Source organism: Variovorax flavidus (assembly GCF_030317145.1).
Classification (GTDB): domain Bacteria; phylum Pseudomonadota; class Gammaproteobacteria; order Burkholderiales; family Burkholderiaceae_C; genus Variovorax; species Variovorax flavidus.
The window spans coordinates 110586-338635 of the sequence record NZ_JASZYE010000004.1 but is presented as its reverse complement, the minus strand read 5'-3'; the positions used below and the strand labels follow the sequence as shown (position 1 = coordinate 338635).

The 228050-nt window shown below is 65.9% G+C and carries 215 protein-coding genes, 1 tRNA gene and 1 pseudogene (1 of these 217 only partly in view); 96 read left to right on the top strand and 121 right to left on the bottom strand.

Features of this window, described 5'->3' with window-relative positions; genetic code table 11:
* Positions 1 to 127: 127 nt before the first annotated feature.
* Both QTH90_RS21485 and QTH90_RS21480 read left to right on the top strand, forming a co-directional pair.
* Positions 128 to 661, top strand: coding sequence for a DsbA family protein (locus QTH90_RS21485; RefSeq protein WP_286666600.1), 534 nt, complete (start codon positions 128 to 130; stop codon positions 659 to 661).
* Positions 662 to 1035: 374 nt separating this feature from the next.
* A complete protein-coding gene (locus QTH90_RS21480; protein ID WP_286613238.1) occupies positions 1036 to 2166 on the top strand; it encodes a low temperature requirement protein A in 1131 nt (376 codons plus the stop codon).
* 564 nt (positions 2167 to 2730) lie between these two features.
* Here the strand turns inward: QTH90_RS21480 and QTH90_RS21475 are convergent.
* Entirely contained in the window at positions 2731 to 2958 is a 228-nt protein-coding gene (locus QTH90_RS21475) for a hypothetical protein (protein WP_286666599.1), read from the bottom strand.
* A gap of 542 nt (positions 2959 to 3500) precedes the next feature.
* On the opposite strand from QTH90_RS21475, the gene QTH90_RS21470 reads away from it, so the two are divergent.
* Positions 3501 to 3878 (top strand): response regulator, encoded by a 378-nt coding sequence (locus QTH90_RS21470; protein ID WP_286666598.1) that lies wholly within the window; start codon positions 3501 to 3503, stop codon positions 3876 to 3878.
* A gap of 307 nt (positions 3879 to 4185) precedes the next feature.
* Positions 4186 to 4464, top strand: a complete 279-nt coding sequence (locus QTH90_RS21465; RefSeq protein WP_286666597.1) for a hypothetical protein — start codon at positions 4186 to 4188, stop codon at positions 4462 to 4464.
* A gap of 1610 nt (positions 4465 to 6074) precedes the next feature.
* Here QTH90_RS21465 and QTH90_RS21460 read toward each other — a convergent pair.
* Positions 6075 to 6695, bottom strand: coding sequence for an ATP-dependent DNA ligase (locus QTH90_RS21460; RefSeq protein WP_286666596.1), 621 nt, complete (start codon positions 6693 to 6695; stop codon positions 6075 to 6077).
* Between the two features lie 150 nt (positions 6696 to 6845).
* Between QTH90_RS21460 and QTH90_RS21455 the strand changes: the two genes are divergently transcribed.
* The 4 genes and pseudogenes from QTH90_RS21455 to QTH90_RS21445 all read left to right on the top strand — a co-directional run bounded on the left by QTH90_RS21455 (position 6846) and on the right by QTH90_RS21445 (position 8370).
* Positions 6846 to 7022 carry a DUF3606 domain-containing protein gene (locus QTH90_RS21455; protein ID WP_286666595.1) on the top strand — a complete coding sequence of 59 codons (177 nt, stop codon included), beginning with the start codon at positions 6846 to 6848 and terminating at the stop codon, positions 7020 to 7022.
* 14 nt (positions 7023 to 7036) lie between these two features.
* The gene (locus QTH90_RS21450; protein WP_286666594.1) at positions 7037 to 7180 is read left to right on the top strand and encodes a hypothetical protein; all 144 of its coding nucleotides are present in this window, start codon (positions 7037 to 7039) and stop codon (positions 7178 to 7180) included.
* Positions 7181 to 7273: 93 nt separating this feature from the next.
* Positions 7274 to 7387 (top strand): annotated as a pseudogene (locus QTH90_RS31610) (IS30 family transposase); the annotation flags it as partial.
* A 677-nt stretch (positions 7388 to 8064) separates the two neighbouring features.
* Positions 8065 to 8370 (top strand): hypothetical protein, encoded by a 306-nt coding sequence (locus QTH90_RS21445; RefSeq protein WP_286666593.1) that lies wholly within the window; start codon positions 8065 to 8067, stop codon positions 8368 to 8370.
* A 695-nt stretch (positions 8371 to 9065) separates the two neighbouring features.
* Here QTH90_RS21445 and QTH90_RS21440 read toward each other — a convergent pair.
* Positions 9066 to 9467: an Hsp20/alpha crystallin family protein gene (locus QTH90_RS21440; RefSeq protein WP_286666592.1), complete on the bottom strand. Its 402-nt coding sequence runs from the start codon at positions 9465 to 9467 to the stop codon at positions 9066 to 9068.
* A gap of 11 nt (positions 9468 to 9478) precedes the next feature.
* Entirely contained in the window at positions 9479 to 9916 is a 438-nt protein-coding gene (locus QTH90_RS21435) for an Hsp20/alpha crystallin family protein (RefSeq protein WP_286666591.1), read from the bottom strand.
* A gap of 552 nt (positions 9917 to 10468) precedes the next feature.
* On the opposite strand from QTH90_RS21435, the gene QTH90_RS21430 reads away from it, so the two are divergent.
* Positions 10469 to 10987, top strand: a complete 519-nt coding sequence (locus QTH90_RS21430) for a glycine zipper domain-containing protein (RefSeq protein WP_286666590.1) — start codon at positions 10469 to 10471, stop codon at positions 10985 to 10987.
* Positions 10988 to 11517: 530 nt separating this feature from the next.
* A complete protein-coding gene (locus QTH90_RS21425) occupies positions 11518 to 11763 on the top strand; it encodes a hypothetical protein (RefSeq protein ID WP_286666589.1) in 246 nt (81 codons plus the stop codon).
* A 57-nt stretch (positions 11764 to 11820) separates the two neighbouring features.
* On the opposite strand, the gene QTH90_RS21420 is transcribed toward QTH90_RS21425, so the two are convergent.
* Positions 11821 to 11958: a DUF3606 domain-containing protein gene (locus tag QTH90_RS21420; protein ID WP_286666588.1), complete on the bottom strand. Its 138-nt coding sequence runs from the start codon at positions 11956 to 11958 to the stop codon at positions 11821 to 11823.
* 182 nt (positions 11959 to 12140) lie between these two features.
* On the opposite strand from QTH90_RS21420, the gene QTH90_RS21415 reads away from it, so the two are divergent.
* Positions 12141 to 12440 (top strand): hypothetical protein, encoded by a 300-nt coding sequence (locus QTH90_RS21415; protein WP_286666587.1) that lies wholly within the window; start codon positions 12141 to 12143, stop codon positions 12438 to 12440.
* Positions 12441 to 12544: 104 nt separating this feature from the next.
* Here the strand turns inward: QTH90_RS21415 and rpiB are convergent, their stop codons facing one another.
* From rpiB to QTH90_RS21375, 8 genes are all read right to left on the bottom strand, one after another.
* Positions 12545 to 12982, bottom strand: a complete 438-nt coding sequence (gene rpiB, locus QTH90_RS21410) for a ribose 5-phosphate isomerase B (RefSeq protein WP_286666586.1) — start codon at positions 12980 to 12982, stop codon at positions 12545 to 12547.
* A 419-nt stretch (positions 12983 to 13401) separates the two neighbouring features.
* Complete coding sequence (locus QTH90_RS21405) at positions 13402 to 14073, bottom strand: hypothetical protein (RefSeq protein WP_286666585.1); 672 nt, start codon at positions 14071 to 14073, stop codon at positions 13402 to 13404.
* 160 nt (positions 14074 to 14233) lie between these two features.
* Complete coding sequence (locus QTH90_RS21400; protein ID WP_286666584.1) at positions 14234 to 14737, bottom strand: hypothetical protein; 504 nt, start codon at positions 14735 to 14737, stop codon at positions 14234 to 14236.
* Between the two features lie 116 nt (positions 14738 to 14853).
* Positions 14854 to 15186 (bottom strand): hypothetical protein, encoded by a 333-nt coding sequence (locus tag QTH90_RS21395; protein ID WP_286666583.1) that lies wholly within the window; start codon positions 15184 to 15186, stop codon positions 14854 to 14856.
* A 104-nt stretch (positions 15187 to 15290) separates the two neighbouring features.
* Positions 15291 to 15671: a TonB family protein gene (locus tag QTH90_RS21390; protein WP_286666582.1), complete on the bottom strand. Its 381-nt coding sequence runs from the start codon at positions 15669 to 15671 to the stop codon at positions 15291 to 15293.
* A 68-nt stretch (positions 15672 to 15739) separates the two neighbouring features.
* On the bottom strand, positions 15740 to 16123 hold the full coding sequence (locus QTH90_RS21385) for a hypothetical protein (protein ID WP_286666581.1): 384 nt from the start codon (positions 16121 to 16123) through the stop codon (positions 15740 to 15742).
* Positions 16124 to 16962: 839 nt separating this feature from the next.
* Positions 16963 to 17382, bottom strand: coding sequence for a hypothetical protein (locus QTH90_RS21380; protein WP_286666580.1), 420 nt, complete (start codon positions 17380 to 17382; stop codon positions 16963 to 16965).
* Entirely contained in the window at positions 17379 to 18119 is a 741-nt protein-coding gene (locus QTH90_RS21375) for a hypothetical protein (protein WP_286666579.1), read from the bottom strand. Before QTH90_RS21375 ends, QTH90_RS21380 begins: the two co-directional genes overlap by 4 nt.
* A 347-nt stretch (positions 18120 to 18466) precedes the next feature.
* On the opposite strand from QTH90_RS21375, the gene QTH90_RS21370 reads away from it, so the two are divergent.
* From QTH90_RS21370 to QTH90_RS21360, 3 genes are all read left to right on the top strand, one after another.
* Entirely contained in the window at positions 18467 to 19792 is a 1326-nt protein-coding gene (locus QTH90_RS21370; RefSeq protein ID WP_286666578.1) for a C4-dicarboxylate transporter DctA, read from the top strand.
* Positions 19793 to 19801: 9 nt separating this feature from the next.
* A complete protein-coding gene (locus QTH90_RS21365) occupies positions 19802 to 20500 on the top strand; it encodes a GntR family transcriptional regulator (protein ID WP_286666577.1) in 699 nt (232 codons plus the stop codon).
* 84 nt (positions 20501 to 20584) lie between these two features.
* Positions 20585 to 21658, top strand: a complete 1074-nt coding sequence (locus tag QTH90_RS21360) for an AI-2E family transporter (RefSeq protein ID WP_286666576.1) — start codon at positions 20585 to 20587, stop codon at positions 21656 to 21658.
* On the opposite strand, the gene QTH90_RS21355 is transcribed toward QTH90_RS21360, so the two are convergent.
* Positions 21650 to 22561: a LysR family transcriptional regulator gene (locus tag QTH90_RS21355; RefSeq protein ID WP_286666575.1), complete on the bottom strand. Its 912-nt coding sequence runs from the start codon at positions 22559 to 22561 to the stop codon at positions 21650 to 21652. The two genes, QTH90_RS21360 and QTH90_RS21355, sit on opposite strands and share 9 nt — an antisense overlap.
* A gap of 109 nt (positions 22562 to 22670) precedes the next feature.
* Between QTH90_RS21355 and gcl the strand changes: the two genes are divergently transcribed.
* From gcl to QTH90_RS21340, 3 genes are all read left to right on the top strand, one after another.
* The gene (gene gcl / locus QTH90_RS21350) at positions 22671 to 24464 is read left to right on the top strand and encodes a glyoxylate carboligase (protein ID WP_286666574.1); all 1794 of its coding nucleotides are present in this window, start codon (positions 22671 to 22673) and stop codon (positions 24462 to 24464) included.
* Positions 24465 to 24551: 87 nt separating this feature from the next.
* Positions 24552 to 25331 (top strand): hydroxypyruvate isomerase, encoded by a 780-nt coding sequence (gene hyi, locus QTH90_RS21345; protein ID WP_286666573.1) that lies wholly within the window; start codon positions 24552 to 24554, stop codon positions 25329 to 25331.
* Positions 25332 to 25369: 38 nt separating this feature from the next.
* Positions 25370 to 26272 (top strand): 2-hydroxy-3-oxopropionate reductase, encoded by a 903-nt coding sequence (locus QTH90_RS21340; RefSeq protein ID WP_286666572.1) that lies wholly within the window; start codon positions 25370 to 25372, stop codon positions 26270 to 26272.
* A gap of 21 nt (positions 26273 to 26293) precedes the next feature.
* On the opposite strand, the gene QTH90_RS21335 is transcribed toward QTH90_RS21340, so the two are convergent.
* On the bottom strand, positions 26294 to 27157 hold the full coding sequence (locus tag QTH90_RS21335) for a uracil-DNA glycosylase family protein (protein ID WP_286666571.1): 864 nt from the start codon (positions 27155 to 27157) through the stop codon (positions 26294 to 26296).
* 276 nt (positions 27158 to 27433) lie between these two features.
* On the opposite strand from QTH90_RS21335, the gene QTH90_RS21330 reads away from it, so the two are divergent.
* From QTH90_RS21330 to QTH90_RS21305, 6 genes are all read left to right on the top strand, one after another.
* Complete coding sequence (locus QTH90_RS21330) at positions 27434 to 30535, top strand: hypothetical protein (protein ID WP_286666570.1); 3102 nt, start codon at positions 27434 to 27436, stop codon at positions 30533 to 30535.
* Between the two features lie 135 nt (positions 30536 to 30670).
* Positions 30671 to 32971: an NADP-dependent malic enzyme gene (locus QTH90_RS21325; protein ID WP_286666569.1), complete on the top strand. Its 2301-nt coding sequence runs from the start codon at positions 30671 to 30673 to the stop codon at positions 32969 to 32971.
* Between the two features lie 194 nt (positions 32972 to 33165).
* Entirely contained in the window at positions 33166 to 34194 is a 1029-nt protein-coding gene (locus QTH90_RS21320; RefSeq protein ID WP_286666568.1) for an ABC transporter substrate-binding protein, read from the top strand.
* On the top strand, positions 34194 to 35039 hold the full coding sequence (locus QTH90_RS21315; protein ID WP_286666567.1) for an ABC transporter ATP-binding protein: 846 nt from the start codon (positions 34194 to 34196) through the stop codon (positions 35037 to 35039). Before QTH90_RS21320 ends, QTH90_RS21315 begins: the two co-directional genes overlap by 1 nt.
* Positions 35040 to 35046: 7 nt before the next feature.
* Positions 35047 to 35817, top strand: a complete 771-nt coding sequence (locus QTH90_RS21310; protein ID WP_286666566.1) for an ABC transporter permease — start codon at positions 35047 to 35049, stop codon at positions 35815 to 35817.
* 83 nt (positions 35818 to 35900) lie between these two features.
* The gene (locus QTH90_RS21305) at positions 35901 to 36215 is read left to right on the top strand and encodes an EthD family reductase (protein WP_286666565.1); all 315 of its coding nucleotides are present in this window, start codon (positions 35901 to 35903) and stop codon (positions 36213 to 36215) included.
* 15 nt (positions 36216 to 36230) lie between these two features.
* On the opposite strand, the gene QTH90_RS21300 is transcribed toward QTH90_RS21305, so the two are convergent.
* The 4 genes from QTH90_RS21300 to QTH90_RS21285 all read right to left on the bottom strand — a co-directional run bounded on the left by QTH90_RS21300 (position 36231) and on the right by QTH90_RS21285 (position 39171).
* The gene (locus QTH90_RS21300) at positions 36231 to 36629 is read right to left on the bottom strand and encodes an OsmC family protein (protein WP_286666564.1); all 399 of its coding nucleotides are present in this window, start codon (positions 36627 to 36629) and stop codon (positions 36231 to 36233) included.
* A gap of 28 nt (positions 36630 to 36657) precedes the next feature.
* Positions 36658 to 37404, bottom strand: a complete 747-nt coding sequence (locus QTH90_RS21295; RefSeq protein WP_286666563.1) for an FAD-binding oxidoreductase — start codon at positions 37402 to 37404, stop codon at positions 36658 to 36660.
* Positions 37401 to 38009: a sulfite oxidase-like oxidoreductase gene (locus QTH90_RS21290; protein ID WP_286666562.1), complete on the bottom strand. Its 609-nt coding sequence runs from the start codon at positions 38007 to 38009 to the stop codon at positions 37401 to 37403. The genes QTH90_RS21295 and QTH90_RS21290 overlap by 4 nt, the downstream gene beginning before the upstream one ends.
* A gap of 85 nt (positions 38010 to 38094) precedes the next feature.
* Positions 38095 to 39171, bottom strand: a complete 1077-nt coding sequence (locus QTH90_RS21285) for an aromatic ring-hydroxylating dioxygenase subunit alpha (protein WP_286666561.1) — start codon at positions 39169 to 39171, stop codon at positions 38095 to 38097.
* A 344-nt stretch (positions 39172 to 39515) separates the two neighbouring features.
* On the opposite strand from QTH90_RS21285, the gene QTH90_RS21280 reads away from it, so the two are divergent.
* From QTH90_RS21280 to QTH90_RS21245, 8 genes are all read left to right on the top strand, one after another.
* Entirely contained in the window at positions 39516 to 40547 is a 1032-nt protein-coding gene (locus QTH90_RS21280; protein WP_286666560.1) for an ABC transporter substrate-binding protein, read from the top strand.
* Entirely contained in the window at positions 40544 to 41065 is a 522-nt protein-coding gene (locus QTH90_RS21275; protein ID WP_286666559.1) for a nucleoside deaminase, read from the top strand. The genes QTH90_RS21280 and QTH90_RS21275 overlap by 4 nt, the downstream gene beginning before the upstream one ends.
* A gap of 79 nt (positions 41066 to 41144) precedes the next feature.
* Positions 41145 to 41492 carry a winged helix-turn-helix domain-containing protein gene (locus QTH90_RS21270; RefSeq protein ID WP_286666558.1) on the top strand — a complete coding sequence of 116 codons (348 nt, stop codon included), beginning with the start codon at positions 41145 to 41147 and terminating at the stop codon, positions 41490 to 41492.
* 212 nt (positions 41493 to 41704) lie between these two features.
* Positions 41705 to 42388 (top strand): molybdate ABC transporter permease subunit, encoded by a 684-nt coding sequence (modB, locus tag QTH90_RS21265; RefSeq protein WP_286666557.1) that lies wholly within the window; start codon positions 41705 to 41707, stop codon positions 42386 to 42388.
* 25 nt (positions 42389 to 42413) lie between these two features.
* Positions 42414 to 43163 (top strand): molybdate ABC transporter substrate-binding protein, encoded by a 750-nt coding sequence (modA, locus tag QTH90_RS21260; protein WP_286666556.1) that lies wholly within the window; start codon positions 42414 to 42416, stop codon positions 43161 to 43163.
* Complete coding sequence (locus QTH90_RS21255; RefSeq protein WP_286666555.1) at positions 43160 to 43939, top strand: ABC transporter ATP-binding protein; 780 nt, start codon at positions 43160 to 43162, stop codon at positions 43937 to 43939. Before modA ends, QTH90_RS21255 begins: the two co-directional genes overlap by 4 nt.
* 147 nt (positions 43940 to 44086) lie before the next feature.
* Positions 44087 to 44917, top strand: coding sequence for an urease accessory protein UreD (locus QTH90_RS21250; RefSeq protein ID WP_286666554.1), 831 nt, complete (start codon positions 44087 to 44089; stop codon positions 44915 to 44917).
* Between the two features lie 19 nt (positions 44918 to 44936).
* Positions 44937 to 46379 (top strand): MFS transporter, encoded by a 1443-nt coding sequence (locus QTH90_RS21245; RefSeq protein WP_286666553.1) that lies wholly within the window; start codon positions 44937 to 44939, stop codon positions 46377 to 46379.
* 6 nt (positions 46380 to 46385) lie between these two features.
* Here the strand turns inward: QTH90_RS21245 and QTH90_RS21240 are convergent, their stop codons facing one another.
* Positions 46386 to 47330, bottom strand: coding sequence for a rhodanese-like domain-containing protein (locus QTH90_RS21240; protein WP_286666552.1), 945 nt, complete (start codon positions 47328 to 47330; stop codon positions 46386 to 46388).
* Positions 47331 to 47443: 113 nt separating this feature from the next.
* Positions 47444 to 48667, bottom strand: coding sequence for a YVTN family beta-propeller repeat protein (locus tag QTH90_RS21235; protein WP_286666551.1), 1224 nt, complete (start codon positions 48665 to 48667; stop codon positions 47444 to 47446).
* A gap of 141 nt (positions 48668 to 48808) precedes the next feature.
* On the opposite strand from QTH90_RS21235, the gene QTH90_RS21230 reads away from it, so the two are divergent.
* The gene (locus QTH90_RS21230; protein ID WP_286666550.1) at positions 48809 to 49384 is read left to right on the top strand and encodes a sigma-70 family RNA polymerase sigma factor; all 576 of its coding nucleotides are present in this window, start codon (positions 48809 to 48811) and stop codon (positions 49382 to 49384) included.
* Entirely contained in the window at positions 49371 to 50051 is a 681-nt protein-coding gene (locus QTH90_RS21225; RefSeq protein ID WP_286666549.1) for an anti-sigma factor family protein, read from the top strand. The genes QTH90_RS21230 and QTH90_RS21225 overlap by 14 nt, the downstream gene beginning before the upstream one ends.
* Before the next feature lie 201 nt (positions 50052 to 50252).
* Here the strand turns inward: QTH90_RS21225 and urtE are convergent, their stop codons facing one another.
* From urtE to ppk2, 8 genes are all read right to left on the bottom strand, one after another.
* Positions 50253 to 50945 carry an urea ABC transporter ATP-binding subunit UrtE gene (gene urtE / locus QTH90_RS21220; protein ID WP_286666548.1) on the bottom strand — a complete coding sequence of 231 codons (693 nt, stop codon included), beginning with the start codon at positions 50943 to 50945 and terminating at the stop codon, positions 50253 to 50255.
* Positions 50946 to 50952: 7 nt separating this feature from the next.
* A complete protein-coding gene (gene urtD, locus QTH90_RS21215) occupies positions 50953 to 51828 on the bottom strand; it encodes an urea ABC transporter ATP-binding protein UrtD (protein ID WP_286666547.1) in 876 nt (291 codons plus the stop codon).
* Positions 51825 to 53042: an urea ABC transporter permease subunit UrtC gene (gene urtC, locus QTH90_RS21210; protein WP_286666546.1), complete on the bottom strand. Its 1218-nt coding sequence runs from the start codon at positions 53040 to 53042 to the stop codon at positions 51825 to 51827. Before urtC ends, urtD begins: the two co-directional genes overlap by 4 nt.
* Positions 53039 to 54619, bottom strand: a complete 1581-nt coding sequence (urtB, locus tag QTH90_RS21205; protein ID WP_286666545.1) for an urea ABC transporter permease subunit UrtB — start codon at positions 54617 to 54619, stop codon at positions 53039 to 53041. The genes urtC and urtB overlap by 4 nt, the downstream gene beginning before the upstream one ends.
* A 117-nt stretch (positions 54620 to 54736) precedes the next feature.
* Positions 54737 to 56005: an urea ABC transporter substrate-binding protein gene (gene urtA / locus QTH90_RS21200; RefSeq protein ID WP_286569182.1), complete on the bottom strand. Its 1269-nt coding sequence runs from the start codon at positions 56003 to 56005 to the stop codon at positions 54737 to 54739.
* 322 nt (positions 56006 to 56327) lie between these two features.
* On the bottom strand, positions 56328 to 57176 hold the full coding sequence (locus QTH90_RS21195) for a lipase family protein (protein WP_286666544.1): 849 nt from the start codon (positions 57174 to 57176) through the stop codon (positions 56328 to 56330).
* A 24-nt stretch (positions 57177 to 57200) separates the two neighbouring features.
* Entirely contained in the window at positions 57201 to 58244 is a 1044-nt protein-coding gene (locus QTH90_RS21190; RefSeq protein WP_286666543.1) for an extracellular catalytic domain type 1 short-chain-length polyhydroxyalkanoate depolymerase, read from the bottom strand.
* Between the two features lie 90 nt (positions 58245 to 58334).
* The gene (gene ppk2, locus QTH90_RS21185) at positions 58335 to 59252 is read right to left on the bottom strand and encodes a polyphosphate kinase 2 (protein ID WP_286666542.1); all 918 of its coding nucleotides are present in this window, start codon (positions 59250 to 59252) and stop codon (positions 58335 to 58337) included.
* Between the two features lie 150 nt (positions 59253 to 59402).
* Here ppk2 and QTH90_RS21180 point away from each other — a divergent pair, with 150 nt between their 5' ends.
* The 7 genes from QTH90_RS21180 (at position 59403) to QTH90_RS21150 (ending at position 65708) form a co-directional block, all read left to right on the top strand.
* Entirely contained in the window at positions 59403 to 60422 is a 1020-nt protein-coding gene (locus tag QTH90_RS21180; RefSeq protein WP_286666541.1) for a transporter, read from the top strand.
* Positions 60423 to 60536: 114 nt separating this feature from the next.
* Positions 60537 to 61391, top strand: coding sequence for a 3',5'-nucleoside bisphosphate phosphatase (locus QTH90_RS21175; protein WP_286666540.1), 855 nt, complete (start codon positions 60537 to 60539; stop codon positions 61389 to 61391).
* 5 nt (positions 61392 to 61396) lie between these two features.
* Positions 61397 to 62329, top strand: coding sequence for a DMT family transporter (locus QTH90_RS21170; RefSeq protein WP_286666649.1), 933 nt, complete (start codon positions 61397 to 61399; stop codon positions 62327 to 62329).
* A 35-nt stretch (positions 62330 to 62364) separates the two neighbouring features.
* Entirely contained in the window at positions 62365 to 63000 is a 636-nt protein-coding gene (locus QTH90_RS21165) for an L-threonylcarbamoyladenylate synthase (RefSeq protein ID WP_286666539.1), read from the top strand.
* A 42-nt stretch (positions 63001 to 63042) separates the two neighbouring features.
* Positions 63043 to 63714 (top strand): site-2 protease family protein, encoded by a 672-nt coding sequence (locus QTH90_RS21160; RefSeq protein WP_286666538.1) that lies wholly within the window; start codon positions 63043 to 63045, stop codon positions 63712 to 63714.
* Positions 63715 to 63724: 10 nt separating this feature from the next.
* Complete coding sequence (locus tag QTH90_RS21155) at positions 63725 to 65059, top strand: tryptophan--tRNA ligase (RefSeq protein WP_286666537.1); 1335 nt, start codon at positions 63725 to 63727, stop codon at positions 65057 to 65059.
* Positions 65060 to 65111: 52 nt separating this feature from the next.
* On the top strand, positions 65112 to 65708 hold the full coding sequence (locus QTH90_RS21150) for a LuxR C-terminal-related transcriptional regulator (RefSeq protein WP_286666536.1): 597 nt from the start codon (positions 65112 to 65114) through the stop codon (positions 65706 to 65708).
* Positions 65709 to 65829: 121 nt separating this feature from the next.
* On the opposite strand, the gene shkS is transcribed toward QTH90_RS21150, so the two are convergent.
* The 4 genes from shkS to QTH90_RS21130 form a co-directional block, all read right to left on the bottom strand.
* The gene (gene shkS, locus QTH90_RS21145) at positions 65830 to 67266 is read right to left on the bottom strand and encodes a surface-behavior sensor histidine kinase ShkS (protein WP_286569195.1); all 1437 of its coding nucleotides are present in this window, start codon (positions 67264 to 67266) and stop codon (positions 65830 to 65832) included.
* Positions 67267 to 67501: 235 nt separating this feature from the next.
* Positions 67502 to 68041, bottom strand: coding sequence for a hypothetical protein (locus QTH90_RS21140; RefSeq protein WP_286666535.1), 540 nt, complete (start codon positions 68039 to 68041; stop codon positions 67502 to 67504).
* Positions 68042 to 68600: 559 nt separating this feature from the next.
* On the bottom strand, positions 68601 to 69422 hold the full coding sequence (locus tag QTH90_RS21135; protein ID WP_286666534.1) for a hypothetical protein: 822 nt from the start codon (positions 69420 to 69422) through the stop codon (positions 68601 to 68603).
* Positions 69419 to 70144 (bottom strand): hypothetical protein, encoded by a 726-nt coding sequence (locus QTH90_RS21130; RefSeq protein WP_286666533.1) that lies wholly within the window; start codon positions 70142 to 70144, stop codon positions 69419 to 69421. Before QTH90_RS21130 ends, QTH90_RS21135 begins: the two co-directional genes overlap by 4 nt.
* Before the next feature lie 260 nt (positions 70145 to 70404).
* On the opposite strand from QTH90_RS21130, the gene QTH90_RS21125 reads away from it, so the two are divergent.
* A complete protein-coding gene (locus tag QTH90_RS21125; RefSeq protein ID WP_286666532.1) occupies positions 70405 to 70743 on the top strand; it encodes a hypothetical protein in 339 nt (112 codons plus the stop codon).
* A gap of 15 nt (positions 70744 to 70758) precedes the next feature.
* Here QTH90_RS21125 and QTH90_RS21120 read toward each other — a convergent pair whose 3' ends face one another.
* Positions 70759 to 72144, bottom strand: coding sequence for a serine/threonine-protein kinase (locus tag QTH90_RS21120; protein ID WP_286666531.1), 1386 nt, complete (start codon positions 72142 to 72144; stop codon positions 70759 to 70761).
* A 144-nt stretch (positions 72145 to 72288) separates the two neighbouring features.
* Here QTH90_RS21120 and QTH90_RS21115 point away from each other — a divergent pair, with 144 nt between their 5' ends.
* Both QTH90_RS21115 and QTH90_RS21110 read left to right on the top strand, forming a co-directional pair.
* Entirely contained in the window at positions 72289 to 73470 is a 1182-nt protein-coding gene (locus QTH90_RS21115; RefSeq protein ID WP_286666530.1) for an EVE domain-containing protein, read from the top strand.
* Positions 73471 to 73482: 12 nt separating this feature from the next.
* The gene (locus QTH90_RS21110) at positions 73483 to 74112 is read left to right on the top strand and encodes a hypothetical protein (protein WP_286666529.1); all 630 of its coding nucleotides are present in this window, start codon (positions 73483 to 73485) and stop codon (positions 74110 to 74112) included.
* Here the strand turns inward: QTH90_RS21110 and QTH90_RS21105 are convergent.
* The 3 genes from QTH90_RS21105 to QTH90_RS21095 all read right to left on the bottom strand — a co-directional run bounded on the left by QTH90_RS21105 (position 74093) and on the right by QTH90_RS21095 (position 76980).
* Positions 74093 to 74533, bottom strand: a complete 441-nt coding sequence (locus tag QTH90_RS21105; RefSeq protein WP_286666528.1) for a hypothetical protein — start codon at positions 74531 to 74533, stop codon at positions 74093 to 74095. The genes QTH90_RS21110 and QTH90_RS21105 overlap by 20 nt on opposite strands.
* A gap of 50 nt (positions 74534 to 74583) precedes the next feature.
* Positions 74584 to 75042 carry a hypothetical protein gene (locus tag QTH90_RS21100; protein WP_286666527.1) on the bottom strand — a complete coding sequence of 153 codons (459 nt, stop codon included), beginning with the start codon at positions 75040 to 75042 and terminating at the stop codon, positions 74584 to 74586.
* Between the two features lie 687 nt (positions 75043 to 75729).
* Positions 75730 to 76980 carry a hypothetical protein gene (locus QTH90_RS21095; protein ID WP_286666525.1) on the bottom strand — a complete coding sequence of 417 codons (1251 nt, stop codon included), beginning with the start codon at positions 76978 to 76980 and terminating at the stop codon, positions 75730 to 75732.
* 1846 nt (positions 76981 to 78826) lie between these two features.
* Between QTH90_RS21095 and QTH90_RS21090 the strand changes: the two genes are divergently transcribed.
* From QTH90_RS21090 to QTH90_RS21035, 12 genes are all read left to right on the top strand, one after another.
* Positions 78827 to 79315: a hypothetical protein gene (locus QTH90_RS21090; RefSeq protein ID WP_286666524.1), complete on the top strand. Its 489-nt coding sequence runs from the start codon at positions 78827 to 78829 to the stop codon at positions 79313 to 79315.
* A 100-nt stretch (positions 79316 to 79415) separates the two neighbouring features.
* Entirely contained in the window at positions 79416 to 80840 is a 1425-nt protein-coding gene (locus QTH90_RS21085; RefSeq protein WP_286666523.1) for a hypothetical protein, read from the top strand.
* Positions 80841 to 80955: 115 nt separating this feature from the next.
* Positions 80956 to 81432, top strand: a complete 477-nt coding sequence (locus QTH90_RS21080) for a hypothetical protein (RefSeq protein WP_286666522.1) — start codon at positions 80956 to 80958, stop codon at positions 81430 to 81432.
* A 264-nt stretch (positions 81433 to 81696) separates the two neighbouring features.
* Positions 81697 to 82992 carry a toll/interleukin-1 receptor domain-containing protein gene (locus QTH90_RS21075; protein ID WP_286666521.1) on the top strand — a complete coding sequence of 432 codons (1296 nt, stop codon included), beginning with the start codon at positions 81697 to 81699 and terminating at the stop codon, positions 82990 to 82992.
* 11 nt (positions 82993 to 83003) lie between these two features.
* Positions 83004 to 83942, top strand: coding sequence for a hypothetical protein (locus QTH90_RS21070; RefSeq protein ID WP_286666520.1), 939 nt, complete (start codon positions 83004 to 83006; stop codon positions 83940 to 83942).
* Positions 83943 to 84085: 143 nt separating this feature from the next.
* Positions 84086 to 84745, top strand: coding sequence for a toll/interleukin-1 receptor domain-containing protein (locus tag QTH90_RS21065; protein ID WP_286666519.1), 660 nt, complete (start codon positions 84086 to 84088; stop codon positions 84743 to 84745).
* A gap of 328 nt (positions 84746 to 85073) precedes the next feature.
* A complete protein-coding gene (locus QTH90_RS21060) occupies positions 85074 to 85532 on the top strand; it encodes a hypothetical protein (RefSeq protein ID WP_286666518.1) in 459 nt (152 codons plus the stop codon).
* A 2-nt stretch (positions 85533 to 85534) separates the two neighbouring features.
* Entirely contained in the window at positions 85535 to 87076 is a 1542-nt protein-coding gene (locus QTH90_RS21055; protein ID WP_286666517.1) for an FAD-dependent oxidoreductase, read from the top strand.
* A 22-nt stretch (positions 87077 to 87098) separates the two neighbouring features.
* The gene (locus QTH90_RS21050) at positions 87099 to 88250 is read left to right on the top strand and encodes a toll/interleukin-1 receptor domain-containing protein (protein WP_286666516.1); all 1152 of its coding nucleotides are present in this window, start codon (positions 87099 to 87101) and stop codon (positions 88248 to 88250) included.
* The gene (locus QTH90_RS21045) at positions 88247 to 89236 is read left to right on the top strand and encodes a hypothetical protein (protein WP_286666515.1); all 990 of its coding nucleotides are present in this window, start codon (positions 88247 to 88249) and stop codon (positions 89234 to 89236) included. Before QTH90_RS21050 ends, QTH90_RS21045 begins: the two co-directional genes overlap by 4 nt.
* 197 nt (positions 89237 to 89433) lie before the next feature.
* On the top strand, positions 89434 to 89589 hold the full coding sequence (locus QTH90_RS21040) for a hypothetical protein (protein WP_286666514.1): 156 nt from the start codon (positions 89434 to 89436) through the stop codon (positions 89587 to 89589).
* Positions 89590 to 90396: 807 nt separating this feature from the next.
* Positions 90397 to 91179: a response regulator transcription factor gene (locus QTH90_RS21035; protein ID WP_286666513.1), complete on the top strand. Its 783-nt coding sequence runs from the start codon at positions 90397 to 90399 to the stop codon at positions 91177 to 91179.
* A 23-nt stretch (positions 91180 to 91202) separates the two neighbouring features.
* On the opposite strand, the gene QTH90_RS21030 is transcribed toward QTH90_RS21035, so the two are convergent.
* The 12 genes from QTH90_RS21030 to QTH90_RS20975 are packed head-to-tail and all read right to left on the bottom strand — an operon-like array spanning position 91203 to position 110512.
* On the bottom strand, positions 91203 to 94658 hold the full coding sequence (locus tag QTH90_RS21030; protein WP_286666512.1) for a phage tail protein: 3456 nt from the start codon (positions 94656 to 94658) through the stop codon (positions 91203 to 91205).
* A gap of 30 nt (positions 94659 to 94688) precedes the next feature.
* Complete coding sequence (locus tag QTH90_RS21025) at positions 94689 to 95366, bottom strand: hypothetical protein (protein WP_286666511.1); 678 nt, start codon at positions 95364 to 95366, stop codon at positions 94689 to 94691.
* A 38-nt stretch (positions 95367 to 95404) separates the two neighbouring features.
* On the bottom strand, positions 95405 to 96952 hold the full coding sequence (locus QTH90_RS21020) for a hypothetical protein (RefSeq protein WP_286666510.1): 1548 nt from the start codon (positions 96950 to 96952) through the stop codon (positions 95405 to 95407).
* A gap of 57 nt (positions 96953 to 97009) precedes the next feature.
* Positions 97010 to 99313, bottom strand: a complete 2304-nt coding sequence (locus QTH90_RS21015) for a phage tail protein (protein WP_286666509.1) — start codon at positions 99311 to 99313, stop codon at positions 97010 to 97012.
* Positions 99310 to 101304, bottom strand: coding sequence for a putative baseplate assembly protein (locus QTH90_RS21010; protein ID WP_286666508.1), 1995 nt, complete (start codon positions 101302 to 101304; stop codon positions 99310 to 99312). Before QTH90_RS21010 ends, QTH90_RS21015 begins: the two co-directional genes overlap by 4 nt.
* Positions 101301 to 106442 carry a baseplate J/gp47 family protein gene (locus QTH90_RS21005; protein ID WP_286666507.1) on the bottom strand — a complete coding sequence of 1714 codons (5142 nt, stop codon included), beginning with the start codon at positions 106440 to 106442 and terminating at the stop codon, positions 101301 to 101303. Before QTH90_RS21005 ends, QTH90_RS21010 begins: the two co-directional genes overlap by 4 nt.
* Before the next feature lie 32 nt (positions 106443 to 106474).
* Positions 106475 to 106906: a GPW/gp25 family protein gene (locus tag QTH90_RS21000; RefSeq protein ID WP_286666506.1), complete on the bottom strand. Its 432-nt coding sequence runs from the start codon at positions 106904 to 106906 to the stop codon at positions 106475 to 106477.
* A gap of 4 nt (positions 106907 to 106910) precedes the next feature.
* Positions 106911 to 107204, bottom strand: coding sequence for a PAAR domain-containing protein (locus QTH90_RS20995; RefSeq protein WP_286666505.1), 294 nt, complete (start codon positions 107202 to 107204; stop codon positions 106911 to 106913).
* 9 nt (positions 107205 to 107213) lie between these two features.
* The gene (locus tag QTH90_RS20990) at positions 107214 to 107852 is read right to left on the bottom strand and encodes a phage baseplate assembly protein V (RefSeq protein WP_286666504.1); all 639 of its coding nucleotides are present in this window, start codon (positions 107850 to 107852) and stop codon (positions 107214 to 107216) included.
* Positions 107849 to 108952 carry a phage late control D family protein gene (locus QTH90_RS20985; protein ID WP_286666503.1) on the bottom strand — a complete coding sequence of 368 codons (1104 nt, stop codon included), beginning with the start codon at positions 108950 to 108952 and terminating at the stop codon, positions 107849 to 107851. The genes QTH90_RS20990 and QTH90_RS20985 overlap by 4 nt, the downstream gene beginning before the upstream one ends.
* Entirely contained in the window at positions 108930 to 109595 is a 666-nt protein-coding gene (locus tag QTH90_RS20980; RefSeq protein ID WP_286666502.1) for a CIS tube protein, read from the bottom strand. The genes QTH90_RS20985 and QTH90_RS20980 overlap by 23 nt, the downstream gene beginning before the upstream one ends.
* Positions 109596 to 109609: 14 nt before the next feature.
* Positions 109610 to 110512, bottom strand: a complete 903-nt coding sequence (locus QTH90_RS20975; RefSeq protein WP_286666501.1) for a hypothetical protein — start codon at positions 110510 to 110512, stop codon at positions 109610 to 109612.
* On the opposite strand from QTH90_RS20975, the gene QTH90_RS20970 reads away from it, so the two are divergent.
* Positions 110501 to 110800 (top strand): hypothetical protein, encoded by a 300-nt coding sequence (locus QTH90_RS20970; RefSeq protein ID WP_286666500.1) that lies wholly within the window; start codon positions 110501 to 110503, stop codon positions 110798 to 110800. The genes QTH90_RS20975 and QTH90_RS20970 overlap by 12 nt on opposite strands.
* Here QTH90_RS20970 and QTH90_RS20965 read toward each other — a convergent pair.
* From QTH90_RS20965 to QTH90_RS20920, 10 genes are all read right to left on the bottom strand, one after another.
* Positions 110779 to 111204, bottom strand: coding sequence for a phage tail protein (locus QTH90_RS20965; RefSeq protein ID WP_286666499.1), 426 nt, complete (start codon positions 111202 to 111204; stop codon positions 110779 to 110781). The genes QTH90_RS20970 and QTH90_RS20965 overlap by 22 nt on opposite strands.
* Positions 111205 to 111213: 9 nt before the next feature.
* Positions 111214 to 111396, bottom strand: a complete 183-nt coding sequence (locus tag QTH90_RS20960; protein ID WP_286666498.1) for a DUF6760 family protein — start codon at positions 111394 to 111396, stop codon at positions 111214 to 111216.
* Positions 111393 to 111818: a hypothetical protein gene (locus QTH90_RS20955; RefSeq protein WP_286666497.1), complete on the bottom strand. Its 426-nt coding sequence runs from the start codon at positions 111816 to 111818 to the stop codon at positions 111393 to 111395. The genes QTH90_RS20960 and QTH90_RS20955 overlap by 4 nt, the downstream gene beginning before the upstream one ends.
* 23 nt (positions 111819 to 111841) lie before the next feature.
* Positions 111842 to 112276 carry a phage tail protein gene (locus QTH90_RS20950; RefSeq protein ID WP_286666496.1) on the bottom strand — a complete coding sequence of 145 codons (435 nt, stop codon included), beginning with the start codon at positions 112274 to 112276 and terminating at the stop codon, positions 111842 to 111844.
* Positions 112277 to 112333: 57 nt separating this feature from the next.
* Positions 112334 to 113887 carry a phage tail sheath family protein gene (locus tag QTH90_RS20945; RefSeq protein WP_286666495.1) on the bottom strand — a complete coding sequence of 518 codons (1554 nt, stop codon included), beginning with the start codon at positions 113885 to 113887 and terminating at the stop codon, positions 112334 to 112336.
* A gap of 39 nt (positions 113888 to 113926) precedes the next feature.
* On the bottom strand, positions 113927 to 114946 hold the full coding sequence (locus QTH90_RS20940; RefSeq protein ID WP_286666494.1) for a hypothetical protein: 1020 nt from the start codon (positions 114944 to 114946) through the stop codon (positions 113927 to 113929).
* The gene (locus tag QTH90_RS20935; RefSeq protein WP_286666493.1) at positions 114936 to 115664 is read right to left on the bottom strand and encodes a hypothetical protein; all 729 of its coding nucleotides are present in this window, start codon (positions 115662 to 115664) and stop codon (positions 114936 to 114938) included. Before QTH90_RS20935 ends, QTH90_RS20940 begins: the two co-directional genes overlap by 11 nt.
* Positions 115665 to 115666: 2 nt before the next feature.
* Positions 115667 to 116251, bottom strand: a complete 585-nt coding sequence (locus QTH90_RS20930) for a Pvc16 family protein (RefSeq protein ID WP_286666492.1) — start codon at positions 116249 to 116251, stop codon at positions 115667 to 115669.
* 10 nt (positions 116252 to 116261) lie between these two features.
* Complete coding sequence (locus QTH90_RS20925) at positions 116262 to 118901, bottom strand: AAA family ATPase (RefSeq protein WP_286666491.1); 2640 nt, start codon at positions 118899 to 118901, stop codon at positions 116262 to 116264.
* Between the two features lie 1031 nt (positions 118902 to 119932).
* A complete protein-coding gene (locus QTH90_RS20920; RefSeq protein WP_286666651.1) occupies positions 119933 to 120226 on the bottom strand; it encodes a hypothetical protein in 294 nt (97 codons plus the stop codon).
* A 52-nt stretch (positions 120227 to 120278) separates the two neighbouring features.
* On the opposite strand from QTH90_RS20920, the gene QTH90_RS20915 reads away from it, so the two are divergent.
* Both QTH90_RS20915 and QTH90_RS20910 read left to right on the top strand, forming a co-directional pair.
* Positions 120279 to 120752, top strand: a complete 474-nt coding sequence (locus tag QTH90_RS20915) for an AAA family ATPase (RefSeq protein ID WP_353506624.1) — start codon at positions 120279 to 120281, stop codon at positions 120750 to 120752.
* Positions 120752 to 121090 carry a hypothetical protein gene (locus QTH90_RS20910; RefSeq protein ID WP_286666490.1) on the top strand — a complete coding sequence of 113 codons (339 nt, stop codon included), beginning with the start codon at positions 120752 to 120754 and terminating at the stop codon, positions 121088 to 121090. The genes QTH90_RS20915 and QTH90_RS20910 overlap by 1 nt, the downstream gene beginning before the upstream one ends.
* A 27-nt stretch (positions 121091 to 121117) precedes the next feature.
* Here the strand turns inward: QTH90_RS20910 and QTH90_RS20905 are convergent, their stop codons facing one another.
* Positions 121118 to 121306 (bottom strand): hypothetical protein, encoded by a 189-nt coding sequence (locus QTH90_RS20905; protein ID WP_286666489.1) that lies wholly within the window; start codon positions 121304 to 121306, stop codon positions 121118 to 121120.
* Between the two features lie 233 nt (positions 121307 to 121539).
* On the opposite strand from QTH90_RS20905, the gene QTH90_RS20900 reads away from it, so the two are divergent.
* The 4 genes from QTH90_RS20900 (at position 121540) to QTH90_RS20885 (ending at position 125814) form a co-directional block, all read left to right on the top strand.
* Positions 121540 to 122571: an AAA family ATPase gene (locus QTH90_RS20900; protein WP_286666488.1), complete on the top strand. Its 1032-nt coding sequence runs from the start codon at positions 121540 to 121542 to the stop codon at positions 122569 to 122571.
* Between the two features lie 70 nt (positions 122572 to 122641).
* Complete coding sequence (locus QTH90_RS20895; RefSeq protein ID WP_286666487.1) at positions 122642 to 122929, top strand: hypothetical protein; 288 nt, start codon at positions 122642 to 122644, stop codon at positions 122927 to 122929.
* 1044 nt (positions 122930 to 123973) lie between these two features.
* Positions 123974 to 124936, top strand: coding sequence for a hypothetical protein (locus QTH90_RS20890; RefSeq protein ID WP_286666486.1), 963 nt, complete (start codon positions 123974 to 123976; stop codon positions 124934 to 124936).
* An 80-nt stretch (positions 124937 to 125016) separates the two neighbouring features.
* Positions 125017 to 125814, top strand: coding sequence for a DNA-binding protein (locus QTH90_RS20885; RefSeq protein ID WP_286666485.1), 798 nt, complete (start codon positions 125017 to 125019; stop codon positions 125812 to 125814).
* 916 nt (positions 125815 to 126730) lie between these two features.
* Here the strand turns inward: QTH90_RS20885 and QTH90_RS20880 are convergent.
* The 5 genes from QTH90_RS20880 to serS all read right to left on the bottom strand — a co-directional run bounded on the left by QTH90_RS20880 (position 126731) and on the right by serS (position 130997).
* Positions 126731 to 126934, bottom strand: a complete 204-nt coding sequence (locus QTH90_RS20880; protein WP_286666484.1) for a hypothetical protein — start codon at positions 126932 to 126934, stop codon at positions 126731 to 126733.
* Between the two features lie 111 nt (positions 126935 to 127045).
* On the bottom strand, positions 127046 to 127363 hold the full coding sequence (locus QTH90_RS20875) for a hypothetical protein (protein WP_286666483.1): 318 nt from the start codon (positions 127361 to 127363) through the stop codon (positions 127046 to 127048).
* Positions 127364 to 128083: 720 nt separating this feature from the next.
* Positions 128084 to 129373 (bottom strand): site-specific integrase, encoded by a 1290-nt coding sequence (locus QTH90_RS20870; RefSeq protein WP_286666482.1) that lies wholly within the window; start codon positions 129371 to 129373, stop codon positions 128084 to 128086.
* Positions 129374 to 129528: 155 nt separating this feature from the next.
* Positions 129529 to 129618 (bottom strand) — tRNA-Ser (locus tag QTH90_RS20865).
* Between the two features lie 47 nt (positions 129619 to 129665).
* A complete protein-coding gene (serS, locus tag QTH90_RS20860; RefSeq protein ID WP_286666481.1) occupies positions 129666 to 130997 on the bottom strand; it encodes a serine--tRNA ligase in 1332 nt (443 codons plus the stop codon).
* Positions 130998 to 131059: 62 nt separating this feature from the next.
* Here serS and QTH90_RS20855 point away from each other — a divergent pair, with 62 nt between their 5' ends.
* Positions 131060 to 131476: a VOC family protein gene (locus tag QTH90_RS20855; protein WP_286666480.1), complete on the top strand. Its 417-nt coding sequence runs from the start codon at positions 131060 to 131062 to the stop codon at positions 131474 to 131476.
* A 4-nt stretch (positions 131477 to 131480) separates the two neighbouring features.
* Here the strand turns inward: QTH90_RS20855 and QTH90_RS20850 are convergent, their stop codons facing one another.
* From QTH90_RS20850 to QTH90_RS20840, 3 genes are read right to left on the bottom strand one after another with little or no spacing between them, the layout of a single operon-like run.
* The gene (locus tag QTH90_RS20850) at positions 131481 to 132428 is read right to left on the bottom strand and encodes a threonine/serine dehydratase (protein ID WP_286666479.1); all 948 of its coding nucleotides are present in this window, start codon (positions 132426 to 132428) and stop codon (positions 131481 to 131483) included.
* Complete coding sequence (gene ispH, locus QTH90_RS20845; RefSeq protein WP_286666478.1) at positions 132425 to 133390, bottom strand: 4-hydroxy-3-methylbut-2-enyl diphosphate reductase; 966 nt, start codon at positions 133388 to 133390, stop codon at positions 132425 to 132427. Before ispH ends, QTH90_RS20850 begins: the two co-directional genes overlap by 4 nt.
* Complete coding sequence (locus QTH90_RS20840; protein WP_286666477.1) at positions 133387 to 133875, bottom strand: FKBP-type peptidyl-prolyl cis-trans isomerase; 489 nt, start codon at positions 133873 to 133875, stop codon at positions 133387 to 133389. Before QTH90_RS20840 ends, ispH begins: the two co-directional genes overlap by 4 nt.
* A 35-nt stretch (positions 133876 to 133910) precedes the next feature.
* Here QTH90_RS20840 and radC point away from each other — a divergent pair, with 35 nt between their 5' ends.
* The 6 genes from radC (at position 133911) to QTH90_RS20810 (ending at position 148476) form a co-directional block, all read left to right on the top strand.
* Positions 133911 to 134588 carry a RadC family protein gene (gene radC / locus QTH90_RS20835; protein WP_286666476.1) on the top strand — a complete coding sequence of 226 codons (678 nt, stop codon included), beginning with the start codon at positions 133911 to 133913 and terminating at the stop codon, positions 134586 to 134588.
* 165 nt (positions 134589 to 134753) lie between these two features.
* Positions 134754 to 136520 carry a ShlB/FhaC/HecB family hemolysin secretion/activation protein gene (locus QTH90_RS20830; protein WP_286666475.1) on the top strand — a complete coding sequence of 589 codons (1767 nt, stop codon included), beginning with the start codon at positions 134754 to 134756 and terminating at the stop codon, positions 136518 to 136520.
* Between the two features lie 19 nt (positions 136521 to 136539).
* Positions 136540 to 145212 (top strand): hemagglutinin repeat-containing protein, encoded by an 8673-nt coding sequence (locus QTH90_RS20825; RefSeq protein WP_286666474.1) that lies wholly within the window; start codon positions 136540 to 136542, stop codon positions 145210 to 145212.
* Between the two features lie 53 nt (positions 145213 to 145265).
* Positions 145266 to 145937, top strand: a complete 672-nt coding sequence (locus tag QTH90_RS20820; protein WP_286666473.1) for a response regulator transcription factor — start codon at positions 145266 to 145268, stop codon at positions 145935 to 145937.
* A complete protein-coding gene (locus tag QTH90_RS20815) occupies positions 145847 to 147796 on the top strand; it encodes a sensor histidine kinase (protein ID WP_286666472.1) in 1950 nt (649 codons plus the stop codon). Before QTH90_RS20820 ends, QTH90_RS20815 begins: the two co-directional genes overlap by 91 nt.
* A 23-nt stretch (positions 147797 to 147819) precedes the next feature.
* Positions 147820 to 148476 (top strand): Smr/MutS family protein, encoded by a 657-nt coding sequence (locus QTH90_RS20810; protein WP_286666471.1) that lies wholly within the window; start codon positions 147820 to 147822, stop codon positions 148474 to 148476.
* 15 nt (positions 148477 to 148491) lie between these two features.
* Here QTH90_RS20810 and QTH90_RS20805 read toward each other — a convergent pair whose 3' ends face one another.
* A complete protein-coding gene (locus QTH90_RS20805) occupies positions 148492 to 148911 on the bottom strand; it encodes a group II truncated hemoglobin (RefSeq protein WP_028249144.1) in 420 nt (139 codons plus the stop codon).
* 39 nt (positions 148912 to 148950) lie between these two features.
* Between QTH90_RS20805 and QTH90_RS20800 the strand changes: the two genes are divergently transcribed.
* Positions 148951 to 149976 (top strand): isopenicillin N synthase family dioxygenase, encoded by a 1026-nt coding sequence (locus tag QTH90_RS20800; RefSeq protein ID WP_286666470.1) that lies wholly within the window; start codon positions 148951 to 148953, stop codon positions 149974 to 149976.
* A gap of 535 nt (positions 149977 to 150511) precedes the next feature.
* On the opposite strand, the gene QTH90_RS20795 is transcribed toward QTH90_RS20800, so the two are convergent.
* From QTH90_RS20795 to QTH90_RS20735, 13 genes are all read right to left on the bottom strand, one after another.
* Positions 150512 to 151072: a GNAT family N-acetyltransferase gene (locus tag QTH90_RS20795; protein WP_286666469.1), complete on the bottom strand. Its 561-nt coding sequence runs from the start codon at positions 151070 to 151072 to the stop codon at positions 150512 to 150514.
* 12 nt (positions 151073 to 151084) lie between these two features.
* Positions 151085 to 153601, bottom strand: a complete 2517-nt coding sequence (locus QTH90_RS20790) for an ABC transporter permease (protein WP_286666468.1) — start codon at positions 153599 to 153601, stop codon at positions 151085 to 151087.
* 47 nt (positions 153602 to 153648) lie between these two features.
* Positions 153649 to 154512: a formate dehydrogenase accessory sulfurtransferase FdhD gene (locus QTH90_RS20785; protein WP_286666467.1), complete on the bottom strand. Its 864-nt coding sequence runs from the start codon at positions 154510 to 154512 to the stop codon at positions 153649 to 153651.
* Positions 154509 to 154913, bottom strand: coding sequence for a hypothetical protein (locus tag QTH90_RS20780; RefSeq protein WP_286666465.1), 405 nt, complete (start codon positions 154911 to 154913; stop codon positions 154509 to 154511). The genes QTH90_RS20785 and QTH90_RS20780 overlap by 4 nt, the downstream gene beginning before the upstream one ends.
* Positions 154910 to 156130: a formate dehydrogenase subunit gamma gene (locus QTH90_RS20775; RefSeq protein ID WP_286666464.1), complete on the bottom strand. Its 1221-nt coding sequence runs from the start codon at positions 156128 to 156130 to the stop codon at positions 154910 to 154912. Before QTH90_RS20775 ends, QTH90_RS20780 begins: the two co-directional genes overlap by 4 nt.
* Before the next feature lie 12 nt (positions 156131 to 156142).
* A complete protein-coding gene (locus tag QTH90_RS20770; RefSeq protein WP_286666463.1) occupies positions 156143 to 156391 on the bottom strand; it encodes a hypothetical protein in 249 nt (82 codons plus the stop codon).
* The gene (gene fdh3B, locus QTH90_RS20765; protein WP_286666462.1) at positions 156388 to 157008 is read right to left on the bottom strand and encodes a formate dehydrogenase FDH3 subunit beta; all 621 of its coding nucleotides are present in this window, start codon (positions 157006 to 157008) and stop codon (positions 156388 to 156390) included. The genes QTH90_RS20770 and fdh3B overlap by 4 nt, the downstream gene beginning before the upstream one ends.
* Positions 157009 to 157021: 13 nt before the next feature.
* Positions 157022 to 160000 (bottom strand): formate dehydrogenase subunit alpha, encoded by a 2979-nt coding sequence (locus QTH90_RS20760; protein ID WP_286666461.1) that lies wholly within the window; start codon positions 159998 to 160000, stop codon positions 157022 to 157024.
* Between the two features lie 17 nt (positions 160001 to 160017).
* Positions 160018 to 160242 carry a formate dehydrogenase gene (locus QTH90_RS20755; RefSeq protein WP_286666460.1) on the bottom strand — a complete coding sequence of 75 codons (225 nt, stop codon included), beginning with the start codon at positions 160240 to 160242 and terminating at the stop codon, positions 160018 to 160020.
* A gap of 105 nt (positions 160243 to 160347) precedes the next feature.
* A complete protein-coding gene (locus QTH90_RS20750) occupies positions 160348 to 160965 on the bottom strand; it encodes a TorD/DmsD family molecular chaperone (RefSeq protein ID WP_286666459.1) in 618 nt (205 codons plus the stop codon).
* Positions 160962 to 163040: a 4Fe-4S binding protein gene (locus tag QTH90_RS20745; protein WP_286666647.1), complete on the bottom strand. Its 2079-nt coding sequence runs from the start codon at positions 163038 to 163040 to the stop codon at positions 160962 to 160964. Before QTH90_RS20745 ends, QTH90_RS20750 begins: the two co-directional genes overlap by 4 nt.
* A complete protein-coding gene (locus tag QTH90_RS20740; RefSeq protein ID WP_286666458.1) occupies positions 163000 to 163614 on the bottom strand; it encodes a DUF3306 domain-containing protein in 615 nt (204 codons plus the stop codon). The genes QTH90_RS20745 and QTH90_RS20740 overlap by 41 nt, the downstream gene beginning before the upstream one ends.
* Entirely contained in the window at positions 163607 to 164194 is a 588-nt protein-coding gene (locus QTH90_RS20735; RefSeq protein WP_286666457.1) for a DUF3305 domain-containing protein, read from the bottom strand. The genes QTH90_RS20740 and QTH90_RS20735 overlap by 8 nt, the downstream gene beginning before the upstream one ends.
* A 191-nt stretch (positions 164195 to 164385) precedes the next feature.
* Between QTH90_RS20735 and QTH90_RS20730 the strand changes: the two genes are divergently transcribed.
* Positions 164386 to 164916, top strand: coding sequence for a hypothetical protein (locus QTH90_RS20730; RefSeq protein ID WP_286666456.1), 531 nt, complete (start codon positions 164386 to 164388; stop codon positions 164914 to 164916).
* A gap of 3 nt (positions 164917 to 164919) precedes the next feature.
* On the opposite strand, the gene QTH90_RS20725 is transcribed toward QTH90_RS20730, so the two are convergent.
* From QTH90_RS20725 to QTH90_RS20675, 11 genes are all read right to left on the bottom strand, one after another.
* Entirely contained in the window at positions 164920 to 165351 is a 432-nt protein-coding gene (locus tag QTH90_RS20725; protein WP_286666455.1) for an FHA domain-containing protein, read from the bottom strand.
* A 127-nt stretch (positions 165352 to 165478) separates the two neighbouring features.
* Complete coding sequence (locus QTH90_RS20720; protein WP_286666454.1) at positions 165479 to 166681, bottom strand: lactonase family protein; 1203 nt, start codon at positions 166679 to 166681, stop codon at positions 165479 to 165481.
* Between the two features lie 92 nt (positions 166682 to 166773).
* Positions 166774 to 167361 carry an HdeD family acid-resistance protein gene (locus QTH90_RS20715; protein WP_286666453.1) on the bottom strand — a complete coding sequence of 196 codons (588 nt, stop codon included), beginning with the start codon at positions 167359 to 167361 and terminating at the stop codon, positions 166774 to 166776.
* Between the two features lie 124 nt (positions 167362 to 167485).
* Complete coding sequence (locus tag QTH90_RS20710; protein ID WP_286666452.1) at positions 167486 to 168388, bottom strand: LysR family transcriptional regulator; 903 nt, start codon at positions 168386 to 168388, stop codon at positions 167486 to 167488.
* Entirely contained in the window at positions 168370 to 171294 is a 2925-nt protein-coding gene (fdhF, locus tag QTH90_RS20705) for a formate dehydrogenase subunit alpha (protein WP_286666451.1), read from the bottom strand. The genes QTH90_RS20710 and fdhF overlap by 19 nt, the downstream gene beginning before the upstream one ends.
* Entirely contained in the window at positions 171291 to 173057 is a 1767-nt protein-coding gene (locus QTH90_RS20700) for an NADH-ubiquinone oxidoreductase-F iron-sulfur binding region domain-containing protein (RefSeq protein WP_286666646.1), read from the bottom strand. The genes fdhF and QTH90_RS20700 overlap by 4 nt, the downstream gene beginning before the upstream one ends.
* A 121-nt stretch (positions 173058 to 173178) precedes the next feature.
* Complete coding sequence (locus QTH90_RS20695) at positions 173179 to 174876, bottom strand: OFA family MFS transporter (protein WP_286666450.1); 1698 nt, start codon at positions 174874 to 174876, stop codon at positions 173179 to 173181.
* A gap of 137 nt (positions 174877 to 175013) precedes the next feature.
* Positions 175014 to 176105: an iron-sulfur cluster carrier protein ApbC gene (gene apbC, locus QTH90_RS20690; protein ID WP_286666449.1), complete on the bottom strand. Its 1092-nt coding sequence runs from the start codon at positions 176103 to 176105 to the stop codon at positions 175014 to 175016.
* 97 nt (positions 176106 to 176202) lie between these two features.
* Positions 176203 to 177801 carry a rhodanese-related sulfurtransferase gene (locus QTH90_RS20685; RefSeq protein WP_286666448.1) on the bottom strand — a complete coding sequence of 533 codons (1599 nt, stop codon included), beginning with the start codon at positions 177799 to 177801 and terminating at the stop codon, positions 176203 to 176205.
* Positions 177798 to 178370: a cysteine dioxygenase family protein gene (locus tag QTH90_RS20680; protein WP_286666447.1), complete on the bottom strand. Its 573-nt coding sequence runs from the start codon at positions 178368 to 178370 to the stop codon at positions 177798 to 177800. The genes QTH90_RS20685 and QTH90_RS20680 overlap by 4 nt, the downstream gene beginning before the upstream one ends.
* Entirely contained in the window at positions 178367 to 179566 is a 1200-nt protein-coding gene (locus QTH90_RS20675) for an acyl-CoA dehydrogenase family protein (protein WP_286666446.1), read from the bottom strand. Before QTH90_RS20675 ends, QTH90_RS20680 begins: the two co-directional genes overlap by 4 nt.
* A gap of 190 nt (positions 179567 to 179756) precedes the next feature.
* On the opposite strand from QTH90_RS20675, the gene QTH90_RS20670 reads away from it, so the two are divergent.
* From QTH90_RS20670 to QTH90_RS20635, 8 genes are all read left to right on the top strand, one after another.
* Positions 179757 to 180860: an LLM class flavin-dependent oxidoreductase gene (locus QTH90_RS20670; RefSeq protein ID WP_286666445.1), complete on the top strand. Its 1104-nt coding sequence runs from the start codon at positions 179757 to 179759 to the stop codon at positions 180858 to 180860.
* A 34-nt stretch (positions 180861 to 180894) separates the two neighbouring features.
* Positions 180895 to 181728 (top strand): class II aldolase/adducin family protein, encoded by an 834-nt coding sequence (locus QTH90_RS20665; RefSeq protein ID WP_286666444.1) that lies wholly within the window; start codon positions 180895 to 180897, stop codon positions 181726 to 181728.
* A gap of 29 nt (positions 181729 to 181757) precedes the next feature.
* On the top strand, positions 181758 to 182759 hold the full coding sequence (locus tag QTH90_RS20660) for an ABC transporter substrate-binding protein (protein WP_286666443.1): 1002 nt from the start codon (positions 181758 to 181760) through the stop codon (positions 182757 to 182759).
* Complete coding sequence (locus QTH90_RS20655; RefSeq protein WP_286666442.1) at positions 182756 to 183832, top strand: ABC transporter permease; 1077 nt, start codon at positions 182756 to 182758, stop codon at positions 183830 to 183832. The genes QTH90_RS20660 and QTH90_RS20655 overlap by 4 nt, the downstream gene beginning before the upstream one ends.
* Entirely contained in the window at positions 183826 to 184635 is an 810-nt protein-coding gene (locus QTH90_RS20650; protein ID WP_286666441.1) for an ABC transporter ATP-binding protein, read from the top strand. Before QTH90_RS20655 ends, QTH90_RS20650 begins: the two co-directional genes overlap by 7 nt.
* A 19-nt stretch (positions 184636 to 184654) precedes the next feature.
* Positions 184655 to 185815, top strand: coding sequence for a c-type cytochrome (locus QTH90_RS20645; RefSeq protein WP_286666440.1), 1161 nt, complete (start codon positions 184655 to 184657; stop codon positions 185813 to 185815).
* Between the two features lie 36 nt (positions 185816 to 185851).
* Positions 185852 to 186808, top strand: a complete 957-nt coding sequence (locus QTH90_RS20640) for an ABC transporter substrate-binding protein (RefSeq protein ID WP_286666439.1) — start codon at positions 185852 to 185854, stop codon at positions 186806 to 186808.
* A gap of 126 nt (positions 186809 to 186934) precedes the next feature.
* Positions 186935 to 187876, top strand: a complete 942-nt coding sequence (locus QTH90_RS20635; RefSeq protein WP_286666438.1) for a CysB family HTH-type transcriptional regulator — start codon at positions 186935 to 186937, stop codon at positions 187874 to 187876.
* Between the two features lie 262 nt (positions 187877 to 188138).
* Here the strand turns inward: QTH90_RS20635 and QTH90_RS20630 are convergent, their stop codons facing one another.
* On the bottom strand, positions 188139 to 189410 hold the full coding sequence (locus QTH90_RS20630; RefSeq protein WP_286666437.1) for a tetratricopeptide repeat protein: 1272 nt from the start codon (positions 189408 to 189410) through the stop codon (positions 188139 to 188141).
* Between the two features lie 15 nt (positions 189411 to 189425).
* On the bottom strand, positions 189426 to 190862 hold the full coding sequence (locus tag QTH90_RS20625; protein ID WP_286666436.1) for an FAD-binding oxidoreductase: 1437 nt from the start codon (positions 190860 to 190862) through the stop codon (positions 189426 to 189428).
* Positions 190863 to 191066: 204 nt separating this feature from the next.
* Between QTH90_RS20625 and QTH90_RS20620 the strand changes: the two genes are divergently transcribed.
* Positions 191067 to 192092, top strand: a complete 1026-nt coding sequence (locus QTH90_RS20620; RefSeq protein WP_286666435.1) for an AraC family transcriptional regulator — start codon at positions 191067 to 191069, stop codon at positions 192090 to 192092.
* Here the strand turns inward: QTH90_RS20620 and QTH90_RS20615 are convergent.
* Complete coding sequence (locus QTH90_RS20615) at positions 192067 to 192534, bottom strand: GNAT family N-acetyltransferase (protein WP_286666434.1); 468 nt, start codon at positions 192532 to 192534, stop codon at positions 192067 to 192069. The genes QTH90_RS20620 and QTH90_RS20615 overlap by 26 nt on opposite strands.
* Before the next feature lie 124 nt (positions 192535 to 192658).
* On the opposite strand from QTH90_RS20615, the gene metG reads away from it, so the two are divergent.
* The 3 genes from metG to QTH90_RS20600 are packed head-to-tail and all read left to right on the top strand — an operon-like array spanning position 192659 to position 196725.
* Positions 192659 to 194740, top strand: a complete 2082-nt coding sequence (gene metG / locus QTH90_RS20610; protein ID WP_286666433.1) for a methionine--tRNA ligase — start codon at positions 192659 to 192661, stop codon at positions 194738 to 194740.
* Positions 194740 to 195012, top strand: a complete 273-nt coding sequence (locus QTH90_RS20605; RefSeq protein ID WP_286666432.1) for a hypothetical protein — start codon at positions 194740 to 194742, stop codon at positions 195010 to 195012. Before metG ends, QTH90_RS20605 begins: the two co-directional genes overlap by 1 nt.
* Positions 195013 to 195039: 27 nt before the next feature.
* The gene (locus QTH90_RS20600; protein WP_286666431.1) at positions 195040 to 196725 is read left to right on the top strand and encodes a SulP family inorganic anion transporter; all 1686 of its coding nucleotides are present in this window, start codon (positions 195040 to 195042) and stop codon (positions 196723 to 196725) included.
* Positions 196726 to 196729: 4 nt separating this feature from the next.
* On the opposite strand, the gene QTH90_RS20595 is transcribed toward QTH90_RS20600, so the two are convergent.
* The 4 genes from QTH90_RS20595 to QTH90_RS20580 are packed head-to-tail and all read right to left on the bottom strand — an operon-like array spanning position 196730 to position 200934.
* Positions 196730 to 197728, bottom strand: coding sequence for a Bug family tripartite tricarboxylate transporter substrate binding protein (locus tag QTH90_RS20595; protein ID WP_286666430.1), 999 nt, complete (start codon positions 197726 to 197728; stop codon positions 196730 to 196732).
* A 36-nt stretch (positions 197729 to 197764) separates the two neighbouring features.
* Positions 197765 to 198745, bottom strand: coding sequence for a tripartite tricarboxylate transporter substrate binding protein (locus QTH90_RS20590; RefSeq protein ID WP_286666429.1), 981 nt, complete (start codon positions 198743 to 198745; stop codon positions 197765 to 197767).
* 44 nt (positions 198746 to 198789) lie between these two features.
* A complete protein-coding gene (locus QTH90_RS20585; protein WP_286666428.1) occupies positions 198790 to 199725 on the bottom strand; it encodes a hydroxymethylglutaryl-CoA lyase in 936 nt (311 codons plus the stop codon).
* A gap of 12 nt (positions 199726 to 199737) precedes the next feature.
* Positions 199738 to 200934, bottom strand: coding sequence for a CaiB/BaiF CoA transferase family protein (locus tag QTH90_RS20580; protein WP_286666427.1), 1197 nt, complete (start codon positions 200932 to 200934; stop codon positions 199738 to 199740).
* A 174-nt stretch (positions 200935 to 201108) separates the two neighbouring features.
* On the opposite strand from QTH90_RS20580, the gene prpR reads away from it, so the two are divergent.
* Complete coding sequence (gene prpR, locus QTH90_RS20575) at positions 201109 to 203025, top strand: propionate catabolism operon regulatory protein PrpR (protein WP_286666426.1); 1917 nt, start codon at positions 201109 to 201111, stop codon at positions 203023 to 203025.
* Here prpR and QTH90_RS20570 read toward each other — a convergent pair.
* Together QTH90_RS20570 and QTH90_RS20565 are read right to left on the bottom strand one after the other, a co-directional pair.
* Positions 203022 to 203522 (bottom strand): outer membrane protein assembly factor BamE, encoded by a 501-nt coding sequence (locus QTH90_RS20570; RefSeq protein WP_286666425.1) that lies wholly within the window; start codon positions 203520 to 203522, stop codon positions 203022 to 203024. The genes prpR and QTH90_RS20570 overlap by 4 nt on opposite strands.
* Positions 203523 to 203594: 72 nt before the next feature.
* Entirely contained in the window at positions 203595 to 204272 is a 678-nt protein-coding gene (locus QTH90_RS20565; RefSeq protein WP_286666424.1) for a hypothetical protein, read from the bottom strand.
* A gap of 105 nt (positions 204273 to 204377) precedes the next feature.
* Here QTH90_RS20565 and QTH90_RS20560 point away from each other — a divergent pair, with 105 nt between their 5' ends.
* Complete coding sequence (locus tag QTH90_RS20560) at positions 204378 to 204584, top strand: DUF3460 family protein (RefSeq protein ID WP_286666423.1); 207 nt, start codon at positions 204378 to 204380, stop codon at positions 204582 to 204584.
* A gap of 57 nt (positions 204585 to 204641) precedes the next feature.
* Positions 204642 to 205502: a segregation and condensation protein A gene (locus QTH90_RS20555; protein ID WP_444814750.1), complete on the top strand. Its 861-nt coding sequence runs from the start codon at positions 204642 to 204644 to the stop codon at positions 205500 to 205502.
* Between the two features lie 21 nt (positions 205503 to 205523).
* On the opposite strand, the gene QTH90_RS20550 is transcribed toward QTH90_RS20555, so the two are convergent.
* The 4 genes from QTH90_RS20550 to QTH90_RS20535 all read right to left on the bottom strand — a co-directional run bounded on the left by QTH90_RS20550 (position 205524) and on the right by QTH90_RS20535 (position 207788).
* A complete protein-coding gene (locus QTH90_RS20550) occupies positions 205524 to 206525 on the bottom strand; it encodes an NAD(P)H-dependent glycerol-3-phosphate dehydrogenase (protein ID WP_286666422.1) in 1002 nt (333 codons plus the stop codon).
* A 19-nt stretch (positions 206526 to 206544) separates the two neighbouring features.
* On the bottom strand, positions 206545 to 207009 hold the full coding sequence (secB, locus tag QTH90_RS20545) for a protein-export chaperone SecB (RefSeq protein WP_286602051.1): 465 nt from the start codon (positions 207007 to 207009) through the stop codon (positions 206545 to 206547).
* A 90-nt stretch (positions 207010 to 207099) separates the two neighbouring features.
* Complete coding sequence (gene grxC, locus QTH90_RS20540) at positions 207100 to 207360, bottom strand: glutaredoxin 3 (RefSeq protein ID WP_286666421.1); 261 nt, start codon at positions 207358 to 207360, stop codon at positions 207100 to 207102.
* A gap of 20 nt (positions 207361 to 207380) precedes the next feature.
* Entirely contained in the window at positions 207381 to 207788 is a 408-nt protein-coding gene (locus QTH90_RS20535; protein WP_286666420.1) for a rhodanese-like domain-containing protein, read from the bottom strand.
* 72 nt (positions 207789 to 207860) lie between these two features.
* On the opposite strand from QTH90_RS20535, the gene gpmA reads away from it, so the two are divergent.
* The 3 genes from gpmA to QTH90_RS20520 all read left to right on the top strand — a co-directional run bounded on the left by gpmA (position 207861) and on the right by QTH90_RS20520 (position 211034).
* Positions 207861 to 208604 carry a 2,3-diphosphoglycerate-dependent phosphoglycerate mutase gene (gpmA, locus tag QTH90_RS20530; protein ID WP_286666419.1) on the top strand — a complete coding sequence of 248 codons (744 nt, stop codon included), beginning with the start codon at positions 207861 to 207863 and terminating at the stop codon, positions 208602 to 208604.
* A gap of 98 nt (positions 208605 to 208702) precedes the next feature.
* Positions 208703 to 210145, top strand: coding sequence for a S41 family peptidase (locus QTH90_RS20525; RefSeq protein WP_286666418.1), 1443 nt, complete (start codon positions 208703 to 208705; stop codon positions 210143 to 210145).
* A 130-nt stretch (positions 210146 to 210275) separates the two neighbouring features.
* Positions 210276 to 211034 carry a HesA/MoeB/ThiF family protein gene (locus tag QTH90_RS20520; RefSeq protein ID WP_286666417.1) on the top strand — a complete coding sequence of 253 codons (759 nt, stop codon included), beginning with the start codon at positions 210276 to 210278 and terminating at the stop codon, positions 211032 to 211034.
* On the opposite strand, the gene QTH90_RS20515 is transcribed toward QTH90_RS20520, so the two are convergent.
* Positions 211031 to 213067 carry an AsmA family protein gene (locus QTH90_RS20515; RefSeq protein WP_286666416.1) on the bottom strand — a complete coding sequence of 679 codons (2037 nt, stop codon included), beginning with the start codon at positions 213065 to 213067 and terminating at the stop codon, positions 211031 to 211033. The genes QTH90_RS20520 and QTH90_RS20515 overlap by 4 nt on opposite strands.
* Before the next feature lie 15 nt (positions 213068 to 213082).
* Positions 213083 to 213286, bottom strand: a complete 204-nt coding sequence (locus QTH90_RS20510; protein ID WP_286666415.1) for a hypothetical protein — start codon at positions 213284 to 213286, stop codon at positions 213083 to 213085.
* A gap of 262 nt (positions 213287 to 213548) precedes the next feature.
* Here QTH90_RS20510 and QTH90_RS20505 point away from each other — a divergent pair, with 262 nt between their 5' ends.
* Complete coding sequence (locus QTH90_RS20505) at positions 213549 to 213950, top strand: response regulator (RefSeq protein WP_286666414.1); 402 nt, start codon at positions 213549 to 213551, stop codon at positions 213948 to 213950.
* A gap of 51 nt (positions 213951 to 214001) precedes the next feature.
* Here QTH90_RS20505 and QTH90_RS20500 read toward each other — a convergent pair whose 3' ends face one another.
* Complete coding sequence (locus QTH90_RS20500; protein ID WP_028249172.1) at positions 214002 to 214634, bottom strand: response regulator; 633 nt, start codon at positions 214632 to 214634, stop codon at positions 214002 to 214004.
* Positions 214635 to 214740: 106 nt separating this feature from the next.
* On the opposite strand from QTH90_RS20500, the gene QTH90_RS20495 reads away from it, so the two are divergent.
* The 6 genes from QTH90_RS20495 (at position 214741) to QTH90_RS20470 (ending at position 218277) form a co-directional block, all read left to right on the top strand.
* Positions 214741 to 216081: a CHASE3 domain-containing protein gene (locus QTH90_RS20495; RefSeq protein ID WP_286666413.1), complete on the top strand. Its 1341-nt coding sequence runs from the start codon at positions 214741 to 214743 to the stop codon at positions 216079 to 216081.
* 178 nt (positions 216082 to 216259) lie between these two features.
* A complete protein-coding gene (locus QTH90_RS20490) occupies positions 216260 to 216424 on the top strand; it encodes a DUF1328 domain-containing protein (RefSeq protein ID WP_286666412.1) in 165 nt (54 codons plus the stop codon).
* Positions 216425 to 216484: 60 nt separating this feature from the next.
* Entirely contained in the window at positions 216485 to 216859 is a 375-nt protein-coding gene (locus tag QTH90_RS20485; RefSeq protein WP_286666411.1) for a hypothetical protein, read from the top strand.
* Between the two features lie 62 nt (positions 216860 to 216921).
* Positions 216922 to 217302: a hypothetical protein gene (locus QTH90_RS20480; protein WP_286666410.1), complete on the top strand. Its 381-nt coding sequence runs from the start codon at positions 216922 to 216924 to the stop codon at positions 217300 to 217302.
* On the top strand, positions 217292 to 217738 hold the full coding sequence (locus QTH90_RS20475; RefSeq protein ID WP_286666409.1) for a hypothetical protein: 447 nt from the start codon (positions 217292 to 217294) through the stop codon (positions 217736 to 217738). The genes QTH90_RS20480 and QTH90_RS20475 overlap by 11 nt, the downstream gene beginning before the upstream one ends.
* Positions 217735 to 218277, top strand: coding sequence for a ferritin-like domain-containing protein (locus QTH90_RS20470; protein ID WP_286666408.1), 543 nt, complete (start codon positions 217735 to 217737; stop codon positions 218275 to 218277). Before QTH90_RS20475 ends, QTH90_RS20470 begins: the two co-directional genes overlap by 4 nt.
* Positions 218278 to 218349: 72 nt before the next feature.
* Here the strand turns inward: QTH90_RS20470 and QTH90_RS20465 are convergent, their stop codons facing one another.
* The 12 genes from QTH90_RS20465 to ubiB all read right to left on the bottom strand — a co-directional run.
* Positions 218350 to 218805, bottom strand: coding sequence for a BON domain-containing protein (locus tag QTH90_RS20465; RefSeq protein ID WP_286666407.1), 456 nt, complete (start codon positions 218803 to 218805; stop codon positions 218350 to 218352).
* 61 nt (positions 218806 to 218866) lie between these two features.
* Entirely contained in the window at positions 218867 to 219064 is a 198-nt protein-coding gene (locus tag QTH90_RS20460) for a CsbD family protein (RefSeq protein WP_286666406.1), read from the bottom strand.
* Positions 219065 to 219184: 120 nt separating this feature from the next.
* Entirely contained in the window at positions 219185 to 219952 is a 768-nt protein-coding gene (locus QTH90_RS20455) for a DUF429 domain-containing protein (RefSeq protein WP_286666405.1), read from the bottom strand.
* 72 nt (positions 219953 to 220024) lie between these two features.
* Complete coding sequence (locus tag QTH90_RS20450; protein ID WP_286666404.1) at positions 220025 to 220447, bottom strand: BLUF domain-containing protein; 423 nt, start codon at positions 220445 to 220447, stop codon at positions 220025 to 220027.
* A gap of 6 nt (positions 220448 to 220453) precedes the next feature.
* Positions 220454 to 221185 carry a GTP cyclohydrolase I gene (gene folE, locus QTH90_RS20445; protein ID WP_286666402.1) on the bottom strand — a complete coding sequence of 244 codons (732 nt, stop codon included), beginning with the start codon at positions 221183 to 221185 and terminating at the stop codon, positions 220454 to 220456.
* Between the two features lie 70 nt (positions 221186 to 221255).
* Positions 221256 to 222014: an endonuclease/exonuclease/phosphatase family protein gene (locus tag QTH90_RS20440; RefSeq protein ID WP_286666401.1), complete on the bottom strand. Its 759-nt coding sequence runs from the start codon at positions 222012 to 222014 to the stop codon at positions 221256 to 221258.
* Positions 222011 to 222478, bottom strand: a complete 468-nt coding sequence (gene nudB / locus QTH90_RS20435; RefSeq protein WP_286666400.1) for a dihydroneopterin triphosphate diphosphatase — start codon at positions 222476 to 222478, stop codon at positions 222011 to 222013. Before nudB ends, QTH90_RS20440 begins: the two co-directional genes overlap by 4 nt.
* A 19-nt stretch (positions 222479 to 222497) precedes the next feature.
* Entirely contained in the window at positions 222498 to 224303 is a 1806-nt protein-coding gene (aspS, locus tag QTH90_RS20430; protein WP_286666399.1) for an aspartate--tRNA ligase, read from the bottom strand.
* Positions 224304 to 224334: 31 nt separating this feature from the next.
* Entirely contained in the window at positions 224335 to 224955 is a 621-nt protein-coding gene (locus QTH90_RS20425) for a DUF502 domain-containing protein (RefSeq protein WP_286666398.1), read from the bottom strand.
* A gap of 9 nt (positions 224956 to 224964) precedes the next feature.
* The gene (locus tag QTH90_RS20420) at positions 224965 to 225303 is read right to left on the bottom strand and encodes an FmdB family zinc ribbon protein (RefSeq protein WP_286666397.1); all 339 of its coding nucleotides are present in this window, start codon (positions 225301 to 225303) and stop codon (positions 224965 to 224967) included.
* Between the two features lie 85 nt (positions 225304 to 225388).
* On the bottom strand, positions 225389 to 226837 hold the full coding sequence (locus QTH90_RS20415) for a high affinity choline transporter 1 (protein WP_286666396.1): 1449 nt from the start codon (positions 226835 to 226837) through the stop codon (positions 225389 to 225391).
* A 15-nt stretch (positions 226838 to 226852) separates the two neighbouring features.
* Positions 226853 to 228050 carry the 3' portion of a ubiquinone biosynthesis regulatory protein kinase UbiB gene (ubiB, locus tag QTH90_RS20410; RefSeq protein ID WP_286569307.1) on the bottom strand. 368 nt of this gene lie beyond the right edge of the window, so only the last 1198 of its 1566 coding nucleotides appear in the window; its start codon lies off the right edge, out of view — the gene reads right to left on this strand; the stop codon is at positions 226853 to 226855.

Below are 228050 nucleotides of genomic sequence, written 5' to 3'. Positions count from 1 at the left end.
GAAGTGTCGACCCTGGCCGGCGGCGAAACCGGACGCCGCGTGTCCAGGCTTCAAATGTCAGCCGGCCGCCGCCATGGACAGCAGGAAACCGAAATAAACGTCGGCGGCGCGCGGCTAACTTCGGTCCATGAACAAATTCACTGCTTCCATCAACGAGCGCGACCATCTGCGCGGTTCACCGGACGCACCGGTGGTGCTGGTCGAATACGGCGATTTCGAGTGCCCGTACTGCGGTGCGGCCTACGGGGTCGTGAAGAAGCTGGAGCAGGACCTGCCGGACACGCTGGCCGTCGTGTTCCGCCAGTTCCCGCTGGTCAGCGTGCACCCGCACGCGCAGCTCGCGGCCGAGGCCGCGGAAGCGGCGGGGGCCCAGGGCCGGTTCTGGAAGATGCACGACCTGCTCTTCGAGCACCAGGATGCACTGGCGCCCGCCGACCTGCTGAGGTACGCCGCCGCCCTGCACCTGGACCTGAATCGGTTCGCCGGCGACCTCTCCGGCCACGTGTTCCTGCCCAAGGTCCAGGACGACATGAAGGGTGGGCTGCAAAGCGGCGTCAAGGGAACGCCGGCCTTCTTCATCAACGGCGTGCTCCACCGGGGCGGGTACGACGAGACTTCCCTGCTCGCCTCGATCATGCTGGTCGCGGCCGGAGACTCCTGAGCACCGCTCCCATGGCGCGCGAAAGGGATACCAGCGGCTGGATGCGGGGGCAGGCCTGCGACCTGATGGACCAGGCCGAGCGGCTGCACCGCCAGTTCTTCCGTCCCGAGGCGGTGCAGCAGGCCCAGGTGGTCTGGGAGCCGCCGTGGACCTGTTCGAAAACAAGCGCGAGATCGTCCTTGTTTGGTCGCCATGCCGGGCGTGAGCGCCGAACGCATCTAGGTGGTCGGCGAGCCCCGGCGCAAGCGTCGTGCGCGGAACACACCCGGTGCCGCTGGTGCCCGCCCTGTCGGTGCGGCGGCTGGAGATCCCGTACGGCACCTTCGAGCGGCGCGCCCTACGCGCAGGGCCGGGCTTCAGGCCTATGATGGCCTATGAAGGACCTGCGATATTTCGACCCTCACCGGCGCGCGACGTGGTTGGAGCTGTTCTTCGACCTGATCTTCGTCGTTTCCATTGGCGACGCCGGCGAGATTCTGAGCGAAGCGCATGAGGGCCACATCGGGGCGCATCAGATCCTGCGCTTCGTGCTCGTGTTCCTGCCACTGTGGTGGATCTGGGCGGGCCACACGATCTACGCCAATCGCTTCGACACCGACAGCCGCCAGCACAGGCTTTCCACCCTGCTGATCATGTTCCTGCTGATCGTGATCTCGGCGCAGATCTCGGCCGGCCTCCAGGAACACTACGCGCTGGCCGTAGCCTGTTACTGCGGGGCGCGGCTGATCATCGCCGTGATGTACTTCGTCTCCAGGCGCAAGCACCACGACCGTGGTGGCTTCGCGTCGACGGTGGGCACCGTGTTCGCCGTCGGCGCCGCGATCAGCCTTTCCTCGGTCATGTTGGAGCCACCGTGGAGCTACCTGGTCTTCTATGCCGGGATCGTGTTCGACATGGCGGCCCTTGTGCTGCTGAGCCGGAGGTTGCACGTCGTGCCGGCGCATGGGGCACACCTGGTCGAACGAGTCGGTTGCCTGACCATCATCATGCTGGGCGAATCGGTGATCAGCATCTCCGCGGCGCTGGCGGACATCACCTGGATCCGATCCAACGTCATCGCCGCAGTCAGCGGATTCGTCATGGTGTCGGCCATCTGGTGGATCTACTACGACAGCTTCCACTTGCTGGAACACCGCAAGTTGGCGACCGGGCACTCGATCCTCTATTCGCACTTCTTCCTGTTCATCGGCCTGGCGATCCTGGCCTCGCTGATCCGGCATGCGATCCTGGACGATCTCGACCCGGGTGACTTCCGTCAGCTGGCCGCGGTCGGTACGGTGCTGTTCTTCCTGGGCAAGCAATACGGCTACTACATGGAGGTGCCCGAACTGCGGCCTTACCTGCTGTCCAACACCGCGGCCGTGTTCGCCCTGACGGCACTCGTGCTGATGTTGCCGCTCGGGCTCGGCGCCATACTGGTGGGCCTCACGGCGACCATGATCTGCTACGTGCTGCTCAACCTGCGCTACCGCCATCTAGTGCGCGCCAGGCAGGCGGCGGCCTGAGCCGCTACGTGCGCGGCTTGAGGGAGGAGAAGCAGACTTGGGCTGGCCGTAGTTGTGCTGATTTTGTAAAGGTGCACAGCGTTGCTGCAGCGAGCCCTCAAGCATCCCTGTGTCCGGCCGAAGCGTCGCCGCAGGATCTCGACAGCGTCTGGGGGTTAATGCATTTCGCCCCTGCATCGCTCCCGATCCCGGCCGACGATCTCATCTAATGGGCCCGGCTGGACGCCTCTACGCCTCTCGCGCGTTCAACCGGAATACCTTCGGCGTGAACCCGGTGTAGCGATGAGAGTCGCCGGTGAAGTGGCCTTGGGTGTACGGCATGCTCCGAAGTGGCTGTTCGTTGCACATCGAAACGCCCTTCGGCGAGGCTGCCGACCAGGGTGTTCGCGAAGTGTCAGGCGCGGTTGCGCGTCCCGCTTAGGCCAAACGTGGGTTTTAGCCAGACGGTTTCTATGCGTGCCTTCGGGTTTTTCGTAACTGCCGGCGAACAGAGCAAGGATTCCCTCGCCCAAGAAGCAAGGACCCTAAGGAAATGCAGGATTCGCGCGCTCGGTTCGACCGAGATCAGGCCGTGCTTTTCTTAACCTCAGCTTCCAAGGTCCTGGTGACGTCGTGCAAGAGTTCCACGGACTTGTCCAACTCCGCCTGCAGTTGATCAGCCTGGGCGAGGGCCTGATCCACTTCATCGTTCCGAGCCTCTGCAGGGACTTGCGTATCGAGCACTGTATGTACGACTGCGAGATCGTCCGCTGCCTGCTGGACAGTCTCGGTTGCCTGTTTGCTCTTGCCCAAGGCATCCAGTACGGGTGGTGGTTCCTCGTGCATTGGTCGGCCAGACATTTCCACTCTCCTCTTTAAGGGGGGACCATGGTAGCCGCTTTGCCCGGATACGGTACCGTTTACGGAACTGCGCGCAGCTTCGAGCTGCAAAGCAACTCAACAGGGGTACGCAATCGCCCACTGATATTGCCCTGTGGTGCAACGCCCCACGGGCGCGGGCCCCAAGCATCACTTCGAGGGTGCCCGCTCTGCTTTGGGGCAAAGGCACTTGCCCCTTCGGGCAACTACGCCCAAGCCGAAACCCGTTTGGTGATCCAAGGGCTGAGGGCTCTGCTGCAGGGACGCATCCAGGAAGGGACCGTCGCCGCTCATCGCTCATCTTGCTAGCAGCTTCCCGTGTTTCGCTCAGCCGCCGCGCTGCCGGATGTCGGGCAGCCGTCTGACATCGGAACCGCCTAATAGAGGAGTAAATCCCACCTGCCCGGCTAAGACCCGGTGGCCGGTTATTTACGTATGTGAGCAGTATTGAACGGGACGCCAAAAGCGTATGCACGATGCCACTCACCACTATCCTTGTCGAGGACAGCAAGACGATCCGGGACAACCTCATCCCAGCGATGGGCGAGCTCGCCGACATCGTGGTCGTCGCCGTCGCCGAGACCGCAGCCGAGGCTCTGGCTGCCATGGAGGAATACAGCAGCTATTGGGATCTGGCGGTAGTCGATCTTTTCCTCAAAGAGGGTTCCGGGCTGACCGTTTTGCGTGCTTGCCAAAGTCGGTCTCCGCACCAGCGCGTGGTCGTTCTGACCAACTATCCCACGCCCCAGATGCGCCGTCGGTGTCTTGATTTGGGCGCGGATGCGGTCTTCGACAAATCTGGCGAGTTGGAGGCGTTCTTCGACTACTGCAATGCGACGCCACGAGCCGGATGACTTGCCGGCACGCGGGCGCTGGGCGCCGGGTCGGGCGCTCCGGACCTGCAGAGGTTGTCGTATGCCCGGCGCAAAGGTCGGCTTCCAGGCAAATTGGACCAAGTCTGCGAATGACGGGTTGCTCCGGTTTGACAAGCCCACGCAGATGTCTGCAACGGGGCCCTGTGCGGTCTTCCAACAATGGTCCCTGAAGGTCGGCTACTCCAGGAAGTCAATGCAGTCTCGCCCGGCATCCGCCGGAAGGGGACTGCCTCGTGCTGCCAGCGCTACCGGTCCAACGGTAAATGGCCTGCGGCATCATTGCGCCATGTGTTCGAACTACGAGGCCGTTTCCCGCGTCGATCGCCTGCTGAGTTTTTTCGGCGTGGCGAGGGATCGCGATGATCTGACCGCCACCGTGTTCCCCACCGGACAAGAGCTCTTCAGCTTCAGCATGCTGACCGTGAACGCGGCTGAAGACCTACGCGTGCATCACGCCTCCCCTTCTTGGCCCGCTGGAACAATTCCGGCCGCATCCTCAAGTGTTGAGCGGAGAGAGTTTCCAATACGCGGTTCGCCTGAGGAAGCCGATGGGATACCGGCGTAAGTTCTCTACGTCGCGATAGGCCACGATCGAACTGGTCGTAGGGCTGGCGCTTATTGCGTTTTGCGGATGTCAGCTCGTGACCTCAGAGATCGAGCTTCGCGGCGGACCCATTGCCGCACCGTCATACGATATGGCATATCCGCTTGGCATCGGAGTCGGCATCGGCTTGATCATCTCCGCCTGGTTCATGGCAACCAAGCCTAGCGGAGCTTGAAGATTCTAGCGGGGAGCCGTTCAGGATTGGTAAATGTGGCGCAGATACATTCGTGCGCTTTGTTCCTGAACAATGAGAGACCCCGTCACCTTTGGAGTGATGTTGAGCACGGCAATGTTGGTCGTCCTTGCGGTTTGGAAAGCCCAGCCTTTACGATGGCTTGCCGTCGGCATCACGGTCGCACTTCTTATGTGGACGGTCGGCAGCGAAGCAAGCGAGGCGAATAGCGCAAGCTCCGCTCAGACGCGGCCGGTGAACGGCAGTGGCGTAGCACGCGCCCAGGATACGTAGGAATTCTGCTCAGTGTGATGGCCGGCCAAGCCTTGAGACGCTTGCCTTCATACGGCGTGTAGTCCACGTTGTAATGAAGTTTGGCATTCGAGAGGGTTGGCTAAACCATAGCCGGTGCTGTTGCGGCGACAGGAAGAGTCAAGCCGTGTGAGTTCGCGTTCCTGCGTGCGGTCTCGCTGTTGGTGGACTACGTGTACTGACTTGCGGCACTCCGCATGCTTGCACTGACGGAGGCGCGGTCGATCTTTCGTGCAAGGAGCGTGCGGGAGCCCGGGCACGGCGATAGCGAAAGGTCAGGAACGCTTGGTGCCGACAAAGCGCCTCGAGGTGACGTTGGTATTCTCGAAGGCTGAGTGCGCGGACGATGCGCCTGGCCGAACGCGGATTCAGTGAAGCCCTTGCATGCGACTTGCATCCCAGAGCACCCAGATCAGCACGGCCCACCCCACTGCGACAAGGCAAGACAGCACGACGATCGTTCTGGAGAGCCATTTCATGACCGAAATGGTAGTGGCACCACCGCGCAACCAAGTCGTTCAATGCGTGAACAACGCAACAGATGCGCAAACGTCGCCCAGCGCAAGGTAGCTCTGCCCGACAGTCCCGATACTGTGCGCCCACCTCGATGAGCTTGAGCGTGGTGGCACCAACGGTGTCGTCACCGAGCGGACTGAGCCCAGGGCAGCTTGCCACCACCAGCGGGCTCGGGCCGTCGGCCGGTTACGCGATGGCGCGGTCGAAGGCATCCTTTGCGGCGTCTCCTTCTCGTGAGCAGCAAACCCAATAGGCCTTTGTTCAAGCGAACGGCGCGACACCCTTCAGAGGAAAATCGCCCTCCATCTTCAGAAAGAGCACGCCAGAGTTCCCTATGCACGATCCCGCTTTCGTCGGACTAACCGTAAGTGCAGCCACGCTCGGGGTTCTCGCTATCTGGAAGCAACGCGTCCCCCGGTGGGTCGCCCTCACGGTATTGGCGGCCAGTGCATCATGGGCTGCTTTTTCAGACTCAAGCCCGCTGAACCACGATCACCAGGTCGATGTGGAAGGTCGCCCTTCCACAATGGGATTCATGACCGGTTCAGCCGCACCAGGATGAGCCGGGCCCCTAACACTTGAACCGCTCGGGCGGCCCGGCGTCCTTTCGCTTCACCTTCACCCAGTCGGATGTCCTGTGGCCCGGCATGTATGGACTGTCGATGCGCTTCGCGACCAAGCCCTCTAGCTTCATGCCGAGCACGGCCTCGTTGAAGACGCGTTCGATGTCGGAGTCGAAGAAGCCGACCACCAGGACGTTGTCGGGGCACGGGTCGAGTAGCTCACCGAGGATCGCCTTGCGCTGCAAGAGCGTCTGGCCTGTCACATCGATGCCGTGATCAACCATCAGGTCGAAGATGGCGTAGCCGACCCGGTCGCCGCCGTCGACGAAGCGTCTGCGCTGGCCTCGCGCCTGGAGTCGGTCGAAATCTGAGTGCCCGAGGTCATCGAACACGCAGACCTCCCCGTCGGTGATGTAGGGACCACCGGGGACGCGGGCCAGACTCTTGCTTACCTCTGGGAACCACCGCGTCGCGTCGGCGCCCCCACGCGTGCGCAGCTTGCACTGACCGTCCCCGAACATGGCGGTGAGGCGCCACCCGTCAAGCTTGATCTCCCAGATCCAGCCAAGCGCTTCGAACGCCAGCGGGCGTTCGATGAACAGCATCGGCGGGTAGTCGCGGAGCTCCATAAATAAGCTCACGTTCACATAGGCTATGGGCTTTTACTGTCAGCAAAAGGAGCATAAAAGGTAATGGCTGATCGAAGGCGTTGGGTGGAACGTATCCAGTCCATAGCGCGGGCTGAGCCGCGCGTTGATCAACTTCAACTGGAGACCCTCATGTCTGACGATCCCAAGAAGACCGGCCAGGACCGCAAACGCATCTCCCTCAAGGAGCCGCACGAGGTGCGCAGCTGGACCGAATCGCTCGGCGTCACCGAGCAGCAGCTAAAGGCGGCCGTCGCGGCCGTGGGCGACTCAGCGGAGAAGGTGCGCGAGTACCTGCGGAAGAAATGACCGCGAAGGGGGCGATGGGCCCCGGCAACGCGAAGTACGACTCGGACACCGCGCGCCTGCTCGCCTCGATGCGCAAGGAGCCCCGCAAGCCGATGGCGCGGGCGGCCGCGAGGAAGACCGTAGCCAAGAAGGCAAAGAAAATTGCCGGGCCCCGCTAGGCCGCAGCCGCTCGATCACCGTGGCGACCGCGCGGACGATCCCTCAGCCGCCGCCGACCAAGGCTCAGGGCGGCTAGTCGGGCACCACCCATCGGCTTGGAGGTGTACTTCTCCGATCCCCAGAGCCCGTGGCAGAGAGGGACCAACGAACGCCAATGGCCTGCTGCGGCAATGCCTCCCGAAGAGAGAACAGACCTCAGCGCTCACAGATCGGCTATCTGTCCGGTCACGATGCTCTGGGAAGCGTCGACGCCTGCCGGAAGTTGCGGCCCGAAAGCGGACGGCCGCGAACGGCTGGTCATGGCCGCATTCAGTCGCGAGTGCAGACCTAAGGTCATGATGAAAGTAGCGGAAGTTCAATCAAAGCTGAAAGCGGAACTGCGTCTAGGTGGGCGGCGCTTGCCGCGACGATGGCTGGGTTGGAAGACCCAGTGCCTCGACTTGAAAGGGCTCGCAGGGGTCAATGCCGAGGTGTCACCCGAAGACGCTTGTCATGCGGCGTTACACCGGTACGCCTACGAGCCCCACCGCCTTTACGCCGACGAGCGGCTACGGCCGGTCATGTGCGAGTTGCTCCGCGCATATGCTCGATCTCCGGGCCCTTGTGAGCGGCTTTTTGTAATCTGCGAGTCCGGTGACGCATTCGTCAGCTCCAGCAGGCTGATGAAACCACTGAGAACTGTTGACGGCTGGATCGGCCCGCTACCTCTTCGGGCTCGGCTTGACGGCCAAGGCGCCGAGGTACGCGTTTCTCCTTGCGGCCCCGGCCGACGTCGATCCTCTCTTCTGTCAGACAAGGGCCGACAAGGGCTTGGGTGCGTACTGACTTGACCAGCGCAGTGCCGTCGATATTCTGCTTCGCGAACTTTTTAGAGGAGGTTGCTATGTCGGTTGAATTCCTGCGGCAGATCGCTGCCACTCCCCTGCCCCAGTCGTTCAATGCTGCGAGGGATGTCGACGCGATCAGGATACTGCGCCAGGCCGGTTTGGTGCTGGCCTTGGTGGATGAGCCACCGGAGCGCGGTGCCCGCGTATTGGCGATCACGGAAAAGGGAAACCGTGAACTGCTGCGCTATCACTACCCTGAGGCCAGTAAGAAGCGAGGCACTGCCCGGAACAGCTGGTTCCAGATCGCGGCGGAGCGCGCTCGCGAAGCAATCCGGTCAGCGGGGCGAAACGACGACCGCTGAGACAGCTTTTTCTGACCCGCACACTTTGAGAAAGGAGTTGATCATGTCATCGAGATTTGGCGCCTCCCTCTCGGACGGCGGCCTAGCGGCTCGTAGGCGTTCAGGATCCTGCAGGGCGGTCATGAGCGAGAACGAGATCCACGCGTACCTCATTGCCCGCGAGGCAGTTCGTCGGATCCAGCGAGTTTCGCGCCTACTCGTTCCGAGGAGCCGGTCTAGAGCACGCTAGGGCGCTGAGGAACCGGTCAGGCTGTCGCGAGCAAAAAAAAGCCCCCGGATTTCACCGAGGGCATATGCGCGGGGACTAGGAGGCGAAAACACGATGACGCCCCGCGCTGTGAGATTGTGGCACCGTACGTTCACTCGGCAAAACGCAGGAGCCGTCTGCGCGTGCTCAGAGATTGCGCCGTACGAATTTCGCTGCTGCCGGATCAACTGCGGTGGACGCCTTTCATCGGCCAGCAGCTTCATGCGCTCCCAAGTCCTGCTGGACCGCTATGTGTTTGGGCAAGAAGCTCTGCCCAGGAGCTCGCAGTACGGACCTTCGGGCGCATTTGGCCCAGATAAATCATGGCTTGGGTCTGGTCCCTGAGAAAGTGAACGCCGAGTTGCAGATCCTTGGCAGGACGGCGATCAACGAGCGTCTAATCCGACCGAGCAGGACCAGATCACCGGGTCCCGCCCGGCCAGGGCGCTCAACTCACCTGCACGTTGATCCGTCTCTGCTGAGCGTGCTCCGCTTTCGGAATCCGCAGCTTGAGCACGCCTTGGGCCAATTCCGCGCAGATCTTCTCGGTATCGAGCTCCTTGCTCAGCGTGAAGACGCGATGGAACCGGCCCAATCCGACCTCGGTGTGGCTTGTCTGCAGCCCATCCGGGATCGCCAAGTCGATCTCGCCCTCGATCGTCAGCGAGTCCGCTTCGACGTTCAGGTGCAGCTTGTCACGGGGTACGCCTGGGAGGTCGGCATACAGCGTGATGCCGGAGCTGTCCTCGATCACGTCCACGGGCGGCGTCAAGGAGGACTCGGCGTAGCGCCTGTCCTCCGTGCGCGCCGGCGTGCGAGCGGTGTCGTTTGTCTTCTGAATGTCGTTCATGTCGGTTCTCCTCATTGGATGGCGATGCGACGTGGCAGGGACGAGGCCTGGCGCTGCACCGTGATGTGCACGACTCCGTCGCGGGCCTTGGCCTCGACGGACTCGGGGTCCGCATCGTCGGGCAGAGTCAGTACACGCCGAAAGGCACCTTCGAAACGCTCGTTGATGTGCAAGGTCTCCTTCTCCTCGGAAGCCGGCGCGGCGCCCTTGCGCTCGCCGGCGATGGTCAGAATGCCGCGGTCGAGATGGACGTCCAGCGTCCCGGGGTCGACGCCCGGCGCCAAGGCATAGATCTCGACCGTCTTGGCGGTGCCGCCGACGTTAAGTGCCGGAAAGCCGCTACGGCCGAAGCCACGGATGGTGGGGGAGAGATCGAAGGCCTGCTGCATCTCGCGCTGCAGGCGATCCATCTCCGCGAACATGTCGCGCGGGAACAGGGATCGATACATGGCGAATACCTCCATTCAAGGGTTGAACGGAGCGCCGGAGGCGTCTCCAGCGCTTCCGGTATCGAAATTAGGAGCCGCCTGCGCGAGTTCAAGGGGATGGGGGAAAAAGTGATTGATGGAGATCGTTTCCTCAGGAAGGTCTCAGCGCTGCATTTCCAATGCTGCATCTGGCCTACGGACTGGTTCGCCATGAGGAGGATCGTGATGGACAGAACACCCGAGCAGCGCCAGGCCCAGTTGACGTGGGTGCTTGCTTGTGAGCGTCTCGGCTTCGTGATGGATCCGCCTGAAGGCGCGACGTTCGAGGAGGGTTGGCAGCGCCGCGGCCATCGCGCAGGTCCGCCATGCGCTCGAGAAATTGGAAGCGGGGTTTGCGCCCGGCAAGGATGGCTGACTCGATCGACTGCACGCCGAGTCGGGGCTTCGAAACGTAGGCTCCGACCGGCATCGACTGCCGCTTCTCTCTCGCAGGCTAACGCGCTCCAAACGGCCGAACGCAGCCGCCGAAATGGCGCATCTTTTCGTCTCCAATCACTTATCAGGAGACCTGCAATGTCTGATCTGAATGATCCTCGATTGCCGACTGACAAAGACGGGACCGGTACTGCGACCGGCGTAGGAGCCGTCGTCGGCGGAGTGGCTGGCGGGGTAGCGGGCGGCGCTGCCGCCGGCGCCGCCGTGGGCGGAATGACTGGTCCTGTCGGCGCAGCCGTCGGCGCGGCGGTCGGCGCCGTCGCCGGCGCACTGGCTGGCCGAGCAGTCAAAGCTGACCCGGTCGCCGAGGACGCCTATTGGCGCGACAACTACTCGACCCGGGACTATGTCCAAGCCGGCACCAGCTATGACGACTACTCGCCCGCCTACCGCTACGGTGTCGACGCGTATTCGCGCTACCCGGATCGGAAGTTCGACGATGTTGAAGCCGACCTCGGTCGCGACTGGGGTACGGCTCGCGGCCGGTCGTCGTTGGAATGGGATCGAGCGAAGCACGCCACACGCGACGCGTGGCAACGGCTCAGCGACAACGTCGAACGAGCCATCCCCGGCGATTCGGACCGCGACGGTCGATAGGGCCTCATGATCGACAAGTCGGCCACGGTGCCGTCTTGTCGATCCCATCTTCATTCGCCGCCTGGTGCGCCAACGGGGTCTGCGTCCTCGTCTTCGCCCCCCCGCGCGAATAATTCACCGGCGAATCTTTTGCGAGCGCCGTCAGCCGCTCCGTCCCTTGTCTGAGGGCATGCGTCCAGCTGTCGAAGCTGCCTTCGGATGCCTCAAGTTCCCAGTAGACCGAGATCGACGCATCCGCCGAGCTCTCGATCAGCACCCAATGAGGAAGCCCGGATCGGGTTTGTCTACGGTAATGGCGATCGAGCGGAGATGGTCAGTCATCAGTTGGGGCTTCCTCAAGGTGGGTTAGATGAGGAATCGTACGTGTGAGGCTGCGGAGTGCCTTGCCCGCCGAGGCCGATGAAGGCGCAGAAGCCGCAGAAGCCGAAGAAGCCGAAGAAGCCGATGGTCTCCTACGCACCCGTGGGCGAACTGCTACCTCGCCGTGTCCGTGGTATGACCAGTCTTCAGATTCGTCCAAGGAGATCGAAATGACTGAAGACAAGCGACCCACCGCGGTTCCCTCACCGGCGCATCAAGCAAGGCTTAGAGACCGTGGTGCGTCCTCGGGCCGCAACATCGAGCAGAGCCGCGCCATCGGGCAGGACCCGCCTGAGGAGGGCAGCCGAATGGGACGCGAGGCGAATAAAAAGGTTGGCTTGCCGGGCACGCCCGACATCGGCACAGATGCGGCGCAAACCGAGGAAGCCGCGGGCGACGACAGCGCTAGGCAATGAAGCGGCGCGTGCCTGGCCCGGGGTCCGGCTAAAGGCGTCGCGCGAAAGCGGGCGCCCTCACTTCTGAGGCCCGTGTGCTGCACCGTTGGCTTCAGACACGCCGACCGCCTCCGTCCAGTAGCGGACCTCGTGGTCCTCCCTGACATAGATCCTGGCGCGATCCTGTGCGCCGCGGTAATTCGTGTCGTCTGGCATGTGTGTCTCCGTTGTCAAGAAGTTGGGGGCTTGCTGGGTGTGCCGGGCGCACCCGGTCCCCTTTGTGATGTTGGGCCCGTCATTGGGGCCGATTGGTCCTGGTCCCTCACCGCCGGGTTCTATCTTCGACGTCTCTTTGGTAGGGTCGATCGGCGAGGCGGGCTGCTTCACGCTGGTACCTGATGTCCGAACGCCTCCATGCCGGCGAGTCCTTCTCGTCGAACTTGGTCAAGGAAATCTTTGCGGAGACTGCACGCGCGAGGACCACGGTGCCATCACCTCGTGACGCTTTCGACATTCAGAGAATCTACGAAGTACTGGCGCCCCACGTGCCGTCGCTGCTGAAGCTGCATGGGACCGACTGCTACAGCGAAATCTTCCGGCTCATCTTCGAGCATGGATGGAAGTTGAACGGCCGCTTCGGAGGCTGCCGTACTTCCGCTTCGGGCACGGAGCCGACGGACGAGGTGCACGCCTCATGACTGCTTAGCGACCGGTTCCGGACGAGGATTGTTCTACCCCTGAACTTCCGTTCTTGGCCGCATCCTGCCACACCCGCACCAAGGCCATTGGGCCCAAAGCAGACTTAGCTCAACTCTATTTTCGCGACGCGAGAAGCGTGCCGTCCGCCTTCGAACTCGCCGTTAAGGAAGGCATCCACTATGTCGATTGCCGTACCCGCGCCGATGACTCTTGCGCCGAGGCAAAGGACATTGGTATCGTTGTGCTGCCGTGACATGCGTGCGCTCAGAGGCTCGCTGCACACGACGGCGCGGACGGCTGCGTGCCGATTTGCAGCAATCGACATTCCCACGCCAGTTCCACACACAAGGACCGCACGCTCAATCTCGTTGGACTCAATGGCGCGGCCAACTGCATGTGCGAAATCGGGGTAGTCGCAAGAGGCGCTCGCGTCAGTTCCGAAATCTCGTACGGCGATGCCGCGACCTTGCAGTTCCGCGACGAGGGCGCGTTTCAACTCCAGGCCGGCATGGTCAGACGCGACGCCCAATTGCTTTGTCATGTTGTTTCTCATAAGGCAGACCAATGTCTGTTTCTGGTCGGATTCTGAACTACCCGCGTGTTGCCAAGTAGAAGCCCAGCCCTACGAGCAATCCATAGAAGGCTATGCCGACCAAGGTTAGCCCGGCGACCGTGACCACACGCCTTCCTTCGCGGACGAAGGACAGTGCTCCGGCAGCGGCATGGAGCTGTGCCTCATTGCCGGTCTGCGTTTCGCCGCGCCATCTTCCGAAAGAAAGCTGCCGTACCAAGCCTTTTCCAGTCAAGCCAAGAACTATCTCAAAGACGGCATCCATAAGGCTCCTTGCGACCGCCTAGTCCTGGCCGCATTCTGCCTTCGCATTTGAGTTCCTAGCGGGCGATACAGGAGCCTTGGAGCGCAGCTTGCAGATGAGGCGACGGCCAATGTTCCACTCGTTCCTATGACCGTGTCCCAGGTTCCCCGACGCGCCGCACAATGTGCAGGGCGACCCTGCCAACGACCAAGCCGAGCATCGTCAGTGGAAGCATGAAGAGAACGGACAGGAACGCCAGCATCATTGCACCCACTCCAGTCGGCCAATCGACCTGAATTCCCGACTTTGCGGCGACCCAGTGCACGACCCCGCCAGCGGCAGCCAACAAAACGCTCAACAACACCGCTTTCTGCGAGGCATAGGCGCCCGGCAATACACCGATGACGAAGCCGAAGCAAATAGGCATGAAGAATTGCGTGTGCGTCCTCATCGCCTCGCGTTCCGCTTCCGCCAACTTCAGCGGACCAAAAGTGCCACTCGCAGACCATAGGCCGCTACCGAGTACAAACATGCCAAGCGCCACGCAAAGGGCGAAAACTGTCCGCCGGTAGGTCAACTCCCAAAGGAAGATGCCCTGGCTCTGGCGCTGGACCTCGAACGGGGCCGTGTCCGTGGAATGGCGAGTCGTGCGCAGCTGAAGAAGAAGGCCCGACAGGTAAAGCGCGACACCAGCCACGGCGAACCACAAACCAAGACGTGCCCACGTGAACAGGAACGGCAAAGTGCTCCCGGCCCAGAAAGCCAGGAGCCCAGAAATCTGAAGAAGAGAGCCGGCTCTATGGCTAGGGGTTTTCATAGCCCGTCCACGTTAGCGGCCGTGTGCGCGCTCAGTATGAAGGCGGTGTGAAGTCTCGAACGACGAATCCATGTGCAGGGAGTCTTCGTAGCGGGCAATGGGAGGGACGCGTTGTACTTCCGCTTCTGGCCGATTCAAGCCCATCGGACTACTGCTCTGTTTAGGGAACCTTGACTCGCAAGCGCTTCTGCATCGTCTTGTTGTAGAGGTCGACGGCAGCGGTCTTTCCCGCACCGCTGGTGAGCGTGAAATTGAACACCTTGCGAGAGGTAACGTAGCCCAAGTACAGGTACGTCGTTTCAGAGGTCTGGGCCGTGAAGCTGAGCTCTAGGCCACCACCGCCGGAGTAGGGCTTGACGCTCCGACTAATGACGCTCACGGGTCCCACAGAGGCATGCTCAAGCGCCCTGTGTCGACCATCCAAATTGACCTCAGCAACGGCCGCCCACTTGTCCTCTGGAACCTCATAGAAATCGACACTCACCGTGATGCTGGCTTGCTCCTGTTCCGAATACCAGTTCAGTGTCCTTTCTTCTGCGGTCGGAACTTGCTTCCAATCTCCAGGAAGGCTGAGCATGAACTCGTTGTAGTCGTACGGGTAGAGCTTTTCCTCCGGCTGCGATGGAGCCGCCGAAGGAAGGCTGAAGGAATAGCTGAACTTCATTGTTGGTGCTGCTTCAAAGCGCGCTGGTGGCTGATTGTTGTCCGCTTTGCCGTCAGTGCGCACGCACGTCGAACGCCGCGGCCGAAGGTCCGCTCATGGCCGCATTCTGCTGTCGCCTACGCATGTCCCAACTCGTCGAGCCGACGAAACTCCTCGCCCTCGTCCTCGGACGCTTGGAAGATGTTCCGCAGGGTCTGCGGCGTGATGGGTCTGCCAGCCTCGGCGACAAGTGGTTGATGCCCGCCGTCCTCGATGGCCGATAGGAGTGCCCGCGCCTTCGCGAAAACGTCTTCGGCTCGGTTTCCGAAAAGCTCTTGGTCAAACAATGGCTCGCCCTCCGACAGACGACGACGCACCTCGAGCACACCTAGGTTCGTAATCCGGCGAACATCGCCCACGAGCGAGACGGAGGGGTCACACGGCGCTATCGAAATGGTCACGCGGCTCATCGTCGCTGGGAGGTGATGGTGAATGGCGGGTTTTGGCCGTCAGCGGCTGGCCGAAATTTGTCTGCTGCTCATGTCGTTCGTCGCTGCTGCCCGCGCGTTTGATGTCAACCCGCAGGCCTGGGTGAGAGGACAAAGTTAAAGACCTGCCGACAGTTCTTGCGCACCGCGTCACGTTTGTACAGGGTTTCCTCGATAGTTCGAACAGCTGCTGCGTCGAACACGTTCTGTGGCTGCGATTCATCAACGCGAACATTCCTTGCTCGCCCCGAGCCATCGAGGTCATAGAGCACCACAACCCACCCTTCCGTCTTGGCCGCCCGAGCCGCACTGGGATACATCGGGCCGGCGAATCTTTCAATCTCTGAAGTGCATCTCTGGTCAGCCGCGGAAGACTGCGGTTTCGAATGGTTGGCACAGCCTGCGAGCAGCGTTGCGAGCAGGAAAAGCCCAAGACAAGAAGCACGGAGGGGAAGGTGAAAGGTCATGAACAAATGTGCTGGTCGAGTGAATTGACCGGGTCGTCGGATGACCGGTTTTGGCCGCATTCCGCCCGTCATCGGGCGAGGCCAAATCGCTGCCAGAGGTCGGCGCGAATGCGGTCCAGCGGCTGGTTCAATTCGACGCGCTCATCGAAGTCTTCGCCCCATACGTTGTAGTCCGCAAATGAGCCAGCCCCTCGATTCATGGAAGCATAAATGGACCTGGCGTCTTCCATTCCTTCCGCGGACGCGAGAGCTGCACGCGCGGCCGTCACGCCTCTCAGCCAGTTCTGCTCGCCACGAGCGCGGAGCAGCGACTCAAGCTGCCGCAGGAGTTCCTCGATGGATGCTTCGTTCGATGGCACAACTAGCCCTTCGTCTGGAATGTCTGGTTCTGGCCGCATCCTGCCGTCTGTCATGAATTCACGCTCCATGCGCTCGCCTTCCACTTCTTCCAAGTCGACCACGCCGCGTACAACGGGACGCAGGCCCAGAAGGTAAGCGCGATGGCGAACTGAACAGGATGCTCCGCGTACGTGATGACTTTCGCGTTCCTGGCTAAGGCAAGGGTTGCGCCATGGGACAGACCTCGAGTCACCCAGTACGCTCCGAACATGACTGAACCGCCGGTGAGAATGAGAGCCATCAGTAGCTTTACGCGCAGCCAGGCCGACTCTCTCCCGAGCTTTCTTTCCAGCCATCCAGACCACATTGCCCCCACGAGGAAGCCCGCGCACGCAACAAGTGCGACGCACGTTCCCAGCGCGAGCCCAAGCAGTAGAAAAAATCCTAGCAAGCTGCCATGAAAGCTTGGCCCCGGAGGATTGATGGCGAGTACAACGCAAAGCGACGGAACAAGGCCAGCGAGCCATCTACAGCTGTACGCCGCCCAACGCAGACGAAATGCGCTAGTCAGCTCGCTCGAAGTTCGAATAGGTCCCATATGGCCTGATTGTCATGAACGTCAGGTTTGTGCGCACTCGCTCCAGGTCAAGCATCCTTAATCCGGCGCAAGGTCGTTGTGCACAAGCCGCGAACGTTTGCTGTCGGGCGAGATATGAGACACGGCCGACCAACCGGTTTTGGCCGCCTGCTGTCAACTGGACGAGTGTTTCGACCGCCCACGGGTTGAATCGCCCTCCCAGAGCATCCCCGCGCCGAACCCAAGGAGCACCATCACGACGCCATACCAGCCGTCGACCCAGCCGAGAACACTGCATAGGACGAAGGCCACGACTGAGGCACTTAGAACTGCGATTCCTACACGCCGCGAAGGTCTGCTCCTGGCCGACTGCGGCTAAGCAGATGGACACCCTTGCTCCGCCAAAGTCAACGTGAGTTCCACATCCGGGTGCCGAGCTCTCAGCTCTTGCTCAAACTGGATGATTTTTGGCGGGCGCGTAGCCCGGCAAGCCACAATCAGAACCCTCCTTGGCTTGATGCGCAGAACTTCATCCACCACCGTCGTGGCGATAGCAGACTTGACCTTGTTCACTTGATAGTCACTTGGTGTGATGCGGACCTCGACGGGCTTGGACGCGAAGCAGCCGGCAAGTGCTATCGACGCGAGCGCAGTAAACCAACGAACAAATCTCATAGCTCTCCAAAACTGGTTGATGCCCCGGCCATCGAACAGGTTGCTCGGTCCCGTCAGGCCGTCGAGTCGACTGACCGCTTCTGGCCGGATTCTGCCGAAGCGACGCGCGGGCCGCTTCAACGAGCTTCGTGCCGGAGGAAACGAAGGACCTGAGCGACACCACGGCGTTCCGCATCGGCTCTGAGCGATGCGAGACTCGAATATGCACCGTCGACAGACTCCTCGTTCGCGGGCGACTCGGCTTCCAGCTTCGCCGCGCGACCTTCAATCCAAGCTGAATAGGTGTGCCATGTCGCGTCGTCCGCGTGTTCGCGGAGATACGCCGCTCGACGCAGGTTCCACGACCACCCATCAACACCGTGCGGCACGAAGCCTTCGTCAAGAAAGACCGCAGAGGTCGCAAGCCGCAAACGCACTGGTTCCAGCACGCGGTCAAAGTCGTTCAAGAATTCCGCCGCCGAGGCGGCCACCGAACCGTCGTGTATCGCGAGCAGGTGAACGTTGCCCGCGTGCAGGTGTTCAGGGCCAATCAACTGGCTCAAGGTGAGACGAAAAGATAGATGTCCCGCCGTTCCTTCTTCGTGGCCGAAGGCCCGGTCGATTGTCGCCTCAATACTAGAGAAGACCACGTTTACGGTGCACGCAAGACCCAGCATTTCCGGCGAAGGCAAGCCCAGGCCGGTCGGGCCAAAGGGCTCGTGAACAATCAGCTTGTGTTGGACGTCCTCAGATGGCTGTCGAAGCATCGTAAGCCTGGATGAGGGACGCTCTTCCAGCGCCCAACCTCGACGTTCGAATTCATCGGCGAGGTGCCAGAACGCCCCTGTCACTGCTGCTTTCCTCAAAGTCGACTTCATTGGCTCATGTGTAGTGAAAACGAGCGAACTGAGACCGGCGCGCGACGGTCCGCTTCTGGCCGCATCCTGCCCGACGTCGAGTGGGTGTGCACGCGCTTCACGCCTCGCCATCGCAACCCGCGACTAGATCTCCGAGAGGCCTTCCCGCCGCCCTCCCTTGTTTGCGCATTTATTGCGTTGTTCGCGCATTTAATGACTTGTTCGCGCATTTATTTACCTAGAACACGATCTACGCCCTGTCACCACATACCGGGAATACCCGCACAGAAAAATCCCGATCCTTGCCTACATTGCTTGTATGCAAGAAAGCGAAAGACTTGCATGCAACCTTCCTCACGGAGATCTCCATGCCCCGTTTCGCCAAATCGCTCTTCGGTCAGGTGGTCATCGCGCTGGTTCTTGGCGTGGTGGCGGGCCTGTTCTTTCCTGATTTCGCCGTCAAGCTCAAGCCGCTGGGTGACGGCTTCATCAAGCTGATCAAGATGATCATCCCGGTGCTGGTGTTCTGCGTGGTGGTGCACGGCATCGCCGGCGCGGGGGACCTGAAGCGCGTGGGGCGCGTCGGCGTCAAGGCGCTGATCTACTTCGAGGTGCTGACGACCATCGCCCTGGCACTCGGGCTGGTGCTGGCCTTCGTGTTCAAGCCGGGTGTCGGCATGAACGTGGACCCGTCGAAGCTCGACCCCGCGGCCATGAGCGCGTACGCATCCAATGCCGACAAGCTCACCAGCGGCGGCACGGTCGAGTTCCTCATGAAGCTCATCCCGACCACGGTGGTCAATGCTTTCGCCACGGGCGACGTGCTGCAGGTGCTGCTGTTCGCGGTGCTTTTCGGTTGCGCGCTCTCGCTGCTCGGCGAGCGTGGCCGCCCGGTGGGGATGGTGGTCGATGCGCTCTCGCTGGTGCTGTTCAAGATCATGGGCATCATCATCAAGCTGGCACCGCTGGGCGTGCTGGGAGCCATTGCATTCACGGTGGGGCAATACGGCATCGGCTCGCTGAAGCAACTCGGCATGCTGGTAGCGCTGTTCTATGCCGCGGTGCTGCTCTTCGTCTTCGTGATCCTCGGGCTGGTCATGCGGCTCTCGGGCTTCAGCCTCATCAAGCTGCTGCGCTACCTGCGCGAAGAGCTCACCATCGTCTTCGCCACCACCTCGTCGGACAGCGTGCTGCCGCAGATCATGGCCAAGCTGCGCCACATGGGCATCCGTGACTCGACGGTGGGCCTGGTGATTCCGACCGGCTACTCGTTCAACCTCGACGCCTTCTCCATCTACATCACGCTCGCCGCGGTGTTCATCGCGCAGGCGACCAACACGCCGATCTCGATGGCCGACCTGCTGACCATCCTGGCGATTGCACTGGTCACGTCGAAAGGCGCGCACGGCGTGCCGGGCTCGGCCATCGTGGTGCTCGCCGCGACCCTGCATGCCATTCCCGCCATCCCCGCGATCGGACTGGTGCTGGTGTTGTCAGTCGACTGGTTCATGGGCATCGCCCGCGCACTGGGCAACCTCATCGGCAACTGCGTCGCCACGGTCGCCATTGCCGCCTGGGAGGGCGACATCGATCGCGAACGCGCCCATGCCGTGCTGAACGGCACGCATTCGCCCGAAGACGAACCGCTGGCCGAAGCCGAGCCCAGCCCCATCGCCATCCAGCCTGCGCATTGAGGTGCCCGAATGATCGAAGTCTCCCCCACCACGATCGCCGAGCGCGTCGTCGAAGCCATCCTGGCGCAGAAGCTCGCGCCCGGCGAACGGCTCGGCGAGCAGGCGCTGGCGGAGAACTTCGGCGTCAGCCGCACCATGGTGCGCGAGGCGCTGATGCAACTGCAGGCACGCGGTTTCGTGGAAGTGCAGTCGCGCCGGGGCTGGTATGTCGTCGAGCCCTCGGCCGAAGAGGCGCGCGATGCCTTCGCCGCGCGACGCATCGTCGAGTCCGGCATCCTGGCCGAAGCCGGCCGCCCGCTCTCCAAGGTGATCCGCAAGCTGCGCGAGCACATCGCCGACGAGAAACGCGCCATCGCCGGCGCTGATGCCGCCACCCGAGCCTTCCTCCTCGCGGACTTCCACGTGTGCCTTGCAGACCAGATGGGCCATCGCCTGCTTTGCGACGTGCTGCGCGACCTCACCGCCCGCACCACGCTCGCGGCCACCCTCTTCCAGTCCAAGCACGAAGCCTCGCAATCCTGCGCCGAGCACGCAGCCATCGTCGCTGCCCTCGAAGCAGGCGACACCCCACGCGCACGGCAACTCATGCTCGACCACATCGGCAACGTCGAACAAGCGCTGCAGGTCGAAGCCACCGCCGACCCCACGGCCGACGAACGCCTGCGCACGACGCTGGCCCCCGTGGCGCTGCCGCGCGCGATGCGCTGAACAACAGGCCAAGGTGGGCGACTACACGAAGTAGGTCAGTTCGGGCGCAGTCGAGGCCAGAGGGAGCGTTTAGGATCGCTTTCCATGAATTCCCCAGCCTTGCAGCGCGGCACCTTCCTTTTCCTGCTGGCCGTTGTCACGATCGCGTTCGGCTGGATCCTGCTTCCCTTCTCCGGTGCGGTCATGTGGAGCGTCGCGCTCGCGATCCTCTTCACACCGATCTATCGGCGGCTCGTCAAGAGGATGGGCGGGCGGCGCAACCTCGCCGCCTTCACGACGCTCCTGCTCGCGACGATCATCGTGGTCATCCCCCTGGTGGTCATCACCGTGTCCGTCGTCGACGAGGTGTCCGTCGTCCAGCAGATGATCCGCTCCGGCGACATCAGCTTCACCAGCTACTTCCAGCAGATCGTGAACGCCCTTCCCCATTGGGCGCTCGACCTGCTCAACCGCTTCGGGCTCGGCAATGTCGAAGGCTTCATCGGCCGTGTCTCGCAATCCGCGCTCAAGAGCAGCCAGCTGATCGCGACGCACGCCGTCTCCATCGGGCAGAACACCTTCGAGTTCCTGGTCAGCTTCGGCATCATGCTGTATCTGCTGTTCTTCCTGCTGCGCGACGGCGCCGAACTGTCGAAGACCATACGCAACTCGCTGCCTCTCGCGAAGCCGCACACGCATTACCTTCTCAACAAGTTCACGACCGTCATTCGCGCCACCATCAAGGGCAACATTGCCGTCGCGGCGGCGCAAGGCATCATCGGCGGCATCGCCTTCTCCTTTCTGGGCGTGCAGGGCGCGCTGCTCTGGGGCGTGCTGATGGGCTTCCTGTCGCTGCTGCCCGCGGTCGGCGCGGCGTTGATCTGGGCGCCGGTGGCGATCTACTTCCTGGCCGTCGGCGACATCGGCAAGTCGCTGACGCTGATCTTCATCGGCGTGTTCGTGATCGGGCTGGTGGACAACATCCTGCGGCCGCTGCTGGTCGGCAAGGACACGCAGATGCCGGACTACATCGTGCTGATGTCCACCATCGGCGGTATCGCGCTCTTCGGCATCAACGGCTTCGTGATCGGGCCGGTGATCGCCGCGCTGTTCATGGCGGCGTGGGACCTGTTCGCCTCCTCGGGCGAAGGCGAGCGCGACATGCCGCCCCTACCCTGAGCGGCTGCTCCACCAGTTCTCCCCGAAGCGCCCCTGCAGGAAGGCGACGAAGCCCGACACCTTGCCCGGCACCAGCTTGGGCGACGGAAACACGGCATGGATTTCCTGCGCGGCGAGCGCGTGGTCGGCCAGCACCTCCACCACCTGCCCTGAAGCCAGCGAGTCGCTCGCCACGTAGCGCGGCATCAGCGCAACGCCCAGCCCCGCGCGTGCGGCGGCCAGCACGGCCGATACGTTGTTCGACCGCAGCCGGCCCGACACCGGCACCGTGACGGGTTCGCCCTTGGGCGTCTGCAGGTGCCAGACATCGTCGCCGACCACGCTGCTGTAGATCAGCGCCACATGCGCGCTCAGGTCTTGCGCCTTCTTCGGCGTGCCGTGCTTCTTGAGATAGGCCGGCGCAGCCACCATCACCCAGGGGTTCATGCCGAGGAAGCGTGCCCCCAGCGACGAGTCGGCGAGCTTGCCCATGCGGATCGCGACGTCGATCCCCTGGGCCACGAGGTCGACGTAGCGATCCTCGAAGCTCAGGTCGACCTGAACCTGGGGATTCCGCGCCATGAATTCGAGCGCCAGCGGCACCACGACGCGGCGGCCGAAGGCGGTCGACGTGCCGATGCGCAGCAGCCCCTGTGCCTGGGACTGTCGCAGCTTCACGATGCTCTCGGCTTCTTCCGCATCGCGGACGATGGCCTTGCACTTCTCGTAGTAGAGCGCGCCGGACTCGGTCAGGCTCACGCCGCGCGTGTTGCGGTTGAGCAGCCGGACTTTCAGGCGCGCCTCGGTCGCCGCGACCTGCTTGGTCACGGTGGGTTGGGTGGTGTTGAACTCGCGCGCCGCCTTGGAGAAGCTGCCGGTCTCCACCACGCGCACGAACATCTCCATCGCTTGCAGTCGGTCCATCGCATCATCGTAGCCACTTATTCCGCCACGGAATAGGCTTTATGGCACCGCGCCGTCTTCTGCCGGATGCCTCGAATTCCTACAGTCGAGACACCCAAGGAGAATCAACATGGCAAAGATGACCGCGGCCCAGGCCGCCGTGCTCGTGATGGAAAAAGAAGGCGTGACACAAGCCTTCGGCGTGCCCGGCGCCGCCATCAACCCGCTCTATTCCGCCCTGCGCAAGCAAGGCAGCATCGCGCATATCCTCGCGCGCCACGTCGAGGGTGCCTCGCACATGGCCGAGGGCTACACGCGCGCCGTCGCTGGCAACATCGGCGTGTGCATCGGCACATCGGGCCCCGCCGGGACGGACATGATCACCGGCCTCTACTCGGCCTGGGCCGATTCGATCCCGATCCTCTGCATCACCGGGCAGGCGCCGCGCGCAAGGCTCCACAAGGAGGACTTCCAGGCGGTGGACATCGAGTCGATCTCCAAGCCGGTCACCAAGTGGTCCGTCACCGTGCGCGAGCCGGGCCAGGTGCCGCAGGTGTTCCAGCAGGCCTTCCACCTGATGCGTTCGGGCCGTCCGGGCCCGGTGCTGATCGACCTGCCCTTCGACGTGCAGATGGCGCAGATCGAGTTCGACATCGACACCTACACCCCGCTCACGCCCTACCGGCCGGCCGCCACGCGCGCGCAGATCGAGAAGGCCATCGCCATGCTCAATGCGGCAGAGCGCCCGCTGATCGTGGCCGGCGGCGGCATCATCAACGCCGATGCCAGCGACCTGCTGGTGCGCTTCGCGGAGGCCACCGGCGTTCCGGTGATTCCCACCCTGATGGCCTGGGGTTCCATTCCGGACAACCATCCGCTGATGGCCGGCATGTGCGGCCTGCAGACCAGCCACCGCTACGGCAACGCAACGATGCTCGCCAGCGACTTCGTGCTCGGCATCGGCAACCGCTGGGCCAACCGCCACACGGGCTCGGTCGATGTCTACACCAAGGGCCGCACCTTCGTGCACGTGGACATCGAGCCGACGCAGATCGGCCGCGTCTTCACGCCCGACCTCGGCATCGTGTCCGACGCGAAGGCCGCGCTCGAACTGTTCGTGCAGGTGGCGGAGGAAATGAAAGCCGGGGGCCGCCTGCCCGACCGCCGCGCTTGGGCCGGCGAATGCCGCGACCGCAAGAAGACCATGCTGCGCAAGACCAACTTCAACGACGTGCCGATGAAGCCGCAGCGTGTCTACCAGTGCATGAACAACAACTTCAGCAACGACACCTGCTACGTGAGCACCATCGGGCTCTCGCAGATCGCGGCAGCGCAGTTCCTGCACGTCTACAACCCGCGCCACTGGATCAACTGCGGGCAGGCCGGGCCGCTGGGCTGGACCATCCCCGCCGCGCTCGGCGTGCGCGCTGCGGACCCGACCCGCAAGATCGTCGCGCTCTCGGGCGACTACGACTTCCAGTTCATGATCGAGGAGCTGGCCGTGGGCGCGCAGTTCAAGCTGCCCTACGTCCACATCGTGGTCAACAACTCCTACCTCGGCCTCATCCGCCAGGCACAGCGCGGCTTCGAGATGGACTACTGCGTGCAGCTCGGCTTCGACAACATCAACGCCACGGAAGACAGCGGCGTCGAGCGCAGCTACGGCGTCGATCACCTCAAGGTGGTCGAGGGCCTGGGCTGCAAGGCGATCCGCGTTTACAAGCAGGAAGAGATGAAGCCGGCGATCCAGCGCGCCGAAGCGCTCATGGCCGAGTTCAGCGTGCCGGTGGTGATCGAGGTGATGCTCGAAAGAGTGACCAACATCTCGATGGGCACCGAGATCGATGCCATCAACGAGTTCGAACCGCTCGCAGAGCGGCCCGAAGACGCACCCACCGCCATTGCCGCCGCAATGCTGGACTGAACCGAGCACACCTTGCAGGGGGCAACACCTGCGGCCCGGCCGAGCCGGTTCCGCGGTGTTTCCCGCACAAACCGGAAAGACAACACCATGCCGAAATTTGCAGCCAATCTGACGATGCTGTTCAACGAGCTGCCGTTCATGCAGCGCTTCGAGGCCGCCGCCAAGGCGGGCTTCAAGGCCGTCGAGTACCTGTTCCCCTACGCGTACGACAAGAAGGAGCTGGCTGCCGCGCTTCGCGCCAACGGCCTGGAGCAGGTGCTGCACAACCTGCCCGCGGGCAACTGGGACGCTGGCGAGCGCGGCATCGCGTGTCACCCCGACCGCGTGGGCGAGTTCCGCGAAGGCGTCGGCCGCGCGATCGACTATGCGACCGCGCTCGGCTGCCCGCAAGTCAACTGCTTGCTCGGCAAGCTACCCGAAGGCCTGACGAACGGCGATGCGCGCAAGGTGGTCGTCGACAACCTGCGCTTCGCGGCAAAGGAACTGCAGGGCGCGGGCATCCGCCTGCTGATCGAGCCGATCAACAGCTTCGACATCCCCGGCTTCTATCTCACGCGCACCGACCAGGCGCTGTCCCTGATCGACGAGGTCGGCTCGTCCAACCTGCTGCTGCAGTACGACATCTATCACGCGCAGCGCATGGAAGGCGAGCTCGGCGCGACGCTGACGAAGAACATCACGCGCATCGGCCACATCCAGCTCGCCGACAACCCCGGCCGCGGTGAGCCGGGCACGGGCGAGATCAACTACCCGTGGATCTTCAGGCACATCGACTCGCTGGGCTATGCCGGCTGGATCGGGTGCGAATACAAGCCACGCGGCACGACGCTCGACGGCCTCCAGTGGCGCATCAGCCTGACCGCATGACAGACCCCAACGACGCGACGACAAGGAACTCCAGCGACATGTCATCCACCGCACAAAAAATCGGCTTCATCGGACTCGGCATCATGGGCGCCCCGATGGCGGGCCACCTGCTCGAAGCGGGCCACCAGCTCTTCGTCAACACGCACGGCAACGCGCCGGAGCCGTTTGCATCCAGGGCGATGGTCTGCGCGTCGGCCACCGAGGTCGCGCGCCAGGCCGACATCGTCTTCATCATGGTGCCGGACACGCCGGACGTGGAGAAGGTGCTGTTCGGCGAAGGCGGCGTCGCCGCCGGCTTGACCAAGGGCAAGACCGTGGTCGACTGCAGCTCGATCGACCCGATCGCGACCAAGGCTTTCGCGAAGAAGATCGCCGAGCTCGGCTGCGGCTACATCGACGCGCCGGTGTCCGGTGGCGAGGTGGGCGCCAAGGCGGCCAGCCTCACCATCATGTGCGGCGGCGACGAAGGCACCTTCGGCCGCGTGAGGCCCCTGCTCGAGAAGATGGGCAAGAACATCACGCTGGTCGGCGGTGCGGGCGACGGCCAGGTCTGCAAGGTCGCCAACCAGATCATCGTGGCGCTCAACATCGCGGCGGTCGGCGAGGCGCTGGTGTTCGCATCGAAAGCCGGCGCCGACCCTGCCAAGGTGCGACAGGCGCTGATGGGCGGCTTTGCGTCCTCGCGCATTCTCGAAGTGCATGGCGAGCGGATGATCAAGCGCACCTTCGCGCCGGGGTTTCGCATCGCGTTGCACCAGAAGGACCTCAACCTCGCCTTGCAGGGTGCACGAGCGCTCGGCGTGGCGCTGCCGCAGACCGCGAGTGCGGCGCAACTCATGAATGCCTGCTCGGCGCTGGGGCATGGCCAGCAGGACCACTCGGCGCTGGTGCGCGCGCTGGAGGCCATGGCGCAGCACACCGTGGCGCCGGACGCTGCCTGATTCTGTCGGGCACCTGGAGGGCTACCAGGCGATCGGCGCCGACCCGAAGGCCACGAGCTTTGCGTTGACCGCTTCGAACGGATTCGGCCCGCTCATGAAGCCCGGCGCCACCGGATGCGGCAGCGCAACGTCGCCGGCGCGCGCATCCCAGGTGCCCGCCTGGGTGGCGGCCAGCCTCACGCTCTCGCTTGCCAACAGCTTCTGCGCCATGGCACCGAGGCAGAGGAAGACGACCTGTCCGCTCTGGCGTGTCGCCACGGATCGCAGTATCTGGCCGACCACCGGTCGCCAGAAGGGGATGTGGCCGCGCGTCTGCTCCGGCGCACCACCCGACTTGTACCGTGTGATCGTGAGCCCGGCGTTGAGGAAGAGTACGCCCTGAGTCTGTTGCAGCCTGTCGAAGAGCGCACGCGGCGATTCGAGTGCGACGGCGGGCGTGGCAACGTGTCGCACGAAGGCGGTCCAGCTCATCTTCAGCACGGCCGGGTCGCCGGTGCGCGCCGCGACCATCATGCGCAACAGCGCGCGCAGGCTGTTCGCGACGGACGCCGCGGGCAGGCCCCAGACGTCGATGTCGCCCTGTTCGAAGGCGCGGCCGGTCGCGCGGCTCAGCGCCGGATAGGGATCCTGGCCGATCCACACGCAGCGCACATCCTCGGGCGCAATACCATCGAAGGCCCGGAACACGTGCGCATCGATCGGCGCACCGGTCAGAGGCTTGTCGCGACGCGACGGGTAGATGGGCTGCAGGTCGTCATAGGTGAGCGCGCCGCCGACGGCTGTCGGGTTGGGGCTGGCACCGGCGAGCGCAGTGCGCCAGGCTGGCGTGAGGTCGTTGCGCCAGTTGATGGTGAAGTCGTTCAATGCGTCGCGCAGCAAGGCCATGGTGATGCGGCGTTCGCGACCAGAGGTTGCAGCCGATCTGGATCGTGACGTTACGCGGGCCGTCGCGCATCAGACAAACGTGCTATGCCCGAAGCCCGGTCTCTTGCCGCGCTGGCTTCAGTCTCGAAGTTCTCGAGGGCGCTAGTCAAAAGGGGGGATGCGCCGGCGCCTTGCTTCTTCTACGCTCAATGACCACTACAGGTCGCGTCCCCAAGGCGATCCAGTTCCCGCATGCGATATGACGGGTCGAGCGCGAGGCGGCTCCGGAGGGGGAAGATGGACAAGGATTCGAAGTTCGGATTCAAGAGCCTGTCGGACAGTCGGGTGCTCGTCGTGGGGCTCGCCGTCGCAGGGGTGATCTTTGTCCAGAGCACGCCCCTCGAAAACACGCGGCTGCCAGTCAACGAGCCCCAGCATCTTTCGCCACAGGAGATCAACGCCAGGTCATGGCAGGATCCCTTCGCAGCCATCGAAAAGCATCGCTCCGCGGTCCGGAAGAACGGCGGCAGCGCAAACAAGCAGGAAGACGGTCAGGTGCCGACGGACAAGCTCGGCGAATTGATCGCCGCCGGGCCCACCGAAATAATCGTCGCGCTGGTTCCTGACAGGCCCTATTCCGAAGATGGAGAGACTCGCCGACGAATGCGCTACGCGGTGATCGCCGGGCTCAATGCGAAACACCTGGTCTCGGAGCGATCGGAGCGGCTGGGTTACTTCATTCCCAAGCTCGCGTCTTGCGGCGACAAGGCCGGCGCGACCCAGAGCGCGCCGGCGCCGATCCCCTTCGAGTGGTACCGGCCTCCGGTCGCGGGTGCCAGCGCCAAAGTCGACTTGAAGCCGCGGGTCCTGGTCATGTGGCTGAGCACCGAAGATTTCGGCGCCGAGCCTATCTGCCAGCTGACGGCATTGAAGGCGACCTTGCACAGCACAACCAAGACTTGGCGGGTGATCGGTCCTTTCGGATCGGACGGCTTGAAGGCTTTGATCGACGAGACGGAAAAGTCGAATCTCCCGCAGCAGAAGGCAACGTCACTGCGCTTCTATTCGCCCTTCGCGACCGCCACCGACAAACGCTTGCTGGAAGACGTCCGAGAACCTCCCGATCGCCCAAAGTCACTGAGTAGCTTCTTTGACTCCAAGAAGGCTGGCGTCTCGCTGGTGCGGACCATTGGCAATGATGATGCGCTTGCCGATGCATTGATCCAGGAACTCAAGCTCCGGGGCGTGGTGCCCCGGTCGCCGGCGAACTCGAAAGTGGCGCAGGAGCAAGACCCCTGCGCGCTCCATCGGAAGAACGGAAAGGCCCCGCTGAGCCGCATCGCGATCGTCGCCGAGAGGGACACGCTGTACGCACGCAGCATGTTGGGTGAGTTCGGCAACCGGAGCGCGGCCGATGGCTTCTGCATCGACAGCTTCGACTACCTGCGAGGCCTCGATGGCGAACTGCCGACCGACGGCACCTCTGCGCAGCGGCCCGAGGCCGCGCCACGGGCGGCGCAGGCCGCCAAGAACCCCAACGGCGTCGAGGAAGCGGTGTTCACCGAACTTGCTGCCGGCCAGCAGCAGTTCGATTACCTGCGACGGATCGCGGTCCGACTGCGCGAGCGCGACAGCGAATTGCGTCGGGAAAGCGCGGATGACCGGGGCGGTCTGCGTGCGATCGGCGTGCTCGGCACGGACGTTCATGACAAGCTGCTGGTGCTTCAGGCGCTGAAGCCGGAATTCCCCGACGTGGTCTTCTTCACGACCGACATCGATGCCCGCTTCCTGCACCCGCGCGAACAGGGCTGGACGCGCAACATGATCGTCGCCTCCAACTATGGACTGCGACTGAGCGACGAATTCCAGGGCGGCGCCCCGCCCTTCCGTGACAGCTACCAGACCTCGGTGTACCTCAGCACCATGCTCGCGGTCACCGAAGGGCAGAGTGCGCGCCAGAGGAACGCCGGGATTGCGCAGTCGCACGCCAACACGTGGTTCGGCAAGCCGCGCGTCTTCGAGATCGGGCGAACCGCGGCTTTCGATTTCTCCGATCCGGCGCCAGACGTCGACGCCAGGGGTTGCGAATACGACCTGACAAAGTGCACCAACGTGCACCCTCCGGGGTCCGCGCGCTTCCCGGCCCTGCGCTCACTCACGCTGTTCATGTTCTTTTCGTTGGTCGTCCTAAGCCTGTGGCTGACGCCGCTGATGATGTTGCGAAGCGCAAGACAGGCGATCCTGAGCCTCCCGAAGGACAGGCCGACGCATTTCCGCATCGCGGCGACCGGGGGCTTCGTACTTCTGCTCCAGGTCGCATTGCCGCTCTGGCTCACCTCGCGGTGGGTCCAATTCGCGGGATGGCTTACGACCGATGCCAGTCCGCTGGTGGCCTTCGAGGGGATTAGCCTTTGGCCCACCGAGACGATCCGCGCCTTCACGATCCTGCTGTGCGTCTACCTGTTGCTGCGCGGCCAGGCGAAGCTGGCGGAGAATCTCGACGACATCGGCCATGACCTTGATCTCGGGGGAAGCAGGCATCAAGTCGTCGCCGCGGAGCAGGACAATGCCGACCCTTCGCTCCCTGCAAAGCTCTTCTGGCGAGACTACGTTCGACAGAATTCGCTCCTCGCGCGATCCGTCCGTACCGGTGGCGCATTGGTGATGGTATTCCTCGCCGGATGGCTGTTGTTGGAGGCCTTCGGGGATAAAAGCCTTTTTCCGTCTCGCGGCGCTGTCTCCCGCTCCGTTCATGTCTGGCTGGAACTCGTCGTCCTGACGATGATGGGTTTCGTCGTACTGTTCGTTGTCGACACCGTGGTGGCCTGTACGAACTTCGTCGATCACCTGGACGACGCCATCCGGACCTGGCCGCAGGCCACACTGGACAAGTTCAGGGAGCTGGCCAATGTACCGGGCGAGTTGCTGCCCAGCTGGATCGAATTGCAGTTCATCGTCCGGCGGACCAAGGCGGTCGCAGGCCTCGTCTACTACCCGTTCCTCATCCCGTCGCTTCTGATGCTCTCGACCAGCGGCTTCTTCGGTGCCCAGCGCATTCCGATCGGGCCCGTGATCCTGGCCCTGATCGGCGTGGTGGTGGCGGTTTTCTGCGCATGGTCGCTCAACCGCGCGGCGGCGCAAGCGCGCACCCGCATTCTCTGCAAGATCGACGCCGCCTTGATGCGCGCGAAGGGCCCGCCTGCCGCGTCTTCGGAAAAGCCGACGGCGACCATCGACCAGCTCAACTTCTTTCGCGCCAAGGTCGCCGCGCTGGACGAAGGCGCTTTCGCCCCCTTCTGGGAACGGACCATGTTCACCGCCATGCTGATCCCCTTCGCTGCAATCGGCAGCACCTCGCTGGTGGCCGCATGGCTGTCGCGGCTGCTGGGCGGGCTCTGAACGCGAACTTCCTGAACCCGCGTTCCAGGGATGAACAAAGCACCCCCAATGCAGAGCGAATACCAATCGCTTCCCCCCTGCATCACCGAACTTTGGGGTAGCCTCTCTCCTGAGCCAAGAAGCAAGGAGACACTGATGGCAAACACACTATCCCCCGCCGAACAGGCACTGCGCGACGCAGCGCGTGAATACCACCGCTCGCCGGTCAAGGGCAAGATCTCGATCTCGCCCACCAAGCCTCTTCTCAACCAGCGCGACCTCTCCCTGGCCTACTCGCCGGGCGTCGCCTACCCCTGTCTCGACATCGAGGCCGACCCGTCTCTGGCGGCGGAATACACCTCGCGCGGCAACCTCGTCGGCGTGGTCACCAACGGCACCGCGGTGCTCGGCCTGGGCAACATCGGCCCGCTGGCGAGCAAGCCGGTGATGGAAGGCAAGGGCTGCCTGTTCAAGAAGTTCGCCGGTATCGACGTGTTCGACATCGAACTGGCCGAGACCGACCCCGACAAGCTCGTCGACATCATCGCGGCGCTCGAACCCACGCTGGGCGGCATCAACCTCGAGGACATCAAGGCGCCCGAGTGCTTCTACATCGAGAAGAAGCTGCGCGAGCGCATGAACATCCCCGTCTTCCACGACGACCAGCACGGCACCGCCATCATCTCGGCCGCTGCGCTCATCAACGGCCTCGAGCTCGTCGGCAAGAAGATCGAAGACGTGAAGATCGCCGTCTCCGGCGCGGGCGCGGCGGCCATCGCCTGCCTCGACGTGATGGTCGGCCTCGGCGCCAAGCACTCGAATATCTATGCGGTCGATTCAAAGGGCCTGATCTACATCGGCCGCGCGGGCGGCTTCGACGACTCGAAGACGCGCTATGCGCAGAAGGACACCGGCGCCCGCACGCTGGCCGACGTCATGAAAGACGCCGACGTCTTCCTCGGCTGCTCGGCACCCGGCGTGGTCACGCAGGACATGGTCAAGAGCATGGCGAGCCAGCCGATCATCCTGGCGCTCGCCAACCCCGAGCCCGAGATCCGCCCCGAACTCGCCAAGGCCGTGCGGCCCGACTGCATCATCGCGACCGGCCGCTCGGACTACCCGAACCAGGTCAACAACGTGCTGTGCTTCCCGTACATCTTCCGCGGCGCGCTCGACTGCGGCGCGAGCAAGATCACGGAAGAAATGAAGCTCGCCTGCGTGCGCGAGATCGCCGATCTCACCAAGGCCGATATCAGCGAGGAAGTCGCGACCGCCTACGCCGGGCAGGAGCTGTCCTTCGGACCCGACTACATCATCCCCAAGCCCTTCGATTCGCGGCTGATCCTGCGCATCGCGCCCGCCGTGGCCAAGGCCGCGCAGGCTTCGGGCGTGGCCACGCGTCCCATCGAGGACCTGGAAACCTACCGCCAGCACCTGACGCGATTCGTCTACCAGACGGGCATGTTCATGCGACCGGTGTTCACTGCCGCCAAGCTGGCGACCGCCAAGCGCGTGGCCTACGCCGAAGGCGAGGACGACCGGGTGCTGCGCGCTGCGCAATTGGCGGTCGACGAAGGTCTTGCCAGGCCGATCCTCGTGGGTCGTCCGGCCGTGATCGAGGCGCGCATCAAGAAAGCCGGCCTGCACATCCGCCTGGGCACCGACGTCGAGTGCGTCGATCCTGAAGACGATCCGCGCTTCCGGACCTACTGGGAGACGTACCACAAGCTCATGGGCCGTCGCGGCATCTCGCCCGAAGCCTCCAAGGCCATGGTTCGCCGCTCCAACACGACCATCGCCTCGTTGATGGTGCACCTGGGCGATGCCGATGCGATGCTGTGCGGCCTGGTCGGGCGCTTCGACAGCCATCTCAAGATCCTGGACAACGTGCTCGGCCTCAAGCCCGGCGCGCCGGGCTTCGCGACGCTCAATGCGCTCACGCTGGAGAAGTACACGCTCTTCATCGCCGACACCAACGTGCATGAAGACCCGAGCGCCGAGACGCTCGCGAACATCGCGATGATGGCCGCGGAGGAAGTGCGCCGTTTCGGCCTGCCGCCCAAGGTGGCTTTCCTGTCGCATTCCAATTTCGGCTCGTCCGAGCGCGGCTCGGCACGCAAGATGCGGCACGCGCGCGAGTTGTTCGCCAAGATGGCACCCGACATCGAATGCGACGGCGAGATGCACGGCGACGCCGCACTGTCCGAGGACGTGCGGCGCAAGGCCTTGCCTGAAAGCAGGCTCACGGGCGAAGCCAACCTGCTGATCTGCCCGAACCTCGATGCGGCCAACATCCTCTTCAACGTGCTGAAGATGACCGGTGGCAACGGCGTGACGGTCGGCCCGATCCTGATGGGCGCCCAAGGCTCGGCTCACATCCTGACGGCCTCGGCCACTGTGCGCCGCGTCGTCAACATGACGGCGCTGGCCGTGGCCAACGCCAGCTCGACCCGCTAAGCCCGCACCAAAAGAGACGCCCCGTCGCGGTGCACGCGCCGGGGCGTTGTCACGTTCGGCTGTCGCCTGCGACGGCCCTGCGCCATCCTTCCGCCATGCACCCCATTGGCTCATCGGAAGGGTTCGCACCAATCGCGTGCCGGCACCGTTTTTGCTTGAATCCCGTGCATCCACCTTTCACGGAATCCTCCTGCATGAACAAGCGCCAACTGATCCAGACTTTCCTCGCCGCATCGGCTTTGAGTTTTGGCCTGAGCACCGCCCACGCCCAGACCACGCCGATCAAGTTCCAGCTCGACTGGCGCTTCGAGGGGCCCGGCGCCTTCTTCACCCACCCCGCCGCCAAGGGTTACTTCAAGGCCAGTGGCCTCGACGTGACGGTCGACGCCGGCAACGGCTCCGGCGGCGCGGTCACGCGCGTGGCATCGGGCGCTTACGACATGGGCTTCGCCGACCTGGCGGCGCTGATGGAATTCCATGCCAACAACCCCGACAGTCCGAACAAGCCGGTCGCGGTCATGATGGTCTACAACAACACGCCGGCGTCGGTCATGGCGCTCAAGAAGAGCGGCATCACCAAGCCTGCCGACCTCACCGGCAAGAAGCTCGGTGCGCCGGTGTTCGATGCGGGCCGTCGCTCGTTCCCGATCTTCGCCAAGGCCAACAACGTCGGCGCGGTGAACTGGACCGCGATGGACCCGACCCTGCGCGAGACCATGCTGATGCGCGGCGACATCGACGCCATCACCGGCTTCACCTTCACCTCGTTGCTGAATCTCGAAGCACGCGGCGCCAAGACGGCCGACGTGGTCATCCTCCCCTACCCCGACTTCGGCGTGAAGCTCTACGGCAACGCCATCATCGCCTCGCCCAAGCTCATCAAGGAGAACCCGGCCGCGGTGAAGGCCTTCCTGCTGGCCTTCACGAAGGGCGCCAAGGAAGTGATCGCCAGCCCGGCGGTCGCCATCGAATCCATCAAGGCACGTGACGGCATCGTCAACAGCGAACTGGAGACGCGCCGCCTCAAGCTCGCGATCGACACCGTGGTCAACACGCCCGATGCGCGCGCCGAAGGCTTCGGCCAGGTCAACGCCGGCCGCCTGTCCCTGATGGCGTCGCAAGTGTCCGATGCCTTCGCGACCAAGACCCGCGTGAACCCCGACGCGGTGTGGAACGGCGCCATGCTGCCCACCAGCGCCGAGCTGAACATCCTCCGCAAGTGATGGGGGAAACGCAGACAGCGCCCTTCGTCGATTTCCAGGACGTCTGGCTCGCCTACAACGAGGAACTGCTTCGCGCCAACCACTTCGCGGTCGAGGCCATCGACCTGCAGGTGAAGCGCGGGGAATTCATTGCCATCGTCGGGCCTTCGGGTTGCGGCAAGTCGACCTTCATGAAGCTCACGACGGGTCTCAAGATGCCGTCGATGGGCAAGATCAGGATCGACGGCGAGCCCGTTACCGGGCCGCTGAAGATCTCGGGCATGGCCTTCCAGGCGCCATCGCTTCTGCCTTGGCGCACGACGGTCGACAACGTCCTGCTGCCGCTGGAGATCGTCGAGCCTTATCGCTCGACCTTCAAGGCCAAGCGCAAGGAATACGTCGAGCGGGCGCGCAGGCTGCTGCAGAAGGTCGGCCTTGGCGGCTACGAGGACAAGTTCCCGTGGCAGCTCTCCGGCGGCATGCAGCAGCGCGCGAGCATCTGCCGCGCGCTCATCCACGAGCCCAAGATGCTGCTGCTCGACGAGCCCTTTGGCGCGCTCGATGCGTTCACGCGCGAGGAGCTGTGGTGCATCCTGCGCGACCTCTGGACCGAGCAGCAGTTCAACGTGATCCTGGTCACGCACGACCTGCGCGAATCGGTGTTCCTGGCCGACACGGTCTACGTGATGAGCAAGAGCCCCGGCCGCTTCGTCGTGAAACGCGAGATCGAACTCCCGCGCCCGCGCGAGCTGGAACTGACTTACACCAAGGAGTTCACCGACATCGTGCTCGAACTGCGCAGTCACATCGGCGCCATCCGCAGCAACACGGGCGCCGCATCGGCGCCCGTCGCGATCCCGCAGTAAGCCCTTCATGAAAAACAACAAGCAAATCGAACGCTGGTCGCCATGGCTCCTGCTGACGGCGGTCATCGTGCTGTGGCAGATCATCTGCTCGGGCTTCGGTGTCTCGGAGTTCATCTTTCCGAGCCCGTGGCGCATCTGGACGCAGTTCTGGGAATTCAAGGAAATCATCGCGGGCCATGCCTGGCGCACCTTCTGGGTCACGATGGCGGGCTTCGGCATCGCGATCGTGGTGGGGGTGCTGCTGGGCTTCGTGATCGGCAGCTCGCGGCTCGCCTACGCGGCGGTGTACCCGCTGATGACGGCCTTCAACGCGCTGCCCAAGGCGGCCTTCGTGCCGATCCTGGTGGTGTGGTTCGGCATCGGCGTCGGCCCGGCAATCCTGACGGCCTTTCTCATCAGCTTCTTCCCGATCATGGTCAATATCGCGACCGGCCTCGCGACGCTGGAGCCCGAGTTGGAAGACGTGCTGCGCGTGCTCGGCGCCAAGCGCTGGGACGTGCTGATGAAGATCGGCCTGCCGCGTTCGATGCCTTACTTCTACGGCTCGCTCAAGGTTGCGATCACACTGGCCTTCGTCGGCACCACGGTGTCGGAGATGACGGCCGCCAACGAGGGCATCGGCTACCTGCTCATCTCGGCCGGCTCGGCCATGCAGATGGGCCTGGCCTTCGCGGGCTTGATGGCGGTGGGTGCGATGGCGATGCTGATGTACGAGCTCTTCAGCGCCATCGAGAAGCACACGACCGGCTGGGCGCACCGCGGCTCGCAGAACGAGTAACGGGCGACAGGGGCGCTCGGGGGGTGCCCTTGTTTCCAGCGACGGCATCTCCTATGCTCGCGAACCCGACAAGGAGACAAGCCATGATCAAGGTCAGTGTGATGTACCCCAACACCCCCGGCGCGCGCTTCGATCACGAGTACTACCGCGACAAGCACATGCCGCTGCTCAAGGCCAGGATGGGCGATGCCTGCAGGTCCTACACGATCGACAAGGGCATCGCGGGCGGCGCGCCGGGTCAACCGGCGACCTATATCGGCATGTGCCACGTCTTCTGCGACTCCGTCGAGTCCTTTCAGGCCGCCTTCGGGCCGCATGCCAAGGAAATCCTGGGCGACATTCCGAACTACACGGACCTCCAGCCGGTGCTGCAGATCAGCGAAGTGGTCGTGGGCTAGCCTGTCCCCGGGCGCTCACACGAGCACCGTTTCGATCTCCGTCTTCACCTCGGTCATCAGCCGGTGAAGCGGACACTTTCCGGCCACCCGGAGCAACTCGGCGCGCTGCTCGTCGCTCAGGTTGCCGGTCACGCGCAGCGAGGTCCTGAGGCGATAGGTGCCCTTGCGTTCCTCGCTGTCGTCGCGTTCGACCACGACCTCGATGTCCTCGACCGGAATGCCCTTGCGCTGCGCATAGACCAGCACGGTCAGCGCCTTGCAGGCCCCCAGCGACGAATCGTAGAGGTCGTGCGGCGACGGTCCCGCGTCCTTGCCGCCGGCCTCCGGCGACGCGTCGACCGGGATCTCGTGCGCACGCACCTTCACGGTGTGCCGGGTGCCGGTGATGCTGTCGCGTCGAACGGTGATGCTCATGGGAAATCTCCTTTGAAAAATGTTGCGGTCAGTCGGCGCCGCCGTAGCGCTCGGTGCGGATGATGCTTGCGGGCAATGATGCATCGAGCAGCCCGGCGCTCACTGCTTCGACGAAGCGGTTGGAGCCGCAGACGTACACGTGCCGCGCCGCCTGCTTCCAGTGGGTCAGGATCTCGCGGATGGAAGCGGCGTTCAGCCTCCGGTGCAGGTCGCCGATGCGGTGCTCGGGGCCGCGCGTGGTCGTCACGATGAATCGGAAGTCCGGATGCCGCGCCTCGAGGTCGATCAGCTCATCACGGAACGCCAGTTCTTCCCACGTGCGCACCGAGTAGGCGAGGAGGAGCGGCACCTTGACCCGCTCGCGCGCCCAGTCGCGCACGATGGCCATCAAGGGTGCGATGCCGGAGCCACCGGCCACCAGCAGCACAGGGCCGCCGTCCTGCGCGCGCCAGATGAAATGCCCGCCGAGCGGACCGCGCACGTCGAAGGTATCGCCGGCTCGCGCCACCTCGTGGAAATAGGGCGAAACCTCGCCATCGTCGAGCTTCTCGATGAGGAGTTCGACGCGCGCCTCGCCCGGTGCCGACGCGATGGAATAGCTGCGCTGCGCCTCGTAGCCATCGGGCGCAGTGAGTCGGACGTCGAGATGCTGGCCCGCGACATGCCGTGCGATCGGCGCTTTCAGGAAGACGCTGACGATGCGTGGCGTCGCCCGCACCACCTTCTCGATCTCCGCTTCATGCCAGCGCGACGGCGTGGCTTCGCCGGCAGTCATGGGTCGTCCGAATAGCGCTGCTGCCGCCACGGATCACCGTACATGTGATAGCCGCGCAGTTCCCAGAAGCCCGCCTCGTCCCGCGGCGTGAAGCGCAGGCCCTTGATCCATTTCGCGCTTTTCCAGAAATAGAGATGCGGCACCAGCAATCGCGCCGGTCCGCCGTGCTCCGCGTCCAGGGGCTTGCCGTCGAAGTGCGTCGCGACCATCGCGCGACCGCCCAGGAGATCGGCCACCGGCACGTTGGTGTCGTAGTCGTCGTGCGAGAGCGCCAGCAGGTAGGCCGTCGGCGGCGCGACGCCTGCAGCGGCCAGCAGGTCGTCGATGCTCACGCCTTCCCACGTGGTGTCGAACTTGGACCACTTGGTGACGCAATGGATGTCGCCCTCCCAGACGGTGCGAGGCAGTGCCCCGAACTCGGCCCAGCTCCAGCTCGCGAGGGGACGCGGCCCATCGCTCAGGGTGAAGCGCCAGGTGGAGAGATCGACGCGCGGCGTCGGCCCCTTGGCCAACACCGGAAAGTCGTCTGTCTCGAACTGGCCGGGCGGCAGGCGGCGCGCAAAGGCGGCAGTCGGTCGGCGTCCTGTGAATCCACGCGTTGCCATCGGGCACTCCTGATGATTGGCGCTCGATGGTAGCGCCGGCCGCCGTCAGCCGGCAGCGCCAGTAGGGCGGACTCGCGCTACCCCTTCAGGCTGCCTGCGCAAGTGGGACGACGCGCATGCCGCGATGCACCTCGGCCTCGCCGTGCTTCGCCAGCAGCTGCATCAGGTGCTTGCGGATCAGCATGCCGGGCCGGTCGGACTCCATCGAATACTCGACGCCGCGCCGGCGGGTGTCGACCAGCGCATCGGGGTCGGTCGATTCGAGGATGTCCTTGTCCTCGCGGGTGATCTCCTCGTCGAAGTCGATCAGCATCTGCGCCGCGCAATCGGCCTCGGTGTCGTTGCGGAACAGCCATTGGCACAGCTGCATGCGGCCGTCGTCGATGGGCGTGAAGCAGTTGATGATGATGTGGCGAATGCCCGAGGGATATTCGATGTCGAGCCGGCGCGAGAACGGCAGGAAATAGGCGTTGCGCATGTGGCGGGTGGTGATCGGGTCGGTCACGCCGCTGATCGCATGGAACTTGGCCGGGTTGACCGCCTCGATCACCGTCTCGGCGTAGAAGCCGCTGTCGTTCTCGACCAGCTCGTACTTGCTCGGCTTGGGGCTGGCCGCCACGCCGAAAGTGGCACGGTGCACGAAGCTGAAGTGCGAGTTGTCGAAGGAGTTCTCCAGCGCGCGCATCGGGCTGGTCTGCCATTCTTCGTAGAACTGGTGGATGGTGCGGTAGGCCGGATCGGCGAACTCGGGAATCGCGGGAATATCGGCGATGGGCTCCTCCAGTGCCACCCATGCATAGCCATAGCGTGCGGTGCAGTGATAGGCCGTGGTCTTGTACTCGGGCGAGATCTTGCGCTCGGGCTCGTACTGAGGAATCCGGATCACCTGTCCGCGGCGATCGTAGGTCCAGCCGTGGTAGCCGCACTGGATCGCACCTTGCCCGCAGGCCTTGCCTTCGCCATCGACGCACCAGCCCTTCGAAAGCCTGGCCGTGCGATGGCAGCAGCGGTCGCGCAGCGCGGCGGGCTGGCCCTCGGCATCGAGAAAGAGAACGATGTTCTCGCCCAGCAGCGTGAAGGGCCTGGGGCCCTGCTGCAGATCGGCCAGCGGCATGACGGCATGCCAGAACTTGCGGAAGACGGGTTGTTGCGTGACGAGCATGAAAAAGACTCCTTCGGGTGTGCGTGGGGACGACCATGAAAGAGCAATTTCCCGCCGGGATGTCCTGTCGAACGACGGACGCCGGCTGAACGCTTCTACTCTGCGCAAGCAGTGATGCAAGTTGCGCGCCCGGATTGTCCAGCCTCACAGGTGCGCATGGCAAGAAGCGCGGCAGCCGCATCCCGCGGCAAGGCACCTTGGCATGCGTCGTGCATGACGAGGTCAAGAGTAGAAGCGTTCAGCAGCGCACGCACCGCATCAGTGCGCCGCCCGGAAATTGCTCTTGAAGTGCCTGCCGCAGCGGCGGGCGTTCAAGTTCCACGATCTTCCGGAGATAGCTTTCCATGCAACGCCGTTCCTTTCTCGCCTCCGGCGCAGCCAGCGCCGCCGCCCTTGCCGCTCCCGGCGTCTTCGCACAGGGCGCAGCCAAGCTGACGCCGCTCAAGTTCACGCTCGATTTCCGTATCAACGGACAGACCGCGCCATTCTTCCTCGCGGAGAGCAAGGGCTACTACAAGGACGAGGGCCTGGACGTCACCATCGACACCGGCGCGGGTTCGGTCGCTTCGATCACCCGCATCGCGAGCGGCGTGTACCAGCTGGGCCTGGGCGACATCAGCTCGCTCGTCGAGTTCAACGCACAGAATCCGGGCACGCCGGTGGTGCAGGCGGTCTACCAGTACTACAACCGCGCACCGTTCGTCATCATCGGCCGCAAGGACCGCGGCGTGACCGGCGACTTCAAGAGCCTGCAGGGCAAGAAGGTCGCGGCCGCCGCGGTCGAATCGACGCGGCGCGCCTGGCCCATGGTGGCGCGCAAGCAGGGCATGAAGCCCGACGCCTTCCAGTGGCAGACCACCGATTTCAGCGCACGCGACAACGTGATGGTGCGCGGCGACGTCGATGCCGCCACCTACTTCCATGACTCGGCCGTCTCGCTCTTTGCGCGCATGAAGTCCGATGAACTCGCGGTTCTCAAGTATTCGGATGCGGGCGTGAACCTGTATGGCAACGCGATCCTCGCGAGCAGCAACCTGATCGCGCAGAACCCGAAGGCGGTGGCCGCCTTCCTGCGCGCCACCAACCGCGCCATCGTCGAGACCTTTGCGAACCCCGCCCCCAGCATCGCGGCGATGCGGCAGCGCGAACCCATCCTCGACCCCAAGGTGGAACTGGACCGCTGGAGCATCACCGCGCAGTACGTTGGCGCAGCCGACACGCGCGCGCACGGCCTGGGCGACATCCGGAAGCTCACGCTCGAGCAGCAAGTCGACGAGGTGGCCGAGGTCTTCGGCCTGAAGACCAGGCCCTCGGCGGATGCGATTTTCAACAGCTCGATGCTGCCCGCGCGCAGCGAACGTAGCATCAAGGCATGAGCTCCAATCCTCCAGACACCTTTCTCCCGGAAATCCAGCTCGACGAACGCGATGGCCGCTATCTCCGCAAGGCGATCGTGTGGTCGCATGCGGGGCGTCGGCGTGGCAATCGCCCTTTCGGCGCAGTGGTGGTGTCGGCCGCCGGCGAAGTGCTGGCGGAGGCCTACTGCAACACGGCGGAGACGGGTGACGTCACCGGCCATGCGGAGACCAATGCCGTGCGCATGCTCGCCGATCGCAAGCTGTCGCGCGGGGAACTGGCCGGCGCGACGATCTATTCGTCGGGCGAGCCCTGCGTGATGTGCGCGGGCGCGATCTTCTGGTCGAACATCGGCCGTGTGGTGTTCGGCATCGACGCCGAACGCCTGCGCCTCTTTCGCGGCGAGCGCGGCGACCAGCGCGATGCCGAGCTGTCGTGCCGAGACGTGTTCCGCGCGTCGCCGCATCCGATCGAATGCATCGGGCCTGCGCTGATCGACGAGGCCAGTGCCGCGCACGTGGGGGCGTGGAAGACCTGAGGCCTTGAGGCCGCTCGCACGCCGGTTGCCGGGCCGGATCGTTTAACCTGCTGCGTTGAACACCTGATACTCGCTCGGCATGAAATCCAAAGTGCAATTCCGCCTGCGCATCTACCGGGACGACAGCATCGCCATCGGCCCCGGGAAGATCGCGCTGCTCGAGGCCATCGCCGAAACCGGCTCGATCTCGGCCGCCGGCCGCCAGCTCGGCATGTCCTACCGGCGCGCCTGGATGCTGATCGACGAGATGAACAAGGCGCTGAACTCGCCTGCCGTGAGCACGGCCGCGGGCGGGTCGCATGGTGGCGGCACCGCGCTCACCGCGGTGGGCGAGCAGATCGTCAAGCACTATCGCGCGATCGAGAGCACCGCGAGAGTTGCCGCGGCGGCAGACATCACGGCTTTGACCCGGCTGCTGGCGCAATGACCATCACCTGCCGGCGCACCGGCTGGTTCGCATCCCGCCTCGATCAATTGCCCCAAGTCCGGTCGGACGATCGGATGGAGTGACGGCGCCCGCCCAGGCGGCGCATGACGGTTGACGCTGTATCCGCGAGGATACGGAGCCAGCCTGGCCTCGACACGATTGAACTTGCCGCGCCGAACCGCAGCCATGTGTAACAATCGCGTCATTCCCTCATGAACACAACGACATCGCTCCTCGCCTCGATGGACTGGTCGCCCCTGTTCCTGTCGATCAAGGTCGCCGCCTTCGCCACGGTGCTGGCGCTCGTGACCGGCGTGGCGCTGGGCTGGTTGTTCGCACGCAAGCAGTTTCCCGGCTCCTCGGTGCTGGAATCGCTGTTCATGCTTCCGCTGGTGCTGCCGCCGACCGTCATCGGCTACGCCATCCTGGTCGCGGCGGGCCGGCGCAGTCCGCTGGGCGGCTGGCTGCGCGAACACTTCGACTACACCATCATCTTCAGCTGGCACGGCGCCGTCGTGGCCTCGGCCGTGGTGGCGCTGCCCCTGGTGCTGAAGTCGGCGAGTGCCGCCTTCGAAGGGGTCGACCGTTCGCTCGAAGCCGCGGCCAGCACCTTGCGCCAGTCGCCCTTCTCGATCTTCCTGCGCGTAACCCTGCCGCTGGCGTGGCCCGGCATCCTGGCTGGCACGCTGCTCGCGTTCGCGCGCGCCATGGGGGAATTCGGCGCTTCGCTCATGGTGGCGGGCTCGATCCCCAAGCAGACCCAGACGCTGTCGATGGCGATCTACGACGCCGCCCAGGCCGGCAATGACGATCTGGCGCTGGTGCTGGTGATCGTGACTTCGCTGCTGTCCATCACCGTGCTGGTTCTGTCGAACCGCTTTTTCTCCCTTCGCTGATTCACCGATTTCAAGGAGCCGCACCATGCGCATGTCCCGTCTTGCCTCCATCGTCCTCGCGCTGGCCCTGCCCTTCAGCGCCGCCGCGCAACAGATCACCGTCTCGGCCGCCGCGAGCCTGACGGATGCGTTCAAGGAACTGGGGACGAAGTTCGAGACAGGCAAGCCCGGCGCGACGGTGCGCTTCAACTTCGCTGCCTCGGGCGTGCTGCTGCAGCAGATCAGCCAGGGCGCGCCGGTGGATGTCTTTGCCAGTGCCGACCAGGAAACCATGAACCGCGCCGCCGACCAGAAGCTGATCGATGCAGCCACGCGCAAGGACTTCGTGACCAACAGCCTGGTGCTGATCGAGCCCGCCAAGGACGGCCCAGGTGTGAAGACCTTGCAGGACCTGACGGGCCCGGCTGTCAAGAAGATTGCTGTCGGCAAGACGGCGACCGTGCCTGTGGGCCGCTACACCAAGGAAGTGCTGGACCATGCCAATCTCTGGGCCGCGCTGGAACCCAAGTTCGTCCAGGCCGACAGCGTGCGCCAGGTGCTCGACTACGTCGGCCGCGGCGAGGCCGAGGCCGGATTCGTGTACCGTACGGACGCAGCCATCATGGGAGACAAGGTGAAAGTGGTGCTCACGCCGTCGGGCCATACGCCAGTGACCTATCCGATCGCGGTCGTCGCGGACAGCAAGGAAAAGGCGCTGGCCCGGGACTTCATCGCCTTCCTGTCGACCGATGCGGCGCAGCAGACCCTGGCGCGTTTCGGCTTCGGCAAACCGTGATCGATGTCGACATTCAACTGACGGTCACCGACGGGGCACGGCGCTTCGACCTCGCGGCACGCTTCGCGACTGGCGCGCCCTTCGCCGCACTCTACGGCCCATCCGGCGCAGGCAAATCGCTGACTTTCCAGGCGATCGCCGGCCTTCTCCATCCCGACCGGGGGCAGGTGCGGCTCGATGGCCGCACCCTGTTCGACTCCGCCCAGCGCATCGACGTGCCGGCGCCCGAGCGCCGGATCGGCTACCTCTTCCAGAACTACGCGCTGTTTCCGCATCTGTCCGTGCGCGACAACATCGCGTTCGGGCTGAGGACCTGGCGTCATCGGCGCCTGTCCAGGGAAGACGGCGAGCGGGTCGACGCCTTGCTCGAAGGCTTCGACCTCACGGCCATGGCCCAGAGCAGACCCCGAACGCTCTCCGGCGGGCAGCAGCAGCGCGTCGCACTGGCCCGCGCACTCGCTTGCCGCCCCCAGGTGCTGCTGCTGGACGAGCCCTTCGCTGCGCTCAACCCGATGCTGCGCAGCACCGTTCGCGAGGATCTCGCGAAGATGCGCCGCGAGTGGGACATTCCGGTGCTGATGATCACGCACGACATCGACGACGTGCTCGAACTGGCCGATGTCGCGTTCGTCTACCAGGCCGGCCAGGTGGTGCGCGAGGTTAACCTGCGAGACGGCGTCAGCCGTGACCTCGCGGCGCAAAGGCTGGGCATCTCCTCCCTCCGGGAAGAGACGCCGTTGCGCGGAAAACTGCGTCGCCTGCTCAAAGGCGAATAGAAAGGCCCACGAGCCATTCGGAAATCGCCGCGGAACCGGCCACGCGAAGCGAGCAAGCCTTGCCAGGAAGGACGTTGCGAGCACTGATATTCATATCTGGCCCCCGTTGAAAGCCGGCAGTGCAGCCCGAGTGCCTACACTTCAGCCATGCCATGGCACGCGCGACTCGACCTCGACTATCAACTTGAACAACAACGCAGCGTTGCACGCTTTCGCCATGACGGGCCGCTGCGCATCCTGCAGAGCCTCTACCCGGAAGGCGACGCGGTGTGCCACAACGTGCTGGTGCATCCGCCGGGCGGCCTGGTCGGCGGCGACACGCTGGACATCCGCGTGCACGCAAAGGCCGGCAGCCACGGCCTGATCACCACCCCGGGTGCCAGCCGCTTCTATCGCTCCGACGGAGAGTTGGCACTGCAGCGCACCGAACTGACCGTGGAGGCCGGTGCACGCCTCGAATGGCTGCCGCTCGAAGCAATCTGCTACAGCGGCTGCCGCGCCGAAAACCGGCTGACCCTGCGCGTCGCCGAGGGCGCGGAGCTGATCGGCTGGGACGTGACCGCGCTCGGCCTGCCCCATGCCGGCAAGCCCTTCGAGCTCGGCACGCTGCAGCAGCACATCGAGGCGCCGGGCGTGTGGCTGGAACGCGGGCGCATCGACGCCGCCGATCAGCGGCTGCTGCAGAGCCCGATCGGCTTCGCGGGCCATCGCTGCATCGCGTCGATCTTCTTCGTCGCCGGGTCGCCGATCGACCGGGCGCGTCGCGATGCCGCGCTCGACATCGCACGTTCGCTGATCGACGCCGATGCCCTGCACGAGAGCGCGGGCGCGACCAGCCCGCACGCGGAAATCATCGTGTTGCGCGTGCTGGCGCCGGTGGTCGAGCCCGCCATGCAGCTGCTGCGCCGGGTGTGGATGGCGTGGCGCGCCGAGCTGTGGAAATTGCCCGGCCAGGCGCCACGGATCTGGTCGATGTAGCCACCGGGACAGGCCCGCCATGAGCCAGACGCACAGCGACATCCCGGCCCGCCTGGACCGTTTGCCGTGGTCGCGCTGGCACTGGCGCGTGGTGATCGCGCTCGGCGTGGCCTGGGTGCTCGACGGGCTGGAGGTGACGCTGGTCGGCTCGATCGGCGGCGTGCTCGAGCGGCCCGACACGCTTGGGCTGAACGCCGCGCAGATCGGCTGGTCCGGCTCGCTCTACATCGGCGGCGCGGTGATCGGCGCACTGGTCTTCGGCCGGCTCGCCGACCGTCTGGGCCGCAAGAAGCTCTTTCTCGTCACGCTGGCGGTGTATGCGCTGGCGACGCTGGCAACGGCCTTCTCGCCCAACTTCGCCTTCTTCGCGCTGTGCCGCTTTGCCACCGGGCTCGGTATCGGCGGCGAGTACGCGGCGATCAACTCCGCCATCGACGAGCTGATTCCGGCTCGGGTGCGCGGTCGCGTGAACCTCGCCATCAACGGCAGCTTCTGGATCGGCGCTGCGCTCGGAGCAGGCCTGAGCCTGTGGCTGCTGGACCCGCGCGTGCTGGGGCCGGTCCTGGGCTGGCGCGTGGGCTTTGCGCTCGGTGCGATGCTGGCAGTGGCGATCCTGCTCGTGCGTCGCGATGTGCCGGAAAGCCCGCGCTGGCTGATCGCGCATGGTCGGGCCGAGGAAGCCGAGCGCATCGTGCGGGGCATCGAAGCAGAAGTGGTTGCTCAGCACGGCGCACTGCCCAGTGTCATCGGTCATGTGACATTCGGCGGCCGCGCCAGCCCCGGCTGGCGGGAGGTGGCGCAGGTGCTCTTCCGGCGCTATCCCCAGCGCAGCATGGTCGCGCTGGCGTTGATGATCTCGCAGGCCTTCTTCTACAACGCGATCTTCTTCACCTACGCGCTGGTGCTGACACGTTTCCATGGCGTGCCCGAAGGCAAGGTGGCGCTCTACATCTTTCCGTTCGCGCTCGGCAATGTGCTCGGACCGTTGCTGCTCGGTCCCTTGTTCGACCGGGTGGGCCGGCGCCGGATGATTGCGCTGACCTATGTGCTGTCGGGGGTGGGCCTGGCATTGACCGGGTGGGCCTTCATGGAGGGCTGGCTCGACGCGCGCAGCCAGGCGCTGTGCTGGTCGGCGGTTTTCTTCCTTGCTTCAGCGGCGGCGAGTTCGGCCTATCTCACCGTGAGCGAAGTGTTCCCGCTCGAGATGCGCGCGATCGCAATCTCGATCTTCTATGCGGTGGGCACGGGCGCAGGCGGCTTCGTGGCGCCGGTCCTGTTCGGCGCGCTGATCGAGACCGGCAGCCGCGGCGCGGTGGCCGTGGGCTACGCGATCGGTGCGGCGCTGGTCATCGTCGCGGGCCTGCTCGCGCTGCGCTATGCAGTGAATGCCGAGCGCAAGCCGCTGGAAGAGGTGGCGCCTCCGCTGGGATCGGATACCGAAGAGCGCGTCGGCGGCGGCTGAGCGCCATCAGTGCTGCGTCGTCGGGTGCCCTGCCGCGACCCAGGCCTCCAGCCCGCCCAGCAGCGGGCGCGCGCGTTTCATGCCCCTCGCCGCGAGCGCGCGTGCAGCCAGCGCGGCCGACACTTCGTTCGGGCAGCTGCAGTACAGGATGATCTCGCGGTCCTCTCCATCGAAGGGCAACTGGGACCGCCGCTGCTGGATTTCCTTGAGCGACACCGGCAACGCGCCCGGAATGCGCCGCGGATCGACCTGCACGCCCGCGTCGCCCCGCACATCGATGACGATGGGCGGGGCCTCGCCGGTCATCAATGCCTGGAGTTCACCGACCGTGACGCGCGGCACGCCGGTCAGCCGCAGGAAGGCACGCCGCCGCAGGTAGCGCACGACCAGCATTGCAGCCAGCACCACCACCAGCGCGACAGTCGCGACGCTGCCTGCGTCCGCCAGCACATCCAGCACGGCCTGGATCTGATCGCGGAAGAGCCAGCCCAAACCCAGGAAAACGGCCACCCACAGCAACGCACCCGCCACCTCGAAGACGAGGAAGCGCAGCGACGACATGCCGAGCGCACCGGCCATGGGCGGCGCCACCACCGACACGCCCGGCACGAACTTGGCCGCCACGAGCGACATGCCGCCCCACCGGCCGATCAGCGTCTCGCTGCGGCGCACGCAGGAATCCGGCGAGATCGAGATCTTGCACAGCAGCCGCATGAACCGGTAGCCGTAGGCCCGCCCCGCATAGAACCAGACGCCGTCGCCGAGCACGTTCGCCAGCACGGCGACCGCGACCATGGCGGCCAGCAGCGACGGCTCCGCCACGGCCGCCAGCGCGCCTGCCACCACGAGCACCGGCGACGCCGGCACCGGCAGCCCGACGCGCGCCGCGAACGTGGCGAGGAAAACCACCGGGATGGCGTGGACGATCAAGAGCGCCATCAACTCTTGCACGCGATGCTCCCGGTCGGCAATGCGCAGCGAAAAGTCGGGGACTGGGCCATGAGCTCTCTCGGCAATGGAAACCCCCGAGCGTAGCGCCAGCGCCAACGCGCTGCAGCGGAGACTCAATGCGCGCCGACCGTCACCCGCGCCGTCATGTACGGATGCACCGAGCAGACGTAGTCGTACACACCGGGCTTCGCGAAGGTGCGGCTGAAGCCTTGGCCCGGCAGCATCAGGTCCATGCCCCGGGCGCCGTCCGCAAAGGCAATGCCGTGCGGCGCGCCGTCGTTGTTGGTCCAGGTCACGCTCTGCCCCGCGGCAATGGCGACCTGCACCGGTGCGAAGGCAAAGTTGTCGATGGAGACCTTTGCCTTCGGCTCGGTCCCTGCCCCTGCGCGATGCTGCGCCGCCACCTTGCGCGGCGCATTGCCGACGGGGATGGTGCCGACCGGACCACCCGCGAGGTCGACCACGCTGACGTCGTTCGATCCCTCGTTGGTCACCAGCACTTTCTTGTGGTCAGGCAGCACGTCGACCCAATGCGGCTGCTTGCCCACCGCGATGCTGCCGGACGCGGTGCGCGTCGCCGGATCGAAGAGCATGAGCTCGCCGGGCCCCTGCACCACCACCACGCCCGCCGGGGTGCCGGCGAAGTGATGGGCGACATGCGGCGAAACGCCGGTGGGAATCTGCGCCACCATGCGGTTCGACGCGGGGTCGAACACCTGCACCGCGCTGACGCCGGCCAGCGTCACGTAGAGCGCCTTGCCGTCAGGGCCGAACTCGAGGTCGCGAGGCGTCTTCTCGACCGGCACGCTGGCCGTCACTGCACGCGTGGGGAGGTCGATCACCACCAACGCGAAATTCCCCGGCGCCTGCGAGGAGACGTAGGCCTGCTTGCCGTCCGGCCGGATCGCGATCGTGTGCGGCTTGGGAACAGGCACCGTCGCGCTCACCGCACGGGTGGCCGTGTCGACGAAGGCCACGCGGTCGTCGCCGTTGACGGCCACCAGCAGCCAGCGGCCGTCGGGTGTGATGGCAAGGCCCTGCGGCCCCTTGCCGACCTCGACCGTGGCCGCGACCTGATCGCTGGCCGTGTCGATCACGCTGAGGCTCGATGCGCTCGACCCGCTCACGAAGACCTGGGTGTCGTCACGCGCGACGGCAATCCCGTCAGGCCCCGCGGCCACGGGCACCGTGGCGACCACGCGCGAGGCGCCGGTATCGATCACGCTGACCGTGTTGTCCTTGAAGTTTCCGATGTAGGCCTTGGGCCCCGCGGCCCAGGCAGGTGCGGCAATGAACAGCGCCGCGATCGCGGGCGCAAGAATCGAATGAAGCTTCATGAGCGCACTCCCGAGTGGATGGAGAAGGAACAGAATCGCCATCACGCATGACGGACCGGGATTGCCGGCTATTCCCGATCCAGCGAAACGAATCGCGGAATAAAGCGAACCGCCTGCCCGTCATGCAGGGGAAGGAATCCGTTGAACGACCGCACCCGTCGATTCGAGGCCGCCGCCTTGCCGCACCTGCCCGCCGCGTACAACCTCGCGCGCTGGCTGCTGCGCGACGACCGTCAGGCCGAGGACGCCGTGCAGGAAGCCTGCCTGCGCGCCTTTCGCTTTTTCGACGACCTGCGCGCCGAGGACGCTCGGCCCTGGCTGCTGGGCATCGTGCGCAACGCCTGCTACGACTGGATGCGCCAGCACCGCCATCTGGCGGACCAGGTGGAGTTCGACGAGTTGCGCGACAGCGGTATCGACGAGCCCGGCTTCGGGTCGGGCCCGCCGGGGGGCGGCGACCCGGCCGCGCTATGGGAACAGCGTGCGCGCGGCCTGCGCGTCGATGCGGCGATCGAGGCGCTGGCGCCGGCCTTTCGCGAGGTGATCGTGCTGCGGGAACTCGAGGATCTTCCGTACGAGGACATCGCGCGCATTGCCGGCATTCCCATCGGCACGGTGATGTCGCGCCTGTCGCGGGCCCGCGCCCAATTGCGTGCCGCGCTGCATGCGGAAGCGCCGCGCGCGCAGGCTGGAGGAAAGCGTGATGCAAGCACCTGACGACGACGAACTCGGGCTCCTGATCCGGCGCGAAGCGACCCGGCATGCGCCGCCCGCAGCGCTGGCCGAACGCATCCTCGCCGACCTGCGCAAGGCGGACGTGCAGGAACCAGTCCGCCGGCCGCGCCGTCCGGCCGCGTGGCGCTGGCTTCAGGCCGTCACACTGTTCGGCGCGGGCGCCGCCACAGCCTGGGGAATCGCGCTGAGCTTGCTGGTGGTGCCCGCGCAGGACCTCATGAGCGAGTCCATCACCGACAGCCACGTGCGTTCCTTGATGGGATCGCACCTTGCCGACGTGCTGTCGTCCGAGCGTCACACCGTCAAGCCCTGGTTTGCCGGCAAGCTCGATTTCTCTCCACCGGTGATCGATCTCGCGGCGGAGGGCCTGCCGCTGGTCGGTGCGCGACTCGACTACATCGGCGGCCGCCCGGTCGCCGCGCTGGTCTATCAATCAGGTCAGCACATCATCAACCTGTTCGTATGGCCGGCATCGGCGGACAAACCGGCAGCGCCCCGCCTGCTCACGAGACGCGGCTACAACCTCGTGCACTGGTCCGAGGGCGGCATGCAGGCCTGGGCAGTTTCGGACCTGAACGCGTCCGAACTGCAAGCCTTCGCCACCCTGACGCGTAAGCGAATGGCCGCCCCAGATCCCCCCCCCCGCTAAGTCCCCCCAATTACAGAAATACCGCAGAACCGGCTCCGCCGGGCTGCCGGTGTTGCCCCCGGCAGGGGGTAGGCGGCCACACGAAGTGGGCAAGCCTGGGGGCGAGTTCAGACGCACCGCAGAACCGGCTCCGCCGGGCTGCCGGTATTGCCCCCGGCAGGGGGTAGGCGGCCACACGAAGTGGGCAAGCCTGGGGGCGAGCTAAATAGCCACCAACTGACGCACGCCCTGCGCTTCCATGTCCTTGCCGAGCCCACGCGCGATGACCTCGCCGCGCTCCATCACGAGGTAGTCGTCGGCCAGCTCCTGCGCGAAGTCGTAGTACTGCTCGCACAGGACGATCGCCATGTCGCCACGGTCGGCGAGCATGCGGATCACGCGACCGATGTCCTTGATGATGCTGGGCTGGATGCCTTCGGTCGGCTCGTCCAGGATCAGCAGCTTGGGCTTCGGCGCCAGTGCACGGGCGATGGCCAGTTGCTGCTGCTGCCCGCCGGAGAGGTCGCCGCCGCGGCGGTTCAGCATCTGCTTGAGCACCGGGAACAGCTCATAGAGCTCCGGAGGGATCGGCGTGCCGCCGGACTTGTAGGCCAGGCCCATGCGCAGGTTCTCTTCGACCGTGAGGCGCGCAAAGATCTCTCGGCCCTGCGGCACGAAGCCCATGCCGGCGCGGGCTCGTTCATAGGGGGTTCTCTTCTGGATGGGCGCGCCATCGAATTCGATGCTGCCGCTCTTGATGGGCACCAGGCCCATCAGGGACTTGAGCAGGGTGGTCTTGCCCACGCCGTTGCGGCCGAGCAGGACGGTGACCTTGCCCAGGCGCGCCTCGAAGCTCACGTCGCGGAGGATGTGCGAGCCGCCGTAGTACTGATGGATGTTCTTTACGCTCAGCATGCAATCCTCAACGTCCGAGATAAACCTCGATGACCCGCTCATCCGCCTGGACCTCGTCCAGCGTCCCTTGAGCCAGTACAGCGCCGTCACACAGCACGGTGACGATCTCCGAGATGGTCCGGATGAAGCTCATGTCGTGCTCCACCACCATCAGAGAGTGCTTGCCTTTCAGCGAAAGAAACAGTTCGGCCGTCCGCGCGGTTTCCTCGTCGGTCATGCCCGCAACCGGCTCGTCGAGCAACAGCAGCTTCGGGTCCTGCATCAGCAGCATCCCGATTTCCAGCCACTGCTTCTGTCCATGGCTCAGGTTGCCTGCCAGGCGCAGCACGCTGCCTTCCAGATGAATGGTGTGCAGCACCTCCGCCAGCCGGTCGCATTGCGCCGAGTCCAGCCTGAAGAGCATCGACGACTTCACGCCCTTGTCCGTCTTGAGCGCGAGTTCGAGGTTCTCGAACACGGTGAGATGCTCGAACACCGTCGGCTTCTGGAACTTGCGTCCAATGCCGAGCTGGGCGATCTCGGCCTCCTTGTGGCGCAGCAGGTCGATGGTGCTGCCGAAGAAGACGGTGCCTTCGTCGGGACGCGTCTTGCCGGTGATGATGTCCATCATCGTGGTCTTGCCCGCGCCATTGGGTCCGATGATGCAGCGCAGCTCGCCCGGTGCGATGTCGAGCGAAAGCTTGTTGATCGCCTTGAAGCCGTCGAAGCTGACGCTCACGTCTTCGAGGTAGAGGATACGGCCGTGCGTCGTGTCGACTTCACCCGCCGTCATGTGCCGGCCGTAGCCCGCCGAGCGGCCGCCCGATTCGGTTTGCAGCGCGTGGTCGAAGGCGATGTGCTTGGCGACGCGTTCGGCGCCGGCGTCCATGAGGTCGGGGGTCATGCGCGTGCTCCCTTCGGTTCGACGGCAAGGGGGGGCGTGAGCGCAGCCGGCTCGACGCCCTGCTCCGCCGCCATGGCGCGCTGCACCTCGCGACGGCCTTCGCTCGGCGCGGCCTTCTCCCTCGTCGCCCATTTCTTGACCAGGCCGACGATGCCGTTGGGCAGGAACAGCGTCACGGCAATGAACAGTGCCCCGAGGAAGTACAGCCAATACTCGGGATAGGCCACGGTGAGCCAGCTCTTCGCCCCGTTGACGATGAAAGCGCCGATGATCGGCCCGATCAGCGTCGCACGGCCGCCGACGGCCGCCCAGATGGCGATCTCGATCGAGTTCGCTGCACTCATTTCGCCCGGATTGATGATGCCCACCTGCGGCACGTAGAGCGCACCGGCCACGCCGCACATGATGGCCGAGATGACCCAGATGGTGAGCTTGTAGCCCAGCGGGTTGTAGCCCGAGAACATCACGCGCGACTCGGCATCGCGAATCGCCTGCAGCACGCGACCGAACTTGCTGCCGATCAGCCACTTCGAGAACAGGAAGAAACCGAGCAGCGTGAGGCCGGTGAGCACGAAGAGCGTCATGCGCATCTCCTGCGTCGCCAGCGGAATGCCCAGGATGCGCTTGAAGTCCGTGAAGCCGTTGTTGCCGCCGAAGCCCGTCTCGTTGCGGAAGAAGAGCAGCATCGCCGCGAAGGTCATGGCCTGCGTGATGATCGAGAAATAGACGCCCTTGATGCGGGAGCGGAAGGCGAAGAAGCCGAACACGAAAGCGATCAGGCCCGGCACGGCGACGATCAGCACCAGCGTGGCGATGAAGCTGTCGCTGAAGGTCCAGTGCCAGGGCAGCGTCTTCCAGTCGAGGAACACCATGAAGTCCGGCAGGTCGCTCTTGTAGTTGCCGTCTCGGCCGATCTGGCGCATGAGGTACATGCCCATCATGTAGCCGCCGAGCGCGAAGAAGAGGCCATGGCCCAGCGACAGGATCCCCGTGTAGCCCCAGATCAGGTCCATGGCCAGCGCGCAGATGGCGTAGCACATGATCTTGCCGACCAGCGCCACGGCGTAGTCGCTCATGTGCAGCGCGCTGCCCGCGGGCACCACGATGTTGAGCACTGGCGCCAGCGCGCACACGACGATCAGCGCGACGAAGAAGGTGGTCCAGCCCTTGCCGCTGAGCAGCGGGCCTTTGGAAGGAAGTACGACCTTGCTCATGCTTCTGCGCTCCGGCCTTTCACGGCGAAGATCCCCTGCGGCCGCTTCTGAATGAAGATGATGATGAAGACGAGGACCGCGATCTTGGCGAGCACCGCGCCGGCCCAGCCTTCGATGAACTTGTTGAGGATGCCGAGGCCCATCGCCGCATACACCGTGCCCGCGAGTTGGCCGACGCCGCCCATCACGACCACCATGAACGAATCGACGATGTAGCTCTGGCCCAGGTCAGGCCCGACGTTGCCGATCTGCGAGAGCGCGCAACCCGCGAGCCCCGCGATGCCCGAACCCAGCGCGAAGGCGTAGGTGTCGATGCGCGCGGTGTTCACGCCCATGCACGACGCGATCGGCCGGTTCTGCGTGACGCCGCGAACGAAGAGACCGAGCCGCGTGCGGCCGATCAGCCACCCCATCGCGAGCAGCACCAGGCCCGCGAAGATGATGATGCAGATGCGGTTCCACGGCAGCGTCACGTTGCTCAGCATGGTGAAGCCGCCGCTCATCCAGGCGGGGTTCTCGACGCCGACGTTCTGCGCACCGAAGAGCGAGCGCACCAGTTGCTGCAGCATCAGGCTGATGCCCCAGGTAGCGAGCAGCGTTTCGAGCGGCCGGCCGTACAGGAAGCGGATCACGCCGCGTTCGAGGACGGCACCGACCAGGGCCGATGCGAGGAATGCGACGGGAATCGCCGCGACCAGATACCACCCGAAGGCCGACTCCGGGAAGTAGCGCTGGAAGATGCCCTGCATCACATAGGTCGCATAGGCGCCGATCATCATCAGCTCCCCGTGCGCCATGTTGATCACGCCCATCAGCCCGTAGGTGATGGCCAGCCCCAGGGCGGCAAGAAGCAGCACCGAGCCGAGGCTGATGCCGCTGAAGATCGCGTTGATGCGGTCGCCCCAGACGAGCGAGCCGTCGATGCTGCTGATCGACGCCACGATGGCCGCCTTGACGTCCGCCTCGGTCTCGTCGGCGAGCCGCTGATTGAGCAGCAGCTTGGTATCCGGACTGCGGCTCTCACCCAGTTCCTTGGCCGCAACGAGCCGCTTGCCCTTGTCCGCGCTGCTCAGCATGCTGGCGGCCCGCACCAGCTCGAGTTGTGCCTTGATCTTCGGGTTGGTCTCGGCGGCCAGCGCCTTCTCGACCATCGGCAGCCGCGATTCGTCGGGTTCCTTGAACAGTGCCTGCGCCGCTTCGGCGCGCACTGCGTCGTCCTTGCTCGTGAGCTTGAGCGCAGCCTGCGCGGCATCGAGCGCACCGCGCATCATGTTGTTGTTGACCACGTCCTCCGCATCGTCGGGCAGTTTCAGCTCCGCGCCGGAAACGGGGTCGTAGGCCTTGTCGTCCTTGATGACGAACACCTTGTCTTCAGTGAACTTGACCGCATCGTCCGACATCGCCTGGATGAAGGCAGCGGTCTTCTCGTCAGCCGTCGCAACGGCCTTGTTGAGCGCCGTGATGCGGGCTTCGGATTCGCCCGAAGCGATAGCCTTCGCCTCGTCGGCCGTCAGCGCATGGGCTGAGATATTCGCGAGCAGCAAGAATGCCGCAGCACAGGAGTAGATAAGACGCATAGGTGTGTGACGGTCGTTCTCAGCTTCCAGAAACACCGCGGGCCGGCTCTGCCGGCCCGCTGGTGTTGCCCCCTGAAAGGGGGTGTCCGAGCCACACGAAGTGGGCGAGGCTGGGGGTTAGAGCGATTTACCGGCAGGGTAGTCAGGCTTCTTGTCGTTGCCCTCGATGAACGGGCTCCACGGCTTGGCCTTGACCGGGCCCGGCGTCTTCCACACCACGTTGAACTGGCCGTCGGCCTTGATCTCGCCGATGAACACGCTCTTGTGCAGGTGGTGGTTCTTTTCGTCCATCTTCGAGACGATGCCCGAAGGGGCGGTGAAGGTCTGGCCGGCCATCGCCGCGATCACCTTGTCGGTGTCGGTGCTCTTGGCCTTCTCGACCGCCTGCTTCCACATGTGGATGCCGATCCAGGTGGCTTCCATCGGGTCGTTGGTCAGCGGCTTGTCCTTGTGGCCGGCGATGTTCTTGGCCTTCGCGTAGTCGCTCCATTGCTTGATGAACGCCGTGTTGGTCGGGTTCTTGATGCTCATGAAGTAGTTCCACGCAGCAAGGTGGCCGACCAGCGGCTTGGTGTCCACGCCGCGCAGTTCTTCCTCGCCCACCGAGAAGGCGACCACAGGCACGTCCTTGGCCTTCAGGCCGGCGTTGCCGAGTTCCTTGTAGAAGGGCACGTTGGAGTCGCCGTTGATGGTCGAGACCACCGCCGTCTTGCCGCCGGCCGAGAACTTCTTGATGTCGGCGACGATGGTCTGGTAGTCGCTGTGGCCGAAGGGGGTGTACTTCTCGTCGATGTCCTTGTCGGCCACGCCCTTGCTCTTCAGGTAGGCGCGCAGGATCTTGTTGGTGGTGCGCGGGTAGACGTAGTCGGTGCCCAGCAGCACCCAGCGCTTGGCGCCGCCGCCTTCCTTGCTCATCAGGTAGTCGACGGCCGGAATGGCTTGCTGGTTCGGCGCTGCGCCGGTGTAGAACACGTTCTTGCTGAGTTCTTCGCCTTCGTACTGCACGGGGTAGAACAGCAGGCCGTTCATTTCCTCGACGACCGGAAGCACCGACTTGCGCGACACCGAGGTCCAGCAGCCGAAGATCACGGAAACCTTGTCCTGGCCGAGCAGCTGCTTGGTCTTTTCAGCGAAGAGCGGCCAGTTGGAAGCCGGGTCGACCACCACGGGCTCGAGCTTCTTGCCGAGCACGCCACCCTTGGCGTTGATGTCGTCGATGGCCATGAGCACCGTGTCCTTCAACACGGTCTCCGAGATTGCCATCGTGCCGGAAAGCGAGTGCAGCACGCCGACCTTGATGGTGTCCTGAGCGAACGCAGGCGCGGCAGACAGGCTCGCCAGAGCGACAGCGGCGGTGAGCGCCTTGAGGGTGAAACGACGTTGCATGGTGACTTCCTTCTCCTGGAGTGGTGTGAACGATGGAGAGGAGTCTGCGGAATCGGTCCCGGGCCGTGAATACGCCCGGTGGCGTACATGCTGTTGCTCGCCCCCAGGTCGGGCTCACTGCGTGTAGCCCTCCCACCCCCTGCCGGGGGCGCAGCCGGAGGCCCGGCGAAGCCGGTTCCTCGGCTGCCACCGGAAGGGTGTGCGGGGCAGCGAGCGCCCGGCCGGTCGGTGAAACACCGGGGAACCGGCTTCGCCGGGCCACTGGTGTTGCCCCCGGTAGGGGGTGCCCGAGCCACACGCAGTGGGCGAGGCTGGGGGCGAGCTAAAAGAACCCTCGCGCGTAGTTGATCGGCGCGTGGTCCGCCAGTTCGCGCAGCAGCACCGCGCCGGGCTTCCACGCATGCTCGGCCGCATAGCGGGCACGGCCCTCGATGCGGTCGGCTTCGATCATGGGAGGGGCCGGATCGTCGACGCAGAGGCCCTCCAGGCAGGTGATATAGGTCACCGCGCCCGCGTGCGCGTAGAACGACAGGGCCGGCGGCAATTGCGTCACCACGTCGCAGCCGTCGACGAGGCGCACGATGTTCGTCTCCGCCAGGGCGGCGACGAAACTCGCGTCACCCACGCGCGGCGAGCCGAGCGTGACGAGCATGTCCGGTCGGAGCACCGTGGAGGTCAAGGTGGCGAGTGCCGCACCCAGGCTGTGGCCGGCGAGGATCAGGCGGCTGCGGCGGCTCCCCTCGCCTTCCAGCCATGCGCTCAGCTGCGGCATGACGGCACGCGCCGCCTTGGCAAAGCCCGCGTGCACGCGGCCGCCGCTTTCGCTCCACGCCGACTGCTGCGCTTGCAGATTGGTCGCGAGATGACGGATTTCGTCGGGCTGGGTGCCACGAAAGGCGATGAGCGCGCTGCGATCGCCTGCGTGCAATGCGCCGAACGCAAAGGTCGCGCCGTCCAGGAAGAGCCTCGGTGCGCCGAAGCCCGCATTGGCCAGCGCGTTCGTCAACCGGAGTTTCTCGGCCTCTGACCCCTCGGCGCGGTAGTAGGCCAGCCTGGACGCCTCGACGGCCCATTGCGTGGGCGTGTAGTTGCGGCCCTGCTCGAACAACGCCTCGTGCCGCTCGGGCGAATAAAGCGCCGTTCGGCTTGCGTCGTAGGAGATGGTGGGCATGGGCCGGGGCCTCGCGCGTCCACTCTACTGCGGTTCCCTGGCCAGCCGGAACTGCCGCGACGCGAATGCCCACACGAGCTTGGTCGCGTCCGGGCCAGCCGCGTCGGTGAAGAGCATGCTGGCCAGGCCACCACTCCACGCATGCCCGAGGCCGGCGATCTCGCACAGCGTGACCACCGTACGGCCCCGGCGCGTGTAGTCGGTGATGCGCATGGGATGCCGCTTGCCACGCTGCGCCAGCCGGGTCGTGCCGGCCCGTGCGCCGGTCGCCACGGCCCAGACCTCGGCGGTGCTGCCGGCATTGCTGGCCGAGACGACGGTATCGGCGTCGCCATGAAGGATCAGCAGCGGCGGCAGCGTCGTGAGCGCGGCCGCGGCGCCCATGGCCTTGCCGACCGCGGTCGCCGGCATGAGCGGCACGTGCTGCCCGCGCATGGCGCCGAGCGCGGTGGCGGGCGACTTGGCGGCGCCGGGTGCAACGCCGGAGTGCATCGCGAGCGCCTTGAAGCGCGTCGGATAGCGCGTGGCCAGAAGGGCCGCCATGCTCGCGCCGGCCGACAGACCGGCGATCGCGATGCGATCGCGGTCCACCGGATAGAGCATCTGCACCTGGTCGACGGCCGCCATCAGCGTCGCGGCTTCGGCGTCGGCCTTGCCCGAGCGGCGCTCGTACCAGTTCCAGCAGCCTTGCGCGTTGGCGAGGCGGTCCTGCTCGGGGTAGAGCACCAGGAAGCGTTCGCGTGCGGCGAGCCGGTTCATGCGGGTGCTCACGGCAAAGTCGCGCCCGGTCTGACCGCAGCCGTGCAGCATCACCATCAGGGGCAGCTTTTCGCCGGGTTGCAGGGCCAGGTCAGGCGGACGGTAGAGGTGAAAACGCCGCCCGCCTGCCGGGCCCAGCGCCACGCCCGGAAGCCAGTCCCCGCTGCCGGGCGGCGGCTTGAGCTGCTTCACTGCCGCGCGCTGAACCTGGTTGGCAATGCGCTTGCTGCTGCTCAGCGTGGCCTTCGTGAGCGCCTTGAGGTTGCGCTGATAGGCACGCGTGAGCGGGGAGAGGAGGCGGCGGGGCATCGAGGTGCGCGTGGGTCGGTCGACGCACGGTAGCAGCTTCGACCACGGCTTTCCACCCAGACGAACGGCCGGCCCGGCCGCGCGTTCGGCTCAGTACACCTCGGGAACGTACATGTCCGCCGGCACGGGGTGGCGGAGGTAGTCGTCGTTGCGCACGCGCGCGGGCAAGGTGATGGGCGCGTGCTCGACCTCCTGGTAGGGCAACTGCCCCAGCAGATGGGTGATGCAGTTCAGGCGTGCCTTCTTCTTGTCGACCGCCTGCACGACCCACCACGGAGCCTCGGGGATGTGGGTGCGGTCGAGCATGGTCTCTTTCGCCTTGGTGTACTCCTCCCACCGGCGGCGGGATTCCAGGTCCATCGGACTCAGCTTCCACTGCTTGAGCGGGTCGTGGATGCGGCCCAGAAAGCGCATGTGCTGCTCTTCGTCAGTGATGGAGAACCAGTACTTGATGAGCTTGATGCCCGAGCGCACCAGCATCCGCTCGAAGTCGGGTACGGTGCGAAAGAACTCCTCGTACTCGTCGTCGGTGCAGAAGCCCATCACGCGCTCGACGCCCGCGCGGTTGTACCAGCTGCGATCGAATAGCACCATCTCGCCCGCGGCCGGCAGATGGGCCACATAGCGTTGGAAGTACCACTGGGTGCGTTCGCGGTCGTTGGGCGCCGGCAGCGCGGCGACCCGCACCACGCGCGGGTTGAGCCGCTGCGTGATGCGCTTGATCACGCCGCCCTTGCCAGCCGCGTCGCGCCCCTCGAACAGGATCACGACCTTCTGCTTGCTGTGCTGCACCCAATCCTGCAGCTTGACCAGCTCGCCCTGGAGGCGAAACAGTTCCTTGAAATAGGCCTGTCGGCCGGCCTTGTCGGTGATCCTTCCGGATTCGAGCTCGTCGAGGCTCCGGTCCTCGAGTTCGAGTTCGATCTCTTCGTCATAGCTGTCGATCAGGTCGCGTGCGATGCGATCCATGAGATCGTCGTGATCTCCGAGGGTGCTGGGGAGCGTCATGGTCGTTCTCTGAGGGCGAGGGAAAACCGCATGCTCACCCCGCGGCGTGACGGTCATGTGACAGAAAGTGTGCCCACACGGCGTCGTCACACGGCTGACACACGCGCCGGCCACGATGGCGCGTTCATGACAAGGACCCCCTGAGTTTCAATGGCCGGCGCGTATGGAAGCGACGAAGCCGGACTGATCTGCGGCTACCTGTTCGATGCGGATTCGCCGGAGCCGGCGCGCTCCATCGATTCACCGCAGGCCGCCGAATGGCTCGCCCGGCACGGCGACGCGACCGCTGACGCGGGCGGCGCCTACATGTGGCTCCACTTCAACCTGAGCCACGCGCAGGCCGAGCGCTGGCTGTTGCGGCACGCCGGTCTCTCCGACCTGTTCTTCGAGACGCTCAAGGAAGGACTGCACTCGACCCGCATCGAGCGCGCCGACGACTCGCTGATCGCCGTCATCAACGACGTGCATTTCGAGTTCAGCTTCGAGCCCTCCGACATTTCGACCTTGTGGATCAGCGTCGGTCCGCGCCTGGTGGTGACGGCGCGCACGCAGCCGCTGCGCTCGGTCGATGCCCTGCGAACGGCCGTGAAGGCCGGTGACGCGCCGCGCTCCAGCACCGAACTGCTCGAACACCTGCTGCGCGTGCAGGCCGATGTGCTGGTGAACATCGTGCGCGGCGTGACGACGCGCATCGACAGGATCGAGGACGAACTGCTGGCCGGCCGTCTCGATCACAAGCGCGCCCGGCTCGGCGTGCTGCGCCGGGTGCTCGTGCGGCTGCAGCGCCTCCTGGCGCCGGAGCCGGCCGCCCTCTTCCGCCTGCTGCAGAACCCGCCAGCCTGGATGGCCGAGGCCGATGCGCAGGAACTGCGCGGGTCCACCGAAGAATTCTCCGTGGTGCTGCGCGACATGGGCGCGCTGCAGGAACGCATCAAGCTCCTGCAGGAAGAAATTGCCGACAACGTGAACGAGGACAACAACCGCAGCCTGTTCGTACTGACCGTGGTGACGGTGCTGGCGCTGCCGATCAACATCCTCGCCGGGCTGTTCGGCATGAACGTGGGCGGCATTCCGCTGGCCGAGCACAAGCACGGGTTCTGGATCGTCGTGGCCATCGTGCTGAGCTTCACGGCCGTCGCGGCGTGGGTGGCGTTTCGCAAGAAGCGCTGAGGGCAACGAGGGCTCCCGCAAGGCCGGAGCCGCACGGGCGCTATTCATTTGGTAGCACCTGCCGCAGACGCCATGCGCTCTGCAAGCATTTTCGAGAAAGAATAAGATTGTGGAGTGTCTTCCATCCTCAACGCCGACCTGCACTGCCACTCCGTGGTATCGGACGGCACGCTGACGCCCGAAGCGCTGGCGGCTCGCGCCGCGGCCAATGGCGTCGAGCTCTGGGCCCTGACCGATCACGATGAAATCGGCGGCCAGCACCGGGCAGCGGCCGCTGCCCGCGAGCAGGGCATGAAATACCTCACCGGCACCGAGATCTCGGTCACTTTTGCCGGCGAAACCGTGCATATCGTGGGCCTGGGCTTCGATCCCGACGACGCGGCCATCAGCGAAGGCCTCTACGACACCCGCGGCGGCCGCGGCAAGCGGGCGCAGGAGATGTCCGAAGGGCTGGCCAAGGTCGGCATTCCCGGCGCCTACGAGGGCGCGCTCAAATTCGTCGGCAACCCCGAACTCATCTCGCGCACCCATTTCGCCCGCTTCCTCGTGGAAACAGGCCACTGCCGCGACACCTCCGAGGTGTTCCGCAAGTTCCTCACCGAGGGCAAGCCCGGCTACGTGCCGCACCGCTGGGCCACGCTGAAGGACGCGGTGCAATGGATCACCGCCGCCGGCGGGCTCGCCGTGATCGCCCATCCCGGCCGCTACAGGTTCACTGCCAACGAGGAATACGCCCTCTTCGTCGAATTCAAGGCGCACGGCGGCAAGGCAATCGAGGTCGTGACCGGCAGCCACACGCCCGCCGAGTACGTCGAATACGCCGACAAGGCGCTGGAGTTCGGCTTTGCCGCCTCGCGCGGCAGCGATTTCCACAGCCCCGACGAAAGCCATTGCGACCTGGGCAAGCTGCCCTGGCTCCCGGGCAAGCTCACGCCGGTGTGGGAATTGCTGGAGCACCGCATCCAGTGAGCGCGTTGGAAAGCGGCGGCATCGCCGCGAGAAAGAGCACGCGCGACCTCGAATCGGAGCGCATCCTCGCCGGCATCGGCCTCGTGCTGCTCGCCGTCGCGTGCTTTGCCACGCTGGACACCGCCACCAAGCTCTCGACCGCCGCTGTGCCGATCCTGATGGGCGTGTGGGTGCGCTATGCCTTCCAGGCGGTCGCGACGACGCTCGTGCTGCTGCCGAAGCACGGCCCGCGGCTGCTGCGAACGGAACACCCCAAATACCAGCTCCTGCGTGGCGCCCTCTTGCTCGCGTCGAGCACGCTGGCCTTCCTGAGCCTGCGCTACATGCCGCTGGCGGAATTCACTTCGATCGTGCTGATCGCGCCGCTGGTCATCACGCTGCTGGCCGCCACCACGCTCAAGGAACAGGTGTCGCCGCTGCGCTGGGCGCTCGTGGCAGGCGGGTTCGCCGGCACGCTGGTGATCCTGCGGCCGGGCGGCGAGGCGTTCAGCTGGGCGATGCTGCTGCCGATCGGGCTGGTGCTCACCAACGCCTGGTTCCAGGTGTTGACCAGCAAGCTCGCGCGGACCGAGAACCCTCTCACGATGCACTTCTACACCGGCTGGGTGGGCGCGCTGCTCGCGTCGGTCGCACTGCCCTTCGTCTGGACCAGCCTGCCCTCATGGCACTGGTGGGCGCTGTTGTGCCTCATGGGGTTCATGGGGACGGTGGGCCACTTCATCCTGATCCTGGCCTACCAGCGTGCGCCGGCATCGACGCTCACGCCCTACCTGTATGCGCAGATCGCCTTCGCGATGCTGGGCGGGTGGCTCATGTTTTCGCAGATTCCGGACAAGATCTCGCTGACAGGCATGGCGCTGATTGCCATCTGCGGCGCGGCAGGCGCATGGCTCACGGTGCGCGAGCGTCGCGTGCCGATCGAGCCGGCGGAGTCCTGAAGCCCGATACTTGCATTCCCTGATCGAGTGACGCCATGGCCCAGTTCTTCGAAGTCCATCCCGAGAATCCGCAGCAGCGCCTGCTGAAGCAGGCCGTGGCCCTGCTCGCGCGCGGGGAGATCGTCGCCGTGCCGACCGATTCGAGCTACGCGCTGGCCTGCCATCTGGACGACAAGGACGCGGTCGACCAGCTGCGGCGCATCCGCCAGGTCGACGAGAAGCATCACCTGACCCTGCTGTGCCGCGACCTGAGCGAGCTTTCCAACTACGCACGGGTCGACAACAAGCAATACCGGCTCCTGAAGGCCGCCACACCCGGCCCCTACACCTTCCTGCTCGAAGCCACCAAGGAAGTGCCGCGACGCGTGAGCCATCCCCAGCGCAAGACCATCGGCCTGCGCGTGCCGGACCACAGGGTGCTCGGCGAACTCCTCATGCTGCACGGCGAGCCGCTGCTGGCGACCACGCTGATCCCTCCCGGCGAAACCGAGGCCCTGAACGACGCCGCCGAGATCCGCGAGCGTTTCGAAAAACAGATCGGCGCGGTGATCGACTCCGGCGCCTGCCCCTCCGAGCCGACCACCGTGGTCGACCTCACGCCCATGGGCACGGGCGGCGATCCCTTGCTGGTACGGCAGGGCCGCGGACCGCTCGCGGTGCTCGGCCTCTGAGAGTCCCGCAAGGGACAGGCAACCGTCTGAGACAATCCAGCGGTGGATTTCTCAAACCTCATCCAAACCGTCCTCATCTACGCACTGCCCGTGATCTTCGCGATCACGGTGCATGAAGCCGCGCACGGGTACGTGGCCCGCTACCTGGGCGACAACACGGCCTATATGCTCGGCCGCGTGACGCTCAACCCCGTCAAGCACATCGACCCGATCGGCACCATCCTGATGCCGCTGATGCTGTATTTCGCGACCTCGGGCGCCTTCCTGTTCGGCTATGCGAAGCCGGTCCCGGTCAATTTCGGCCACCTGCGCAATCCGAAGCGGGACATGATCTGGGTCGCGCTCGCCGGCCCTGCATCCAACTTCATCCAGGCGATCATCTGGGCGCTGTTCTTCTACGGGCTCGCCGGCGCAGGCATCAATGAACCCTTTTTCATCAAGATGGCGCAGGGCGGCGTGCTCGTGAACCTCGTGATGTGGGCCTTCAACCTGTTCCCCCTGCCCCCGCTCGATGGCGGACGCGTGCTGGCCGGCCTGCTGCCCCGCGGCAGCGCGCAGAACTTCCTGGCGCGCATCGAACCCTACGGCTTCTTCATCGTGATGGGCCTGGTCCTCGCGGGCATCGTCAGCAACTACTGGCTGCGGCCGCTGATGAGCTTTGGCTACGCCGCCGTCGACCTGCTGCTCTCGCCCCTTGCCGCCCTGATCCGCTGAGTCTTCTCCCATGGCCTCGTCTTCTACCGATCCCGTTCGCTTCCTCACCGGCATCACCACCAGCGGCACGCCGCACCTCGGCAACTATGTCGGGTCGGTGCGGCATTCCGTGCGCTTCAGCCGCAGGGCCGATGTGCAGAGCTTCTATTTCCTGGCGGACTATCACGCGCTCATCAAGGTCGACGAGCCCGCCCGCATCCAGCGCTCGACGCTCGAAATCGCGGCGACCTGGCTCGCCTGCGGCCTGGACCCCGAGCGCGTCACCTTCTACCGGCAATCGGACATCCCCGAGATCCCGGAACTGACGTGGTTCCTGACCTGCGTCACGGGCAAAGGGCTGCTGAATCGTGCCCACGCCTACAAGGCGTCGGTCGACAAGAACGTCGCCAAGGGCGAGGACCCCGACGCCGACGTCACCGCCGGCCTCTTCATGTATCCGGTGCTGATGGGCGCGGACATCCTGATGTTCAACGCGCACAAGGTGCCGGTGGGCCGCGACCAGGTCCAGCACATCGAGATGGCGCGCGACATGGCGCAGCATTTCAACCATCTCTACGGCGAGCATTTCACCCTGCCCGAGGCCGAGATCGACGATGCCGTGGCCACGCTGCCCGGCCTCGACGGCCGCAAGATGAGCAAGAGCTACGACAACACGATCCCGCTCTTCACGCCGCGCGCCCAGTTGCAGAAGCTGATCGCCGGCATCGTGACCGACTCGCGCGCGCCCGGCGAACCCAAGGACACCGAGGGCTCTGCCCTGTTCCAGATCTATCAGGCCTTCGCGGACAGCGAGGAAACCGAGACCTTGCGCAAGGCCTACGCCGATGGCATCGGCTGGGGCGACGCCAAGCAGATCCTGTTCGAGCGCATCGACCGCGAAGTCGCGCCCATGCGCAAGCACTACGAGTCCCTGCTGAACGATCCGGCGCAGATCGAGAAGGTCCTGCGCGCCGGTGCCGACAAGGCGCGCGAGATCTCGCGCCCGTTCATGGCCGACTTGCGCCACGCGGTGGGCCTTCGCAACCTGGCAACCCAGGACAAGTCTGCAAAGCAGAAGGCAGCGAAGGTCGCGCGCCCCAGCTTCAAGCAGTATCGCGAGAGCGACGGCCTTTTCTACTTCAAGCTGCTCGACGCGAGCGGCGCACAGCTGGTACAAAGCCGGGGGTTCGCGTCGCCGCAGGAAGCGGGTCGTGCAATCGGCACGTTGCGACAGCAGGGTGGCGCCGCACTGGCCCAGCTTGCCGCGCAGCTCGAGCCCATGGATAAAGAGGGAACGCGTGCGGCAACTGCCGCACTGGAGGCGCTGGCTGCCGACGCAGCCGGCGAGAAGAGCGAAGTGAAGTGACAGCAACGCGCGGCGATGGGCACGCCCGACCCGCGGACACAGTGAGAAAACCATGAGTATCTATGTCATCGACGACCACCCCCTGATGCGTGACGCCATCGTGATGGTGCTGCGGCGCCTCCGACCTGCCGAGAACATCGTCGAGCTCGAGCGGCTCGACAAGCTGGGCGCCGCGGTCAAGCAGCACGGTGCGCCGGGCCTTTTCTGCCTGGACCTGAAGCTGCCCGACACGACGGGCGTTTCCGGCGTGGTCGAGGTGAAGCGCGCCTATCCGGACGTGCCGATCGCGGTCTACTCCGCATCGCCTTCGGCCGACATGGAAGAAGCCTGCATCGAAGCCGGTGCCGATACCTACATCGAAAAGTCGGCCAGCTCAGCGGAACTCACCGCGGCGCTGCGCGGGCTGCTGATGGCCGACACCGACGCTGAAGAGCCGGTCGCCGCCGCGAACAGCAAGCTGTCGAAGCGCCAGACCCAGCTGATCGCGATGCTGGACCAGGGCATGAGCAACCGCGACATCGCGACGGAGCTCGACATCTCGGAGCACACGGTGAAGGTTCACCTGTGGCGCCTGTTCCGTCGGCTTGGTGTGAAAAGCCGCACGCAGGCGCTGCACCACGCGCGCACCAACGGATTGTTGTCTGGCTAACCCCCAGGCTTGCTCACTTCGTGTAGCCGCCCACCCCCTTTCAGGGGGCGCCGCCCTGCGGCCCGGCAAAGCCGGATCCGCGGCGGCTCATTAAGGGCGCGCGGTGTGCGCGGTCCGCTTTTCAGCCGACTGCGCCTGAGATTCGGGTTTGGGCTTGCGATTCGTCGGCGTCGTGCAATGCGACGCGGAAGACGCTGCCACGGCCCAGGCGTGATCGGACGCTGACGGGGTGTCCCAGTGCGTGCGACAGACGCGCCACGATCGCCAGGCCCAGGCCGAAGCCGTCCGATGTGCCGGCGTGATCGGCCACCTTGTAGAACTCCAGGAACACGTCGCGCAGATGCTCGCGCGCGATGCCGATGCCCGTGTCCCACACCTCCACGCGCAGGCCATCGCGGGTCTGTCTTGACGCCAGCAGGATGCCGCCTTCTGCCGTGTACTTGATGGCATTGGCGAGCAGGTTGCCGATCATGCGGCGCACGCGGATCGGATCGGTCAGCACGGTGCCGGGCGTGACGTGCATGCGGAAGGCCAGGCCCTTGGCTTCCGCGACGGGGCGGTATTGCAGCTCCAGGTCATGCAGCAATTGGGCGACATCGACACGCTCGATGTGCAGTCTCACCTGCCCCGAATCGATCCGCGCCAGGTCGAAAAGCGAATCGAAGAGCGCATTGACCGCGTGCGTGGCCCGCACGATCTTCGGTGCGATCTCTGCGACCAGCTCGGGCTCGTTGCGCAGCCAGTCGGCGTAGAGCGAGAGCGCCAGTACCGGCTGGCGCATATCGTGCGCGGCGCTGGCGAGGAAGCGGTTTTTCATCGCGACCGCCGACACCGCCGCCTGGCGCTGCTGCGTGAGCGAGTTGATCAGGATGTGGTTGTGGAAGAGCAGCTCGAAGCTGTTGCGCGCCGTCTCATGGATGCGCCGCCCCGCACGCAGCAGGAGCCACCAGTGCAGCCCCGGCAGCATCAGGAATCCGTAGTGGAAATGGGGACGCTCGAAGTTGAGCTCGATCATCCTGAGGATGATCGCCGCCAGCATCGTGAAGAACAGCGTGTTCACGTAGCGCTTGAGCAGCGGCGGATGCAAGGCGAGCCCGTTGAGCGGGAAGGTCGCCACGCCGGCGACGATCAACCAGCTCATGAACTGGTTCACGAGCGGCGTGCGCTCGAAGAAGATCAGGATCGACAGGCCCCAGGCGAACGCGCTCGTACTCCACAGCCAGCGATAGCGCTCGACGAAGTACTGCTGCGCGGCCGAGTCGCGGTCGGCGTAGTGCCGGGCGTAAAGCTGTTCGCCCCAGATCCGGCAGCCGGTGGCGGCGATGCCGATGCAGAACCACACGATCAGCTGCCATGGCGGCACGTGACCCCAGCTCAAGCCCACCATCGCCGGCATCAGCGCCGCCGCCAGCAGGTACGAACCACGAGACGCCCGCATCAGGCTGCGGATCAGCTCGCCACGCACCCACGGCTCTGCCTCATCGGCCGAAGCCGGCGCCGGTGTGAGACTTGCAAAGGACGAGTTGCCCAGTCCCGCGAACGACGAATTTCCAATCATGGCTTACCGCCCCCTGTCAGCCCGGCCACAAAAAAGGCCCCTCGCGAGGGGGCCCTGCATGTACGGCGCTATGGCTCGCAAAATGAAACGCTAGCCGGCATTTTTGTGCCGCTGCGGACCGCCACCCTTGGGGTAGCAGCACATCCGCATGATCTTAATTGCCAGCGCCGGGGCCCTCGTTCCGATCGTTGCGGAATGCGTAGCGTGCGCACAACGAAACCCGAAATCGCTCGGCCTATTTGCGGAAGAAATCACTCTGTGTCATAGCGCCTGCACCGCCCATGCGGACGACGCTGCGCTGGTCGGACCGAAGCAGCCGCATCTGCCCGAGTTCACGCACCAGTTCCTGGGTGAAGCTCGACCTGAACTGCATGACCGTCTCGCCCATCTTCAATGTACTGGTCCCCTCGACCTTGGCGCTCTTGCGGTCGGTCGCCACTTGGACCGAATCGAGATGAAAGTCGTACTCGATGGTGAGCATCCCGCCCATCTTGCTGCCGACGTTCTCGAAGAGCTTGAAGGTTTCCCGGGTGGCGTCGCAGGCCTGATCGCGATTCAGCGTCGCGTCCTGGGCCTGCCCCATCATGACGGTGTGGTCCTGGATCACTGCCTTGCTGCTGAGCTGCTTGCAGAGCAGTTCGGGGTCACGCGACAGGATGGCGTGCGCCTCCTTCTCGTAGTACTCGCGAACCATGGCTTCGTCGAGCTTGCGACCGCCGATGAAGAAGTACCAGGCTCCCACGCAGAGCGCGATGACAAGTGCAATTTTCTTCATGTCTCTCCGCCTTGCTTGCCGGCCGTCAATGGACCAGACACAAAAAAGCCCCGGCTGGCGGGGCTTCTGAGCCGATTTCGAGGCTATCCGGGATAGTCCTGAAATCGTGTACTGGAGGAGAGGGAGGGATTCGTTGGAAAGTCCTTGTCACACAAGGAAATTTTTGATTCCGCTACCGTCCATGTGCCACCAAAAAGTAACGCCATTCCGGCTACCTGCGATTGTAACGACGGCCGGTCCTCGGCATGCGACGGGAGCTGCTGCGGTGAGGCGGGTTTATTGGGGGAGCGACCGCCGCGTTTTCGCCCGGCTCACGCAAGTCGGCCATCATCGGTCTTTCGGCTCAGCAAAGCGAAAGACACGTCGAGACTGGTTGCGGAAGTCTGATCCAGGTGCCCACTATGTCGCGTCTGGCCCCGAGACCCGACCTTGCCAGGGATCTCGTTCAAGTCGTTCTATTCAAGAAATGGATCGACCCGGTAAGTACGGCGCGGGTTTCCGGCTAGGTGGTAGCTAGATTTGAGTAAGAACGGGGCTACTTGCCACCAGGGGCAGGAAATCAGAGGGCGCGGGGGTCCAGGTTGAACTTGGACTGGTGGACCTTGAACCCCCGCATGTAGAACCGGTCTGCAAGGGCTAAAGCGGTCGGCCGGTCGGTGTAGGGGTTGATCATCAACTCCTTGAGGCCGTTGCCCGCCAGCTTCAGCTCCAGGAACTTCGTCACCGGTTCGCCCGGAGGGCAAACAATGCAGATGCGGATTTCATTCTCGAAGTGGAAACCAACCCGCTTCATCAGCAGCGCCGGGACCGCCAGCCGACTGACCTTTTCTTGAGGCTCAGTCCGAAGCCTTAGAAGTTCCTGCCTGATCTTGGGGCCTTCCATGTACCGTGCTCGCCCGATGTAGATCTTCGGCATCGGCAATCCGTCTTCCCGCTTCGCGGTCTTCAAGAGCTTGACGAGCTCCCCGAAGTCGAACGCGAGCCGGACTTTTCCCAGGTTCAACCTCCAGAGGGCTTCCGACGCGTAGTGGTAGGTGACGCACTTCGCATAGATCGCCATCCCCTCGAATGGCGCGCCCCCCGCAAGCGGAGGATCGCCAGGGGTTACTTCGCCGAAGAGGTTGTCCGCGATGTAGGTCTCGTACTTGTCGGTCCACGCGGTCGGATGATCGAACCGCATCCGGTGGTGATCCACCAACGCGGCTGCTTCTAGGTCGGGGGTGACGTATCGATAGACCCGCCCCATGGAACCCTTGATTTCCGGATCGACGTAGATGCTGGTTCCGTCCAATGGCGGGCCCCATGCAATCTCCGGCTGCGGTTCGGGCACGTAGAGCACCTCATAGGGGCCAAAGGTGCCGGTGCGTGGTTCAAATCTCATGTTCTTGCTGCGACGTCCCAATTGAGCCGAAGACCGATCCGCATGACATGGCGCTGCATCGCATAGAACGCCTCCCGGACTTTTGGAAGCGCCCATTCTTCTACGTACGACGTAGAGACACCCTTTCCGTCTGTGTAGGTGAACGCATTGATCATCAGTCCCGGTGCGGCGTCGTCGCTCCCACTCACTTCGATCTTCACGATATGCCGGTGCTTTGTGTGATTGACGAGATCGCGGACGTACTTGAGGGCGAGGTCCTTCTCCATGTCGTCCACCATCTCCTTGAGCACCGCCCACGGGGTCAACTTCTTCTTGACTGCCATAAGGGAGATGTCCCGGGCCTTCAAAGGCGAGGTGCCGTCGAAGTTCAACCCGTAGTAGATAGCGTGTCCGAGGTGGTCCTCGATCGGATGCAAACACTGGAAGAAAGCGGTGAGCGCGGCCCTCGCATTGCTCTCGATCCAACGTGCCTCGGCGTCCCTCGTAAAGAAGTAGACGAACGCATCTGCCGGGTCCATCTTTTCGAGGTCGTCCGCAAGTAGCCTGACTGCTTCCTGGTAGTGATACTTCGCGAACTTAATTCGGTCGTCTACCGAGCGAGCGAATGTGTCAACAAGGTCGGCTGCATCTTTCCCGTCGAGGCGCTCAACGTCGACCTTGAGGCCCGCCCAACTCCAAATCGGGACAGGTCCGTAGTCGCGAGGGTCGTATTCTTTATTCATGCTATTGGGTCCGAGCCCATGATAGCGAGCGCAAGAATCAATCCACAGGCCTCGCGCTTGAACGCTGTATGTTTATCCAGTATTCTTCGGTCCATGACTCCGTCGCTTACCTTGCCCGAAAACGTGCGGATCGCCGCATGCGCCCACGAACTGGCGAAGCGGTGGCGCACGGTCGATCCGGAACAACTGGAGGATGTGGCCGAAGACCTCGCTCACGATGACCGGCTCCGGGCAATGCCGCCAGCAGAGGCGGCTGTCGAATGGCTCCGGCCGATCAGTGGCAGTGCATGCGCGTCCGGGTCGAACTGAGAAGAAATCAGGGCGCCTGGATAGCGAGGTTTCGAAAACAGGTTGACCTGATCGGCGAGTTGGAAACCGGGCGGCGCGAGTTCGATGGCCGCAGCGTCATGTTCCTCCACCTCCTGCAGATGGAAAGCCCGAACGGCTTGCCGGTTGAGTCGCCGGTCCTGTACGACCCAAAGGTCACCGATGTGGTCGACGATGAGATCCGGTTCCTCGGCTTCGAGCGGGCGCCGCCACCCTCTCGCGTGTGGACCCTCCAACAATGGGACGTGTTCTTGCTATCGAAGAGACGCTAGCCACCGAGCGTACGGTCAATCCAAAAACGGGTTGGAACCGGGTTGGTTTCTTCCAGTGCCTGAAACTGAATCCGCGTTGAGTTGTGCGACGAGCTGGCGAATGATCCCGGACTTGCAGGCAAGCGGATCCACGTTTCGCAAAAAAGAGGCGGACTCTTCCAACATCACATCCACTACTCTTTGCGATAGCTCTTGGTCCACAACCGAAGCGATCATGGCCTTACACGTATCCATCGCGGCGAACCGAGATTGTCGCTCTGCGGAAACGATCGCCGTCCTCAGCGCCTCCGCCTTTTCTTCCGCAGTTGAATGCGGGGAATAAAAGATCAAGGACATGTTCGAGGCAATCACCTCGGCGAAACTCCAACCGTGCTCGTCCTCGCTAGCCATGTTCATATAAGAACGGAGGAAGGCACCGAGCCATCCCTGTGGCAAAGGCGTACTCGCCAACGCTTGAAAGAAGTCGGTCGGCAGGTCCTTGCACACGCGCTGTTGATCATTGGGCTGGAGCGCTTCGAGTTCGCGTAGAAAGACTTCTACCTCGTTCACATCCGAGGATCTGGTCGACTTCCACCTGTCCACGATGGCTTGCTGTGCGCCTAAAACCCCGCCGGTACCAGAGGTCCTATTCAGCACGGTATCAAACGCGAGAGTCAGACTTTGTCTAAGCGCCGCGAGCGACGAATAGCGCCTAGTCCGATCAGGTGAACATGCTCGCTCAATGACAACCAAAAGAGGTGGAGGAATGTAGTCCGATGCATCGCCTGGCGACTCAGCGTCAGCCAGTATGTTGAGGATGCTGACCCCCAGCATGAATATGTCGCTCTGCGCGTCAGCGGATTTGAAGCCCCCGTTCCAAAACTCCGGCGGCATGAACCCCGGAGTTCCGCCGTATTGGGATGAGCGGGTCATCGCAGTCGCAGAGCCATGCTCTGTGCAAAGACCAAGGTCGGACACCACTATCGTTCCGTTGCCAACAAGAAAGTTCTGCGGTTTGATGTCTCTATGAAAGATGCCTTGGCTGTGAAGCTGCTCGATGCAGTCGATCATCCGGTTAAAGCAAAACTCGGCCTCCGCCAGGTTGCTCCGCAGCCTTGGAATGAGTTGGGTGAGATCGCCCCGCTCGAAGTAGGGCATGACAAAGTACGGCGGCACATGATCAAGGTTCGCATGCTTGATGGGAGCGACATGAGGATTGCCGCGCAGGGTCTGCATCACGCGAACTTCGCGCCGGAACCGATTTTTCACCTCCTCGGCGTGGTGCGAGCAATACTTCAGTACCAGGCGCTGCTCAGGAGCTTGAGCATCGCGCACAAACAGAATGGTCCCCATGCCTCCAGCCGAACTACAGAGGCCCTCCACCAGAAAGCGGCCGTCGACCAAAGTACCAGTCTCAAACATCTATTTCCCCTCTTGGTGCGGTTCGCAAGCCCCTTGGCAGCGCGAAGCCAATTAAGGATGCTAGCTTGAGTTTGTCGAAGCCACTTCCTCACGGTTAGGGGGCATCATTTTCGCTATGCTCACGGCCCAAAAGAGGAGCAGGACATGGCGGCATGGATCTTTCAGGGCAACCCCGAAAAGTTCGATCTTGATGGGTATCTCCGGGCGGATCTCGGGACCATCACGTGGGTAGTTCGGCAGCAAGCGAACAAGATCGCAGTGGGCGACACCGTCTACATATGGCGGTCTGCGGGCAAGGACAAGGAGGCTTCGGGCATCGTCGCCGAATGCCGGGTTGCATCTCCGGTGGCGCCAATGCCGTCCGAACCGGAGGCGGCTCCGTTCTGGAAGGAGCCGAGCCCGGACAACGAGAACCGGGTTTCCCTCATCGTCCTTAGGATTGCTAGCTCCCGGCAAGTACTGAAGCGCGAGTGGCTAAAGAGCGACCCTGTGCTGCGAGAACTGCGCATATTCAAGATGGCGCAAGGCACGAACTTTCCGCTTGATGATGACCACGCCGCTCGGATTGCGATCCTTTGGCAGCGCACTGGAGTCGATTGGACGTGGACCGAGGCGGTCGCGGCCCTGTGGGCGTTTGACGTCACCAAAGGTCGAGAGGTTTCAAAGCTTCCCGGCTCTCCAGTCTCAAAGGTATCTCTCGCCATTGGTAGAGCCATCACCGGGGTCTACAACAAACTGATGAACTTTCGTGCGCTCGATCCGACGGACGATCGGGACGGCTTTCCGTCGAATGCGGATATCGACCGTGAGGTGTGGCATCGGTTCTATGACGAGACAACCAGGCATATTGACGGACGGGCACTGAGGGACGAGCTCGCTCGACTGGGAATACACCTCTCTGAAGATGCACCGCCGCCTGTAGCCCAGCCACAACCCAACACCCGGCCTGCCGTCGGCTCGCTTGAAGCGCTGATGGAGAAGTACGAGACCGCTACCAAGCAAGGCGCATATTTGAAGCTGCCCAAGACCACAACCGTCGAGAGGCAAGAGTTCATCCGGAATACGCTGGTCGTCGCGATCGCTCAAGAGCGAGCGAAACGAAAATGCGAGATTCCCGGTTGTACGACACCATCTTTTTCCACCGATGGTGGCGAAGAATTTTGCGAGGTCCACCACATTGACCCGCTTGCGGAAGGTGGAGAGGACGTCATTGAGAACGCGATCTGTCTGTGCCCGCTCCACCACCGCGAAGCCCATCACGGGAACCGGCGGGATGCGCTGCGGGGGATCATGAAGAAGGTCCGAATCCCCGGAACCAGAAACTAGGAGAAGTTCCGCGTGTATGACGTTGTGAAGATGAAGCATGACTTGAACCATGCAACGCAAGTAGTCGGCAATCGCATCAAAGATGACTTCAAGGCTGCATTCCGGAGAATCTACGAAGGAGAAAGAGTTCCAGAGGCATCCTCCGTCAACATCGGGTCGCCTCTAAAGCGCCATGAAATCACCAGTGATTCAGACATTGACAAGATTGTCAGCAGCGAGGGCTTCTACATACTTCTGACCAACTATCCGGTCCAAGAGAACACTTGCCGCCTGCACACGCCCGATCTTCGAGCTGTCTACCGCGGCGAATGCACCAAGACTCGCCAACGGGTCATGAGTCATTTGTCAAATTCGCGCTATCACTCGACCTACCACGAGCGCGCAGATGCCTACAGACTGAAGAACCCCGGGAAGCAGTATCACGAGGACTACTGGCCTCATTGCCTCAAGCTTGAGCCAGGCGGAGCAAGCGGCATAAACGTGAACCAAGAGCCTTACTCAGGGTACCAATGGCTAGTTCTCGTTCATCCGATGCGAGGAAGCTCTCGACCTGTGCGGCAGCTTGCAGAGGAAGCATTTGACGAACTCTTCAACAAGCCGGCGGCGAGCCGAGAGAAGTTGGCTACCTCACGCCGTTCTTGAGCGCCGTCAGCGCGACACTGCTGGCTGACATGATGGAAGCGATCATCGCGCCGTAGATAACGACGACTGCGATGACCGCTTCGGCAACCACGGCAGGCTTCGCACGCAATGCCATCTTGAATAGGGCGCCGACAAGGAGCGGGTCCGAATGCCCGCGAAAACGGAGCCTTCGAATCCCCCGTTCTAGTCCCAACGGGAACGCGACAGCTTTCTCCAGAAAGCCAATCATGTTCGCGGCGATGGATAGCGCGGCGGTGATGAAGCAGATCCAGAACACCATCGTGGTCTTCCAGTTGTCGAGATCGACGCGGAAATCAAGTTGTGCCCACGTGACGAACGCGATCGACGCCAAGAGCACCATCGGTGTCAGGTTTCGGAGGAACTCAAGGAACGCGGGTCTGCCGGGGCCGAGAATGTGCATGGAGCCAGTCTAAGTGGCGGTGGCCACCTGGACCGTGCGCCGAGTGCCGGCTAAGTCGACCGATGTTGATCCGATGCAACAAGTTTGAGGAACTCGCCCCGGTTCAGCGAACCACGGACATCGAGCGCGACTGCCACACGGTTGACCGCTTCGCGGTGGCGTTCCACCAGTTCTCTCGAAAGCCACATAAGCCAGTCGAGCCGAGCCCTCGCATAGAACCCCGGCGTGTCTTCGGTGATCAACCCCCACGCTCGCGCATGGTCCGGGCCGTGGCCCCTATGCGGAATGCCTTCTCCGGCATCGCCGGCGAGGGCAATCAGGATCAGCCGCTCGCGCATCACGTGGACCAGCTCCTCCGGATCGTGGACCTCTACCGCCATCAGGTCTTTGGAATAGATGCAGCACGGATTCGCGCCGACTTCGATCCGGTTCACGGTGGCTCGAAAAATCCATGCGATCACTGCATGTGCGCTTTCGTGCAATGCAACGGAAGAGATTCGCGTCGTCATTGCGTCCGCCTTTGGTCGAAAGACTGGAGAATGTCTTTGACATGCCCGTGGGACCTCTGAATTGATGCATCGAGGTCGTCGCCCATCACCCGGAGCATTCGCATCCTTTCCCGGAAGTCTTCCAGCATCCCTTGTAGGAACTCGCTCTCCATTCTTCGCCGCTCGACCAGCATCGCTTTCACCGTGGCGAACGGGTCAGCGCGCAATCCGAAGCTACATCAAGCCGGCCATCGAGATTGCGAACGGATCGCCACCCGACGAAGAATATGCGCGGTGGTATGAAGGCTTCCCAGCATTTGCCCGGACGTAGAACGGACATCTCCTGACGACATGCGGGACGCTGGCGCAGCTGACGCCTGCTCCGATATTTCCGGATCTGGAGAATGTGATGGTCAAAGAAATCATGCGGGCTTGGGCCCGGCGCTGAACGCCACTAAATGTCCGTAGAGCGCCAGCTTGCAGTCTTCCGTGCTTGCCTCCCTGGAAGTCTGCTTACGCTGCAAAGCGGTAAGTCTCAGCCCTGGTCAAACATTGCACTGGGCACGGCTCCAACGTGCAGTGGTCGATGCTTCGGGAACGACGGGGAGGAAAATGCCATCCTTGCAAGAAGTAGAGCATCACGGAAGCGCATGCCACCTTAAGGCACGTTCGCTTTGTCGCTAAGCTCGTGCAAGCCTTCGGGACGTATCAGTTCGCGGCCGTGGAGCTTTGTTCTTTGGTGGTTGGCGTACTGGACCGGAGGGGCGACGGAGTGCTCGATGCGGGAGCCGTCGTAGTTAAGGGGCGGGCTGGAACTGTTCCCATGGCGACCGGCCCTGTTTTGGGAACGGGCGCTGGAGTCCCTGTCGTACCTTCTGACAGGCCTGCCAAAACTTTGCGGTATACGGTTTCGAACCGTTCGACTTGTCGTGTTCCTCCGGATATCAGCCGACGAGCGCTAGCCACATCGTCGTTCTGGAGGGCCTGCGAAAAGCGCGCGTCTCGGTCAGCGAACCAGGAGACCAAAATTCGGGAGGCAACTTCTGGACTTTTAGCGTCGTCAGGTGAATCGATAAGACGAGTGCCTAAGCCCAGGCGTTCGCTGGTCCGCGCATAGTTCGACCGGCCGGTCAGTCCCAATGAGCCACGTCCCCGAAACTTCACGCCGTCGCCAGCGTTCACGTTGCCAAGCTTGCCCTCATAGCGCTGGGCCATGGACTCCGGTTCCTCATAGATCTCAAAGAGCGGCGTCTCCACAACGATGGTGGCAACGATCGCGGCCACCATGCGTGCATCGGAAATACTGAATTCCTGCAAGGCGGCCCGAAGAAACGGTGCGTTGACTGCCACATTGGCCTGCGCTTGCGGCGGAAAATACCTCATCAGAAATTGAGCATCCACGCGCTCCGTAATAGAGCGAATAGCCGCTGCTGGGCTTGGCTGTGCCGAAGCGGCGCGAATGGCCGGATCAATTTGACTGCTTCGATCTATTGTGACCACCGCAGCTTGAACAGTCAGCTTAGCTACCGAGCGCGCAGCCTGAGCCCGCGCCAAGGCGCCCGACTTCTCGATTCTCTGCTTCTGCAAGCTGGCCGCCACCGGTGGATTGTCCATCGCCAGCAAGATCTGCACGTTCAGTGTCTGGATGTCTGCTTCCAGTGCACGGATCTGGCCGTCGGCTTCATCCGCCACCTGCGTTGCATCCACTCTGGCCTTGTAGGCATCGGCCAGGTCGGTATTGAACTTGACGTACTGTTCATAGCGGTGCTGTGCCCAGTTTTGCAGCGGGTGCCCTTTGAGTTGGCCTAAGGCGCTGTAGAGGATGGCACGGCCATCGTTTGGCGTGTCCTTCGCTAGGATGAGCTTAAGGTAGCTCTCGGCCAAAGCGCTGCGTTCTTTTATGTCGGCAAGGGCGATCTCGCGCTGGGTCCTCTCTCGCTCCGCATCCGCCTTGAACATGCCGTCGATCCACGTGGAGGCCGACTGGCCAACCGCGACTAAGGCTCCTGCGATTGCGGCCAGTCGGGTGACGCCACTGAGCAAATCCGAACTTGCGCGTTGTGGTTCTTGGCTAGGCGGTTCAGTTGGGACATGAGGGCTTGTCATAGAACGAATCCTTGGCGTGCGGTAGATCAGCTCGCACAATTCAACGAATGTGCCCCTCGGCATCCAGGTCTTGTATTGGCCCGCATTCCAGTTTGCGCACAACCAGAGACAGGGTTTGTCGTGTCAATCTTCTGGAAACCTGCGCAGTACGTCTCCGGAAGCGCCGCGTCGAGAGGCCCCGCGAAAGCCCCACCCGGGCCAACGAGGCCGGCGATCGCGAGTACCGTCAATTGCGTGGTACGGAGTTCCACGACTTTCATAGCAACCTCCAGGGTCTGGTCCGATGAGGCATAGCATCCCAGCGCTACCGCTTGGCTGCGTGCACTTTTATCCCCGCCGTCTCTCGAGTGCGTCCTCTTGATTGGGGATTTCTTGTTCAGTAGGGCGCGACTCGGGTCATTTCACGGAGATCACAGATCAAGGCGATCTTGGTTCCCGAGCGCCTGCCTCTTTGCCCTGCCCATAACCGTTCAGGGCACGGAGCAGGCGATCCGAACTGCTGGGTCGACTGTCCGGTCAGAGCTAGATTGCAGACGAAGTTCGCGGACTCGACCTCTACGTTTGCTCTCCAGACTGGCTGGTTGCGGTCAGTCGACGTGGCGAAGACTTTGGACTTGTTTTGACGCGGTTACTTCAGGGCAAACAAAGTACCTGGGCGCCCACGAGCCATTGGGGGCTTCGACTTGTATTACGTGCGGCTCACGTGTTGCGTGAGCGTGGTCGCAGGGATGATCTTGTCTGGGATAAATAGGCTCACGCGGGCTTTGCGTGAATACCCAATTCCTCGAGCACAAGCGTCGCCACCGACCCTACCGCTTGCCCCTTCTTGACGACATCGACAGCGTCGGCTGATGGCCGCGAGAACCTATTCGCGGCCGTGCCTGGTAGCTGACCTTCGGCGTGATCGCTCGGTTGGCCGAGGACCGCTAACGGCGAATTTGACGAACAGGCAGTCCCGGCCAGGAGCCGACTGCCAGCGGGCGTTCTCAATTCGGGAGAATGGTGACCCAATCGTCTAGGCTCAAACGAAAAGGAAGATCATGCTTGCACGCCTTTCTTCGACGTGTTTGTTGCTTGTGCTGCTAGTCACCAGTGCACATGCAGCGCCGCTCAATGCGCAAGACCCCGCTTCTGTTTGGCCTGGCGCAAGTTCTTCTGAGAGAGCCGCATGGGCTAGCAACGCCTCCGGCTCTTGCGGGTCGTCTCGGTGCAATGCCACCGCAATACGCAACTGTCTCGATGACGCCCTTCGTCCACCAGTACCAAAGGTGCCAACGAATCTAGGCGAGGCAACTGCAACGTGCGTCAAGCTCCTGAAGAATCGGGGCTAGGACGCCAAGCGGCCAAAACCGTAAGTTCGTCATGCACCCTCAATTTGCTGCGCTTGGCGTGCTGAAGGTGCGTTCTGACTTCAGCCGACCTTCACCAAACGCCTTTTCTGGAACATAGATTTGGAACGAACCGCTCTCCTACTTGCCTGCGCTGCTGGCCTCATTCTCGGAGCGGCGACCAGCAATCGAGTGGCCGCTGCCATCATCTGGGCGTGTGTGGCTTGGTTGCTCCTCGGTATGCTGCTCCTCGCGTCGGCCACGAGCTTCCTAAGACCGATCATCCTTCGGCTGTCACCGCAGGAGCGCAATGTCGTTGGCATGGTGCGTGCTGCGAGAGATAGCCTAGGCTGCTGTCGGAGCCGATTGTGATGCTTCCCGATGCGTTCGACGATCCAGCGTTTCGCGGCCTATTAGATGACATTGCGGTTGTCTTGGGCGTGGTCGACATCGACTTCGACGCGCATGCGAGCACCATCCATCGATACACGTTTGGTTTGCGGAAGTTTGTGCGCCGCATCTTCAAACAAGCCTATCGCATCATGCGTCGCGAGCATCAGCTTCTTGGTACACCTATGAAGCTGACCATGCGGCACATCGATGCGGCTTACGACGATGATAAGGCATACGGCAAGGATCGCATGGCCACCGGCAGCTTCCTGGCGCCGCGCCTGGCCATGCTCGCACTGCTACCAGCATCAACACTGCGACAGGCTCACGGGATCGCGCTCCCGGTGAGTCGCGGGCCCACGAGTTGGTGGGCAGGTACCCGAGACTCTGCCAGTCCGAGATGCGTCCCTCCGGGCGATAGCTGGGGGAAGCCGGCGAGTCCTTTGCCTGAAAGAGCGAACCTCCGATGATGGCGAGGTGTACATTCGTCCGACGTTCGTGACCCAGCGTCCGCTCCCCAGATTGCGTTGGTTTCAATTTGCTGCGCGCTAGCTCGAAGAGGTGTCTACAGTGACGATCGGATCCGATCTGACCAAGCAGTTTCGAATCGCGTCGGCAGCCGACTTCTTCGGGCTCGAGCGCCTCGCTCGACATCAGCAGTTTCGCGACGTCGCGCATTGGTTCGAGCGGGATCGACCACCGCTGTGTGTCCTGTTCATCTCCCACCGCTGGGAGGCGTGTGATCACCCCGACCCTCAAGCGAGGCAGCTGCGCGCCCTGCAGAAGCTCGTCCGCCTGATCGCGCGTTGGGTAGGTGTGGCATTCCTGCGGAAGGACGAGCGCGACATCTTCATGCCCGACTTGGCCATCGAGGGCTCCCTTCAGGCCCTCACCATCGCGTTGCGCATTCTCGATCTCGAACCGATGGAAGCTGCCCTCATGCCAGGGCAGCTGCGGCGCGCCGAGATTGACCGTATGGCGGGCGAACTCGGCCCACGGAGCGATGCCTTTGCGGCGTGGCTGGCCACACGCATCGGCGTCTGGATCGACTACTGTTCCGTGCCACAGGCGCCGCAGTCCGACAATGAGCGGGGCCAGTTGCAAACGACGCTGCGACAGCTCGACACGCTGATCGACAGCGCCACGCTCGTGGCGCTGCGTTTCGGCGGCGACCAATATGCCAGTCGCGCCTGGTGCGTCGCCGAAACCCTGGTGTCTGCCAGGGACGCCGGCGGCAGAGGCTTCGGGCGCAACGTGTTTGTCGATCTCGAAGCTCTTGCCGGCGATCGCCCTCTGTACATGCCCGAGCGCGCCGCTTCGCCGCTGGTCCCCGACGCGGAGGCTGCGCGCGTGATGCAGGAGACCTACGAACAGGCCACGCTCGGCTTTGCGCGGGACCGAGCCCGCCTGCTGGCCGGGGAGCATCCTTTCGTGCAGGTCAGTCCCCCGCGCCTGTGGAGTGCCTACCAAGACGTATTGAGCAGCAGCTTTCATCCCCGGGACGTCGATCCCAACCCCGTGCGTGCCGCGCTCGAGTTCATGCTCGGCTTCGAGGAAGCGCTGGTCAGGGATTGGCTTTTCGCTCCATCGCCGGTCGAGCTGGACATCGTGACGCTTGTGGAAGAGACCATGACCCCGGCCGGCCTGGGGTGCAAAGCGCCCGAGGACCTTGCCTACCTCGGCCTTCTGCTGGCCCGTCGCGGTAGGTTGGCCGAAATCAATCCCTTGGTCGAGGCCTGCTTCGTGCGCTACGTCGACCACGGTCTGGGTCGAGGCGTGCGAACCTTGCGCGTTCGGCTTCACCCCACCAGCCAGGCCGCACGCGACCTGCTCACGCGTGCGCGGCCCCGCAGTCCGGGTGTGTGGCGTTCACGCCTGACCACGGGGGCGCTCGGAGCGGAGCGTGATCTCGTCGCCCAGTTGCGCGCCGAACTCGAGCGGGCACCGCTGACGTTCGAGTTCCTGGATTCTCAGGCTGCGGGGCTGGATCGATGAGGCAGATCGTGACCATATCGCGCAAGCAGCCCCGCCCGCAAAGCGGGCCCGACGCACCGCATGGCGTCGATACTATATATACTGAATTTGCTTCAGTACACTGGAGGGCTGCGCGATGAAGCTGCGTGAACTACTCGACAAGTGGAGCCTGACCAAGCTGAAGATCAGCGCCGGCTTCCTCGACGCCGAGTTCCAGGCCAACGACCAGGACCGGGACGCCGCGTGGTCGATGTACGTCGAGCTGCTGACGCGCATTACGACCCAGGCGCTGCCGGCCGAACACGGTGACGAAGCGGCCGCGCTCGCATCGGTGCATAGCCTGTTCGCGATCACGCGCGAGATCCTGAAGGAACCCGGCCGGCGCCATGCCGACAAGTTCGCCAAGATCGCGATCGTCGTGCTGAACCAGAAGGTGCGGCCGTTCACCGCCTATTGGCACAAGCCCTCGCTCGCCGGCGCGTTCGACGATTCGAAGCAGCGCGAGCGCTTCCGAGCCGAATTGGCCGAGCTTCAGGTGGTGCTGACGCACTACGCCGGGCTGCTTTCGGACCTCGCCGACGTCGAGGACCTGACGAAGCTTGAGCAGGACTGATTTTCGGATGTTGGCGCTGCCTGCAGCACGGGGCATGGCGCCGGTTGTCATCGTTTGCGTACGCGGCCGATGGGGGCGCGGATCGACCCTAGGCCACGTTCGAGGCGCCGGCCGGAGGGCTTTAGGGCGCGGGCGCTGCAGTCCTACTCAGGACCTCTGGGCTGCCATTTGCTGAGTTCAATGGATGCGATTCCAGTTGATGGCGCCGGCGGGGTCCTCGGCGCATTGCGTGACGAACACTTGCGTTCCGGAGACCGACCCGGCATGCTCGCGATCGGCATTCTCGAGATCGAAGAAACCGTCATGCTCGCTCCCGTGCTCGAGGTTTATGTGGTCTGGCATCCGCAAGAAGTGCAGAACGCCGAAGCGATCGCGCTCGATCTGGCTGAGCACTTTCAGGGCGGCGCGTTCGGGAGTCTGCTGAGCGGCGCGGTCGAGGTCTACGTACGCAGCGCGCCTTGGGAAAACGGGGACGCCTCCCCACGCCCGATCGTCTGGCCCGGTTCGGCGCCGGCTGCCGGCAACGTCGCTCCGGCGCTCTTCACGGCCGTCGTGCCGATCGTCGGCCTGCAACTTGCTCGCGCGGTCGAGGATGCCGATGGCCCCTGGCATGCCTACCTCGGCGACATCGTCGATGCTAGGCGCCTGAACCCGGTACATGTCTGCATCTTCCCGCTGCGCCTCGCCGGCGTACAGCCAAGCGGGCGCCTGGGCAATCTTTTGTCGGGGCACCAGTATCTGGGCGAGCCTGACGCCCATTCGACATCGAAAGAGCCGATAGACGAACTGCGTCACCGCGACCTAGCGCAGGGGCTCGCGCAGTGGATCAGCCCGCAGCGTGGGGAGCGGCTGTGCGTCTTCATCAGCCATACCAAGCGACAAGGCTCGCCGGACGAGCCTGTGGGCAGCCTGCTGCAACAGGTGCGCGAAGTCTTCGACAACAGCCGGGTCAGCGCGTTCTTCGACGCGCACGACCTGCAACCCGGAGAGGACTGGAACCGGGCCTTGCGGCAGAAGGCAGGTGCCAGCGCGCTTCTCGCACTGCGCACCGATCTCTACGCGACGCGCGAATGGTGCCAGCGCGAGATGCTGACGGCGAAGGTCAATGGCATGCCGGTAGTCGTGCTCGAGGCCTTGACGCAGGGCGAGGTGCGCGGCTCGTTCCTGATGGACCATATGCCGCGGATCCCGGTGCATCGAGATACGCCCGATCATTGGTCGGTGGCATGCATCCGGCGTGCCGTAAACCTGCTGGCCGACGCCTGGCTGCACCGTGTGCTGTGGCTGCGACAGCGCGAGCTCGCCGCCGAGCATACCGATCTGAAGCGCTACTGGTGGGCGCCGCACGCACCCGAGCCGAGCACGTTCACCGCGTGGCTGCCCGAGGTGACAGCAATGCGCGCGTCGGCGAGCGGGCCAGATGGGGACCTGCACGTCCTGCATCCGGACCCGCCGCTCGGTGCCGACGAGCGAAACGTGCTGCAGCAGATCGCCTCCCTTGCGGGTCACAGTGCGCTGGACCTCACCACCCCGCGCCTGCTCTCGGCCCGCGGCGCCTGAGGAGCGCAAGGATGAACAGCGGATCGGCATTCACACCGGCCTTCTCGTCGAGCCTTCTGCCTGCGAACGCGCTCTCGGGCCAGCGGGTGGGCATCTCCGTTTCCGACAGCGCGGATCTCAGGCGCTTGGGTCTGCTGTCATCGCATTTCAACCTCGCCCTGCGTGAGTTGGCTCGCATCGTGCTCGTCGGTGGCGGCACACTGGCGTACGGCGGTCATCTCGTCCCGGGCGGCTACACCGAGTTCTTGATCGGGGAGTTGCATCGATACGCCCAAGCCGGGTTGTTCAACGCAGGCCACCGCGGGCCCGCGCTCTTGGTATGCCTGGCCTGGCAAGAGCACCGACACCGCAGCCTGGAAGAGCTGAACGCGACGAATAGCCAACTTGGCGTGTACGGAGAGATGCGCTGCCTCGACTTGGATGGCCGAGTCATCGTCGGTTGGAGCGCGAACCGCCTGACCGAAGGTGAGCCGTATCCCAGTGACAAGGCCGTGTTGGCGCAGGGATTGAGCGCGCTTCGCACCTACATGACCGGCCAGACATCGGCCCGCCTGCTCCTCGGCGGCAAGCGCCAGGGTTACACCGGACCGATGCCCGGTGTGCTGCAGGAGGCGCTGCTGGCGCTGCGGGCAGCGCAGCCGCTCTATCTCGCGTCAGGCTTGGGGGGAGTGACGCTGGACATCACTGGTGCGATCGATGGCCGCTGCGCTGGTCTTTGTCCGCGGCACGGCAGCGATCCTCCTCTGGATCAGTCGGCAATGGCAGGGCTGGACGAACTGCGTGCCCTGATCAGTTCCGACGGTTGGCGGCGGTTGAACAACGGGCTGGATGAGGCCGAGAACCTGCAGCTTTCGATGACCCACCGCCCGGCGGAAATCGCGGCTCTAGTGGCGCTGGGTCTTGGTCGGTGGGCCCAATCGCGCGCCGCGCAGCAGGGCCATGGCCGATAGCGAGGCGTTGTGCCAGCTTGTGGGTGGCCTAGCGGGACACCCGGACCGGCCTGAAGACAAGTCAAGACTCGCAGCGCCGACTACCGCAAGGCGGTATGTGGAGCTTGGCGATGACTTCTTGCAACCACAGTAGCGGGCGATCGATGCGAGACATCTTTCTCTCACACTCCTCACGCGACAAGAAGCAGGTACGTCTGATCAAGGAAGAACTGGTCGCGCAAGGCTTCAGCGTCTCCCTCGACATCGACGTCCTGCCAGCGATACGTCCGACCGATGTGACCGCCGACACCGCGGAGTCGCTCAGGCGCGCAATGCGCGATTGCTCGTCGCTACTGTACGTGATCACCGCCAACTCGCGACGGTCGAGCTGGATGCCGTGGGAACTCGGCTACTTCGACGGCTTTCGCGGACGCGTGTTCATCTATCCGATCGACGACGCCGCCGAACGCAACGCCCAGGGCATCGAGTACCTGCGTATCTACCCCAAGGTGCCGCTGGCGGGGCGGGCCGGCTATCTGGCGGAGTTCATCTCGAAGGAGCAGCGATCGACCGAACCGCTTGGTGGCGTCGAGTTGGTCTTCGTTGACGCAAAGCGTCCACCGATGTTCGATTATGCCGACCAGGTCGCCACGGCCGCTTACGGCAATCGCCTGCAGAAGGGCCTTGCCGCGGCGCCGACGGATTTCGTCGACATCATGTCCAGGTGGGCCGAGATCGGAACCGCCTGGTTGCGGTTGTGGAACCTGGCGCCGCCGCCGGAACGCCCGGGCGCACAGCAGGGCCCTTGGAAGCCGAAGCAGTAGATTACGGAACTCCCGCGCTCTCGTTCCCATGCGTGCCCTGTTCGGCTCGGGCACCGGCGAGGTTTGGCTCTCCATCGTGAAAAGCATTCACGGCGAGGACCGCATCAAGCGTCGCAGCGATTTCACTACGCGGCGAAATCCGCGCGCGCGGCAGCGTGCCGGGGCGCAAGAAGCTGACCACCAGGTTCCTTCGGGACGCGTTCGACGGTCTGAGTCGGAGCCTTGACGGTGCAGCGACTCGCCCGAGCCGTCGCAGCGGGTTCATCCCCAAAAATGGGGGTGCGGCTGTGTCGGATTGGGCAGAATCTGCGCTCTTCGGAGGTACGGTATGTCAGACGGCAGATCGGCGCAAGCGATGACGGCCCCGGGAGCGGAGGGGCGCCGGCTTCTGGCGGGGCTGATCCTCGATCTGCTGCGCGTGAGGGCGCAGGTCGAAGTGGGGAGTTGGACGACCTGTGACGTCTGCGCCGATGTAGGGGAAGTGATGTCGATCGACTGCCGTGACGTCAAGGAGGTTCTTGAGCAGTTGCGCGCGCTCGGGCTGATTCAAGATCTGTCGCCTGCCGAGCAGGCGGGTGGTGTGTCGACGAACACATGGGTGACGGCACCGGCCTACGCGGCGACGCTCGGACGCGGTGGTGACGACGGCGGTGGTGGACTCACGCCGAACGACGACGGCCCGGCCTCCAGCCCGCGGCGATTTCCTGAAGTCCTCGCCCATCCGGTGCTATTTGCTTTGTCGCCGGAAGATTTCGAGTCCACGCTCGTGCACATGCTGCCGGAGTGACCATGGCTGCCGTCATGCCCACCGTCAAACCAATCGTCGTCGACAGCCTGTCGCTGCTGTCGTTGAAGTGCGCGTCGCGAACCTTCGATCTCTCGAGTCGCCTCGCGCATGTCAGCATGCGCGACCAGATCGTGCGCGCCCAATTGCTCGCGCGCGACCTGAAGCGATTCGACTCTGACGCCGTTCGTGTGTTGGTGGTGGGCGCCGGCGTCGCCGGCGCCGCCTTCGCTATCGAGGCCGCCCAGGCGGGGCTGGAGGTCGCCGTTGTTGAGGCCGACGCGAATCCGCTGCACTTGCAGTCGGGCGTCACGACCCGATTCGTCGGACCGTTCCTCTACGAATGGCCGAGCGTGTTCCACGACGACCAGAACTATCCGCCCGATCCCGGCCGACATCTCGGCACGGCCCCACCCCTCACGCCGACGTGGGGCGACGACCAGCCGGTGAGCGCGGCGGCCATGGCCACGCAATTCCTCGACTGGCTGCGCCAGGCACGACATGCGCTGCGTGGCACCGCACCTGCGTTGTGGTTCGACGTCGACAAGGCCGAAGTGAAAACGTTCGTTCGCCGGTTCGTCCACGCTTCCACCTTGAACTTCTGGCGCTGGATGGCGGGGCTGCCGCAGCGGCCGATGCCGCCCCTCTCCTTGACGCGCGGAAGTGCGGATCCGGCCAACCCGCCGGGCGCCGCACCATTGGCAGGCTATACGCCCGATTACGTCGTGCTCGCGGCCGGCATGGGCCAGGAGAACACCTCGCTGCCACCCGCCGCGGGAAGCCCGTCGACGGTAAGCGGAAGACGCTTCTGGGAAGTCGACGACCTGAAGGACCCGGCGTTCGCCGACCTCAGGGTCGGCGTCTTCGGCGGGGGTGACGGCGCGTTGCAGGACGTGCTGCGCTTGCTGACTCAGTTCGAGCATCCGCTGCAACTGCTCGCAGTGCTCCGCAAGGACGCTGTGGTCAGGAAGCTACTCGCCCGGCACGAAGGCGCGCTGCTGACGATCGAGCAGCAGAGCCGCCTGATCGGCACGTGGACACTCGGCCAGGACGTTTTCGCCGAAGTGGACGCCGCCAGCCGCGACGTGGCGGCGGCCCTTGCCTCCAATCGTGCGCTTCGCGACAGCTTGGTGCGGCAGTTGCGGACGGGGAACGGCTGCGTTCAACATTTCGTCCGCGATGCGCACTTCGGCAAAGCCTATCTGCTGAACCGATTCGTGGTGCACCTGATCGACGAGGCAGGCAAGACGGCGATCGCCAACGGCGAGGCGGGCTGGAATCGCACTGTCGAATACCGGCTCTACTTCGGGTCGGAAGCCGCCGGCGCGCTGCAGCGCGGCCGTGGTGTATCAGGGCTGCCCTACCAGGTGGACATCCGCGAAGCGAACGGGAACGTCCAGACCTGCGGTTTCGACCGCGTCGTCGTGCGCCTTGGCTTAGATCAACAAGCCGTCGGCGCCAACCAGTTGATCCAGCTCAGCCCTCGCGATAGCGGCCAGCGCACTGCCATTGCGCAGGTGCCGTTGCCGTTCGTCACCTCGCGCTGAGAAGGATCGACAGGAGCCATTGATGGATGTGTTGCGGATCTACATCGTCTTCAATCCGGACCATGACGTGACGCCGCTGTGGTGCGAAGCGCTTTCGAAGGCCTTCGACGGTATCGGCATGCAGCGCGAAGGATTGCGATTCAGCGTGCCGGTGCATCGGCGATCAGCGACTTGGGATGGCCCCCAGGACGGGCTGCTCGATGCCAACCCACGCTGCATCGACTTCGGTCGCGCGGAGTGGAACGTCGTTGTCGTCCTGCAGGACGTCGACATGATGGACCATCGAGAGCGTTGGGGGCCGTACCTGGCGAACGTCATGTCTCGGTACGCGGGTAACGAGGCCGCGAGCACGGTCATCCCGATCGCCTTTGGCGATGCGGGCGCCGCGCACTTCCGCGAACTGCATGAGATGCCGAAACACGTGCTCAGCGGGGCGCCCAACGAGGAGGGCACCCGACAGCTTTTCGTCAGCCTGCTGAATGCCATACTCGTGATGCTGGACCCGGAAGGCAACCGGCACGCGGCCGGCGCCGGCCATGCGGTGTTCATCTCGCATGCCAAGCGCGACGGGCTGGATGCCGCCGAAAAAATCGCCCGGCAATTGCGCGATGTGATGGAAAGCCTCGGGCCGCAATGCTTCTTCGACAAGGCGAGCCTGATCCCGGGAGACGAATACCCGAAACGCTTCGAAGAGTCAATCGGCCGCGCCAGCTTGCTGGCGCTGGTGACGGATACCTATCACGCGCGGCCATGGTGCCGGTGGGAGATGCTGTGCGCGAAGGAACTTGGCCGGCCCGTGGTCGTCGCGGATTTGAGTCGTGGGCGCATCGAACGCAGCTTTCCTTACATCGGCAACGTACCGACGATCCGGCTTAACGACGCACCCGAGTCGCTGTCGAACGAATCGGTGGAAGTCTTGATCCAGGCCTTGCTCAGCGAATCGCTGCGCATCCAACTCTGGCGCCGCCTTGCCGGCCGCATTGCGCAGGAGGACGACAGCCTGCTGACCAGGCCGCCCGAGTTGAGCGATCTCGCGCTGATCGCAGCGAGCCTGCCAGGTCGAAGCCGAAGAGTGCTCTACCCGGACCCCCCGCTCAGCACAGAGGAGATCCAGTTGCTGAGCCGGGCCTTCCCGTTCATCGACCTTCGCACCCTGAGCCAGGCCATCGCATGAACCCCGCCCGCAATTCCGCGATCGGTAGCCGCCTCGCCGACCGTCTCGTCGCCATCTCCATTTCGGAGGCCGACGACACCGCACGGCTCGGGTTCCCACCGGACCAGTTGGATCGCGTGCTCGAAGCCGTGCTGACGCCCCTCGTCAGCGACGGCGCCCGAATCGCCTATGGTGGCCGAATCGAGATCCCGCAAGGAATGCGCCGCAACTACACGCTGGAGATCGTCAGCGTGCTCGGGGAAGCCTACCGGCGGCTCGATGTGGAACCGGGGCTCCGGCCCTTCGCGCACTTCATCGCGCAGCACCGCTTCGTTCAGAGGACGGAGCCGGCCAAGGTGCTCAATCATCTGCGGGCCCTGGCGCCGTATGGCGAGGCCTGGCTAATGGACAGTGAGCGTGTCGCCTTCATCGCTGCCTACATCGGCGACGACATGGGGCGGCCAAGATTCGTGCTGAAGCCGCATCCGGCTGCCGACATCGACGGCCCGGAACGCGAGACGTTTTCTAGCGCGTCCGAATTGTGCGCCACACACGCCTATCGCCTCCTGGGGACGAACGTTAGTCACCCCGCGCTCAGCTTCGAACGTATGCGGGATGCGATGACCAGGATGTGCGATGCGCGCATCGTCGTAGGCGGTCGCTTCAGCGGCTTCGCAGGGGAAATGTCCGGTCTCACGCAGGAGGCGCTGTTCAGCCTGCAGCAGCGCAAGCCGGTCGCCGTGCTCGGTGGCTTCGGAGGCAGCGCGCGCGACATCGCGATCGCGCTGGGACTTCTCGCTGTCGACGAGCGGGTACCGAGGAGCGAGCATGACGACGCCGATCGCTATGAGTCTGGCCTCGCGGAACTCGGACGAAACCGCGAAGCGTTCGAGCAAGTCGCTGGCGGCGACTTGCCGCTGTTGAAGAGGCTGGCGACCGAAGACAGCGTCGTCGATGCCACCTCGCTTCTGATCCGCTATCTGCTGCTGCGTTTTCGGGCTCAATGATCCGCACGGGTCCGCCCGGCGACTCAGGGCACATGAGTGAACGAGAACCCGCTGACCGGCGCATCGTGGGCTGGGCCCTCATGGGCTCGTTGGGCGACACGTACGGCAAGGGCTATCCTCACACTGCACCTCCTTCGGTCGATCAGTGACGAAGGTACTGCCACGTTGTTGAAGAGTGGACGGCGAGAATGCGGGGCATGAAGCCTGCCGTCGAACACAGCGCGACCGCCGCCGACAAAGCAATGCCGCCCAACAAACCGTTCCAGTGGACTGTCAAAAATACGCTCTTTTGCTATCCGCTGAACTCAAACGTTCAACGGCTGCTTTTGGGCTGCGGGATCCCTTTGACGTAGGACTGCAACGGGCCCAAACTTCCATTTCGACGGCGAAGACAGCGGACGTTCGATACTTCCATGGCACGGTCGCCAAAGGGCAGGGGGCTATGACTGCAATGCCTCGGGACCGGCGGTTGATACCGGGGCGTCCATCGCTGTTGAGCGACCGGTGTCGGCCTCACAGCGTGAATTCACCCCGGGGCAGTCAAGGACCGCAAACGCTGCAGAACGGCATTCCGCCCGACGGCCTGTCGATCGCACTTCCGGGCCCGTTGCCATCCTCCGATTTCTTCGCCTGAATTTTGGCTCTGCAGCGTCTGCGGTCTTGCGGGTTGCTCGTCGAACTCACGCTGTGAGGCCGAATCCTGTCGTCCATGGGCGAAGAATTCCCCAGATTCAACGACCGGTCCGAAGGTATTGCAGTCGTAGCTCGGCTGCGTCCCTGCGGCCACACCGCTATCGCAGGGTTGAACGACCGCTTTCTTAGCCGCCCAACTGGACGTCAGGGCCCATCTCAGCCCGTCAGCATCGACCGGTGTCCGGCAGGTGTGCAGCGGTTGCGAGTCGCTCGGCGTACTCACGCTGTGATGCCGGGCTGCGGCTACTTGAGTGCGCAGTCGACGAGGGCGGTGTGCGTAAGTACAGCTTCAAGTCATGGCGTTTCCGCGACGTGACAGAAGCAAGTAGTGCGGCCGGCATCACCGGCAGCACTACTTGCCGCATGCGCTTGGCGTCCGGGTGGCGCAGGTCCGCCGAGGCAATTCATTCCGTCATCGCGACAGATCCGATCGATTCAATCGTCAACAAGCCTCATACAAAGTGGTGATGACCGTGATAGCCAAGGTCGCATCCAATGAATTGACGGGCCAAGCCGTTGCTCTTCTGCGAACATTTGAGGCTAGCGCCGCGCGGCGCCGGAGAGACGTTATGCAACTTGTCGTCGTCACGCCTATCCGTCTTCTCGCGGACGGGCTGTCCCATTGTCTGTCGTGCCACTCCGAGATTTCTCTGCTCGCGACCGTGCGCGATCTAGCGGGGCTCAGGGAAATCCTCGCCTCTGAAACGGTGGACGTGGTCCTGATGGACGTGACCCTGGGCGTGGACCTGGACGAGGTCCGAACGCTGGCTTGCGAGCACCCGAAGATCGCCTTTGTCGCGCTCGGCCTGAATGAGCAGCGACATGACGTCATCCGGTGTGGGCGCGCAGGCTTCAAGGGGTATGTGCCGAGGGACGCGACGGTCGACGCCTTGTGCGGCGCCCTGCTGGACGTGGAGGCGGGACGCTTGCTCTGTCCGGCAGAGATTTCGGGAGGGCTCCTTCGGGCGCTCTTTCGTCACGACCTTGCTGCTGACCGCGTGGATCCTGGCGTGGCATTGACGCGCCGCGAGGGCGAGGTGCTGCAGCTGATCGGCCGCGGCATGTCCAACAAGGAGATCGCCCGCGAGCTGACGCTCAGCATCGCCACGGTGAAGCACCACGTGCATCACGTTCTCGAAAAGCTCGAGCTGCCGCGCCGGGCGCAGGCGATGAGGAAGGTGAGGGAGATGCCATGGATTGCGAACGCTCCGATGACCCCGCAGGTGCAGCTCGCCAAGTCTCCTGACTGAGCAAGAAACGGTGCGTCTTGACTTCAGAAGTGAAGCCAATGAATCTTTGAAATCTGCCCGCGATAGGTCTTATTCGCCAACTCCTCAACGACCGCCACGGCCCTCTCGTCGGGCTCCCGATCGGAGATGAACACAAGCCGGACCTTTACCTGCGGATGCTCCTTGAGGAACGGCTGTAAATTGGCCATCAGGTTCATCGCCTGCGATTGCTTATGCATGCGACGCCCACGCTCCGCACTCGATACATGCTCAAGCGACCAGTCGCTCCGCAGCGTGACTTCCACGGGAATAATTTCATCCGAGGTAAGCGCAATCAGATCCGGTTTCGAAGAGCCAACAACCTTCCCTTCGAACTTCAGCAACGACCGGTAGAAGTACTGAGCCGGCTGGTTCTTCCCTGGCATGGCATCTGCAATTTCCTTGCGATCGAGTGGAATGTCTTTCAGGCTCGGTCTTTTCCCGGACTTGATAAGACCAGCCTTCGACCATTCGCTGTCCTTAGCAATGAGCTGTCGGATAAGCGTGTCGAACGCCAGACTCTTTGCGCCGAGTTCAAACGCCTCCCACGAGTGAGTCTCGGGCTTGCGAGGAGCTATCAATGGCATCCTCGTATTCGCAGAAAGCGCTCGCGCTCCAATGCCTGCTTTTACTTCGATCTTCACCAGCTCGAGCCGCAAATCCGATCGCTTATGCACGGACTCTCGGACAACGGGTGGACTAGCAGTGTACCGATACGCCAGCCGATCTCCGGCATCGACCACGACGATGCTAGTGAATACCGGATGTGCTCGTTTGATACGCCGAGCGACGATTTGCGCGTCCGCTAGGGTGATGCCTCCCCCTTTTAGAATCCGCCCTTCATCCGCATCAAGGTCGGCAAGACCTGCAGCAATCTTGGCGGCCTTCTGGGGATCATCCTGCTGGGGCTCGTCTCTCTCGTCTTTCTTCCCCAACACCACCCTCCCCGCCGCCTTCACCAACCCAACAGCCCCGCGAATCACCCCATCGATGGCCTTGTTGACCGGCGCCTGAGCCTTCTTCATCAGCGCCTGAACCGGCTTGGACGGATCACTCAGTCCCAGCAGTCCCGCGAGGAAGCCGATGGCCACGGGCACCGCGCGGGCCAGCGCGTTCTCGACGAAGGCTGCCGCTGCCGACAGGTTCCCCTTCGCGATCGCGGCCATGGACGCCACCACCGCGCTCACCAGCGTCGCGAGCTGCTGCCCGCGCTGGACGAAGAACACCCCGATGTCGTAGATCGCCTTGCAGGCCTTGAAGAAGGCCGAGGCCGGATTCAACAGCCCGATGATCCACGTCACCCCTGCCACGATCACCTTCTCGCGGATGAAGTCAACGATCCCGTCCAGCACCATGGACTTGAGTTCGGCCACCTTCTCCTTGATAAAGCGCCACAGGCCGCCGACCCCTTCGGTGACCAGCACCTTGAACACTTCCGCCGCCTGCTCCAGCGCCTGCACGACCGGCTCCCCGATGAGGGCCACGGCGCGGGCCCGGAAGTTCGCGTAGGTCAGCCCCAGGAACTGCAGCACCAGGCTCACCACGCCCTTCAGGTCGAAGGTCTCGGGCATCGTCAGGCCGGCCCCGGCGAGCGCGCCGAACAGCCAGTCCATCAGCCCCTTCTTGAGGTGGGACGCCAGGTTCGCGACAAAGCCCTTGAGCCCCGCCATCACGCCGGCGACGAGATTCCCGAGGAAGCCGATCGGGTCCGCGACGATGTCCTCCACCACGCCCGCCGCCCGGCCGAGCAGGGCGCTCAGCATCGCCTTGAAGGCGAGGATCTGCTTCACCACGCCGACGGTGGCGTCGAGCGCGCGCTGCCACAAGGTCTTGTTGGCGTCCCGCAGCTCCTGCTCGCGGGCTGACATGCGCTCGCACGAGTCCTTGTAGCGCTGCGTCAACTGCGCCACGAGCCCGTCGCGGCGCTCGTCGATCTGCGCGTTCATCGCGTCGAAGTCGCCCGCCACGGCATCGCGCGCCTGAAGCCCCGCCTCGCGCAGGTGCGCGTCCAGGCCGGCGATCCGCTCGTCCACGGTCTTGCGGCCGAGCGCCACCCGCCGCTTCGCCTCCCGGACCTTGGCATCCACGACATCCGCCACCGTCTCGATCGCGACGTCCACCCGCGCCAGGTAGCGCTCGCGCGCGACCGCCAGGGCCTGGGCGATGTGTGCCTCCCAGTCTTCGGCCCAGGTGGTCAGCCAGGTGCCGAGGCCACCCTTGGCGTCCTCGAACGCGGCCTCGTACTCGGCCTCGGCCGCCTTCAGGCCGTCCTCGAACAGCCGCACCGACTCGGACTCCAGCGCCGCCAGGATCAGCGCCACGTCGTTCTTCGTGGAATCCTTGATCGCGGTGATCTCGGCGGCGACCTGGCGGCGGCGCTCGGCGTCCTTGTCCACGACGCCTTGCTGGCGCCCGCCCACCTGCGCCAGCTTGCCCAGCCGCGCCGCGTGCAGCCCGTCGAGCCCGCGGGCGATCACCAGCTCGGCGCCTGCGCGCGCGGCGGCGTGCTCCTTGGCCTCGCCAGCGCGATAGCGGGCCTGTGCCGAGGCCTCATGCCGCTCGGCCGCGCCGCGCGCGTCGGCCGCCGGCGCGAAGACCGGGTCGGATGCGCCGCTCAAACGATCAGGCGAAACGCCGGCCTGGGCCAAGGCTGCGTCGGCGGGCGCGCGGTCAGCGCGGTAGTCAAGCTGCTGCGGCGACAGCGGCGCCGGCACCACGGGCCCGGCAGGCACGGCGCCGGGACGCGCCCCCAGGGGCTCCACGCGGAGCGCCGTGGCGGGCGGCACCGCCTGGGCAGAGGCCGGCGATTCGGCCGCGGCGGCCGAGGCCATCGGGCCGGCAGCGGCGCTGCGCTGCTCGGTGAGCTGGCCGCGCAGGACGCCGCTGGCCTGCCGGGCGCCGCCTTCCATGATGGCCTCCGCCTCGGACGGTGTCTTGGGTTGCGGGGTCGCGTCGCGGATGGCCTGGCGCAGCTGCCCCTTGAACGCGCCGCGGCGCAGCGCCTCCAGCTGGACGGCGTCCATCGCACCGACCGTCTGCGTGGCGGCAGCGCGCGTCTGCTCGGTGAGCGGCTGCACCGCGGCCGCCTGCGCGGACGCAATGGCCGCGGCCGGCGGGCCGTGCCGAGAGGCGGTAGTGGCGCGCTGGTGGACCGCGGTGACGACGGGCGCGACGGCCTCTTCCGGCGAGGGCGCGGCCGGTGCGCGTTCAGGCGCGGCGGCGGCTGGCGTGACCAACTTCGCCGCATTGACCGGCGCTGCCGCGGCGTTCGCCGCCGGTCGCTGGACGGCCGCAGACCTCAGGCGCTCGACGACGGCCTGCGCCATGTCATTGCCCAGGCGGCTGCGCAGGACCTGCGTCGAATGGGGCGCGGCCACGGCCTTGCCCCGCGCCGCCGCCACGGCCGAAGCGGCGCGCCGCGTCGGTGCGGCTGTCTGGCGAACGGCGCTGCGGGCGGGCACGGCAAGCCGGTCGTTGATCCGGTCCCGGGATCACGCGGCGCCGTAGGGCGTCGGTCGGATCAGCCGTCGAGGCTTGACCTTGTCATTGACCTTCAGCGGCTCGGCATTAGCCGGCACCTCGATATGCGCGAGAACGACCCCGCTGGCGGCGTCCGTTTTGCATCCGCAACTGAAGGGCTCCGATGAGAAGCAGGGGACGTCATTCCCTTCGTCATCAACCTCACCGCAGCGGCAAGCGCCTTCCGGGCTCTTCTCGGCCTGGATGACTTCAATCCGGAAGCCTTCGTGCAGGCGCGTGGACACGGTCTGCGCGTCCTTGCCGCAGGCGCTGTCACAGGCGACCTCGCGGGGCCGGCTCCGGCATTCGTCGTAATACAGCGTGACCCACAGGGGGTGCATGCTCATATCGCAGCGCTCCAGCGTGAGGGTCTGCTGCCCCTCGACCTCGATCACGTTGCCGGCGCAATCGAAGGCCACGCCGGGGCTGACGATGAGCCCGACGCCCTTGTCGTCATTCACCCGCTTGGCCTCCACCTTCAATCCGCACACGATGCCGGCGCCGAACACGGATCGGAGCAGCAGCCTCACGACGTTGCGCGTGTACGCGACGCTCGCGTTGAGGTCATCGTCTTCGAGCAGTTGGCCCGACGCGAAATTCGGGCGCGACAGGCTGCCGCGGCCGGTCGTTTCCTTCTTGGTGCCGTTCATGTCTGGATCCTCCGATCTGGTTTGCCTTTGAGGGTCAATCAGGTGCCGCCGCCCCGCGACGCATCGGCCTTCTCAATCCACAGCAGGGACCGGAAGGTCCCGCCCGGTGTGCCATTGCCGCCTTCCCCGCCACCGCGACTTGAAAGTGCGAGGCCTCGTGCGTTGGCGTCGATGGCCTGACCACGCATGTCGAGGATGAAGTCGCCGTGGATCAGGATCTCCATGCGAAACTTCAACAACTGAAACACATTCGCTCCTTTGGTGACCTCCTCCGCCCAGTCCTTGTCGACCTTCAAGGTCACTTTGCGGGTGGATTCATCCGGATCACCTTCGGTCTTCTTGTCGATGATCGGCTCACCCACAGGAACGAATCGCATATCGCGCCAGCCGGTGTCACTCGCGAAGACCATGAAATTGAGCGAGAAGCAGTCAGCCAGCAAGGTGGTCACATCTACCGGTCCCGAGAACGTGACGCTCAGGTCGGTCCGCATCTGCTCGGACTTCTCGGGCATCGCCCCTACTGTGGCCTGTACTCCTTGTAGAGCAGGCGCAACGGGCGCGTTGGGAGGGGTGCCTTCGCCCGGGGCTGCAGCATCCACAGCCGCCGTTGTCGCCGCGGGCGCCGGATCCTCGTCGGGCTGGAGGTTCAGAAAAGCCAGGAACTCCTTGAACGGGATCGGTTTTTTTTCGGATCTCCGGTGGTACGCAGCCCAACTGATCGATTCAATCCGCGTGAGATCCTTTCCCTGGATCAGGTCATAGAGCATGTCATTGCGCTTGATGAGGCGTCGCGGCGAATGCTCGTCCGTCTGATCGGATAGCGTCAGCGGTCCACAAGGGTCTGGACGCTTGGCCTTGACATAGGCCAAGGCGATGCCGCGGGAATGATCAACGCGCATGTCGCGCCATTTCTGCCGATCTGAAAGCTCCTGGTCCTCGGAAACAACAAGTTCCTTGGACCACTCGCTGAGCTGCCGGTGCGGCCCACGCTGGCGAGCCCCGCAAGCATCGGGCGTCAGCGATGTCTTGCGATCGTCGGCCGGCTCCCTGCATAGTCTTTCCGACGCCGGGGTCAGCGAGAACAACACGGTCTCGCGAACGTATTGCCACTCCTTGTGACATCCACAGTTGTCGGAGACCATCGTGCTGATGACGTCCTTCTCTGCGTAGTGGATGGACAGCAGATATTGCTGCTCGTCCTCGTCCATCTCGTCAAGTCCGTCGGGACAAGGTTCACCCCGCTTGAGAAGGAACACATTGTCCTGGTTCAGCACGACGCCATTCGGGCTGATCACTTCGATCTCGCGTCCTGCCTCATCAATTGCCAGTCCGCGCGTGACCTTCGAGTTCTTGACGTCGAGGCCCAGTCCGAACGCGATGCCCCACCCCATGATGCTGCGCGTCATCAGCCGGCGCCGCTGGAGAAAGTACTGCTGCTCGATCCGGAACGACTCCGCCTTCATCGCCTTCTGCGGGAAGAAGCGGTTGCGCCACCCCGGCTTCGGTCCGCGGTGATCATGGTGGTCGTGACCCTCGTGATGGTCCTCGTGGCCGTATCGGTCATGGTCCTGCATGTCGTTGGGCATGGTGATGCTCCTTGGGTGTTCAAAGTCCTGTTCGGCCGGGATTGCCCGGCGGGTCCATCAACGCAATCGGAAACCCAGATCCGTGCCTTCATCAAGGCGGCGTTCCCGGCCACGATCGAGCGCCGAGCGTCCGACCACCTGGTCCTCGCCCAGCCGCCCCGGCGTGAGGCCGTCCAGGCGCCACACATCGGCGGTCTCGCTCGTGTCACCGTCTCCCGCGAGCACGCCGTCCGTGCGCGTGTGCCAGTGCAGGTCCGCCCGCACGCCCGCGGGCAGGAACTGCGCCAGCAGCGCCGGCAGCGCGCTGGCGAGTTCCTTCTTCCGCTTCGGCGTCGTGGTGATGTCCACATGGACCACGGCCGCCACCGCCCGCAGCGGATCGCCCATCACCGCCGGCACCGCGCCCGCGCCCGGCAGCCTGGCGAGGCCGACCCGCGCCCTCTCCCCCAGCGTCGCCGTGGCCCGCGGCGCCCCGGCGATCACCAGCGGCAAGGCCGGCCCCGGCCCCGTGCGGCCGCCCAGCGCGTCCGGCGGGTGGTCCACCATCCGGTCCTCGATCCCGATGCAGCTGGACGCGCCCAGCAGCGCATGCAGCAGCCCGCGCAAGCCCTGCCGCGTCCCCCGCGACGCCATCAGTCCGCCCGCAGCCTTCAGCAGTGCGCGCTTGTCCGCCGCCGCCATCCGCTCGTCCCAGGGCAGGCCGAGCCAACCGGCCAGCTCGTCCAGGCGCGCCGCCGGCGCCGTCTCCGGATCGATCCCGGCGCCGATCGCGCCGATGCGTTCGTCCAGGCCCTGCGTCATCGTCTCGATCACGCCCACCCAGCCGCGCAGCAAGCCCTCCGGATCGCCCTCCCGGCAGCGGAAGATCTCCGGCAGATGCGCCATCAGCGAGCGGTCGGGATAGCGCACCGCCAGCGCCTCCAGCTCGGGCATCGGCACGCCGGGCGGCATCACGATCTCGATGCCCAGCCACATCCAGCGCTGCTGCAGCCTGAACAGCGGCACAGCAATCTCGCCGTCGACCTCACCCGGCTTTTCCATGCGGAAGGCCGGCAGCCGTGTGAAGCCGGCGCCCTGAGATCGATGCCATAGCCGTTCCCAGCGCTGCGAGAGCGGCAGGTCCCCACGCTCGAGCCACGCCCGCACGTCCCGCGCCTTCAGCTCGTCATCGGTCCCCGCGGCCTCGACCACGAGCCGGGCCCCAGGCGGCAGGGACAGCCGCAGCTCCGCGCGCAGCCATCCCCGCCCTTCGGCGCCCGGCGGCGAATCCAGCACCGGCGTGATCAGCAGGCCCCTTGCCATCTGCCGGCCGCACGCCGGCCCGCCGTCGAGCCGCCACAAGCCCTGCCGGGTCGCGATCCACACCACATCGCCCTGCACGGCTAGGTCGCTGAACGCCACCGGCTCCTGCATCACGTCGGGCGCCGCCTCGTGCAGCACGCCGCCGTCGGCGTCGAGAACCATCAGCGCGCTGCGCGTGCTGCCGCCTGCCGACTGCACCAGCCACAGCGCGATCCGATGGCAGCCGTCCGAACTCATGCGCTTCACGCGCCAACCGGGCGCCAGCGTCTCCACCGAGCGCTCGACCACCGGCACCGGCTTGACGGCCGAGGCCATGTCATCGGCATCCGCATCGCCGTCGAAAGCCATCGGGCCGAGCCGCGCCCAGCTCAGGCTCGCGCCATCCTGGGAGAGCAGGACCAGTGTGCGCCCGCCGTCCACGCTCACCATCTCGCGCGCGGCCTTCGCCCCTTCGGGCTGCCAGCGCTCGATGACGCAACCCGCAGCGTTCACGCGCTCGCACCGTTGCCCGGCCGGCCCCGCCGCGTCGCCCCCGGCCGTGCCGAGCTCCGCCAGCACCCACAGCCCGCCGCCACCGTCCCCGGCGATATCGACGATGCGCCGCGGCGCGGGCGTGCACCGGTCGGCCAGGCGCAGGTCCAGGTCGCTGCCCAGCTCGAAGGGCGAATCGGCCGCCAGCGAATCCGCCTCCACGCGCTGCAGCCACAGGCTCTTTGCGCCGAAGCCCCACAGCCCCTCGCCCTCCAGGATCCACCGCGGGCTCTGCGCCAGCAGCCGGTCCGCGGCGACGGATTGGAACTGATGACAGTCGCTCGCCATGCCCCCTGAGGTCTGCAGCAGGCATTTCGACGGCGTGTCCCCGTGCGTGCTCCAGCGCACGCCCCGCCGCCCCGCCGCCACGCGCAGCAGCGCGCCCCGCACCGCCTGCACGGCGTGCGTGCCGAGCGGCGGCTCCACGCGCAGCCCGCCCTCATTCGTCACGCCCAGGCGGTGACGCACGCAGCGCTTCCAATGCGCTGGCGTCGTGAATCGATAGGCCTTCAAGCCGGTCACGCTCATGGCGCCCTCCCCGGTCCGCGGGTCACCGTCAGGTCCTGCCGGTCGATGACCAGCTTGGGCAAGCCGCTCAGCCCCACCCGAAGCGCCTTGCCCGCCGGCAAGGGCCGCCCGCCGAGGACCAGCTCCACCGCCTCCACCCGCAGCACCCCGGCCACCTGGCGCAAGCAGCTGCGCACCTGCAGCGGCGTCACATCGCGGCCGAAGGGCCAGGCGCGGATCTCGCCGTCGTCCAGCGGGGACAGCTGATCGCGCAGGCAGGCCATCGCACGCCGCGCCACCTGCTCGGGATCGGCCTGCGCAGCGGCTTGCAGCGTCGCGCGCACGCGCAGCTCCACGAAGCGCGGGCTGATCACCCGCAGCCGCTGGCCCAGCGGCAGGCGCGGCGCCAGCCGCCGCGCGATCTCGTCGAGCCAGCGTGCGGATTCCGTGCCGCCGTCGCGCCCGTCGGCCCCATGCCGGCCGGCCGCCACGAGCACCCGCAGGCCGCGCGGGCGGGGCGGCGTGCCCCGCTTGAGCGCCGGAATCGGCAGCTCTGCCACGCGCGCCACGCCCAGCCCCGTCAGCGCGAGCGCCGCTGCGCCCAGGTCCGCGCTCGTCACCAGCGGGCGCGCTTCCCGGACGCGCTCCCGCGCCCGCCGCCGCAGTTCCGCCAGATCGTCCACCGCCCGGCCGCCGCTGACCACGGCGATATTGCTGCCGAAGTCCGCCTGCACGCCCGGCACCCGCCACATCAAGCCGGCGGGCAGGCCGCCGCCCGCGCCCTTCGTCGTCCAGCACGCGACCTGCAGGCTGGCGCCCGGCGGGAATGCGCGGCCGTTGAGCCCGTTGCCGAAGACGAGCTGCCCGTTCGCCGTGTCCACGCGATAGACGCGGCACTCGGGGCTGCACGCGGCCAGATCCTCGACCCGCGACCAGGAAAGCATGTGGCCGCTGCGCGCTTCCGATTTCACTTCCAGCGTCGGATTTCCGCGCTCCACCATCGCGCCCACCGGCAAGGTCCAGCTGCGATCCGGCGCGCCGGTGCCGAAGTGTTCGACGCGCAGCGCCACTTGCTCGCGTTGAACGATGGGCACCACATTGAGATCGACCCGGCGGATCACCGGCGACCGCAGGAAGCCGCCCTGCGCGCCGCGCAGGACCAGGGTGAGCGGCGCCTTCAGCACGCGCCGCGGCTTGCAGGCCACCAGCACGACGCCGCTGCGCAGCAGGCCGTGGGTCGTGTCCTCGACCACCGTCAGCTCGCGCTCCTCGCCGCCGCCGCGCAGCAGCACCTGCAGCGAGGCGCTCTCCGGGCAGGTCGGGAGACACGCGGCACCGAAGGCGTCGGCGTCGGCCTCGACGGTGTCCGGTGCCTCCTCGACGCCGCCGCGCGGACGTCCTTGGCCCGGCAAGGCGAGATCGAAGCCGATGGACAGCAGGGCATCCGCCCCCAGCGGCGCGTGCGGATCGCTCGGCACGGCCGGCCAGTCGCCGTTGAGTTGAAGCTCCAGACGGTCCTGCGGCAGCGGCGGATCGCTGAAGGGCGTGAAGCCCACGCCGTGCAGGCGATTCACATCGGTGACGTCGTCCTCGCTGCCGTCACCGCGGCAGGCCTTCAGCTGGGCGATGCGCTTGCCCTGCCACAAGAGCAGCGAATGGCTGCAGCAATAGGGCGGCGCTTCCGCGCCGGGCGGCCTCACGCGCTGGTCGGCGGCGAGGACCCGCGCCACGGGCAGCGGGTCGGTCGGCCAGACCAGCCCCTGCGCCGGCGCCGCGCCGCGCGCGCGCACGCCCAGCAAGGCGGCAAAGGCCCGGCGCTCGTCGCGCCGCACGCGGCCGAGGCTGTAGATCTGCGCCTCGGCGATCCAGGCCAGCAGCTCGGTAAGCATGATCCCCGGGTCGTGCGCGTTGTGATCCGTCCAGGCCGGCGCGAGCGTCGGAATCAGCGAGCGCGCGAGCTCCGTCAGCTCCGTGTAACCGATGTCGTCGAGCTGGAGGCGGACGTCCTTCATGGTGCCAGCTCCGATTCGCGCGACGTCATCGTGCACCGGACGTCGTCGGCGGAGACCACGGCCAAGGCATCGGCGGCCAGGCGCGGCGGGGCTTCGGGAGCGTCATCGCGGGAGGCATCGGCGTCGGCATCGGCATCGGCCGCCACGGCGGTGATCGTCACGTCCTCGATCTCCTCCACAGCCGCGAGCGGCGCCAGCACGGCAGCGATCTCGTCGCGCGTGGGCCAGTGGCCGACCGGCCAGCCCCGCCCGTCGAGCCCGCCGGTGGCCGGATCGAGCAGCGCCTGCACGCGCAGCCGCGCCTGGCCGTCCACGCCGCCGCCATGCGCGAGGCGGTCCACCACGAGCCGGATCTCCACGCGCAGCGGCCGCAGCACCGGGCCACGAATCTCCAGCACGTCCGGCGCCATGAGCGAGGGGAGCGAATGCGCGGCGAGGAAGCGGCGCAGCTCGCGCAGGGCCGCCTGCGTCGGCCGCGGGTCGCGGCCGCGCATCACGACCACCAGGCGCAGCGCGCCGCCCTCGGTCACGGGCGCCGCCTGAGCGATGTCCGGCGAGAACTGGCGGGCGAGCGCGGCGAGGTCATCGGGCGAGATCGCGCGGCCGCGCAGGCGCAGCGTGTCCGGCGCGAAGCGCATGACTTCCGCGGCGTCCTGCGGGTCGGTGCCGCCGGCCGCGCCGTCGGGCGCGATCACGGTGTCCACCCCGCGCAGCGGCGTGACAAGCTGGACCTGCGTCCAGGCGGTGAGCGCATTGGCCGCGGCACCGCCGCCGTGGCGGTAGCGCCGCGCGAGGATGGTGTCGGCACCGGGCGGCGGAATGCGGCCGTGGCGCCCGTCGCCGAAGCGGATCTCGCCGCTGGCGTCGTCGAGGCTGTAGACGCGCTCGTCGGGGCCGGCATCGTCGGTATCGGCCACGCAGGTCCAGCGGATCCAGGGCCCGCGGTTGAACGCGATCTCGTCTTCCACCAGCGTGCGGTCCAGCGCGCGCAGCCGCTGGAGCGCTTCCTCGCCCAGGCGTTCGCGGACGCGGAGCTCCAGGCTGCCGGCGATCACCGGCGGGCGGGCGGGCATCACGCGCTGCAGCGGCGAGCCGTCGGAGGAGCCCAGCCATTCGTTCTCTCGCGTTTCGCAGGCAGACGCCCAAGTGCCGTTGAGCCATGCGCCGCGCACGACCGGCGGCCAGAGCCCGGCCGCATCCGGGTTGGCCTGCAGGCGCAGCCACCAGGCGGTCTGCCCGAAGAGCTGCGAGGACTCCGGCGGCTCGCCGATCTGCAGCACCACGGTGCCGCTTTCGGTGAGGCCGCGCGTGCCGTCGTCCACGGGCACCGGCTCGAAGCCGCGCCGGCGCAGGACGCTGGCCGACAGGGGCAAGGCGCCGCCGGCGTCGAGGCGGTCCTCCACGAGGAACAGCAGGCTGACCGCGCTGCCGGAGGGCGGGCGGTCCAGGCCGAGGTAGAGGGCGGGCTGGCCGGAGGTGGCCGGTGCGCCGTCGGCGTCGAAGCGCTGGAGGGTCTCGCCCAGGGGGACGAAGTAGCGCAGCGTGGCATGGGCGGCGTTCGCGGCCTTGTGGGCGTTGTTGGCAGCGGTCTGGTCCACGAGGGCGCCGCCGTCGCGCGTCAGGACGAGGTCGGGCAGCACCTTGTCGGCGAGGTCGTAGGCGACGTCGAGCTTGATCACATAAGGCGCGCGGATCGTGGCGGTGTTGCGGGTCACGGTCTGGCCGTCGCCGGTCTTCGCGGTGGTGAGGGTCACCGACTCCTCTCCGTAATTGCCGCCGACCAGACGCGCGCGGATCCAGTGGTTCTTGCGGCCCATCACGTCGGTGGGGGCGAGGTCGTCGGGGACGTCGAAGCTCACCTCCCCGGTGTTGATGAGATGTCGGGTCACGTCCGTCACCTTCTCGATCCGCCGCCAGGCCTGGCCGTCCCAGAACTCCCAGGACAGCGAAGGATTGCGCCGAAAGGCGCCGCCTTGGAGCGTCCATTCGCGGAAGGGCTTGTTCGAGTAGGTGGTGAGGTTGATGCCGGAGCCCGCGTTCGGCGCGCCCTCTCGGCTCTCGGGCGGCAGCAGGATCCAGGTGCCAGGTGAAGCGGCGCGACTGAGGGAGAAGCTGGTGTGCCGCGGCGGGGTCCAACCCTCGAGTTCCAGCAGATCGACGACGTCCAGTTCGGCCGGTGGGTCCGTCGCGCGCAGGTACAGCGCGGAACGCAACGCGGACTCGAGCCCGCAAACCCTTCTCGCATGCCAGTAGCGCGTGATCGTGGCCGCCTTCGCAAGGACCGGGCGGAACTCCACGACCGTCCCGCCCTCGGCCATCTTGGCGACCTTGACCAACTGCTTCTCGCCGTCCAGTTCAATCAGAAGAAGCTTCCCAACCGCGATCGCGATCGTGTCGGATTCCGAGCGGGTCAAGGATTTGACTGTGTGCTTCAACGGCTGGAAATCCGCGGACTCTTCTTCCATCAGCGCAAGCGCCGTCGCGCTTTCTTCTGACACTCGCTGCTTGAAACGCACCATTGATCGCCCATCTGGCGTCGACAGCAGCGCCGCGACGGGCTCAAACTTCCGGCCTTTGCCGATGCTGAGCTCGGCGAGCAACTTCTCGGGGTCGTCGATAGAGGAAACGTTTTCCTCGCACCGCGCTGCATCGACCAGCGGGACGCTAGTGAACGTCTGGCTCTTCCACCGCTCAGCCCGCGTGACGACCCCGCTCGCGTTGTCCGTCGGCACGATCAGGTCCTCCCCCAGCACGATGGGCGCGGCGCTCATGACCTTGGACTCGGCCGGCGCCGCGCCGCGCATCCATCCCCGCGGATTGCTGAACGGCGTCCAGCGGACCGGGTAGCGCTGCTCCTTCTCCTCGACGACGAGGTAGATCGCGAGCTCGTCGGCTTCGCCCCCCAGCGGATGCTCGAGGGCATAGGCACAGGTATGGCCGACGACTTCCGCACCCTCCTGCTTCGCCTCCTCCGCCTCCACCTCCACCTCCACCTCCACCTCCCCCTCCAGCTTCGCCTTCGCCTTCATCCGGATCGCCAGGAGCGTCTTCTTATCGCTCTCCCACCCGACCACGTGCAGCAACCCTCCACGCATGAAGGCCAAGGGCGTGAACGCCAGGTCGAAGCGGTGACCGCCCGCAACCGTGTCCCACCGCTCCGCTCCGGCGGGCGGGGACGAGAGGAGATGCAACGCTCCGCTGCCGTCCAAGGCGATGAGGCGCTGGTCCTGCGACGCGTCTTTCTCCGTGTGCACAGGAACGATCACGCGGATGCCCCCGAGTGGCTTCGCCGGGGCCACCTCCGGCCATTGCGCGTTACCTTTGGCCGGCCGCGAATGCACCGTCCCGCCCTGCAGGACGTACACCATCGGCACGCCCTGGCTGGGCGCCAGCATCAAGATCCCGCAGGATCCGCCGCCTGCGTCGTCGGGCTTCGCTGGCGCCACCGGGGGGAATCCCAGCCGTGTCCATATCCCTTCGGTGTCGGGAACGCCCTGCTCGTAGAGCCACGCCACGGAAAGGCCGTCGGCGCCGACCTCGACCGCGCTGGCGAACGCAATGCCGCCGCTGGCCACGGCGCCGAGCCCGTACGCCGGCGACAGCTGGATCGGCAGGTCATGATCGTCCGCAAGCACCACGCGGTCCTGCGGGGTCAGGACGGCCCGGCTGCCGGGCTCCCCGTCCACGGAGCGGGTCGCCTTCAGCCGGATGAAGCGACCGTCGTTGCCGATGCCCATCAGCAGATCCACCTTGACCTTTTCATCGGTCCCCATGGGCACGGCCGTCAGGGGCGTGCGGAGCTGGTCGTCCACCGTGAAGTCGAGCGTGATCTTGGCCCTGGCCTTCGAGAACGCTTCCCCGCAGCCGAGGTAGAACGCATCGAACTGCCGCGGCTCGCGGCCGAGCGGATAGAACGGTGCGTCCAGCACCAGCGGCGCCGTGTTAGCCAGGCCGTCGAGCTGAAGCGACGTCCGGCCCGCGCCGGCGGGCCGTTGCCGGTCGTCCGCCGCCGGCTCGGCGGCTCGCTTCGCCTTCTCGGCTTCGGCCACCTTGGCCTCCCCGGCCTTCAGCAGCTTCGTGAACGCCTCCGGCCAGTCCTTCGGCTTCCCCTTGACGCTCAGCCTCAGCTGCGACGTGGTGGCGCCCTTCGTGTGCTTGAGCGCCGACGCCTCGCGCGTGGCCCGCAGCCAGCGGCTCCGGTGCCCTTCCAGGACCAGCACCTCGATCGAGCCGGGCTCCTTCATCAGCTTCAGCGGCACCTCCCCCGGCACCGGCTTGAGCAGCTGCCATCCCGCCGGCGCGTCCTTGCCCAGCCGGTCGAGCTTGCCCCAGTACCGCCACTCGGCGTCCGCTGCCACGCCCCCGTCCGCGCTGACCACGATCAGGGCCGCGCCCTCGATCTTCAGCAGGTCGCCGGCGCCGATGTACAGCGCGTGGTCCTGGGCGTTGATCCAGGCTTGCGCCGGACGGAAGGCGCGCTCCAGCGTCAGCCGCTGCCTGGCCGGCATCGGCGCCGCCAGCGCCGGCGACAGCCGCACCATCCGCGCCTCCACCTCCACCACGCGTTGCAGCGTCTTCGCGGGCGTGCGCACCATCAGGCCCGGCGCCAGGCCCTCCGCAGCCTCCACCTGCACCCACTCATTGCCCGCGAACGCGTCGGCCTGCAGCACCCAGCGGCCGGCCGTCGCCTTGGGCGCCTCCATCGCCAGCACGTCCGGCGGCGGCAGGTAGAAGGCGTTCTCCACCGGATCGGCCGCCACCAGGTGCTGCAGGCGACCGGGCAGCACGCGCAGCGGCTGCTCGGTCTCCAGCATCACGGCCACGCCATCGCGCGTCTGCGCCTGCAACTGCACGCGCTCCCCGGCGTCCAGCGGCTCCGCCGTCGCGCCCATGCCCAGCACCACCGGCAGGCGCGCCGCGCGCGCGCCCGCGCCTTCCAGGCCGATCCAGTGGATGAAGGCGCGCAGGCTCTTCTCCGGCACGCGCTTCAGGCGCTGGTTCACCTCCGCGCTCAGCCGCGCCGCGATCTCCAGCAGCGCCAGCCCGACATCCCGCTCCCCGCCGCGCGGCCGCCAAGCCGGCAGCCAGCTCCGCGCGCGCGCCTGCAGGTCGGCCAGCAGCGCGGCTTCGCTAGGCACATCGTCGTCACGGGGTCCGGGCCGGCGTTCGCTCATGACCGGCTCCCCGAGTTCGAGCCGGTGCCCGCTTCACGGAAGGCGAAGGGGTAGACCACGTTGCCGGTCTGATTGGTCTGCCGAACGCGGTACTTGAGCTTGATCAGCAGGGTGCCGCAGCTCAAGTCCGTCTGGTCGATCTCCACGTTCAGCACTTCGATGCGGGCCTCGAAACGCTTCATCGCGTCGCGCACCGCGGCGTCGATGCGCGTCATGAGCGCCGTGTCCACCACTTCAAAGGTCAGCCGATGGATCCCGCAGCCGAAATCCGGCCGCCGGACGCGCTCGCCAGGCGTCGTGCCCAGGATGATGCGAACGGACTCGCGGATGTCCCGCTCATGCTCGGAGAGCGCCACCCCACCCGTCCTGGGGTCCAGGCGTATCGGATACGCCCAGCCCCGCCCCATCCAGTCCTTTTGCGGGTCCATCACGTCACCCGATGAGCACCGTCGGGGCGCCGCCGACGATCACGTTGGGCCCGCCGGCCTCGATCACGCGGTCCGACTGCCGAGCCGCGAACAGCCCGCCGATGCGGACAGTGGCGCTGCCCACGGCCACCGTGCCGCCCACGTGCGGCTGCGGCCCGTTGGACAGTGGGCACAGGTGCATGTCCGCGCCGACGCGCCAGGCCGGCACGCCGGCGATCAGCACGGTCGGACATCCGGCGCCGGTCAACGGCGTGCCGTGGCTGGTGGGGTCGCCCACGCGGGCTGCTGGCAGTCCCATGTCCGCTCCTCAGTTGATGTTGACCATGGCGCCGTTCAGGCCGAGCAGGCCGCCGGCCTTCACGTCGATGGACCCCGTCGCCTCGATCCGCACGGAGGCGCCCTTGAGCGTCAGCGCGCCGCGCGCCTCCACCGTGAGCGCGCCGCTGCGGCTGTCGATGCGCAGCGCATTGCCTTGGCCGTCCTCCACGCGGATGCCCTCGTCGTCGAGCACCACGCGCTTGCCGTCGTCCAGCGCCAGCCGGACGGCGCCCTTTGCGCCGTCGTCGAAGACCAGCACATGCCCTTTGCGGGAGCGGATCACCCGCCGGTCATTGCGGCCGTCGTCGTTCGAATCCGGCGGACGGTCCACGCCGTTCCACAAGGCACCGATGACGTAGGGGAAGCGCAGATCCCCGCGCTCGAAGGCGACCAGCACCTCGTCCCCCACCTCGGGCAGGAAGTAGGTGCCCCGCTCGCCGCCGGCCATGGGCACGGCGATCCGCGCCCAGTAGCTCTCGCGCGGCTCGCTGTGCCAGGGGTAGCTGACCTTGACGCGCCCCTGCCCGCCGTCGTCGCGGTTCTGCCGCACGATGCCAATGCCCACACCCTTGGCGTGGCCGCCGGCTTCCAGCCCCGATTCGCCGGGCGCGATGGCGAGCAATGTCATAGCGAGGTCTCCTTCACCTTGAGGCGGGTCCGGTACCCGTTGGCATCGATCTTGTGAACGGTCTGCTGCACGTAATAGGTCTTGGAGAACGGCGCGCCCAGCCCGGCGATGTCCACATTGCAGTCCGGCCGCAGCGTCGGCAGCCCCATGCACTCGGCCTCGCCGGTCACGAAGCGCTTGGCGTGCTCGCTGAGCACCGCCTCGGCACGCCGCTTGGCCTCCGCCTCGGTGAACACCGGCTGGCGCAGCTGCAGCACCGCGTCGCGGCCGACCGCCTGGCGCAGCCGCGCACCGGCGCCGATGCGCCGCGGGTCCAGGCCCGACTCCTCCCCCGCGCCGGCGCGCCCGACGATGGGCTGCTTCTTCGCGGAGTCCCAGCCATAGACCTCCACCTTTGACACCTGCGCCGCGAGGTTCGCCTCCGGCCGGAACGACAGCAGCCCCTGCCCCCAGCGCAGCGTCACGACGCCGTCGTCGCCGTCGCGCGGCCGCGCAAAGCGCAGCGCCTTCTTCTCCGTCACGTAGAACTCGCAGTGGTTGCGGTCCGCGAGCTTCTTCATGAACTCGAAATCGCTCTCCTGGTTCTGCTCGATCTGCGCGTGCTGCTCGAGCGTCGGCTCGATGTCCGGATCAAGGCCATGCTCCGCCGCCAGCTGCAGCACGACCGCCGTGTCGGTCCAGTTCTTCCAGCTCCGCGACTGCTTGCCCAGCGTCATCGTGAAGGCGTGGTCATAGCCCGCCACCGTGAGCTCCGGCGTGCCGCCTTCCGGGAAGCTGATGGAGATCTCCGTGATCACGCCGCTGAACAGCACCGGCAGATTCGAGCGATCGCCGTAGCCCAGCTTGATCTCGACCGTCGCGCCGAAGGTCAGCACCTCCAGCACCTGCCGGTTCAGCCCCGAGACGAATGCGCGCCCCTCCAGGTCGTACGCGCCGCCCACCACGAAGCTGAAGCGGCCGGCGGCGCCCAGGCTCAGGTCCACCTCCACCTGCGTCACGTCGATCGCGAGCTGGTGCGTGAGGTCCCGGCCCGAGACCAGGACCTGGAACGCCGGCGCGTAGAACGCGCCGTATTTTTCAGAAAGCGGCGCGAGTTCCATCGCGGTCCTCCAGCGGCGGGACGGTCACCCAGGTGCCCGGCGGCAGCTCGCGCGGGTCGTCCAGGTCGTTGTGCTCGGCGATCACCTTCCACAGCGCGGCGTCCCCGTACTCGGCTGCCGCCAGCGCCCACAGCGCCTCGCCGGCGTTGAGGCAGCGCCGCTTGGTCTTGTCGGACGACTGCAGCGGCACGTCGCGGATCAGCTCGGTGAGCGTCTTGTATTCCCTGAAGCTCACCGACAGGGTCGCCCGCGCCGGCGTGCCGTCGGGCCGGAAGAGCGTGATCTTGCGCGACAGCTTCTCGATCACCGCCTTGAAGTTCAGGGTGCCCCAGAGGAAGCACACGGGCGGCGGCGCATGCAGCTCGCGGTCGATCTCCAGCAGTGCCGCCAGCGCGTCCAGCCGCTGCGCCACGCTCGGCCCGGTGCCGCGGTCGGTGTAGTCGTCGAGGAAGAGTTCCATCGACAGCACGTCCGCCTCACCGTTGATGAAGTGCAGCAGCGGGCCGCTCAGCCCGACGATGGTCGTGGCCTTGAAGCTGTTGCTGCGCTCGATGCTGTATTCGTTCGGATTGAACAGCACCGGAATCCGGTCGCCCGCATGCGCGCCGGCAACAATCTCGATGACCGCTTTCTCGATTGCCATGGCCGGGTCCTGCCTCAGAGTCCGCGCCGTTCGCGCTCGATGCGCAGGCGACGCTCCAGACGGTGCATCACGTCCTGCGCGAGACGGTCCGCCATCGCCGCGGCGGCTGCGCTGCCCGGCGGCGGGAAGGCCGGAGCGGCCGGGGACGGCGCCGGTGCGCCGCTCGTGCCTATCCCATCACCCCGCGGCGCCGCCGTGCGAAGCGCGGGCGTCGCCGCCGCGCTGCCCTCGCCGGGCCAGCCGTCCGATGCCGGCGAGTCATCGGCCGACGGCCTGTCCCGGCGCAGCGCGCGCCAGGTCAGCTCCGCGGGAGGGGCAGACGACCGCGAGCTGGGCCTCGCCCCTGCAGCGCGAGCTTGCGCTGCGAGCCCGACAGCGCCGCGCGCCGTCATCGCGACCTTGCTACCAAAGGGCCTCGCGGGTCGGACGTCGGGCCGGGCTGCCTCAGGCGCTCGCCATGTCAACGCCACGCCCAGAGCGCTGCGTGCGGTGGAGGCCGGGGTCCGATGGCCGTCGAAAGCGACACCGGCCGGGCGCGCGCGCGTCGATCCGCTCGATGCAGGCCTCGATCGACCTTCGATGCCCTGCGGCGGCAGGCTGTTCCGAACGTCGTCCGTCACCAGCACGCGAGCCCTTGGGAATGCATGACGAGGCCTTGCTCCGGCATCGGCCCCATGCGCGGCATCGCGCGCGCCGCGCCAGATCGTCACCGGCTGCGCGACGACAGCGCCGGCGCGGGGCGCCGCGGTCCGGCCGGGGCTCACGCACCCGGGTGAGGTCAACGCGCGCACGCCCATCGGCGATGTCGTCCTGCTCGCGCCGCCGTCCGGACGCGCCGCTACCGCCTGTGAGCGCCACGCGTGAAACGACGGCATCCGCAGCGCCGGCTTCGGGTCCGGATCCAGATGAATCGTCACCGAGCGTTCCTGTTGCAGGGCGGCCTGGGGCGGCAGATTGCGCGCCAGGCGGTGGAGGTGGACGTGCGTGTGGGCGTGCGTGTGGAAATGGGTAAGCGAGAGAACCTGGGCGCCGCGGTGGACCGTGGGCTGCGCGTCGCCGCCTTGCAGCCGACGCCGCCACTGCAGCGCGAGGGCGGGCCTCGTCGGCAGGGCGCGCGCGCGGGACGCCGCTATCACCAGCCGCGTTGGCGCGCCGCTGCGCGGGCGCAGGAGCGGGATCGTGTTCATCCGCGCCGGATCCCGTGATGCACCAGCTCGACGCTTTCGACCATCACCTGCGAGCTGGTAGCGTCGAGGTCGGTGCCCGACCACTTGACGGGGAAGGCCTGCTCGATCAGCCAGCGCCAGACCTCGTTGCCCTCGGCGTCGTGCAGCGCGACGACGAAATCGCGCCGCTCCACCCGCCCTTCGATCACGGCCTCGTGCCAGGCCCACATGCGGTCGTCCGCCAGGCCGCGCTCGAGGACGATGGGGCCGTAGGCGGTCATCGTGGCGAGCTTGTGCTCGTGGTCGTTGACGCCGCCCTCGCGGTAGGACTCGTGGCGCGTTTCGCGCACGAGGCCCTTCACGCGGCTGAAGCCGCCGTGCTGGATCCGGTCGAGCTCGATCCGGAAGCGGAAGCCCTGGTAGGGATCGGCGAGCGGCTTCATCACGGCTCCTCAGACGAGTTCGAAGGGGTTGGGCCGCACGCCGTCCAGGCGCCGGTTGATGCTGGAGATTGCCCGGCACCAGCGCCGCCGCTCGGCGTGCTCCAGCGCCATCAGCTCATGGCGGCCCCAGTGGAAATGACAGGCGATGAAGGCCATCTCCTCCTCGAGCTGACGAGGCGGAGTGACCCTCATGCTTCCCCCACGGAGCGAGCCCTCCAGGGAGACGCGTCCTCGCCGTCGAAGCGGTCCGCGTTCGGTGACCGGGGCACCTGGGCGGACGCGATCTCCGAGGCAGCGGAGGTGCTGTCGTCCTCGCCGGCGTTGATGCGCTCGTACAGGCGCTGCAGGTGGTCGAAGTCGGCGGCGAAGAGGCCTTCGATGATCCGGGTATCGACGTCGGGCAGGTCGCCCAGGCGGACGACCACACGGGCGAGCACGATGATCGGCAGGTAGGCGGGGTTCTGCTGCACGCGCGGGTCGCGCAGGGGCAGGATCTCGTCGGCCGCGGTGGCCAGGCGCATGGTGCCGTGGCGATGCAGGGCGCCGCCGGCATCGAGGAAGCCCTTGGGCAGGGCGAAGTCGATCTCGGTCTGGAAGCAGGGGTGGTGGGACATGGCGGTCTCCGTCGCGCGGGTCACTACTGCACGCGCTCGATGCCTTCGTTGACAAGCTCGAGCACCTCGATGAAGACCTCGTTGCCCTTGGCGTTGAGGTCGCTGGGGTCGTACTTGGCGGGCCAGGCCTCGCTGACGACGAAGCGGGCCTTGTTGTCGCCGGCCTCGTCGATGACGACGATGGCGACGGTCTTGCGGTTCTGCTTGATCTGGCCGGCGAGGATGAGCTTGTGCCAGTTGTAGAGCTCGACGGAGTCGGTGACGCCCCACTTGAGGGTGATGTTGCCGAACTTGGCCAGCCCGGGCAGCTTGCGGACGTGGGTGGCCTGGTCGCCTTCGCGGTAGTCGATCGCGTCGGTGGTGGTTTCGCCGATGGCGATCTCGCTGAAGCCGGCCTGCTGGATGCCGTCGATCTCCAGCCGGAAGCGCATATTGCGCAGGGGGTCGATGCGTGCCATGGATTTGGTCCTCCTGGTCGGGTGGGGCCGCCGCGCGCGGGGCGCGGCGGAGAAGCGTCAGCGTTGGGATTCGGCGGTGTTCTGGAAGATCTGGAAGATCACGAACTCGGCCGGGCGCACGGGGGCGATGCCGATCTGGCACTTGAGCCGCCCGTTGAGGATGTCGTCCTGGGTCATCGTCGTGCGGTCGCAGGTGATGAAGAAGGCTTCGTCCTCGGTGCGGCCGAACAGGGCGCCGTTGCGCCACTGCGTGCGCAGGAAGAGGCGGATGGTGTCCTTGACGCGGGCCCAGAGGCGGTCGTCGTTGGGTTCGAAGACGACCCACTGCGTGCCTTCGTAGATGGAGCGCTCGAGGAAGATGAAGAGGCGGCGCACGGAGACGTACTTCCAGAGCCCGTTGGACGACAAGGTGCGCGCGCCCCAGACGCGGATGCCGCGGCCCGGGAAGTTGCGCGTGACGTTGACGCCGGCGGGGTTGAGCGCGCCCTGCCGTTCATCGTCGATGGCGTACTCGAGGTCGATCGCGCCGCGCACGATCTCGTTGGCGGGCGCCTTGAAGACGCCCCGTTCGGTATCGGTGCGGGCGTAAATGCCCAGCGTGTGCCCGCCGGGCGGGACGAGCTTGCGAGCGCCGGTCCGGGGGTCGGAGACGTAGAGCCAGGGATAGTAGAAGGCGCCGTACTGGGAGTCCGTGACCTTCGAGCGCGGCACGAGCTCGGAGACATTGGACTGATGCGGGTCGCAATCGACGACGGCGAAGCGGAACTTGTTGGCCTCGCAGTGCTCGACCACCCGCTTGCCGATGAGCACCGGATCCTCGCGTGGGTATGGCGCATGCACGAGTGCAACGTCGCGGTAGGCGTCCTGCTTGAGGATCTCCAGCCCCTGCGCCTGCCGGCCGTCGGCGGCTTCGCCTTTGAAGTCCGCCTCGAGGGGCGCGTCGCCGTCGTCTCCATCGGCCAGGAAGGTCCCTGGGATGTCGTCCATGGGGGTGTTGGCCGGGGTGCCTTCAGAGACCGTCAGCGCCACGAGCACGGAATTGCCTGGCAAGCGCTTGCCGAAGTAGTCGCTCGACGCGGGGTCATAAGACAGGTCGTCGAAGTCCTCGACGAGGGTCGGGCGGGGCCGGGCCTTGCGGGCGTCCTCCTCATCGGAGAAGGGATCGTAGGTCGGATCGGGCAGGGTCGACCAATAGGCGAGCCGAAGCCGGAAGCCGATGGGTGTGCCGTCAGCGTCCAGCGTGCTGCCGCCCTGCTTCTTCACCCAGATCCGGTTGCCCCACTCGCCCGGGCCGAGGGCGCGCAAGCTGAACGGCGCGGCCTCGAGCGTGGCGGTCTCGGCGTTCTTGCCCACCACGCGGCTGACGTAGAGGCGCTTGCCGCCGTTGTCGAAGAATCCGCTGACGGCATAGGGCATGTAGCGCGGCAGGTCACCGAAGACATTGCCAAACCAACGCCGGTAGTCGTTGTAGCTGGTCACCAGCAAAGGCAGCACAGGGCCGCGCTCCGTCTCGCCGATGAACGCGGCGGTGCTGGTGGGCACGCCTTCGATCGGCCGCGGGCCGCGCTCGATCTCTTCGATGTAGACGCCGGGGGTCAGATATTCGGGCATGGTGGGGCTCCTCGATCCAATGACGTGGGCAGGCAAGCGCTATGACGCAGCGACAGGTTCATCGGTCTTCTTTGCGGCGGGAGTGCAGCATTGGTCGATGGGTTTCTCCTGCTCCAGGGCCTTCTGAACGGCCTCGTCGAGGCCCTTCATCTGCGCATCACGCGTTTTCTCGCTGGACGCCAGGTCGTCCGGTGCGGCCTTGAACTTCGCTTCCGCGAGCACCCGTGCCTTCTTGAACCCGCACTGCGAGTTGAGGGCGATCCAAGCGGCGTCGGCCTTCGCCTCGAAGCACTTGGGGTCGAAGAGCCACGCCCCATGCTCCCGCCCCACTCTGAGGGGCAAGGTCAGAACACTCGCCGATGGGCACAGCGCCTTTGCGTCCTCGGCTTCCGGAAAGGCGCAGCTGTCCTTTAGGCGCTCCGGGCGCACGGCCCAATGAAGCGGCGCGAGCTTGAACCAGAACACGTAGATCGCACGCGCCTGCTTGGGGCCGGCCAGGAGGTCCTTGATCTCGGCTCTCCACTTGTCCACCTGGGCAAGCGCCGAAGCGACGACACGGGCGTTGTCCAGCAGCGCGGCCAACAGCGCCTTGCCCTGGTTTTCCTTCTCGCGGGCTTCGCTCAGCGCCTTCTCAAGCGTCCCGATGCTGGCCGTCCGCCGGTTCTCCACCGCGGTGATGGTGTCCTGCATCTTATTGAGCTGAGGACACACATACTGATGCACCAGCCGCTTGCGTTCTGCGTCGTTGAAGACGCCCTTCAACTGCTTGGCGAGTTCCAGCACGAGGGTGTGTTGCTCGCACCAGTCGGCCTCCAGGCTTGGGAATACGGTCTCGTAGCTCTTCAACGCCGCATCGCGTTGCTTCGTGAACGCCGTGAGTTCGGCTCCGAGGCCCAGCAAATGCTGCGCCTGATAGACCATATCAACGTCCTTGGCCTGTTTAACCAGCTTTTCGACCTCGGTCGGGGGCGGCTCGGCGGGTTGGGGTGGCGGCGGCGGCGCCGTCAGTGTCCTCTCAGGATCATTCATGCGTATCTCCTCTGTCAGGCTATTGAGCACCGGGTTCCATGACCCACCACTTCAAGGCAACGGTCGCCCGCAGCGGCATTCCTTCGCGGATGCAGCCCGGCGGCGCGCCCTCCAAGAATCGAAACTTCGCACCGGTGACGCGTGTCTGGCCGGCGTGCTCCACCTGCAGCACAACCGGCAGGAATCGGGGCGGGTAGCCGTTGGACAAGGGGCGTTCGAGGTCGCGCGCCACCCCCGGGAGAAAGAAAAAGAAACCCCCGTCCTCGGCGGTGATCGAGACAGGCCGGGGCATCACCGCGTCCCCGAAGTCCTTGGTCGAGGACAGCAGGCTCACCCGCGCGCCTTGCACCGGCGAAGCCTGCGTGCCATTGCCATCGAGCACGCATCCGCGTAGCGCGGTGACGCCGTCCGGGAAGTCGTAGGCCTGCGTCGGCTGGAGCACGATCGTGACCACGCGTTCAGCCGGTGTCGGCTTGTCGATGTCCGCCGGCCGCTTGACGGATCTGCTGGTCTTCTCATAGGGCAAACGCCCCACATCCACGTCGATCTGGGTCGGCCACCGATCCTCCTCGCGCAGCCAGACGAAGCGTCCCGAGCGGCTGACGATCGGCGCCCGGCGGAGCACATTCGCCCGCACCCCGACGCCGCGGGACACAAGTTGGCCGCCCACCGCATCGATGAGTTCCACGGCCAGCAAGGCACGGCGGTCGAAACCGCTGTCGAAATCAGAGATCACGGCGTCGCCCATGGTCAGACCTCCACGCCCGCGCGAGTCGCGTAGGTCTCGTCCAGGACCGGCGCGCCAGGCGGCTTCAGCGTCGGCACCAGCCACACCGGCGACACCAGCAGCGACACCGACGTCCGGTAGTTCTCGGTCGGAAACAGACCCCAGAGCCGGCTCATCTCCTCCGAGGACAACTGCTCCAGCACCAGCTTGCAGGTCTGCCCAGCGACGTAGCGGCCCGTGATCACCGGATCCAGGTGCAGCGCCAGGATGATCTGGCCGAGATCCCGCAGCTCCGCACGGTCCGACTCGTTTGCGCTGTCAACGTCAGGCCGCAGGCTCGGCGTGATCAGGAAATGCAGATCCAAGGGGACGGCGTGTTCGTGCAGCTCCGCGACCTTGCTGGTTTCCTTGACGTGGGAATACGGCCGGTTGCGCAGTTCCGTGTTGACCGCCACGCGGTACAGGAACAGCACCACCCGCCGTGATGTCGTGCCGCTCGCACTCAGCGGTCCGATGAAGACGTCGCCATTGGCGGACGTCGACTCCAAGGCCTCGGCAATCCGGTCCCGCAACGCCAGCGTGACGAGTTCAATGGCGGCCGCGCTCATATTTCAATCCTCACGCCGCCCGCAGGGGCCGGTTGAACTCGGCGGACAAGGCCGTCAGGCGGCGTTCCGTGCCGACCAGGCCGAGCTTGCGCACCTCCGCCAGCGCCGCCTCCAGCAGATGCGACATGCCGATCCGGCCCTCCCTGCCCGGTGCCGCCTGCTGCGCGGCCGCGAAGGCGGCGCGCACCGTGATCTGCCGGATGTTTCCGCCGTTGAGTTCGCAGTTCGCCGCCAGCTGCCGCAGCCCAGCCTCCAGCCCGGCCTCTCGCGGTGCCGTGGTCGGCAGGCAGCGCCGCCAGAGTTCCTCCCGCGCCTTCACATCCGGCTGCGGAAACTCTACGATGAACCGGAAGCGGCGCAGGAAGGCGGAGTCGATGTTCTGCCGCAGGTTGGTCGTCAGGATGCCCAGGCCCGTGAACGCCTCCAGGCGCTGCAGCAGGTAGGCCACCTCGATGTTGGCGTAGCGGTCGTGCGCGTCCCTGACCTCGCTGCGCTTGCCGAAGAGCGCGTCGGCCTCGTCGAAGAGCAGCACGGCACCGGCACGCTCGGCGTCGTCGAACACCGCGTCGAGGTGCTTCTCCGTCTCGCCGATGTACTTGCTGACGATCCGCGACAGGTCCACGACAAAGGCCTCCACTCCCAGGGTCTGCGCGATCGCCTGCGCCGCCATCGTCTTGCCCGTCCCGCTCGGCCCGGAAAACAAGGCGGTCACGCCGCGGCCATACGGCAACTGCGCTTCGAAGCCCCAGTCCTGCATCACGCGCGCGGCATGGCACACGTTCGCCACGATTTCGCGCAGCTGCGCCGCGGGTTCGGGCGGCAGCACCACGTCGTCCAGCTGGAACGACGCCTCGAGCCGGCGCGCGAAACGCGGAAGGTCCGGACTCGCCGCCCAGCGAAGCGCGCGGGCAAAGTCGCGCGCGGAGTCCTGGGGCTCCCCGCGCGCGGATCGCGCCTGCATCAGGCGCACGGCCTCGTCGAGTTGGGCCAGACCGACAGGCAAGCCCGCCGCCAGGCGCTCGGCATCTGCGCCGGTCAAAGACAGCCCGGCGTCAGTACCGGCCCGTGCCAGCACCGCGGCGCGGGCCTTCAACGGCGCCGGCTCGCGCTTCAAGACCTGCGGCTCGTGCCCCGCCAGCGCGCCGAGCACGATCTCCGCGCGACGCGCCACGATAGCAACGCGCGTCATCGTGCCCAGCGAGCCCAGCGAGCCCAGCGAGCCCAGCAAGGGTCCCATCGGCGCCACCAGCGCAGGCCGATCAGGGAAGGCGGAAGCGTCCAGCACCAGCCATCCGCCGCGCAGCAGCGTGAGGCGCTCCAGCCGCGCCGCGAGATCCTGCTGCTCGGCCACCGACCGTTCGCCTAGAGCCCCAAGATCGACGCGCCACAGCGGCTCCGCGCCCTTCGCCGACTCCAGCAGCGCACGCCAGCCGTCCACGTCGGAGCCTTCCAGCACGACGCCGTGTCCGGCACCTGCGGCCTTTCTCAGCGCCTCGATCAACGCCGCCCCATGCTGCCTGTCCTGTTCACCGACGAGCCAGCGCCTACCCGGCCACGGCGCCTTGCGAAGGGCGCCCTGCAAGGCCGGGTCGGCCTCCAGCGCCTCGGCGTGCCCGAGCAGCCACGCACACAAGGGCGGATCCACCCGCAGCGCTTCATCGAAAGCCGGCGGATGCCGCGAGTCCCGGTCCAGCAGGCGCAGGCGGTCGAGCCCGTCGAAGGCCGCCAGCGATGTCCGCACCTGGGCTTGCGGCCCGATCACCGCGCAGGCCACGCCGAAGCCGAGCGCGCGCTGGCCCATGTCATCGTTGAACACGCCGAAGACGCGCTGGTATCGGCAATCCAGTTCCGGCGCCAAGGCCAGCAAGAAAAGCTGGCGCGCCTCCGGGTGCAGGTCAAGCGCCCGGAAGAGCCGCGCGAGCGGCGTGGCCGCCTGGGTGCGCAGCGCGTTGTCCAGGGCATTCAAGGCCGCGTTGACGGCGTCGGCGCCGGCGTCCTCGCCGTCTTCGGCGGCGCAGCGGGTCAGCAGCTTGACCACCAGGGCCTGGGGCACCGTCAGGCCGGTCATCTCGTCCGGCGCGGTCGGTCGTGCATCGTTGAATCGATGCAAGGCGGCATCCAGCCAATCGCAAACGATGGCCCAGAGCTGATCCGTCTCAGGTGCACCCGTGATTTTCGGCGCCGCCTTGGGCTCACCACGGTTCGCCTCACCTGGCTTCGCTTCAGCCGCGGGGTTCGGTAGTGGCAATGCGACAGCCTGGCCGGGAGCTCTGTCAGTCGGTGCGATCGTCCGCCAGCGCCCCCCCAGGGTCGAATCGCGCTCGCGCCCGAAGGCCACCAGAAAATCGATCACCTGCTCCTTGCTCAGACCGAGGGCATCAAAGCGCACTGCTGAATCCAAGGTCAGGAGTTGCAGAATGCGCAGCGATGCATGCCGCTTCAACAAGCCAGTGCGGTCGAACGCCGGTACATCTCCGATGAGCAGTAGCACATCGACCAGCGTCGGATCCGCATCAAGGCGGCGGAGAGCCTCGCCGGGCGTCATAGCATCGGCGACCAGGTGCATTTCCGTCGAGGCGCGGACGTCACGCTCGATGTCTGGCGTCACCAGATAGTCGGCACAACCGATTAGCACGCGGATCTGATTCAAGGCATCCCCCGAATTTCCATTCGGAGGGAAGTGTGTGATGGAGTACCTCAGTTGGCGATCGGCCTCGGCGGCTGAGATTGGATTTGCCAAGTAGGTGAGACTATCGGTCTATCCACGCATCGATCATTACGGTCTCGGCAGATCAGTAATTGATCAATCGTTGGATTCACCCGCGAACAAAGCCGTCCGTCAGGGCGAACTGATCTTGCCTGCCGCGCCGCCGCTCGGGCCGGCACCGCTCCCCGGCGCCAGCGACTGCTCAATGCCAGGTGGCTGAGAACGGCCGCCGGCGGCCACTGACCGCACCCGCTGCGGAGCTATCCTTAGCGGCGCGACACTCATTGACCGCCATGGGCCCCGAACGCCATTTCGGGACATTGGAAAGCAGCCCTTCAAACATTCGATCACCGTCGCCGAGGCAAATTTCTTCAATGATTTCGGCGGACGCCAAGTTCCAAGGTAGACCAGTCGCTCGTGAAGAAGAGGCCGAAAGTCAGCTTGCTGAGACCGCCGTCATTCGGCATCAACTTTCGAAGGACAGCACCCAGTCTTGACTTACCTTTCGCTTTACGCAGTCCGAGGACCGGTGATGGCCGGTTGCTCCAGCTCCACAAGCGCAGGCGAATGTCTGCAACGGGCACGGAGCTGTCGATGGAATCCGACAGGCCAACAGCAGCTTTGCGTTCGAGACCGGACGTCCAGAGACCGACGGCTGAAAGACTGCCCGTGGACGTCAGCCGAAACCTATGCCCGCGCGGGCCGAGGAACCAACACTTGTTCAAAATGGGATAGGCGGTCGCTTACCGGCCAGCGCCAGAACTGCCGAATGGGCGCCGATCGTCGGGCCGCTTTCACCTGAAGCTGGCGACGCTCCGAAGGGGTAAGTGATTCGATTCGAGGTTGGCGGGGCCGCGCCTGGCACACGCGGGTGTATTTGGCAAAGACGTGTGCTCCAGCTTGGTACGAAAAGAGGCCCACCAACTGGTGGGGCCTCGCAAAACAACTACTTCTCGGCTTTCGCAGTTGGCCTGTTATCGCGGCTGGCAAACCGTGATGGTCAGCGACTTGAGCCTCTGCGCACCCGGCAGCATCAGCACGGAGCAGGCCTTCGGCCCCCGCAGGTCTTCACGCAGCCCCGCAACCGCGTCGAAGACCTCGCTTTCCGTCAACCTGCGCAGCTCTTCCGTTTCGGACAGCAGTTCGCTGAAGCCCCTTATGGGCACCAGCGGCGCCATGCCGGGTCGGCTCTGTCCCACCAGCAGCGCGTACAGCCTGCAGTCCACGGCCGAGATCTCCAGCGACTCCAGGTCCGAACGTCCAGCCACGTCGCAAGCGCTGACGAGCGCACCCGAGCACAAACCGTTTCCGGCGGCCGTGATGGGCATAGCGCATGCCCAGAACAAGCTCCATCAGTTGGTCCGGCCGCTGGCCGCTGACTACGAGTACATCGTCATCGACTGCCCACCGGCCGTCGATGCGCCAGTGACCCAAAGTGCACTCCTGGCCTCGGACGTGTGCCTCATCCCGCTGCAGCCCACCCCTTCGGACCTGTGGGCTACCCAAGGGATTACCGAACTGATCAATCGGGCACGCCTTGTGAACAATGATCTTCGCGCCTTCGTTGTCGCCAACCGCGTTTCCCACACGCGCCTGTGCCACGACGCCCTGGACGTGATGCGCGAGGACAGCGACGTCCCCGTTCTGGACGCCACGCTCGGAAGTCGGATGAGCTTCCAGCAAGCAGCCCTCGAAGGCAGCGTCCCTGCCCGCATGGGCTCTGCACACAAGGTGGCCGCGGCGGAATCGCAAGCGGTTGCGAGGGAGATGTACGAAAGGATGGGGTGGCTTTGATGAGCGCCAGCGTCAAGAACGATCTTCGCCACAGCTTGCAGTCGAACAAACGCCAATTGGAAAAGCGCCTCGACGCCGCAGACGGTGCCAACGGACGGATTCCTGGTCAGGCGTCCTCCAAGGTGACAGTCTGCGTCAGCTTCTCCCTGCTTCCGACGGAGGTCTCGCTGATCCGGGAGCTTCAGGCGCGGGCGGCACGTGAAGGACGCGTCACCTGGAACTCCGAGATTGCGCGCGCCGGCCTCCTGCTCCTTTCCGCACTAAGCGGGCCGGACCTCGTGGCCGCACTTGACAAGGTCGAGAGGGTCAAACCAGGACGCAAGAAGGAGACCCGGTAGGCAGGATCTGTCTCCATGCCACCAATATCAGAAGGCCCTTACTGGGCCTTCTTTTTTTACGCTCACAAATACTGCCGAACGCTGCGGGATATCGGGGATATCGGGGAGATCGGGGATATCGGGGATATGGGGGATACCGGAAATATCGGCCATATCGGCCATATCGGCCATATCGGCCATATCGGCAATATCGGAGATATCGCGCATATAGGGCATGTCGACATATCGACATAGCGCGCACTTCGGGGCATGCCTGGGTGGCCGAGATTTCCGAGATATGCGAGTTATCGGGAATACCGAACCTATCGGGAATATCGGGAATACCAACGCCGCCCGCCGAAATTATCCGGCGCAGCGCCGCCAACGTCGACCGCGCACATCCGTGCCGACGTGCACGGGCTTGACCGCGCTTCCAGTCGCTATAGGCGTCCTTGACCCACAAGGACACTATGAAAATTCGCGAACAACTTCCCGATTCCAAACCCCTCTATGCCGCGATGACGGCTGCGGAACTTCTTAGCCGGCCACCAAAGGAGTGGACCATTCCTGGCATGCTGCCCGCGACCGGTGTGGCCGCGATTTACGGCGCTACCAACGTGGGAAAAACTTTCATTGCGCTCGAACTCCTGGCCGCCATCGCCGAAGGGGGGCAGTTCTTTGGAAATACAGCCAAGGCGCGCGGCGTTGTTTACGTAGGACTGGAAGGATCGGACGGAATCGCAGCGCGGGTGCGCGCTTGGTCCACACACCATGGACGGCCCCTGCCTGATCGCGCTCGATTCATCCTGGAAGAGGGGTTCGGCCTCGACAACGATAAAGATGTCGAGCACCTCGCCAAATCCATCGCGGCACTTCACCTCGATGAACACCCAGTGATCTTCATCGACACGTTGTCTGCGGCGATGATGGGCCTTGAAGAAAACTCCAGCGCCGACATGGGCGGTGCCATGAAGAGGATTCGCCACCTGCGCAAGCTCACCGACGGCATGATCATTCTGATTGCGCATTCCGGCAAGGATTCGGCGAAGGGTCTTCGTGGCTCGAGCAAGCTTCCCGCGGATTGCGACACTATCTTCCAGCTGAAAAAGAAGGCCGGCAAGCGATCCCTGGTGGTGGAGAAGCAGCGAGACGCCAAGGTCGGCGATGAGTGGACCTTCGAACTCCTTGAAGTAGCTGGCGAGGGGGATGTCGCCTCGTGCGTCGTGACATACGAGATGGCCGGCGGGGCCCACGCTAACGGCGCGCCTCGTCCTTTGCCCAAGCCTGCTCAAGAACGTCTCGGCCCTAACGAGAGGATCGTGGTGGAAATAGTCCGCAGTTACGGCGGCCAGGGTGTTCGGGAGTCCGAAGCCCTCTCTGCCTTCAAGGCCCAATACAAGCCTGGCAGTCGCCACGCAACGACGCGGTTTACGGAAGCAGTGGCCCGTCTCGTCGAAGCCGGATGTCTCGTCCGGGAAGTAGACCACCTGCGCTTGCCCTGAAGGCGCACTCGGGGTGCGCGCTCGCCTTGCGCCGCGCCGGCCCCCTATCGTGGGACATGCTGACGCGGGCGTGACCACGCACCCGCGCACAACGCAGCGCACCGGCCGGATCGTGATGCAGGAGATATCTGATGTCGCCGCTTCGACCGCGGCACTCACCGAGCGCTGCGCGGCGCCCTCTCGCGATGCAACCGTGAAGTACGCGCCCGCCGCGCACGAGGCGATGAGGCTCGCCGATCCGGCTTTGCTGGATGCGGCGACGCAGGCGCGGGCCTGGGCCCGGGGGACAGCTCCGCAGGTGCATCGCCGACTTGAAGGCGCGATGAGCAGTACCTGCCCGCCTGGGCGGCTGCGTTAGCAGGCCGTCGCCCATGTGCTTCGATCACATCGCACATCGGCTTTCGACATCTACTCAGCGCCGCTCCCGTCCTGCCAAGCCAGCTTTTCCACTGGCGCGGTGTTCATCCCCGGTGCCACCCGGAGAAACCTGCAGAGACTTCCCGCGTTATTCGACCGCTACTGCGATCAAGAGCGCCACTGCCTCGCGTACATACCTGGCCCTTTGGGCTTTCAGACCATGACTGGTCTCGATTTCAGGGGGACGATGTTCCATAGCTCCCCCTTAGTCTGGTACGCCGCTTCCAACTGTGATCGACCCGCACTTCAGGCGGGCCAATGGCTCTCATGATCTCCTCGACGCACCCCCTCGTGGGTGCGATTAGAGGCTTAAGCTATCCATCGATCTGGGCGGCTTGCGCCCCCCAGTACCACCGACCCGAGCTTTCGCCTGGTCAGCTCGCGCAGGTCACCCTGCGCGCGTGAAGCCCACCTCCGAGGCACAGGTTCAACGGTTACCCGCTGCCCCTGGCCGGGCCTTCCGGCGGCCTTCTGGCCACCCCCCGGTTTCGCGAATCGACAGGTCCCCCTCCAGTCACCTGGTGGGCCGTGTCCGCGTCGCCCAACATCCATTCCGGATTGGGTCGAAGCAAGCTGGTTAACTTGCAGCGCCCGTCGCCACGGTGCGAGCTCTATTAGAAGCACACCGCGACAGGCAGTCGTTCGCCGAGAGTTGGCTCTCACGGCGGGAGACTCGATTTACCGGGGCGTTGGCGCACCCCGGCAAGAAAGCTTGCGAGGGGCGGTTCGCCCGTTTGGTAATCCTGTGTTCGTTCCTTTACCCAGCCTCGTGTAGCACGCGGCCCAGCTTGGCGTGCACCGCGCTGCACCGGGGCCCACGCGCAGCGGCGCGGCACGCGCGGACGGCTTCACAGCCGCCCGCGCGTGCGCCAGGCTGAGCGCGCGAACCGCCCATTGAGGGCGGTCCGCGCGCAGGAGGGGGCGCTCCCCCTCCACCCCCCTTGGAACATCTTTATGTGTGATTCGGCTAGCGCCGAATCACACGGTGCAATCTGTACTCCCCCGCTGCGCCTTAGACCTGGCTTCTTCTTATCCGACGGCGTTCTACACGGTATTCCTCAACTACCTGATTGGCACCGTGATCGCCCTGCCGAAACTCTTCCCCTCCGGTACGTCGTACGTCCGCATCCCGTCGTCGAAGGCGGCATGCCTCAGGGTGTTGCTGGAGACCGTAGAGCGAGGCTCCCGGCATTGGACCGGAGGCACGGTTCACGTCGACAAAGCACTACAACTTGCGGACAAGTTCGCGCTCCTCTACGGAGCGGACGCGACGCCCGCACAGCGGTCCGCCGCCCGGGGTCGGTACCGGGCGGCGGCGCAGGTATTCTTCTGGCCCAACTCCCCTACGACGCTGCGCTGGTGGCTCTTGGCCTCGGACGGCGTCGGCGTCGTGCACGAGCGCGAGCAGTTGCAGGACGCCTGGGCTGCCGGCCAGCGGTTGGCCTTCGGAACCGAGTTGCGCCTTGTTCGTCGCCAGCGCGCACGCGAGCAAGGCGGCTCCAAGCGGTGGACTTGGGTGCTCAGCCCGGAAGCCTACGAACGGCACCTAGAGGCGATCTGTGCCCTGTCCCGATCGCATGGTCCGGACTCCCGAGTCGGCGAGCGCCTCGATCGGCTTGTGCAGTCGTTGAAGGCGCTGCCTGGATTCGCCGGAATTCGTGAGCAAAAGCTCGCCTTACAGCGGGCGGGGCGCGAAGCCTGGCGCCGGGCTCATCACGCGGACGAACCCTTTCCTTGGACAGACATGGCACCGTACCTGACGAAGGCCTTCCGGTGCTACCACCGACCGGATCCGCTGCGACTGGACGTGCTGGTCCGTGTGATGCAACACCGGGTGCATGAAGCAGAGCGGCAAGCCTCAGCACATGCAGAAGAGGTGCTCGCCGCCGCCTGCACGAGTTCAATCATCGCGGAAGACACCCTGCCCGCGGGCGGCGCCAACACCTAGACCCGGCGAGGCTGCGCGCCGGCGTCCATTCGGCAAGTTATCGGTGGCTATAGGCCGTAGTTCAACAACGCAAAAACACGATGCCCAAACTCACTGAAGTCGAAATCGCAGCACGCAAGTCGTTCGTCTACGCCGCTTGCGACGCTCTCCTCGCTCAAGACGAATCCCCGCGAAGCGCAAGCCATGTCCGCGCCGAGATGCAGCGGATGCGACCACATGAAGCCCTGGGCGACACCAAGTACGTGCATCTTTTCCTGTCGGAGTGGCGCCGTGACCGTGAAGCGAGCGACGGCGACGCAGCGACCGTGATTTCGAGCGCGCTGGTCCACGCGCTGAGGACCGAACTCCACGCGCAAGCTGTCAAGGCCAAAGCCGAATGTGACGCCCGCCTTGACGGCATGCTCGTCGATGCGCAAGAGCTGCTCGGCTTGAACTCCAAGTTGGAAGAGCAGATCGCACAACTCGAAGTCGACGTTGCCCTGCGAACGTCCGAGCGGGACGAAGCACTCGGCGCCCTGGTTGAGTGCCGGACTCACTTGGAGTCAAGCCAGGCGGCGTTGGCGGACGCGCGCGTACGTCAGGAGGCGACCGCTGTGCAGCTCGCCGCTGCGGCTGCGGAACGCGCGGATCTGGAAACGAAGTGCGCGACTTGGCAGGATGCGGCCCGTGATGGCGTGCAGGTCACTGAGCGCCTGCGGACGGAACTCGATGCAGCACTCACGGCCACCAAAGACGCGATCGAGCGCGCAACCGCTGCCGAAGCCGCGGCTGAAGAGCTGCGGGCCACCACGGCGTCCCGGCGCTTCCTCAAGCCAGGCCGGAACGTCGCATCCAAGCCGCAGCGCTTCAAGCACGGTCTATCGGGCCCGCCCCGGTAGTCGTCAATTGCCAGCGCGGTGCCGGTACGCGACGGTCATCGCGATACAGCCCTCTCTGAGTCCCTTCTAGTCGAACGACTGGTTTCGCCCCGCCGGCTTCGGCGGGGACTTTTTTATCGCGTCTGCATTTCGGCGACTCGAGCCTGGAGGCGCGCGGAATGGTTTGCTGCGCTCCATCCATTCATATCAGCCATACCAATATGCCGGTATGGCTGATATGCCTCGTGCCGTATGGCCCTGAGCATACGGACGTGTCAATACGAGACGTAGCGAATGCCGCCGTGCTTGGTGTTGATGTCCCGGGAGGTGGTGCAAGTCTTCGATCACTCGCTGCGCGGCGACGCGCGTGAGGCGTAGCCCGAAGCGGATTGCCGCGCAGGGACCGCTTCCACCCACCCGATGCAGCGACCTGCCTCGGCAATCCCAGGCACTACTCATTGGCCTAAAACGCATGCACCGCCTTAGACGGTCAATCCGACGCTTCTACTCGCTAGACATCACGCCATCAGCAGTTCATTAGGTCATTGACCCTGCGTCTCTCCTCGCTGGTGGTGAGGCGCTGGGCGACGAGATTCTTTTGAGTTCTGAAACGCATCCGATCAAAGCCAAGTATCTTGGGTTCGACAAGCGAAAAAATGAGTACTACTGCCAGCGCAAGGTGCCAGCGGACCTGCAGCACTGCTATGGGTCGTCCATCCGCAAGAAAACGATAGGACGCGCGAACAAGCTTCCCATGGAGGTCATCCTGGCACGTAAGGATGCACTCGCACAACAGTTCCTTGCGGAGTTCGACGAACTTCGCATGGCGCATTCAGATGAATTTCGCGCAGGCGCCGAGCCTGCCACATCGCCTGCCATGGATCCCAAGCGGGTCGTCAGTTTTCAGCTCACCCCCGAGATTGCCGCACGGGCTGCATCAACCGCGATTGACGCAGAAGCACAAGAATTTCTGCTGAAGGTCGAGGCCTTCCGCGCCGAGTCGAGCAGGGAACGACGCGATCGACTCTTCGACGAGCTTGCTCAGCAACAAAAGCGCCTGCACGCCGAAGCAAAGGCGCTCCAGCGAGATGGGTGTGGCGACCTGGCGAGCGCGGCAATCGAAACGCTTCGAGAGCGTCACTGCGTGCAGTTCTTCGGCGGCGACAAGGTCCGCGTCAGGTTCGCTGCGGTATTCAACGCCGAACGCGTGGCCTATCTTGCACAAACCATTGCCGTATGCGACGGGGGCGAGTCAGCGACCAAGCTTCGGCCAGCCCTCAACGACCAACTGCCCCTGCTCGAACTCTGGGGAAACAGTATCGAAAGTGCCGTCCAGAAATGGGAGCAAAAGGGAATCGACCTTCGCAAGCCCCGCAATCCGAAGACCCTGGACAAGTACAAGCAGATCGCTCGCACCCTTGCTCCCCTGCTCGGCCGCCGGCCGCTCGAAATGATTACCGCGGTGGACGTCGCCGCTTTTGTCGAGGCATGCCGACCGAACAGCGACAGGACAGTCGACACCAAGCTTGGCATCTTGTCGTCCCTCGTCGCCCAATACGACGAAACGCAAACGGTTTGTGAGGCCATTGACGACGCAAGAGAACTGCTGTCGTCCAGTTCACCGGGGCGCATCAAATTCACCCTCACCCAGTTGTCCGCGCTGCTCCACGGCGTATTCAACGATGGCACCCTCCATCCCAGCTACAAGCACATCACGTGCTTGGCAGCGCTGACTGCCGCACGCCTGGAAGAGGTGTGCCAGTTGAGAGGGACCGACATTGCACTCGAACGAAGCGCCGACGGCGAAGCGTATTGGCTTGTCCGCATTGCAAGCGCCGCCGCCGCTGGAAGCGGCGACGCTCGCCTTAAGAATCTCCAGTCGAACCGCCGGCTCCCCGTCATGGTGGGTACCGTGCCCGACTTGGATGCCTTCCTGAACTCTCGGATCGGCACGTCGGAGAGGCTGTTTCCGAATCTCACGCCCGACCGGTACGACAAGCTATCGACTGCGGCAAGCAAGGTCCTCAATCGTCGCCTCGACCAAATCTTTCCAAACCGCGACAGGCGTCTGGTCTTCCAGTCATTGCGCACGACCGCCGCAGTCGCAATGCGCAACGCGGAGATCTGCGGACCCCGCCGCGTGCGCTTCCTGGGACACGCCCCCGAGTCGGTGCACCAAAAACACTACGAAGCCGACTACCAACTGGATGCGGACGACCTGCTGCCGGCCGCCCGCGCCATCGCGGGCAACGTTCGACAGGCGCTGAACGGCCCTCGCACTGCTCCGCCGTCAAGCCACCTTCGGCAATCCGATGGGCACCTTGATGCTCCGCACGGCATCGAAGAGGCGGCCGAGCGGCACGCTCCCGTAGTCCCGTCCGACGGTGTGCCCAACGTGGCCCGAGAGCGCATCGTGCACCTCCTCGGAGATGCCGCTCGCTCTGCACATCGTCTTGAAGGTGTGTCTGAAGCTATGGAAAACGAGTCGGCGGTCGTCGACGCCGCAGCCCGTAGGGCTGCGCAGCAGGCGCGCAAAAACCTTACCGAAATTGCCGCCGCGCCGCCCGTCGTTGTCGGGCTCCAGGACGGGGAAGACCCATTCGTGTCCGGCCGCCTGCAGCCCCTGCACATAGCGGACGAACCCCGAGTCGACGATGTCGAGGTGCAAGGGCACGAGTCGCCGGGACGAAGTAGTCTTGACGCGCTGACCCTCCCCATCATCGATGCGCAGATACCAACCGAGTGCCTGGTCATGGAGAACATCTGCCAACCGCAACTGGCAGAGTTCTTCCAAGCGGGCACCCGTGACCAAAGCGAGCATCGGCACCCAGGCCAGGGCCTCCCCTCCCCCGCCCTGCGGGCGGAAGCCGTCGTTGTAGACCTTGGACGTGAAGATGCGCGTCAGGCTCTCCACGGAAAAAGCCATTCGCTTGACGGTCTCGACCTTGGGCCGCGGGACTTTCATCCCGCGAGCGACGTTCGCGGGCAAATACCCGGCGTCGTAGGCACTTTGCAGCATCGCGTTGACGAAGGACAGCTTCTTGGTAACGGTCGCCCGAGCATCACCGACCTGCAGAAGGTGGTCCCGAAACTGCGTGATGTCTGTGCGGACCAACTCATGAGGCGCCTTCGCGATGACGGCCTTGAACTTGCGCGCGGTGCTCTCAAACTCCTTGACGGAACTGGGGGCTCGTTCGGTGTTCAGACCGCGCCAGTACCGAAACAGGGCAAGCATATCGGCGCAAAGTGCGTGCGATGCGGGCGCAGCCTTGACCTCGACCGGCAACTGGACAGCGCCAAGGTTACGGGCAGGGGTCGTGATTGCGGATGCAAGCTCCCGAGAAGGAAGCGCGATTGCGAGAGAGGTCGAGGGCAGCCCGGGAAGGCCAGGGGCCGAGGCGAAACGCAGCAACCATTCGGACGCCAACCGAAGAGCGAACGGCCGGGCGAGCGCGACATCGTCGGTTTGCAGGTTGACCCGGATGCGTTGTTGCCCGAGGGCCGCTTGATGCGACTGGGGAACGCGGATCTGGAACCACCAGGTTCCGTGATGAAGGGTGAGGTAGGCGTTTCGAGCCATCGAGCATCTCCAGTTGAGGGGATGCCGGAATGGCGAAACCTGATGGCGGCAGCGACGACGCGCAATCCGCGTGTGCCACCACTTTGTGCCACCAAACAGCGGACTGGAGGCGCGATTCTGAAAAATCGCTTGCCAAGCAACTACTTAGCGTTACTTGGAGGAGAGGGAGGGATTCGAACCCTCGGTACGTTCGCACGTACGCCTGATTTCGAGTCAGGTACATTCGACCACTCTGCCACCTCTCCGGTGTCTGTCGAGCCTTCGATTCTAGCAGACCTTAAAGCGCATTTTTTCAGCCGCGCAGCACTTCAGTGCCGCCCAGATAGGGCCGCAACGCCGCCGGCACATGGATCGAGCCGTCTTCGTGCTGGTGGTTTTCCAGCACCGCCACCAGCGTACGGCCGACCGCCAGGCCCGACCCGTTGAGCGTGTGAACGAGTTCGTTCTTGCCTTGCGCGTTCTTGAAGCGAGCCTGGAGCCGCCGTGCCTGAAAGGCCTCGCAGTTCGACACCGAGCTGATCTCGCGATAGGTGTCTTGCGCAGGCAGCCACACCTCGAGGTCATAGGTCTTGGTGGAGCCAAAGCCCATGTCGCCCGTGCTCAGCAATACGACGCGGTAAGGCAACTCCAGCGCCTGCAACACGGCCTCTGCGTGGCCCGTCATGGCCTCCAGTGCCTCGTAGCTCTTCTCGGGGTGGGTGATCTGCACCATCTCGACCTTGTCGAACTGGTGCTGGCGGATCATCCCGCGCGTGTCGCGCCCGGCGCTGCCCGCCTCCGAGCGGAAGCACGGCGTATGCGCGGTGAGCCTGATCGGCAATTGCGCCTCGGCCACCACTTCGTCGCGCACGAAGTTCGTGAGCGGCACTTCGCTGGTCGGGATGAGATAGAGCGCCGAATGATCGGGCGCCGGCTCGCCATCCTGTCCGCCCTTCTTGGCGGCGAACAGGTCGCCTTCGAACTTGGGCAACTGGCCGGTGCCGCGCAGCGTGTCGGCGTTGACGATGTAGGGCACGTAGCACTCGGTATAGCCGTGCCGTTGCGTCTGGATGTCGAGCATGAACTGCGCGAGTGCGCGATGCAGGCGTGCGATCGGCCCCTTCATCACGCTGAAGCGAGATCCCGACAGCTTGGCGCCCATTTCGAAATCCAGGCCCAGCGGCAAGCCGAGATCCACGTGATCCTTAGGCGTGAAGCCCAACGGAGACGCCGATGCACCCGCGCCGCCCTTGGGGCTCCAGCGCCGCACCTCGACGTTGGCGTGCTCGTCCTCGCCAACCGGCACGCTGGCATGCGGCAGGTTCGGCACGGCCAGCAGCAGCGCCTGGAGTTCGGGCTGGAGCGCGTCGAGCCGGGTCGCCGAGGATTCCTGCTCCGCCTTGAGCGCGTTGACTTCGGCCATCAGCGCGTCCACCGACTCGCCCTTGGCCTTCAGTGGCCCGATCTGCTTGTTGAGGGCATTGCGGCGCGCCTGGATTTCCTCGGTGCGGGTCTGCAGGGTCTTGCGCTCGGCCTCGAGCGAACTGAACCTCGCCACGTCGAGGTAGGGCTGGTCCTTCTTGCGCGTTTCGAGGCGGGAAACGACGGACGCGAGGTCCTTGCGTAACAGAGTGATATCGAGCATTTGCGTGATTTTAGGTGCGCGTAGGATCGTTCTCCCCTGCCTGCTCACCTCATGGAGATGCAATGGAAGCCTATCTGACCTTCAACGGAAACGCGGCCGAAGCGCTCGCGTTCTACGCCAAGTGCCTGGACGGCAAGATCGCCTTCAGCATGACTTTCGGCGAAAGCCCCATGGGCAAGGAAACACCTGATTCGCACAAGCAGAAGATCATGCACGCCACGCTCGAGGCACGCGGCGACAAGCTGATGGCGTCCGACTTGCCGCCCGGCTACCCCTTCGACGGCTACAAGGGTTTTTCGCTTTCGGTGCAGGCGAAGGACGTCCCGGAAGGCGAAAAGCTCTTTAACGCACTCTCCGCCGGCGGCAAGGTGACGATGCCCTACGCGGCGACGTTCTGGTCTTCGGGCTTCGGCATGCTCGAAGACAAGTTCGGCGTGCCGTGGATGGTCAACTGCGAGCAGCCGCCCGCCAGCAGTTGAGCGCTCAGTTCAGCGTTGCCGGATCGACGTTGGCGCCGCAGACGATGAGGCAGACCTTCTCGCCCTCGCGCGGCACGTAGGCCCCGCTTTGCAATGCGGCCAGCGGCAGGGCCGCCGCCGGCTCGACGGCCAGCTTCAGTTCTTTCCAGAGCCAGAGTTGCGCCGCGCGGATGGCGTCGTCAGGCAACAGCAACGCGTCGCGCACGTGGCTTTGCGTGACGTCCCAGGCGATAGCGCCGATGCGCCGTGCACCCAGTGAATCGGCCGCGACGCCGCCGACCTCCACATCCACCGGCTCCCCGGCCTCGCGCGCACGAAACAGCGTCGGCGCACGCTCCGGCTCGAGTGCGACCACGCGGCTGCGCTGTTCGAACCAGGCCGCGAGACCGCCGATCAGGCCGCCTCCGCCGACGCTCACGAGCACGGAGTCCGGCAAGCCGCCCTGCTGCTCGATCTCGCGTCCGAGCGTGCCTGCGCCGGCGACCACTTCGGGCTGGTCGTAGGCATGGGTGAGGAGCGCACCGGTTTCACGCTGGCGTTCGAGGCAGGCGGCCAGGGCGTCGGCGTAGGCCTCGCCGCCCACCACCACTTCCGCACCGAGCGCGCGCAACCGTGCCCGCTTGGCCTCGGTGGACACCTCGGGCAGGAAGACCGCGCAGTGCACGCCGAGCGCCTGCGCGGCAGCGGCGGTCGCGATGCCGGCATTGCCGCCGGACGCGACGATCGCTCCGGCGGTCGGTATGTCGTTGGCGAGCAGCCGGTTCATCATGCCGCGCGCCTTGAAGCTGCCGCTGACTTGCAGATGCTCCAGCTTGAGCCACACTTCGACGCCGGGCAACTGGAGGCCCACGGCCTCACCGGACAACTTCCAGAGCGGCGTCTCGCGCAGGAAGTGCGGCGCGCGCTCGTGAATGCGCCGCGATGCGGCCTCGATGTCGCTGCGCCAGCTCACGAGATATGTCCCGGCGCGGGCATGTCGTCCAGCTTGAGGCCCTTGGGCAGCGGGAACTTGAGCGTTTCCTCGATGCCGTTCATCTTGCGCACCGAGACAGCGCCCAGCGCCTTGACGCGATCGATCACCTCGTGCACCAGCACTTCGGGCGCGGAGGCACCCGCCGTGAGGCCCACGCGGGTCTTGCCTTCGAACCATTCGGGCTTCAGCTCCGCAGCCGAATCGACCATGTAGCTTTCAGTGCCCAGGCGCTGCGCGAGTTCGCGGAGGCGATTGCTGTTGGAACTGGTCGGGCTGCCCACCACGATCACCAGGTCAACCTGCGGGCTCAGGATCTTCACGGCGTCCTGGCGGTTCTGGGTCGCGTAGCAGATGTCCTGCTGCTTGGGTTCGCGCACGTTCGGAAAACGCGCACGCACGGCGGCAGAGATCTCGGCCGCGTCATCGACCGACAGCGTGGTCTGCGTGACGACCGCGAGCTTCAGCGTCTGCGCCGGCGAGACGTGCGCCACGTCCTCCACGTCTTCCACCAGATGGATGCCGCTCGACAGCTGCCCCATCGTGCCTTCGACCTCGGGATGTCCCTTGTGGCCGATCATGATGAATTCGTAGCCCTCTTTGGCGAGCTTCGCGACCTCGACGTGCACCTTGGTGACGAGCGGACAGGTAGCGTCGAAGATCTCGAAGCCGCGTTCGCGCGCCTCGGCCTGCACGGCCTTGCTGACGCCATGGGCGCTGAACACAAGCGTGGCGCCCGGGGGCACGTCGGCCAGGTCCTCGATGAAGATCGCGCCCTTGGCCTTGAGCTCGTTGACCACGTAGGTGTTGTGCACGATCTCATGGCGCACGTAGATCGGCGCACCGAACTTGGCGATGGCGCGTTCGACGATCTCGATCGCGCGGTCGACGCCTGCGCAGAAGCCGCGCGGCTCCGCGAGGATGACTTCCTCGATGGTCTTCACAACACGCCGATCAGCTTCACCTCGAAGGTCACGGGCTGACCTGCGAGCGGGTGGTTGAAATCGAAGCGCACCGCGGTCTCGTTCGATTCGATGACGGCGCCCGCGTAGCTGCCGGTGCCGTCAGGCGTGGGGAACTGCACGACGTCGCCGACGGCGTATTGCTCGTCCGGATCGCCCATCTGCGCGAGCAGCTTGCGCGCCACCCATTGCTGCATCTCGGGGTTGCGGTCGCCGAAGGCGTCGCCGGCGGGCAGCTCGAAAGTGGCGTGCGTGCCCTCTTCCATGCCGATCAGCCGCTGTTCGACCGCCGGCGAGAGTTCGCCCGTGCCCAGTGACAGCGTGGCAGGCTTGTCCTGGAAGGTATTGATGATGTCGCCCGCAGGCCCGGCCAGCCGGTAGTGCAGGGTGAGGAAGGAACCGGCCGTGACGACGGGGGCGGTGGAGGTCGAAGACAAGGTGAGGAGTCCCGATAGACTGGGGCCCATATTTTAGGGAGTGGGGCTTGAACCCCGAATGCGCCATGTCTTTCAAGGACCTGATCGAAGAAGCGCGGCCGCGCGAAAAGCTCATGGGGCTCGGCGCCGGGGCGCTGGCCGATGCCGAACTGGTGGCGCTGCTCCTGCGAACCGGCATCCCCGGAAAGAACGTCCTGCAGCTCTCGCAGGAGCTGCTTGACGACTTCGGAGGCCTTGCCGGACTGCTCCATGCCGGGCCCGACGATCTCAAGCGCGTCAAGGGGCTGGGCGGCACCGCGAAGCGCGCGGAACTGGCGGCGGTCCTCGAACTCGCGCGCCGCGTGCTCGCCGAACGCCTGAAGGAACGCACCGTCTTCGATTCGCCGGAGGCGGTCAAGCAATACCTGCAACTCCATCTGGCCGCGCGGCCCTACGAGGTCTTCGCGGCCCTCTTCCTGGATGCCCGGCACCGCCTGATCGCGATGGAGGAGCTTTTTCGCGGCACGCTCACGCAGACCAGCGTCTATCCGCGAGAAGTCGTCAGCCGGGGCCTGCACCACCACGCAGCGGCCGTCGTGCTGGCGCACAACCATCCGAGCGGCTGCCTGGAGCCATCCCGGGCGGACGAGTCGCTCACCCAGACGCTCAAGTCCGCCCTGGCGCTCATCGACATCCGGGTGCTGGACCATGTGATCGTGGCCAAGGGCGGCGCCCTTTCAATGGCCGAGCGCGGCCTCGTCTGATCGTCCCCAAGCCCTGCGCGGGGGCTCCAGAGCGGAACCACCGGTTTCCGTGATTTTCAATATTGAAACTTTATGTAAAAGTTCGCGCGCCAAAAGAAGCCACCCGGACGCCCGCCAAGGGCCGCATCCCGCACCCGGTCCAGGCTCGATCCACGGCTGCGCCCAATGCCTCTCGCTGTTCTCTCCCCTCTTTCGACCGTGCCTCGCCGGGCCGTCATCCGGTTACATATTGCCTCGCTGCTGGCCCTGCCGCCGCTGCTTCTGGGCTTGACGGCCCAGGCCCAGATCGACCCGCGAGCCATCGACCGCCAGAACCAGGTCATCGAACGCCAGCAGCAGGAAAGACTGCGGGAAGAGCAGGAACGTGCACTTCAGCAAGCGCCACGCGGCGGCACCGACCTCGGGCCGATCACGCCCCAGATCTCCGTACCGGATCTGGGTGTGCCTTGCCGAGACATCCGCGAGATCCGGATCAGCGGCGCCAGCCTGTTGCCCGACGAAGTCCGCCAGGGCCTCGTTCGCGACCACGCAGGCCGTTGCCTCGCCGCCAGCGACCTCGAGGCCATCCTCGCCACGCTCACCAAGAGCTACATCGACCGCGGCTACATCACCACGCGGGCGTACCTGCCGGCGCAGGACCTGCGCACCGGCGTGCTCGAGATCACCGTGGTCGAGGGGTCGATCGAGCGCTTCGATCTGGAGCAATCGGGCCGGCCCGACGCTGCCGTGTCGATTCGCGGCGCCTTCCCGGCACGGCCGGGCGACCTGCTGAACCTCCGCGACCTCGAACAAGGCATCGACCAGCTGAACAGCCTGGCCTCGAACTCCGCCACGCTCGACGTGCAGCCGGGCACCAAGCCCGGCCAGAGCGTGGTGGTGGTGCGCAACAAGGCGACCACGCCGGTCAACCTGTTCGCGACCTACGACAACCTCGGCACGCCATCGACCGGCCGGGATGGGGTGTCCGCCACGGTGAGCTTCGACAGCCTCCTGGGCCTCAATGAACTCATCGCGATCACGCGCCGCCAGTCGGTGCCGCATGACAGCGAGCACAACTCCGACACCACCGCACTGCGCGCCGCGGTGCCCTTCGGCTACAACACCTTCAGCCTGGATGCGAGCGAGAGCAACTACGTCAACACGCTCCAGCTGCCAAGCGGCTACAAGCTGGCTTCGGAAGGCACCACATCCACCCAGAGCTTCTCGGCCGACCGGGTGGTCTTCCGCGACCAGGCCAGCCGCATTTCGCTGTCCGGCCGCCTGACGGCGCAGGACACGCGCAACTTCCTCGGCGGCGAATACATGGCGGTCAGCAGCCGCAAGCTGAGCACCCTGGACATCGGCGCGACGGGCTTCACCCAAGGGGCCGGCGGCATCCTCAACGCCAGGCTGGGGTACGTGCGCGGCCTCCGGATCTTCGGTGCGCTGGAAGATCCGGCGAACCTGCCCGAATACCTGCCGCATGCGCAGTTCGGCAAGTTCGTGCTGGATGCGGGCTTCAACCGGCGCTTCGACATCGGCAGCCAGCCGCTGCTCTATTCCACCCAGTTCAGCGGCCAGTACACGACCGACACGCTCTATGGCTCGCAGCAGATTCTCATCGGCGGCGCGAGTTCGGTGCGCGGATCGATGCTCAACACCCTGAGCGGCGACACCGGCTACTTCTGGCGCAACGACCTCTCGCTGCCCTGGCAGGTCTCGCTCGGCGGCCAGGTGCTGGCGGGCCGCGCCTACGCGGGCTACGACTTCGGCTCCGTCGGTAACAACGCGCCCGGCGTGCCCACCGGCTCGATGTCGGGCGTCACGCTCGGCGTCGCATTCCTGTGGCGCGGCCTGAGCGTCGACCTCTTTGCCTCGCGCGCTGCGCACCTGCCGGCTTCGATGCCGAGCGAAGGGACGCTCTACAGCGTCCGCCTCTCCTACTCGCTGTGACCCCGACGAAGGAATCGCCATGAACCACATCTATCGCATTGTCTGGAACACCGCCTGCCACGCCTGGGTCGCCGTTGCCGAGAACGCACGCGGCCGCGGCAAGAGCAGCAAGTCCGCACGCCCGGCCGTCGTCGCGATCGCGGCCGCACTTGGCGCGGGCCTCGCGACGGCGCAGCTGTTGCCGCCGCCGTCGGTCGTGGTGGCGCCGGGCGGGCAGACCAATGCCTATGTCGCGGGCAATGGCGTGACGGTCGTGAACATCGCCAATCCCAACGCGGCGGGCCTCTCGCACAACCGCTATCAGCAGTTCAACGTCAACGCGGCCGGCCTGATCCTCAACAACACGACGACCCAGCAGATCGCGTACAGCTCGCAGCTGGCTGGCCAGATCATGGCCAACTACAACGTCGCGGCACCGGCGAGCGTGATCCTCAACGAGGTGATCGCCAACAACCGAAGCACGCTGGCCGGCTTTACCGAAGTGCTGGGGCGCAGGGCCGACGTGGTGCTTGCGAACCCCTACGGCATCACCTGCGCCGGCTGCGGCTTCATCAACACCGACCGGGTCACGCTCAGCACCGGCCTGCCCTTCATGCGCGCCGACGGCAGCCTCGGCGGCTTCAACGTGAGCCAGGGCGACATCCTCGTGACCGGCAACGGCCTGAACGCGACGGCGCAGCAGGTGCTGGACCTCGTGACGCGCTCGGTGCGGATCGAAGGGACGATCAACGCGCAGGACCTCTCCATCACCACCGGCACCAACGCGTGGGACTACGGCACGCGCGCCGTCACGGGCAGCGTGGGCGCGACCGGTACGGCGCCGACCTATTCCATCGACAGTTCCGCGCTCGGCGGCATGTACGCCAACCGCATCAGGCTCACGGCGACGGAAGCCGGCGTGGGCGTGCGCATGCTCGGCGATGCGGCGGCGAGCGCCGAAGACTTCACTCTCTCGGCAGCGGGCCGGGTGGAACTGAACAACAAGATCTCGGCGCAGCGCGACGTGCTGGTTGCCAGCACCAGCAACGACGTCGCCGCCGTCGCGCTCACCGGCGCCACGCTGAACGCCGCGCGCGACACCCGCCTCGTCGCGAGCCAGGGCGGGCTCGACGTCAAGGCCAGCACCCTGATCGCAGGTGCCGATCTGCAGGCCAGCGCCACGCGCTCGGACGCCGGCGAAGGCTCGCACCTGCAAGCCGGCGGCGCACTGGACATCGTCGCCACCGCTGGCGACCTGAGCCTGGGCACGGCGGCGCTGCGCGCCGGCGGCAACCTGCATCTGGGCAGCACGGGACAGGTCTCGATCGTCGGCGGCGACGGCCAGGGCGTGCAGAGCACCAGTGGCCGGATCGACATCGACGCGCAGACGGGCCTGACCAACGCAGGCGTCGTGAGCGCAGACCAGGGCAATGTGACGCTGCGCGCCGGATCGCGGATTGCCAACAGCGGCACGATCAACGCGGGCCAGAACCTCGACATCGGCGACGCGACCGGCGGCTCGAGCCAGTCGCTCGACAACACCGGCAACCTGCTGGCCGCGCAGGCGATGACGACGCGCGCCAGCACGGTCGGCAACAGCGGGTGGATGCAAGCCGGCAGCGCCAACACCATCGACGCCGCGAGCCTGGACAACAGCGGCAAGATCATCGCCGTCACCGGCAGCGCCACCCTGCGCGTGGACGGCACGCTCGGCAACAGCGGCAGCGTGCGCGCCGCGCAGGACATCGTCGTCACCAGCCGCGGCGGCAGCGCCGTGCAACAGTTGACCAACAGCGGCGACATGCTTGCTGCGCGCACGGTGAATCTGCAGGCCGCCTCGCTCGACAACAGCGCAACCGGCTGGATCCAGGCAGCGACCGGAAGCACCATCGGCGCCGACACGCTCGACAACGCGGGCACCTGGTTGCTCTCGCAACAAGCCGGCAGCACCGACCGTGTGGACGTGAGCGGCAGCCTGACCAACACAGGCACCATCCAGTCGGCCGGCGACGCGACACTGACTGCTGCCACGCTGGACAACCGCCGCGTGCTGGCGGCCGCAGGCAAGCTCTCGGCCCAGGCGAGCGGCGCGCTGACCAACGCGGCCGGCGCAGTGCTGCAGGCCGGGCAATCCCTGGCGCTCTCCAGCGGCAGTACGCTGGCGAACGGCGCCGGGGCCACGCTCAGCGGCGCGGACGTGAAGCTGAACGCCGCGCAGGGCCTCGTCAACGCGGGCTACGTCACGGCATCCTCCGGCGACACGGTCGTGCGCGCGAACGGCACCATCGACAACAGCGGGAAGATCCATGCCACCGGCACGCTGGACCTCGCCGATGCGAACGGAAGTGCCAGCGAGACGCTGGACAACAGCGGCCAGTTGATCGCGGACGGCACGCTCGCACTCAAGGCCGCCGACGTGCAAAACCAGGCAGGCGCCTGGATTCAGGCGGCCGATGCCAGCACCGTCGATGCCTCGAGCCTGAACAACCAGGGCACGTGGTTACTCTCCACGAAGAGCGGCGGCGCGGTGAGCCAGGTGCGCGTGGCAGGCACGTTGACCAACGGCGGAGCCATGCAGGCGCAGCAGGACGCGACCCTTGTCGCGAACCGCATCGACAACCAGGCCGCAGCCACCCTCCGCGCCGGCGGCAACCTGGGCATGACCGTGGCCAGCGGCCTCACCAACGCCGGCGCCGTGCAGGCCGGCGGCACGCTCGGCATCGCAACGGCGTCCTCCGGCCTGACCAACCAGGCGGGCGGCAAGCTGTTGGGCGACCGCCTGGACATCCACGCGGCCAGCATCGACAACGCAGGCATCGTGCAGGGCGGCAGCGCCGCCGACAGCCAGGTGACGGCGGACGGCACCCTCACCAACCAGGGCACCGGCGTGGTGACGATGGGCGCGGCAGCCGGCGCGGCGCCGGCAGGTTCCGGCACGGTGTCGGCGACCACGATCGCGAACGCCGGCGCGCTGCAATCGCAGGGTGGCCTCGTCGTCAACCTGGGCGCCGGCGGCCTGAGCGGCACCGGCGACATCCTCGCTGCAGGCGACCTGGGCATCGCGGCGCAAGCCGGCGCCAGCTACACCGCCACGATCGGCGGCACGCTGCAAAGCGGCGGCGAATTGAGCGTCAAGGGCGCCGGCTCGACCCTCGCACTTGCACAGGGCCGCAGCGCCAGCGGCAGGACGGTGGACATCGACGTCGGCACGATCGACCTCCAGAAGAACGCCCTGCTGGCCTCCGACAGCGACATGACGCTGCACGCCGCCACCTTGAAGCTCGCGGGCGACGCCACCGGCACCGCGCGCGTGCTGGCCGCCAAGGTCGGCGGCACGGCCACGGTGAACGTCGACAACGCGCTCACCAACAACGGCCTGCTTTTCTCGGGCGGCGACCTGAACCTCACTGCACCGCAGATCACCAACAGCACCACCGGCGGCATCGCGGCGCTGGGCACGCTGACGGCAACGGCGTCCAACGGCGATTTCACCAACGCGGGTGCACTCTACGGCCGCACCGCCCTCGTCGCGAACGCGCAGCAGGGCACGCTGACGAACGCGGGCACGCGCACCGCGTACGTCGGCTCGATCGACTCCGACGGCGCCATCACGCTCAATGCCAGGACGCTCCTCAACCAGAGTGCCGTCAACGCGGGGACGAACCTGACGATCAACGCCACCGACATCCAGAACGTGGTGTACGGCGGCGACGACCGGACCTGGGTGACCGGCGCACGCAGCACCACCGAGGACAGCTACCAGAAGTGGGACGGCCACAACGGCTACCGCGAACGCTGGAACTACACCGACAGCTGGCAGGTGTACCAGCAGTACGCGAGCGGCGTGGCGCCGGGCGTGAAGCCCCTGCTCTCCGCTGGCGGCACGCTGAACGCGAACTTCTCGCACGCGTTCGACAACATCGGCGGCGTGGTCTCGGGCTTCAACGTCAACCTCCTCGGCACCGCCAGCGGCGCCAGCTTCCGTAACGACGACCTCGCGCTCAACCGGCAGTACTACCAGAGCCAGTACTTCCACTACATCCACTGGCAGGCGCTCGTGGGTGCATCCGATACCTACAACGACTCCGGCTGGTACCAGGGCCACTGCTCCAACGGCGATGACTGCTATACCGGCAACGACACCGTCCTCTCCAAGGCCACCGCCATTGCGCAGGGTTCGTCGCAAACCGGCGCGGATGTCATCTCGTCGGTCGGGGCCGGTGTCTTCGCGCGCACGCTGACGGGCTCCGGCTTCGCGCTCTACAACAATGGCTCGACCGGGGTGACCGCCAACAACAGCACCATCCAGGTCGCACGGGCGGCCGATGCACAGGCGGTCAACGTCAAGAAGACCGCCGGCGGCAGCGCCCCCGATGCGCAGGATCTCGCCGAGACAGCCAGCGGCACGCTGGCGCTGGGCGGCAGCGCCTTCGCGGGCGCCGGCACGGCGACACTGGCGGCGGGCCGAAGCTTCCTGTCCGACAACGCAGCCAACGGCGTGGCCGGGACCTCCTTCGGCGGCATCAACGTCACGCTGCCGACAAACCCGAACGGCTACTTCGTCATCGCCAAGACGCCGGGCGCGCGCTACCTCGTGGAGACGAACCCGCTGTACATGGTGGGGTCGGCGACCATGGGCTCCGACTACCTCTCCAAATTGCTGGGCTACAACCCCGACCAGATCGGCCAGCGCCTGGGCGACGCCAGCTACGAGGCCTACCTCGTCAAGCAGCAGCTGATCGCGCAGACCGGCAACACCCTCCTGGCCAGCTACCAGAATGCAGACAAGCAGATGCAGGGCCTCATGGAAAATGCCGCGCAGGACAGCCAGGCGCTGGGCCTGCAGTACGGCAAGGCGCTCACGCCCGACCAGCAGGCGGCGCTCAAGCACGACATCGTGTGGATGGTGCAAACCGAGATCGGCGGCAAGGTCGTGCTCGCGCCAGTGGTCTACCTGGCGCAGAGCACCCGAAACACCGTCGCGACCGGCGCGGTGATCTCGGCGCAGGAAGCGAACCTGAACCTCACCTCGCTCACCAACACCGGCGGCACCATCGTCGGCGGCAAGGCGCTCGTGATCGCCTCGACTGGCGACATCACGAATCTGTCGGGCCTGATCAAGGGCGGCGACGTCAGCCTGACATCCACGGAAGGCAGCATCGTCAACAAGACGGCCAGCAGCGGCAGCGGCAACGACCAGTTCTACAACACGGTCGTCGGCAAGACCGCCGGCATCGAATCGACCGGCTCGCTGAAGCTGGATGCTGCGAAGGACATCGCGAACATCGGAGCCACGATGAGCGCCGGCACCGACGCGAGCCTCAAGGCCGGCGGCAACGTCACCTTCGACACGATCGAGAAGAAGACCACCAGCACCACGGTCGGCGAATACAAGGTCGACCACGGCAGCGGTGGCACCACGACCACGACCACCCAGGTGGAACAGCTCAAGTCGGGCCTGACCGTCGGCGGCAACCTCAACGTCGACGCGGGCAAGGACATCACGCTGGCCGGCACCGATGCCAAGGTGGGCGGCAACGCCGACCTGAAGGCTGGCGGCGATCTCAACATCGTCGCACGCGAGAACAGCACGACCACGCACACCGAGAGCAAGGCCAGCGGCGTCGGCATGAACAACTCGCTCTACGGCACGACCAGCACCACCACCGACAGCCTCTCCGTGCGCAACGTCGGCAGCACCCTGCAGGTCGGCGGCGACGCGAGCTTCACGGCCGGCAAGGACATGACCGTGCAAGGCTCGAACCTCGACGTCAAGGGCAAGGGCGAGATCAACGCCACCAACGTCAACGTGCTCGCCGGCCGCAACTACGACGAGACGCACACCACCACCAAGAACACCGGCGTGTTGCAGGTCAGCGCATCGGGCAAGGGCTCAGCGGAATCCGGAGCCTCGGCGCAAGCGTCGTCCGGCCGTGGCGTGGCGTCTGCCTCCGCCGAGGCTTCGGCCAGTGCCGCGGGCACCGGCGCCGCGGGCCTGGCGCTCAGCTCGACCACGACGACGCAGACGGACACCAGCGACCTGAAGCATGTGGGCTCGAACCTGAACTTCGGCGGCGACCTCACGGTCAACGCGGCGAAGGACGTCAACCTGCAGGGCTCGACCATCAACACGGGCGGCACGGCCACCGTCAATGCACAGAACGTGAACCTGCTGGCCGCTGAGGACAAATCGACTTCCAGCACCACCACCACGAAGACTTCGGTCGGCTTGATGGCCAGTTCGGACAACAAGGCGAGCGCCGAGGCTGGCGCCAGTGCGCAGGCTGCCGGTGGCAAGGGTTCGCCGGGCGCGAGCGCCCAGGCGGGCGCGGAGGCCTCGGCGACGTCCGAGAACCATGTCGACCTGGTGCAGCACACCAAGACGACCAAGGACACGCTCGACATCACGCACCAGGGCTCGGCCATCAACGCGGGCGGCCAACTCAATGTGAACGCCACCGGCACCCTGGCGCTCGAAGGCTCGAGCATGAAGTCCGGCGGCGACATGAACCTGAACGCGACGGACATGAGCTTCAAGGCCGTGAACGACGTGCACCAGGTGAGCACCACGAGCGACACGACCACCGCGGGCCTGTACGCAACGGCCAAGGCCGATGTCAAGGGCAGCGCGGGCGCCAATGCAGGCATCGGCGCGCAGGCCAGCGCAAAGGGCGAGGCCTCGGCCTCCATCGAGGTGGGCCTGTATGGATCGAACACCAAGTCCAGCACGCTCGACGGCTCGACCCAGGCGATGACCTCCAGCCTGTCCTCGGGCGGCGACATCAACCGCAAGGCGACGAACAGCATCACCGACCAGGGCACGCGCATCGAAGGCAGCGGCACGCTCAACCAGTCGGCCCAGACCATCACGAGCCTCGCGGCGGCCGACACCACGTACAGCTCGTCGGACAGCACGACGCACACGGCGAAGGTCGGCGCCTATGCCGAGGCATCGGCGAGCGCTTCCGCCACGGCGGCAGCGGGCCCCGGCGCGAGCAAGCCGGTCAAGAAGGAGGTCAGCGCGGGCGCGGGCGTGCGGGCCAGCTACGAGTACGACAACGCCTCCGAGCAGTCGAACACCAGCACCGCGGTGGTCTCGACCATCCGGATGGGCGGCGGCGTGAACAGCAGCTCCAGCGGCAAGACGACGATGGAAGGCACGCAGATCTCGGCAGGCAAGGATGTGTCGCTGAGCGCAAGTTCGCTCGACTACAAGGCGGCGCAGAACACCAGCAGCTCCAGTTCCAGCAACACCAGCGCCGGCGCCTCCGTGGGCGTGGACCTGGTGAACAAGGACGTGAGCGTCGGCGTCAACTACGACGGCAGCAAGAGCGTCAGCCGCTCCAGCACGGCGGTCGTGGGCGGCATCCAGGCCGGCGGCAACGTCACGGTCAAGACCACGGGCGACACGCGCTTCGAAGGCACGAACATCGCGGCCGGCGGCGCAGCGAGCGTGGACGCCGGCGGCAAGGTCGACTTCGCGGCCGCGAAGAACACCGCGTCGTCGAGCAGCCAGGACGTGGGCGTGGAAGTGGGCGTCACGGCAGGCAAGTCGGGCGGCAGCGGCAGCGCCGCGGTCGGCTACGCGGAGTCCAAGAGCAGCCTCAACGAAGACGTGGCCGGCAGCATCCGGAGCGGCAGCGGTCCGCTGTCCATCAAGAGCGGCGGCGACGCGACCTTCACCGGCACGCAGATCTCCAGCAACCAGGGCGACGTGTCGGTGGCCGCTGGCGGTGCGCTGACCATCAACGCGGCGCGCAAGGTCGAGAGCAGCAGTTCGGTCGGCGTCGACGTGTCCGCGTCCGCCTCGGGCGGCAAGAAGGAACACGTGGGCGGCACCCGCGCGGCCGGCGGCAAGAAGACCGGCGGCGAGACCATGGACACGCGCAGCGGAGAGGCGTCGCTCGGCGTGGGCACCTCCAAGTCCAGCAGCGACACCGCCACCGCGGGCGGCATCACCAGCGGGGGCGCCATCAAGCTGTCGTCGGGCGGCAATACCACGCTCGAAGGCACCCAGGTGAAGGCTGCGAACGGCATCGTGGCGGATGTCGGCGGCGCCTTCGTCCAGAAGGAGGCCAAGAGCACGTCCAGCTCCGAGACCGTGGGCTTCTCGGCCTCCGGCTCGGGTTCGAGCATGTCGCCCACCAAGAAGGCCGCGGGCAGCAGCCCTGCGCCTGCGCCGGCTCCTGCTTCGCCGGCGACCAAGGCGCCAGCTGCGGGCAACCCGCCGGCGCCCAGCAAGCCACCGGCCACGCCTCCTCCGCCGACGCCGACCACCAAGTCCGCGAACGGCACGCCGGCCGCCGGCGGCGCCAGCAAGCCGCCGGCGACGCCGCCACCGGCCACGCCCACGACCGCCGCAGCAACCGCCAAGGCGCCGGTCAATCCCAACGCCCAGCAAAAAGGCAGCGGCGTCGCGGACGTGTACGTGGACAACCAGAAGAGCAGCAGCTCGCAGAGCGTCAAGCTCGACGGCGGCTCGGGCGGCATCGTGATCAACCAGGGCGGCCAGGCCAAAGCCACTGCGCCAGCTCCCGCCACTACGGCCGCGCAGAAGAAGGAAGCGGCCGCAAAGGCGGCGGCTGAAGCCAAGGCCAAGTTGCAGGCGAAGGAGGACGCGTCCAGGAAGGCCGACGCGGCCAAGGAGCAAGCTCAGAAAGCCAAGGACAAAGCGGCCGCTGCAACCGGCGCCACGAAGCCCTCGGGCACCTAGCCCGGCTCCATCGACAATGCACACCTGTTGGAAGTAGAGATGCAGAGGCCGCAGTGGAAGAAATTCTGATCGTCGACGATGACCAGGCCGTGCGCCATCGCCTGGAACGCGTGGCCGCCCAGGCCGCACCGCAGGCACGCTGCGCCATGGCCGGAACGCTGGCCGAGGCGCGCGAGCAACTGGCGCGAGGTCATTTCGACCTCGCGCTGCTCGACGTCGGCCTGCCCGACGGCAGCGGGCTGGATCTCCTGCCGTGGATGCAGACCCATGCGCCTGATGTCGATGCCGTGGTGGTCTCCAGCCTGGGCGACGATGCCACGGTGCTGCAGGCCATCCGCGGCGGCGCCGTCGGCTATTTGCTGAAGAACGGCAGCGACATGGAACTCGAACTCTCCCTCGGCAGCATGCAGCGCGGCGGCGCGCCGATCGACCCGGTGATCGCGCGCCGCATCCTCAAGCTCATGGCGGCGCCGCAGCCGGCGGCGGCGCTTGCTACCATCGACGCGGCCCCCGCACCGGCGGCGGCCACCGCCGAACTGAGCGAACGCGAGATGGATGTACTGCGGCTGGTCGCGCAGGGTCACAGCAACCGCGAGATCGCCCGGAGCCTGTCCCTGTCCATCAACACAGTCGAATGCCACGCCAAGAACATCTACCGCAAGCTAGCGGTGCGGTCCCGTGCTGGCGCGGTCTACAGCGCGCGCGCGCACGGCTTGCTGCCCTGATCCGCCGGGCAGGCCTGCTTGTCGCCTGCCTGTTCGTCTTCACCGCCGCCCACGGCGCGCCGACCGATGCGGCGACGCCGCTGTCCCGGAGCTTCGATCAGGTCGAGGCCGTGCGGTCGGACTGGAACGCCACTTCTCCCCCATCCGGCGGCTGGACGACGGTCACCCTGCCGGACAACTGGGCCACGCGCTGGCCCGGCTTCGACGGCGTGGTCTGGTACCGGCTCCGCTGGACCGAGGCGGCAGATGTATCGCAGGTGCAGCCGCTCGGCCTGATGGTCGAGTACGTCAACATGGCCGGCGCCATGTACCTGAACGGCAGCCTGATCGGACGCGATACCCACCTGGCGGAGCCGCTGTCGCGCTCCTGGAACATGCCGCGGCATTGGCTGCTCGACGCGCCGCTCCTGCGGCCCGGCACCAACGAACTGCTCGTGCGCGTGTCGGGCATGTCGGCGTACCAACCCGGACTCGGCGCGGTGTCGCGCGGCGAACCCGCCCTCGTCAAATCGACCTTCCGGCAGATCAACGTGATGCAGCGAACGCTGCAGCTCGTCGGCATCGGCCTGACGCTGGTGATGGGCATCGTCTACGGCATGCTCTGGCTTCTGCGGCGTGCCGAGGTCTCGTACGGCTGGTTCAGCCTGTTCTCGCTGCTGTGGGTGCTGTTCTCGTACAACTTCGTCGCGGTGGAAGCCTGGCCTTTTGCCAGCACCGATGCATTCCAGCGCGCCAACCACGTCACGCTGCTGGCCAGCCTCACCTCCTTCTTCCTCTTCGCGCTGCATTTCTGCGATCTCGCGGGGCGACGCCTGCAGTGGTCGATCCTGGCTGTCGGCGGCGCGTGCATCGCGACACTCATCCTGGCGCCGCAAGCCCTGCAGGAGCCGGTGCGCAGCGCCACGGTGCTCGGCACGCTGGCCATCTACCTCGGCGGCTGCGCGTTGATCGTGCGGCACGCATTCCGTTCGCGGCGCATGGAGGTTGCAGTGCTGGCGCTGTGCCTGATGCTCCCCGTGGTGGCGGCCGCGCACGACACGCTGGTGTTCCTCCAATGGCTGCCCGGCAACCGCTACTACGCGCCGCTGTCGGCCAGTGCGACGCTTCTAGGCATCTCCTTTGCGCTGACCTGGCGCATGGTCAAGGGCCTGCGGCTGGTGGAGAACTTCAATGCCGAGCTGCGGCAGCGCGTCGACGAAGCCACCCGTCGCCTCGCGGACGGCCTGAGCCGCCAGCACGCGGCCGAGCTGGTCCAGACCCGGCTGACCGAACGCCTGAGCCTGGTGCGTGACCTCCACGATGGGCTGGGCATGACCCTGAGCAGCCACATCCACACGCTGGGCAACCGTGAGGGCGAAGTGGATGGCGTGGCGCTGTGGGCGCTCAAGGAAGTCAACGACGACCTGCGCCTCATCATCGAGAGCTCGGCCTTCGACGACACCGACGAACTGGCCGAGCGGCTGGTGCCGGTGCGCCACCGGAGCACCCGCCTGCTGGAAGCGGCGAACATCGAATGCCACTGGAGCCTCGAAGGCCTGGAGACCTGCCAGCTCACCGGCAAGCGCGGCCTCGATTTCCTGCGCGTGTTGCAGGAAGCGCTCGCCAACGTGCTCAAGCACAGCTGCGCTACCCGGGTCGACATCCGCATCGACGCCAGGCAGGGGCAGCTTGCCCTTTCGATCCGGGACAATGGGCAAGGCTTTGCGCCCGATGCCGCGTCTCGCTCATCGGCTGGCATGGGACTGAAGAACATGCACGCCCGCGCCGCGCGCCTGGGCGGAACGCTCGATATCCGCTCCGGCACCTCGGGAACCACAATGGAACTGCGTTGTCCCATCGAGGCCGCGGTTGTTGCCTGAGCCCTCTCTATCGCCCAATTTCCATGCCCGCCAAATCCAAGAATCTCAAGAGCCTTGCCGACCTGAAGCAGGTGCAACGCTCGCTCGCCGAACAGCGCGAGCGCGACGCGGCTGAAGCCGCGGCGCAAGCGGCGGAGCAGAAGAAGCGCCTGGCCGACCAGGACCTCTTCTCCCGCGCGATCGGCGCCACGCAGCCCCTGCGGCAAAAGGCGGCAGTGCCGCTGGCGCCCGAGCCTCCGGCGCCCATCCCGGTGCAGCAGCAGTTGGACGAGCAGCGCGTGATGCGCGAATCGTTGTCCGACGAATTCGACGTGAGCACCCTGCTCGACACCGACGATGCGATGAGCTTCCGCCGCCCGGGCATCAACACCGATGTGACGCGCAAGCTGCGTGCGGGCGAGTGGTCGATCCAGCGCGAAATCGACCTGCACGGCATGCGCAGCGACGAAGCACGCGACGCGCTCGGCGCCTTCATCCGCGAGGCCTACAAGCAGGGTCTGCGCTGCGTGCGCGTGGTGCACGGCAAGGGCCTGGGCTCGCCGGGCAAGCAGCCGGTGCTCAAGGCGAAGGTGCAGCGCTGGTTGATCCAGAAGAACGAAACGCTGGCCTTCGTGCAGGCCAAGCCGGCTGAAGGCGGTGCGGGGGCGCTGGTGGTGCTGCTGGCACCGTCGCGGCGCTGACCGGCGCCCAGCGGTCTACTCGCCGCGGTTGCGCATCCAGTCGGCGGTCTGGAAGAAGGACCCGCGCAGGCGCTCACGCAAGTCTTCCGGCACGCCGGTTTCACCCATCGCCTGGTCCATGCACGCGAGCCATTGATCGCGCTCCTTGATGCCGATGCTGTGGCCGCCGATGCTTTGGGGCAGATGGCGGGCGCGCAGCATCGGATGGCCGAAGCGGTCGGTGTAGTGCTGCGGGCCGCCGAGCCAGCCGCAGAGGAACCAGAAAAGGCGTTGCCGCGCGTTGTCCAGCGTCGTGCCATGCACGGCGCGCAATTGCGCGTAGGCCGGCTCGAGGTCCATGAGATCGTAGAAGCGTTCGACCAGGGCGTGGACCTTGTCTTCGCCGCCGATCCATTCGAAGGGCGTGTCGAACGGCGGTTTATCCTGAATTTGCATGGGTGACATTGTCTCCAAGACTTGCGGCACCATCGGGGCATGCGTGATTTGACCCCACCCTCCTCCGGCAGCGATGCCCTGCCCGTCATCGACGTTTCGGCGCTGGTGGCCGATTCCCCCGGTCGCGACGAGGTGGCCGCACGGATCGGCGCCGCATGCCGTGCGCACGGCTTTTTCTATGTCACGGGCCATGGCGTCGACGAGGGCCTCGTGGAGCGGCTCGAAGACCTGAGCCGCCGTTTCTTCGCACTCGACGAGGCCGCCAAGATGCAGTGGCGGATGGCGCTGGGCGGACGCGCGTGGCGCGGCTATTTCCCGCTCGCAGGCGAATTGACCTCGGGCCGGCCTGACTGGAAGGAAGGCCTCTATCTCGGGACCGAACTGCCTGAAGACCATCCGCTGGTGCGGGCTCGCACGCCGGTGCACGGGCCAAATCTCTTTCCGGACATCGAAGGATTCCGCGACACCGTGCTCGCCTACATCGACGCGGTCACGCGGCTGGGCCATCGTTTGATAGAAGGCATCGCGCTGAGCCTTGGCTTGCAGGCGACGTACTTCGCCGAGCGCTATACGGCCGATCCGCTGATCCTGTTTCGCATCTTCAACTACCCGACCCAGCCGGTGCCCGATGGCATGGACGTGCATTGGGGCGTCGGCGAGCACACGGACTATGGCCTGCTCACGATCCTTCGCCAGGACGATGTGGGCGGTCTGCAGGTGCGCACGCCGGAAGGGTGGATCGAAGCACCGCCGGTGCCGCATTCCTTCGTCTGCAATATCGGCGACATGCTCGACCGCATGACCGGCGGGCTCTACAAATCGACGCCGCACCGCGTGACGCGCAACACCTCGGGTCGCGATCGGCTGTCCTTTCCGCTCTTCTTCGACCCCAACTTCGAGGCGCGTGTGCAACGCATCGAAGGACTTGTCGGTGCCAATGCACAGGATGACAGTGCTGCACGCTGGGATCGCGCGAATGTGCATGCCTTCAGCGGCAAGTACGGTGACTACTTGCTTGCCAAAGTGTCCAAGGTGTTTCCTCAGCTTCGGGATGAAGTTCTTTAGGTTGTGGCCTTGTTTTGGGGCTGTTTTCCTTTTCCTTGGAGGGGCGCCCGGTAGGCGGTGCGGGCCGGTCGACCCCGCTACACCGGCCCTTCGGGCTGCCCTGCAGTGCTCGCTTCAGGCGGGGTCCGCGCAAACTCGCTGCGCTCAAACACGCGCGGCCCTGATCCGCCTGAAGCTGCGCGCTTCGGCGGCGTAGAGGGGTCGCCCAACCCGCACCGCCTACCGAGCTTTGGGGTGTGCAACGGTTCTGCGCGCCTCCAACGTCCCAGCCTGCGCGCATTCACAACCATTGAAGCGGACAGTTCGACCGCAGCGTCCCGCGTCGTCGGGCGGTGTGCCCTGGGCCGGCCGTTGAGGCACCGCCGAGCAGCGCAGCGGTACGCGGAAAAAGGGCCGCGCGTGTTTGAGCGAAGCGAGTTTGCGCGGACCCCGCGTACCGCGAGCAGCGCAGGGAAGCCGCGAAGCGGCCGGTGACGTCGGCCGGCACAGGGCACACCGCCCGACGACGCCCCCCAACGCCTTCAAAACCCTGGACCTACAAGCCCCGAGCAAGCCAGGCGTCACGCGCAAGCCGGTAGAGCTTATGCAAGCGAAGCGGATGCCCCCCAGGAATCGCCGGATGCTCAAAGGTCCCATCAGCCACCATCCCCAGCCGTTTCATCACCGCTTCCGAGGGCAAATTGGGCACCGCAGTGAAAGCAACAATCTCCGGCAAGGCAAGCCGCCCGAACCCCACTCTCAAGGCGCCCCGTGCAGCCTCTGTCGCATAGCCCTTGCCCCAATACTCACGCGCCAGCCGCCAGCCGATCTCGACGCACGGAGAGCACGGCAGATCGGCCCTTGGCACATTCAGTCCGGTGAAGCCGATGGGATTCCCGCTCGCGCGTTCTTCGACCACCCAGAACCCCCAGCCTCTTTCCACGATGCCCTGCGCGCAACGGTCTGCCACCGCATCGCTCTCGGCGCGCGAGAGCGGCGCGGGGAAGAACTCCATCACGCGCGGATCGGCGTTCAGCTGCGCGAAGGGTTCCCGATCGGTGGCCCGCCATTGCCGCAGATGCAGGCGTTCGGTGTCGAACTCGATGCACTCAGCCATCCGCCAGCGCACCTATTCCGCGGCCTGCCGCAGCGTCGCCACCACGGGTCGACGAAGCACCTCGCGCAGCCCCCACCAGCCGGCTGCGAGCGCCAGGACAGCACCTGCCAGCGCACCTGCAACGGGAACCAGCGGTGACGCGGTCCACGTGAAGTCGAACACGAAGCGTGCGAGCGCCCAGCCGATGACCGAGGCCACGATGCTCGCCAGGAAGCCCGCCAGCAGGCCGACGCCCACCAGCTCGGCGCGTTGCACTTGCCGCAGCAGGCTCGCCCGCGCACCCACCGCACGCATCACCGCGAACTCGCGGGCGCGCTCCTCGCGCGTGGCAGTGACGGCCGCGAACAGCACCACCAGCCCCGCCGCCAGCGTGAAGCCGAACAGGAACTCCACCGCGCGGATCACCTGGTCGAGCACGCGCTGCACCTGCCCGATCGTTGCGCTCATGTCGACGTTGGTCACGTTCGGATAGGTGCGCACCAACGCGTTGTCGAAGCCCTTCACGTCGGGCGCGCGGAACGCACCCATGTACGTGACCGGCACGTCGGCCAGCGAGGCCACCGTGTACATCACAAAGAAGTTCGCATGCATCGATCCCCAGTCGACCTTGCGCAATGACGTGATGCGCGCGTCGTTCTGCATGCCGCCGATGTCGAAGCGCAGCGTGTCGCCGAGCTTCAGGCCCAGCGTCTGGGCGAGACCCTCCTCGACGCTCACCTCGCCCGCCGCGCCCGGCTTCCACGTGCCGGCAGTGACGATGTTGTGCGCCGGTGCGTCGACGCTGTTGCTCAGGTTGAACTCGCGATCGACCAGCCGCTTCGCGCGATCGTCCAGGTAGTCGTCGGGCGACACCGGCTTGTCGTTGACGGCCACCAGGCGGCCGCGAATCATCGGATACCAGTCGAACTTTCGCACGCCGTTGTCGCGCAGCGTCTTCTGGAACACGTCGCTCTGGTCCGGCATCACGTTGATGACGAAGCGGTTCGGTGCATCCGGCGGCGTGGCCTTGCGCCAGCTCGACACGAGGTCCGTGCGCAACAGCACCAGCAGGATCAACGCGAGCAAGCCCACAGCCAGTGCGCTGACCTGCACCACCGCATACGCGGGCCGCGCGGAAATCTGGCGCGTGGCGAGCACCAGCCAGCGCGGCGCCGTGGTCTCGTTGACGCTGCGGCGCAGAAGGATCACCGCGATCCAGCTCAGCAACGCGAACACGGCCACGGCTGCCGCAAAGCCGCCGACGGCGATGAGCCCCAGCTTCAGGTCGCTGCTGGCGGCCACGAGCAGCGCGGCAAAACCTGCGACGCCCAGCCCGAGCACGGCGATCGATGCGGGCTTCAGGTTGCCCACGTCGCGCCGGATCACGCGCAGCGGCGGCACGCGCGCGAGTTGCAGCACCGGCGGCAGGCCAAAGGCGAACAGCAACGTGAGCCCCACGCCGAAGCCGAAGATGACCGGCCAGAGCGTCGGTGCGGGCAGCGCGCTTTGCACCAGCCCCGCGAGCAGCACCACGAACGCGTAGTGCACACCAAACCCGATGGCCACGCCCAGCGCGCTGGCGATCACGCCGATCACCGCGAACTCGAAGGCATAGGCGCCGGCGATGGTGCGCTGGCTCTGGCCGAGCACACGCAGCATGGCGCAATCATCGAGGTGGCTGGCCGCGAAGCCGCGCGCGGCCAGAGCGACAGCCACAGCCGAGAGCAACGCTGCAAGCAATGCGACGAGATTGAGGAATTTCTCCGCGCGGTCCAGCGTCTGGCGCATCTCGGGGCGGCCGCTCTCGAAGGAATCGAGACGCGCGCCGCGCACCTCACCCTTCTTGATCGTCGCCTCGGCCCAGTCGCTGAAGCGCTTCACCGCGGCCGCTTCGCCGGCCACCGCAAAGCGATAGCTCACGCGGCTCGCCGGCTGCACGAGGCCCGTGCGCGGCACGTCGGCCTGATTGAGCATGACGCGCGGCGCGAAGCTCATGAAGCCGGCGCCTCGATCGGGTTCGAGCGTGATCACGCGCGCGATGCGCAGGCCGGCATCGCCGAGCAACAGCGTGTCGCCCACCTTGAGCGAGAGCGAATCGAGCAGCGAGGCATCGACCCAGGCCTCGCCGGGCGCTGGCACGTCGCGCGTGATCTGGCCCGGAGCCGCCGGATCGGTACTCACCTGCAGATTGCCTCGCAGCGGGTAGCCTGCCGTGACGGCCTTGAGGGCAACCAGCTTGCTGGCGCCGCCCTGCGCTTCGTCGGCTCGTGCCATGGTCGGGAACCCGTAGGTGCTCGCACCCTCCAGGCCCAGGGATCGCGCGCGTTCAATGAATACGGGCGGCGTCGGGTTGTCGGTTGCGAGCACTGCATCCCCGCCCAGCAACTGGCGCGCGTCGCGTTGCAAGCCGCCCTTGAGCCGGTCGGCAAAGAAGCCGACGGCCGTGAGCGCAGCCACCGCCAGCAACACGGCAACGATCAGGAGACGAAGCTCGCCCGCGCGAAGATCGCGCCAGAGCGTGCGCCAGCCAAGGCGGAGGAATGCGTTCATGGGGCACGACGATAGCCGAGCGGCCAGCGCCCGCCAAACCGAAGGTCTTAGGCGGTAGCCGCCCGCCGCGCGCCGGCCAGTTCCGGCTGAAGCACGAGCCGATCCACACCGGCATAGCAGACGAAGCGCCGGTTGGTCGCGCGCCCGATTGCGCAAAGGCCCACGCGCGTCGCGACCTCGTGGCCCATCTGCGTCATGCCGCTGCGCGACACCACGATGGCCACGCCCATCTGCGCCGACTTGATGACCATCTCGCTGGTCAGGCGGCCGGTGGTGTAGAACACGCGCCCGCCGGCCAGCTGGCTCGGCGGCTGCATGGCGATCCAGCCGGCGATGGTGTCGATGGCGTTGTGGCGGCCCACGTCCTCGATGAAGCACTGCATCTGCACCTCGATGCCATCGTCGCGGAGTGTGAAGAGCGCACAGCCGTGTACCGACCCGGCCGACTTGTAGGTGCTCTCCTGGAGGCGGATCGCGTTCACGAGCGAATAAAGCTGCGCCTGCGTCATGCGCGTGCCGGGCAACTGGAGCCGGTCGATGCCGGCCATCAGTTCGCCGAACACGCTGCCCTGACCGCAACCGGTGGTGACCACCTTCTTCGCGGTGCGCTCTTCGATGCGGTCGATGCCGGTGTGCGTCTTGACGGCCGCTGCGCCGACTTCCCAGTCGACGGTGATGGAATCGACGTCCGCTGCCGATTCGATGAGGCGCTGGTTCAGCAGGTAGCCGAGCACCAGCAGTTCGGGCTGCGCGCCCAGCGTCATCAGCGTGACGAGTTCGCGGCGGTCGACGTAGACCGTCAGGTCGCGTTCGGCAGGGATGGAGACGAGGCCCCGTTCCCCAAGCTCATCGACGATCTCGACCTCACGCGTGAGCGGGGCCTGGGCCTGCGTCAGGCGTGGCAGCCTCACTTCTTGGGCGCGGGATTCGTCTCGGCCGAAGTCTGGTTGGAACTCGGCGGCGAAGCGGCGGTCGTCGCGGGTGAATGGGCGCCCGAGGCTTCGATCGGCTTCACTTCGGCGGGCGGCGCGAAGGCGAAGGGACCCGGATCGGCGCAAGGCGGCGTCGGCGTGGGGGTCGGCACGGGCTTTCCGGCGGCGACCAGGCCTTCACGCACATGGTTCGCGACACGGGTCTGCGCCTGGCAGAGTTGGTAGGCGTCGACCTTCCCACTCCAGGCCGTCTTCGCGGCGGTCTCGGCCGCCTTGAGCTTGGCTTCGGGGGTGCCAGCCGGTGCGGGCAGCTTGGCGACGGCGCTGGATGCGACGGCCAAGCCGAGCAGGACGCCGCAGAGGTTCAGGGTTTTCTTCATGAGGGATTTCCTTCGACCCGGACGCCCTGCACGGGCGCATGTTCGCGCGCCTGGCCGCTGCGCTGCGCCGGAATCTTGCCGGCTGCGACGTCGTCGTACCAGAGCGGATGATGCTCCTTGGCCCAGGTCTCGTCGACATAGCCTTCGCGCATCGCCTTGTAGGCGCCCTTCATACCGAGCGTGCCGATGTAGATGTGGCCCAGGATCAGGGCCATCATGCACAGCGTGGCGACGGCGTGGATCATGTGTGCGATCTGCATCTGGCCGCGCGTGTAGACGAAGCCCGGCAGCAGCTTGTCGAGGAAGAGCCCCGAGCCGATCACGAGGCTGCCGAGGAACAGCACGCCACCCCAGAACACCAGCTTCTCGCCCGCATTGAAGCGATGCGACGGCGGTTCCGAGCCGCCACCGAACAGACCGCCGCCATGCCTGAGCCAGATCAGGTCATCCTTGCTGGGCCAGTTGCTGCGGATGAAGGTGAAGATCATGAAGATCGTGGTGACGACGAACAGCGGGCCGACGAAGTTGTGCACGGTCTTCAGCACATAGGCCAGGTACCCGAACAACGCACCGCCGAGTACCGGCAGCAGGAAGAATTTTCCGAACGCCATCACGATGCCGGAGATCGCCAGCACGACGAAGGCCGTCGCGTTCGACCAGTGCGTCGCCCGCTCGAAGGGCGTGAAGCGTTCGATCTTGCGGCCGGTTTCCTGGCCGTGCAGGCCGATCGTGCCACGCGTGAAATAGAAGATTGCCAGGGCGAGCAAGGTCACGAAGAGCAGTGCGGCACCGTAGGGAATGATCCAGTTGTTCCGCACCTGACGCCATGCCTCGCCGGCGTTCGTGTAGTGCGAGCCCGGATACTGGACGAAGCGCTGGATCAGATTGCCGGCCTCGGGGGCCTCGCTGACTGGCAGGCTGCTGAAGCCCGTGACGCCGCCGCTCACCTGGCGCCACATCGGCGCGTTGTTGCCCGGCTGCACCCGCTGGCGCTCGCCATTGGTCTGGTTGAGGAAGTTCGGGTCGGCGCTGGCTTCCGGCCTGACGTCGAAGATGTTCTGGCTGCGGATGCCACCAGCCGCCTGCGCGGGTGCGGGTGCAGCGGGTGCAGCGGCTGCCGGCGCGGTGGGTGCGGCGGACGGGTCCGGCGTCTGTGCATTGGCGATGCCACAGCCCAGTACCGCGACCATCGCCAGGGCGTTAAGCACTTGTCTCATTCAACCTCCGGGTCAGTTGATCCGGTTGTATTCGTTCTGGTTCTGGGCGCGCACCTTGAGGTGCTGCTCCCAGGACGCCCTGTCACCTGGCTGCCAGCCGCTGGCGGTGAAAGCCGTTCCGGTGTTGGGCTGCGTGCCCGTACCGGTCCACGGCGCGGCGTCCAGCCGGACGCCGTGCGCATTCGTCTGCGGCTTCTCGCCGCAGGCACCCAGGAGTACCGCCGCCGCAATCAGCGCCGCCGTTGCGAACGCGCGCTTCACTTCGACACTCCGTTGGTCGGCGTACCGGCCGTCTGCGAGCCGTAGGCGGTGCCCCAGCCCCAGACTTCGGCGCCCTTGCCGCGATGGACCACGCGCGTGCGGAAGATGTCGGCGACGACGTCGCCATCGCCCGCGAGCAGCGCCTTGGTCGAGCACATCTCGGCGCAGGCCGGCAGCTTGCCTTCAGCCAGTCGATTACGGCCGTACTTTTCGAACTCGGCCTGCGAGCCGTTTTCTTCCGGACCGCCGGCGCAGAAGGTGCACTTGTCCATCTTGCCGCGCGCACCGAAGGTGCCTTGCGACGGGAACTGGGGCGCCCCGAACGGGCAGGCATAGGAGCAATAGCCGCAGCCGATGCACACGTCCTTGTCGTGCAGCACCACGCCTTCTTCAGTGCGATAGAAGCACTGGACCGGACACACCGCCATGCAGGGCGCGTCGGAGCAATGCATGCAGGCCACGGAGATGGAGCGCTCGCCCGGCACCCCGTCGTTGAGCGTGACCACGCGGCGGCGGTTCACGCCCCAGGGCACCTCGTTCTCGTTCTTGCAGGCCGTGACGCAGCCGTTGCATTCGATGCAGCGCTCGGAATCGCAGACGAATTTCATTCTTGCCATGGGGATTCCTCTCTTATGCCTTCTCGACGTTGCACACCGTCGTCTTGGTTTCCTGCATCATCGTCACGCTGTCGTAGCCGTAAGTGGTGCCGGTGTTGATAGCCTCGCCGCGCACGATCGGGTGCGCACCCTTCGGGTAGTGGGCCAGCAAGTCCGCCCCCTGCCAGTGGCCGGAGAAGTGGAAGGGCATGAACACCGTGTCGGGACCGACGCGCTCGGTTACCAGCGCCTGCACGTTGAGCCGCGCGCCGGTCGGCGTGTGGACCCAGGCGCGCTCGCCGTCGCGGATGCCCTTCTCGGCCGCCACCCGCGGGTTGATCTCGATGAACATTTGCTGCTGCAGTTCGGCGAGCCAGGGGTTGGAGCGCGTTTCTTCGCCGCCGCCCTCGTACTCGACCAGGCGACCGGAGGTCATGATGTACGGGAACTTCTCCGCAATCTTGTCCGCGATGTTGCGCTGCTGCACGCTCTTGTACAGCGTGGGCAGGCGCCAGAAGGCCATCTTGTCGTCGTGCGTCGGGTACTTTGCCGCGAGATCCGGCCGCGTGCCATAGAGGGGCTCGCGATGCTGCGGAATCGCATCGGGGAAGTTCCACACCACGGCACGCGCCTTGGCGTTGCCGAAGGGATGGCAGCCGTGGTTCTTCATGAACACGCGGATCATGCCGCCCGAACTGTCGGTCTTCCAGTTCTTGCCGTCGGCCTTGGCCTTCTCCGTGTCGGAGAGTTCATCCCACCAGCCGAGCTTCTTGAGCAGCAGGTGGTCGAGTTCCGGGTAGCCGGTCGTGATGGCAGCGCCGAGCGAATGCGATCCGTCCTCGGCCAGCAGGTTCTTGCCGTTGCGCTCCACGCCGAAGTTCGCGCGGAAGTTGCCCCCGCCTTCCATGACGTGCTTGGACGTGTCGTACAGGTTGGGCGAACCCGGGTGCTTCAGTTCGGGCGTGCCGTAGCAGGGCCACGGCAATCCGAAATAGTCGCCCGCGATGTCGTAGCCGTTGATCTTGTCCTTGATCGAGCCCTTCGCCTTGAGCGTGCGCACGTCGAACGCACCCATGTTGCGCATGTGGGCCTGAAGGCGCTCAGGGCTCTGGCCGGTATAGCCGATGGCCCAGCAGCACTTGTTGATCTCCCGCAGGATGTCATCGGGCACGGGCTCGTCCAAGCCCTTGACCTTCTGCATCTTGTAGTTCTTGCTCAGTTCCTTGCCGAATCCGAGGCGGTCGGCGAACTGCTGCATGATCATGTGGTCGCTGCGGCTTTCCCACAGCGGCTCGATGACCTTCTCGCGCCACTGGAGCGAGCGGTTTGACGCCGTGCACGATCCGCTGGTCTCGAACTGCGTGCAAGCCGGCAGCAGGTAGACGGCGCGGTTGGGGTTCAGGTCTTCGGGCCGCCCGGGCATGGCGGCCATGGCCGCGGTGGCCGAAGGATACGGGTCGACCACCACCAGCAGGTCGAGCTTGTCCATCGCCCGCTTCATTTCGAGGCCGCGGGTCTGCGAATTGGGCGCGTGGCCCCAATAGAACACGCCGCGCAGGTTCGAATCCTGGTCGATCAGCTCGTTCTTCTCGAGTACGCCGTCGATCCAGCGCGACACGGTGATGCCGGGCTTGCTCATCATCGCGGGCGAGGCGAAGCGGCTCTTGATCCAGTCGAAGTCCACGCCCCAGGTTGCCGCGAAGTGCTTCCACGATCCTTCGACCAGGCCGTAGTAGCCGGGCAGCGAATCGGGGTTCGGGCCCACGTCGGTGGCGCCTTGCACGTTGTCGTGGCCGCGGAAGATGTTGGTGCCGCCGCCCGACGTCCCGACATTGCCGAGCGCCAGCTGCAGGATGCAGGACGCGCGCACGATGGCATTGCCGATGGTGTGCTGCGTCTGGCCCATGCACCAGACGATGGTGCCGGGACGGTTCTCGTTGAGCCAGGTCGCGACCTTGAGGACCTGCGCTTCCTTCACGCCGCAGGCCTCCTCGACCTTGTCCGGCGTCCACTTGGCCAGCACCTCGGCACGCACTTCGTCCATGCCGAAGACGCGATCGTTGATGTACTTCTTGTCTTCCCAGCCGTTCTTGAAGATGTGGTGCAGCACGCCGAACAGGAAGGGAATGTCCGACCCCGAGCGGATGCGCACGTACTCGTCCGCCTTGGCCGCGGTGCGGGTGAAGCGCGGATCGACCACGATCATCTTGCAGCCGTTTTCCTTGGCATGCAGCATGTGCAGCATGCTCACCGGATGGGCTTCGGCGGCGTTGGAGCCGATGTACAGCGCGACCTTTGCATTGCGCATGTCGTTGTACGAATTGGTCATGGCGCCGTAGCCCCATGTATTCGCCACGCCCGCGACGGTGGTCGAGTGGCAGATCCGGGCCTGGTGGTCGCAGTTGTTGCTGCCGAAGAAGCTCACGAACTTGCGCAGCAGGTAGGACTGCTCGTTGCTGTGCTTGCTGGAGCCGATCCAGTAGACAGAGTCGGGGCCGCTGGCCTTCGACAGCTCCTTGAGCTTGGCGGTGATCTCGTCGAGCGCAGTGTCCCAGCTGATGCGCTCGTACTTGCCGTTCACGAGCTTCATCGGATAGCGCAGGCGGTATTCGCCATGGCCGTGTTCGCGCAGCGCCGCACCCTTGGCGCAGTGTGCGCCGAGGTTGATCGGCGAGTCGAACACCGGCTCCTGGCGGACCCACACGCCGTTCTCGACCACGGCATCCGATGCGCAGCCGACGGAGCAGTGCGAGCAGACTGTGCGCCGCACCTCGACCTTGCCGGCGCCGACGGCGGTCGGCCGCCCTTCGGCCGCATTGGACTTGCGGAGCAGCGTGAGCTGGCCGGCCGCGAGGCCGACGCCGACCCCCAGCCCCGAACGGCGCAGGAAGGAACGCCGGTCCATGGTCGGCAGCGCGTTGGAAAGGCCGCGTCGCAGGCTGTGGACAAAGGGCGACGTGGAGGGAGAGGCGCCGTCACGCGTGGCGCCTGACGCTTTTTTGGTCAATAGCATCGTGTGTTGCCTCGTTCTCAGGCCGATGTGGTCTTGTAGTAGCGCTTGACGTGTTCGCTCAGCGAGTAGCCGCCGCCCTTCTCGGGCGCGGGTTTGAGTTCAGGTGCTGTCGAGGCGACAGGCGCCTCGACGACTTTCGGCAGCACCGTGACGGCTGCTGCTGCGGCGCCGACCGTGGCGGCACCGAAAAAGAATCCCCGGCGGGACGCCGGCTGGGGGCCGGCGGAATGGCTGTCCTGCATGACTGCTCCAGGAGTGGCTTTAGGCTAAACGAGATATGAAACCAGTTACATACGTTTGGATACTAGTCCAGACCCTAATAGTCGGGTCCTGAATACCCCTCGATCTCAGTCCAGCATGTCGAAGCCCTGGCTCTCGACCTCCGCGAAGGCGCGGGTAAACCCTGCCAGCGCAGCATAGAACCGGGCCTTGGGATGCTGCGACACAGCGTCGCACATGGCGGGCAACCATGACTGCACATGGGTCGAAAAGAAGGCCTGTTGGCGCGTCAGGTTCGCCACCGCCACGTCTTCTCCTGCAATGAGATAGCGCATGACTTCGCAAAGACAGGAAATGTGATCCTCGGTTTCGGGAATCGACACATCGCGTGCGAGACCGATCTGATCCAGGTCGTTGCGCAGATGCGCCAGCGGCTTGTCGTTGAGAAATCCGCTGAGGTAGTGCGAGCCGAAAAGGTAGACCTCCGGCTTTCCGATGCCGCCGAACAGCGCGTCGTACTCGTCGCGCGCCGCGGCTGCATCGATGCGGCGCGCTGCGCCCACGAGTTGCTGCCAGGGCTCCTCCAGAAACGCCCCGGCGGCCGGCGCTTCGGTGGGAGCGACCTGGAAGGCTTCGAGCAGCTCCGCGTCGGGTGCGGCGTACCAGAGGCGCGCGAGCAGCCCATAGAGTTCGGCTCGCGCGATCTCTTCGTCCAGGGCGGAAGTAACGGGGAAACGCTCGCTCATAGCTGTGTGATCTTCATTTCGTTCTGCGCGCTGTACAAGTCGATGACCCGGCAGTCGCTGCACATCTTCAATCGCTCCAGCGCCTCGCCCTGGAACATGGCGTGGCCGGCCAGCTTGCCGAGCATGGCCTCGATGGCCTTCTGCGTGCCGAAGGGCTTCGAGCAACGGATGCAGGACCAGGGCTTGGCCTCGTTGAGAACGACCGGCTGCTTCCGCTGCGGCGAGGCCAGCAGGCGCGGCACCAGCGCGATCGCGTTCTCGGGACAAGTGGTTTCGCACAGCCCGCATTGCACGCAGTTCTTTTCGATGAAACGAAGCTGCGGCGCGTTCTGGTTGTCCTGCAGCGCGCTCGCCGGGCAGGCGCTGACGCAGGCGAGGCACAGGGTGCACTTGTCCTTGTCCACCGCGATGGCGCCGAAGGGCGAGCCTTGCGGCAGCGGGATATCGAACGGCTCGGCGGCGGGGGTCTTCAGGGCCGGCGACTCGTCCATCAGGTGATCGAGCGCGAGTTCGAGCGTGCTGCGCTTCTCGCCGCCGACGGCGTAGCGCGCTGCCCGCGCGGGCACCTGCTGTCGCGTGTCGCGCAAGGCCGCCAGCGCGCTGTCGAGCGTCGCCACCGAAGCCGCCTCGATCAGCTTGAAATGCGTCCCCGCATAGCCGAGACCCAGCAGCAGTGCCTGCGCGATCTCCATCTGTTTCCTGAGCGCGGCGACGTACTGCGGCGCTTCCTCGCCGGTGACCAACACGACCACCTGCGATGCGCCGAAGGCCGTGGCACTGAGCCACAAATCGATGCCGGTGCTCGCCGCATGAAAGAGCCCCACCGGGATCACGTTCGCCGGCACGCCCTGCGCCTTGCCGAGTTGGGCCTGGCGCCCGAGCTGCTCTACCAGCGCCTGCCCGGCTTCCTGGTTGTGCAGCAGCAGCGCGGCATCGCGTCCGCCCGCGCCCGCATAGGTGGAGAGCAAGGTGCGCAGCTTGAGCCCCTGGTCGGGCGCGCGCGGATAGGTGTAGCCCAGTGCACCGGTCGGGCACACCGTGGTGCAAGCGCCGCAGCCGACGCAGAGGTTCGGGTTGACGACGATGCGCTGGCGTTCCTTGTCGCTCGATACCGCGTGCGCGGAGCACACCTCGATGCAGGCATTGCAGCCGACGACCTCGTTGCGGCTGTGCGCGCAGAGCTTCTGCTTGTAGTCGAAGAACTTGGGCTTCTCGAATTCGCCGACCATCTCGCGCAGGCGCAGCAGCGTCTGCAGGCCCTCCGCATTCGTCATGCCGCCGGGCAGATGGAAGTAGCCCTGCGGAGGCGCATGCCAGTCGATGACCGGGGCCGCACCGAGGTCGAGCACGAGGTCGAAGGCGCCATCGAGTTGTTCGGGCGCGCGGCCGAAGTGGATGGCGCCCGCCACGGTGCAGGCGTGCTCGCAATCGCGGTGCGAGGTGCACTTGGCGTTGTCGATCTGGTAGTCGAGGCCGATGGCCTGTTCGGGGCATGCGGCCACGCAGGCATTGCAGCGGGTGCAGAGGTCGAGGTCGATCGCGTTGTCGCGGGTCCACTGCAGCCTGAACGCGCCCAGCCATCCCGCGAGCGAATCGATCCGTCCCGCGGCCACGGGCCAGCGGCGTTCCTGCGCGCCACCCAGTTCGCCGGGGCCTTGCGAAAAGATCGTGACGTCGAGGATGTCGGCCAACATCGCCGCGGCCTTCTCCGCCGCGTCCAACGCGCCGATGATCAGCAGCCGACCCTGGCTCGCGTAGCTCACCGTCGCAACGGGATCGGGATCGGGCAGGCCGGCAGCGGCGAGCAGTGCCGCGATCTTCGGCATCGCGCTCTTGGCATCGCGGCTCCACCCGCCGGTTTCGCGAATGTTGACGAACCGGATCGGCGACGTGGCCTCGGGCGTCTGCCCGGCCAACTCGCCGAACAGTCGCTTCTCCTGCGTGCAGGCGACCACCACGTCGTCGCCCGATTGAATGGCGCGCTGGAATGAAGCCGCCTCGCGGCGGCACAGCGCGGAATGAAGGGGCAGTGTTTCAGCCAGTGCCGTCCCGAGCGTCTTCGGCTCGAGGGGCATCGTCTTGTTGCAGTCGCAGATCAGCGTGGTGGTCATCAGGTTCTTGGCTGGCGGGTTGCGCATCTGCAACCGGCGGGCTGGGAGGGGGCTCTGGATTGCTCGACTGTGCCACGCCCGGCAATCCATCGTCCCTGGGGGTTTCTTCTGGCTTTTCGGGCTCTTCGTCGAAGAGATTCAGAAATTTCGCGCTTGCCATCTGGCGCAGCACGCTTTCGGGCAAGGGCGACGGCTTGGAATAGTCGTCGATGTAGGTGTCCAGTCCGTCCATCACATTGAAGTGGGGATCCGCAAAAAGTTTCTTGAAGGCGGCGTTCTTGACCTCCGGTGCAACGCCACTTGCCACAAAAGGCCTGAAATCGGAATCGATGGTCAGTGCCTCGGCGTCGGCCAGCGTGAGAGGCGGCGGCTCGGGCGGGAGATCGACCGGAGGAGCCGCCTCCTGCGCTGCCTGAACGGACACAGGCGCCGTGCTCGCCGCTGGCGCTTCGGGCTTCGGCTCCGGTTCCTCAGGCACCTCCCCGGCGCGCACCTGCTGCTTGCGTCGCGACCAGCGGTCGAAGAAGCCTTCAGACATCACCCGCCCCCCGGCCGCGCTTCTTCTCGGTTGACACGCTGGCCGCATTGCCGAAGCGATCGACAAGCGGCCTGAAGCTTTCGGGCCGCTTGCGGCGCTTGGGTTCGACCACGTAGTGCGCCTGCACGAAGGCGCGGAGCCAGTCCACCACTTCAAGGGGGGCCGGCACTTGCTCGACGGTTTCCTGCGCATCGAGCCAGCGTCCGGCTTCGTAGTAGCTGAGGGTCACGACGACCGGCCTCGGGATCGGCTCGGACGCGAGGGTCGCTTCCTCCTCCATGCGCCAGAGCACGAACCAGCACGGAGCCGGGGCAGTCGCGTTGAGGTGGTAGCCCTCCGCCTCGTCGCGGAACAGTTCCACCTTGAAGCCGGGATGCAGCCAGTGCTGCTCGCCGTCATGGTCGTCCATGAGGCGCGGCTGCTCGCCGAAGCCGGGTTCATCCGGGAGGACGGCGTCGAGCGTCCAGCGCCAGGGCTGCCAGTGGCTCGACGGGCCGTGCAGCCGCTCGCGCCGCATCACGACCGCAACGTCGAGCGCCGCCGGCCGGCTGTCTGCGGTGGGGGTTTCGGGGTTCTGCATGGCCCGGACGATAGCCGAACCGAGGACAGCGCCTGCCAGTGCGGGATTGGGCCCGTCTTGTTTCCAAATGTTCAATCACGTACAGCTTTTGTGACAAAAGTCGGCACAAAAGCGAAACCATAGTTCTCATTTTCGAGAAATCGCATCGTTGTGCGTTTCAATCAAGCCATTCCAACGGAGAGAGATCCCGCATGAGCTACTACGAAAACGACTACGGACTTGGCGCCCTCGAGGTGAAGGTGTCCGATCTGCTCATCGCCACGCCGGATTTGTGCGATCCGCTGCTCGATCCGGCGGTCTACCAGGTCCTGAGGCTGCTGCGCGAGCAGCACGCCATGGAGGCCGCGTTCGCCTGCGAAGTCAACGACGGCCAGCGCGTGTCGCACCGCATGCAACCCTCCCACCGCGCCCAGTTCATCGACGAACAGGCCGAGCCGCTGGAACTGGCTTTTTGCAAACAGGTGCTGAGCGTGCGCGTTCCGGCCGGCTGCTACCTGAGTGCGCCCGTGATGCTCGCCAGCGGCGCGATGTACGGCACCTTCTATTCCTCGAGCTTCAACCCTGACCCGGCCATCGAGGCGCGCGACCTCAAGAAGCTGGAAATGGCGGCGCAACTGGCCGCCCGGCTGATCGACGAACGCCGGCCGCGCGCCGTTGCCGGCGCTGCGCCCGCAGCTGTTCCGGCGGCCCCACGCCAGGCTGCTGCAGCGCAGTTCGCCTGAGGCTCAACGCACGAAAGTACGGCTGTCGAGTCCGATGCGGCCGCTCGGGAGCCTGCCCCGTCCGCTTTGCACTTCCATTTCCTCGAGTTGCAGCAGGGCGTCCGGCGCCGTCAGGAGCCGCAGGGCCTCGACCGGCGGCAGCGTCCTGCTGCTGAAGAGAAAGCGCAGTTGGCAATCCCCCACGACGATCGCGTCGCCGTTGCGCAAGGTGTGCGCCCGCACCTTTTCATTGTTGACGTAGGTGCCGTTGCGGCTGCCCATGTCAGTGAGCATGAAGCCCTCGCCCGTCCACTGGATCGCGGCGTGATGCCGGCTCACCCGTTCGCTGTCGATGCATACCCTGTTGCTGCCGGACCGCCCGATGGTGGTGAGCGGCCCCGCGATATTGACCTGTCGGACGCTGGCGTGCCGCGCCAAAATGATCAGTCTTGCCATAGCCATTCCTCTCGTTATCTTGGAATGGCATCGAGCTTAGGACGGGGGCCCGGTTTCGGAAGACTGAAACAGAAGGCTTAATCCATTCTTGTTCATTGCAGGGCGGTCAGTTTTTGGCATTCGCCGCTCAGTGGGTGACGCGACCCCGCATTGACGCCGGATGTCCCGCGAGCCCGAAGGACTTGCCGGTGTTCACCAGCGTGTCGCCGTCCACGCGCAGGATGGTGATGTCCTGGTCGATGAAATTGCCGACATAGAGGTACTTGCCGTCCGCGCTGAACACCGCGCCTTCGGGCAGGCCGCGCACCTCGACCTCGTTGCCGCGCGTCACCTTCTTCCCGTCGATCTTCAGCGCGACCACCGAGCCGTTGCGGTTGTAGAAGTACGCGTTCTTCGCGGAATTGCTGCCACGCAGCAGCACGGCGACCGCGAACTTGCCGGTCGGGCTCACGGCCAGCCCCTCGGGGCCATCGCCGACCACGACCTTATCGATGACGCGCGGCGGCGTGGCCTCCAGGTCGATCACGCTCACGGTGTCGATCTGCCCGTCGGACGCCCCCGAGTTGCCGTTGTCGGCAGTGAGCGCGAGCTTTCCGTCCGGCGTCACGTCGACGTTGTAGGGCCAGAGGCCCGCAGCGAGATCGACCTTGTTGTAGGTGACCTTCTCGCCGTCGATGTCGAGCAGCGCGATCTTGTGGTTCGGGAACTTGGACGCGAGCGCGCGCCGGCCGTCGGGCGTGAAGCGCACGTGCGAAACCGACTCGCCCATCGCCACGGTGTCGATCAGGCTCACCTTCTGGCCCGCGATGCGCAGCACGCTGATCGAGTTGTCGGCGCGGTTCGCGACCAGCGCGAGCGTGCCCGCACGATTGATCGACAGCCCCGATGGCTGCTTGCCCACCGCGACGGTATCGATGACCTTTGGCGGAGTGGCGGTCAGGTCGATGACAAACAGCCGGTTGTCGGGCACCTGCTTGCGCACGCCGCCTTCCTCGACCACGTTGACGGAGTTCGCGACCAGCGCGAGCTTTTGGTCGGCCGTGATCGCCAGGTTGGTCGGCGGACCGGCGATGGTGTTGTCCAGCGGCAGCGTGACCAGCGAACGCGGCGCGAGCGGGTCGGTGCCGATGTCGATCACCTGCAGGGTGTCGCGGCCCGGGGCGCCGAGGATGACGGCACCCGCATCGTTCCAGCTCTGCTTCTCGTCGTTGGCAACCAGCATCAACTGCGGCTGCGAACCGGCCGGCGTCGTGCTGCAGCCCGACAGTGCTGCCGTTGCGGCGAGGGCGGCCAGTGCGAACGTAGGGAAGGAACAAAGGCGTAGGCGCATGGTGTCTCCGTTGTTGTTGTTCGCCGGAGGGAGTCCGGCTGCGGGCGATCGTAGTCACCAGGGCCGCAAAGCGGCTCAGGGTAAGTGCCTGCCTAGGTACCGAAGCGGCTGGGGATGCCGGGCTGGTCCTGCGGCTTCAGGCCCTTCATCTCGAAGGCGAGCACCACGAGCATCAGCCCGAAGACGATCGAATAGCTCGCGATCACCCACACCAGCGCCACCGCACCGCGCCCCGGACTCAGGATCATCAGCGCGCCGAACAGGATGGACACCACGCCGGAGAGGATCAGCATCCACTCGTTGTCGATTTCCTTTCGGATGCGGATCGCGGCCGCGACCTGGAGCACGCCGATGACGATCGCCCATGCGGCGATGAACATCAGCAGCACGATGGCCGTCAGGCCCGGCCACCCCAGTGCCGCGATACCCGCGACGATGCCGATGAGACCGGTCAGCACGAGCGGCCAGACCGGCTTGATGCCGTCGCGGATGCGCAGCCCCGCGATGATGGAGAACACGCCATCGGCCAGGGCGTAAGCGCCCCAGAGGAGCGCCAGCGTCAGCAGCGTGGCGCCCGGCCACGCGAAGGCCAGCACGCCGAAAAGGATGGCCGCGACACCGCGCAACGCCATCCATCCCCAGTTGCCGCGCAGGTGTCCGAACATGTTCTCGATCGCCATGGTTTCTCCTTCCGGCACGAATGCCCCTCTGGAAACTGACTCCAGCGGGGAATATAGGGGGCCGTCCGCGGCGCGTAAATTGCCCTTTGGTTCATGGATGCATGCCCCAAGGGAGTCGGACTGCTCAGGTTCCGGGCTTGCTCCGCCCCCTGAAGCGCGACTCCAGGAAGTCGACCAGGGCGCGCAGCGCCGCGCTGTTGTGGCGCCGCTGGAGGTACGCGGCCGAAAGCCACATGTCGCTGCGCACATAGTCCTGCAGCACCGGCACCAGCTCGCCGTGGTCGATGTGCGGCTGCACCAGCATCTCGGCCATGTAGATCACGCCGAAGCCCTGCATCGCGACCTGGATCAGCGGCGCAGACTCGGTGGCATCCATACGCGACTTCACCGGCACGTCGAAAGGCTTGCCGTCGACCTCGAAGCGCCATTGGGGATGCACCCCGAGGCGCGACTGCGTCAACGCATCGTGCTTCGCGAGATCGCCAGGGTGCTCGGGCTTGCCGTGCTTCTTCCAGTACATCGGCGAGGCGCACACCACCAGGCTGCGGCGCGCGAGCTTGCGGACGATCAGGTTCTCGTCCTCGATGGGGCCGAAGTGGAGCGCCAGGTCGATCGCCTCTTCCGCCATGTCGAGCGTGCGGTTGGTCAGGTGGAGGCTGATGCTGACGTCGGGGTAGTGGCCCATGAATTCGCCGAGCCACTTCGGCAAGTCGCCCTGACCCGCCCCCAGGGGCGCCGAGATGCGCAGCCGCCCGGTGGGCCGGCTCGCATGCTCCTGCACCTCGGCCTGGGTGAGCTCGAACATCTCCATCATCGGCTTGCTGCGTTCGAGCAGCAGCGAGCCGGCGTCGGTGAGGCTCACCGCGCGCGTCGAGCGATTGAGCAGACGCACGCCCAGGCGCGTCTCCAGTTCGGCGATGTACTTGCTCACCGTGGCTTTCGACACGTCGAGCTTGGTGGCGGCGCGCGAGAAGCTGCCGTGCGAGGCGACCTCGCGAAAGGTCCTGATCAGGTCGAGGCTGTCCATGTCTGGGGCGCATTGTCCCCTGTCGTCGATCCCCTGCCATAGCCGATCACCGCCGTCGGTACGCCGCCACGCACGATCCGCACCGCGCAATACTTGAACTCCGGGATCTTTCCGAAGGGATCGAGCGCCGCGTTGGTCATCAGGTTGGCCGCAGCCTCGTAGTACGCGAACGGTACGAACACCGCGCCGCTCGGCGTGCCGTCGTCGCGCCGGATGTGGATCGCCACCTCGCCGCGCCGCGACTGGATCGTGATCACGTCGCCCGCCTTCAGGCCCATGGCCTCCAGGTCGGACTGGTTCATGGACGCCGTTGCCATCGGCTCCAGCGCATCGAGCACGGTGGCGCGACGCGTCATGCTGCCGGTGTGCCAGTGCTCCAGCTGCCGGCCGGTGATGAGCACGAAGGGGTACATCGCGTCGGGCCGCTCGTCGGCCGGAATGATGTCCGCCGGCACGAGCTTCACGCGGCCGTCCGCGGTCGGGAATGTCTCGATGAACACGGTCGGCTGGCCGGGATCGTCGGCGCTCAGGCAGGGGTAGGTCACGCTGGACTCGCGCTCCAGCCGATCCCAGGTGATCCCGCTGATGGCCGCATGCATGGCCTGGCGCATTTCCTCGTAGACCGCGGCGACGCCGCATTCCTCGCCCTCGTAGTTCCACGGCAGGCCCATGCGCCGCGCAATCTCCTGGATGATCCAGAGGTCGGGCTTTGCGTCGCCCGGCGGGTTCAGCGCGCGCTTGCCGAGCTGCACCATGCGGTCGGTGTTGCTCACCGTGCCGGTCTTCTCGGGCCATGCGCTCGCGGGCAGCACGACGTCGGCCAGCCAGGCGGTCTCGGTCATGAAGATGTCCTGCACGACCAGGTGCTCCAGGCTCGCCAGCGCATGGCGCGCGTGGTTCAGGTCCGGGTCGCTCATCGCCGGGTTCTCGCCCATGATGTACATGCCACGGATCTTGTGCGGATCGTCGTCCGGCGCCAGCGCCTTGTGCATGATCTCGACCACCGTGTAGCCGATCCTGTCATCGAGCGGCACGCCCCAGAACTTCTCGAACCACGCATGCGCACCCGGGTCGTCGACGCGCTGGTAGTTGGGGAACGCGATCGGGATCAGCCCCGCATCGCTCGCGCCCTGCACATTGTTCTGCCCGCGCAGCGGATGCAGGCCGGAGCCGGGCTTGCCGATCTGGCCGGTGACGGTAACCAGTGCGATCAGGCACCGCGCGTTGTCGGTGCCGTGCACGTGCTGGCTGATGCCCATGCCCCACAGCACCATGGCACCCTTGGCGGTCGCGAAGGCGCGGGCCACCTCGCGCAAGGTCTCGGCCGGGATGCCGCAGATCGGCGCCATCGCCTCGGGGCTGTAGCCCTTGACGTTCTCGCGCAGGGCCTCGAAGTTGCTGGCGCGGTCACGGATGAAGGCCTCGTTCACCAACCCTTCATCGATCACCGCATGGATGAGCGCATTGAGCATCGCGACATCGGTGTCGGCCTTGAACTGCAGGGTGCGCCACGCGTGCCTGCTGATGTCGGTGCGCCGCGGGTCCGCGAGCACGATCTTCGCGCCGCGCTTGGCGGCGTTCTTCATCCAGGTGGCGGCCACCGGATGGTTCGCGGTCGGGTTGGAGCCGATGATGAAAATCAGCTCCGCGTGCTCCACGTCGTTGACCTGGTTGCTCACCGCGCCGGAGCCCACGCCTTCGAGCAGCGCCGCGACGCTGGACGCATGGCACAGCCGCGTGCAGTGGTCGACGTTGTTGCTGCCGAAGCCAGTGCGCACCAGCTTCTGGAACAGGTAGGCCTCTTCGTTGCTGCCCTTGGCGGAGCCGAAGCCGGCAAGCGCCTTCTTGCCGTGCGTGTCGCGCAGGCCCTTGAGCTTGCCGGAGGTCAGCGCAAGCGCCTCTTCCCACGTGGCTTCGCGGAAGGCCTCGCTCCAGTCGCCGGGCCGCGGCGCATCGTCGAAGTGCTTGGGCACCCCAGGCTTGCGGATCAGCGGCTTGGTGAGGCGCTGCGGATGGTGCGCGTAGTCGAAGCCGAAGCGGCCCTTGACGCACAGCCGGCTGTGGTTGGCCGGCCCGTCGCGGCCGTCGACGCTGACGATCTTCTCGTCCTTGACGTTGTAGGTGATCAGGCAGCCCACGCCGCAGAAGGGGCAGACCGAATCCACCTTGCGATCCACCTGCTGCGAGCCGATGTGGCTCTTGGGCATGAGCGCGCCGGTCGGGCAGGCCTGCACGCATTCGCCGCAGGCCACGCAGGTGCTGTCGCCCATCGGGTCGTCGAGGTCGAAGACGATCTTCGAATCGCCGCCGCGCAAGGCGTAGCCGATGACGTCGTTGACCTGCTCCTCGCGGCAGGCCCGCACGCAGCGGTTGCACTGGATGCAGGCGTCGAGATTGACCGCCATGGCGGGATGCGAGATGTCGGCGACGGGCTGCTCGCGGCGCAGCGCCTTGAGCGCGGGGCGCACCTCGATGCCCAGGCGCCCGGCCCAGTCACTGAGTTCACCGTGCTGGCCGGGCGGGTTGGCGTGGGGGTGCGCAGCCTCCGCGACCCCCGCATCGTTCCACTTGTAGCCCGCATCGGGCATGTCCGACAGCAGCATCTCCACCACCATCTTCTGGCTCTTCACCGCCCGCTCGCTGGTGGCCTGCACCTCCATGCCCGCCGTCGCGGCGCGGCAGCAGCTCGGCGCCAGCGCGCGCTCGCCCTTGACCTCGACGACGCAGGCGCGGCAGTTGCCGTCGGGCCGCAGGCCGTCCTTGTAGCAAAGGTGCGGTATGTCGATGCCGTGCCGTTGGGCGGCCTTCAGGATGGTCTCGCCTTCCACGGCTTCGACCCTGCGGCCGTCGAGCTGGAACTCGATCGTCTGCGGGAGCAACTCCGCGAGCGTGGCTGGCGCGTTCATGCAATCTCCTGCGGGAAATACTTCTGGATGCTGCGGATCGGATTCGGTGCCGCCTGTCCGAGCCCGCAGATGGAGGCGTCGCCCATCACCTGCGCGAGATCCTCGAGCGTGGCGTTGTCCCACACGGGCGCCTGCATCAGCGCGGCGGCCTTGGCCGTGCCGACGCGGCAGGGCGTGCACTGGCCGCAGCTCTCGTGCTCGAAGAAGCGCATGACATTGAGCGCCGCATCGCGCGCACGATCATGCTGGCTCAGCACCATCACGGCGGCCGAGCCGATGAAGCAGCCGTGCGGCTGCAGCGTGTCGAAATCCAGCGGAATGTCGTTCATGCTCGCGGGCAGGATGCCACCCGAGGCGCCGCCGGGCAAGTAGGCGTGCAGCGTGTGGCCTTCGAGCATGCCGCCGCAGTATTCGTCGATCAGTTCCTGCACCGTGATGCCCGCAGGCGCCAGCTTGACGCCCGGATGCCTCACGCGCCCGCTCACGCTGAAGCTGCGCAGGCCCTTGCGGCCATGGCGGCCGAAGCCGCTGAACCACTGCGGGCCCTTTTCGATGATGTCGCGCACCCAGTAGAGGGTTTCGAAGTTGTGTTCGAGCGTCGGCCGCCCGAACAGGCCGACCTGCGCGATGTAGGGCGGGCGCATGCGGGGTTCGCCGCGCTTGCCTTCGATGCTCTCGATCATCGCGGACTCCTCGCCGCAGATGTAGGCGCCGGCACCGCGTCGCAGCTCGATCGTCGGCAGCTCGCAGGGCGGGTCCGCCTGGAGCTTGGCCAGTTCGGCCTGCAGCAGTGCGCGGCAATCGTGGTACTCGTCACGCAGATAGATGTAGCAGGCGTCGATGCCGACGATCTGCGCGGCGATCAGCAGCCCCTCGAGGAAGCGGTGCGGATCGCGTTCGAGGTAGGTCCGGTCCTTGAAGGTGCCAGGCTCGCCCTCGTCGATGTTGACCGCCATCAGCTTGGGCGCAGGCTGGTCGCGCACGATGCGCCACTTGCGCCCGGCCGGGAATCCGGCCCCGCCCAGGCCCCGCAGGCCCGAGTCTTCCATGGCCTTGATGACCGTTTCGGCATCTTCCTCGCCATGGACCAGCGCGGCCGCGAGCGCGTACCCGCCGTTGGCGCGGTAGGTGGCGTAGTCAGTGAAGGCGGGGAACGCGTCGACGGCATTGGGCAACGGCGAGATGCTTTGTTCCGCCAGCGCCGAAGGCTCGAAGTTGGCAATCCCGTGAACGGGCTCCGTCGCGCTGAAGGCCGAGCAGGACGCCAGTTCCTCCAGCACCTTGTCCGCCGTCGCCAGCGGCACCGCGCGCTGATGCAACGCCACGGCGGGCGCCTGCTCGCAGCGGCCGATGCAGGGCGCCGCGATCACACGCACGTCGCCGCGGCCCGCCGCGCCCAGCAAGGCCGGCAGGCGCGCGAGGAGATCCTTGGCTCCGGCCATTTCGCACGCGAGACCATCGCATACACGCACGGTCAGGCCCGGAGCCGCCTCGTCGCCGCGCACCACTTCGAAGTGGTGATAGAAGGTCGCGACCTCGTAGACCTCGGCCATCGGGATGCCGGTCAGCGACGCCAGGGCCACGAGGTGCCGGTCGTGCAGGCAGCCGTGCGCATCGTTGATGCGATGCAGATGCTCGATGAGCAGGTCGCGCCGGTAGCCCTCATCGGGTCGCGGGCCGATGAGTTCGCGGACCTGCTGCAGCGAGGTCTCTTCGGGCTGGCGCCCCTTCAGCTTGCTCTTGCGACGGATGCGATCGCGCATCTCGTCGGGAGTGCCGAGGGTCACTTCCCTGAATTTTTCCGGCGTGCCTGGAGTGCCTGGGTATTGCATATGCCTCGGCCTTGTGCGCCGGCCTTCCGGGCCGGCGCTTGTCTCTGGTCTGTCAGTTGAAGAATTTCGCAGCGGCCACCAGTGTCTTGTAGACACCCCACGCGAGCGGGATGCCGACAGCCACCCATGCGAGCACGACGACGAGCGGGCTCACCGCACCGCTGGTCGCTGCGGAGCCCGAGCCGACTTCGGAAGCGGCGGCCTTCTCGTGCGCCAGCCTCTTCTCGATCGCGAGTTCCTCTTCGCTCATGAAGTGCTTGTCCGCCACCGGCCGCACCAGCAGGTTGGCGATCAATCCCACCGCCAGCATGCCGACCAGGATGTACATGGTCTGGTTGTAGACCTGCTCGCGCGGAATGCCAAGCCCCAGCTGGTACTCGCGCATGTAGTTCACCACCACCGGACCGAGGATGCCGGCCGTGGCCCAGGCGGTCAACAGGCGGCCATGGATCGCGCCCACCATCTGCGTGCCGAACAGGTCGGCCAGATAGGCCGGCACCGTCGAGAAGCCGCCGCCGTACATCGACAGGATGATGCAGAACGCACCGACGAACAGCAGCTTGCTGCCCGCGCCCGCCGACGACGGGATGCTCCAGTACAGCAACCCGCCGAGCACGAAGAAGACGGTGTAGGTCAGCTTGCGGCCGAGCCTGTCCGAGAGACTCGCCCAGAAGAAGCGACCGCCGATGTTGAAGAGCGACAGCAGCGCGGCAAAGCCGCCGGCCACCGCGGCGATGGACGCGAGTTGCGCCTTGTCGAGTTCACCGAAGGTCTTCGCGACGCCGATCAGGTTGCCGCCGAACACCTCCTGCAGCATCGGGCTCGCCATGCCGATCACGCCGATGCCTGCGCTGACGTTCATCGTGAGCACCAGCCACACGAGCCAGAACTGCGGGATGCCCCAGACCTTCTTCACGTGCACGTGGCGCTGCGTGATCATCGCGTTGCCGGTCTGCGCCGGTGGCGGCGTCCAGCCTGCCGGCTTCCATCCGGTGGGCGGCACGCGATAGCCGAACGCACCGGCCATCATGAAGACGAAGTAGACGAGGGCCATCACGACGAAGGTCTGCATCACGCCCACGTCGGTCGCGCTGGAGAAGGCCTTCATCAGGTCGACGGCGAGCGGCGAACCGATCATCGCGCCGCCGCCGAAGCCCATGATTGCCATGCCGGTCGCCATGCCGCGCCGGTCGGGGAACCACTTGATGAGCGTGCTGACCGGCGAGATGTAGCCCAGGCCGAGCCCGATGCCACCGATCACGCCCGAGCCGAGGATCATCAGCCAGAACTGATGCAGGTGGATACCCAGCGCCGACAGGATCATGCCGCCGCACCAGCACAGCGCGGAAACGACACCGGCCTTGCGCGGACCGGCGCGTTCGAGCCATCCGCCCCATAGCGCTGCCGAGCAGCCCAGGAACACGAAGAACAGCGTGTACATCCAGCCCAGCGTGGCGATGCGCCAGTCGCAGCCGGTGGCGAACAGCTCGGCGAAGAAGCTCATGTCCTTGGGACAAGCCTGTGCGCCGTGGCCTGCCGTCGACAGCGCCTTCGACAGCGGCAGCCAGAACACCGAGAAGCCATAGGCCATCCCGATGCAGAGATGGATCGCGAGAGCCGCGGGCGGCACGAGCCAGCGGTTGAAACCCGGCCCCGCAATGATTCTTTCCTTGTCGAGAATGCCGGGCTGCGGACCCAACACGTCGATGTTGCCGCCCCCGCCGAGGACGCCAGCGCTTGAACTTGCCATTTACCTAACTCCTGTACCGTTTGTTGTGGTCTGTGGCCCCTCTGAAGGGGGCCCGCGGAGTGTGGGCGAAATTGTTACAAAAGGTCAATAGGGTTTCGCATATCGACCGGCCCCCCGTAGGGGGCAAAGCAACGATCTCAGGTGTTCTTGCTGACGGTGATCGTCGGGAACTTGGCGGAGAAGTCCTTGGCCTTTTCCGCGATGCCCACCGCGACACGGCGCGCGACGGACTTGTAGATGCCGGCCACCTCCCCGTCAGGATCGGCTACCACTGTCGGCTTGCCGCTGTCGGCCTGCAGGCGGATGTTGATGTCCAGCGGCAGCGCGCCGAGGTAGTCCATGCTGTATTGCTCGGCCATCTTCTTGCCGCCCTCGGCGCCGAAGATGTGCTCGACGTGGCCGCAGTTCGAGCACACGTGCACCGCCATGTTCTCGACGATGCCGAGGATCGGCACGCCGACCTTCTCGAACATCTTGATGCCCTTCCTGGCGTCCAGCAGCGCGATGTCCTGCGGCGTGGTGACGATCACCGCGCCCGTCATCGGCACGCGCTGCGAGAGCGTGAGCTGGATGTCGCCGGTGCCGGGCGGCATGTCGACGATGAGGTAGTCCAGGTCCTTCCAGTTGGTCTGGCGCAGCAACTGCTCCAGCGCCTGCGTGGCCATTGGGCCGCGCCAGATCATGGCTTCGTCCTGGTCGACCAGGAAACCGATCGACATGACCTGCACGCCGTGGTTCTCCAGCGGCTCCATGGTCTTGCCGTCCTCGCTCTCGGGGCGGCGGTCGATGCCCAGCATCATGGGCTGGCTTGGGCCGTAGATGTCGGCGTCGAGCAGGCCGACGCTGGCGCCCTCGGCCGCGAGCGCGAGCGCCAGGTTGGCCGCGGTCGTGCTCTTGCCGACGCCGCCCTTGCCCGATGCCACGGCGATGATGTTCTTCACGTTGGGCATCAGCTGCACGCCGCGCTGCACGGCATGGCTGATGACCTTGGTCGCGATGTTGACCGACACGTTCTCCACACCCGCCACTGTCTTGGCCGCGGCCACCAGCGCCTTGCGCAGGGCCGGCATCTGGCTCTTGGCCGGATAGCCCAGCTCGATGTCGAAGGACACGTCGCCTTCGTGAATCTGCAGGTTCTTCAGCGCCTTGGTGCTGACGAAATCCTTGCCTGTATTGGGGTCGAGGACGGACTTGAGCGCCTGCCCGAGCGCCTCTTGTGTAACTGCCATTTTGGAAACTCCTGAATGGCGGCTAGTCTAGTGCGACGGCGCAGGAAGCCCGCAGCCCGCCCCGCTTGCCCTTAAAGCCGTGAAGCCTGAGGGCGGGCTAGATGACGTTGAAGTGATGCGTTCCGTCCGCTGCAAGCTGCGCGACAAGGCCGAATTCCCAGTCGAGGTAGGCCTGCATTGCCTCGGCCGGCGCGTCGGTGCCTTCGTACGGACGGCGGTAGCGGTCGGTGGTCGGTGTGGCGAGGCGAATCCAACCGGTTTCCGCGGGCAGGCCGGCGGCGAACCATGCGGCGTTGCCGCCCTCCAGCACGACCACATCGGCATCACGGCCGCGCGCGGCGAGCAAGGCTCGCAGATCGACGGCGGCAAAGCGCGCGAGCAGGCTGCTGCCGCATGTCAGCACGTAGCGGCGCGCGACGGGAATCACATCCAGCGCCTGCGCCAGTTGCGCGCGGATCGCGAACCAGGCGCCCGGAATATGGCGCTTCGCGTGGTTGGCGCTGGTCGTGACGTCGATCACCGCAATGTCTCCCGGCGTGTGCAAGGCGTCGGCGAGTTCGGCCGGCGTGATCCCTGCAACCGGCGGTGCACCCGCATGGTCGGCCGGCGTCGCACCCCGGGAACTGCGGGCCGATACGGGCTGCGCCTCCACCACATACACCTCCCAGCCCATCTGCGCGAGCCACGATGCCGTCATCGGTGCACGAACGCCATCGTCGTCGGCAAGCACGATACGTGCGCCGCGCACCGGCACGTGGTGATCTGTTTCCTGCACCAGCTGGCCGCCGGGCGCGCTGGCAAAGCCCGGCAGGTGGCCGGCCTCGAACTCCTCAGGCGTGCGAACGTCGAAGCGATAGACCGTCCGGCCCGGTGCTTCGAGCGAGGCGAGCGCATCGAGGCCGATCGTGCGCACGCCCGCGCGCCGCGCCACGTCCTGCGCGTTCGCCTGCGCGGCGGCGCGGTTCGCGAATCCCGGCGCGGGTGCGGGGCGCGAGGCGCCGTGGTCGAGCACCTGCCCGGCCAGCTTCCAGCCGATGGTTCCGTTGCGCAGCGCCGCGACCGGATTGGGAATGCCCGCATTCACCAGCGACTGCGTGCCGATGATGCTGCGCGTCCGGCCGGCGCAATTGACGATCACCTGCGTCGCCGGGTCCGGCGCCAGTTCGCGCACGCGCAGCACCAACTCGGCGCCCGGCACGCTGGTGGCGGTGGGAATGCTCATGGTCTGGAACTCGTCGAATCGCCGTGCGTCGAGCACCACCACATCGGCTCGCGCATCGATCAGGGCCTTGACCTCCTGCGCCGAAAGCGAAGGCGTATGGCGCTCATGCTCGACCAGCTCGCCGAAGGACTTGCTCGGCACATTGACGTCGCGGAACAGCTCGCCGCCCGCATCTCGCCAGCCGTCGAGCCCGCCTTGCAGCAGATGGACGCGCACATAGCCCAGGGCGGCGAGTCGCTCGGCCGCGAGCGGCGCCAGATCGACACCGTCGTGATCGCCATAGAGCACGATCAGCGTGTCGCGCCGCGGAATGCGGCGCCACGCATCGAGTTCGATCCTCGACAGCGGCAGATTGGCGGCCCACAACGGATGAGCCTGTGCATACGGGTCTTCCTCGCGCACGTCGAGGAAGGCGATTTCGTCACGCGCGAGCAGATGCGCACGCACGGAGGCGAAGGAGAGGGAAGCAGTCATGGCGATGAAACAGGCAAGCCTTGAGGAAATTCCGAGTAACCAGAGACAAAAGGCTTGCGCCCGCCGCCCGGTGGGTAAGTATGGCGTCGGACCTTGCCGATGTCGGCGCCATAGACGTGAATGCTGATCGACACGCGATCGTCATAGGCGTTGCGCACGCGGTGCACGTCGCCGACGGTCGGCGACACGGCCTCGACATCGCCCGGATCGAGCCGGACCGGAGCCCCTTGCGCCGTCAGAAGCCGATCCCGCTCGCGATAGGCCTGGCTGTACTCGGCGCCGCGCAGCATGCCGATCAGGCCCCACACCGTGTGGTCATGCACCGGCGTGGCCTGGCCGGGCCCCCAGACGAAGCTCACCACCGAGAAGCGATCGGCCGCATCGAGGTGCAGCAGGTATTGCTGATAGCGCTCCGGATGCGGCTTCGCAAAAGCATCGGGCAGCCAGTCGTCGCGCGCGACGAGGCCGCGCAGCAAGGCACCGCCCTCTTCCAGGATGCGCGGCTCCGCGGGATGGGTGTCGATCAGCCGGCCGAAAGCGACGACGAAATCGCGCAGCCGCGCGCTCATCGCGAGAGCGCGGCCTTGCCGGCCGTTACCAGGATCGCGTCGTTCTGCGGCGTGTGGATGCGGCTGCACAGCACGTCACGGTAGTGGCGCTCCAGCGGGTTCTGCCGCGTGAGGCCGTGGTTGCCGCTGAGCTGCAAGGCCAACTCGACCGCCCGGATCGCATGGGCCGTGACCGTGTACTTCAGCAAGCCGCTCTCCGTGGCGGAGGGCGCGCGGCCCGCGTCCACTTCGGCGGCCGCATGGTCCAGCAGCACGCGGCTGGCGCTCAGCAAGGCCTCGATCTCGCCGACGGCCTCCTGCACGCGCGGCAGGCTGGCCAGCGGCGCGCCGAGCCCGCTCGGAGCCCGCCGGTTGAGGAAGCCGAGCAGCCAGTCGCGTCCCGCTCGCGCCACCGCGTCGTAGAGCGTGCCCAGCAACACCACCATCCAGGCCTGCTGCGTCGCGTGGGCGTCGATGTCGGTCTGGCTGCCCGCATCGGGCGCCCAATCGGCCGGCGCGCGCAGATCGACCGCATGGTCGAGCGGGATCGCGACGTTCTCGAAGATCACCTCATGGCTGCCCGAGGCGCGAAGTCCCAGGTGGTCCCAGCTGGCAATCACGCGAACGCCGGGCGCATCGCGCGGCACCAGGAAGACGCCGACGCGCGGAGCGTCCTCGTCCGTGCGGCCCCACACCGACAGCCAGCTCAGGCCCTCGATGCCGGTGGTGTAGAGTTTGTGGCCGCTGAGCTTCCATTGATCGCCCTCGATACGCGCGGTCGTGGCGGGCAGGCCGCCTCGCGCAGGCGAGCCCAGCGCGGGCTCCACGCGCAAGGCGTTGATCAATGCCCCGCCACGCACGGCATCGCGCAGCACGCGTTCGCGCAGATGCTGCGGCCAGCGGCTGTCGGTACGGCCGATCGCGAGGTGCTGCAGCCAGGTCATCGTGAGGATCAGCGCGGTCGCGGGCTCGCCGTAGGCGACGGCTGCCAGCACGCGGCGCGCGGTTTCGAGCGACGCACCACCACCGCCGTGCGCGCGCGGCGCGACCAGGCTGACAAGCCCGTTGGCCTGCAGCGCGGCGAAGTTCTCGCGCGGGAATGCGCCACTGCGATCGTGATCGGCCGCGGTTTCGGCAAAAAGGGAGGACAGCTGCGCGAGCAGCGCATCGTCCGATTCGGGTGCGGCCGATACGCGGCGCAGGACTGGTGAACTCATGGAGCCGGACCTTAGCCGCCGCCACGCGCGCGGAAAACGACGGAAGGTGCATATCCAAACTCGTTTTTCTGCGTTCGTTTTCGAGCACACGCGCCTTACGGTCACGCCTTTTCTCCAGACGACACGGAAGACGCTTCCTTTTACTGGCCTTCCCCTCTTCCCACCCTCGTTTCATTGCAAGGACGCACCCATGAGCGACATCGAATTCATCGGCATGATCCAGGCCCAGAAGGTCTCGGAAATCCACCCCGCGCGCGGCCCCGCAATCGACCGCGACTACGTGCGCGCCTTCGCCCAGGCTCACGAGCAGGCCGGCTTCGACCGCGTGCTGGTGCCGCACCACTCCACCAGCCCCGACGCCACGCTGACCGTGGCCTATGCCGCATCGGTCACCGAGCGCATCCACTTCATGCTGGCGCACCGGCCCGGCTTCGTCGCGCCGACGCTCGCGGCGCGGCAGTTCGCCTCGCTCGACCAGTTCAGCGGCGGACGGCTCGGCGTGCACTACATCTCGGGCGGCTCGGACGACGAGCAGAAGCGCGACGGCGACTGGCTCGACCACGACCAGCGCTATGCCCGCACCGACGAATACCTCGACGTGTTGCGCAAGGTGTGGACCAGCGACAAGCCCTTCGACCATGAAGGCGCGCACTACCGCTTCAAGGATGCCTTCTCGGAGGTGAAGCCGGCGCAGTCGCTCAACGGCAGGCCGCACGTGCCGGTGTACTTCGGCGGCGCGTCGGAGGCCGCGATCCCGGTCGCCGGCAAGCATGCCGACGTGTACGCGCTGTGGGGCGAATCGCTCGACCAGGCGCGCGAGCTCACGGGCCGTGTGCGGGCGGAGGCCGCGAGGCACGGACGCAAGGTCCGCTTCTCGGTGTCCTTCCGCCCGATCCTGGCCGAGACCGAGGAGAAGGCCTGGGAACGCGCCGACGGCGTCCTCGCGGAGACGCGCCGTCTTCGCGTCGTGCAGGGCTTCGGACGCGGCGGCCCGCAGCAGAGCGAAGGCGCCAAGCGCCTGCTCGCCGCGGCCGAAAAGGGCACGCGGCTCGACAAGCGCCTGTGGACAGCCGTGGCGCAGGAAATCGGCGGCCGCTCGAACAGCACGGCGCTGGTCGGCACGCCCGAGCAGGTGGCCGATGCCCTGCTGGACTACTACGACCTCGGCGTGACCACCTTCCTGATCCGAGGCTTCGACCCGCTCGAAGACGCCATCGACTACGGCCGCGAACTGATTCCGCGCACGCGCGAACTGGTGGCACAGCGCCTGGCCGCGCAGCGCAAGGCCGCCTGACCCGACGATGCACCCCCTGGCCAGAAGGAACCGAATGAGCGCCGTCCTCCACATCGAGCGCGGCGGGGACCCTCCCCGCACGCGGCTCGCCCTCAACCCGAAGCCGCAACAGAAGTACTGGTTCGACCCGCCCGCGCCGCGCACCAGCATCGAGGCCGAGCGCCGTCATCGGCAGGAGCGACTGGCGGGTGCGTTCCGCCTCTTCGCCCGATTCGGTTTCGCGCAAGGGCTGGCCGGCCACATCACGGCGCGCGACCCGGAGTTGACGGACCACTTCTGGGTCAACCCGCTGGGCGTGCACTTCTCGCGCATCAAGGTGTCGGACCTGCTGCTGGTCAACGCGAAGGGCGAGACCGTGATCGGCGATCGCCCGCTCAACAAGGCGGCTTTTGCCATCCACGCCGCGATCCACGAATACAACCCGAAGATCATTGCCGCCGCGCACACGCACTCGACCTATGGCAAGGCGTGGTCGACGCTGGGCCGCAAGCTCGACACGCTCACGCAGGACGCCTGCGTGTTCCATGACGACCACGCGCTCTTCGACGACTTCACCGGCATGGTGGTCGACGAGAGCGAAGGACTGCGCATCGCGAAGGCGCTGGGCGATCGCAAGGGCGCGATCCTCCAGAACCACGGCATCCTGAGCGCCGGCCCGAGCGTGGAGGCCGCCGCGTGGTGGTACATCGCGCTCGACAACGCCTGCCACACCCAACTGCTGGCCGAAGCCGCCGGCACGCCGAAGCCCATCGACGAATCGGTCGCCCGCCACACGCATGGGCAGATCGGCGGACCTGAAGGCGCGCTGCATGCCTTCGAGAGCCTTTACGAAGGGCTGGTCGAGGCCGAGCCCGATCTGCTTCAGTGACCCCGCAACCCAGCAAACCTCTCCCCATCATGAACAACACATCCCTTTCGCGCCGCGGCGTGCTGCGCGCCGGCGGCGCCGCGGCCGTCGTCGCATCCAGCGGCCTGATCGCCACGCGTGCGTGGTCGCAGCAGCGCAAGCTGAGCTTTGCCTGGAACGCAACAGCCTTCTGCCTCTCGCCCGTGGTGGTCGCGCAGGAACGCGGCATCTTCGAGAAGAACGGCCTGCAGGTCGACCTCATCAACTACACGGGCTCGACCGACCAGCTGCTCGAATCCCTCGCCACAGCCAAGGCCGACGCGGCGGTGGGCATGATCCACCGCTGGCTCAAGCCGCTCGAATCGGGCTTCGACGTGAAGATCGTCGGCAGCTCGCACGGCGGCTGCGTGCGGCTCGTGGGCGTCAAGGAGGCCGGCGTCACCGACCTGCAGAAGCTCAAAGGCAAGACCATCGGCGTGTCGGACATCGCCAGCCCCGGCAAGAACTTCTTCTCCATCCTTCTCAAGAAGAACGGCATCGACGCCGACAAGGACGTGACCTGGCGCCAGTACCCGGCCGACCTGCTCGACATCGCGGTCAACAAGGGCGAGATCCAGGCCATCGCGGATGGCGATCCGACGCTCTACCTGATCGAGAAGCGCAACAAGGGCCGCTACCTGGAGCTGGCATCCAACCTCTCCGGCGAATACAAGGACAAGGTCTGCTGCATCGTCGGCGCGCGCGGCGAGCTGGTGCGCAAGGAAAAGCCGGTGGTGGCGGCGCTGGTGCGCTCCATCGTGCAGGCGTCGGACTTCGTGGCGGAGAACCCGAACGAGTCGGCCAGGCTGTTCGCGAAGTACTCGCCCAAGGTGCCGGTCGAGGACTTGCAGGCGCTGCTGGGCACGCTGACCCACGCGCACCACCCGGTCGGCAAGAATCTGCGCGACGAGGTGGAGTTCTATGCGCGCGACTTCCAGTCGGTCGGTGTCCTGAAGCAGAGCACCGATCCGGTACGGCTCGCGAATCACGTGTCGGTGGACGTGCTGGCATGACGACGGCTGAAAGCTTCCTTGGCGGCGCGCGGCCTCAGGCGGTCCCGCCGCCGGTGCGCGCCCGACGCGACACGCCCGCCATCGCCGCGCCCGCCGCCTTGCGCGAGCCTGAGCTGACCGGCATCTGGCGCACGGGCATCGTTGCGGCCACGGCGTGGCTCGCGCTGGGCGTGCTGACGGTCTCCTGGCCAAACCGCGAGGTCGGCTTCAGCGACTGGAACTTCACGCGGGAGTTCGGCCTCGGTGCGATCACCGTCGCGGCGCTGCTCCTGGTCGTGGCCCTGCTCGGCGCTCGCGCGGGCCGGGTCGGCCGCAAGCTGCGGCCTGCCGGCCATTGGCTCATCGCTGCGCCGCTGCTGCTCGCGCTGTGGGAAGTGCTGACCGCCAAGCTCGGCGTGCTGCCCCCGCCCTTCTTCGCCCCGCCGCAGAGCCTGCTCGATGTCGCCTACGAGGACTGGGGCCGGCTCGGCCTCTCGACCGTGCATTCGCTGCGGCTGCTCGCGCACGGCTTCGTGCTTGGCGCGCTGGTCGGCTTCGCGACCGGCGTGTGGATCGGCTGGTCGCGCATCGCGGGCTACTGGGTGCATCCTCTGCTGCGTTTCCTGGGGCCGGTGCCCGCGTCGGCGCTGCTGCCGCTGGCCTTCTTCTTCGCGCCGTCGAGCTATGCGGCGGCCGTCTTCCTGGTCGGGCTCGCGACCTTCTTCCCGGTCGCGGTGCTGAGCTGGTCGGGCGTGGCCTCGGTCAACAAGAACTACTACGACGTGGCACGCACGCTGGGCGCGCCGGAGTGGTTCCTGGTGCTGCGCGTTGCCGTGCCGGCCGCGCTGCCGCAGGTCTTCGTCGGCCTGTTCATGGGCCTCGGCGCATCGTTCTCGGTGCTGGTCACGGCCGAGATGATGGGCGTGAAGGCCGGCCTCGGCTGGTACCTGCAGTGGGCGCAGGGCTGGGCGGCCTACGCCAACATGTACGCCGCCCTGCTGGTGATGGCGGTGCTGTGCTCCGGGCTGATCACGCTGCTCTTCGCGGTGCGCGACCGTGCGCTGTCTTGGCAGAAGGGGACGGTCAAATGGTAGACACGGCAGACACGGCGACCGTCCACGCGGCCGCGCCGGCCGCCAGTGCGGGCGCGCACATCGACATCCGCAATGTCAGCCACTGGTTCAAGCTGCCGACGGGCGTGCTGCAGGTCCTCGACGGCATCGACCTCGACGTGCGGCCCGGCGAGTTCGTCGCGCTGCTGGGGCCGAGCGGCTGCGGCAAGTCGACCCTGCTGCGGCTCGTGGCCGGGCTCGAACCCGCGACCTCGGGCAGCATCGCGCAGGACGGCGAGCCCATCACGCGGCCCGACCCGTCGCGCATCGTCGTGTTCCAGGACCCGACGCTCTACCCATGGCGCAGCGTCTGGGACAACGTCGCGCTGGGTTTGCAGGCGCGCGGCCTGCTGAAGACCCAGCGCTCGCGGGTCGACGATGCGCTCAAGCTCGTGGGCCTCAGCGAGTTCGCGAAGAGCTTTCCCCATCAGTTGTCGGGCGGCATGGCGCAGCGCGTGGCGCTCGCCCGCGCGCTGGTCAACGACCCGCGCCTGCTCGTGCTCGACGAGCCGCTGGGCAAGCTGGATTCGCTCACGCGCATTGCCATGCAAAGCGAGCTGGTGAGCCTGTGGCAGCGCGCCGGGTTCTCGGCGCTGCTGGTGACGCATGACGTCGAGGAGGCGCTGTTCCTCGCCAACCGCGTGATCGTGCTGAGCGACCGTCCTGCGCGCATCTCGGCGGAGCTGGTGGTCGACCTGCCCTATCCACGGCATCGGGGCCATCCTCGGCTGGCGGAGCTTCGACATGAAGCACTTCGCCATCTCGGCCTGGACGCGACGTGGTGACGGTGGCCCACCCTGAGGCATGACGGCGCTGGCGGATGCCGGATGGCTGAATCCATTGATCGGGCTGCTGCAGGGCGTGCAACTCGGATTGCTCCGTCTGCTGGCCTGGCTGGGGCTGGCCGGCTCCAGCCACGGACAACCTGCTTGGCCGTGGCCGCTCCGGCTCTCGGGCGAGAACCTGTTGATCGACCTCGGGCAAGCGCGGCGGCTGGCGTTGACGCTGCTCGTGCTGTCGCTCGTCGTGCTCTTGCTCCTGGGCGCGCTGGTCTGGCGACGGCGCCGATGGCTCCTGCTCGGGTCAGTGCCGTTGCTGCTGGTGCTTGCGCCATGGCCGCAAGCTGAGGTGGTGCTCGTGCCTGCGTATCCCACGAGCTTCCATCGCTCGCCCACCGGTTTCAGCGCCGCGTCCATCGCGCAGGGTCGCGCGCTCTATGCCCAGCATTGCGTGGGCTGCCACGGCGCCGACGGCCGGGGACAAGGTCCGCTGGCCGCAGCGCAGGCGGTATGGCCGCCGAACCTTGCCGGGCCCCTGTTGTGGCGGCGCGCCGATGGCGATCTGCTGTGGCACGTGCTCCATGGCACGAAGGATCGGCATGGCGCAACCACCATGCCGGCCTTCGATCGGCTCGCGGACGCGGAGGCGTGGGCGTTGATCGACTTCATGAAGGCGCAGGGTGCCGGACAGAGCCTGCGGGCCACCGGCGTCTGGAGCCAGCCGATCGGCTTGCCTGAAGTCATCGTCCGATGCGAAGGCCGCGAACCGCGTCCCCTCTCGACCTGGCGAGGACAGCGCCTGCGGATCGTCGCGGCCGGCTCAGCGGCCGCCCTGCCCGAAGACCCGCGCGTGGTCACCGTGCAGCTTCGACCCGCTGCGAGCGCTGCGCAGCCACATGTGGCGGATTGCGTGGCCGATTCGCCCGCAGCGTGGGAGGCGTTCGCATTGATCGCCGGCACCGACCAGCTCGGCGGCACGCAATTGCTCGCGGACCGCGATGGCTGGCTGCGCGCGCGCAGCGCGCCGGGCAAGGCCGGCTGGTCCGAAGACGACCTGCTGTGCCGCACCGCCGCCGGACCCGGCAGCGCGCAGGACGACCCGCCACCCGCCGACGGCCTGGGCGCGCTCATCGCCCGCATGGATGCGGAGCCGGTGCGCTTCCTCAAGGGCGGCTTCGTCCACTGACCTCTTCCGAATTTCCATCCTTCAAGGAGTTCCCTCATGACTCAGGCATCCCGCCGCCAATTCATCACCCACTCGCTTGCCGGCGCTGCAGCGCTCGCCCTGCCGGCGGCCATGCTGCATGCGCAATCGCGCCCGGTGCTCAAGGCCGGCGACCAGAAGGGCGGCCTGCGGGCGTTGCTCGAAGCGGCCGGCGGACTGGAAGGCCTGGCCTACGACATCCAGTGGTCGGAGTTCCCTGCCGCCGCGCCGCTGGCCGAAGCGCTCAACGCTGGCGCCGTGGATTCGGGCCCGATCGGCGATGCGCCGCTGATCTTCGCGCTTGCAGCCGGCACGCGCGTCAAGGCCATCGGTGCGAACCGCTCGGACTCCTACGGCACGGCCGTTCTGGTGCGGCCGGATTCGCCGCTGAAGACCGCCGCCGACCTCAAGGGCAAGAGCATCGCGACGAACCGCGGCTCCATCGGCCACTACGTGACGCTCAAAGCCATCACCACCGCCGGCCTGAAGCCCGAGGACGTCAACATCCGCTTTCTCGCGCCCGCAGATGCGAAGCTCGCGCTGACGCAAGGCTCGGTCGACGCCTGGGCGACCTGGGAGCCCTACACCGCGCTGGCCGAGACCAGCCATCACGCGCGGGTGCTGGTCAGTGGACGCAGCCTGCTGCCGGGCCTGAGCTACCTGGCAGCGACCGACGCAGCGATCGCCGCCAAGCGGCCGGTACTGCAGGACTTCCTGCAGCGGGTGGTCAAGGCGCAGGCCTGGTCGTACCGCAACGTCGACGCTTTCTCGGCCACGCTCGCACGCATCATCGGCATCCCGCCCGAGGCCGCGAAGCTTCAGTTCGAACGGCGCCAGCAGAAGTGGGTGCCGATCGACGCGCAGGTCATTGCCGACCAGCAGCGCACGGCGGACTTCTATCACCAGGTGGGGCTCATCAAGCAGCCGCTGGACGTGCGCCCGACTTTCGACGCCGGCTTTGCGACCGGCGCCTGAGGCCGCCGCCGCGGCCAAAGATGATTTCCCTATTTGGAATCAACGATTCGGTCGTTCCCCAATCTGATGCCTCTGCGGACAATGGCCCGCCACGCCCCTGTGGGCGCCGTTTTTCGTTCGAGCATCATGAATTTCCAACAATTGCGCTCGGTGCGCGAGGCCGTACGCTGCGGCTTCAACCTCACCGAAGTCGCCCATACGCTCCACACCTCACAGCCTGGCGTGAGCCGGCAGATCCGCGAGCTCGAGGAAGAGTTGGGCATCGAACTCTTCGTGCGCGCCGGCAAGCGGCTCACCGGCCTCACGGAACCCGGTGGCCATGTGCTGCCCATCATCGAGCGCATGCTGATGGAGAGCACCAACCTCAAGCACGCGGGACAGGAGTTCGTCGCGCGCCAGAGCGGCCTGCTCTCGGTCGCGGCCACGCATTCGCAGGCACGCTATGCGTTGCCGGTCGCGGTGCAGGAGTTTCGCTCGCAGTTTCCGAACGTGAAGCTGCACCTCCACCAGGGCTCGCCCAAGCAGATCGCCCAGATGCTCCTGAGTGGCGAGGTCGACGTCGGCATCGCGACAGAGGCACTGGGCGACTACCCGCAACTCGTGGCCCTGCCCTGCTACCGGTGGACGCACTCGGTGGTCGTGCCACCGGGGCATCCGCTGCTCGATGCGCCGCTCACGCTCGAAGCGCTCGCGCGCTATCCGCTGATCACCTACGACACCGGCTTCACCGGTCGCACGCGCATCGACAAGGCCTTCGAGGACCAGGGGCTGGCGCCGAACATCGTGCTGACCGCGATGGATGCGGACGTGATCAAGACCTACGTGCAGCTCGGCATGGGGGTCGGCATCGTTGCCGGCATCGCGTACGAGGCCGAGCGCGACACGCAGCTGCGCGCGCTCGATGCGGGCGAGCTGTTCGGCATCAACCTCACCAAGCTGGCGGTGCGCCGCGGCAACTACCTGCGCGGCTACGTCCATGCCTTCATCGAGTCGTTCGCGCCGACCCTGCCGCGTGGCGTGGTGGAGCAGGCGCTGGCAGCAGACGCGCCGGCGCTGATCGAGATCTGACGTGGCCGGGAGCTGCTCCTTGCATGAAATTAGGGTTTACCCTATAATCGAGCCAACGCAGTCATTGAGGAGTACCCAATGTTCACAGTTTTTCTCTGCCTTGTTGCCGTCGCCGGCGTCGTTGCTTCGGGTTATGTGACCTCGAAGAAGCTGGACGAGCTTCGCTGACAGACAGACCCCAGTTGTCTCCTCCATCGTCTTTTCGATGGATTAGCCCCCCCGCAGTCATGTGAGGGGGCTTTTTTCTGGGCGCGCCAAACGCTCAGTTCTGCGCGTCCATCGGCAGTGTCGGGACGTGCCTCCCCCGGGCCGGGCTGCGGACGCGCTCGACGGCCCGGCGCAAGGTCAGGTTCAGCACATCGCGCTGCGCGTGGCTTCCGCCGAGGCGGTGTGCCAGCTCCGGCAGGCTCGCCAGAAGCGTGATCGCGAGGCTGTCGTTGCCGCGTCCGAACGCCATCAGCGCCCGGCACGACGGCAAGCCGGCCTGCCTCGTCGATTCGCCGTGGCGCGTCGGGCGTGCCTGTGACTTGACCAGCGCCCGTTCGAGTTGCAAGGCCCGGCGCCAGTCGCGCGCGCCGACAAACGCCAGCATGGCATGCAGGTCATTGAAGCTGCAGAAGCCGTCGTCGATGTAGGGCTCCCAGGCCGTCGCCAGCTCGCCCCACCGCGGCCCGACGTCGCCTCCCGCCAGTTCGACCCTCCACAACAGCGCGGAGGCATCGATCAGGTCCGCGATCTCGCCGGACGGCTGGGCACGCACCCGCCGGTCATACAGCCACAGCGCGTCGCCGAAGCGGTGCCGTGCGAGGTGAAACAACGCCACATGCCACCAGCCGTGCGTGGCCACCACGGTATCGAGGCCCCAGAAGTCCCGATGCGCGTTCATCCAGCGCAAGCCCGCCTCCGCGCGTTCGGACATCTCGAAGACGTGGGCCATCGCGTGATGCGCCCGGGCGTCCAGCGGGTTCAGGGCCAGCGCCTCGCAGGCGACGTCCTCGGCATGCCCGTACTCGCCGCTTTCCTCGAGGCTGAAGGCGTGCATGGCCAGCACCGCGTGATAGCCCGGCACCTCGCGCGACCACGCCGGCAGCACCGACGCCACGCGGTCGTGCATGCGGGCGAGGTCGCCCGTGACGTGGTCGAACATGTGCGCCACCTGCAGTGCCAGGACGTCCAGCGGGTGCTGCTGGAGCACTTCGCCGAACCGGGTCTTGGCGAGTGCGTAGTCGTCGCCGAGCGCCGCTGCAATGGCCGCCAGGTGCAGGCGCTCGCGCGGGTTGGCCGGCAGGCTGGCCGCGCGCGCCACCACCTGGCGTGCCAGCCGCACCTTGCGCGGATCGCGGCTGCAAAGCAGCAGGTAGGCCTGCAGGGCGTGCGCCATCACGAAGTCCGGCGCCTCCTGCAGGGCGGTCGCAAGTGCCGGCTCGACGCCACAGCGCCAGCTCTGGTACGCAGCGAGCGCGCGCTCGTACGCTGCCAGGGCGGAAGGCGTGGCACCGGTGACGCTGCATCCGCGTGCGTCGCTGCTGCTCATGGCTCGGCCCCCTGCCTACTGTTTCGCCGACGTGGCCGGCGCGATGTTCAGGTTCATCCGGAACAGGTTGTCCGGATCGAAGCGCCGCTTCACGGCCTGCAGCCGTTCGTGGTTCGCGCCATAGCTCGCGGCGACGCGCTCCGCCTCGTCCTCGGTCAGGAAGTTGACGTAGCCGCTTCCGGTGGCGTGCGGCGCCGCGGCCTCGAAGACGCCGCGCGCCCAGGTGCGCACCTTCTCGTCGTCACGCGGGTCCTGCCAGCGGCCATGCACGTTCATGATGTAGTTGGCATCGCGTCCGGCAAAGGCCGTCGCATCCTGCTTGACTCTCGCCATGGCTCCGCCGAGCTGGGCCAGGAAGATCTCGCATTCCGGCCCCGGCACCCGTTCGGCCGACGCGATCACGAGGTCCAGCGCCTCGTCGCTGAGCTTGCTGAAGTTGTTCGACTTCCAGTAGTTGCGGGCGCCGGGCGCCAGCAGCGGATCGACGACGGTCTGGAAGCCCGCATAGGGCGTCGCGCCGAGCGCGCTCCCGATCGGCTCGCCGAAACGCAACACCGGCGCGGCATCGCGTTCCCCCGCTTCGACGCTGCCGCAATGCAGCAGCGGAAAGACCACCACACCCGTGCCGTGGGCCGATTCGGGCAGGAAGGGCAGCGGAGGCGCCTTGCGCAGCACCGCCCAGACGCTCAGCTCGTCGGGCGCCCCGGTATTGAAGTCGCGCCATGCGCGCAGGACCTTTTGCGCCTGCGCCATCGGATAGACCACCAGCCCGGCGTAGACCTCCGGGCCGACGGGGTGCAACCGGAACTCGAACGACGTCACCACGCCGAAATTGCCCCCGCCGCCGCGCAGGGCCCAGAACAGGTCGGGCTCCGAGGTGGCCGAGGCCACGCGCACGGCACCGTCCGCCGTCACGACGGTGGCGCTCAGCAGGTTGTCGACGGTCATGCCATGGCGCCGCGTCAGCCACCCGAAGCCACCGCCCAGCGTGAGCCCGGCTACACCGGTGGTCGAGTTGATGCCGAGCGGCGTGGCCAGGCCATGGGCCTGCGCTTCGCGGTCGAAATCGCCGAGCAGCGCACCCGGACCGACACGCGCAGTGCGCTTCGCCGCGTCGACCTGGATCGCGCGCATGCCGGACATGTCCAGCATCAGGCCGCCCTCCGCGACCGCATTGCCGGCGATGTGGTGGCCGCCGCCGCGCACGCTGAGCAGCATGCGGTGTGCGGCGGCGAAGCGGACTGCCGCCTGGACATCGCTTTCCGTCAGGCACCGCGCGATCAGCGCGGGACGGCGATCGACGCTCGCATTCCAGACCTTGCGCGCTTCGTCGTAGGCGGGGTTTGCAGCATCGAGCACGCCGCCGCTGATCTGCGCAGCGAATGCCGAGAGGTCCGGCTGCCGGGCTTGCCGGACGTCCTTGTCCAGCGTAAGGTAGGTCACGGATTCCATAGGGGGCTCCTGATATGAACGCATTGAGGAACGGTCCGCCGCGCATCGGTCGCGAGGGGTGGATTCATTCTTCTTGCCTGACTGCCCCCTTGCTTCGCGCGGCGTCCTCGGCAGTTGATTGCGCGTCCGCCGTTTGCGGCGCACGGCCCTCCGCATTGACCGGCCGTCCGCCGGACTTGATCGAAGCCCCGCGGTGACACCCGGATGAGCCAGGACACGCTGTCGGATGTGCTGCAGGGCGTGCGTCTGCGCGGCGCCGTCTTCTTCAGCATCAGCGCCAGCAGCGACTGGGCAGCCGAGGCACCTTCGGCGAAGGAACTCGCGCCGCTGCTGATGCGCGGCGTGGATCACGTGATCGAATACCACGCCGTCGCGCAGGGCAGTTGCTGGGCCGGCATTCCCGGCGGACCGTCCGTCCAGCTCTTCGCCGGCGACGTGGTGATGTTCCCGCACGGAGACGCACACGTGGTGTCGAGCGCGCCCGGGATGCGCGGCGACAGCGACCTCAACTGGTTCGCCGACATGGAGGTCGAACGGCTGCCATTGCGCCTGGCCTACAACGGTCAGAACGTCCTGCGCTCGGCCCTGCCGGATTCGGAGGTGGACACAACCATCGTGTGCGGCTTTCTCGGTTGCGACCTGCAGCCCTTCAACCCGCTGATCGACGCGCTGCCGCGCCTGCTGCACTTGCGCGCCACCGAGGACGACGCCTGGATCGCGAAGTTCACCCAGCAGGCGGTGGCCGAGTCGCATGCGCAGCGTGCCGGCGGCGAGGCGATGCTGGCCCGGATGAGCGAGATGATGTTCGTCGACGCCGTGCGGCGCTATGCCGATCACCTTCCCACACAGAGCGCGGGATGGCTCGCGGGCCTGCGCGATCGCTTCGTCGGCCGCGCGCTGGCGCTGATGCACGCGCAGCCGGCGCACAACTGGACGATCGAGGAACTCGGGCGGCTTGTCGGCCTGTCGCGCTCTGCACTGCACGAACGCTTCGTGCTGATGCTCGGCGTGCCGCCCATCCAGTACCTGGCCCAGTGGCGCATGCAGCGCGCGGCGCGCCTGTTGATCGACACCCGTGCCACGATCGCCGCGATCGCACTCGACGTGGGCTATGACTCCGAGGCTGCGTTCGTGCGGGCTTTCAAGCGGCTGGTCGGGAAGCCGCCCGGAGCATGGCGCCGCGAACGCGACACGGACACCGCGATCATGGCTCCGGCCCCAGGCGCTTGACCATGCGCACCGCGTCCTCGACGTCCTCGTAATAGCCCGGGCTCATGCCCGATTCCATGAAGCCGTGGCGGCCATAGAAGGACTTGGCGGCGGCATTGCCAGCCCTTGCTTCAAGGCGGATCGTGCGGATGCCGGCAACGCCCGCTGTCGCTTCGAGCCAGGCCAGCAAGGCCGATCCCAGGCCGTTGCGACGCTGCGACGCCTGCACAGCGAACAACGAAATGTGCGCGTCGTCGTCCCCGTATTGCATGATCGCGAAGCCGAGAAGAACGCCGTCGCGGCGGGCCACGGCCACGTTGGTGGCCTCGTCGCGGATGCAGCGCAGCACGCGCCGCTGGGTCCATCGCCACGAGAGCCCCAGCTCGATCGCGTCCCGGGACAGCTCCGCGATGTCCGGGGCGTCCGCTGCCTGCGCAAGGGTGATTTCGTACTGGGTGATCACAGGGCATCCTGGGTTGGCACGACGACTATAGCCCCGCCACCTAAAATGCTGCTCCTCCGCTGGCGCAGGCGCCAGCCGCAGTCCCTACCCGCAGTTCCTCCTCTCCCCGAAAGCGCCCCTCGCGATGTCCCAGCGCAAACTCTTCGTCACCACCGCCCTGCCCTACGCCAACGGCAAGTTCCACGTTGGCCACATCATGGAATACATCCAGGCCGACATCTGGGTGCGGTTCCAGCGCATGCAGGGCCACATGGTGCACTTCGTGGGTGCCGACGACGCGCACGGCGCGCCGATCATGATTGCGGCCGAAAAGGCCGGCAAGACGCCGCAGGCGTTCGTCGGCGAGATCGCCGCGGGCCGCAAGGAATACCTGGACGGCTTCCACATCCGCTTCGACAACTGGCACTCGACCGACAGCAGCGAAAACACCGAACTCGCGCAGGGCATCTACAAGAAGCTCAAGGCCGGCGGCATGATCGCCACGCGCACCATCGAGCAGTTCTACGACCCGGTGAAGGGCATGTTCCTGCCCGACCGCTACATCAAGGGCGAATGCCCGGTGTGCCACGCCAAGGACCAGTACGGCGACGCCTGCGAGGTGTGCAGCAGCGTCTATTCGCCGACCGAACTCATCAACCCCTACTCGACGCTCACGGGCGCGACGCCGGAGTTGCGCAGCTCCGAGCACTTCTTCTTCAAGCTCTCCGACCCGCAGGTCGTCGACTTCCTCAAGGGCTGGACGCAGGACGGCAAGCTGCAGCCGGAGATGGCCAAGAAGGCCAGCGAGTGGTTCGAGGCCGGCATGGCCGACTGGGACATCTCGCGCGAAGCGCCCTATTTCGGCATCGAGATCCCCGATGCGCCGGGCAAGTACTTCTACGTGTGGCTCGATGCGCCCGTGGGCTATCTCGCGAGCCTGAAGAACCACTTCGACAAGGGGCAGGCAGCGCAGCACTGGCACGAGCCCTCGCGCACCTCGCAGAGCTTCGAAGAATTCGTGGCCGATCCGGCGGTGGAGCAGGTGCACTTCATCGGCAAGGACATCGTCTACTTCCACACGCTGTTCTGGCCTGCGATGCTGCAGTTCAGCGAGCGCAAGACGCCGAGCCAGGTGAACGTGCACGGCTTCATCACCGTGTCGGGCGAGAAGATGAGCAAGAGCCGCGGCACTGGCATCGACCCGCTCAAGTACCTCTCGATCGGCATGAACCCCGAATGGCTGCGCTACTACATCGCGGCCAAGCTCAACGCCAAGGTCGAGGACGTCGATTTCACGGCCGAGGACTTCATGGCCCGCGTCAACGCCGACCTGATCGGCAAATACATCAACATCGCGAGCCGCGCGGCAGGCTTCATCGCCAAGCGCTTCGGCGGCAAGCTGGGCACGGTGTCGGCCGACGGCGCGGCGCTGCTGGCCGCCCTGCAGGCAGCCTCGGCGCCGATGCAGTCGCTCTACGACGGCCGCGACTACGCACGGGCCTTGCGCGAGATCATGCTGCTGGCCGACAAGGTCAATGAATACGTCGACCAGAACAAGCCCTGGGAACTCGCCAAGAAGGAAGGCATGGAAGCGCGCCTGCATGACGTATGCACCGCCTGCATCGAAGCCTTCCGCCTGCTGACGATCTACCTCAAGCCGGTGCTGCCGGCGCTGGCGGCGCAGGTCGAGTCCTTCCTGGGCAGCGCGCCGCTGCTGTTCGCCGATGCGGGCCGACTGCTAGGCGCCGGCCACGCGATCAACGACTACAAGCACCTGATGCAACGCGTGGACGTCAAGCAGCTCGACCAGCTCTTCGAACTGCCCGAGCCGGCGGCCGAACCTGCTGCCGCCGCAACGCAACTGCCAGGTGGCGAAGGCATCGCGCCGACCATCACCATCGACGACTTCGCGAAGATCGACCTGCGCATCGCGAAGATCGTGGCCTGCCAGAAGGTCGAGGGATCGACCAAGCTGCTGCACCTGACGCTCGACGCCGGCGAAGGCAAGACGCGCAACGTGTTCTCGGGCATCGCCTCGGTCTACGAGCCGGAGCAGCTCGTCGGCAAGCTCACGGTGCTGGTCGCCAACCTCGCGCCGCGCAAGATGAAGTTCGGCATCTCCGAAGGCATGGTGCTGGCAGCCAGCCATGCGGACGAGAAGGCGAACCCAGGCATCCACGTGCTGGAACCCTGGCCCGGCGCCACACCAGGCATGCGAGTCAGGTGATGCATTCCCCCTTGCAGGGGGCAACGCCTGCGGCCCGGCAAAGCCGGTTCCGCGGCGTTTCCCGGATCGGCCTGCTGGCCGCCCTGGTCTGCGCCGCCGCATTGAGCGGATGTGCGGTGGCGGGTGCGGCGATCAGCGTGACGAGCACGGCCGTGAGCGTGGGCGCGGGCGCGGTCGGACTGGCGGCCGATGCTGCGATCGGCACCGCCCGCATCACCGGCAAGGCGGTAGGCGCGGCGGCCGATGCCGTACTGCCCGGCGACTCGGACTGAGCACAGGGCGCGTCCACAATAGCGCCCATGACCTCTCCCCTGAAGCTGGCGAGCTTCCGTCCCCGGCTCATCGACGCCCTCGCGGGCTACAACCAGGAACGCTTCTTCAAGGACCTCGGCGCGGGTGCCACGGTGGGCATCGTGGCGCTGCCCCTGGCGATGGCCTTCGCAATCGCCTCGGGGCTCAAGCCCGAGGCAGGCATCTGGACGGCCATCATCGCGGGCTTGCTGATCGCGGCGCTCGGCGGTTCGGCGGTGCAGATCGGCGGCCCGGCTGGCGCCTTCATCGTGATCGTCTACGGCATCGTCGAGCGCTACGGCGTCGCGAACCTGCTGATCGCCACTGCCTGCGCCGGCGTGCTGCTCTTCCTGATGGGGCTGTTCCGCTTGGGCACGCTCGTGCGCTATGTGCCGGTGTCGATCGTCATCGGCTTCACCAACGGCATTGCGACACTGATCCTGATTTCGCAGATCAAGGACTGGCTCGGCCTTTCGATCGCGAAGATGCCGGCCGACATGTTCTCGCAGATCCACACGCTGGCGACGAACCTCGGCAGCTTCAATCCCTATGCCTTCGGGCTTGGCCTCGCCTGCCTCGTCGGCCTGTTCGCGTGGCCGCACCTGCTGCACGACAAGACGCGCTTCGGCCACGCCGTGCATTTCGTGTTGGGGCGCATGGCCGATACGCGCGCCGCGCGAGCCGGGTCGCGCGTGCCGGGGCCCATCGTCGCGCTGGTCACGCTGACGCTGGTGTCGTGGGGCTTCAGCCTGCCCGTCGAGACCATCGGCACGCGCTTCGGCGGCATCCCCAGCGGCGTGCCGGCGTTCGCGCTGCCCGATTTCACCTGGGAGACTGTCAAGCAACTGGTGACGCCAACCCTCACCATCGCGCTGCTCGGCGCGATCGAATCGCTGTTGTGCGCTCGCGTCGCCGATCAGGTCAGCGGGCTGCCGCGGCACGATCCGAATCAGGAGCTGATGGCACAAGGCATCGCCAATGCGGTCACTCCCTTCTTCGGCGGCATGCCGGCGACCGGCACGATCGCGCGGACCATCACCAACCTGCGGGCAGGCGCGAGTTCACCCATCGCGGGTATCGTGCACTCGCTCACACTGATGGTGGTCGTGCTGGTCGCCGCTCCGCTCGCGCAGCACGTGCCGCTCGCGGTGCTGGCGGGCATCCTCGTGTTCGTGGCCTGGAACATGGGCGAGTGGCGCGAGTTCTCGCCGTACATGCTGCGGCGCTTCAGCCAGCACTACCGGCTGCTGATGCTGGGCACCTTCTTCCTCACCGTCGTGTTCGACCTCACCGTGGCGGTGCAGGTGGGCATCGTGCTGGCGTGCGCCCTCTTTGTCCGGCGGATGAGCACGCTGTTCAGCGTCGAGATGGTGTCGCTGGAACCGCCGGTGCTGACCTTCAGGCTCTTCGGCGCCTTGTTCTTCGGCGCCGCGGCCAAGCTGGACGCGACGGTACAGGCGGTCGAACGCGCGCCGCGCGGCATGACAGTGGTGCTCGATGCGATGCACCTGATCTCGCTGGACGCGACCGGGCTCGATGCGCTGCGCCAGGTGCACAAGGCCGTGCTGTCGCGCGATGGGGTGCTACGCATCGAGTCGCTGCAGCCGCAGCCGCTCGAGTTGATCGTGCGTTCGGGCTTCGCGGCAGAGCTCACATCGGGTGGTGTGCCCGACGCGGCCGCGCACGGCGTCTGAAGTCTCAATCCACCTTGATGTTGGCCGTCCGGACGATTTCCGCGTAGCGCTTCAGGTCCGACTGGATCTGCTGGCCGAACTCGGCCGGTGTGTTGCCCGATGCGGTGATGCCCAGCGACGCCAGCCGCTCCTTGATGTCCGGCGACTGGACGACCGCGTGGAGTTCGCGCTGCAGCTTGTCGACGATCGGCTGCGGCGTCTTCGCCGGCGCGAGGATGCCGATCCACGAACTGGACTCGAAGCCCGGCACGCCCGCCTCGGAGACGGTGGGCACCTTGGGCAGCGACGGCAGGCGCTTGCTGCTCGACACCGCAATCGCGTTGATCTGCCCTTTCTGGATGAATGGATAGGCGCCGGCCACGGCCGTGTAGAGCATCGGCAGTGTGCCGCCCACGACGTCGGCCATGGCCTGGCCGCCGCCCTTGTAGGGCACATGGACGAAATTGGCGCCGGTGCGCATCTTCAGCAGTTCGCCCGCGAGATGGGGCGTGCTGCCGGTTCCGGCGCTGCCGTAGGACACGCCGCCGGGGTGGGACTTGGAATAGGCCACCAGTTCGTCGAAGGTCTTCACAGGCACCGACGGGTGCGTCACGATGATGAGCGCCGCATCGCCGATCTTGCTGACTGGCGCGAAGTCCTTCACAGGGTCGAAGGGCACCTTGCCGTAGACGTGCGGATTGATGACCAGCGTGCCATCGAAGCCGACCACCAGCGTGTAGCCGTCGGGCGCCGCGGTGGCGGCCATCTGCGTGCCGATGTTGCCCGAGGCGCCGGGCCGGTTGTCGACCACCACCTGCTGGCCCAGGCGCTGGCCGAGCCGTTCGGCCACCACGCGCGCGCCGGTGTCGGTGACGCCGCCGGGCGCGAAGGGAACGATGAGGCGGATCGGCTTGCTCGGGTAGTCGTCGGCCGCTGCGGGCGCTGTCGCGCCGATGGCCGCCAGCGTCAACAGCGTCGGCGCGAAGAATCGGCGTAGCGTCGTCCGGTCGAAATTCAATGGCATGGGTGTCTCCGTTTTTCTGGTTGTGGAACTCTGTGCTTACTCGGGCTTGATGCCGCCGCGCTGTGCGACCAGTGCCCATTTCTCCGTCTCGCCCGCCAGGAACTTGCGGAACTCGGCCGGCGGCGTCAGCACCAGTTGCGCGCCCTGGGCCTGCATCTGCTTGACGACGGAAGGGTCGGCCGTGACCTTCTTCAGGTCCTGGTTGATCTGCGCGACGACCGCGGACGACATGCCGGCGGGGCCGAAGAGGCCGTACCAGCTGAGCGATTCGACGCCTTTCAGGCCGACCTCCTTGAAGGTCATCGCGTCAGGGAAGATGGCCATGCGCTGGTCTGCCGCCACGCCCACCACGCGCAGCGCGCCCGACTGCACGTGCGGCAGCGCGGTGAGCACGCTGGTCACGCCGAGTGGCAAATGGCCGCCGATGATGTCGACCATGATCGGCGCGCCGCCCTTGTACGGGATGCCGGTCATCTTCAGGTCGCCGGCCTGGCGGATGAGTTCGCCGGTCAGCCGCGTCTGGCCTTCGGAATAGCCCACCGCCAGTTCCTCGGTGCGAGCCGCCTTGACCACGTCGTTCAGCGTCTTGTAGGGCCCCTTGGCGGCCACCACCAGCACCATCGGCGAACTCGCGATGTTGGTGATCGGCGTGAAGGCGTTGATGGTGTCGTAGGGCATGCTCTTCATGAGCACCGGGTTGATGGCATGTGAACCGACCACCAGCAGCAGCGTGTGCCCGTCGGGCGCGGACTTGGCGACATGGCTGGACCCGATGACGCCGTTGGCGCCGGTGCGGTTGTCGACGACGACCGATTGGCCCCAGAGTTCCGACAGCTTCTGCGCCATCAGGCGGCCGACGATGTCGGTGCCGCCGCCCGCCGCGTAGGGCACCACCAGCGTGACGGGTTTGCTCGGGAACTTCGCGTCCGCGGCTTGCGACCACGCGGAGGTGGCGGCGATCGATGCCAGAGCCGCGAGGGCCGCGCGGCGTGCGAAGGTGATGAGGGAGCTCGTCATGGGTTGTCTCTTTCGTTGGAATCTGTGTTCGTGCGGCGGCGTATTCAGGCTGTCCGGGCGGCTTGCGTCCCTCGCTCCTTTTCGCGCTGGCGTCGCAGCCAGGTGATGGCGCGCCCGCCCAGCGCGCGCTGCAGCTGCGCTTCGGCGAAGTCCACCGCGTCGAGCAGGCCGTCGATCGAGATGCCCGTCGAGAAGCCGCTGCGCTCTGCCATGAGCACCAGGTCCTCGGTCGCGACATTGCCGGCGGCGCCGGGCGCGAAGGGGCAGCCGCCGATGCCGCCGACACTGGCATCGAAGCGGCGCACACCGGCCTCCAATGCGGCCCAGGCGTTGGCAACGCCCATGCCGCGCGTGTCATGGAAATGCACGGCGAGCTGCGCCACGGGCACCACTTCGCGCAAGGCGCCAAGCCGCGCCTTCACCTGCCCGGGCGAGGCCGAGCCGATGGTGTCGGCAATCACGATTTCGCCGGCGCCCTCCTCGCGCATGCGCGCGGCCAGACGCACCACCTCGGAGAGCGGCGTCTCGCCCTCGAAGGGGCAATCGAAGGCCACCGCCACATAGGCGCGCGTGCGCATGCCGAGGCGCTGCGCTTCGGCCAGGGTCTGCGCGCTCACCTCGGTGGCTTCCTGCAGCCCCATGTTGATGTTCTTGCGGTTCATGGTCTCCGTGGCAGAGAGCACGACCGCGATCTCACGGGCGCCGGCCGCGTGCGCGCGCTCCAGCCCCTTGAGGTTCGGCACGAGCACGGAACTGCGCAGGCCCGGCAGGGCGGCGGCATTCAACCGGGCAACCAGTTCGCCGGCATCGGCCATCTGCGGCACGGCCTTGGGCGACACGAAGCTCGTGGCCTCCACGCTCTGCACGCCCGCGGCGGCCAGCAGGCGGATCAGCTCCAGCTTGTCCGCGGTCGACACCTGCACCTGCTGGTTCTGCAACCCGTCGCGCGGGGAGACATCGGTGATGTGGATTCGTTCCATGGTGTGCGGGCCCTATGCGATCGCGCCGTCGCGCCGGAGCTGTTCGAGCTGTTCGGGCGAGTAGCCGGCCAGGTCGGCCAGCACGCTGCGCGTGTGCTCGCCCAACGCGGGCGGACAGGTGTAGGCCTTGGGAGTCGCCGCGGAGAGCTTGATCGGATTGCCCGGCATGCGCAGCCTCTCGCCGGTCTTGAGCGGCACCTCGACCACCATGTCGCGTGCGCGCACCTGCACGTCGTTGAGCGCCTGCTCGAAGTTGTTGACCGGCCCGCACGGAATACGCGCGGCGCGCAGGCGCTCCAGCCAGTAGGCGGTCGGCTGCTTGCGCAGTTCGGCGCCGACGATGGCGTCGATCTCGGCCTTCGCCGCGTAGCGCACCGGTTGCTGGAGGTACTCGGGCTTGCGCAGCGCCGGCAGGTCGATGAACTCGACGAAGCGCTCGAAGAAGGCATCGCCGATGCACGCGATGATGATGTGGCCGTCGGCCGTCGGGTAGCTGTTGTAGGGCACATGCACGAAGTGCCCGTTGCCGATGCCGGCGGGCACGTGGCCGGACATCAGGTGCATGGTCGCCATGTAGTTGAGCAGCGAGATCTGCGCGTCGAGCATGGAGATGTCCACGTGCTGGCCGCGGCCGGTGCGTTCGCGCTCGGCGAGCGCCGCGAGCACGCCCATCGCGCCGAACATGCCGCCGCCCAGGTCGCCGATCGGAATGCCGCTGCGCGTCGGTCCGGTCTCGGGCGTGCCGGTGATCGACATGCCGCCGCCCATCGCCTGCACCACCTGGTCGAAGGCCGGCCGGTGCGTCTCGGGGCCGCTCTGGCCGAAGCCGGTGACCGAGCAGGTGACGATGCGCGAGTTGACCTGCGACAGCGACTCGTAGTCGATGCCCAGCCGCGCGGTCACGCCGACACTGAAGTTGTCGAACACCACGTCGGCGTGCCGCACGAGGTCGAGGAACACGGCCTTGCCGGCTTCGCTCTTGAGGTCGACGCAGACGCTCTCCTTGTTGCGGTTGAGCGTCAGGTAGTAGGCGCCCATGCCGTCGCGGGCGTAGTCCGGGTCGTTTTCGAGCAGCCGGCGCGTGCCCTCGCCGGTGCCGGGCGGTTCGACCTTGATCGTGCGTGCGCCGAGGTCGGCCAGAAGCATGGTGCCGTAGGGACCCGAGAGCATGTGGGTCAGGTCCAGCACAGTGATGTGTTCGAGTGCCAAGGGCGATGTCTCCGTAGAACGTGTTCGCTCTACTCATCGCATGCGTCGTGCCAAGGTGCCGCAATCGCGTAACCCATTGATTTCAAACAACTTATTCAACCATCTTCTTTCGGATTTCGTCCCATGAGACATCCATGAAACATTGTTTTGTTTCAATGAGACATACTCTCTCCCATGGTCGCCCAGTCATTCCACCGAACGCGCCTGCCCCGCCTCTGCTTTCTGAGCTACCGGCAGATCCGTGAATTCGCCATGCCTGTGGTCGCCGAATACGTCGGCCGCGCCGACATCGAGGTGGTCGACGGCACCTTCGGCGGCGCGCTGGAGATCGCGCGCGATCGCATCGCGCGCGGCACGGTCGACGCCTTTGTCAGCGCCGGCTCGAACGCCAGCATCCTGCGGGCGGGCCTCGAAGCACCAGTCGCCACCATCCAGCTTGGCGGCTTCGATCTGCTGCAGGCCCTGATCAAGGCCCGCCGCATATCCAGCCGCGTCGGCGTGGTGATGTACGGCCAGACGATCCCCGAGCTGGACGCGGTGAAGGACCTGCTCAATATCGAGATCACGCAGCACGCCTACCAGACGCCGGACGACGCGCGCCAGCAATTCGAGATGCTGCGCCGGGACGGCTTCGAGGTCATCGTGGGATCGAGCCTTGTGGTCGAGCTGGCCGAGGAAGCCGGGCTGCACGGGCTGCTGGCCTATTCGCTGGCGAGCATCCGCAAGGGCTTCGAGGACGCCATCGAGCTGGCGCGCGTGGCCCGGCTCGAGGCGGGCCGCTACGAGCAGCTCAACGGCGTGCTGCACAACCTGCAGGAAGCCGTGCTGGCCGTGAACCGCGACAACTGCATCATCGCGGTCAACCCGCCGATGCAGCAGTTGCTGGGCACGCCGCATCGACCGCTGCTGGGACAGCGCCTCGACCTCGTGGAGCCCGAGCTGTCGCTCCAGTCCACGCTGGACACCGGCACGGAAGAGCGGGCGGCGGTGCAGCGCTTTGCGCGGCGCGACTGGATCGCCAATCGCACCCCCATCCGCGAGCATGGCGAGATCGTGGGTGCGGCCATCACGCTGTACGACGCGCGCAAGATCCAGGAGGCCGACACCAGCCTGCGCATGCAGCAGCGTCGCCACCAGAATGCCGCGAAGCACGGTTTCGGCAGCCTCGTTGGCCAGAGCCCGGCGTTCCTTCGCGCGGTGCACACGGCGCGCCGCTTTGCGAAGACCGACCTCGGCGTACTGATCGCCGGCGAGAGTGGTGTCGGCAAGGAACTCTTCGCACAGGCGATCCACAACGACAGCGCGCGCGCCGACCGGCCTTTCGTTGCGGTCAATTGCGCATCGTTTCCGGAGACGCTGCTGGAGAGCGAACTGTTCGGCCACGAGGAAGGCGCCTTCACCGGCTCACGCCGCGGCGGCAAGCGCGGACTCTTCGAGACGGCCCACACGGGCACGCTGTTCCTGGACGAGATCGGCGACATGCCGCTGTCGCTGCAGACGCGCCTGCTGCGCGTGCTGCAGGAACGCGAGATCACGCGGCTCGGTGCCACGGCGCCCATTCCGGTCGACGTGCGCGTGATCGCAGCCACCCACCAGCCGCTCGAAGAAATGATTGCAGCGCGGCGCTTCCGGCAGGACCTCTACTACCGCATCAACACGCTGCGCCTGTCGCTGCCGCCGCTGCGCGAACGCGGCGACGACATCGCCGTGCTCGCCAAGGCTCATGTGGGGCGTTGCCTGCATCGGCTGGGCTCGCGCATCGATGCCGGCGCCGCATTGGCACCGCTGCTGCCCCAGTTCCTTGCCTGTGACTGGCCCGGCAATGTGCGCGAACTGGAGAACATCAGCGAACGAGTCGCGGTGTTCCTTCTGCAGTTCGACCGGATCGAGGACATCCGCTACGACGAACTGCGCCACGACTGCCCGGAGCTTTTCCAGCGGCATGCTCAAGGGACACAACCATTGCGAGAGCGCGTGCTGGAAGCCGTGCGCCTGGCCGATGGCAACCGGCAGCGTGCCGCAAAACAGCTGGGCGTCAGCCGCTCGACCTTGTGGCGGTGGCTGCGCGAGTTCGAGGTCGACGGCCCCTAGTTCGCCTCGGTGCTGCGATCCGGCGATGACGCGGCGCTCACCACGCGCTGATCGTCATTGAGCGTGGCCGTGAAGACCATGGGCGAGTTCGGCGGCTGGACCCAGCGCCACTCCCAATCGGTCTGGTTCTTGAGCGGGTAGGGCGTGCGCCTGGCGGGCTTGCCCAGCAGCTTGCGCAAGTCTTCCATCGGCATGCCGGGCCGCACCTTGTCGAAGTTCTCCGGCGTGAGCACCTGGCGCAAGGCACTCATCCTGCCGTCGGCGCCGATGGTGATCATGTAGTTCTTCTGGCCCTGGGGCTGGCGGTTGTATTCGAACACCCGCCCCTGCGGCGAATCCCAGATGTTCTCCGGCTGGCCGAAACGTGCGCGTACGTCGGCCTCGGTGGACACGCCCTCCTCCAGTTCACTGATGCGTTTCACATCACAGGCCGCGAGCCAGAAGACGGTGCCCAGCAGCGCGGTCGCCAGGCGCCAACGGGTTCTCGATCGCGCCATGTGCGCCTCCACTATTCAGTCAGTGGCGCCGAGTCTAAGGCCGCCTCCCGGCGACCTGTTCAGGTGCCGGCTTCAGTTCTGCGCAAAGCAGAACAGCAGGCCGCCCCCACCCGTCTTCTTCAGCGCATCCAGGCTGCAGCCCTGGGTGGCATGCGAGGAGTTCCACGATTTGGCGGGCGCACTCTCGTCCAGGCCGGTGCGGTCGTGGTGGCCGACGATGGCCGAGCCGTCGCCGCTCTTGGTCCAGTTGCCGCAAGTGGTGTCCTTCGCGTCGGCCGAAGCACGGCCGTCGGACGTCGAACCGGTCAGGATGTCGTGCTGATTGACCGGGTCGCCGCGGCCGCTGACGATGTCGCCTTTTTCGGTCAGCGCCGTCTGCTTGGTGAGCTTGTTGGTGCCGTGCAGTTCGTCGACGTTTGCCGCGATCAGTTGGCCCTTGACGTTGTACCAGGGGCCGGTGCCGATGCGATCGCGGGCATTCGTCGCGGGGCTGCCGCCCGCAGCATTCGTGCTCAGGTATGCGCGCCAGGTACGACCACCCGCGCCAACGCTTGCAGCCAGGCTCTGGCAATAGCGGTCGGCGCCCGCCAGACCACCGAAGTCGGCACCCTTGCCCGGGTTCGCGCTGGTGACGAAGAAGCTCGTCTTGCTCTGCGGCGTGGAAGATCCCATGCCGGTGCAGGCGACCAGCAGCACGGCGGCGGCGGCGGCGGCGGTTGCAACGAAGTACATCGAGTGTCGGCGCTTCATGAGCAGTCTCCTTGTGGTTGAGTGCCGCCACGCTAGCGCATGCCGATAACCGCTTCAAGGCGGATTCCACCCGGTAAAATCCCCGCCAAAGGTCCCCCCACTGCCATGTCCATCTTCGCTCGCCCCCACTACACGTCCGAAATCACCAACTTCATCGAGGAGATGAAGGAGAAAAAGCCGACGCTGGAGGCCGAGCAGCGCGCGGGCCGCGCACTTCTGTGGGACAAGCACCTCGACCGCACCCTGCTCAGCGAGTACAGCGAAGCCAAGGTGCCGCAGCAGCCCTACGTCTACCAGACCCGCGTCAAGTAAGTGACCATTCGGGCCGTACCGGGCTCCGGCAGCCGCCGGAAGGGCGATGGCGCCGCGATGGACGAGCGTTCCACGCAGGACGAAGTCATCGCCGACGACGGCGTTGCCATCGTCGCCGGCATGCCCGATGTGATCGACCAGGTCGCACTCGCCCGACTCTACGGCGAGCCCCTGTTCGCACTGCCGAACGACCTTTACATCCCGCCCGAGGCACTCCAGGTGTTCCTGGAGGCCTTCGAAGGCCCGCTGGACTTGCTGCTTTACCTGATCCGCAAGCAGAACTTCAACATCCTCGATATCCCGATGGCGGGGCTGACGCGGCAGTACCTCAGCTACGTCGACGAGATCCGCCAGACCAACCTCGAGCTCGCGGCTGAATACCTGCTCATGGCCGCGATGCTGATCGAGATCAAGTCGCGCATGCTGCTGCCGCCCAAGAAGACGGCCGAGGGCGAGGAAGCCGAAGACCCGCGCGCCGAGCTGGTCCGCCGCCTGCTCGAATACGAACAGACCAAGCTGCAGGCCGCCTCGCTGAGCGCCATGCCGCAGGCCGGGCGCGACTTCTGGAAGGCGCAGGTCTACATCGAACAATCGCTCAAGCCGCGCTTCCCGGACGTGAACGTGGTCGACCTGCGCGAAGCCTGGGCCGACATCATGAAGCGCGCCAAGCTCGTGCAGCATCACAAGATCTCGCGCGAGGAACTCAGCGTGCGCGAACACATGAGCATCGTGCTGCGCCACCTGCAGGGGCGCCAGTTCGTGGAGTTCGAAAAGCTCTTCGACGTGACGCGGGGCACGCCGGTGCTGATCGTCACCTTCATCGCGATGCTCGAACTCGCGAAAGAGACGCTGATCGATATCACCCAGGCCGAAGCCTTCGCGCCGATCTACGTGCGGCTGGCCTATTCGCCAGCCTGAAGCCGGTCCTGGGGACCCGCCTCAGGCGGATTCGACGCCGGGCTCGCGGCCCATCAGTTCGGCAACCGCTTCCGCCGGCCTCACCCGCCCATCGAGCAACGCGACAACGCTCGACGCAATGGGCATCTCGACGCCCAGATGCCGAGCGCGCTGCACGACCGTGCGAGCGCAATAGACACCCTCGGCGACGTGGCCCAGCGAGTTCACCGCCTGCTCCAGCGTGAGGCCCTGCGCCAGCAGCAAGCCGACCTTGCGATTGCGGGAGAGATCGCCCGTGGCGGTGAGGACAAGATCGCCCAGCCCCGAAAGACCCATGAAGGTGTCCGGCCGCGCACCCAGCGCCGCGCCAAGTCGCGTCATTTCGGCGAGGCCGCGCGTGATCAGTGCCGCACGTGCGTTGAGGCCGAGCGCCAGGCCGTCCGCGAGACCTGTCGCGATGGCCAGCACGTTCTTGACCGCGCCGCCGATCTCCACGCCGACGATGTCCTCGTTGGCGTAGACGCGCAGCGCGGGGCCATGAAAGGCACTGACCAGCGCGTCGCGCACCGATGCATGCGAACTCGCGGCGACCAGCGCCGTCGGCCGGCCCTGCGCCACTTCCAACGCAAAGCTGGGACCGCTCAGCACGCCCGCAAGCAGGCGGGGCGCCACGCGCGTCTGGATTTCGTGGGCCAGCAAGCCTTCCTCGCCCGAATCGGCAATGGCCGGCTCGACGCCCTTCGACAGCCAGGCGACCGGGCAGGCCACGTCTCGCAGCCTGCCGAGTTGCTCTCGCAAGGCGGCCATCGGCGTCGCAACGATCACCAGATCGGCAAGCGCCACCTCGGCCAGCGCATCGCCTGCCAGGAGATTCAGTGAGGGAGGAAACGCAACGCCGGGCAGGTAGCGCGCGTTTTCGCGCGATGCCGACATGGCCTGGACCTGGGCCGCGTCACGACCCCAAAGGGTGACCGTGTGCCGGGCAGCCGCATTGACCGCCAGCGCCGTGCCCCAGGCACCGGCGCCGAGCACGCAGATTCTCATCGGTGCGTGCGCTTGCGGTTTACTGCGTGATGATCGGCGAGGTCTGCGCCGCGGCTTGTGCCTGCTGCTGCTCGAACATCGCCTGGAAGTTGATCTCGGCCAGGTGCACGGGCGGGAAGCCGCCGCGCTGGATCACGTCGGCCACGTTGCCGCGCAGGTAGGGGTAGACGATCTGCGGGCAGGCAATGCCGAGGATCGGGCCCATCTGGTCTTCAGGCAGGTTGCGGATTTCGAAGATGCCGGCTTGCTTGGCCTCGACCAGGAACACGGTCTTGTCCTGGATCTTGGTCTGCACGGTCGCCGACACGGTGATTTCGAAGATGCCGTCGGTCACCGGCTGGGCGTCGACGCCGAGCTGGATGTCGACGGTAGGCTGTTCCTGCTCGAGCAGGATGGCCGGGGAATTGGGCTGTTCGAGCGACAGGTCTTTCAGGTAGACGCGCTGGATCTGGAAAACGGGATCTTGTGCTTGCTGGTCGGCCATGGCTGAACTTTCGAGTGTCAAAACAATGCCCGCCCGGGATGTCCCAGAGCGGGCTTCTGGAGGTAGCCGGCGATTATCGCCCGGCGGAAGTCAGGCGCTCTGCAGCAGAGGGATCAGCCCGCCGCGCCCGTCGAGCGCGATCAGGTCGTCGCAGCCACCGACGTGGGTGTCGCCGATGAAGATCTGCGGCACGGTGCGCCGCTGGGTGATGTCCATCATCGTGGCACGCGCCTTGGGGTCGCTGTCGATACGGATCTCTTCGATCTGCTCCACGCCCTTGGACTTGAGGATTTGCTTCGCGCGAATGCAGTAGGGGCAGACGGCGGTGGTGTACATCTTGACGGCTTGCATCGGGGGTATCTCGGGGAAGTTCAGGCCTTTTCAACCGGCAGGTTAGCGTCTTTCCAGGATTTGAGTCCGCCGGCGACGGCTTGGGCCTGTTCGTACCCGAGCTTCTTGGCAGTCGCCACCGCGCGCTGGGCGCGGGCGCCCGTGGCGCACACGAGCAACAATGGCAACGACTTGTTCTTGACCGTGGTGGCGAGCTTCTGCTCGAGTTGGCCGAGCGGCACGTTCTTCGCGCCGGTGACGTGGCCCGCGGCAAATTCCTCGGGTTCACGCACGTCGACCACCACGGCGCGCTCGCGATTGATGAGCTGCACTGCGCCCTGGGCCGTGAGCGATCCGGCGTTCGCGCCGCGCACCATCGGCCACGCCAGCATGCCGCCGGAGCTGAGTGCAATCAGGATCAGCATCCAGTTGTCGACGATGAATTTCACGGTATTCCTTGAGTGGCAAACCTCGGATTTTAGAATGTCGGCTTTCCGCACGCGTTCCCAAAGGCCTCTCCCATGCACAAACTGGTACTGATCCGCCACGGCGAATCGACCTGGAATCTCGAAAACCGCTTCACCGGCTGGACCGATGTCGACCTGACACCGACCGGTGTCGAACAGGCCAAGCAGGCCGGCCGGCTCCTCAAGGCCGAGGGCTACGACTTCGACGTGGCCTACACCAGCGTGCTCAAGCGCGCCACCCGCACCCTCTGGCACACGCTCGATGAACTCGACCGCACATGGCTGCCGGTGGTGCATTCCTGGCGGCTGAACGAACGCCACTACGGCGGCCTTCAGGGCCTCAACAAGGCCGAAACGGCCAAGAAGTACGGTGATGAGCAGGTTCTAGTCTGGCGCCGGAGCTACAACACGCCGCCGCCGCCCCTGGAAGCCAACGATCCGCGCAGCGAGCGCGGCGACGTGCGCTATGCCAAGCTGGCGCCCGAGCAGGTGCCGCTGACCGAGTGCCTCAAGGACACCGTGGCGCGCGTGCTGCCCTTCTGGAACGAATCCATGGCGCCGGCCATCCGCGCCGGACGCCGTCTGGTGGTCGCCGCGCACGGCAATTCGATCCGCGCCCTGGTGAAGTACCTCGACGGCATCTCCGACGACGCCATCGTGAGCCTGAACATCCCCAACGGGATTCCGCTGGTCTACGAACTGGACGACGAGCTCAAGCCATTGCGCCACTACTATCTCGGCGATGCCGATGCGGCCGAGAAGGCCGTAGCCGCGGTAGCCGCCCAAGGCAAGGGTTAACGAAAGTCTGACTTCATCACTGGTTTCGCGGAACCACGGCAGACAACTTGCTTCCAAGCCCTGTATATTGGATTGACAGGCGACAAGGACACTTACACATGGGCCAGAAATTGAAGATCACCGGCTGGGTTGCCGCGGGCGCCTTTGCCGGCGCGCTGACCACCGTCTCGTTGCAAACTGTTGCACGAGGCTCTCTGGCTCCTCTGCCGCTCGAAGAACTGCAACAGCTTGCTGCAGTTTTCGGCATGGTCAAGAGCGACTACGTCGAACCGGTCGATGAGAAAAAGCTGATTTCCGATGCCATTTCAGGCATGGTCGCCGGCCTCGACCCGCACTCGCAGTACTTCGACAAGAAGTCGTTCAAGGAATTTCGCGAAGGCACCACCGGCCGCTTCGTCGGCGTGGGCATCGAGATTTCACAGGAAGACGGCCTGATCAAGGTCGTGTCTCCGATCGAAGGCTCTCCGGCCTTCCGTGCCGGCCTCAAGCCGAACGACCTGATCACCAAGATCGACGACACCGCCGTGCGTGGTCTCTCGCTCAATGAAGCGGTCAAGCGCATGCGCGGCGAAGCCAACACCAAGGTGCTGCTCACGATCTACCGCAAGGACGAGAACCGTACCTTCCCCGTGACCATCACGCGCGAGGAAATCCGCACGCAATCGGTTCGCGGCAAGATCATGGAGCCGGGTTACGGCTGGATCCGCCTGTCGCAGTTCCAGGAACGCACCGTCGACGATTTCGTCAAGAAGGTCGAGGAGCTCTACAAACAGGAGCCCAACCTCAAGGGGCTCGTGCTCGACCTGCGCAACGATCCGGGCGGCCTGCTCGACGCCGCCGTGGCGATTTCCGCGGCATTTCTGCCGGAAAACGTCACCGTCGTCTCGACCGACGGCCAGTTGGCCGAGAGCAAGTCCGTCTACAAGGCTGCGCCGGAGTTCTACCAACGCCGTGCCGGCAGCGACCCGCTGCGCGGCCTGCCGGCTGCGCTCAAGACCGTGCCGCTGGTGGTGCTCGTCAACGAAGGCTCCGCGTCTGCCAGCGAAATCGTCGCCGGCGCCCTGCAGGACCACAAGCGCGCGACCGTCATGGGCAGCCAGACCTTCGGCAAGGGCTCGGTGCAGACCGTGCGCCCGCTCGGTCCGGACACTGGCCTGAAGATCACGACGGCGCGGTACTACACGCCGAGCGGCACTTCGATCCAGGCCAAGGGCATCGTTCCGAACGTGCTGGTCGACGAAAGCGCCGAAGGCAGCCCCTTTGCCGCGCTGCGCATGCGCGAAGCCGACCTCGAGAAGCATCTCGCCAGCGGCCAGGGTCCGGAAAACAAGGACCCCGAGCGCGAAAAGGCACGCGACGAAGCACGCAAGCGCCTCGAGGAAGAAGCCAAGAAGCCGCCGCAGGATCGCAAGGTGCCTGAATTCGGCACTCCGCAGGACTTCCCGCTGATGCAGGCGTTCAACCGTCTCAAGGGCCAGCCGGTCCTCGTGAGCAAGACGCAGGTGATCGTCGACAACAAGGAAGAGAAGAAAGAGAACTAGGCTCGCCCCCCAGGCTTTTCACTTCGCTTCGCTGCGTGTAATTCGCCACCCCCTGCCCGGGGGCAACACCGGTGGGCCGGCTGAGCCGGTTCCACGGTGTTTCTTGAAGGGTTCGCCGAGTCGGGTACGCATGGACGACGACGATCTGCTGCGCTACTCGCGCCACATCCTCCTGGAAGAATTCGGCATTGACGGCCAGGCGCGCGTCAGTGCGGCGCATGCGCTGGTGATCGGTGTCGGGGGTCTGGGGTCGCCTGTCGTGCTGTATCTTGCTGCGGCTGGGGTGGGCCGCATCACGCTGGTCGATGACGACGACCTCGACCTGACCAATCTGCAACGCCAGGTCGCGCACACCACGGCCCGGGTGGGAATGGCCAAGGTCGACTCGGCCGCCGAGGCGATGCGCGCAATCAATCCCGATATCGCGGTCGAAACGCACCGGCTGCGGGCCGACAGCGAGCTTCTCGCCCGGTTGGTCGCTGCGGCGGATGTAGTGATCGATTGCAGCGACAACTTCGCCACGCGCCATGCGGTCAATCGCGCCTGCGTGACGCTCGGCAAGCCACTGGTGGCCGGCGCGGCCATCCGCTTTGACGGGCAGTTGAGCGTCTACGACACGCGCGACCCGGCATCGCCTTGCTATGCCTGCCTGTTTCCGCCAGACGCGAATTTCGAGGAAACCCGCTGTGCCGTGCTCGGCGTTTTTGCGCCCGTTGTCGGCACCATCGGGACCTTGCAGGCCAGCGAGGCATTGAAGCTGCTCGCGGGCATCGGACCTTCGCTCGCAGGAAGCCTGCTCATGTTCGACGGTCGCCGCACGGCATTCGACACCCTGCGCGTCGCACGCGATCCCGGCTGCAGCGTCTGCGGGCATCGCCCGGGCGACTAACCGCCGCTCTGCGCAGGCTGCTTCTTGGCCTTGGCGGCACCCGCGGCCGCGGCGCGCGAACTCGGCTGCTTCGCTTCGGCCAAAACCTCCTGGCAGTCGGCATCCTGGCCCGGTCCGGTTTCAATGGTCGCGGCCAGTGCGAGCAGCGGATTGATCAAACCCAACGCGACGGCCGCTGCGCCGCGTGTCGCCAGCGGACCGGCCTCGACGCCCGCCTTGGGCGACGCAAAGGTGCCGCGAACGACCAGCGGCGTACGCAATGCCAGGATGCTCATGTCCTTGGGCTGCTGCCGCACCACGATATCCATCGTCTCGTTCGCCAGGTTGATGTTGCCGGTGGCGTTGAACACGGTGTCCGTGGTGTCGAAGACCAGGCTGCGGCCGTTCATCACGCCCTTCTCGACGTCGAATGCCACCGCCGCGCATCGCAAGGTCACGTTATGGTCGCCTTCCAGCAGGAACTTGATGATCTCGCCCCCATCGAGTCCCATGAACTCCAGCAGCAGATTGCTGAACTGGCCGCGGCCGGTGATCGCCGCCACGTCGCCCGAGGCGCCGCCGAGCCAGCTCGCCACCGAATTGCCGCGCCCGGACAGATTGATTCGCCCGTCGAGCTTGCCGAAGCTGGTCTTCAAGGTCTCGACCTTGGGGATCAGCCGGTTCAGTTGCATGGCGCGGACGTCGAGCGATGCGCGAATGTCTGCCGGATTCTGCGTGGCGTCGATGCGAATCGCGCCGGCCACCTTGCCGCTGGCGATGCCGAGGGCGAGCGGGTCGAGCGTCAAGACGCCGTCCTTGAGCTTCACCTGCACGCTTCCCTTGTCCAGCGGCAATTCGCGCACGTTCTGGATGCGGTCCGCCGTGTACTTCACGTCGGCATTCATGGCGCGCAGGCGTTCGAAATCCAGCGTGGCATCGGGAAGCACCTTGCGGCCCGCATCGCGCTGCGCGCGCTTGACCTGCGTGATGGTCGGCGGCGGCGCGACACCTTCCACGGCGTTGGCCGAGCGGCTTGTCGGCGGCAAGCCGATGAGAGGGCCGAGGTCATCCATGTCCATCACGCGCGAGCGCAGCGTGCCGCCGAGGTGCGGCACCTTCTGCGACTTGTCGAACTGCATGTCTCCGCCGATGTCGGAAAGCCCCAGGCGCCCCTTCAGGCCCCGCACCTCCCAGAGGGAGGCCTGCTTGCGCAAATTCCCGCTGAGGGCGTAAGGCGGCGTCTGAGGCAAGGCGATGCCCAGCGCCGGATAGAGATTTCCGAGGTTCTGCCCTCTCATGTCGAACTGGGCGTCAAGACCGTCGAGACTGGCAAGTTCGACGACCGTCCCCTCCGCCTTCAGTCGGGTGTGGCCTGCCGAGAGCTTGATCTCGATCGGAAACGGCGGCTGCCCTGCGGCGTTGAGTTGCAGCACATTGCCGGTACGCCCTTCGGCCGTGAGCGGCTGTTGACGGTAGCGGCCCTTGATTTCGTAGCTCAGCGGCATGTCGCCGCGACTGGTGTCGAACGTGAAATCGGCGTGCAGGTCCACTTCCAGGTGCTTGGCGAGGAAATCGAGCGAACCGCCGTCGACCTGCAGCAGGCCGATGGTCGGCACGGTCCCTTCATCGGACGTGTCCTTGCCCAGAGCCCAGGTGCGCCGTCCATCCTCTTCCATCTGGAGGCCCAGCGAAGGTGAATCCAGCGCCAATCTGGGAAGGACGACCTTGCCCGAGAGCAACCTCCAGAAGCTGATGTCGAACTCGGCACGCTCCGCGCGCACCAGATAGGGGTCCCGAGCCCAGGCGGGGTTGGCGAACTCGACACCGTCGAGCTTGACCGTGGCAAGACGCCACCCGAGGCTTGCGTCGAGGTGGCGCGTGATCTCGAACTTGCGCCCGGTTCGCTCGCTTACATAGCGATTGACCGGCTCACGAAGGAGGTCCCACGGAAAGAATGCAATCACCAGAAGGAGCGCAACCAGCAGCCCGAGCAATACCGCGGCGACCCTGAACCAGACGGGGCGACGCGGCGAGGGTGCAGCAGTCGCGTCCACGGTGACGGACCCGTTTCAGTCGATCGCTGGCGTCTTGCCGACCGATGTGACGGCCTGGGGCGCAGCGAGAAAACAGACGGCCGAGATGCCGGCGGCCGCAGCCATGGTGGCCGCTTCGACGAGCCTCAACTCGGCAGTAGCAGGCTCTCCTCCCGCGACCGCCGCAGCAGCGGAAACGGTCAGCAGGCCCGTGGCGACATAGCTCCACACGATATTCATTTCAGTACCTTCTGGCGGGTGTTCGGTGAACGTGTGGACGAGCGTAGTGGCACGGTCCCGCCCGCCAGGTCGGTAGCAGGCCGCAGTTACTGTGGGGGCGCGCCTACGTCCGAAGTTCGCATTCGGACGTAAGAACAAGCCTACAGCCGCTGCTCCAGGAACCCTGCATGATGTCGGCCAATAATCAGTAGCATTCGCAACGACAGCTTTCCTGGCGCAATCCAGGTGGCCGAGATGCTCGCCAAGGGGGCAAGCGGTTCTCATGGACCCACGATTGAAAACCTATATCGTCGAAGACAACGTCACGATCCGAGAGAATCTCGTTGGCACTCTGGAAGAGCTCACGTGTATTTCGGCCATTGGCTTTGCCGAGACGGAAGCCGAGGCCAGCCAGTGGCTCAGCGACAACAGCGACGAATGGGAATTGGCAATCGTCGACCTCTTCCTCAAGCAGGGCAGTGGACTCGGTGTCCTGCAGGCCTGCATGTCCCGCCGCCCGAGCCAGAAAGTCGTGGTGCTCAGCAATTACGCGACCCCCGACATCCGGAAGCGCTGCGCCCAGTTCGGCGTGGACGCCGTCTTCGACAAGTCGAACGAGATCGACGGCCTCATCGATTACTGCATCGAGCAGGCGGCCCTGCGTCAGTCCCCAACCCGAACCTGACCATCCGCCCTCACCCGCGGAACACTGCGGATCGCGGTCTGGGGGCGAGCATCAATCAATCAGCTTGTTCTTGAGCGCGTAGTACGTCAGGTCGCTGTTGGAGGAGAGGTTCATCTTCTCCATGAGGCGCGTGCGGTAGGTGCTCACGGTCTTGACCGACAACGACAGGGTCTTGGCGATGTCGCCCGCGGTCTCGCCCTTCGCCAGCTTGAGGAACACCTGGAACTCGCGTTCGGACAGCTGTTCGTGCGGCGCGGCATCGTCCTTGCGGTCGAGCTGGCGCGCCAGCAGTTCCGCCACCGCTGGCGTGATGTAGCGGCGGCCCAGCGAGATCGTGCGAATCGCATTCACGATTTCGATCGGATCGCATTCCTTGTTGAGGTAGCCGCTCGCGCCCTGACGGATGAGGTTCATCGCGTAGTGCTCTTCCGGATAGCCACTCAGGATGAGGATGCCGACATCCGGCGCCTTGGCGCGAATCATCGCGAGTGCATCGATGCCGCTTTGCCCGGGCATGGAAAGGTCCATCACGAGGACGTCGAGTTCAGTCGTGCGAACGAGTTCGATCGCTTCGCGGCCGCTGGCAGCTTCCCCTACAACGCGCAGGTCGACGTGCTCAGAGAAAAACTGGCGCAAGCCGGAGCGCACGATGGCGTGGTCGTCCACAATTCCGATCTTGATCATCTGTTACCTTCGTTGTATCGCGCGGCCTTTTGCGTCGCACCATGCCGGTCCCTGGTCGGCTTCGATTATTCCCGAATTTGAACCCTAGGCATTACTCGGAAACCTCATGCGCTGGTTAGCTTTCCCGAAGATGGCCCTGGGCCTGACGCTCGCCGTGCTGGCAGCGCTGGTGCTGGTGGGCATCAACGAAGCCGGCTACCGACAGTCGTCCCAGGCGCTCACCGAAGTCGGCGACGCGCAACGGGCGCGCATGGTTCTCAATCTGATGCTCCAGAACGTCCTGGATGCAGAAACGGGCCAGCGCGGCTTTCTGCTGACAGGGGAACCCCGCTATCGGGAGCCCTATGACAACGCAGTCAAGCAGGTGGACGGTCACCTCGCTGCACTCCAGATCCTCTATGCCGGCCGACCGAACGAACTCGCGCAACTGAGCCAGCTTGCGAAGCACGTGGCACGCAAGCTCGCCGAGATGGAAATGAGCGTCCGCTTGCGGCAGAACGGCAACGAAGACGCATGGAAATTCGTGATCACGACCGACGTGGGTCGCGAAGAAATGGAAGCCATTCGCAATGAGATCAACGATCTGATCGCGATCCGGAACGAAGAACTGACGCGCGGACAGTTGCAGATCGCGAAATCCCTGCGCTTCGCGCGCATCGGCATCGGCCTCGTGGCGCTGGCAGGTCTGGCCGCCTTCTTCCTCTACCTGAGGCAGACCCATGCGCTGCGCTCCGTCGGCGAGCGCCAGCAGAAGGCATTGGAGCGTGAACGCAACGCACTGGAAGACGAGGTGCGCGAGCGCACCACGACGCTGGCCGAGCTCGCCACCCACCTCCAGCAGGTGCGCGAAACCGAGCGTGGCTACCTGGCCCGCGAGCTGCACGACGAGCTGGGCTCCTTGCTCACCGCAGCCAAGCTCGACGTCGCACGCCTGAAGTCCCGTCTGTCCGAGTCCCCCGATGCGACGCAACGGCTCCAGCATCTGAACGAGCTTCTCAACAGCGGCATCGCACTCAAGCGCCGGATCATCGAAGACCTGCGGCCGTCTTCGCTCTCCAACCTGGGACTCGTTGCTTCCCTCGAAATCCTCGGGCGCGAATTTGCCGAGCGCTCGAACATGGAGATCGAGATGGTGCTCGAACCCGTGGTCCTGGACGAATCGAACCAGCTCACCGTCTATCGCATGGTGCAGGAAAGCCTCACCAACATCAGCAAGTATGCGCAGGCCTCCGAGGCCAGCATCGTGATGAAGAACTACGGCAACCACGTCGTCGTGGAAGTGGCCGACAACGGCAAGGGTTTCGACACGCAGCACGCACGCCCGTCGACGCACGGCCTGGCGGGCATGCGGCATCGGGTCGAAGCGGCCAAGGGCAAGCTGACCGTTTCGTCGGCGGCGGGCCAGGGCACGAAACTGAGCGCCATCCTGCCGTCCAGCCCCGCTTGAGCCCTTCTGCGCCTTCCTCCCCGCCACGGCGGCGGTGATTCGGCCCTCTCCTACGCCCCCAGGCCGCTGCTGCTGACAGGGTGGGAGAGACGGCCCTCTTAACGTGGAACCCAGGCCGTTCTCCAACCGAACGCGCTGGTATTCATCTCAACGAGGCCGTCCTTTGAAGGAGTTCAGCATGTTGCACTACGCAGTCGTGTTCCTGGTCATTGCCTTGATCGCCGCGCTGTTCGGCTTTGGCGGGATCGCCGCCAGCGCCGTGGGTATCGCGAAGATCCTGTTCGTGATCTTCCTGATCCTGGCCCTCGCCAGTTTCATCGCGGGCTTGATGCGACGCAGGTAGCGTCGTTACGATGAGCAGGCACTCGCAAACAAATCCAAACCTCCTGGAAGGATCCATTTCATGAACACGACCACCAAGACTCCCTCGCAGCTGGCTGAAGATGCACGCCAGACGGCGAACGACGCGATCGATACGACGCGCGCCTATGCGCAGAACGCAGTGAACGCCGCGGGCGAAAAAGTGCGCGACCTCCGCCGCGAAGCAGAGCCTGCGGTAGAGCAACTCGCTGCTCGCGTCCAGCAGGCCGTCCAGCGCGGCATTGATGCCGCCTCGACCACCAGCGCTCGTGCCCAGCGCCGGCTGGAGGCCGCTGCGGACGTCACGGGCAAGTACATCGCCGACCAACCTGTCCGCTCGGTGCTCGTGGCCGCCGCGGCTGGCGCCGCCATCACGGCGCTGATCGTCTTGGCCAGCCGTCGTCGGGATGACTATTGATCTGATGGCCTGATCGTCCCCGTCGGCTCTGGCGAGCCCAGCCCACAGCACCTTGTAGCAGCATGCTTCATCCCATTTACTCCACGGTGCTCGGGCATCCCGAGCTGATCGCCGATCACATGGCCAACTACGGCGCGCTCGTGCGGCAGGAGACGCACGAAGCGAGCCGCAGCCTGATCGCGCGACTGATCGCCGGCGTGCTGGCAGCGGTCAGTGCGATGCTGGCGCTGGGCCTGATCGGCGTCGCCGTGATGCTTGGCGTACTGCACGGCAGCTTTCACTGGGTTCTCGCCGTGGTGCCCGGCGTTGCGGTCCTGATCGCATTGGTGTCGGCCTACGTGGCATCACGGCCACAGGAGTTCCATGCCTTCGCGGATCTTCGGGCGCAGATAGACGCTGACGTTCGCGCACTCCACGTTGCCGGAGAAAACCATGGCGGCTGAACTCGATTCGCTTTCGCCGCAAGAGCGCTTGGCAATTTCCCGCAGGGCCCTGGTGTCGCAGTTGCAAGGCGACCGTCGCCGCGCACCGGATGAGCCCCCCTCCCTGGACCTCCCTCGCCCACACCGTGTTGCGCCATCCAGTCGGTTTGCCTGGGGTGCGCTGGCGCAGAACGTGGTGCGGCGCTGGTGGCGAAGGCATCCGGCCAATGCCGTCACCCAGGTCGCGCGGCCGTTGCTCGAGCGCTACGCGCGCGAAGAGCCCGCAAAGCTCGTGGCAGCGGCGGCAGCCACTGGCGCGCTGCTGGTGCTGGTCAAGCCATGGCGCCTGCTGTCCATCACTGCAGTGCTGGCCGCCGTCCTCAAGACATCGGACATGGCTGACCTGGTGAACACGCTGATGCAGAAAAACGCAACCCCACGAAAGGATCCTCCATGAACTCCGCCGTCAAAGAACGCCCCGAACATCTGGTTCTCGACCAGGCCGCCATCGATGCGGCATCGAAGAGCCTGGACGAAGGCGCCGTCACACCGAGCTACGGCCCGTGGCGGGACGACATCGTCAAGCTGCTCAACGACGCACTCGCAACCGAGCTGGTCTGCGTCTTGCGCTACAAGCGCCACTACTTCACCGCCAGCGGAGAGGCTTCGCCGAAGATCGCCGAGGAATTTCTCGTTCACGCCAATGAGGAGTCGGCGCACGGGGACAAGATCGCCGAACGCATCGTCCAACTCGGCGGTGAGCCGGATTTCAATCCCAAGACCCTGTTGGATCGCAGCCATGCCGACTATGACGCATCGCTGGACTTGCAAGCCATGGTTCGCGCCAACCTCGTCGCCGAACGAATCGCCATCGAGTCCTATCGCCAGATGATTTCGCTCATCGGCGACAAGGATCCGACTACCCGACGAATGCTGGAAGAAATCCTCGCCGACGAGGAAGAGCACGCCGACGAACTGAAGGATTGGCTCGATTGACGACGCGTCGAAGGACGCATGAAAAAGCCCGGGAGTCCCGGGCTTTTTCATGCGTGAGGTCCGGCAGCGGACTTACATCTTGACTTCCAGATTGTTATTGACTGCGCTTACGCCCTTCACGGACTTGGCAATCTCTTCCGCACGTGCCTTGGCAGCCGCATTGGGCGCCGGACCGCTCAGGCTCACCGTACCGCCCTTGGTGTCGACGTCGATCTTGATGGCGCTCAAGTCCGGATCCTTGGCAAGTCCGGTCGACACGGCAGCCGTGATGGTCGCGTCGTCCACGGCGGCAGCGACGCTGGCGCCCGCATCCTTCACCGACTCCTTGGTCGATGCCGCAGCGGATTCCGACTTGGCCTTGGCATCCGCGCCCGCCTGTTCAGTCTTGGCAATCGCCGAATCCACCTTCTGGCCCGCCGTCTGGTTGCTGGCCTTGTCGCCGCAGGCGGTCAACGCGAGCACGCCGCTCGCAAGCATCAGTGCCAGCCAATGGCGCGAGTGTCTGGAAATGGGGTTGAGATGAGTCATGAGGGAACCTCCGGTCGTTCGATGAAAGGGCCTTGCGCCATCCATGCGCAAGGCCGGTGTGTCACAGCTTGTCGGCGTCGCGCTTGATGGCGTCCTTGGCCTGTTCCTTGACGTCGCCATAGGTCTTCTGGACCTTGCCCGCGGCCTGGTCGACCACGCCTTCGGTCTGGAGCTTTTCGCTTCCGGTGACCTTCCCGGCGACTTCCTTCACCTTGCCCTTGGCCTCTTCGACACGGCCTGCCACTTGATCCTTGTTCATAACAATTCCTTCGCAAAGTTGGTGAGTGGTGGTTCGCCCGAACCACTGGATTCAATCTAGCGAGGGCATCCTGCCGGTGGCCTCCGGCATGGGCTCAACCTGCTGTAGGACTCGGGGAAGTCAGGCTGTCACGATCCAGCCCTCGAGCGGGTCGATTTCCGCTGGAAGACCGTAGCCGGTGCCGACACTCGCGCTGCGCGCCGCCGCCCAGGCGGCCTGGAGCAGGCAGAGCGCCGCATCGATGCAATCGCCCTTGGCATCGGTGAGCAGGCGCTCCCGCATGGACTTGTTCAGGACGAGTCGAACGCCCAGGCGGGCGGAGCCTTTTTCCATTGCCTCGACGAGATCGACCCTTGCCTGCCGGCGCGCCTCGGTCTGCGCGCCGGGATCGTCGCTCTTGTAGCTGCGCCGCGCGATCAACTCACGCGCGAGGAGGCCCGGATAGCCCTCCAGCGCGATGCGCGCACCGCCGTGCGCAGGCCTGTGCAATCCCGGCAGCACCGCGCCCGCTTCCAGCAGCCGTGGCACGCCGGCGTGCAGCATGAAGGCGACGGGTGGATTGACCCACTTCATCGACGGGCTGGAGCCCGCAGGACCGTCCGTGGCCCGGTGCGCGAACTTGCCGCCGACGGGCCGCGCGGCGCAGAAGGCAGCAAAGGTTTGACGAATCTCGGCGCGGCCGAGGCCGGCGTAGTGCGCGATGAGTGCGTGCCATTGCAGCGGCCAGCACAGGTGTTCGACCAGTTCGCGCGGCAATCCGAAGGGGAAGTCGAATGCGCCGACCCATTCCGGTGAAGCGCCAAGCCATCGACCCCAGTCGTCAAGCGAATCGAAGCACTCGAAGCCTGACAGGGTGACCCGCTCCGCCTCTGCGGTACCGAGCGCCATCACGATCGGCTTGCGCGCTGTCGGCGCGCTCGAAAAATCACAGCCGAGCAGCAACACCCGGAGGATGGTGGATCAGTGTCGACCGACGATGGCGGCAGTCGCCATCAACTCTTCCAGCAGCGCGAGCGAGACCGCGCCCGACACCGAGTACGGATCGAGTTCCGGCCGCTCCGAGTACTTGAGCAAGGTCGACGCATTGAGCTTCGACAGGTTGACCTGCCCCATCGTCCAACCGCCGAAGCGGCGCTCCGAGATTTCCTCGTAGTGCAGCAGCACCACGTCCTTGTGCCGGGGGTCTTTCTGGATGTGGCCGTACAGCTCGCTGATCGCCATCCGGCCGCCTTCGATGGCCTGCAGGAACACGCCCGCCCCATAGCAAAGAATGCCGGTGATGCCGCAAGCGGTATTGTGCGAGCGCGATTGCGCGAGGATGGCCTCGATGGCGCCTGGGCTCGTGTCCACGGCGCGGCTGGCGTAGAGAAGGCGTACGAGCATGATGATTCAGCGCTTGCGTGGAAGAAGGGAAAGGAATTCGCGGCGAAGGTTGGGGTCCTTCAGGAAGACGCCACGCATCACCGAATTGATCATCTTGCTGTCCATCTCCTTGACGCCGCGCCACTGCATGCAGAAGTGCTCCGCCTCGACCACCAGGGCCAAACCGTCGGGTTGCGTCTTTTCCTGGATCAGGTCGGCCAGCTGAACAACGGCTTCTTCCTGGATCTGTGGGCGGCCCATGACCCACTCGGCCAGCCGCGCGTACTTCGACAGGCCGATGACGTTGGTCTTCTCATTGGGCATCACGCCGATCCAGAGCTTGCCGATGATCGGGCAGAAGTGGTGCGAGCAGGCGCTGCGCACGGTGATCGGGCCGACGATCATCAGCTCGTTGAGATGCTCTGCGTTCGGGAATTCGGTGAGGGAAGGCTGCGCCACATAGCGGCCCTTGAACACCTCGTTGAGGTACATCTTGGCAACCCGGCGCGCCGTGTTGCCCGTGTTGTGGTCGTTGTCGAGATCGATCACCAGGCTTTCGAGCACGTGCTTCATCTTGCCTTCGACTTCGTCGAGCAGATGCTCGAGTTCGCCGGGCTCGATGAACTCGGCGATGTTGTCGTTGGCGTTGAAGCGCTTGCGGGCGGCGAGCAGGCGCTCCCGAATCTTCACGGACACGGGTGTGCCCTCGTCTTCAGCCCCTTCCGCGGGGCGCCTCGCGGCGTCGATAGTCCTAAGCATTAGCGCATCCTAACAGCGAATGGATGGAAGGCGATTGCCCCTACAGCGCCCTACCCGCCTCGTCGTATTGCTATTGTTTTGATAGCGAAAAGTCGGTCACCAGCGGCAGGTGATCGGACATGCGGGCCCAGATCGGCCCGCGCGGCACGGAGCATGCGAGCAGCTCCAGCTGCCGGCCGTAGATGAAGTCGAGCTGCGCGACCGGTAAGCGCGAGGGATAGGTCAGGGTACGCGGCCCGCGCAGGTCGCTGGAATCGCGCATGCCCATGGCGTTCATCGCGTAGCGCATCCGCGCGCCCCAGTCGTTGAAGTCCCCGGCGACGATCAGCGCCTCCCCGGGCGGAATCTCGCGCTCGATGAATTCGCGCAGTTGGGCGACCTGGCGGACGCGACTGCCCTTGATCAAGCCCAGGTGCACCACGATGGCGTGGACGGGCGTGCCGTCGAGGTCGATCGCCACGTGCAGGAGTCCGCGCTGTTCGAAGCGGTGGTCCGAGATGTCCTGGTGGGTCTTGCGCAGCACCGGCCAGCGGGTGAGCAGCGCATTGCCATGCTCACCGTGCTTGGTGATGGCGTTCGTCTCGTAGACCGCGGTGTAGCCCTCGGGCGCGAGGAAATCCGCCTGCGGCAACTCGGGCCAGTGCCGGAAGCGGGCCGCCGCCTGGCGGTTCATCTTGCGCACCTCCTGCAGGCACACGATGTCCGCATCGAGCTGCTCGATGGCGTGGCCGAGGTTGTGTATCTCGAGGCGCCGCGCCGGCCCGATGCCTTGCACACCCTTGTGGATGTTGTAGGTGGCCACCCGAAAGCTGTTCGCCGGCGAATTCATTGCACAAATTGTGGCAGGAGCAGGATCGCTTCGGCGTTCGACGGCGAAAAACAGGCGTCCGCCGCGGCCCGGTACGGCAGCCATTGCCACGCGGTGTGTTCGCGTGGGTCCAGCCGCGGCGTCACTCGCTCCGGCACGCACAGGCCGAACAAATGCTCCGTGTTGTGGGTGACGCCGGGCGCATAGCGGGCGCGCCAGCGAGGGTAGATCTCGTAGATGTTCTGCAGCTGCCAGTCGACCAGCCGTGGGCCGAGCTCGCTGCCCTCGCCGCAGAGGATCCCTGTTTCCTCCTGGACCTCGCGCGCGGCGGTAAGGCTCAGCGGCTCGTCCGCCGCGTCCTTGCTGCCGGTGACCGATTGCCAGAAGTCGTCGGCGTCGGCGCGTTGGATCAGCAGCACGTCGAGCGCCGGCGTGTGGATCACGACCAGCACCGACTCGGGAATTTTCCAGGGGCGCTCGCTCATGCTGGCGGCCCCTGCCCGATCACGCCGCCGGTTGCGTGTTGCGCAGCTTGATGTGCAGCTCGCGCAGTTGCTTCTCGTCGACCGGGCTCGGTGCCTGCGTCAGCAAGTCCTGCGCGCGCTGGGTCTTGGGGAAGGCGATCACGTCGCGAATCGATTCCGCGCCGCTCAGCAGCATCACCAGGCGGTCGAGGCCGATCGCGATGCCGCCATGCGGGGGCGCGCCGTACTGCAGCGCATCCAGCAGGAAGCCGAACTTGTTCTGTGCATCCTCGGCACTGATCTTCAGCGCGCGGAACACCTTGCTCTGCACTTCCTCGCGGTGGATACGCACCGAGCCGCCGCCCATCTCGATGCCGTTGAGCACCATGTCGTAGGCCTTGGCGATGCACTTCTCGGGGGCCGTGTCCATGAGGTCTTCATGGCCGTCCTTCGGTGCGGTGAACGGGTGGTGCACCGCGGACCAGCGCTGGCCTTCCTCGTCGAACTCGAACATTGGGAAGTCGACCACCCACAGCGGCGCCCAGCGGTCTTCGAACAGGCCGTTCTTCTTGCCGAAGGCGCTGTGGCCGATCTTCACGCGCAGCGCGCCGATGGCGTCGTTGACGACCTTTTCCTTGTCGGCACCGAAGAACACGATGTCGCCATTGCGCGCGCCGGTGCGCGCGATGATCTCGGCCAAGGATGCGTCGTTGAGGTTCTTGACGATCGGGCTCTGCAGGCCTTCGCGACCTTGCTCCGCGTCGTTGACCTTGATGTAGGCCAGGCCCTTGGCGCCGTAGATCTTGACGAACTCGGTGTAGGCGTCGATGTCGCCGCGCGACATGCCGCCTTCACCGCCGCCACCAGGCACGCGCAGCGCCACGACACGGCCGCCGGGCGTGCTGGCCGCCTGGGCGAACACCTTGAACTCGACATTGCGCATCACATCGGTGAGTTCGGTGAACTCCAGCTTGACGCGCAGGTCGGGCTTGTCCGAGCCGTACTTGAACATCGCGTCGCCGTAGCTCATCACGGGGAACGGCGGTAGTTCGACCTCGGCAGCCGCGCGGAAGACCTTGCGGATCATTCCCTCGAACATCTCGCGGATCTCTTCCTCGGCCATGAACGAGGTCTCGATGTCGATCTGCGTGAACTCCGGCTGGCGGTCGGCGCGCAGGTCTTCGTCGCGGAAGCACTTGACGATCTGGTAGTAGCGGTCGTAGCCGGCCACCATCAGCAACTGCTTGAAAAGCTGCGGCGATTGCGGGAGCGCGAAGAAGCTGCCGTCGTGCACGCGGCTCGGCACCAGGTAGTCGCGCGCGCCTTCAGGCGTGGACTTGCCCAGCATGGGCGTCTCGATGTCGATGAAGCCGTTGGCATCGAGGAACTTGCGGGCCTCCATCGTGACCTTGTAGCGCAGCATCATGTTGCGCTGCATCACGGGGCGGCGCAGGTCCAGCACGCGGTGCGTGAGGCGGGTGGTTTCCGACAGGTTGTCGTCGTCCAGAAGGAACGGCGGCGTCACGGAAGGGTTCAGCACCTTCATCTCGTGGCAGAGCACTTCGATCTTGCCGCTCTTGAGGTTGCCATTGACGGTGCCTTCCGGCCGCGCGCGCACCAGACCGGTGATCTGCACGCAGAACTCGTTGCGCAGGCCTTCGGCCGCCGCGAACGTCGCGGCACGATCCGGGTCGCACACGACCTGGACGTAGCCCTCGCGATCGCGCAGGTCGATGAAGATCACGCCCCCATGGTCGCGCCGGCGATTGACCCAGCCGCAAAGGGTGACGGTTTGGCCCAGGAGGGCTTCGGTCACGAGACCGCAATAGATTGAACGCATGGGCATAGGTGAATTCCGGCGCCGGGGTGGCGCGTGATTATTTGATCGCGATCGTTGCGGGGCCGCCAGGAACGACAACCCCCATCGAGACGATGTACTTGAGCGCGTCGTCCACGCTCATCTTGAGTTCGATGCAGTCGCTGCGCTTGAGCATCACGAAATAGCCGCCCGTGGGATTGGGCGTGGTCGGCACGTAGACGCCGAGATAGTCGCCGCCGCCGAGGTGGGCCAGGACTTCATGACCAGGCGTGCCGGTCACGAAGGCAATGGTCCAGACGTCTTCACGCGGCCACTGGACCAGCACCGCGGTGCGGAACGCGTTGCCGTTCTCGGAGAAAAGCGTGTCGGAGACCTGCTTGACGCTGGAGTAGATCGAGCGAACCACCGGAATCCGGCGGACCACCGCATCACCCCAGCCGAGCAGGCGCTTGCCGACAAAGTTGCTGGCGATGGCGCCGACCGACAGCAGGATGGCCAGCGTCAGCAGAACGCCGAGCCCGCGCACCTTGTGTTCGGTGAGGTACTGCTGCCAGTCCTCGGGCAGCAGCCACAGCGTCTGGTCCAGCGTGCCGATGATCCAGTTCAGCACGCCCAGCGTGATGACCAGCGGAACGATGACCAGCAAGCCGGACAGCAGCCATTTGCGCAGCGCGAGCATGGCGGGATCTCAGTCGCTGCTGGATGTGGGGGCCGCAGCGGGCGCCGGCGCAGGCGCCGGCGAGGGCGCGCTCGCTGGCGCATCGGCGGCCTTGGTGGCAGCACCTTCCGCTGGCGCGGCTGGGCTGGCGCTCGCCCCGGCGCTGTCGCCGCCCTTCTTGCCTCCGCCGTCGCGGAAATCGGTCACGTACCAGCCGGACCCCTTGAGCTGGAAGCCGGCGGCGGTGAGTTGCTTGCTGAACGCACTCGCGCCGCAAGCCGGGCACTCCGAAAGAGGAGCGTCGGACATTTTCTGCAGCACGTCCTTGGCAAAGCCGCAGGCGCTGCACTTGTAGGCGTAGATAGGCATGGATTGGGGGGCGAAATGGGCGGCCGGCGGCCGCTCGCAAAGCCCTCGATTATAAGGGCGCCCTCTGGCCGCCCTCCCGCGCGGATCAGGCCGGATCGACGGCCAGCGGGCGGTGCGGCGTGCGCGTGTTCGACACCCACTGCGGCGCCAGCGACCCGGCCACCATCCCGCCGAACGACGCCAGCAGGCCTGCGAGCTGGGCCGGGAACTCCTTGCCCCACGGCATGCCGAGGAACAGCAGCCAGACGCCGATGCCGAGCACCACCGCCGCCACCGCGCCCTGCGTGGTGGCGCGCTGCCAGTACAGGCCGCACACCAGCGGCACGAAAGCGCCCACCAGCGGCACCTGGTAGGCGCCGGAGACCAGTTCATAGATCGGGGTGCCCTGCATCCGGATCGCGTAGGTCAGCACCGCCGCGCTGAACAGCAGCACCGTGATGCGCATGGTCATCAGGTTGGCCTTGTCGCTGCCCGCCGGCCGGAACTGCCGCCAGATGTTCTCGGTGAAGGTCACGCTTGGCGCGAGCAGCGTCGCGGAAGCCGTGGACTTGATGGCCGACAGCAGCGCGCCGAAGAACAGCACCTGCATCACGAAGGGCATCTTCTCCAGCACCAACGTCGGCAGGACCTTCTGCGGGTCGTCCTTGAGCAGGGTGGCGGTTTCCTCCGGCATGATGAGCAGCGCGCTCGCCACCAGGAACATCGGCACGAAGGCGAACAGGATGTAGGCGACGCCGCCGATGACCGGCCCGCGCGTCGCGGACTTGACGCTGTTGGCAGACATCACGCGCTGGAACACGTCCTGCTGCGGGATCGAGCCCAGCATCATGGTGATGGCCGCGGCGAAGAAGAAGACCATGTCCTTCAGGTTCGGCTCCGGCCAGAACTTGAACAGATCCTTGCTGACCGCGAAGGCCACCACCTTGTCGGCGCCGCCGGCCATGTTGCCGGCGAAGACGGCGATCACCGCGAGGCCGAGCACCAGGATGATCATCTGGATGAAGTCCGTCACCGCAACCGACCACATGCCGCCGAAGAGCGTGTAGGCCAGGATCGAGACGACCCCGATCACCATGCCCAGCGAAACGCTGATCGCGCCGCCCGACAGCACGTTGAACACCAGCCCCAGCGCCGTGACCTGGGCCGATACCCAGCCGAGGTAGCTGAGCATGATGATCAGCGAGCAGGCGATCTCGATGGTGCGGCCGAAACGCTCGCGGTAGTAGTCGCTGATGGTCAGCAGCGTCATGCGGTACAGCTTGCCCGCGAAGAACAGGCCGACCAGGATCAGGCAGGTGCCGGCGCCGAAGGGATCCTCGATCACGCCGTTCAGGCCGCCTTCGATGAACTTGGCCGGGATGCCGAGCACGGTCTCGGAGCCGAACCACGTCGCGAAGGTGGTGGTCACGATCATGTACAGGGGCAGGTGGCGCCCTGCGATCGCGAAGTCGGTGGTGTTCTTGACGCGCTTGGCCGCATACAGGCCGATCGCGATGGTGACGAGCAGGTAGATGATGACCAGGGTCAACAGCACGGCAAATTCTCCAAATCAGAAAAGACGCACGCGCACCAGCACCTGCATCGCGATCAACCCCAATACAAAACCTATGCCACCGTAGATGATCGCCTGCAGGAGACGGTTCGTACGCTTCTGAGCAGCCAGAAGCTCCATCAGTTCGCGGCGGTGGTCCGCGGGCCGATTTTCCAGGAAATCGTGCATGAGCCGCGGCAGCTGCGGCAGCAATTTGGCGTAGCGCGGCGCCTCGGCGCGCAGTTGCTCGAAGAGCTTGCGAGGGCCGATCTGCTCGCTCATCCACTTTTCAAGGAAGGGCTTGGCGGTGTTCCAGAGGTCGAGTTCGGGGTCAAGCTGGCGCCCCAGGCCCTCGATGTTGAGCAGGGTCTTCTGAAGCAGCACGAGCTGCGGCTGGATCTCGACGTGGAAGCGGCGGGAGGTCTGGAACAGGCGCATGAGCACCATGCCCAGCGAGATCTCCTTGAGCGGCCGGTCGAAGTACGGCTCGCACACCGTCCGGATCGCGGCCTCGAGTTCGTCGATGCGGGTGCCGATCGGCACCCAACCGCTTTCGAGGTGCAGCTCGGCGACGCGCTTGTAGTCACGCCGGAAGAAGGCCACGAAGTTCTGCGCGAGGTATTCCTTGTCGGACTCGGTCAGCGTGCCGATGATGCCGAAATCGAGCGATACATAGCGCCCGAAGGTCTCCGGCGCCAGGCTCACCTGGATATTGCCCGGATGCATGTCGGCGTGGAAGAAGCCGTCGCGGAACACCTGCGTGAAGAAGATGGTGACGCCGTCGCGCGCCAGCTTCGGGATGTCGACGCCGGCGGCGCGCAGGCGATCGAGCTGCGCGATCGGCACACCCTTCATGCGCTCCATCACGATCACCTCCGGATGGCAGAAGTCCCAGAACATCTCGGGGATCATCACCAGCTTGAGCGGCTCCATGTTGCGACGCAGCTGCGCCGCATTGGCCGCCTCACGCACCAGATCGAGCTCGTCGTGGAGGTACTTGTCGAACTCGGCGACCACCTCGCGCGGCTTCAGGCGCTTGCCGTCGGCCGAGAGGTTCTCGACCCAGCCGGCCATCATGGCCATGAGCGCAAGGTCCTTCTCGATCACGTCACGCATGCCCGGCCGCAGCACCTTGACCGCTGCCTCGCGCACCGTTCCGTTGCTCACGCGCACGGTCGCGAAATGCACCTGCGCGATCGACGCGCTCGCCACCGGC

Coding starts and splice junctions, on each gene's coding strand:
- QTH90_RS21485 (WP_286666600.1), top strand. CDS start 128: ATGAACAAATTCACTGCTTCCATCAACGAGCGCGACCATCTGCGCGGT.
- QTH90_RS21480 (WP_286613238.1), top strand. CDS start 1,036: ATGAAGGACCTGCGATATTTCGACCCTCACCGGCGCGCGACGTGGTTG.
- QTH90_RS21470 (WP_286666598.1), top strand. CDS start 3,501: ATGCCACTCACCACTATCCTTGTCGAGGACAGCAAGACGATCCGGGAC.
- QTH90_RS21465 (WP_286666597.1), top strand. CDS start 4,186: ATGTGTTCGAACTACGAGGCCGTTTCCCGCGTCGATCGCCTGCTGAGT.
- QTH90_RS21460 (WP_286666596.1), bottom strand. CDS start 6,695: ATGGAGCTCCGCGACTACCCGCCGATGCTGTTCATCGAACGCCCGCTG.
- QTH90_RS21455 (WP_286666595.1), top strand. CDS start 6,846: ATGTCTGACGATCCCAAGAAGACCGGCCAGGACCGCAAACGCATCTCC.
- QTH90_RS21450 (WP_286666594.1), top strand. CDS start 7,037: ATGGGCCCCGGCAACGCGAAGTACGACTCGGACACCGCGCGCCTGCTC.
- QTH90_RS21445 (WP_286666593.1), top strand. CDS start 8,065: ATGTCGGTTGAATTCCTGCGGCAGATCGCTGCCACTCCCCTGCCCCAG.
- QTH90_RS21440 (WP_286666592.1), bottom strand. CDS start 9,467: ATGAACGACATTCAGAAGACAAACGACACCGCTCGCACGCCGGCGCGC.
- QTH90_RS21435 (WP_286666591.1), bottom strand. CDS start 9,916: ATGTATCGATCCCTGTTCCCGCGCGACATGTTCGCGGAGATGGATCGC.
- QTH90_RS21430 (WP_286666590.1), top strand. CDS start 10,469: ATGTCTGATCTGAATGATCCTCGATTGCCGACTGACAAAGACGGGACC.
- QTH90_RS21425 (WP_286666589.1), top strand. CDS start 11,518: ATGACTGAAGACAAGCGACCCACCGCGGTTCCCTCACCGGCGCATCAA.
- QTH90_RS21420 (WP_286666588.1), bottom strand. CDS start 11,958: ATGCCAGACGACACGAATTACCGCGGCGCACAGGATCGCGCCAGGATC.
- QTH90_RS21415 (WP_286666587.1), top strand. CDS start 12,141: ATGTCCGAACGCCTCCATGCCGGCGAGTCCTTCTCGTCGAACTTGGTC.
- rpiB (WP_286666586.1), bottom strand. CDS start 12,982: ATGACAAAGCAATTGGGCGTCGCGTCTGACCATGCCGGCCTGGAGTTG.
- QTH90_RS21405 (WP_286666585.1), bottom strand. CDS start 14,073: ATGAAAACCCCTAGCCATAGAGCCGGCTCTCTTCTTCAGATTTCTGGG.
- QTH90_RS21400 (WP_286666584.1), bottom strand. CDS start 14,737: ATGAAGTTCAGCTATTCCTTCAGCCTTCCTTCGGCGGCTCCATCGCAG.
- QTH90_RS21395 (WP_286666583.1), bottom strand. CDS start 15,186: ATGAGCCGCGTGACCATTTCGATAGCGCCGTGTGACCCCTCCGTCTCG.
- QTH90_RS21390 (WP_286666582.1), bottom strand. CDS start 15,671: ATGACCTTTCACCTTCCCCTCCGTGCTTCTTGTCTTGGGCTTTTCCTG.
- QTH90_RS21375 (WP_286666579.1), bottom strand. CDS start 18,119: ATGAAGTCGACTTTGAGGAAAGCAGCAGTGACAGGGGCGTTCTGGCAC.
- QTH90_RS21370 (WP_286666578.1), top strand. CDS start 18,467: ATGCCCCGTTTCGCCAAATCGCTCTTCGGTCAGGTGGTCATCGCGCTG.
- QTH90_RS21365 (WP_286666577.1), top strand. CDS start 19,802: ATGATCGAAGTCTCCCCCACCACGATCGCCGAGCGCGTCGTCGAAGCC.
- QTH90_RS21360 (WP_286666576.1), top strand. CDS start 20,585: ATGAATTCCCCAGCCTTGCAGCGCGGCACCTTCCTTTTCCTGCTGGCC.
- QTH90_RS21355 (WP_286666575.1), bottom strand. CDS start 22,561: ATGGACCGACTGCAAGCGATGGAGATGTTCGTGCGCGTGGTGGAGACC.
- gcl (WP_286666574.1), top strand. CDS start 22,671: ATGGCAAAGATGACCGCGGCCCAGGCCGCCGTGCTCGTGATGGAAAAA.
- hyi (WP_286666573.1), top strand. CDS start 24,552: ATGCCGAAATTTGCAGCCAATCTGACGATGCTGTTCAACGAGCTGCCG.
- QTH90_RS21340 (WP_286666572.1), top strand. CDS start 25,370: ATGTCATCCACCGCACAAAAAATCGGCTTCATCGGACTCGGCATCATG.
- QTH90_RS21335 (WP_286666571.1), bottom strand. CDS start 27,157: ATGGCCTTGCTGCGCGACGCATTGAACGACTTCACCATCAACTGGCGC.
- QTH90_RS21330 (WP_286666570.1), top strand. CDS start 27,434: ATGGACAAGGATTCGAAGTTCGGATTCAAGAGCCTGTCGGACAGTCGG.
- QTH90_RS21325 (WP_286666569.1), top strand. CDS start 30,671: ATGGCAAACACACTATCCCCCGCCGAACAGGCACTGCGCGACGCAGCG.
- QTH90_RS21320 (WP_286666568.1), top strand. CDS start 33,166: ATGAACAAGCGCCAACTGATCCAGACTTTCCTCGCCGCATCGGCTTTG.
- QTH90_RS21315 (WP_286666567.1), top strand. CDS start 34,194: ATGGGGGAAACGCAGACAGCGCCCTTCGTCGATTTCCAGGACGTCTGG.
- QTH90_RS21310 (WP_286666566.1), top strand. CDS start 35,047: ATGAAAAACAACAAGCAAATCGAACGCTGGTCGCCATGGCTCCTGCTG.
- QTH90_RS21305 (WP_286666565.1), top strand. CDS start 35,901: ATGATCAAGGTCAGTGTGATGTACCCCAACACCCCCGGCGCGCGCTTC.
- QTH90_RS21300 (WP_286666564.1), bottom strand. CDS start 36,629: ATGAGCATCACCGTTCGACGCGACAGCATCACCGGCACCCGGCACACC.
- QTH90_RS21295 (WP_286666563.1), bottom strand. CDS start 37,404: ATGACTGCCGGCGAAGCCACGCCGTCGCGCTGGCATGAAGCGGAGATC.
- QTH90_RS21290 (WP_286666562.1), bottom strand. CDS start 38,009: ATGGCAACGCGTGGATTCACAGGACGCCGACCGACTGCCGCCTTTGCG.
- QTH90_RS21285 (WP_286666561.1), bottom strand. CDS start 39,171: ATGCTCGTCACGCAACAACCCGTCTTCCGCAAGTTCTGGCATGCCGTC.
- QTH90_RS21280 (WP_286666560.1), top strand. CDS start 39,516: ATGCAACGCCGTTCCTTTCTCGCCTCCGGCGCAGCCAGCGCCGCCGCC.
- QTH90_RS21275 (WP_286666559.1), top strand. CDS start 40,544: ATGAGCTCCAATCCTCCAGACACCTTTCTCCCGGAAATCCAGCTCGAC.
- QTH90_RS21270 (WP_286666558.1), top strand. CDS start 41,145: ATGAAATCCAAAGTGCAATTCCGCCTGCGCATCTACCGGGACGACAGC.
- modB (WP_286666557.1), top strand. CDS start 41,705: ATGAACACAACGACATCGCTCCTCGCCTCGATGGACTGGTCGCCCCTG.
- modA (WP_286666556.1), top strand. CDS start 42,414: ATGCGCATGTCCCGTCTTGCCTCCATCGTCCTCGCGCTGGCCCTGCCC.
- QTH90_RS21250 (WP_286666554.1), top strand. CDS start 44,087: ATGCCATGGCACGCGCGACTCGACCTCGACTATCAACTTGAACAACAA.
- QTH90_RS21245 (WP_286666553.1), top strand. CDS start 44,937: ATGAGCCAGACGCACAGCGACATCCCGGCCCGCCTGGACCGTTTGCCG.
- QTH90_RS21235 (WP_286666551.1), bottom strand. CDS start 48,667: ATGAAGCTTCATTCGATTCTTGCGCCCGCGATCGCGGCGCTGTTCATT.
- QTH90_RS21225 (WP_286666549.1), top strand. CDS start 49,371: ATGCAAGCACCTGACGACGACGAACTCGGGCTCCTGATCCGGCGCGAA.
- urtE (WP_286666548.1), bottom strand. CDS start 50,945: ATGCTGAGCGTAAAGAACATCCATCAGTACTACGGCGGCTCGCACATC.
- urtD (WP_286666547.1), bottom strand. CDS start 51,828: ATGACCCCCGACCTCATGGACGCCGGCGCCGAACGCGTCGCCAAGCAC.
- urtC (WP_286666546.1), bottom strand. CDS start 53,042: ATGAGCAAGGTCGTACTTCCTTCCAAAGGCCCGCTGCTCAGCGGCAAG.
- urtB (WP_286666545.1), bottom strand. CDS start 54,619: ATGCGTCTTATCTACTCCTGTGCTGCGGCATTCTTGCTGCTCGCGAAT.
- urtA (WP_286569182.1), bottom strand. CDS start 56,005: ATGCAACGTCGTTTCACCCTCAAGGCGCTCACCGCCGCTGTCGCTCTG.
- QTH90_RS21195 (WP_286666544.1), bottom strand. CDS start 57,176: ATGCCCACCATCTCCTACGACGCAAGCCGAACGGCGCTTTATTCGCCC.
- QTH90_RS21190 (WP_286666543.1), bottom strand. CDS start 58,244: ATGCCCCGCCGCCTCCTCTCCCCGCTCACGCGTGCCTATCAGCGCAAC.
- ppk2 (WP_286666542.1), bottom strand. CDS start 59,252: ATGACGCTCCCCAGCACCCTCGGAGATCACGACGATCTCATGGATCGC.
- QTH90_RS21180 (WP_286666541.1), top strand. CDS start 59,403: ATGGCCGGCGCGTATGGAAGCGACGAAGCCGGACTGATCTGCGGCTAC.
- QTH90_RS21165 (WP_286666539.1), top strand. CDS start 62,365: ATGGCCCAGTTCTTCGAAGTCCATCCCGAGAATCCGCAGCAGCGCCTG.
- QTH90_RS21155 (WP_286666537.1), top strand. CDS start 63,725: ATGGCCTCGTCTTCTACCGATCCCGTTCGCTTCCTCACCGGCATCACC.
- QTH90_RS21150 (WP_286666536.1), top strand. CDS start 65,112: ATGAGTATCTATGTCATCGACGACCACCCCCTGATGCGTGACGCCATC.
- shkS (WP_286569195.1), bottom strand. CDS start 67,266: ATGATTGGAAATTCGTCGTTCGCGGGACTGGGCAACTCGTCCTTTGCA.
- QTH90_RS21140 (WP_286666535.1), bottom strand. CDS start 68,041: ATGAAGAAAATTGCACTTGTCATCGCGCTCTGCGTGGGAGCCTGGTAC.
- QTH90_RS21135 (WP_286666534.1), bottom strand. CDS start 69,422: ATGAGATTTGAACCACGCACCGGCACCTTTGGCCCCTATGAGGTGCTC.
- QTH90_RS21130 (WP_286666533.1), bottom strand. CDS start 70,144: ATGAATAAAGAATACGACCCTCGCGACTACGGACCTGTCCCGATTTGG.
- QTH90_RS21125 (WP_286666532.1), top strand. CDS start 70,405: ATGGCTCCGGCCGATCAGTGGCAGTGCATGCGCGTCCGGGTCGAACTG.
- QTH90_RS21120 (WP_286666531.1), bottom strand. CDS start 72,144: ATGTTTGAGACTGGTACTTTGGTCGACGGCCGCTTTCTGGTGGAGGGC.
- QTH90_RS21115 (WP_286666530.1), top strand. CDS start 72,289: ATGGCGGCATGGATCTTTCAGGGCAACCCCGAAAAGTTCGATCTTGAT.
- QTH90_RS21105 (WP_286666528.1), bottom strand. CDS start 74,533: ATGCACATTCTCGGCCCCGGCAGACCCGCGTTCCTTGAGTTCCTCCGA.
- QTH90_RS21100 (WP_286666527.1), bottom strand. CDS start 75,042: ATGACGACGCGAATCTCTTCCGTTGCATTGCACGAAAGCGCACATGCA.
- QTH90_RS21095 (WP_286666525.1), bottom strand. CDS start 76,980: ATGTTCAAGGCGGATGCGGAGCGAGAGAGGACCCAGCGCGAGATCGCC.
- QTH90_RS21090 (WP_286666524.1), top strand. CDS start 78,827: ATGCTTCCCGATGCGTTCGACGATCCAGCGTTTCGCGGCCTATTAGAT.
- QTH90_RS21080 (WP_286666522.1), top strand. CDS start 80,956: ATGAAGCTGCGTGAACTACTCGACAAGTGGAGCCTGACCAAGCTGAAG.
- QTH90_RS21075 (WP_286666521.1), top strand. CDS start 81,697: ATGCTCGCGATCGGCATTCTCGAGATCGAAGAAACCGTCATGCTCGCT.
- QTH90_RS21070 (WP_286666520.1), top strand. CDS start 83,004: ATGAACAGCGGATCGGCATTCACACCGGCCTTCTCGTCGAGCCTTCTG.
- QTH90_RS21065 (WP_286666519.1), top strand. CDS start 84,086: ATGCGAGACATCTTTCTCTCACACTCCTCACGCGACAAGAAGCAGGTA.
- QTH90_RS21060 (WP_286666518.1), top strand. CDS start 85,074: ATGTCAGACGGCAGATCGGCGCAAGCGATGACGGCCCCGGGAGCGGAG.
- QTH90_RS21055 (WP_286666517.1), top strand. CDS start 85,535: ATGGCTGCCGTCATGCCCACCGTCAAACCAATCGTCGTCGACAGCCTG.
- QTH90_RS21050 (WP_286666516.1), top strand. CDS start 87,099: ATGGATGTGTTGCGGATCTACATCGTCTTCAATCCGGACCATGACGTG.
- QTH90_RS21045 (WP_286666515.1), top strand. CDS start 88,247: ATGAACCCCGCCCGCAATTCCGCGATCGGTAGCCGCCTCGCCGACCGT.
- QTH90_RS21040 (WP_286666514.1), top strand. CDS start 89,434: ATGAAGCCTGCCGTCGAACACAGCGCGACCGCCGCCGACAAAGCAATG.
- QTH90_RS21035 (WP_286666513.1), top strand. CDS start 90,397: ATGACCGTGATAGCCAAGGTCGCATCCAATGAATTGACGGGCCAAGCC.
- QTH90_RS21025 (WP_286666511.1), bottom strand. CDS start 95,366: ATGAACGGCACCAAGAAGGAAACGACCGGCCGCGGCAGCCTGTCGCGC.
- QTH90_RS21020 (WP_286666510.1), bottom strand. CDS start 96,952: ATGCCCAACGACATGCAGGACCATGACCGATACGGCCACGAGGACCAT.
- QTH90_RS21015 (WP_286666509.1), bottom strand. CDS start 99,313: ATGAGCGTGACCGGCTTGAAGGCCTATCGATTCACGACGCCAGCGCAT.
- QTH90_RS21010 (WP_286666508.1), bottom strand. CDS start 101,304: ATGAAGGACGTCCGCCTCCAGCTCGACGACATCGGTTACACGGAGCTG.
- QTH90_RS21000 (WP_286666506.1), bottom strand. CDS start 106,906: ATGGACCCGCAAAAGGACTGGATGGGGCGGGGCTGGGCGTATCCGATA.
- QTH90_RS20995 (WP_286666505.1), bottom strand. CDS start 107,204: ATGGGACTGCCAGCAGCCCGCGTGGGCGACCCCACCAGCCACGGCACG.
- QTH90_RS20990 (WP_286666504.1), bottom strand. CDS start 107,852: ATGACATTGCTCGCCATCGCGCCCGGCGAATCGGGGCTGGAAGCCGGC.
- QTH90_RS20985 (WP_286666503.1), bottom strand. CDS start 108,952: ATGGAACTCGCGCCGCTTTCTGAAAAATACGGCGCGTTCTACGCGCCG.
- QTH90_RS20980 (WP_286666502.1), bottom strand. CDS start 109,595: ATGGCAATCGAGAAAGCGGTCATCGAGATTGTTGCCGGCGCGCATGCG.
- QTH90_RS20970 (WP_286666500.1), top strand. CDS start 110,501: ATGAATCGTCACCGAGCGTTCCTGTTGCAGGGCGGCCTGGGGCGGCAG.
- QTH90_RS20965 (WP_286666499.1), bottom strand. CDS start 111,204: ATGAAGCCGCTCGCCGATCCCTACCAGGGCTTCCGCTTCCGGATCGAG.
- QTH90_RS20960 (WP_286666498.1), bottom strand. CDS start 111,396: ATGAGGGTCACTCCGCCTCGTCAGCTCGAGGAGGAGATGGCCTTCATC.
- QTH90_RS20955 (WP_286666497.1), bottom strand. CDS start 111,818: ATGTCCCACCACCCCTGCTTCCAGACCGAGATCGACTTCGCCCTGCCC.
- QTH90_RS20950 (WP_286666496.1), bottom strand. CDS start 112,276: ATGGCACGCATCGACCCCCTGCGCAATATGCGCTTCCGGCTGGAGATC.
- QTH90_RS20945 (WP_286666495.1), bottom strand. CDS start 113,887: ATGCCCGAATATCTGACCCCCGGCGTCTACATCGAAGAGATCGAGCGC.
- QTH90_RS20935 (WP_286666493.1), bottom strand. CDS start 115,664: ATGGGCGACGCCGTGATCTCTGATTTCGACAGCGGTTTCGACCGCCGT.
- QTH90_RS20930 (WP_286666492.1), bottom strand. CDS start 116,251: ATGAGCGCGGCCGCCATTGAACTCGTCACGCTGGCGTTGCGGGACCGG.
- QTH90_RS20915 (WP_353506624.1), top strand. CDS start 120,279: ATGGGCATAGCGCATGCCCAGAACAAGCTCCATCAGTTGGTCCGGCCG.
- QTH90_RS20910 (WP_286666490.1), top strand. CDS start 120,752: ATGAGCGCCAGCGTCAAGAACGATCTTCGCCACAGCTTGCAGTCGAAC.
- QTH90_RS20905 (WP_286666489.1), bottom strand. CDS start 121,306: ATGCCCTATATGCGCGATATCTCCGATATTGCCGATATGGCCGATATG.
- QTH90_RS20900 (WP_286666488.1), top strand. CDS start 121,540: ATGAAAATTCGCGAACAACTTCCCGATTCCAAACCCCTCTATGCCGCG.
- QTH90_RS20885 (WP_286666485.1), top strand. CDS start 125,017: ATGCCCAAACTCACTGAAGTCGAAATCGCAGCACGCAAGTCGTTCGTC.
- QTH90_RS20870 (WP_286666482.1), bottom strand. CDS start 129,373: ATGGCTCGAAACGCCTACCTCACCCTTCATCACGGAACCTGGTGGTTC.
- serS (WP_286666481.1), bottom strand. CDS start 130,997: ATGCTCGATATCACTCTGTTACGCAAGGACCTCGCGTCCGTCGTTTCC.
- QTH90_RS20855 (WP_286666480.1), top strand. CDS start 131,060: ATGGAAGCCTATCTGACCTTCAACGGAAACGCGGCCGAAGCGCTCGCG.
- QTH90_RS20840 (WP_286666477.1), bottom strand. CDS start 133,875: ATGGGCCCCAGTCTATCGGGACTCCTCACCTTGTCTTCGACCTCCACC.
- radC (WP_286666476.1), top strand. CDS start 133,911: ATGTCTTTCAAGGACCTGATCGAAGAAGCGCGGCCGCGCGAAAAGCTC.
- QTH90_RS20830 (WP_286666475.1), top strand. CDS start 134,754: ATGCCTCTCGCTGTTCTCTCCCCTCTTTCGACCGTGCCTCGCCGGGCC.
- QTH90_RS20825 (WP_286666474.1), top strand. CDS start 136,540: ATGAACCACATCTATCGCATTGTCTGGAACACCGCCTGCCACGCCTGG.
- QTH90_RS20815 (WP_286666472.1), top strand. CDS start 145,847: ATGCCACGCCAAGAACATCTACCGCAAGCTAGCGGTGCGGTCCCGTGC.
- QTH90_RS20810 (WP_286666471.1), top strand. CDS start 147,820: ATGCCCGCCAAATCCAAGAATCTCAAGAGCCTTGCCGACCTGAAGCAG.
- QTH90_RS20805 (WP_028249144.1), bottom strand. CDS start 148,911: ATGCAAATTCAGGATAAACCGCCGTTCGACACGCCCTTCGAATGGATC.
- QTH90_RS20800 (WP_286666470.1), top strand. CDS start 148,951: ATGCGTGATTTGACCCCACCCTCCTCCGGCAGCGATGCCCTGCCCGTC.
- QTH90_RS20795 (WP_286666469.1), bottom strand. CDS start 151,072: ATGGCTGAGTGCATCGAGTTCGACACCGAACGCCTGCATCTGCGGCAA.
- QTH90_RS20790 (WP_286666468.1), bottom strand. CDS start 153,601: ATGAACGCATTCCTCCGCCTTGGCTGGCGCACGCTCTGGCGCGATCTT.
- QTH90_RS20780 (WP_286666465.1), bottom strand. CDS start 154,913: ATGAAGAAAACCCTGAACCTCTGCGGCGTCCTGCTCGGCTTGGCCGTC.
- QTH90_RS20775 (WP_286666464.1), bottom strand. CDS start 156,130: ATGAGACAAGTGCTTAACGCCCTGGCGATGGTCGCGGTACTGGGCTGT.
- fdh3B (WP_286666462.1), bottom strand. CDS start 157,008: ATGGCAAGAATGAAATTCGTCTGCGATTCCGAGCGCTGCATCGAATGC.
- QTH90_RS20760 (WP_286666461.1), bottom strand. CDS start 160,000: ATGCTATTGACCAAAAAAGCGTCAGGCGCCACGCGTGACGGCGCCTCT.
- QTH90_RS20755 (WP_286666460.1), bottom strand. CDS start 160,242: ATGCAGGACAGCCATTCCGCCGGCCCCCAGCCGGCGTCCCGCCGGGGA.
- QTH90_RS20750 (WP_286666459.1), bottom strand. CDS start 160,965: ATGAGCGAGCGTTTCCCCGTTACTTCCGCCCTGGACGAAGAGATCGCG.
- QTH90_RS20745 (WP_286666647.1), bottom strand. CDS start 163,040: ATGCCCCTCGAGCCGAAGACGCTCGGGACGGCACTGGCTGAAACACTG.
- QTH90_RS20740 (WP_286666458.1), bottom strand. CDS start 163,614: ATGTCTGAAGGCTTCTTCGACCGCTGGTCGCGACGCAAGCAGCAGGTG.
- QTH90_RS20735 (WP_286666457.1), bottom strand. CDS start 164,194: ATGCAGAACCCCGAAACCCCCACCGCAGACAGCCGGCCGGCGGCGCTC.
- QTH90_RS20730 (WP_286666456.1), top strand. CDS start 164,386: ATGAGCTACTACGAAAACGACTACGGACTTGGCGCCCTCGAGGTGAAG.
- QTH90_RS20725 (WP_286666455.1), bottom strand. CDS start 165,351: ATGGCAAGACTGATCATTTTGGCGCGGCACGCCAGCGTCCGACAGGTC.
- QTH90_RS20720 (WP_286666454.1), bottom strand. CDS start 166,681: ATGCGCCTACGCCTTTGTTCCTTCCCTACGTTCGCACTGGCCGCCCTC.
- QTH90_RS20715 (WP_286666453.1), bottom strand. CDS start 167,361: ATGGCGATCGAGAACATGTTCGGACACCTGCGCGGCAACTGGGGATGG.
- QTH90_RS20710 (WP_286666452.1), bottom strand. CDS start 168,388: ATGGACAGCCTCGACCTGATCAGGACCTTTCGCGAGGTCGCCTCGCAC.
- fdhF (WP_286666451.1), bottom strand. CDS start 171,294: ATGAACGCGCCAGCCACGCTCGCGGAGTTGCTCCCGCAGACGATCGAG.
- QTH90_RS20700 (WP_286666646.1), bottom strand. CDS start 173,057: ATGCGCGATCGCATCCGTCGCAAGAGCAAGCTGAAGGGGCGCCAGCCC.
- QTH90_RS20695 (WP_286666450.1), bottom strand. CDS start 174,876: ATGGCAAGTTCAAGCGCTGGCGTCCTCGGCGGGGGCGGCAACATCGAC.
- apbC (WP_286666449.1), bottom strand. CDS start 176,105: ATGGCAGTTACACAAGAGGCGCTCGGGCAGGCGCTCAAGTCCGTCCTC.
- QTH90_RS20685 (WP_286666448.1), bottom strand. CDS start 177,801: ATGACTGCTTCCCTCTCCTTCGCCTCCGTGCGTGCGCATCTGCTCGCG.
- QTH90_RS20680 (WP_286666447.1), bottom strand. CDS start 178,370: ATGAGCGCGCGGCTGCGCGATTTCGTCGTCGCTTTCGGCCGGCTGATC.
- QTH90_RS20675 (WP_286666446.1), bottom strand. CDS start 179,566: ATGAGTTCACCAGTCCTGCGCCGCGTATCGGCCGCACCCGAATCGGAC.
- QTH90_RS20670 (WP_286666445.1), top strand. CDS start 179,757: ATGAGCGACATCGAATTCATCGGCATGATCCAGGCCCAGAAGGTCTCG.
- QTH90_RS20665 (WP_286666444.1), top strand. CDS start 180,895: ATGAGCGCCGTCCTCCACATCGAGCGCGGCGGGGACCCTCCCCGCACG.
- QTH90_RS20660 (WP_286666443.1), top strand. CDS start 181,758: ATGAACAACACATCCCTTTCGCGCCGCGGCGTGCTGCGCGCCGGCGGC.
- QTH90_RS20655 (WP_286666442.1), top strand. CDS start 182,756: ATGACGACGGCTGAAAGCTTCCTTGGCGGCGCGCGGCCTCAGGCGGTC.
- QTH90_RS20650 (WP_286666441.1), top strand. CDS start 183,826: ATGGTAGACACGGCAGACACGGCGACCGTCCACGCGGCCGCGCCGGCC.
- QTH90_RS20645 (WP_286666440.1), top strand. CDS start 184,655: ATGACGGCGCTGGCGGATGCCGGATGGCTGAATCCATTGATCGGGCTG.
- QTH90_RS20640 (WP_286666439.1), top strand. CDS start 185,852: ATGACTCAGGCATCCCGCCGCCAATTCATCACCCACTCGCTTGCCGGC.
- QTH90_RS20635 (WP_286666438.1), top strand. CDS start 186,935: ATGAATTTCCAACAATTGCGCTCGGTGCGCGAGGCCGTACGCTGCGGC.
- QTH90_RS20630 (WP_286666437.1), bottom strand. CDS start 189,410: ATGAGCAGCAGCGACGCACGCGGATGCAGCGTCACCGGTGCCACGCCT.
- QTH90_RS20625 (WP_286666436.1), bottom strand. CDS start 190,862: ATGGAATCCGTGACCTACCTTACGCTGGACAAGGACGTCCGGCAAGCC.
- QTH90_RS20620 (WP_286666435.1), top strand. CDS start 191,067: ATGAGCCAGGACACGCTGTCGGATGTGCTGCAGGGCGTGCGTCTGCGC.
- metG (WP_286666433.1), top strand. CDS start 192,659: ATGTCCCAGCGCAAACTCTTCGTCACCACCGCCCTGCCCTACGCCAAC.
- QTH90_RS20605 (WP_286666432.1), top strand. CDS start 194,740: ATGCATTCCCCCTTGCAGGGGGCAACGCCTGCGGCCCGGCAAAGCCGG.
- QTH90_RS20600 (WP_286666431.1), top strand. CDS start 195,040: ATGACCTCTCCCCTGAAGCTGGCGAGCTTCCGTCCCCGGCTCATCGAC.
- QTH90_RS20595 (WP_286666430.1), bottom strand. CDS start 197,728: ATGCCATTGAATTTCGACCGGACGACGCTACGCCGATTCTTCGCGCCG.
- QTH90_RS20590 (WP_286666429.1), bottom strand. CDS start 198,745: ATGACGAGCTCCCTCATCACCTTCGCACGCCGCGCGGCCCTCGCGGCT.
- QTH90_RS20585 (WP_286666428.1), bottom strand. CDS start 199,725: ATGGAACGAATCCACATCACCGATGTCTCCCCGCGCGACGGGTTGCAG.
- prpR (WP_286666426.1), top strand. CDS start 201,109: ATGGTCGCCCAGTCATTCCACCGAACGCGCCTGCCCCGCCTCTGCTTT.
- QTH90_RS20570 (WP_286666425.1), bottom strand. CDS start 203,522: ATGGCGCGATCGAGAACCCGTTGGCGCCTGGCGACCGCGCTGCTGGGC.
- QTH90_RS20565 (WP_286666424.1), bottom strand. CDS start 204,272: ATGAAGCGCCGACACTCGATGTACTTCGTTGCAACCGCCGCCGCCGCC.
- QTH90_RS20560 (WP_286666423.1), top strand. CDS start 204,378: ATGTCCATCTTCGCTCGCCCCCACTACACGTCCGAAATCACCAACTTC.
- QTH90_RS20555 (WP_444814750.1), top strand. CDS start 204,642: ATGGACGAGCGTTCCACGCAGGACGAAGTCATCGCCGACGACGGCGTT.
- QTH90_RS20550 (WP_286666422.1), bottom strand. CDS start 206,525: ATGAGAATCTGCGTGCTCGGCGCCGGTGCCTGGGGCACGGCGCTGGCG.
- secB (WP_286602051.1), bottom strand. CDS start 207,009: ATGGCCGACCAGCAAGCACAAGATCCCGTTTTCCAGATCCAGCGCGTC.
- grxC (WP_286666421.1), bottom strand. CDS start 207,360: ATGCAAGCCGTCAAGATGTACACCACCGCCGTCTGCCCCTACTGCATT.
- gpmA (WP_286666419.1), top strand. CDS start 207,861: ATGCACAAACTGGTACTGATCCGCCACGGCGAATCGACCTGGAATCTC.
- QTH90_RS20525 (WP_286666418.1), top strand. CDS start 208,703: ATGGGCCAGAAATTGAAGATCACCGGCTGGGTTGCCGCGGGCGCCTTT.
- QTH90_RS20520 (WP_286666417.1), top strand. CDS start 210,276: ATGGACGACGACGATCTGCTGCGCTACTCGCGCCACATCCTCCTGGAA.
- QTH90_RS20510 (WP_286666415.1), bottom strand. CDS start 213,286: ATGAATATCGTGTGGAGCTATGTCGCCACGGGCCTGCTGACCGTTTCC.
- QTH90_RS20505 (WP_286666414.1), top strand. CDS start 213,549: ATGGACCCACGATTGAAAACCTATATCGTCGAAGACAACGTCACGATC.
- QTH90_RS20500 (WP_028249172.1), bottom strand. CDS start 214,634: ATGATCAAGATCGGAATTGTGGACGACCACGCCATCGTGCGCTCCGGC.
- QTH90_RS20495 (WP_286666413.1), top strand. CDS start 214,741: ATGCGCTGGTTAGCTTTCCCGAAGATGGCCCTGGGCCTGACGCTCGCC.
- QTH90_RS20490 (WP_286666412.1), top strand. CDS start 216,260: ATGTTGCACTACGCAGTCGTGTTCCTGGTCATTGCCTTGATCGCCGCG.
- QTH90_RS20485 (WP_286666411.1), top strand. CDS start 216,485: ATGAACACGACCACCAAGACTCCCTCGCAGCTGGCTGAAGATGCACGC.
- QTH90_RS20480 (WP_286666410.1), top strand. CDS start 216,922: ATGCTTCATCCCATTTACTCCACGGTGCTCGGGCATCCCGAGCTGATC.
- QTH90_RS20475 (WP_286666409.1), top strand. CDS start 217,292: ATGGCGGCTGAACTCGATTCGCTTTCGCCGCAAGAGCGCTTGGCAATT.
- QTH90_RS20470 (WP_286666408.1), top strand. CDS start 217,735: ATGAACTCCGCCGTCAAAGAACGCCCCGAACATCTGGTTCTCGACCAG.
- QTH90_RS20465 (WP_286666407.1), bottom strand. CDS start 218,805: ATGACTCATCTCAACCCCATTTCCAGACACTCGCGCCATTGGCTGGCA.
- QTH90_RS20460 (WP_286666406.1), bottom strand. CDS start 219,064: ATGAACAAGGATCAAGTGGCAGGCCGTGTCGAAGAGGCCAAGGGCAAG.
- QTH90_RS20455 (WP_286666405.1), bottom strand. CDS start 219,952: ATGGCGCTCGGTACCGCAGAGGCGGAGCGGGTCACCCTGTCAGGCTTC.
- QTH90_RS20450 (WP_286666404.1), bottom strand. CDS start 220,447: ATGCTCGTACGCCTTCTCTACGCCAGCCGCGCCGTGGACACGAGCCCA.
- folE (WP_286666402.1), bottom strand. CDS start 221,185: ATGCTTAGGACTATCGACGCCGCGAGGCGCCCCGCGGAAGGGGCTGAA.
- QTH90_RS20440 (WP_286666401.1), bottom strand. CDS start 222,014: ATGAATTCGCCGGCGAACAGCTTTCGGGTGGCCACCTACAACATCCAC.
- nudB (WP_286666400.1), bottom strand. CDS start 222,478: ATGAGCGAGCGCCCCTGGAAAATTCCCGAGTCGGTGCTGGTCGTGATC.
- aspS (WP_286666399.1), bottom strand. CDS start 224,303: ATGCCCATGCGTTCAATCTATTGCGGTCTCGTGACCGAAGCCCTCCTG.
- QTH90_RS20425 (WP_286666398.1), bottom strand. CDS start 224,955: ATGCTCGCGCTGCGCAAATGGCTGCTGTCCGGCTTGCTGGTCATCGTT.
- QTH90_RS20420 (WP_286666397.1), bottom strand. CDS start 225,303: ATGCCTATCTACGCCTACAAGTGCAGCGCCTGCGGCTTTGCCAAGGAC.